Origin of the sequence: Cetobacterium sp. 2G large (genome assembly GCF_014250655.1) — a bacterium.
GTDB lineage: Bacteria > Fusobacteriota > Fusobacteriia > Fusobacteriales > Fusobacteriaceae > Cetobacterium_A > Cetobacterium_A somerae.
This window is the reverse complement of the sequence record NZ_JACHTH010000005.1, coordinates 545,857-776,542: the sequence shown is the minus strand read 5'-3', so window position 1 is coordinate 776,542 and position 230,686 is coordinate 545,857. Positions and strand designations below refer to the sequence as shown.

Genomic DNA, 230,686 nt, shown 5'->3' with positions numbered 1-230,686 from the left:
CTCTATGAAAGTAATTACTCTATTTTCACCAGCTCCTGACTCTTCTTTTATCCCTTCTTTTGCGCCTTCTCCTTTTTCAAGAATTTCTAATAATTTAAATATATATGGTATTTCAATTTTAAATTTTTGTTTTGAGTGCATAATTCCTCCAATTATTTAAATAACATTTTAATTTCATCTTGAATTTTAAGATAAAAATCTTCTTCACAATTTAAAATATTATTTTTTTCCATTTCTTTTATTAATATATTTTTATCTTTTTCTGAGATTTTAAAAAACTCAATCATTCTAGAAAATATTAAAGTATTTAATATTTTTTTGTTATTATCTAAAAAATTTTTAAAATTATTATTTAATTCTAAATTTTCTAATTTTATATTAAAAGAATAAGGGATTTCATTTAAACTTTTATATAAAGCTCCTATTACATTGGTTTTTAATACTTTTTTTATTGAGTAAATATAATCAATTTTATCTTGATCTAAAATTGTTTTATAATTCTGAATATTTTTTTTAAATAAATTTTGGATTAATACATCCACAGCAGATTGTTCTGAACGACCGTTATAAATTTTAATTCATAAGTTTTTTTATATTCGAAATATAGCTCTGCAAACTCTATCGCAACCTCATAAAAAACATCTTGATTTACTCGATTTTCTATATTTAGAATCGCCTGAAATAATAATAATTTATATAAATTATTCATTCTATTTTTTTTTGAAAAAAAATTAGTTATAGCATGTTCAAATTCAATTGATGAATTTATTTCACCTTCTTTTAAATTCCATCCTGCTCCATTCACATTAACACCTACATTTCTAATAATATTTTAGTCATTACTTTTTTCTTCTGCTCTTGTGTTAAACTAAATCCCATATTTTTTAAAACTGCTTGAATTTTAGAGCTTAACATTTTTTCCATCATATCCAGCTCCTCATTTATAGACTTCGCTTCCTCTATCTTTTTTGAAACCTCTTTTATTAATAACTCTTTATATTCATTTAAATCTTCAGTTGTTCTCCAATTTTCATAAGAAAAACCTTTAATTTTTTTAGTAAGATCCATTAATATTAATATTTTATTTTTTTCTTTTATTGATTTTATAAACTGCTCTATTTCATTAGAAGTATTTTTTTCATCTATTTTTTTTAGATAATCTTTTAAATTATCAAACTTATTTTCTGATAGTATTTCTACACTAGTTTTTTCTAAAGTATTAATAAAGTTTAACTTCCACTCTTCTAATTCAATTATCTCTTTTTCCAAATTAATCGTTACATCTTTATAGTTCTTTGATTTATAAATTTTTAGGAGATCTTCTAAAATAAACTCTCTTGAATTATTAATAGTAAAAATATTTCTAAATATTTTATTTAACCCTTTAACTTTTGAAAGATATATATTTCCTACATATCTTGGTTGATTTAATAAAAAATTTTTTAAACCTTCTAAAACACGATTATAAATTTTCAAATCTTTTGTATTAATATAATTTTTTAATAAGATTTCTAAATCTTGCATGTATCTTATTTCTTTCTCCACTATTTTATAGTGAGATAAACTATATTTTTCTGGATTTTTTTCAATTATATCCAGTAAATCTAAAGTAAAATCAATTTCTATATTTCCATCTTCTAAAGATAACGCTAAATCATCTTTATTCTCTAAATATATTAATCCCAATAAAAATGTAAATACTCCTTCTCTTAATCCATATTTACCTAAGTTACTACAATAGTTCATATATAATTTTTCAAAAGTTTGTTTTTCTTTTTTTATATCTTCTGAAATTTCATCCATTAAATTTTTAAATTTTTTGTAGTTTTCATTTTCTAAATCTTTATAATAAATTCCAGTATTATAAAGCAATACTCTTGCTACTGAACTTTCTGCTTTAGTATCTTTAAAATAATCTTCTTTTAACTCTATATTTTGATCCAACTTTTTTAGAATCTCATAACGAGCTTTTTTCATAGGAACTGATATATTTCTTTTATTTATAAGTTCATAGTTTACCCCTAAATACTTTGGATATTTTACCTCTAAATATTCATGAGTAATTTCTAATAAATTTATTTTTTCAGAAAAATATTTTAATAACTTTTTAGTTATATTCTCTTTTATTTCTCTTTGATATATCTCTAACTCTATTCTAAAGCTATCCTTTAACAAATAATTTTTGTCCTCTTTCTTTATAAAGTCAATAGCTTCAAGTTCTTTTAACTCTTGGTATATATCTAATCTATTCTCTTTAGAACCAATAAAAATAAAGTCTTTATTTTCTTTTAACTCCTTTAACACTTCACAATAATTACTATTACCTTCTATATTTGTGAAATATATTAATCTTCCATCTTCATTTTTATTTTGTTTTATTTTTTCTAATTTTTCTAAATTTGAAATATCTACAAAATATTGTCCAAAATATCTATTGATTTTATTTAAATCATTGTACTTTAATGGATAATATACTCCTCTATTTAACTCTTGTTCCAATCTTTCAACATAATCAAATCTTCCTACTTTTGTTTCGCAGTATTCTTCTACTAACTTTTCAATGTTTAGATTTACGTCTTCTAAAAGTGCATATTGATTTTGATATTTTTTAAAAACTATTAATTTTTTTTCTTCTAAATACGAAAGATCTAATAATTCTTTATTAAAGATATATCTTAAAGTATCCGTATCAGGCTTTATTTCAGATAAATTATTATTGACATAAATTATTGCAATTGTTTTTATAACTTTTATATAAAATTCCTCTGCAGTTGGAATCTTAGATAAAATATCTTGACTAGATAAATATATTTTATATTCTTTGGAATCTACTGGTAATTGCTTTAACTCTCTTTCAAAATAATCATATAAATAATCTAAGGTTATAAAATCTTTTCTATTTTTTTTATCAGATATTATGCTTTTTAATCCTCTCCATTCATCAGAGCAAATAAATGCAAATAATGTTCTTTCATTTTGAGCTAATTTTTGAGATAAGTCTGGTAACATTGTTGCTGTTATATAATCTAAAGGAAAGAAATCTTTTGTTAACTCCAATGTATTTTGATGCTCTAATATATTTTCTAAAAGTAGCTCTTTTGTTTTTATATTTAGATTATTTTCTCTATAATCTTCATAATTATTTTTTTGGATTATATTTTTTAATATCTTTAATATACTATCTTTTTCCAATATCAAATGTTCTTTTAAAAATCTTCCACTTACTTTTTCCCATTCATCTTTTTCAACATTATTTTTTAATTTTCTTGTATATTGAAAAATATCTTTATGAGTTATCATAAATAAATTTGAATTATTCTGTAAATTACAATATTCTGCCATATCTTGAATTTCTTTGACATCTAAATTATCTATATTTGTTTCTAAATACCTTCCAAACTCATCAAAAACATAAAATACTCCTGAAAAACCTTTCTCTTTTACTCCATTTTCAACATCTTCTAAAAGATTTTTTAAATTTTTTATTTGTCCTCTATAAGAATATTCTTCTCCTGCAAATATATCTGAATAAACTTTTGAAAATATGTCCTCTGTTTTTTTAGTTTTATATTTTAGTTCTTTAAAAAAGTCTAATTTTGTTAACTCTTCTTCAAATTGTATATATATATTTAGATGATTTTCTTTCCAATATTCCAACTTTTCTTGAATAATATCAATCTTTGAAGAGATTTTTATATTTATATTCTCAGCTTTTAAAGCTTTTCTAATTCCTGAAAAAACTCCTTCTGAAAAATTATCCATAGATTCATCAATAAAAACAATTAAGTATTTTTTATCAATATGGTTTTTTAAACTCTCTTCTATACCATAAACTTTTTTAGATTTTTCAATTAAATTACTATAATCACTTAACTTCAATTTAGAACTTAAAATACTTAATAATAAAGCTGTAAAATAAGATTTTCCTGTTCCATAAGCTCCAGATAATATAATTGAACCATTTGTTTTATTATCAATAGATAACAAAACTTTATCCAATAATCTCATATTATTAAATGTTGGATAATATGAATTTATCTTGCTTTTATTATTATAATCACTTTTTAAATTTATTGAGTAATTATTAGTATTTAATATATTTATAATCTTTTCCATTTTTACTCTCTTTCTAAAATCAATTGTATTATGTCTTTTTCTAAAATCTCTTTTGTTAAATTTATATTTTGTAATCCTGCTGCTCTATCAACAAATAAAAACTCTCTATTTTCTAATTTTAAGATTAATTTTTCATACTCATTTATTCTCATTTTAATAATTCCATTTATATAGTTATAAGAATCTATAATAGAAATTTGCTTAAATATTTTTAATCTTCTTTTTAGTAAATAAAAAATTATTTCTTCCGCAATCTCATTACTCTCAATATTTCTAAAATAATATTGATTTTTTTCATTTTTTAATAAATAATTTAGTTTTAAAAATGGTGAGTACAAATTGTCTTCAGGATCATTTTTTATATCCACTTCTTTATAGTATGTTTTTATAAATACATTTATACTATCTTTCACACTTCTTTCTGAAATAACTTCATTTTTTTCTTTATAAAAAATATTTAATACATCTCTAGCTTCTTCTTCTGTAAATAAACTATTTTTTTTATTTCTTATAAATAGATTCCATAATACTGGATTCTCTTTTTTTTCATCCCTCTCCATTATGTATGTGTGTAATAACCATAAAGTATTTTTATTTTCTAAATAAGGATCTTTTTCTAAAATATACTTTATTTCTCTTTTTAAATGAAACTCCTTTTTCTCTTTTTTTAAGATATCCAACATAGTCATCCAAAACTTTAAAGATTGAACCATTACACTTCCAATCCCTAATTTATCAATTGCTTCTATATTTGATTTAGAAAAAATATTTTCGTTTTTATTTTCTTCTACATATTCAACACATTTTTTTATCCAACCATTTCTTAAATAAAACGAGCTATGCCCAACTAATAAATCTACCATTTTTACTCCTTAATTTTAGTTCTTAACGCTGAAGCAACCAAACATCCCATATCAAATTTATTAATGCAATTTAAACAATTAACACATTTCTTTTCATCTATTTCATACTTTCCATTTATTACACTTAAGGCACCAAAACTACAAGTTGAATTACATGCTTGGCAATATATGCAAGTATTAAATTTATTTAATTGTTTTGTTATTTTTCCATATAAATATCTATCTTTTAAATCAATTAATGTTACCTTTATTTCTCTACTATCGTTTTTAAATACTATTTTAAATAAAGCTTCTTTTAGCCTATTTAAAACAAACATCTCTTGGATATTTCCCTTTTTAGAAATTGATATTTCTCCAAACGGTTTAAATAAAGTTATAAACTCGTCATCTATCTCTCTATTTAATCCAAGAATATATGTATTTTTCTCATTAATACATGCTTTTTTTTCTATAATTGTATTTTTACTTTTCTCTAAACCATCTCCACCTTGTCTAGCTTTCCATTTACTTTTCTTTACATATTCTTCTACTTTTAGTTTTAATTCATCTTCTGATAAAAGAATTTTATTTCTTTCATAAAACTCTTTAATAACTTTAGTTGAAAAGTCATATAAAAATTTTTCCCATTCATTATAATCAAATTTAATTTCTTTGTGTTGAGATTTAGAAACATAAATTTTTGCTAAAAATTGAGAAATATCAGAATTATTAGGACACATCCAACACCCAACTCTTGGAAATCCTTGACGATAACTAAAATTAAAATCTATATTTTCTGTTAATAGATATAACCATACATCAATATCTAACCAGTCTATAATTGGAGAGTTCACTATCCCGCCATGAATTTTTGGAGTTTTACTAACTTTCGAATATTTACTTCTAGATGATGATTCTTTTCTTCTAACACCATAAAATGTTAAAAAATCTTCTTCAAAATTTGAAAGAGTTGTTCCCATAGGTCCAGTTTTAAATATTGAACAACACCAACTTTTAACTCTACTTGGCGGTCCAATCTCTTTGCACATTTCAAAGAAATTATTTTCTTCATTTCTTTCATCAAAAAATGGAGTCATTGGATTTTGTTCTTTGAATTTTTCAACATATTCATATGTTAATGGTAGCTCTAATGTTGTATCTCCAAAAATATGTAAAATACTTTGATTATTCAGAGCTGTTCTTACCAAATGTGACACAACTGTAGAATCTTTTCCACCACTAAAAGAAACCATATTAACTCTTTTTGAATAAGTTTTAGAAACTTCTTCTATAAATGGATATGCTCCTATAAAATGACCTTCATCATCTAACTCTCTAGAGTTTAAAAGATAATTCATATGATTTCTATTTTCTAAAATAAATTTTTCTATAATTTCAGATTCTGCTTTTATCATATCCTCTGTTTTTTCAAATTCTAAAACTTTTTCTCTAAAACTTTCAAAATCATCTAAACTATTTATTCCTTTTACAACACTTTCTTTAAATGGAACTCCATCTATTATGTACCTTCCTTGTTTTGTACACCATACAGATTGATAATATATGTCTCCAGCTAAATCAAACATTTTTTTTAATAAATGTTTTTCTTCTAAAAAAACTGGTCTTAAGTCTTGAGCTATCTCTTTTAAATCAATATTATTTTTTATATTTAAAGTTTTCTTTTCAAGTATAACTGGGATATTTTTCAACTCATTCCAAAAAATCCCCCACTCTTTTTTATTCACAAATCTTACTCCTTAATATTTACTTTATTCTTATTCCTTTTGCATATAAATCTTGAATTACTTCATCTCTATCATAAAATTCAGATTCTCTTAAATCTAATTCCTTTACCCATTCCTCTTTAACATAAAAGTTATCTAATCCATACCTTAAAATCTCTTCATATGTTTTTTTATTTATTTTTTTATCAATAGCTTCTAAATCATCATCTTTTAGTAATACTAAATATCTATTTTCTAAAAAACATTTATAATTTTGTTTTTCTATATCCTGTAAAATATTTTTTAGTTTATTTTTAATAACAAATAGATTAGTAGAAATCTCTATAAATTCTATTCGATTTCTTAAAAACCCACTTATTTCTTTTAGTGAAAATTCAGTGTTGTATTTTGCAAATAATATTGTTTTTAATTTACCTGATCGTATCTCCTCTATTTCTTCTATATTTAATATTTTTTCATTAAATAACTTTTCCATAGCTTCATTTATATCCATTCTCTCTCCAACTAATATTTAATTCTAACTCCTCTACTTTCTAAAATTTCAATGGCTTCATATACATCATAGGCATCTTTATCATTGTCATAATCTACTCTTTTTAAATCCGCCATCTCTACAAATCCATTTTCTAAACCTTTAGCTAAAATATCCCCAAACGAATCTTTTATTGACTTTTCTTCTTTATCTAAATTACATGCCAATGTGCCTTTTTCTACTTCTTCTTTTTTATAAAAATTTTCCATGAACTTAACATAAATATTTATTATCTTATCCACATTTAATTTTTTTAATGGAGTATTCCATTTTAGCCAAGTGATTACTGTTAAAATTTGTCTCTCTTCCATTTCATCAAAAATATTTTCTTGTTTTCCTAATAAATGCATTTTTTTAAAATCATTTAATGATAATTTTAAAATAAATTCATTTAATTTATTTTTATTTTCTAAATATGATTTATAATTTAATCCATTTTCTAAAAAATTATCTTTCAGACTGTTAGTATCAGCCTTTTTTTCAACTTTTAATTCTCTTTTATGAAGTTCATTTATAACTTTATAATAAATACTCTCTATATTTTCTAAATTATCATTTGTCAAAGGTATATTTAACTTTAATCTTGTTAATACATCAGAGATATTTCTTTCATCTAATCCTTTTAAAGTTTTGGTATTTTTTCCAACTTTATAAATCTCTTTTAAATCATTTACAGTTAATTTTTTTATATAATCAATTAAATTATTTTCATGTTTTTTAAAGTTTTCATAGTCCATCCAGCTTCTCTTTAAATTTTCTTTATCCTCTATCTGATTTTCTACTTCATTAGGGATATTTGTTTCTTCTATATTTTGAAATTCTTCAATTCTATTGGTATTAAGTAATTTTTTTAATTCATTATTTTCTTTTGTTAAAACATCTAATTGAACCTGCAAATCATTTAATTTTTCTAATAATTTATCATTTTTTAATTTTAAAAGTTCTTTTTCCTTTTCTTTTAAAGAAACTTCATCTTCTAATAAAATATTATTCTCTAATATCCCTTTTATTTTTTCTAAAAGAGACATCTCTTCTATTCCCAATTTTATTCCTGACATTTTGTCCTCCTAAAATATACTTTCTAAAACCTCTCCTAATTTATCTAAATCCTCTTCATCATTAAAATATCCAACTGATAATCTTAAAGTTCCGTTTTTATCGGTCTCCATATGTTTATGGGCTAAAGGAGCACAGTGAAGACCTCTTCTCGTTATTATTCCCCCATCATTAAAAATATTTTCTAATTCTTGTGGGGTATAATCATTAGCTTCTATTGAGATAACTCCAACATTATTTTCTCTATCTGATAAAATTTTCAAATCATATGAATATTCTTCTAAAAGATCATATAAATCTCTTATGTTTTTCTGCTTTTTATTTTTTATATTTTCTATCCCAATTTTCAAAAGTTCATCAGTTGATATCTTAAGACCAATTATTCCTAAAATATTTGGACTTCCAGCTTCAAATCTCTCTGGAAGCTCCTCTGGCATATCTTCATCTTCAGAATTAATTCCTGTACCTCCATATAATAGATGTTTTAAAGAAATTTTTTTATTGTAAATATATCCTCCTATCCCTGACGGGCCATATAAATTTTTATGTCCTGCAAAAACTATAAAATCTGAAGAAGTTGAAATTTCAGTAAAATCTAGTACTCCTCCAGTTTGCGTTGCATCTAAAATTGTTATAGCATTATATTTTTTTCCCTCTTCAAATATATCTTTTATTGGTAAAATATTTCCAAAAACATTTGAAGCATGATTACATATTATTAAATCAGGTTTTTTTGACATAAATTGAAGTTTCATATTCTCAAAATCTAAGTTAAATCCACTAAACTTTAAAATTTTTAAATCTATTTTTTTTTCTTTTGTAATTTTTTTTAAAACTCTATAAACTGAATTATGTTCGAAAGGTGATATGTAAACTGTTTTTATATTAGTATAATCTAATCCCAATATAATCTCATTTAATGAAAATGTAGCAGACGAATTTAATATTACTTCATTTTTTGTAGCAAAAATATTCATTATATTTTTTATTAAATTTTCTTTTATAGATTTTGCATCTTTACTTTTACTTGAACTATTTCTTGAGAAATTAACTCCATAATTTTCATAAAGAGCCATAGTTTCCCTATAAAATCTTTCAAATTTTGGATAAGATGTTGATGCATTATCAAAATAAAATGTATTTTTCATTGTCTCCCCCTATAAAAGACAAAAAAAGGCTAATTTTTTGATAAAAATTAGCCTTTTTAATCTTTTTTATATTTTCCCCTTAATTTCCAAAAATAACTTTCATCATTCTAAAGCAATATTTTTAGCACCATTATAGCACCATTTGATAAAAAATGATATTAGAAACTTTTTTATTTTTTTTTAAAAAATCTTCAAGAGGCCTCTATTTTTTAATCCTCTTCAAGATTCTATCTTTTAAATCAAAGTCTTTCTCTATTTTTTTATTAGTAAGTCTTTCTAGAGCAGATAGATTTCCATAACGACAAATATCGTTCATTTCATCTTCTGTTAGAGAACTTGTTGTCTTTGACATTAACTCTTGAAAACGTGTTTTATTAGATATAAACTCCTCTATACAACTTTCCTCTTCCGTAGAGAAAAGATTATAAAAATCACTAACATAATCTTCTGGAATCACATATGGATTTTCATTTGGAATAAACATAATTTTCATATTTGAACCTCTTGTCACATGGTGAAGAGTATTCTCTGGCGACTCCCATACAGCAAAAGCTTGCTTTTCAAAAAGAATATCTGACTCTAAAATCGATACTCCATATACAATTTTTCCACCATGTAAGTCTATATATTTTGCAACAGTTTCAAAAGAATCATTAATATTGTATTTTCTTATCTGTATATTATGATCTAATTTTCTTGTTAAAAAAACATAACTTTTAGAATGGATAAATTGCTCTAATTCATTGTAAATAATTTCTGGACAGTTTAATTTTGAGTGAGATTTCATTGGTACCTCCAAAAAAATCAAATATTTTTTGATTTTACTTATATTATACCTCGTATAAGAAACATTTACAACAAATGATTGAATTTAAAACTTTTTTAACATAAACTCTTCTTTGAATCCATTTTAGTTGCCAAGTATAAAAATGGAGTATCCATAGCTGCAACTATCCATTTTAATATATATGTACTCAAAAATATCTCAAACATAACTTCAAAAGAGAAAATCCCAGTAAAGGCTAAAGTTGTAAATAAAATATTATCTACTAACTGACTTACCATAGTACTTCCATTATTTCTAATCCATAGATGCTTTGGAAACTTCTCTTTTAAAATCTTATATAGATATATATCCACATGCTGAGATATTGCATAAGATACTAATCCCACTATCATAAATCTTGGGAACAATCCAAAAATCGATTTTAAATTAGTATGCATCTCTAGTCCATCAGCTTCTGGAGTAAACATAAGTGCAAAATTTATCATAAATGCTATAACTATATTGGTAAAAAATCCTATCCAAATAGCTTTCTTAGCCTCTTTTTCTCCATACTTTTCAGAAAGTATATCTGTAACTAAAAATGCACTAGCATAGGGTATATTTCCTAATGACGCATGTAAACCAAAAAGTTTAACTAAAACCATTACCTCAACACTTGCTATAAACATAGATATTGGAATCCAAATAAAAAGTCCCGTTTTTCCAAAACATTTATAAGCACCTAAAACAATAATAAAACTTAAAAACAGTTTTATTATCCATAACATCTCATTTTGTAATAACATTCCATTCATCATCATATTAATACCCCTTTAACACTATTTCATTATCTTTTTTATTTTCAAGAAAAACTCTGTGAAAGAAAAGTTCAAAGAATCTTTTCTCATCTACCTCTGTATTTATAAATACATTTGGTGTTTTTCTATAAAAATCTCCAATATCTATTAGTGTTTGCCCAATGGCTCTTCCATTTTCAACACACTCTAAATGAGTTAAAACTCCACTACATAGACTTGGTTCTATAAAATAAGCTACTGCTAAAGGATCGTTTATCACACAACCTAAAGTTCTTTCTTGCATCCAATGAAAATCAACATAAAATCCTGTTATATTGTAAATAAAATCAGCTATTTCATTTTTCATCTGCTTTAAATACTCTCTATAGTTTGGTGTTAAAACTATTTTTCTAGTTACATCTAGTGGAATAAGCTCTATTGGCTTATCTACATTTTCAAAAACAATATTTACTGATTCTGGATCTACCCAGTAGTTAAATTCAGCTACTTGAGAACAGTTCCCATTAGTTCTAAAAGCACCTCCCATAGAAACAATTCTTTCAGCTCTTTTTAAAATCTCTTTTTCCCTCTCCACAGCCTTTGCTAAATTGGTCATTGGACCTAATGCTATTATAGATACATCCCCATTCTCTTTTAAAGTTTTAACAAGATAATCTACAGCTCCTAATTTAATAGCATCTTTTGGAATGATAATTTCTGGTAAAACATCTCCAACTCCATCATCTCCATGAGTATCTTGAGCTGTTACTAAATCTCTTTTAATTGGATTATTATCTCCTACGTAAATAGGAATATCCTCTCTTTTTAGTAACTTTAAAACTCGATAAGCATTAACTCCTCCAATTTCCACTGGAACATTTCCAGCACAAATAGTAATTCCAATAACATCTAGCTCTGGTGATTTCAGTGCTAAAATCAGCGCCAGTGAATCATCAATTCCCGGATCACAATCAATAATTATTCTTTTCATAACCTCTCCCTTTCTGGGATCCACACAAACAAAAAAGGCTAGAATAAACCTAGCCTCTTGCTGGTTTTTTTTACAGATGGATCTCCCAAACATCTTTTTTTATAAATTTAATTCTTAAAGAGTATATCATCTCTTTTATATTTTTTCAACTAAATATGACTATAGCTTTATAATATAAAACTTTACTCCATTTATTACAATTGCATCCTCTTTTTTCTTTCCAATCTTATCAAACTTACTGTGAGTGTATCTTCTCACTAATTTAGCTGGATAATCTTTTGAAGTTTTAATAGATATTAACTCAATTGTACTTAAAAGTTCCACTCTATCACTTGAAACTAAATAGTCATCTGCACCATAAGAAAATAAAACTCCTTTATAATAACCATCTGGTTTTATCATCTTAAAGTTAAAATTCTTTCCTGTTTGTTTTACTATGTACTGCCCTAAAGCAGATATTTTTTCTTTCATCTTTACCTCTTTTATATTGTTATTCTACTTTTATCTTTAAAAGCATTTTTTTATGTCCTGATCCACATGGAATTGTACACTTCCCTGTATATTCTCCAACTTTAGTAGGAGTTATTTCCACTGAATCTGGTTTTCCTGGAGCTGCTTCTAAATTAAATCCTAACTCCTTTGATCCTAATCCATGATCTCCATCTTTACTCACTAAAGTCAATTTTACAGGTTCATCTTTTTTTAAAACAATCTCTTTTGGTTCATATCCCCAATCGTAAGCTACAACTTGAATCTCTTTTCCTAAAAGCGTTACTGATAAAAGTGTACATAATCCTAAAATTTTAAACATCTTCATATTTTACCTCCTAAACTTAAAATAAGTTAAAAGGTATTACCACCTAAATCTCTTTTTTCATTTTTTCGCAGAATTTTTTTGCTTTAAAACTGCTTTCATCTATATCTAGTTCTAACTTTTTTATAGAGTTATCCTCTTCAGATAAGTGAGTTAAAATAAAATATCCTAACCCTCTATTTTGATACTTTGGACAAATAAAAAGTTTCTCAACTTTAAATGTTCCCTCTTCATTTTGTGCTTTTAAAAATATAGCTCCTATTATCTCATTTTCTAAAAGCAAAACTTTCCCTATGCTGTTTTCAACAATATTTTTAAAATCCTCATAACTCTCTTTTTTTAAGCTTTTTCTAAATGCATTTCTATTTATATTCCAAAGAGTATTGCAATCACCTGCTTTAAAATCTTTAACCTCTACCATTCTTACCTCCTCTAAACATTCTTTAGTTCCCTTTCAGGTTTTCCAAAATAATATCCTTGCCCGTAACTAACTCCTATCTCTTTTAAAAATTCAAACTGTTCTCTCTCCTCAATTCCTTCTGCTACAACTTTAAGTTTTAAACTTTTTATCATATTTGTTAGCCCTAAATAAACATTTTTTCCTCTTTCACTTTCCTCATTAATACTAGAAATTAATGATTTATCAAACTTAACAACATCTATTGGTAAAGTTGTTAATAAACCTACTGTAGAATATCCTGCTGTAAAATCATCAATTGAAAGATATATTCCATTCTCTCTAAATTTATTTAATTTTACTACTACATCTTCTGCATCATTTAAAAATGTACTTTCTGTTATCTCTATCTCTAAGTTTTTTCCACTTAAAGAATACTTTTTTAAAATATCTAATATAACTTCTACTACATCTTTTCTTTTTAAAGTTTCTATTGACATATTAAAAGACATTCTAAAATTTTTATCCACGATATTATCTCTAAGAAGTTGTTTTGTCTTTTTCACCGCTTCTTCTGCTATTTTATAATCAACTTTATAAATTAATCCTAAATTTTCTGCTATTGGAATAAATTCATCTGGATAAATTTCTCCTAAAAGATTGTTATTCCACCTTGTTAAAGCTTCCGCTCCTATAATTTTTCCATCTTTTAATGCATACTTTTTTTGAAACACTGGATAAAACTCTATATTTATTGACTTACTAATTAAATTTTCGATTATTTTTTTTCTTTTTTTACTCTTTATAAAATTATATGTTGCTTCTTGTGACCAGTTTTCTCTACCCTTTTTTGCTGAATACATAGCTAAATCTGCATATTTAAAAGCATATTCCATTGAGTTCTTCTCTTTTTTTAAATAGTATCCTAAACTAAAAGATATATTATACTTTTTCATTAAATTAGAGCTTTTAAAAAGAGTTTCTAACTTCTTTATTTTGTATTTTATATTTGCTGAATAACAAGAAAATATATAAAATTCATCTCCTGATATTCTAAATATATAGTCATTTTTAAAAACCTCTTTTAATAGTTTTCCAGCTTCAATTAATACTTGATCTCCATAATCATGTCCATGTGTATCATTTAATAATTTAAAATTATTTAAATCCATAAGAAGAGTACATCCAGTTATACTATTGTTATTTTTACAAAACTCATTATAAACTCTTCTACTATATAAACCTGTTAATTCATCTTTTAATAGCTCTCTATTTTTTCTTTTATGCATAAAAACTTTAAAGCTTTGATATAATGCTAAACCTAATAATAATATACAACTCAACGTTACCAAAATAACTAAGTTTTTATGTTTTTCTTGCTCTGTTATAATCTCTTTTCTTTTATTCAACTCTGAATTTTTGAGAATATCTTTTAAATCTACCATCTCTAGTATAGCCTTATTTAAAATATCCCTCAATACTATATTATTTTTATTTAAAGCTAAGTTTATTGGTACATTTTCTAATATTCTTATATTATATTTTTTCTTATCATAAATGTCTGAGTTTAATGATAAGACTGTAGTTAACTTATTGTTCTTTAAATCTGATAACATTTCATCTCTATTTGAATAGATCTTTATATTATCTTTAAAAAAATATTCCTTTGCTACAGTTTCTTCTATTGAATTTTTTATAACTCCAACTTTTCTCTTACTTGATAAATTTTTCAGAACCTCTATCTGATATACATTTAAATCGTAAATTTTTTTAGTGAATATAAACTTTTCTTCTCTTTCAGGAGTTCTAGAAAGAGTTAATATATCAATTTTACCATTATTAAAATCTTCATAAATAGTTGTCCATTCGATTTTTTTCGTTTTTTCTTCTTGTTTTATATTAATACTCAACTTCTTAAATAAACAATCTAATAACCCTGGAAGAACTCCTACAAATTTTTTATCTTTTACAGAATAGCTACTCACATTTTCAATATTTCCGTATGATATTTTTAAAGGTTTCATATTTTGGATATACTCTTTTTCTTCATCTGTTAATGATTTTAAAAATTTATCTTTAAACATAAACTCTTTACGCTTTTTCAACCAATTTTCCATCTTTTTACTATATTTTTCTTCCAAAGCATTATTAATTATATAATTTAAATCTTTATAACTTTTATTAACTCCAATTGAAGTTTCTGGTAATCTACTTATACTTAGTTTATTTGATTCTCCTATTGTATTTAAATTAGTATCTGCAAAATAATCTAATTTTTTTAGATTTACATCATCCACTTTTATTATTTTCATTTGCAATTCATTTTTCATTTTATATCTTTCTAAAAATTTCTCATAGATAGTATTTTTAGTTACATAGACTTTTTTTTCATTTAAATCTTCAGCTGTATTTAATTTTTTATCTCTCGATACAATAACTAGCTCTTCAGCTAAAATTTTATTTGAAAAAACTGCAAATTTTTCTCTTTCATTTGTTTTAGTTAAAAAATTTATAATATCAATTTCACCTTTTTGGAATTCATTGTATATTATATCCCAATTATCTTTTTTTATAACTATATTAAGTTGTAAATAATCTTTTAATAATTCTTCTATAATATCATTTAATGATTGACTTTCTATTTTATCATCAGCAAAATAATTATTTTTTATTCCTAATACCAATTGTTTTTCTCTTATTTTTTCTAAGTATTTTTTTTCTTTATCATTTTTAGGAACATATACATCCATTGAAATTATAAATTTAAAACTTAAAAAGAAAACTAAAAGTATCCTTTTTATACTCATTATCCCCCCTTAAAAAATTATAACCTACAATATCTTTTCCAAAAACTTTTCCATTTCTTCTTTTATTTCTGAAATAGAAAAGAATCTTATTTTTTTTAAAACTTCTAATCCATCATAATAGATAATTAAAACAGGCGTTACAAAAACTAAAAATTCTCCTGTCACTTCAGGATTCTTTTTTATATCTATTGGAAAAAATTTAGAATTTTTATATTCTTTAGAAAGCTCCTCTAACCTAGGGAGCATGATACCATCAACTCAACAACTTTTCGTTTCATCATAGATATATACAAATCCAAATTTCTCATTTTTCATATCTTTATAGTTCATATTCCCTCCCCATAAATGAATTAATAACTTTTTCTTTCAATTATATCTTGATTTCCATTTTTTTTCTAGGAAAAACTAAAAATTCTTTTCTATTTTTTATTTTTTGGTTTTACTTGTCTTTTACCTGTTTTTTATTTTACCTTTACACTCATGCTTTATAATATTATTAAATTTAAAAATGGGGTGATTTTATGACATTTAATAAAAAAATATTGGGTTCATTGGTTTTAGCAACACTTTTAACTAGTTGTGGTTCTTCTGAAAAACCTGTATCTAAAGACAATAAAACAAAGGAGATTACAGTTTATACTGCTTTAGAAAACGAACAAATTCCTGAGTATCTTCAATCTTTTAAAGAGCAATACCCTAACATAAAACTTAATATTGTTAGAGAATCAACAGGTGTTATCGTTTCAAGAGTTTTAGCTGAAAAAGATAATCCGCAAGCTGATGTTATCTGGGGGACTGCTGCTACTGGCCTTTTAGTTTTAGATGAAGCTAATCTTTTAAAAGAGTATTCTCCAAAAGATATTGAAAAAATAAATCCAAAATTTAAAGATAACACAGGTAAAGATCCTAAATGGGTTGGAAACAATGCTTGGATGACAGCTATTTCAGTTAATACTATTGAAATGAAAAAACTAGGACTAGAGGAACCTAAGAATTTCTCAGATCTTTTAAAACCTGAATATAAAGGTTTAATCTCTATGCCTAACCCAGCTTCTTCTGGAACTGGATTTCTAACAGTCTCTGCTTTAGTTCAACTTTTAGGAGAGGAAAAAGCTTGGGAATATATGGCCAGCTTAGATAATAATATGGGTGTTTATACTCACTCAGGATCTAAACCTGCTAAAACAGCTGCATCTGGAGAGTATCCAATTGGAATATCTTATGGATATCCTGGAATAAAAATAAAAAATGATGGAGCACCTATAAATGTTTATTTCCCTAGTGAAGGTTCTGGTTGGGATTCTGAAGCTAATGCTTTAATAAATAAAAAGAATATCAAAGATGAAGCTAAGGTATTTTTAGATTGGGCTATCTCAGAAGATGCTATGAAAATGTACGCTAAATCTTATGCTATTGTTTCTAGAGATATCAATGTTGCTCCACCAAAGGGATTCCCTGAAAACCCTATCACTCAACTAATTGCTAATGATTTCTCTTGGGCTGCTGCTAACAAAGAGCGTATTTTAACTACTTGGGAAACAAAATTTGGTTCTAAAACTGAGAAAAAATAATATCTTTTTTATAAAGCTACAGAGAAATCTGTAGTTTTTTATTTTTTACAAATTCTTAACCTTTGTTTTACTCTTAGTTTACTTGGTTTTAATTTGTTTTTAACTTAGATGATGTAATATATCTTTAGATGATGAAAACGAGGAGGAGTTAATGAGTTATTTAAAGATAAAAAATGTTGAAAAAACTTTTGGTAAGTTTAAAGCATTGAACAATATAAATTTTGAAATAGAAAGAGGGGAGTTTATCTGTTTTTTAGGTCCATCTGGTTGTGGTAAAACAACACTTCTTAGAATTATTGCTGGACTTGAAAATGTCGATAGTGGTGAAATTTTTTTAAAGGATGAAAACATTACAAAAAAGCATCCAGCTAAGAGAAATATGTCAATCGTTTTCCAATCTTATGCTCTTTTTCCAAATTTAACAGTTGGAGAGAATATTGCCTATGGGATGAAGAATAAAAAAATACCAAAGGATATAATTCAAAAGAAAATAGATGAGTCACTTGAGCTTGTTGGTTTAAGAGGTCAAGAGAATAAATATCCAAATGAACTTTCAGGAGGTCAGCAGCAAAGAGTTGCACTTGCTAGAGCAATCTCTTACTCGCCAGATATTCTTTTGTTAGATGAGCCTCTTTCAGCTCTTGATGCTAAAGTAAGAGAAAAACTTAGAAATGATATAAAAAATCTTCAAAAAAAACTTGGAATTACAACTATAATGGTTACTCATGATCAAGAGGAAGCTCTTTCAATGTCAGATAGAATAATTGTTATGGATAATGCTAAAATTGTTCAAGTGGGAACACCTCAAGATATATATGAAAATCCAGCTAACAATTTCATTGGAGATTTTATCGGAAAAGTTAATAAGTTTGAAATCAATGGAACAAAAGTTATGGCTAGACCAGAGGATATCTCTCTTGCTGATGAGCAAACAGATAATTTCTTTATGGGAACATTGGAATCTTGGGAGTATATGGGATCGTACTATAGATTAAAAGTTAATAAAAAGAACTACATTATTGAAGTTGATATCTGTAGAAATAAAATTGCTCATATTCCACTAAAAAAAGATCAACACATATTTCTTAAAGTTGAAAGAACTTTAGGAGGAGGAGTTGAATGGAGCTAGTTTTTAAAAAAACTGAAAAACTTCTTTCAGAAAAAGTTAGAGATATTATCGTTTGGGGAATTGCAATCTTTTTCGTTGTTACTCTTCTTTTTCCACTTATCTCTTTAAGTATAAAAGCAACAGAGGACAATGCTGGAAACTTTATTGGTCTACAAAATTTTATTCAATATCTTACTAGCCCTGGAGTAGTATCTTCATTTTTCAATACAGTTAAAATAGCAACTTTAACTATGGTTATAACTTTAATTTTAGGATTTGGTTACTCTTATGGAATGGCTAGAAGTAACATAAAGGGAAAAGGTATTTTAAAATTTTTAATTCTTCTACCTATATTTGCTCCAACTATGCTACATGGTATCTCATTAGTTTACCTATTTGGAAGAATGGGAGTTATAACTACTGGATTCTTTGGTAGATTTCCTAATCTTGCAACAGATATAAATCTATACGGTTCAACTGGTATTGTAATTAGTGAAGTTATATATACTTTACCTCAAGCTTACTTAATTATCTCTATGGCACTACAAAATAGTGACTATAGACTCTATGAAGCTGCTAAAACTCTTGGAACAAGTAAAGTAAAGCAATTTTTTACAATAACTCTTCCATCTTGTAAATATGCTGTTTTTTCCACAGCTACAGTTTCTTTTATTCTTGCATTCACTGACTTTGGAGCACCTAAAGTTGTTGGTGGAAACTATAATGTTTTAGCTACAGATATTTATAAGCAAGTTATCGGACAACAAAATTTAGGAAGAGGTGCAGTTGTTAGTATCCTTCTACTTATTCCTGCAGTAATCTCATTTTTCTTTGAAAAATCTTTAGAGAAAAAACAAAGAGATACCTTTAATGCAAAATCTATGAACTATCGAATTGAAAATTCAACTGGTAGAGATATTTTCTTCTACAGTTTCTGTTGGTTTATTGGTCTTGGTATATTAGGACTTTTTATTACAGCAGGTGTCGCTTCTTTTGTTAAGATGTGGCCATATAACTTTGAACTTACTTTAAATAACTATAAATTCTTTGACTTTAATGGTGGAGCTTTCCATTTTTATAAAAACTCAATAACTATAGCAATGTTATCAGCTATATTTGGAACTATTATTGCATATCTTGGAGCATATATATGTTTAAAAACTGAGAGTTTAACTAAACTTAGAAATGTTATTAAGTTTTTCGCAATAGTACCTTTAGCCCTTCCAGGAATGGTTTTAGGTTTAGGATATATCTTTTTCTTCAATATGAACTACATTAGAATTCCTCTAATTGGTTGGGTAAATAATCCATTCAATAGTTTATACGGAACTCTTTGGATTTTAGTTCTTGTAAACATTGTTCACTTTTTCTCAGTTGCTTTTATGACAGCGTCAACATCTTTGAAAAAGTTAGATAAAGAGTTTGAAATTGTATCTCTATCTATGGGTGTTCCTTGGTATAAAACATTTTTCAATGTAACTCTACCACTTACTAAACACACTATTGGAGAGATATTCATATATTACTTTGTAAACTGTATGACTACAGTTTCAGCAGCTGTTTTCCTATATACTTCAAAAACAACTCTTGCATCTATTGCAATGGTTAATCTTGATGAAGTTGGAGATCAAGCTAAGGCAGCAGCAATGGGAATTTTAATTGTTGGAACAAATCTTTTAGTAAAAACAATTTATGAAATAATTAAAAAAAGAAATTTTGGGAGGAATAAATAATGAGAAAAGAGATTAAAGCAGTTATATTTGATTGGGCAGGTACTACAGTAGATTATGGATGTTTCGCACCACTTGATGTTTTTGTTCAAGTTTTTAAAGAGATTGGTATTGAGATTACTTATGAAGAAGCTAGAAAACCTATGGGAATGTTAAAAATAGATCACATAAAAGCACTATTAAAGATGGAAAGAATACACTCTTTATGGTTAGAAAAATTTAATAGAGATTACACTATGGAGGATATTAACTCTTTATACGAAAGATTTGAAGAAGTTTTATTCGCTTCTTTAGAAAACTTTGCTGAACCTGTTCCTGGAATGTTAGATCTTCAAAAAGAGTTAAGAGATAGAGGATTAAAAATTGGAAGTACAACTGGATATACAAAAGAGATGTTAGATATTGTTGCTCCTAAAGCTAAAGCTTTTGGATACTGTCCAGATTTTAGAATCACATCAACTGAAGTTCCTGCTGGTAGACCATATCCATATATGATTTATCAAAATATGATTACCTTAGCAATTCCAAATAGGAATTCTATTATAAAAATTGGAGATACAACTGTTGATATGAAAGAGGGTAAAAATGCTGGTGTTTGGACTGTTGGTATCTTAAAGGGTGGAAGTGAACTTGGCCTTTCACAAAAAGAGGTTGAAACTATGGACCATGCTCAGTTAAAAAAATTAATGGATGCAACTGCAAAGAGATTATACTCTGCTGGAGCTGATTATGTTGTTGAGCAAGTTGGTGATTTACCACATATAATTGATGTTATAAATGCTAGAATGAATTCTGAAGAGGTTATTTAAAATGAATAAAATTACATCTGAAGGGGATGTGAATACCTCTTCAAATCGTAAAAATTGGCAAGATAAAAATATAAACTATGAAACTAGTTGTGTTCTTAGAGATGATGAAGATATCTTTCTTCATCAATCTCTTTCAACTCCTTGTTTAAATGTTTTAAAAAAATCCAAAGGTATCTATCTAGAAGATATCTCTGGAAAAATCTATATGGATTTTCATGGAAATAATGTACATCAAATTGGATTTGGAAATGAAGACGTTAAAAATGCCATTATTAATGAAATGGAAGAACTTCCCTTTTCACCTAGAAGATATACAAATAACTCTGCTATAATTTTAGCTCAAAAGCTTTCTGATAAAACAAATGGTGTTTTAAATAAAGTTCTATTTTCACCAGGAGCAACCTCTTCTATTGGAATAGCAATGAAACTAGCTAGACTTGTAACTAAAAAAGATAGCTTTCTATCTTTTTGGGATTCTTTCCATGGAGCTTCAATAGATGCTATCTCTTTAGGAGGAACTGCTCATTTTAGAAATGGTATTGGAAGTCTTCTAACTGGGTGTGAACATCTAATCCCTTATAATAGCTATAGACCTATTTTTGATGAAGATACCTTCTTAACTATTTTAGATTATACTCTAGAAAAGCATGGAGATATTGCAGCTTTTTTTATGGAAACTATTAGAAATACTGAAGTGGAGATTCCATCATATAAACTTATGAAAGGAATAAGAGATATCTGTACTAAACACAATGCCCTTTTAGTTTTAGATGAGACTGCAATTGCTATGGGAAGAACTGGAAAATTCTTCGCCTTTGAACACTATGATATTGTCCCAGATATTGTTGTCATTGGAAAAGGACTTGGGGGTGGAATATTTCCAATCTCTGCTCTTTTAACAAAAGATGAATTTAACATTGGTCAATATACATCTTTAGGGCACTATACTCATGAGAAATCCTCTGTTGGATGTGCTGCTGCTAATGCTGCCATAGATTTTATTGATAATAATAATATTTTAGAAAAAACATCTAATATGGAGAAATTTGTTTTAGACAGATTAAATATATTAAAAAATAAATATGAAATTATCGGTGATGTAAGAGCTATTGGGCTACTCTTTGCAATTGAACTTGTAAAAGATAGAAAAACAAAAGAAAAAGCTGAGTCTGAAGCTGATAGAATTCTTTATAATTGCCTTGATTTAGGTCTTAGTTTCAAAGTTTCTAGTGGAATATTAACACTATCACCACCACTTATTATTGAAAAACATGAACTTGAAAAAGCTCTTGAAATTCTTGAAAAAACTATAAAAATTGAAAATATAAAACTATTTGGAGGAAACAACAATGAATAACAATAACTTAACAGATAAACCATATATTCTTTTAACACCTGGACCACTTACAACATCTTCTGGAGTTAAATCAGCTATGCTTAAAGATTGGTGTACTTGGGATAACGAGTATAACTCTTTAGTTCAAGATATGAGAAAAAGAGTTTTAGAGGTTGCTGAAGCTGGAGATGACTATACTATGATTCCTATGCAAGGAAGTGGAACTTTCTCTGTTGAGGCTGTTTTAACTAGTGTTGTTGGTGAGAATGAAAAAGTTTTAATTCTTTCAAACGGTGCATATGGAGATAGAATGAAAACTATTTGTGATACAGCAAAAGTTAAAAATACTATCTATAAAATTGAACAAACTGAAACTTATGATCTATCTCATTTAGAATCTATTTTAAAGGAAGATAAAGAGATTACTCATGTTGCTGTTGTTCACTGTGAAACTACATCAGGAATTTTAAATCCAATTAAAGAGATTGGAGTAATTGTTAAAAACCACAATAAAACTTTTATAGTTGATGCTATGTCTAGTTTTGGGGGAATTCATTTTAGCATTCCTGAGTACCAAATTGATTTTTTAATTAGTTCATCTAACAAATGTATCCAAGGAGTTCCTGGTTTTGGATTTATTATAGCTAGAAAATCTGAACTTTTAAAATGTGAAGGAAAGGCTCGTTCTCACTCTTTAGATATATTTGATCAATGGAAAGTTATGGAAAGTGGAAATGGAAAATGGAGATTCACTTCTCCTACCCATGTTGTAAGAGCCTTTTATCAAGCCCTTTTAGAATTAGAAGCTGAAGGTGGAGTTAAAGCTAGAGAAAAAAGATACACAGAAAACCAAGATAAACTTGTTAAAGGTATGGACACTCTTGGATTTAAAGCTATTATCACTTTAGAAAAACAATCTCCTATTATAACTACATTCTATGCTCCAAATCATCCTGATTATAAGTTTGAAAATTTTTATTCAAAACTTAAAGAGCAAGGATTTGTTATATATCCTGGTAAGTTAACAAAAGAGGAGAGTTTTAGAATCGGTAATATTGGAGAGGTTTATCCTACAGATATTGATACTTTAATCAATTCTATCAAAAACTCTATGTTTTGGAGATAATATATGTTAATGGAAGAGCGTAGACAACTTATCTTAGATGAAATAAATATTAAAAATATAGTTTATGTTAAAGAGCTTGCAAAAAGATATAGTGTGACTATGGAAACTATCAGAAAAGATTTAGAAGATATTATAAATGAAAATAGTGAGATTAGAAAAGTTTATGGAGGAGCCCTAAAAAGCTCCTCTAACATAGTTGATGAAAGTTATAGTTTAAGAAATGAACTTTTTTCTAACGAGAAGAATATTTTAGCTAAAAAAGGTGTTTCCCTTATCAATGATGGTGATTCAATCTTTTTAGATGCTGGAACTACAATTTCTAAAATGATTCCTTATTTAAAAAATAAAAAAAATCTTAAAATTGTTACTGTTTCTCTCTCTGTTATCAATGAGTTTGTAAATTTTTTCAGTAGTATTGACCATACTCACTCTATATTTCTAATTGGTGGAGAGGTTAAACTAAATCTTTTATCAACATCTGGAGTTAAAACATCTCTAGATATTAGTAACTATTTTTTTGATAAAGCATTTTTAACCTTAGATGGTTTATCTTTAAAAAATGGTGTTACTTCACACAATCATGATGAAGCATTGGTTACTAAAACTGCTTTAAAGCACTCTTTAGAAAATGTTTTTTTAGTTACAGATGAAAAGTTCGATACTTCTAAATTTTATAAAGTTTGTGACTTAAATCAAGTTAACTTCATTGTATCAGTAAATCCAGAGAATAATTTTTTAAAAAATTTAGTTAAAAATTTTAATATAAATCTCTATTAATGTGTTATAATTTTTTTATTAAATAACGGAGGTAGACTATTATGAAAAAAACACTGTTTGTACTTAAAAATTGTGATAGTTGTGATGTAGTTAAAAGTTTATTCAATAATAGACATGATTTAGCTATCTATGATTTGACTGAAGCTAAAGATCTAGCACAAAAACTTAATGTTACTGCTGCACCTACTTTAGTAGTTGAAGATTGGGAAAGTGTTACTAACTACGTTGGAATTGAAAAAATTAAAGAATACTTAAGTGATGAACCTACACCAAATTATCCTTGTGTTTGTTCTGAATAGTTTTACTGATTAAGGGGGATTTTATGATTGAATTTAAAAATGCATTAAAAAATGGAGATTTAGAGAAATTAAAAGTTAAATTAGAAGATGGAATCGATGTTAATGACAGAAGTGGTGAGTACAGATATCCTATACATAAAGCTGTTTTATTAAAAGATACTAATATTGTTAAACTATTTTTAGATTATAATGCAGATATTAATATCCAAGAACCACTACAAGGTAATACACCTATTAATCTTGCCATTTTTAATAAAGATTTACAAATGGTAAATTTTTTAAAAGAAAATGGTGCCAATTTAGATATTAAAAATAGTTGGGGAATGACATCTTTAGAATACGCTATATACCTTAAAAATAATATGAGTTTCGATGATATAGATAACATTATTGAAACTTTAAAATAAAAAAGAGCATTTATATTTTTAAATGCTCTTTTTTTTGTCCTTCATATATGCTTAACTCTCCACTAAATAGGTAAGCCATTGCACAAGCTACAAAAAGATAGCCTGCCATATTATAACCAAATATCTCTATTCCTATTAAAAATGAGGCTAAAAATGTATTTGTAGAAGATGCAAATACAGCACAATATCCAATTGCTGCTAAAAACTCCACAGGAATACCAAACCAACCTCCTAATACTCCTCCTAAACATGCTCCTATAGCAAAAATTGGTGTGACCTCTCCCCCTTGAAATCCTATTCCTAAAGTGAATATAGTAAAGAACATCTTCAATATCCAATCATATGAATATAACTGCTCCTTTGAAAAAGCTATATCAATTAGATTAGTTCCTAATCCACTATATCTCCCTCCATAAACTAACCAAATTAAAAAGCCTAATATTATTCCTCCAAAAAATATTTTTTTTATAGGATCTAAACCAACCATATATTTATTCTTTTTAAAATTTTTTAAGAAAAAAGCAAAGCAATACCCTGCAACTGCAAATATAAACGTCGCCATTAAAAACATTGTTATATCTCTCATATCATTTTTAGGAAACTCCTCTATTAAGAAATGGAAATGCTTCATCTCAAAATACTCTGATACACCAAAAGCTGTATACGCTGCTAAAAATGCTGGAAACAAAGCTTTGTATTCAACAACGCCCATATTTAAAATCTCTAAAGAAAATATTGTTGCAGCAAACGGAGTTCCAAAAAGTCCTGAAAATCCAGCTGATATCCCTGTTGAAATAAGGATTTTTTTTAAATCATCTATATTTAACTTTATTTTTTTCTCTACATATCTTGTTATTGTATTTGCTACCGTTGCACCTATTTGTACTGCTACTCCCTCTCTCCCAGCTGAACCTCCAAAAAGATGAGTCGCCCATGTTGATATAATAGAAAATGGAATTAATCTTTTAGGAATAATTACATTTTCCATATGTGCTGCTTCGAATACATAGCCCATTCCTTTTAAAGAACCCTTTCCATATTTTTTATATAAAAATATCATTGAAACTCCCACAAAAGGTAAAAAAATAATTAATTTATTAAAATATTCCACTCGTAGATTTGCTGCTAATATCAACCCTTTTGAAAAAAATACATCTATAAATCCCACTATTAATCCTGTTATAATTGAAAAACCTGAAAAAAATAGAGCTCTAACTATTCTGTCTTTCATCTTTTCCTCCTCTCTATTTACTTTCAGTTACATTTACATCTAAAATATTAAATGGAACATTTACTCCCTCTTTGTTAAATACTTCTAAAATATATGCCATTAACTCTCCTCTAACTTTATAGTAACCATTTGTTGGAGTCCAAACCATAAATAGAATATTTATACTTGAATCTCCATACTCCATTGTATGTATAAAGTTTTCCCTATCTCTATTTAATCCTTCATAGGTATTTGCTATATTCTCCAATATACTAATTACTTTTTTCATATCAGAATCATAAGATACTGATAGCATTAATTTTATACGTCTAAAAAGATTTGCATCATAGTTTATAATATTTCCGCTAATCATTACATTATTTGGAACTATAACTCTTCTTCCATCTAAACTAGTTATATATGTTGAAAACACCTCTATTTTAGCAACCTCTCCCATTACACCATTTATTTTTATGAAATTTCCTATACTAAAAGGTCTTGTAAAAAATAGCACTACTCCACCAGCTAAATTTGATAGAAACTCTTTTAAAGAGATACCTACACCTAAACCAATGGCACTGATCATAGTAGCTATTGATGCTTCACTAAAACCAAATGCTAATAATCCTATCAAAAAAAACATTACATTTAATCCTAATTTTGTAACTGATTTAGTAAACTGCTTTGTATTAATATCCTGATTAACTACTGGAATTTTATCTATATATTTATCAACTTTTTTCGTAAAATATGAACCTAAATACAATATAATTATAAAAACAAATGTTCTAATTAAAAATTCAATTGCATCATGACCCAGTGTCTGTAGCAATGGCTCCCCTGAACTATTTTTTATTTGTAGTAAACTATTAACTGTTTCCATATTACTTCCTCCTAAAATATACTTTCTCTATAATTTATATTATAGATTCAATAAATATATCCTTTAATTTTTTTATAAATTTAAAAGGAAATCTATAATTTTTTTGTAAAAATATCACAGATACATTAACTAGCATAGGAGGTATTTTTTATGGAAAAATGGAGATGTAAAGTTTGTGACTGGATTTATGACCCTGCTACAGGAGATCCTGATAATGGAGTTGCGGCAGGTACTGCCTGGGAAGCTGTTCCTGAAGATTGGGTTTGCCCTATCTGTGGTGCTGGAAAAGACGAGTTTGAAAAAGAATAATTTTTTTACTGGGGTACTTTTTAATACCTCAGTTTTTTTTACTTTTAAAAATATAAAAAAAATTTAGGAGGTTGTCTATGTCTATGTTTTGTTTTCAATGTCAAGAAACTGCTATGAATAAAGGATGTACTGTTAGAGGGGTTTGTGGTAAAGCCTCTGAAACTGCTAATTTACAAGATTTATTAATACATATGGCTAAAACTGTTTCTGCTTATATTGAACTTTTAAATGATAAAATTCCTATAACTAACGACTTGCACCGATGGGTTGTAAATGCTCTTTTTGTTACAATTACCAATGCTAACTTTCACGATGAAGCTATTATAAGGGAGATTGAAACTGGAGAAGCTTACAGAACTGCTTTAGAAATAGAGCTTTTAAATAATAAAATCTCTGTTCCTGAAAAATATGCAAAATATATCAATTGCCCAACTGATCTTAGCTCAGATGATTCACTTTTAGATTATGCTGAAAAAGTTGGTGTATTGAGAACTGAAAATGAAGATATTCGTTCTTTAAGAGAAACTATCATATATGGATTAAAAGGAATGTGTGCTTATGTTGAGCATGCTTTTAATTTAGGATATGAGGATGTTTCTATATATAGATTTATCGAAGAAACACTAGCTAATGTCGATGATGATTCTTTATCTATTGAAGCATTAGTTCAAATGGTTTTAAATGTTGGTAAAGTGGGTGTTGATGCTATGGCTCTTTTAGATAAAGCTAACACAACATCATATGGACATCCTGAAATAACTAAAATCAATATTGGAGTTAGAAATAAGCCTGGAATCTTAATATCTGGACATGATCTAAAAGATTTAGAAATGCTTTTAGAGCAAACTAAAGGTACTGGTGTTGATGTTTACACTCACTCTGAAATGCTTCCTGGTCATGCATATCCATTTTTTAAAAAATATGATAACCTTGTAGGTAACTACGGTGGGTCTTGGTGGCATCAAACAAAAGAATTTGTTGATTTTAATGGTCCTGTTTTATTTACAAGTAACTGTTTAGTACCTCCTAGAGGAACTCTAGCTGAATATCTTGAAAGAGTTTATACTACAAACTCTGCTGGTATGGAAGGATGTGAACATATTCTTGCTGATGAAGATGGATTTAAAGATTTTAGTGAAATTATTGAAAAGGCAAAAGCGTGTAAACCGCCTGTTGAAATTGAACATGGTGAAATTATTGCTGGTTTTGCTCATAATCAAGTTTTAGCTTTAGCTGATAAAATTGTTGATGCTGTTAAATCTGGAGCAATAAAAAAATTCTATGTCATGGGTGGTTGTGACGCTAGAATGCAAGACAGAAAATATTATACTGAATTTGCTTTAGCTCTGCCTAAAGATTCTGTAATACTTACAGCAGGTTGTGCTAAATACAGATATAATAAATTAGACTTAGGAGATATTTGTGGTATCCCTAGAGTTTTAGATGCTGGGCAATGTAATGACTGTTATTCTCTAGCTGTTATTGCACTCAAATTAAAAGATGTTTTTGAGTTAGATGATGTAAATGATTTACCAATAGTATTTAATATTGCATGGTATGAGCAAAAAGCTGTTTTGGTTCTCCTATCTTTACTATATCTTGGATTTAAAAATATTCATGTAGGTCCTACTATTCCTGCATTTTTAAGTTCTAATGTTCTTCAAGTTCTAATTGATAACTTTAATTTAGGAACAATTAGTAATGTACAAGATGATTTAAAAAATTTTTAATAATTAAAAAAAAGGCAAATGTTTAATTTGCCTTTTTTAATATCTGTTTCATCTCTTTTATCTCTTCATCTTGGCTCAAAATAATTCCATTGGACATTTTTATCAGTTCTTTATTTTTTCCAAACTTCAAATACTCTTTAGCCATACTTACAGCTCCTTCATGATGAATAATCATATTTTGTAAATAGCTTTTTGTTATCTCTTTAGCATTATTTGCTTGTCCATCATAAGATTTCATACTTTTCATCATTTTCATCATTATCTTCTTCATTTTAGGAAGAAACTTTTCGTTATCATTTCCTCTTAACTCTCCTGATTCTAATAGTTTTTGCATAAACTCAACCTCTTTTTCTTGAGCACGAACTATTCTATCAGCTAAATTTTTAACTTCTGTATTTTGAGTATATTTCAAAACACCTATACTTGATATTATTGCAGCTTCATGATGAGGTATCATATATATTACAAAATTATTTCCAACGTCTTTTGTTAAAAACACTTGCGAACTATTTGACATCATGAGGCTATGAGCATATTCATCATACTCCTTAAACCCTTTTAAGTTTTGTGGAATAACATCCTTTAAAGGTGTAAGTACTGTATATATTTTACTATCTGATTTTATCTCATAGTTTAACATCTTTTGTAGATGGCTGTCATTTAAGTCATTACTGTACGAATTTAAAGAAACTGTTGAAAACAAAGCTGCAATTCCTACCATTATATTTATATTTTTAAAATCCATTTTCAAACCTCCTTGTACTAAAGTCTGTGATTTATTATTAAATGAAACCCATAGAATTCCTTTTTAATTTTAAAGGATTTTTATAATAAACTTGTAAAAGTAAGTTAAGTACTACATTAAGCAACTGAGGAGGATTTTTTATGTATGAATTTTTAAAAAATTTAGATCCTGTTTTACAGGCTCTTTTGGCCACTTTATTTACATATTTTGTAACAATGCTTGGAGCTGCTATGGTATTTTTCTTTAAGACTATAAATCAAAAAGTATTAAATGGAATGCTCGGATTCGCTTCTGGTGTTATGATTGCAGCTTCTTTTTGGTCACTATTGAATCCTGCCATTGAATTAGCAGAAAGTATAGGTTTACCTGGATGGAAACCAGCTGTTATAGGTTTTCTTTTTGGTGGTATTTTTCTTTGGTCTATTGATAAATTTTTACCTCATCTTCATCAAAATCAACCTATATCAAATGCAGAAGGAATTTCTACAAAATGGAGAAGAAGTATTCTTTTAGTTTTAGCTATAACTCTTCACAATATTCCTGAAGGATTAGCTGTTGGTGTCGCTTTTGGTGCTTTAGCTGTAACTGGACCTGAATCTTCATCTACACTGGTTTCTGCAATGGCTTTAGCTATTGGTATAGGTCTTCAAAATTTTCCAGAAGGAGCCGCTGTTTCTATTCCTTTAAGAAGAGATGGAATGAGTAGAAGAAAAGCCTTCTTCTATGGACAGGCTTCTGGTATTGTTGAACCAATAGCTGGTGTTATCGGTGCTATTTTTGTTATTAAAATGACTTTTTTACTTCCTTATGCACTTGCTTTTGCTGCTGGTGCTATGATATACGTTGTAGCAGAAGAACTTATTCCAACTGCTAAAGAGATTCGTCATGATGATTCAGGAACTATCGGAGTTATGTTTGGTTTTGCTCTAATGATGTTTTTAGATGTGGCATTAGGTTAAATAGTTTAATAATAAAAAAATGGAGCTACTTCTGAGCTCCATTTTTATCTTTTTCTACTTTCATTATTATAACCGTCACTTTATTTGTATATTTAGATAACTCATTATAATCTTTTTCTACCTGATCCCAATCTGGTTTTGGTCTCTCTATCTCTTTTGCTATTTTAGAACTCAAGTATTCCATTCTTTCAAGCTCTCTATCTGACATCCCTTTTTTTATGGCTTTCATAACCTCTTTTTCATCCATAGAATTTGATGATACATCATCATCTAAAACCATATCTGACATTAATTCGTTATTTATTTCCTCTTCAAAATTTGGTTCACTTTTATCAAGTCCACCCTCTTTTAGGGTTCTCATCATATTTACTGCCATTTTATTCGTATACATTGATAATTCATTATACAAATCTTCAACTTTAGTCCAGTCTGGTTTTTCCTTTTGAACTTCAGCATCCACTAATTCACCAATCTCATTCATTTTCTCCATATTCTCCGAGTCCTCTCCTAGATTTCCCATAACATTTTGAATAAACTGTTCGTTGGCCATATTAGATACTGATACATTTTCAATTGTTGGAGCATTCGTATTTAAATTATTTGTTTCCTCTGCAGAAAAAGATGTAATTGATAACATCATAGATAAGACAATTAAAATAATTTTCATCTTTTTATCTCCTTTTAATTTTATATAATCTTTGTTATATACTACCAAAAGAGAAGTTAAATTCTTTGAAATTAATATAATTTTTACAAATTTATTTAAATATCTATTGGAGCACCTGGGCCTAATGGTATCCCTAAGTATATCCAAATAATAGCCATAATAATCCACATTATTAACATAGCTATAGTATATGGAAGCATCAAAGATATCACAGTTCCTACTCCTGAGTCCTCTTCATACTCCTGAGCTAAACCAAGAACTATTGGCATATATGGAAATAGAGGTGATATTACATTAGTTGTAGAGTCACCTATTCTATAAAGCATCTGAGTTAAAGCAGGATTATAACCTAACATATAAAACATAGGTATAAATATTGGAGCTAATAAAGCCCATTTAGCTGATCCACTTCCAATAAAAAGATTTATAAATGCCGAAAGTAATATAAACATCACAAATAAAGGTATTCCTCTTAAGTTAAGATTTTTTAGTAAATCTGCACCCTCTACAGCTAAAACAAATCCAAGTTTACTCCAGTTAAAATATGCTATAAATTGACCAATCATAAAAACTAAAACAATATAACTAGACATATCTTTTATTCCTAAAGTCATGTATTTAGGAATATCTGACATATCTTTTATCTTTCCAACGCCCTTTCCATAAGTTATTCCTGCTATTAGAAAAAGTATCAATAATAGTGGAATTATTGCATTTAATAGTGGTGAATTTAAAAGAGAACCTGTTGTTGGATTTCTTAAAAAACTATTTTTAGGATAAACAATTGCTACTAAAAACAGAATATACATACTCACATAGATTCCTGCTTTTTTTAGTGCTTTTTTTTCTACTTGATTAACTGCCTCTCTTTCAATTATCTTTTTACCTGTATATTTTCCTAATCTAGGTTCTATAATTTTCTCAGTTACAACTGTTCCTACTATTGCTAATAAAAATGTAGATACTCCCATAAAATACCAGTTATCCACAACTGAAACAGTTATATTTGGATTTACAATTTTCATAGCTTCTGTTGAAATTCCAGCTAATAGAGCATCTGTTCCTGCTACAATTAGATTTGCACTAAAACCAGCTGTTGTTGCAGCATAACCTACAGCTATTCCAGCTAGAGGATGCTTTCCTAAAGAGCAGAATATAAAAGCTGATATTACAGGAACTACAACAATAGCTGCATCTGATGCTATATTTCCACAAATACCAATTAACATAATCATAAACGTAATAACCTTTGGAGAACTATTAAGAATAGTATTTCTCATAAAAGCTGATACTAAACCAACATGCTCAGCTAATCCAATTCCCAAAGTCATAACTAAAACTAAACCTAGAGGTGAAAATCCTGTAAAATTCTTTATTGTATTTTGTAACATGAAATTTATACCCTCACTAGAAAGTAAATTTTTTACTTTTACAACTTCATTTTTAACAGGGTCTATTACACCAACGTCTAAATAATTTAATCCCCAAGATAGTAAAATAATAAAAACACTTAAAAAGAAAAAAAGCATAAATGGATGTGGAATTTTATTTCCAACCTTTTCTATCCAATCTAAGATACCATGTTTTTTTCTTTCATTTACTTTTTCCATTAACTCCCCTCCTACTATCATTTAATTTAGACAAGTGTACCTCAAGAGTTCTGATAACACAATTATATTATTTGTATCTAAAGTATTGATAAAATAAATGTGACAAAAGTACAAAAAATATGGTATTAATTTAAGTAACAATTCTAGGGGAGTGATTATATGTTAAATAATTTAAATACTCATCGAAACTATCTACACACGATACCAGAAATAGCATTAAACGAATTTAAAACTGCTGAATATATTAGAGAGGTTTTAGATAAAGAAAAGATAGAGTACCATTGTGTTGGAACAAGTACTGTTGCCTTTATTCCAGGAGAAAGTGAGAAATGTATCGCTTTTAGAGCTGATATTGATGCTTTGCCATTAACTGAAGAAAGCACTAATCCTTTTAAATCTAAAACTCCAGGTATGATGCACGCATGTGGGCATGATGGACATACAGCCATGCTTTTAACTTTTATTCAGGAGATTAAACTTTTAATATCTAAAGGAACAAAATTAAAAAAATCTTTAGTTTTTATATTTCAAGCTGGTGAAGAGGGAGCTGGTGGAGCTAGATTTATTGTAGCTGATGAGTACTACAAATCTAAAAATATAGAAGCTATATACGCTTTACATGTATATCCTGAGATTAAAGTTGGAGAGTTCGCTGTAAAATCTGGTTTTGTATCTCTTCAAAATATAAATTTAGATATTGTTTTAACTGGAAAAGGGTGTCATGGTGCTCAACCTCATAAAGGTATTGATTCAATACTAATTGGAGCTAAATTAGTAGAAGCCTATCAATCAATTAAATCTAGAAATATACCATCTTATGAGCATTTTTTACTTACAATTGGAGCTTTCCATGCTGGTACAGTTAGAAATATTATTCCTGGAACTGTTAATATGCTTGGAACTATTAGACTTGAAAATATATCTTTAATACCTTTTATCCAAGAAAGAATGGAGCATATTAATAAAGGGTTTGAACTAGCTTTTGATGTAAAAATTGATATGAAATTTCAACCTTTTTATCCACCAGTGGTTAACGATTCTAATCTTTTTGAAAAAGCTCTAAAAGCTTTAAAAGATAAAAAAGTTTTTACTGATATCTCTTTAAGTGGATCTGAAGATTTCTCTTTTTATTCGCAAAATGGAACTCCTGGATTATTGGCATTAGTTGGTATTAGAGATGAAGAAAAAGGACATGTTTGTGCTCTTCATAACAATCGATTTGATTTTGAAAATGAAGCTTTAATACACGGTGTTGAATTCTTTAAAAATTTACTTCAAGAAAATAACGCAATTTAACTCTATTTTAAAGGAAGTCTTTAAGTTATTTTTAATAATAGAACATAACTATATTATGTATTATTTAGGAGGTTTTTTTCATGAAAAAATATGTTTTAGTATGTTCTTTTATTATTTCAGCTTTTACTTTTGCTGCATCACATGATAATCATCAAGATCATGTTCAACAAAATACAATGAATGATATGCCTATGATGCAATCTCAAAATAATAATTGTCCTACATGCAATAATATGATGCAAAATATGACACAGATGCCTGGTTGGAAAAGTGACAAAAAAATGATGAAAAGTAATATGATGTATGCAACACCTGAGATGCAAAAAAATATGATTGATATTGAGCAAAAACAGCTAGATATAAAAAAAGCAATGTTAGATGACAAAGTTGATTGGAATAAAGTTGAAAAACTTAATAAAGAGATTGGAGAGATTAGAGCTAAAATGCAGACTGAAATGATGAAGAATCAGTATGAGATGATGAAAGCTACTCCTACTACAACACCTGCAAAACAATAATAATATTTAAAAATGAAGAGAGCCTACTCTTGGCTCTCTTCATTTTTATTATTCATCCAATTTAATAATCTCTCATAATTTTCTTTTGCATCTTTTAAACCTAAATTATAAAGGGCTTTAATTTTATTTAAATCTCTTTCTAATCTATCTACGACCACTATCTCACTAGGCCTAAAAACAAAAACATCTCCTTTATTTTCCAGCTCTTGTATATCTTTTAAAGTTCTATTATAAACTAAATGACGTTTTATTAATGCTTCTGCTACTTTAGGATATTTTCTATAATACAATTTTATTAGTGGCTGTAATTTTAAAGGCTCTTTTTTATATCCTTCATCCTCTGTTAAAATAACAACATTTTTACTATTTCCATCTAATATTGACTGAGCTATTGGAATTGGTGAAGCTATTCCACCATCTAAATATATCTTCTCATTTATTGTTGTCTCTTTAGAAAAAAATGGTAAACTTCCTGATGCAATTAGAGATTCTAAAAGATCATCTGTTCCTTTAAAATCTTTTTTAGAAAAAAATTCTGTTCTTCCTTTTATGCAATTAAATGCTCCCACTTTAAATTCTAAATCACAATTATAAAATGTTTCAAAATCAAAAGGTGCTAGCTCATAGGTCATTTTTCTATATGCAAAATCTACATTTATATAACTTCCATTTTTTATTAAATATTTATATCCCATATATCTTTCATCATTTAAATATTTTAAAATAATATCAATATTTCTTCTTTTCTGTCTCGAAGCATAAGATGCTGAATAAATTGCACCTGCTGAAACTCCAATTGTATATTTAAAATGCAACTGTTTAGATAAAAAATAATCTAAAATTCCAGATGTATAAGCTCCTCTTAACCCTCCACCTTCTAAAACTAATCCTATATTATCCATAAAAAATCCTCCTAAAGCACAAACTAATATTCACTATATTGTACTTTTAATTCAGATATTTTCTTTCTTTATATTTTATTTTTCTATGAGTTTTAATATTCTTTGACTTTTAACTTTTTTTCTTTTAAAATTATAATAAAACTCATCGAGGGGGTCATGTATGATAAAAAAATTTATAAGTTATTATAAACCTTATAAAAAACTATTTTTTCTAGATTTACTTGCGGCTATTACCGTTTCTGTTTGTGATTTAATCTATCCTATGCTAAGTAGAGTTGCTGTAAATAACTATATTCCCAATAAAAACTACCGAAGCATTTTAATTTTAGCAATTACACTTTTTGGGATATATATCATAAAACTTATTTGTAATTACTTTATGAATTATTGGGGACATGTAGTAGGTGTTCGAATGCAAGGAGATATGAGAAAAGATGTTTACACAAAACTTCAAAATTTCCCAATTAAATATTTTGATAATACTCAAACTGGAAGTATTATGTCTCGAATTGTAAATGATTTACAAGAAGTTTCTGAACTTGCTCACCATGGACCTGAAGATCTTTTTATATCAGTCATCATGATTTTTGGTTCTTTTTTCCTTCTTTTAAATATCAATATTCCGCTAACACTTATAGTTTTTTCAGTTATTCCATTTATAGTTTGGTTCACTATTAATAGAAGACAAAGAATGTCTGATGCGTTTTTAGAAACACGTGAAAAAATTGGAGCTATTAATTCAACTTTACAAAATAGTATTAGTGGAATTAGAGTTTCTAAAGCTTTTGTTAATAAAAATGATGAATTAGAAAAATTTAAAAAAAGTAATGTAGAGTTTAAGACAGCTCGTGAAGGTGCATATAAAGTTATGGCTGAATATGTTTCAGGAATGACTTTTCTTACAGATATGTTAGATTATCTTGTATTAGTTTTTGGAGCTATTTTTACATATCAAGGTAAAATTAATTTTGGTGATTTTTTAGCTTATCTTTTATATATTAGAATTTTTAGTCAACCTATAAAAAGACTTGTTGGTTTTGTTGAGCAGTATCAAAATGGTATGAGTGGATTTAAACGTTTCAAAGAGATGTTAGACGAGGATATTGAAAAGGATTCCGCAGGTGCTAAAGAGTTAAAAGATGTTAGAGGTAATATTAAATTTGAAAATATCTATTTTAGTCATGATAAAAAAAATATTTTAAAAGATTTTTCCCTTAACATAAAAGCTGGTGAAACTTTAGCTCTTGTAGGACCTTCTGGTGGTGGAAAAACTACTATTTGTAATTTAATTCCTAGATTCTATGATATAGATAGTGGAGATATCAAAATTGATTCACAAAGTATCTATAATTTTAAAATTGATTCATTAAGAAAAAATATTGGAATAGTTCAACAAGATCCATTTCTTTTCACTGGAAGTATTAAAGAGAATTTAACTATTGGAAAGCCCGATGCCACTGATGAAGAGATTATTGAAGCTGCTAAAAAAGCTAATATTCATGACTTCATTGAAACATTACCAGATGGTTATAATACGGAAGTTGGAGAAAGAGGAGTAAAACTTTCTGGTGGTCAAAAGCAAAGAATTGCTATTGGAAGAATCTTCTTAAAAAATCCACCAATTTTAATACTAGACGAAGCTACATCTGCTTTAGACAATATAACTGAACAACTTATTCAAGAATCTTTAGATGAACTTTCTAAGAACCGTACAACTATAGTTGTTGCTCACAGATTATCCACTGTTAAAAATGCTGATACTATAGTCGTTTTAACAGACGATGGTATTGTTGAAGCAGGAACTCATGATGAATTAATTAATAATAAAGGGTTTTATTACAATCTACACTTAGGCATCTTACAATAATATTATTTAAAGGAGAATTATGAGAAAATTTATTCAAAAATATTTTACTTTGCTACTTGCTATAAACTTTATATTTGTATTTAATATTTCCTTTAGTAATAATAATAATATTATTACTGTAGCACAGGGTTCAAAACCTAAATCATTAGATCCACACACATTTAATGAGTTTCCAACTCTTGGTATCACAGAACATATTTTCAATACTTTAGTTACTCTTGATGATAAGGGAACTCCTATACCTGAATTAGCTGAAAGTTTTGTCTATCTCTCTCCTACAGAGATCTTATTTACTATTAGAAAAAAAGTTAAGTTTCATAATGGTGATATATTGACAACAGATGATGTCATTTTTAGTTTAGAGAGAATGATGGAGAAACCTGGAAGTAGAGTTATATTAAAAGATATTAAATCAGTTGCTAAAACGTCAGATGATAAAGTTCTTATAACTTTACATGAACCGTCAGCACCATTTTTAGCTAATTTAACTCTTCCTATAGCTGCTATTATGAATAAAAATTACGTAATGGCTGGAAATAACGTTGCATTAAATCCAATTGGTACTGGTCCTTATATGGTTACCAATTGGGGAGATGGTGATAAAATTGTTATGAGTAGTTTTAAAGATTATTTTAAAGGAGCACCTAAAAATAATGGCCTAGTTTTTAAAATAATCACTGAAAATACTAGTCGTTTAGCTGCTTTAGAAACTGGTGAGGTTGATATTATTTATGCTATATCTCCCATTGATTTTCAAATTGTAGAAAAAAATCCCAATCTGAATCTGCTTCATAAAACTACAACAACGACAGAGTTAATGGTTTTAAATGTTCAAAAAGATGGTTTAGATAATAAAAATATTCGAAAAGCCATTCATATGGCTATTGATAAAGCTGGAATTTTAGAAGCTATATTTCTAAATAGAGGCTCTATTGCAACCTCTCCAATAAATCCAAATATTTTTGGAAGTTACCAAAATTTAAAACCAATAGATAACGATATAAAAAAAGTGAAAGAGATTATTGCCAATGAAACTAAAGAAAAAAAACTTCCAATTTTTAAAATTTGGACAAGTGAAAATATAGTAAGAGTTCAAATAGCTCAAATTATACAAGCTAATTTAAAAGAGATTGGAATCGAATCAAATATTGAAATTGTTGAGTGGGGAACATTTCTAAAGAAAACTTCAGAGGGTGCTCATGATATTCTTTTAACTACATGGATTTTAGGTGTTAGTGATATTGATACTGTAGTTACTACTCTATTCCATTCAAACTCAATTGGAGCTGAAGGAAATAGATCTTTTTATAGTAATCCAATTTTAGATAAAGAGATTGATTTAGCTCGTACTACTACTGACATAGAAAAGAGAAAAATATATTATAAAAATGTTCAAGAGATTATTTTAGATGAAAATCCAATAGTTCCATTAGTTTATAAAATTGATGGAATTGGAATCAGTAATAAAATTCATAATTTCCAATATAACAAAGCAAGTATGAGAAACTATTATGAAGATATGAAAAAAGTAGATGTTAAATAACATCTACTTTTTAGTTATCATCTCTATTAAATCTTTAATAGTTTCGTTTAAATATTGACCTTTTAAATAGTCCATTTTTACATCTTCATAAACAAACTTTTTAATCTCTTTTGGTCTCTCTACAAAAATATCTCCATAAACTTCAAACTCCTCTGTTAATGGAACAATAAAAGGAACTTTAAACTCCTCTACTTCCATTAAAGGTTTTAAAAATTTCTCTCCTCTAGCTTTAGTTATAATAGCCATATCAAAATTTGGATTTAACTCACAAAACTTTTTCAATACAGTTACATTTAATTGAAAGTCCATGCACCATGGCTCTCCTGAAACTAAGAAGTTTATTTTTTTTTCAATATTTTTTACAATATTGATTTCATCTTCAGTCATAGTTATTCTTGAATAATTCTTAGGAATTCTATCTCTTTCACTTTTTATTCCTGTTCCCATAAAAGCATCAAAATTCATTCCTGCTGAATAAAGAGTTTTCATATCCATTAATCTCACCCCATATTTTCTACTATTTATTTAGTATTTTGCAATTTTTATACTCATTCTTTTGTCCTAATCTATAAGTACATGTTCCTGATAAAACTTTACACTTTATAGACATATAGTCATCTATCATCATTCCTATTGAGTTTTCACACTCAAGAGTTGGATACTTTTCTACTACCTCTTTTTTTTCCTCTATTGTTATAAAATATCTTTCCATTTTCCTCTCCTACCTTTTCATTTTATAATATCTATCTCTTAATAAGAAATAATAAGCTCCACTTAAAATATAAGCTATAGACATATAGTTTATAATATCTCTTCCTAAATACTTTAGTCCTAATCCTACTAAAAGACCTCCAGTTATAAAAGAAAGTATATTCATAGCATAATATTTCATTTTCCATGTTATCTCTCTATTTCCTCTTAAATAATGCCCTATTACAACACCTAAATCTGTTACTGTTCCAGTCATATGAGTAGTTCTAATTACCATACCTCTATAACGTATAAATAGACCATTTTGTAAACCTAAAGAAAAGGCAAGAATAAATACAAATAAAACTTCAGCATATAAATATATATCTAAAAGTTTTAATAGTACTCCAATAAATATGAAAGTATCTCCATATCTTTTTCTAAGTTCAAAATCTCTTCCTGATCCAATAATAATACCTGAAACTATCGCTCCAGTAAAAAATGCTACCACTAATCCTAGCATTATTTTCAAATGGGGTATATTATAGTATGCTAAATCAGTTGAGATTCTTGTTACGCTTCCCGTTATATGGCTTGCAGTTAGAGAAAATTCCAATATTGCAAAGGCATTCATACCTCCACCTAAAAAAGCCAGCAAACTTATCCATAAAAACAGTTTATTATTAATTTGTTCCATTTCTTCCTTCTTCTTAGTACTTTATCTTAAATACTACTTTCTTTAGTTCTTTAGGCTCATTATTTTTTGCAATTAATGGCATATGAGGCTCATCTGGGAAAACTATTAGAAAGTTATCCTTAGTCATGTTTAATCTGTACTCTTCAGTTCCCTCTAAAACTTGAAAATCACTCTCTTCATTATATTCAGTTTTTTCTTTTAGTGAGTCTTTTAAAGAGTAACCAATTCCCTCTTCGCCATCAATTACTACATGAATATCTATATATTTTTTATGCCCCTCAAAGAAACACTCTTCTAAAACTTTAGTTTTGCACTCTTGAAGATTAAAAAATACATTATCTCCATCTAATTCATTTTTTCCTACTACCCCATTTATATAACTTCCGTTTTCAATAGCCTCTATAGCCATATCTAGACCACTAGAAATTCCCTTATAAAACTTTAATTCATTCATTTGTCCAAAGATCATTATTAATCCCCCTTATTTTTTTATATTCTTCTTTAATGATATTCTAAAAACCTTCATAAAGTCAAGCTATTATTTAATTTAGATTGATTTTTTTTGATAATTCTTTTATAATATAGTGTGAAGAAATATATTTAGAGGAGGATATTGTGTTACAAAAATTTAAAAGAAACTTTTCAATTATAGCACATATAGATCACGGTAAATCAACTGTAGCTGATAGACTACTTCAAGCTACTGGAACTGTTACTGAAAGAGAAATGAAAGAACAACTTCTTGATTCAATGGAGTTAGAAAGAGAAAAGGGAATTACGATAAAAGCTCAGGCTGTTACTTTAAAATATACTGCTAAAGATGGAAATGAGTATGAATTAAATCTTATTGATACTCCAGGACACGTTGACTTTATATATGAAGTTTCTCGTTCGCTATCTGCATGTGAAGGAGCTCTTCTAGTTGTAGATGCTGCTCAAGGTGTAGAAGCTCAAACTCTAGCTAACGTTTACTTAGCTCTTGAGAATAACCTTGAGATTGTACCTGTTATTAACAAAATTGACTTACCTGCTGCTGATGTAGATAAAGTTAAAAATGAAATTGAGGATATTATTGGATTACCTGCAGATAACGCTGTTTTAGTTTCAGCTAAAGCTGGAATTGGAATTGAAGAGCTTTTAGAAGCTATTGTTGAAAGAGTTCCTGCTCCAACTTTTGATGAAGAAGCTCCTTTAAGAGCTATGATTTTTGACTCTTTATTTGACGACTATCGTGGAGTTATAACTTATGTTAAAGTTCTTGATGGTTCTATTAAAAAGGGAGATAAAATTAAAATTTGGTCAACTGGAAAAGAATTTGATGTTCTTGAATGTGGTATTTTTGCTCCAACTAAAAAAGAGCAACCTGAATTAAGTTCTGGATCTGTTGGATATATCATAACTGGTATTAAAACTATTCAAGATACTCAAGTAGGAGATACTATTACTCATGCTAAAAGACCTTGTGCTGAACCTTTAGAAGGATTTAGAGCTGCTCAATCAATGGTATTTGCTGGATTATATCCAATATCTACTGATGATTACGAGGATTTAAGAGAAGCTTTAGAAAAACTTCAATTAAATGATGCATCTTTAACATTCATCCCTGAGACATCTCTTGCTCTAGGATTTGGATTTAGATGTGGATTCTTAGGATTACTACACATGGAAATTATTGTTGAAAGACTTAGAAGAGAATATGATATAGATTTAATCTCTACTTCTCCTTCAGTTGAGTATAGAATTACTCTAGAAGGAAAAGAAACTTATGTTATCGATAACCCTTGTGATTTCCCTGAAGGTGGAAGAGCTAAATTCTGTGTTGAAGAACCATATATAAAAGGAAGTATCCTTACTCCTAAAGATTATGTAGGAAACGTTATGGAACTTTGTCAGGAAAAAAGAGGAACTTACATTGATATGAAGTACATAGATGATAACAGAACAATGGTAATATATGAGTTACCTCTTGCAGAGATTGTTATTGACTTCTACGATAAGTTAAAATCTAGAACTAAGGGATATGCTTCATTTGAATATGAGATGATTGGTTATAAAGAGTCTACTCTTGTTAAAGTAGATATTCTTGTTTCAGGAAATGTTGTTGATGCATTCTCATTTATTGCTCACACTGATCACGCTGCATCAAGAGGAAGAGCTATTTGTGAAAAATTAAAGGAAATTATTCCTAGACAACAATTCGAAGTACCTATTCAAGCTGCATTAGGAGCTAAAATAATAGCTAGAGAAACTATTAAAGCTTATAGAAAGAACGTTCTTGCTAAGTGTTATGGTGGAGATATTTCTAGAAAGAAAAAGCTTTTAGAGAAGCAAAAAGAAGGAAAGAAAAGAATGAAACAAATTGGAAACGTAGAGATTCCACAAGAGGCATTCGTATCTGTTCTTAAACTTAATGATTAATTTATAATTTTAGGTGAGCTAGCTAGCTCACCTTTTGTTTATTAGAGGAGGGATTTTATATTTATGAAACAGTTACACTTTATTTTAAAAAGGATTTTTCCTGACATTTTAAGTATTTTAATCTTTTTATCTGGAACACTTATTATATTTTCAAACTCATCAAAATTTGATATAAGGTATATTAAGTTTATCTACTCTGTTTTACCTGGAGATATTATAACTTTATCTCATCTTTCATCTAATATAATTGGAACCTTTCTTCTTATATTAGCTTACGGAATCTATAGACGATTAGATAGTGCCTACTACCTTTCTATTATTGCTTTTATCTTTGCAATATTTTTTAGTTTTTTTAAAGGATTTAATTATTTAGAAGCAGCTTTTTTCAGCTTTATTTTAATTTTATTAGTTCCATCTAAAGATCGATTTTATAGAAAATCTTCAATTTTAAAAGATCGATTATCTATAAAGTGGGTATTATTCACTCTACTTGTTATTTTACTCAGTATCTTTTTTGGATTTTATTCCTTTAAAACAGTAGAATATAAAAAGGAAGTTTGGTGGCATCTAGTTTTAAATAGACATTATACTATATTTTTAAGGAACAGTTTTATATCTCTATCTATATTTTGTATTTTTTTAGTTTTTAATTTTTTTAATACTGTATTAAGTGTAGAAAAAATACCAAGTTCTAAAGTTATAAATGAAATAAAGAAAATAATTAAGTCAAGTGATAATAGCTACGCTTCTCTATCATTATTACCTGATAAATCAATTCTCTTTGATAAGGGTAAAGACTCTTTTATTATGTATGGAAACACTAATGGAAATCTTATCTCTATGGGAGACCCCATTGGCGATAAAAAACACTTTCGTGAAATTATACAAGATTTCTATCGAATTGGAAAGCAAAGTGGAAAAAATATAGCTTTTTATGAAATTTCCAAAGAACATCTTTCTGAATATTTAGAGCTTGGTCTAAAAATAATTAAAATTGGTGAAGAAGCTGTTGTTAATCTTAAGGATTATGATATCTCAACACCTTTATACAAAAAAATTAGATACACTTTTAACAAATTTGAGAAATTGAACTTTACTTTTAAAGTTATTGATTCTATTGAAGGTATTGAAACTGAACTAGAAGAAGTTTCTAATAATTGGTTAAAAAATAAAAAAGCAAAAGAAAAAAGTTTTTCTTTAGGAAGTTTTAATTTAGATTATCTTAGAAATTTTAAAATAGCACTTTTATATAATGAAAATAATGAATTAATTGCTTTTTCTAATTTATTAAGTACTGAAAATAAAAATGAAGTTGCTATTGATTTAATGAGATATATTGAATCTGCTCCATCTGGAACTATGGAATATTTATTTATAAAAATAATAAACTGGTCAAAAGAAAATGAATATGAACGTTTTAGTTTAGGAATGGCTCCACTTGCTGGAATATATGGTGGTGAACTAGCTCCACTATGGAATAAACTTAGTGTATTTCTATTTAATCATGGTGGAAACTTCTATAATTTTGAAGGGTTAAAACAATTTAAAGATAAATTTGCACCTCAATGGGAATCTAAATATTTAGCATATTCTGGTCATTTTAATCTGGCTTCTTTATTAAAAGATATTGCTCTTTTAATCTCTGGAGGAATTCTTGGTATATTTAGTAAAAAATAATTTAACAAATATATAACTATGAAAAAAAGGAGAGATTGTCAATCTCTCCTTTAAAATCTTAGTTAGCTTTCTCAGCGTAAACTGAAACTTGCTTCTTGTCTCTTCCTAATCTCTCGAACTTTACGTATCCATCGATTAATGCGAATAGAGTATGATCTTTTCCACATCCCATGTTGTTTCCAGCGTGGAATTTGTTTCCTCTTTGTCTAACGATGATGTTTCCAGCTTTTACAACCTCTCCATCATACTTTTTAACTCCAAGGTAATTTGGATTAGAATCTCTTCCGTTCTTAACAGAACCTTGTCCTTTTTTCTTCGCAAATAATTGTATATTTAATGTAAATAGCATCTAAATTTCCTCCTTCTCTACAAGCTTTATGTGTTTAGGATAACCCTTAGATAGTTCTTTCAACATCAATACCATTGTATCTAATAATACATGAACCTCTTTTTCTTTGTTAGAAAAATCCATTCCCCTCATATCAACGTCTAAGTACCCATCGGAGTCAATTTCAAATTTCGGAGTAATATCCAAAATCTCTTGCAATCCTCCTAACGGAAATTGCATTGCCATGGAAATTGCGGCACAAACAATATCTTGCCCGTACTCAGCGTATTCAGCATGACCATTGGCTCTGTATCTAACTACTTTACCATTTTTTTTTAAAATTTCAATCTTTGTCATAAATTAATTATGCATTGATTGCAGTAACTTTGATCTCAGTGAAAAGTTGTCTATGACCTTTCTTTCTGTGATATCCAGTCTTTGGCTTGTATTTGAAGTTAACAACTTTAGCTCCTTTACCTTGAGCAACAACCTCTGCAACTACTTTAGCACCTTCAACAACAGGAGTTCCAACTTTAACCTCTCCATTGTTTGATACTAAAAGAACCTCTGTTAATTCTACAGTTGTGTTAACCTCAGCATTTAGTTTTTCAACTCTTAATACTTCACCTACTGCAACTTTGTACTGTTTTCCTCCAGTTTTTATAACTGCGTACATTCTAACACCTCCAAAAGTATAAAGATCGCTAGATTCGGTTGCTGACGACCTTATCCAAGCTTAATCTACTGTTAATCATATCATTTTTTATGTATTTTGTCAACTAATTTATTTTAACCACTCTTGTGATAAAGGAGATCCATTTCTGTAATTTGTAATTTTTTCTAATTCACCTTTTGGTGTATAACTTCTCCATTCTCCATTTTGAAGTCCACCTGCTAATCTACCTTTCTCTCTAACTTTTCCATTATCCCAGTATGCAATCCATTCTCCATTTCCACCTTTAAAATCCTCTTGATGTAATATTTTTCCTGTATTGTCATACCAAGTTGCTGGTCCAGATATTCTTCCACCTGAATATGTTATTCTTGAACGAATATTTCCTGTATTTCTATAATATGTTTCTTGAACTCCATTTTTAACTCCATTTGCATAAGGCTCTTTTAATCCTACTCTTCCTGCTTCAGAATACCAAATCTTATAACCACTTAATTTTCCATCTCTATAGTCTTCAGTATAGTGTTTATGAACACCGACTACTGCTGCAAATGTCCCTGTAAAAGGTACAGTTGAATTCCCATTATAAGCTAATTTATTTCTAACTTGTTTTTTTGCTATATTTACTTGATCTATTCCATTTAAAGTAATCTCTGTAACTGCATTTTCTGCTAAAGCTACGTTTTGACCTGTATGAATTATATCTGTTTGAGGTATAAATTCACCTTCTGGCATAGTTGATATACTTACATCATAAGCTTGCTTTGGAACTGATGGCAATAAAATTCTTTCCTCATCACTTATTTTCTTTTCTAAAGGAGTACACCCTACTAGTGCTAATAATATTACTCCTATTGCTATTTTCATCTTTTTCATAACAATTTTCTCCTAATAAGATTTTATATAAAAAATAAAGCCAAGGAATTTATATAAAATTTCTTGACTCAGTTGTTTATTATTGATAGGCATTAAATAAGCCGGGTTTTGTATTTGTCAATCATTTATCTAGAGCTATAATTGCTTATAGCTTCAAGCAACTTACCCTGAGAGAGGACGAGCAGCCCCTATTCTCTCCTATTTAGTCTTGCTCCAAAGGGGGTTTACCTAGCTTCTTTAGTCTCCTAAAGAACTGGTGGTCTCTTACACCGCCTTTTCACCCTTACTACAAAATGTAGCGGTCTATTTTCTGTGGCACTTTCCTTAAAGTTTCCTTTAGTAGCCGTTAGCTACCCTTTTCGCTCTGTGGAGCCCGGACTTTCCTCTTGCTAACGCAAGCGATTAACTCTAATACCTATCACTTTTTAACTTGTATTTTTTCTTTTTTCTTTTTACCTGTATTATTCTAATAGATAATACTAAAAATGTCAACAAAATTCCTAAAAATACCTTAGTACCTAGTGACATCTGTTCTAAATCTTTACTATTCTCTTGAGAATCAGATGTTGCTACAAATATCTCTTGTAACCCCTCAACTAGATTTGTTGCTATCAGAGTCTCATTTTTTTCACCTACATACTCTTCCACATTTGTTAATAATAACGATAAATCTGAAGCCATATCTTCAGGATTTAAATCCTGTGAAATTTTTAATTGTACCTTTAAAACATCATTTTCATTATTTTTTATTAAATTTACAATAACTGTTTTCTCTTGTTCATCTGCCTCAAAACCTTCATTTTCTTCTAAAGTATTCAGATAAAGTTTATCTCCTGTTTTTTCTTGGAAAGTTTCTACAACTGTCAATAAATTTGATTTATCATCTTCTGAAAAAACATTTCTATAATCATTTATTTTTCCAAGGACCAAAGTAGAAAATATCAATGAACCTACCATAACTTTTTTTAGCATCCTATGTTCTCCTTACATTTTTTGAAATATTGGGCCATCATTGTATATTGAAATTTCTATTTCAAACTCTTTTTTCAATAAACTTTCCAACAAGTTTGAAAATATCCACTCACTTTCAAAATGACCTATATCAATCAAAGTAAAATTTTCCTCTCTTGCATCCATAGCTTCATGATATTTTATATCTCCTGTAATTAGAACTTGTGCTCCTAATTTTTTAGCTTTTCTCCAATAAGACGCCCCTGCCCCACTGACTAAAGAGATTTTTTTTATCTCTCTTTCTTCTTTTGATCTTACTACATTTATACTATTTAAATTTAACTTTTCTTTCAATAAATTCGATAAATTTTCTATACTTAAACTTTCATCTAGTTTATAAACTCTTCCAATCCCATACTCTCTTCCATTACTTTCCATTGGATCAAGTATTTTTCCATTTTTCATTCCAAGTATATTCTCACCTAAAAAATCATTTAATCCTGATTTTCCTGAATCTAAATTTGTATGCATTGAGTATACTGAAATTCCATTTTCTATTAATTTTATTATTTTTCGTCCTGCTAAAGTGTCATTAGTTATCTTTTTCAAAGATGTAAAGATTATCGGGTGATGCGTTATTATTAGATTTGCACCTGCTTCAATCGCTTTATCAATAACACTCTCTGTTAAATCTAATGATAATAAAATTCCAGTTATTTTCGAATCCCTTTTTCCTATTAATAATCCTACATTGTCCCAATCTTCAGCTAAAGAAGTTGGAAATTTCTCTTCTAAAAAATTTATAATTTTACTTAGCTTCATATCTTTAAACTTCTTCCTCCTCCTAAAGATATTTTTGTTAGAGCTTCTTCAAATAGCTGCTCACCTTCTCCTCTTTTTAAATCTAATGCATTTTCAATTTCAAATAGAGATTCTCTTTTATCTCCGATTAATCCATAGTATCTTTTTAAAATCTCCTCTTCTAAGTGAGATATTTTTTTAAGAACTGAATTATAATCAAGTTTTTCAACTTCATTTATTTTTTCTTCTATTATTTCTGATTTTTCATCTAAAGGAATCTCGTCAGTATCCTCTTCCTCTAACTCTGCTACAATTTCATGCTCTATTAACTCCTCTTTTCTTTTTGAGAAGTATCCTTTATACATATACTTTTCTGTTTCTACTTTTTCATCTACAAATAGTAACATCTCTCTTCTAGCCCATAATTTAATATACTCTATAATATCTCCATTTGATGGTCTATACTCTTCTAAAGATTTTATTACTCCAATATTTCCCTCTTGAATTAAATCTAAATAATCAATTCCAGCTATTAAATAATCAAAAGCTATATTTGCAACTTCTCTTAAATTACTCTCTATTAATTTATGAGCACTTTCTTCTTCATCTAAAGTTTCTAAAACAGTTTCTAGTTCCTCTTTTGAAAGTGGTTGAATATAAGAGATCTCCTCTAAATACTCTCCAACAATCCCTTCTACTACATAACTATTCTCTTCAACCTTTTCTTCTTTTCTTATATCTACAGTTTCTAATTCTAATTTTAAATTTGAATTCTCTTTTAAAAATTTTACAAAGTCCTTATCATCAATACAATTTTCTAATATCTCTTTTTCAAATGCTTTTATCTTCATAGTGTCCCCTTTTTTAGTTAATAATAAAATGGGGGATAGAAATCTCCCCCATATTGTTTTATACTTTAAAATCTTCTAGTTTCTTTCTTCTACTTGGATGTCTTAATTTTCTAAGTGCTTTAACCTCTATTTGTCTGATTCTTTCTCTTGTTACTTTAAATATTTTTCCAACCTCTTCTAGAGTTTTTGGTGCACCATCATTTAATCCGTATCTAAAGATTAAAACTTGCTCTTCTCTGCTACTTAAAGTTTTTAAAACATCATTTAATTGCTCTCTAAGTAAAGTTCTATTTGTTAATTCATATGGATTTTGCATTTTATTATCTTCTACGAAATCTCCTAATTCACTATCCTCTTCACTTCCAACTGGAGTTTCTAAAGATATTGGATCTTGATTCATCTCTTGAATACTTTTAATTTTTTCAACTTCCATTCCTAATCTATCAGCTAAAACTTCTGGAGTAGCATCTTTTCCTGTTTCTTGAAGGTATATTCTAGCTTCTTTTTTAATTTTATTAATAGTTTCTATCATATGAACTGGTATACGAATTGTTCTTCCTTGGTCAGCTATTGCTCTTGTAATAGCTTGTCTTATCCACCAAGTAGCATATGTAGAGAATTTATATCCCTTACTATATTCAAACTTTTCTACCGCTTTCATCAATCCTATATTTCCTTCTTGAATTAAGTCTAATAACTTTAAACCTCTATTTGTATGTTTTTTAGCTATACTTACAACTAGTCTAAGGTTTGCTTCAATAAGTTGTTGTTGAGAGTATTCGTCTCCTTCTAAAGCTGCTTTTGCATATCCTAACTCTTCTTCATGAGTTAATAATGGAATCTGTCCGATTTCTCTTAAATACATCTTTATAGGCTCGTCTACTTCCATTTCACCAGTTATACTAAATAAATCATCATTTACTAAATCATCTTCAGTTACCTCTTCAATTTCATCTGGATTAAAATCGAAATCATCTGAATATTCAGTACTGCTACTTTTTTCTTCTTCATCCTCATCTTCATCTAATTCAACAACAGGTCTTTTTAATAGTGGAGTTATAACTTTTTTTACATCTTTTCTACCATCGTCTTTTCTCTTAATATTTTCCTGTTTCTTTACTTCTTCTTGGGAAATGATTTTTATTCCCTGTTCTGTCATTCCATTTATTAAAAACTCTATTCTTTCTGGCGGAAAATCTGCACTTAATTGGCTATTAATCTCTTCATAGCTTATTACTTTATTTTCCATTGCCTTTCTTAATAAAGCTAAAACCTTTTCATTTTTTATAAACTCCTTCATTAGTTGAAGCCTCCTCTATTGAATAAAATTATCTCTCAAAATTTTAAGCATTGATACTCTTAAATTCATCATACAATGCACGAAGGTCATTGAACTCAATATGTTGTTTCAATTTATCCTCTATTTTCTTTAGCTTGATATGTTTTAATAAGTTACTTCTCTCTTTTAATGCTTCTTTTAATTCTAAAATAAACCATGACATAAAAATAATTTGAAACCCTTTTTCTATATCCAATTTATTTGAGTAATCATCTATAGAAAGTAATGATATATTTACTAGCTCTTTCTCTTCATCTTGACTCAAATTTCCCGTTAATATTATATCCTTTATTATGTTAGAACTTTTCTCTTGATTTTCTTTTAAAAACTCTATATATTGAAATATTTTTTTCCCTAAACTACTACTAATCTCTTTATCCCTAAAATCTTCAATGTACTCATTTTGAGAAAGAACTAATGCTAACGTCAACTTCTCTAGATTATATAGTCCTTTTTCGTCTAAATCCTTACTTTCCTCTTTTTTTTCGTAAGTATTTTTTATTCTTTTTTTATTGTTTGTTATTAAAATAGATTTCAGTACATCTAATTCAATATTTAATGACTTACCTAACTTATCAATATATAAACTTCTTTCTAAATCACTTTCTAAACATTGAAAAAAATCTTTAAATCTATTTATGAAATTTTGTTTTGACATGTGATCTTCTAAACTATACTCAGATGAATATCTTAAATAAAGATAATCAAAAGCTTCTAAAGAATCTTTTACAACTTTTAAAAATGCTTCTTTTCCATATTTTTTTAAGTAATCATCAGGATCTTTTGCATCTTTATATAATAATACTCTTATATTGAATCCTGCTGATTTTAAAATAAGTATAGATCTCTCAGTAGCTTTTTGTCCAGCTTCATCCATATCAAAAGAAAGTATTACATTATTAGTATATTTTTTCAATAGATGCGCTTGTTCTTCTGTTAAAGCTGTTCCCAATGGTGCTAAAGCCACATCAAATCCATAAGAATGGCTTGATAAGACATCCATATACCCTTCCATTAAAATCGAATAATTCTTCTTTTTAATATTACTTCCTTTTTGGATAAAACCATATAAGTTTTTTCCTTTTGAGAAAATAGGTGTTTCCTGTGAGTTTATATATTTTGGAATATCTTTGCTATCCTCTAAAGATCTACCACCAAAAGCTATAATTTTACCTGAAACTGAGTATATTGGAAAAATAATCCTATTTCTAAAAGCATCATAAATTCCTTTTTCATTTTCTTTAGCTAATCCTAAATCAAATATCTTCTTTTTTTCAAACCCCTTTTTTATAAGATAATCATAAAGCCCTGTCCATTCATTGGGGGCATATCCTATTTCATTCTCTTTTATTAATTTTGGGTTTATTTTTCTTTTAGATAGATATTCTAAAGCATCACGAGCTGTATTTTTAAACATCTCCTCTTTGTAATAGTTGTGAGCCTCTTCCATAATTTCATAATACTCTTTATTTTCATTAACTTTACTATTTCCTACTTTTTTTATTGGAATATTATATTTATTTGCTAACTCTTCTACTGCTTCAACAAAAGATATTTTTTTATACTCTGAATAGAATTTTATAGGATTCCCACCTGCACCACAAACAAAACATTTACATATGTTCTTATTTGGACTTACTACAAATGATGGATTGTTATCTTGGTGAAAAGGACACAAACCTTTAAAGTTAGCTCCTGTTTTCTTTAAATCAACAAATTCTCCTACAACCTCTTCAATATGTAATTGTTGTAACAATAAATCAATATCTTCTGATTTATATTTCATCAATATTCTCCTAATCTCTTAGATTTTTTAAGTAAAAAATATTTAAGAGCAAACCGCTCTATCCTAAATTATATTATATTTTTGGTAAATATGCAATTTTTTTTTAAATAAAAAGAAGGATTTTTAAAAATCCTTCTCATTTTTTTAATTTTCTGTATTTTGTGTGCTTAACTCAATCTCTTTTAAAGCCTCTTGAGCCTTTGCATTAATATAATCTATTTTTACTTGATTTTCAAACTCTTGGAAATCAGCTTTTTTCTCATCTGTTTGTGAATCTTTTTTATAGATTATAAAATCTTTCTGATCTTTAATAAATCCAACATCTCCAATTTTAGAATCATAAATAGCTTTTGCTAACTCTTCATTATATCCTAATCCTGGAATATATCCTTCTTTTGTAATTCCATCTATTTTCTCAGAGAAAACGATATCTTTATCATTTTTCAAATCATCAAATGTTATTGTTTTATCTGTTAAATCTTTAACAATTTGAGCAATTTGAGCATCTTTTGAATTTATTGTTTCTTCTGATGGTTCTGGAATAATTAAAATATGGCTTGCTGTAACTGTTTCAGCTTTATCATCTTTCTCTTGTACAAAAATTATGTGATATCCAAATTGAGTTTTTACAACTTCTGGATAAATCTCTCCAGGAGTTCCTGCAAAAGCTGCATCCTCAAAAGGTTTTACCATATCTCCCTTTTTAAAAGTTCCTAATGCTCCTCCTGTAGGACCACTTGGACCATCTGAGAAGTTTTTAGCCATCTCTGCAAAATTATCCTTATTAACTTTCTTTAAAAGATCTTCAGCTTTTTCTTTTGCTTTTTGGTCATCACTTTCTGTTGGTTGAACTTTTAAAATAGCGATATTTGCATTAGCGCTTTCTAATGTATCATAATTTAATTGATTCTCTTCAAAGAACTCTTTTAAATCATTTTGAGTATATGTTACTTCTGATTTTAGTTTACTATATAGTTCTTTTACAGCATTTGCAACTTGTAAATCTAAAGGTAAAACAGAATCTACTTTTATACCCTTAGCTTCAGATGCTTTTAATAATTTTATCTCTGATTCAATCGATGATTTTGCTAACTCTTTTGCCCCTTCTAAATCACCTTTAGTCATTGCTAATGTATTTAAAACTCTTTTATCAAATTCAACGTTGCTTACTTTAACTCCATCAAATTCAAAAGCCTCTTTTTCTACATAGGCATCGAAGTTTTTATCTAAATCCTCTAACTTCATTTTTGCTCTAGCTTCAGACATATCTTTTGCATATGCTTCAGCACCTTTTTGCATTTTTAAAGCTTGCTCTATTTGAGTTTTAACCTCTTCTAATGGTTTCCCTTGGAACATTGTATATTTGTAATCAGCATAATATTCATCAATCTCTTCAGGTGTCACCTGAACTCCTTGAGTTATAGCTTCTGAAGTTTTTTGTAGTATTAAGTTTTCTCTAATTTCATTTTCTAAAGTTTTTGTAGTATATCCTTGACTTAAAAGTGCACTTTTAAATTGCTCTTTATCAGGGAAAGCCGCCTTTATTTGATCCATTTGAGCACTCACTTCTGATCCTGAAACTTTTACTTTTAATTTATCTGCCATCTCTAATAAAAGATTTCTATTAATTAACTCATTAAAAGCTATTGTATTCATTAGCTCTGGATCTATATTAGTTCCTAAATATCTTTTGTAATTCTCAGACATTATAGCCATAGATCTGTGTGCTTCTACCATTGTAACTTTTTTACCATTTAGTTTAAAAGCTAGTTGTGTATTTGCAGAACTACTTCTAAATGACATTGCATAACCTGCTATCAAACTTATTAAAAAGAATATTGTTACTACCCATATAACTGGTTTCATATTTTTTCTAAACTTTCTAATTGCCATTTTTAACCCCTCCGAAGAATTTTGTAAATATTATTTTGTATCTAACCCATATTTTCTGATTTTTTCATAAAGAGTTGTTCTTCCAATTCCTAAAAGCTTAGATGTTTCTTGTTTATTCCATCTTGTTTTTTGTAATGCCATTGCGATTACTACCTTTTCAACTTCATCTAAAGCATATATCTCTTGCTCTAATATATTTTTTAAAGGTCCTACTCCAATAACAGTTTTATTTTCAACTGTATCAGATTTCATTTTTATTTCTAATGGTAAATCTTCTACATCAATATTTCTATCGTTACATAAAATTACCATTCTTTCAATCATATTTTTTAACTCTCTTATATTTCCTGGATATGAGTATTCCATTAAATACTTCATAGCATCTCCTGAAATAACAGGTATTTCTCTTCTTAAATCTTTTACAATTTTATTTAAGAAGTAGTTTGCTAACATAGGAATATCATCTTTTCTATCTCTTAAAGGTGCTACTTCAATTGGGAAAGCTGTTAATCTATGATATAAATCTTTTCTAAATTTACCTTTTTCTGTTTCCTCTTTTAAATCCTTATTAGTAGATACTATAAATCTAACGTCTACTCTTCTTGATTTATTTCCACCAACTCTTCTAAATTCTCCATATTCGATAACTCTAAGAACTTTCGATTGAGCTTTTAAATCCATTGCTGATATTTCATCAAGGAATACAGTTCCACCATCTGCTTCTTCTAAAATTCCTTTTTTACTTGTAGTTGCTCCTAAGAATGCTCCTCTTTCATAACCAAATAACTCTCTTTCAATTAAATCTTCTGGTAAAGAAGCACATGAAATTGTTATATAGTTTTCTTTTCTTCTATCACTCTTTTTGAATATCTCTTTAGCAATTAACTCTTTTCCAACTCCATTTTCTCCTGTTATTAAAACAGTTAAGTCGCTCTCTGCTACTTTATCAATTAAGTTTTTTACCTCTTTAATTCTTGCAGATTGTCCAATTATTTCATTCTCATCTTCTGTATCTGAAAGCTTCTCTTCTAATTTTCTCTTCTCTTTTACTATCTCTAAGCTTCTTAAAGCTGGTATCATTATTCTGTTCATTTCTTTAACATCTACTGGCTTTAATAAATAGTTATAGATATCCGCTTCCTTCATCTCTTGAATTAAAGCTTCGTTTTCTTCATCAAGTAATCCTATTACTACGAAATCCTTTCCTATTCCATTTAACTTTCTCTTAGCTTCTGAAAAGTTAAACCATGTTAAATACTCGTCTAATAAAACTACGTCAAAATCACTCTCTCTTAACATATCTAGAGCATCTAATAAGTTATTAAATGTTATTATTTCATAAACTTCTGATAAAGCTTTTCTTACTTGTTTTAATGTTTCTTTTCTTTCTGAAACTACTAATATTGATTTTTTCATCCTTTTCCTCCTACTTTCTATTTTCGATAACAATGTATTATAATTGATATTTTGTTATTTTTCAAGACTTTTTTAAAAAATTCTGTTCTAGATTATTTCAAAGAGTTTCACTCTAAACATTAGTTCAAATTTCTCCTCTTTTTTCCTTTTTATTTTGTTATATTTTCTAAGTTAATGTTTTTTTTCTATATAAATTAATTTAACATAGACTTTAAAAACAGATTATAAAACATTTCAATCTCTCTAGTTATATCAATCGTTGCATATTTTTCAACCATTCTTTTATAACTATCTTCATCTACTACTTCTATTCCTGTTTGAGTTATCAAATATAATAAAAGAGTTGTTAATGATGAGCTTAACATTGTTCTAATTTTTTCTATTTCACTTCTATACTCTTCTTTTATATGCTCTCTATTGTTATTTAAAAACTCACTGAATATAATATCTCTTTTCATATATTCATCGTATGTTAAATTTATCTCTCCATTTTCATAGATTTTAGCAAATAAAAATAAGTTGTATCTATCATCTTTTAAAGTTAATCTTCTTCTAACAATCATTTTTAATTTTTCTTCAAAAGGAACATCTAAATCTCCTACTTCCTTTAAAAACTCTTTTCTACTTATAACTGAATTATCCATTATTTCTAGTAGTAACTCTTCTTTACTTTTAAAATAGTAATAGAACCCACCTTTTGCCATTCCTAAAACGTTAGCTATATCCTCTATTTTTGTATTTCTGATTCCATTAGCCGCAAATAAAATAGTTGCTGTCCTCTTTATACGATCTCTTTTCGTCACACAATCACGTCCTTATTTTTAATTAAAATTTAAAAATATTAAATATATCGTTAGCTGTTGCAAATATAATTAACCCAAATAACATAATCATACCAATCGTATGAACTCTTTCTTCAAGTTTCTTATCAACTTTTATTCCAATTAATTCTAATATAACAAATATAATTCTTCCACCATCTAAAGCTGGAAAAGGTAGTAAGTTAAATATTCCTACATTTATTGATAATATTGCTAATAACCAAATTAAAATTCCAGAGCTTCCACTTTTACTTGCATCTCCTACTACTTTAACTATTCCAACAGGACCACTAATATCTTTAGCCTTTACTTTTCCTGTTACAAGCATTTTAACTCCACCTAATGTATCTTCAAATACACCTATAAATATTTTAAAAGATTGTTTTATTCCCTCTCCAAAACTATACTTTTCAAATTTATACTCAGGAATTATTCCCATAATAGCTGGTTTTTCTTCACTTATCTTAGTTAACGGAACTACTACATCTAAAGTTTTTCCATCTCTTTCTATAACTACATCTAGCGCATCTCTTTTTTTAGAGTCCTTTGCTATTGTTTCACCTATTTCTGACCAAGTAGTTATTTGTGTTCCATCTATCTCTTTTATAATATCATTTTCCTTTAAAACTGTTGATGCTTTTGCCTCTTTTATTACATTTCCTACTATTGGATTTGTATTTTGAATAGCTTTTCCACTAGTAAATGTTATTCCTAAAATTACTAATAACGCTAGCATGAAGTTCATAAATACTCCTGCAAATAAAACTACAAATCTAGCAAATGGTGACTTACTATTAAAACCATTTTCTACTTTACTCTCAACTTCCATTCCGTCTATATTTACAAAACCACCTATTGGTATTATTCTAATAGAATATAAAGTTTTTCCAGTATAATAAGAATATAACTCTGGTCCCATTCCTATTGCAAATTCAGAAACAGGCATTTTAAAAAATCTTGCCGCTAAAAAATGACCCAATTCATGTATAAAAATTATTAATCCTAGTAATAATAGCGCTATTATTATATCCATTTTTCCTCCTGTTATAAGATTCCATTTACGAGCTCAAACACTTCATTTGAAATCTCTTCTATTGTTTTTAACCTATCATTTTCAACGCATTTGATCTCTTTCCAAGAGTATTTTTTTGATATTTCACACGCATTTTCATGAGATTTTTTTAAGTATTCAATATTTTTTTCATGAATATCTTTTTTATCCTCTCCAGTTATTTTATTTTTTCTTTCAGCCATTAATTTTTGAGCAGTTTCTGTCGGCATATTTAAGAAAATAACTAAATCTGGTCTTGGTATTCCCATTTTACTATATTCTAAATCCTCTAACCAAGATAGGTACATCTCTTTTTCTTGAGAATTATCTATTTTAGATGCTTGATGAACCATATTTGATGTTGTATACCTATCTGTTATGATTATTCCTCCATCATTATAAAACTTTCCCCAATCAGTTTTGTAAGATGCATATCTATCTATTGCATACATCGTTGAAGCTGGATATGGATTTACTTTCTCAGCATCTGTTCCAAACTCTCCTGCTAAATACATCTTTACTGGAGCACACGCTGGGCTTTCATAATTTGGAAAAGATATTTTTCTTATATTACTTATTTTTTCTGATAATCTCTCAAACAGCATCGCTGTTTGCGTTTCTTTTCCACTTGAATCTGTTCCCTCTATAACTATAAGTCTTCCTCTTTTAATCTTTTGCATAATTGTCATAAACCCACTTTCTTGTTTCTTTATCTACATTTTTTATTACTTCTAAAGAATCTATCTCTTTAACCTTATGAAGTTCCATAGCTTTTTCTATTATCTCATATATTTCTAAAAATTTTATTTGACCTTTTAAAAATAACTCTACTGCAACCTCATTTGCCGAGTTAAAAACACAAGGCATTGTTTTTCCTATTTTTCCAGCTTGAAAAGCTAATTGTACTCCCTTAAATACTTCATTATCAACCTGACTAAAAGTTAGTTCTTTTAAAGTTTTTAAATTCAATCTTTCTAACGCACTACTTCCCTCTCTTTCAGGGTATGTAAATGCATATTGAATAGGTAGCTTCATATCTGGTGCTCCTATTTGAGCTATTATGGAGTTGTCTACAAATTCTACCATTGAATGAATTATACTTTGAGGATGCACTAGAACCTCAATATTTTCATAATCCACTCCAAATAGCATATGAGCCTCTATTACTTCTAATCCTTTATTAACTAAAGTTGACGAATCAATTGTTATTTTCTTACCCATAGACCAATTGGGATGCTTTAAAGCTTCTTCAACTGTTACATCTTTTAATTCTTCTAAAGTTTTTCCTCTAAAAGTTCCACCACTAGCTGTAATAATTAAATTTTTCACCTCTTCTTTTCTACTTCCTTGCATACTTTGAAATAATGCTGAATGCTCACTATCAACAGGAATTATCTCAGCTTTTGGATACTCTTTTAAAATCTTATTTATATAATCTCCTGCAGCCACCATAGTTTCTTTGTTTGCTAAAGCAACTCTTTTTTCTTTTTTTATTGCCTCTACTGTAGCCTCAATTCCAACAGCTCCACTTATAGCTGTTAAAACTATATCAGCTTCATCTAAAGCTCCCATAAGTTTCAACCCATCATCTCCAAAATATATTGTTTTTTCTGGATATAATCTCTTTAAAATTTCAGCATTTTTTTCAGATCCTATACAAAGATACTTTGGATTAAATTTCTCTATTTGCTCTTTAAATAACTCTAAATTTGAATACGCAGACATCCCTATAACCTTGAATTTCTCTTTTTTTGCTTCTATAACTTTTAATGCATTTGTTCCAATACTTCCTGTAGAACCCAATATAGTTATACTTTTCATACTTCCTCTCCTCAAATTCTTTATATTTCTCTTCTAAAAAAATGGTAGCTTTTTAAGCTACCCTTTTCTCTAAATAAATTTTAATAAATAATACACAACTGGTACAACAAACAGCATACTATCAAAACGATCTAATATTCCACCATGTTCTCCTAGTAATTTTCCTGAATCTTTTACTTTAAACTCTCTTTTAAACATAGATTCACCTAAATCACCTATTTGAGCTACGATACTAATTAAAAATCCAAATAATAAAACTACTATTGTACTTACATCAGTTCCAAAAATATTAAAATACTTATTTATTAGATAAATAGTTCCCATTGTAAAAACTATTCCTCCAATAGAACCTTCTATAGATTTCTTTGGACTAATTGAACTAAATCCTTGTTTAAATATTTTTCTACCGATTCCCATCCCTACAAAATATGCAAAGGAATCACATACCCATACTAAAATCTGAATTGTTAATAACCATTTCCCACCATTTGGAAGGTAGTTCATTAATAATAGATGTGTAAACAATCCCGAAATATAAACAACTCCAAGCAGTGTAACTCCAATATCTCTACTAGAATTTTCAACTTTATTTTGTAAAACTTTTTTCCCTATTAAAGCTATTGTTAATAACGTTATAGGCATAAGTATAAGTGTTGAATTATCTACATTTGTGAAATATATTATATTTGGTATAGCCAATCCAGCTATATACCCTAAATTTACATCTGGTTTTTTCCCACCAATTTCTGCCATTTTATAAAATTCAAACAACCCTACTAATATAACAAAGTTTACAAACAGTAATAGTAAAAATCCTCCCTTTAACAATACTGTTATTAAAAGTGGTATTCCTATTAAAGCTACTAATATCCTATTTAACATCTATTTTACTCCTCCAAAACGCCTATCTCTTTTTTGATAACTCTCTATAGCCTTTATTAACTCATCTTTATTAAAATCTGGCCAATAAGTATCTGTTACATATATTTCAGAATAGGCTATTTGCCATAATAAAAAATTAGAAATTCTCATCTCTCCACTTGTTCTTATTAGTAACTCTGGATCTGGTAACTGGTTATATAAATATTTTTCTACAGTTTCCTCAGTTATCTCTTTTTCATTATTTTTTACAATTTCTTTTATAGCATCAACTAATTCAGCTCTCCCTCCATAGTTAAAAGCTATATTCAATGTTATCCCTGTATTTCCTTTTGTTGCCTCTTCTAACTTACTAATCTCTGCAAGAAGATCTTTGCTAACACCCTCTTTTCTTCCAGAAACTAAAAATTTAACATTATTTTTCATCAATAATTTTTTTTCATTTTTTAAATAAGTTTTGAAAAGAAACATTAAAGTATCCACTTCTTCCTTTGCTCTTTTCCAATTTTCTGTTGAAAAAGCATAAACTGTTAAATATTTTATACCTAACTCTCCACAAGAAGTTAATATCTTTCTTAAAGTATCTGCTCCAGCTTTATGTCCATATGTTCTAGGCATTCCCTTTTCCTTTGCCCAACGTCCATTCCCGTCCATAATTATTGCTATATGATTTGGTACTCTTAAACTCATTATTTCTCTCCTCTCAATAAATCACTAAATTTTACCATATTTAGAACATTTTTTCCATAAAAAAAATGGTTCCTAAGTGAACAAAAGAGGTAGTTTTTATGCTACCTCCTTTTACTTTTTGTATAGTTTATTAACTTTTATGAACTCTGCTACCTCTTTTGGTACCATATTTTCTATTGATTCCTCATTTAAAATAGCTTCTCTTACCCTTGTTGAAGAAAAATTTAAAAATGGATTTTTAACTTGTAAAAGATTTGAATCTTTTAATATAGTACTATATCCCTCTCTTTGAAGAACGACTACCTTAGCTAATTTTAAAATTTCTTTATAATTTTTCCATTTATGAAAATACTCTCCAGAATCTTCACCAATAATTTCAAAATACTCATTCCCTGGATAAGTTTCAATAATTTTTAATAATGTGTCATAGGTAAATGAGATATCTTTTGATTTAGTTTCTATATCTGAAACCTCTATCTTTTTTTCATTTTCAAATGCTATTTTACACATTTTTAATCTCATAGTAGCATCCGCTAACGTGTTTTTTCTATGAGAAGGAGTTCCTACTGGTATAACAATAAGTTTATCTAATTTTAAATAATCTACAATAAACTTCGCCATATAAATATGACCATTATGAATAGGATTAAAGCTTCCTCCGTATATACCTATTTTCATCTTTAGCCAATCTCCGCAATAGCTTCAATTAAACACTCTGTAGTAGTACTTTCTAAAATACTTTCTCTAATTTTTTTATCTCTAAAAATTTTAGCTAATGACGAAAGTAGTTCTAAATACTTTTTACTTTCACCCTTTGGTGCTCCAACTAATATTACTATTTTAACTTTTTCTCCATCTAATGAATCAAAATTTACAGGTCTCTTTAATAGTGCAACTGATACTACAATATCTTTTACCACTTCTGTTCTTGCATGAGGAATTGCAACTCCCATTCCAATTCCAGTAGTTCCTACATTTTCTCTTTCTAAAACCTCTTTATAGAATATATCTTTATCAGAAATCAAATCGCTATTTTCAACCATATTAGATACCATTATTTTTAATATCTCATTTTTTGAAACAGATTTATTATCTATAATGTTAATCATTTTTATATTAAAATAATTTAACACTTGTTGCCCCCTTTAAAACTTTATGCTATTTAAAATTTCATCATCAATTTGCCATTGAGTTAGTCTATTTTGATTTTTAACTCCACTTAATAACATCGCTCTATATTTCTTTTCATTTTTATAAGTATAACTTTCCAATACTTTTTTATATGCTAATAATGATATGTTTTCAGAAATTTCAGTAATCTCACTTTCATTTTCTATAGCATTTTCTAATTGACTTAAATCATATCTTTGTTTTGTAAAATAGCTAATAACAAGATATCCTATCTCATCTACCCATCCTATATTTTCTATAATCTCTTTCATAGCTAAAGCCATTAAAGGTTTATAAAAGTTTATATTATCCATAAGAGATAGATTAAATAGAGTTTTCAAAAACTCCTCTTTATCCTTTAAAGCTAGCTCTTTTCCATATTTTTTAGAAAATTCTAATTCGCCTTTTATCACTAGCTTCATAAAATTCTCTTTCAACTTATCAACAGGTACATTTGATAATCTTTCAATTTTTTTCTCTTTAATTCTCTCTATCTTATTGCTCTCTTCTTTTAAAACTCTTTCAAAAATCTCATCATTTTCACAAAATACCATTAGAGGAATTGAAAAATTCATCTCTTTTCTCTTAACTACACCATCACAATCTATAGTTAAGTAGGCTCTTTTGTCAAGAGTATCCGCATTTTCAATTACTTTTGCTACTCTTTTTTCTATTCTATTTTTCATTTATTTCACCAAATCCTTTTAAACTATTATCTTCTAACATTGTAAACTCTATTTTAAGAACAAATAAATTGTCCATTTCTAATCCTTTAGGAAGTTTTACTAAATCTTTTTCTGTTGTTATTATAAAATCTGCATCCATCGCTTTCGCTCTTTTCTTTATAACATCAAAGTCTTTCTCTTTAAAATCATGGTGATCCATAAAATCTACTCTTTCTATGTACTCTGGATTTAAAGAAATTACTGTCTTTTCAAAATTAAGTGGATTTGCAAGACCTGAAAAAAGAAGAACTCTTTTTCCTGCTACCCAAAATAATGGCTTTGCATTTCCTTTTATATCACACAATGAAGTCACTCCATGTTTAGCAACTGAAACTGACTTTTTAAATTTCACTTTTAAAAATCTTTTTAATGTCTCTAAATCACTTTCAGATATTAAATCTGATTTTGTTATTATAAATTCACTTGCTCTCTCTCCACCTTTTTGAAAGTCCTCTCTTAAAGTTCCTTTAGGTAATAACGCTCCCCAGCCAAAAGGATTTGTTGCATCAATCAATACAATATCTCTATTTCTCTTTAGTTTTCTATGCTGAAAACCATCATCTAATATTATTGTGTCTACTCCAAACTTTTCCACTGCTAATTTACAAGCCTCATATCTATTTCTTCCAACTATAACAGGCATTTTTAAATTTAAAGCATGGATATAAGGCTCGTCTCCACTCTCTTTAGATGTAACTAATATTTTTTTTCCATCACTTACCACTAATGGATCAATTTTTCTTTTTCCTCTATATCCTCTTGATACTATAGCAACTTTTCTCCCCATTTTCAGAAGTTTTTTTGCAAAGAATTGAACTGCTGGAGTTTTACCAGTACCTCCAACAGTTATATTCCCTATACATAAAATATCAACATCTGGTATCTCATTTATTTTAAGATACCTTTTATCGTAAAGCCAATTTCGTATTGAGGTTATTAAAAAATATATATACGATAAAAGTCTCATTTTTTCCTCTCTTTACTAAATTTTTACTTGAACTAATTTAGAAATTCCTATTTTTTTATTCATTGTTACTCCATATAGAGAATCTGATGCTTTCATAGTTTCTTTATTATGAGTTATTAAAATAAATTGAGATCTATCAGTAAACTCTTTTAATTTTCCAATTAATTTTCTGGTATTTTTTTCATCAAGAGCAGCCTCAATCTCATCTAAGAATGTAAATGGACTAGGTTTATACATAAATATTGCCATTATAAATGCTATTGCAACCATTGACTTTTCTCCACCAGAAAGCAGTGAAAGAGCTTGTCTTTTTTTATTTTTGTACTTTACCGATATTTCAACACCACAATTTTGGAAATCTTCTCCATTATGAAGTGATAACTTTCCTTCTGAGTTATCTAATGTCTCTATACACATCTCATTAAAGTTTTTATTTATCTCCTCATAAGCTTCATAGAATTTCTCTTCAATTGTTTGGTCAATCTCTTTTATTAAAAGAGATAAACTTTTCTCTCCTTTTACTAAATCCTCTCTTTGTAGATCAATAAATTTATATTTATTGTCTAACTCCTTAAACTCCTCAATTGAAAGTAAATTTACAGATTCAAAACCTCTTAATTTTAATTCTAACTCTCTTACTTTTGTTCTTGAAGCTTTTATATCCTCCTCTTTTAGAGAATACTCTTCAACTTCTAGCAACTCTTCTAATTGAACTAAAATCTCTTCAATCTCTCTAGAAATTCTCTCCTTTCTTTCTAGCTCTCTATTTAAAATCTCTTTCTCTTTGAATAAAGTTGTTTCAATTTCTCTTGAATTTTTTATCATATCTTTTGATTTTTCTTCTAAAATATGATCCTCTTTTTTCATATCTTTTAGTTCTTGGTTTTCATTTTCAAATTTTATATTTTTATTTTTTATATCTTCTGCTATAGTATGAGCCTTTTCTTCTAATTTTTCAAGTTCTTTTTTTATTTCTATTAAAATATTTGATATTTTATCCTTTTTCTCCTGTTGCTCTCTTTGCTCATTTTTTTCTTTCTCTTCTTCTTTTTCAATTTGAACAAATCTATCTTTACTATTTAGATACAGTATTCTTATATCTGAAAATTTATTTCTTAAATCATTTATCTCTGTATTTAAAATTTGAATTGTAGAATTTTCATTATCTAATTCATTTTTTAAATCTGACACTATTTTTTCAGTTATCTCTTTTTCACTTTGAGAGTTTTCAACTCTTTTAGCATACTCTTTACTATAATTTTCCTCTTCTTGAATCTCAATATCTACTACTCTTTTTTCTTTTTCTAGCTTTTCACTTCTTGATTTTAAATCTAAATATAACTCCTCTGCTATTTTAGATTGTTTTCTTAGACTATCTTCTAGCGCATCAATTCCGCCTATTTCATCTTCGTACTTCTCAAGTTTTTTACTCATAACTTGAATTTTTTCATTCCAATCCTTTAATTTTAATGACATCTCTCTTGTACTATCTTCTAAAGTTTTAATCTCTTTTTTTCTTTCAAAAATCTGGGCAACAATAGAGTTTGAATTTTCTCCACCTGTTATTCTTCCTCTAGAGCTTAATAACTCACCAGAAAGAGTTACTATATTTCCACTATAACTATTTTCTTTTAAGATTTTTAAAGCAACATCTGCCTCTGTTACAACTAAAATATTTCCTAATAGCATATCTAATACTTTACTATATTTTTTATCTACAGTTACTAAATCTGATGCTCTTCCTACAACACCCTCTTTTTTAGGAATATCTTTTATTGAACCAACTTTAATTGTATCTAAAGCTAAAAACGATGCTCTTCCAGCTTTTTTTTCTTTTAAAACTTCTATTCCTTTTTTAGCCACTTCACTTGTTGTTACAACTATATCCTGCAAATTACCTGGAATCGCTGCTTCTATTGCCTTTTGATAGTTCTCTGGCACAGTTATTAATGATATCACTGCACCTTCTACTCCTGGTATCTTAGCATTTAAAACCTCTTTTACACCTTTATAAAATCCTTCATTACTTTCTTGAACTCTGTAAAGAGCTTGAAGTTTAGCAGAGGCTCTTTTTTCTTCAAATTCAGCATTTCTTACTAATTCAGCAGCTTTATTCATATCTCTACTTAAATCACTAATCTCTTGCTCTAATTTTATCTGTCTCTCTTCTGTTTCTTTCAATTCTTTTTGTTTTAACTCTTTATTTTTTAAAGCTTTCTCTAACTCTTTCGAATTCTCTTCTATTTTTTTATCGAATCCCTCTTTCTCCTCTTTTAAAGATGAAATCTTGAATTCACTACCTTTCATTCTTCTTGTAGAACTTTCGATTTCGTTTAAAAGTTTTAACTTTTCAACTTCTAAATCCATTATTTTTCTCTTTTTTAATTCGATACTAATCTCTTTATCTCTTTTGTTTGTTTCTTTATCCTCAATAGCTTTTTCAAACTCTTTATTTTTTGTTTCAATATCTAAAACTCTTTCTTTTACTCTCTCTTTTTCCTCTTTTAGTTTTACTAATATCTGATCTTTAGATTCTACTGTTTTTTCTACTAAAACAATCTCTTCCTCTTTTTGTTTTAATTCTCTTGTATAAGATGTTATTCTTTCTCTAACTCTTATCTCTTCTTTTTCTAATGATTCAATCTCAGACCTTAAAGATGTATTACTTTCTGAAAAATTCTCTATCTTTGAGTATAACTCTTTTCTTCTATTTTCAATTGAATTAAGTTCTATCTCTAATTTTTTTAACTCCTCTTCCAACGTTGAAGTTATTGTTACTAGTCTTTCTTGCTCTTTTTCTCCTGATTTTAATATTTCATCTTTAGAGTTTAAATCAAATGTTAAAACTCCTTTTTGTAAAATATTTTTCTCATCTTTTAAAGCTAAATATTCAACTGCTTTTTTAGATTGTTTTTCAACTCTTGCTCTATTTTCACCAATCTCACCTAGAACTAGTTCTATTTTTTCAAGCTCATTTTGAACTTTTTCTAATCTTTTTTCAGATTCCATTTTTTTCTGTTGAAACTTCTTTACTCCAGCAGCTTCCTCTATTATACTTTTTATCTCTTTATTTGAAGATGAAATTATTCTTTCTACTTTTCCTTGTCCTATTACAGAATAAGCACTTTTTCCAACTCCAGTATCTAAAAATAGTTCTCCAATATCTTTTAATCTAACTTTTTTATCGTTGATTAAATAATCGTTATCTCCATTTTGAGACATCTTTCTTGTGATTTTTATACTATCAGCTTCAATTGGAAAAAAGTTATCTCTATTGTCTATAAAAAGAGAAACTTCTGCATAATTTGCAGGTTTTTTCCCCTCTCCACCAGAAAATATAATGTCTTTACTCTCTTTAGCTCTTATATTTTTATAAGATTGTTCTCCTAAAACCCATAATATTCCATCTAATATATTTGATTTTCCACTTCCGTTTGGTCCAACAATAGAGGTTATTCCTCCATCAAAATCTATTCTTATTCTTTCACCGAAAGACTTAAATCCATAAATTTCTACACCTTTTAAGTACATCTTATCTCCCTAATAACTTTTGTCTTAAAAAAAGCTAACCCATTTAGGTTAGCCTATATTTAATATTTTATCAATTCCATTTTTTAAAGCTTCTAAAGCTTTTGCTCTATGGCTAATTTGATTTTTTATTTCAGGCATCTCAGCAAATGTTTTATCATACTCTGGTAAATAAAAATGAGGATCATATCCAAAGCCTTCTTTTCCTCTAGCTTCATCTATAATTACTCCCTCTATTTCACCTCTAAATGAGTGATACTCTCCATTTGGTTTTCCTAAAGTTATCACAGTCACAAATTTTGCTTTTCTATTCTCTATCCCTTGTAAGTTCTCTATTAGTTTTTTATTATTTGCCGCATCATTTCCATCTTCTCCAGCATATCTAGCAGAGTAAACTCCTGGCTCACCATTTAAAGCTTCAACACAAAGACCAGAATCATCTGAAATTGTGATCATATTTGTAAATTTTGCTATCTCCAGTGCCTTCTTTTTCGAGTTTTCTTCAAAAGTATCTCCATCTTCTATAACCTCAGGAATTTCTATTCCATCTTTTATAGAAAGTATTTCAAAATCTAATCCAGATAAAATTTTTGACATCTCATCTATTTTTTTCTTATTTCCTGTGGCTAAAAATATTTTCATTACTTAGAAAACTCCTCCTCTATCTCTTTTCTTTGGATATCTATTAATTCATAAATCCCTTTTTCAGCTAAATCTAATAACTCATTTAACTCTTTTCTTGAGAAAGTTGCTTCTTCTCCAGTTCCCTGAATCTCTACAAACTCCCCTTTATCATTCATAATTACATTCATATCTACTTCTGCTTCTGAATCTTCAGTATACATTAAATCAAGTATTGGAGTTCCTTTTACAGTTCCTACAGATATTGCTGCAATGTTAGCGATAATTGGATTTTCTGTTAATAATCCTTTTTCCATAAGTCTTCTCATAGCCATTTCTAAAGCTATAAATCCACCCGTGATTGATGTAGTTCTCGTTCCACCATCTGCTTGAATTACATCACAGTCGATAGTTATTGTTCTCTCTCCTAATTTTTCAAGGTCAATACAAGCTCTTAAAGCTCTTCCTATAAGTCTTTGAATCTCCATTGTTCTTCCACCAAGTTTTCCTTTAGCAGCTTCTCTTTGGTTTCTCTCTCCTGTTGCTCTTGGTAACATTGAATATTCTGCTGTTATCCATCCTTTACCTTGATTTTTTAAAAAAGGTGGTACCTTCTCTACAACTGTTGCAGTACAAATAACTTTTGTATTTCCAATTTCTATTAAAACACACCCTTCAGCATACATAGTGTAGTTTCTAGTAATCTTTACTTCTCTTTTTTCATTTGTTTTTCTTCCGTCTAATCTTATCATTTCTCTTCCTCTCTATATATACTGTTCTAACTCTTCAAGTTTTTGGTTTTCAATTAGATCTACTGTTTCTATAGGCTCTATTTTCCCAAACTGAATCTCGTAAAGTTTTCTGTATATTCCGTTATTTTCTAGTAATTTTTGATGCGTTCCAACCTCTTTTATCTCTCCATTTTCCATTACAACTATTTTATCTGCATTTATTATTGTAGATAATCTATGAGCTATAACAAAAGTAGTTCTTCCCTTCATCAGAGTATCTAAAGCTTCTTGAACTAATCTTTCTGATTCTGTATCTAAAGCTGATGTTGCCTCATCAAGTATCATAATACTTGGATTTTGAATCAATGCTCTAGCTATTGCAAGCCTTTGCTTTTGTCCACCTGATAAAAGAACTCCTCTTTCTCCAACTTCTGTTTCAAATTGATTTGGTAACTCCATTATAAAGTTATACGCATTTGCCATTTTAGCAGCATTTATTATTTCATCTTTCGAAACATTATCTTTTCCAAAACCAATGTTTTCACCAATAGTTCCACTAAATAAGAAAGTCTCTTGTGGCACTATTCCAATATGATTTCTATACTTTTGTAATGACATCTCTCTTATATCAATATCATTTATTTTTATACTTCCTGAAGTTATATCGTAGTATCTTGGTAATAGATTTACCAAAGTTGTTTTTCCACTTCCACTTTTTCCTACTAAAGCAACTACTTCTCCTGCTTTAACATTCAAGTTAAAGTTTTTTAATACTTTTTCATCTCCATCATCATACTTAAAGTCAACGTTATTAAAATCAATTTTCTCTATAGTTTCAGGTACTTCTTTAACATCTTCTCCTATATAATCTGGTTCTAATTCTACATCTAAAATTTCAATTACTCTATCTGCAGAGGGTAAAGCTTCTTGTAACTCACTATTTCTTTTAATTAAAGTTTTTAATGGTTGCTGCATAAGTCCTATTGCAGTTATAAAAGATATTAGATCTCCAGGTGTCATACTTTGAACAACAATTATTTGATATCCACCATAACCTGCAACTAATAGAATCATTATTGTTGCTAAAACTTCATTTATAGGTGATATTTTAGCCTTTATTTTTGTTGTTTTATATATTTTATCAAACTCTTCTTGAGTTACATCCATATATTTATCAATAATCTTATCACTTCTATTAAAACCTTTTATAACTGATATTCCAGATAACGCTTCTTGAACAAAAGCAGTTACATCTCCAACTGTATCCTGTCTTACTCTCCCTGATTTTCTAATTTTCTTTGTATATTTTTTTACCATAGAAAGTATCGCTGGTAAAACAGTTAATGATATTAGTGCCAATACAAAGTCAACTTGAAACATTCTGAATAAAAGAGCAACAACAGTTACAAACTCTTTCAACATATCAAACAACATAAATCCTATTCTTCCAAGAGTTGTTGAATCTCCTGAAAGTCTAGCCATTAAATCTCCTAGCTTATTTTGTTTAAAATACGCTATTGGTAATCTTTGTAAATGTGAGAATACATCTATTTTAATATCTCTTCTTATTTTTTCTGTTATGTATCCTGATGAAATATCTGCAAAATAGTTTGTTATAACTTTCAAAATAGTAGATGCAAAAATAGCTCCAATAACAATCATCATCATTTTTGCATTTTTCTTTACTAAAACATCATCTATTAAATATTTACTTAGCCAAGCAGGTACTGCACTCATCAAAGATGTTACAGTAGATAATAATATTACTCCTAACATAGCTGTTTTATATTTCAAACTATATTTTAAGAAAGTTTTTAAAGATTTATTTTTAAAAAACCCCATTATTTTCCTATCTAATTCATTAATTTTTTCCATTTTATTTTCCTTTCAATAAAAATTCAGCATATCTTTTTGTAATATCTACTCCAGAAAGCTTCTCTCTTATTCGTTGAATTTTTTCTTGAACAGAGTCTAAATTTTCTAAAACAGTTTTCATACTTTTTTCTATTTCTACAGAGTTACATCTTTTTTGTAATAACTCTGGAAAAACCTCTTCATTTAAAGTTAAATTTGGTAAAGATACAAAACCAACTTTTAAAATATATTTAGCTATTACATAATTTATAAAATTAGTTTTATAAACGACTATTGTTGGAATTCCTAGTAAAGCTAGCTCCAAAGTAACTGTTCCTGATGCAGCTATAGCAATTTTACTCTCTTTAACACTTTTATTTAAAGATATATCATAACAAATTTCTAAATTTTTTAAATCTGCTAAATTTTCATCTATCCACTTTAAATGCTCTTTTGAAGAAAGTTTTAGAAGATATTTCTCATTTGGATTCTTTTTTACAAGATCTATGAAATCAGGTATTAAAGATTTTATCTCCTGTTTTCTACTACCTGGAAGCAATAAAATTTTGTCTCCAGTTCTATCTATTTTTTTATATCTCTCTGTAAATGGATTTCCATAGTAAATTGCATCTACATTATGTTTTTTATAAAAATCAACTTCCCATGGAAAAATAACCATAATATGATCCGCTAATTTTAGTTTATCAATTCTTTTTTCTCCCCAAATCCAAAGTTTTGGAGGAATATAGTAAAAAATTTCAACGTCTTTAATCTCTTTTTTTAGTAATTCTAAAAATTTTAGATTAAACCCACCATAATCTACCATAATAACTTTTTTTATATTTTCTCTTTTTATAAAATTAAGATACTCTTCAGCTTTATTTTTTAAATAACTGTATTTTTTTATCGCTTCAGTAAATCCCATAATCGCTAATTCATCGATATCCTGTATTATGTTAACTCCTGCATTTTTAGAGTGTTTGCCTGCCACTCCATAAAACTTTACATTTTTATCTAATTCTTTAGCTTCTTTAACTAAATAAGATAGGTGTAAATCTCCTGACACCTCTCCTGTAGAAACAAATATTTTCATATTTTCACTCCAATAATAAAGATATTATTTTTTTCTGCTAACTCTATACAATCTTTCATATCTAAAAATAACATCTTATTTGCTTCAGCTACAATTCCTTTAGCTTTTATTTGTACGGCTCTTTTTACTGTTTCTATTCCTACTGCTGGTATATCAACTCTCATATCTTGCTGAGGTCTTGCCATTTTTATGATTATGCACTCTTCTCCTGCATACTCTCCAGCTCTTTCTATTGTTTTATCAGTTCCCTCTATTCCCTCTAAGGCTACTACTGATGACTCCTTACAAACAACTGTTTGACCTGCATCTATTTCACTTAGTGCTTTAGCTGCTTCAATCCCTATTTGTATTGTTTTTTTATCCTCTTGAGAAGGTACATTTTTAGTATAACACCTCTCTTTAAACATCATATCTCCTAATAAATGATTTTGAGGTAATACTTTTATCTTATTTAATCTTAAAAATGATATAACACCAAATAATAAAGTCTCATCTTTTTTATCTGGTAATTTTTCCATTAGTCTTTCTCCAAAATAATCTAATTTCATCTCTTGAAATAAAATTGATTTCTCTACTTTTCCAAGCATTACAACTTCTTTTATATCATTTAGCAATAAATATTTTGTTATTTCTCCTATTTCTCCTATATTGAAGCTTTTATAATTTTTATGATTTTTTATTTCTTCTTCAATTGTATCAAAAAGTCCTATTAAGTATACCTCTATCCCTTTAGCTTCCGCTTCTTTAAGGAAATATAGAGGTAACTTTCCGTTACCTACTATTATTCCAACTTTTTTCATTATCTTGTAATCCCCCTGTTACTAGTTTTTATAAACTCTACAAGATACTTTATATTTTTGTCTTCAGGAAATTCATTTTCAAGCTCAACTAAAGCATCTTTCAATGGATTTCCATTTCTAAATATAATTCTATATGCTTTTTTTAAATTTGAACGATCCTCTTCTGTAAATCCTTTTCTTCTAAGTCCAACAGTATTTAATCCTCTTATTACAGCTTTATTTCCTTCTGCCATAACAAATGGACAAATATCTTGATTTATTGCACTCCCTCCACCAGTCATAGAGTAAGAACCTATTCTACAGAATTGATGAACAGGTGTTAAGCCACCAATTATAGCAAAATCATCAACAGTTACATGTCCTGCTAAAGTAACTCCATTTGCTAGTATACAATTATCTCCTACTATTACATCATGAGCTACATGTACATATGCCATTAATAAATTATTGCTTCCAATTCTTGTTTCCCATCTATCATCTGTTCCCCTGTGAATTGTTACAAACTCTCTAATGCTATTGTTATCTCCAATTATAGTTTTTGTTGGCTCACCTTTATACTTTAAATCTTGCGAAGCTTTACCAATAGAAACAAAAGAATAGATTGTGTTATTTTCTCCTATTTCAGTTATTCCCTCAACTACAACATGAGATTGTAATACTGTATTTTTTCCTATCCTTACGTCTTTTCCTACTATACAGAAAGGACCTATCTTTACTCCCGGTTCCAGTATTGCTCCATCCTCAACTATAGCAGTGCTATGAATTTCAGTCACTATTTTTTCACCCTACTCTCTATTTTTCCATAATAGTAAATGTAAATGATGCCTCAGTCACCACTTTATCATCTACTTTTGCTACTCCTGTAGCTTTTACTATGTTTCTTCTTAATTTATCAACTTGTACTTCATATATTAATTGATCTCCTGGTCTAACTGGAGCTTTAAACTTTACATTTTCAATTGCAGCAAAATATGGTACTTTTCCTTCTGTATCGTCTAAAACTAAAACTCCTAAACACTGTGCCATTCCTTCTACTATTAAAACTCCTGGCATAATTGGATGTCCTGGAAAGTGCCCATTAAAAAACTCTTCATTTACAGTTACGTTTTTTAATCCTCTTATTTTTTGCGCCTCTTTATCCATCTCTAAAACTCTATCAACTAATAAAAACGGATATCTGTGTGGTATTCTTTTCATTATCTCCATAACATCTAACATATTTTTTCCTCCTGCTTTTTAAGTAATTTTGCAAATTCTATATCTAAAGCATGACCTGCTTTGATAGCTATTATGTGTCCTTTTATAGGTCTGTTTAATACTTTTAAGTCACCTATTAAATCTAAAATTTTATGTCTCACAAACTCATCTTCAAATCTTAAACCATCAGGATTTAAAACTCCATCTTTTTTTACAACAATAGCGTTATCTAATGTTCCTCCTAAAGCTAAATTATTTTTCTTTAAGTAATCTATTTCATAATCAAATCCAAAAGTTCTTGCATTTGCTATTTCATTTTTATAAGATTCCATATCTAAGACAACTTCTAACATCTGACTTTTTAAAAATGTATGATCAAACTTAATAGTATAAGTTATTTTATATCCATCATAAGGTAATGCTACTATATGTTTATCTCCTACTGTTAAATTTATTGGTGTTTTTATTTCAATCTCTTTAACCTCTTCTTCTAACTCTTGAATCCCAACACCTTCAATAACTTCTAGAAAAACCCTCGCACTTCCATCTCCTATAGGAAGTTCATTTCCATCTAACTCAACAATTAGATCTGTTATCCCAGCTATATAAAGAGCTGATAAAAAATGCTCAATTGTGTAAACTGCTGCTCCAAACTCATTTTTTAAGTTTGTTCCTCTTGTTAAATCAAATGTATTTTCTATATCCATAGAAATTTCATTTTTACCACTCTCTAAATCTACTCTTTTAAAGACTATTCCACCACTTTTAGCTGGAATTAATTTCATTTTTATCTCTTCACCTTTGTGAAGACCAATGCCATTATATTGAATTTCTTTATTAAGAGTTTTTCTCTTCATAAATTTTCTCTCCTTTTAACCTATGCTTTAGTTAAAAATTTTGTTGCTAAAGCTAAAGCTATATCTTTTTTCCCATCTACAAATTGTACACCTAATTTTTTTTCTGATATTTCAACTACTTTTCCTAATCCAAACTTTGTATGAATAACTTTTTCTCCCATAGCAAAAGGAGAATTTGAAATATTTTTCATTTTTTTTAAATCTTCTGCAGTTATAATATTTTTATAACCTGTTATTTTTTTATCATTTGTAGAAAGTTTTGATTTCGGTAATAAATCTTGAACTTTCTCCACTTTATCTAAAACTTCTACAGGAAGCTCCTCTATAAATCTTGATTTTATCTTTGTTAAAAACTCACCATAAACAAATCTACTTTTTGCATGTGTTAGGTATAATTTCTCCTCAGCTCTAGTAATTGCAACATAACAAAGTCTTCTCTCTTCCTCTAATTCCTCTGGATTGAAAAGCACTTTCTTTGAACCAGGAAAAATATCATCTTCCACTCCAGTCAAGAAAACAACAGGGAACTCCAACCCTTTAGAGTTATGGATTGTCATTAATTTTATATAATCTGACTCCCCTTCTAAATCATCTGTTGCACTAACAAGAGATATATTCTCTAAATATTCTCTCAATGTTAAAAAGTCCACCGTTTTTTCCAACTCTACTATAGAGTTTTTTAATTCCTCTACGTTTTCTATTCTTCCCTCAGCTTCTGCACCATATGTTGAGTTTAAATAAGAGAAATATCCTACTCTTCTTATTAATTCATCAAATACCTCACTTACACTTCCTTCATGACTTAACTCTATTAAGTCATTTAAAATCGTATATAACTCATCTAAAGCTATTTTTACACCTGAAGTTAAACCTGGAATCTCCATTCCTTTTCCTAGAGCTTCAAACATTGAAATATTTGTTTCACTTGCATAATCTCTTATTTTTTCTATACTTTTATCCCCTATTTTTCTCTTAGGGACATTTATTATTCTATTTAAATTAATTGTATCTTGAGGATTATTTATCACTGTTAAATACGCCACTATATCTTTTATTTCAGCTCTTTGATAGAATTGCATTCCACCAAAAACCTTATATGGAATATTATATTTTAATAATCCCTCTTCAAAAAGTCTAGATTGAGCATTTGTTCTGTAAAGAATTGTAAACTCTCTATAACTTTTTCCCATATTTTTTCTTTTTACAATCTCTTCAATTATATAATTTACTTCTTCTCTTCCATCTAAACACTCTTTTACAGTAATTAATTCTCCTTGAGGTTTTTTAGTCCATAAATTTTTATCTTTTGCTGTTTTATTGTTTTTTATCACTTCATTTGCTGCTGTCAAAATCGCAGATGTTGAACGATAATTTTCTTCAAGTTTAACAACTAAAGCATCTTTATAATCCTTCTCAAAATCTAATATATTTTTTATATTAGCACCTCTAAATCCATATATACTCTGATTTTCATCACCAACTACACATATATTTCTATATTTCGCTGCTATTTTAGTAACTATATTATACTGAATATTATTTGTATCTTGATATTCATCTACCATTATATATTGAAATTTTTCTTGAAGCTTTTCTAAAACCTCTGGAATATCTAGTAGTTTATGAAGGTTAACTAGAATATCTGAAAAATCCATTCCATTATTCTCTTTTAAAGTTCCGTTATATCTTCTATAACACTCTAATATTATTTTATAATTAGAATCAAATCTATTTTCTTTTTCATAATCAGATACACTTACACTATTTTCCTTTAGTTTTGATATAATTGAAACTACAGCTCCTTCTGTTAATGACTTATCATTAACAACAAGTTCTTTCATAATTCCTCTTATCACTCTTTTTTGATCATCTGTATCATATATTGTAAAATTAGCATTATAACCTAATTTATCTCCATATACTCTTAGCAATCTTACACCAAAAGAGTGAAAAGTCGATATCATAGCTTTGTGTGCATCTTCTCCAATTAAAAGTTCAACTCTTTCCCTCATCTCTTTAGCCGCTTTATTTGTAAATGTAACTGCTAAAATCTTATAAGGAGAGATTCCTTTTTCATTTATCATATGTGCAATTCTATACGTAATGGTTCTTGTTTTTCCAGATCCCGCTCCTGCTAATATTAAAAGTGGTCCTTCAATTTTTTTAGCTGCTTCTCTTTGTTTTTCATTTAATTTATCTAATATACTCATAATTACTCCTTTAAAATTATACCATATAATTATATTACTATTCAAATAAAATACCCGATTTTCCAATAGTTTTTTTGGATTTTATCGGGTATCATAATTAATTATTTTTTATTCAACGTCTTCTTTTGATCTCTCTGTAAAAAATTTTGTTAAATTAACTAGTATATAGTAACAAGTAACTATAAACATGCTGTATTTCAACGTCACTAAAATTAAGACAATAAATGGTATTGTTAGCTTTTTAGGAACAAATCCAAATACTTTATCAGGTGTTTTAAATGGTATTGTACTTACCATTAAAATTGCAGCTAATAGTGTCAACCCTACAAAAACTTCAATTGAAAATAGATTCATTCCAAAATTTGTTTTTACTACTTCAACAAATAATAAGTACGAGCATACAACTGACGCTCCTGAAGGAATTGGCATACCACTAAAGTCATCTTTTTCACTTGATGCTGTTGTTACTATATTAAATTTAACTAATCTCATAACTCCGCACAGTGCATATATAAACGATATTGGAATAACAAAAGATTTCATTCCATCAGAACTTTTTAGTACTGAATAAACTAATATACCCGGTGCTAATCCAAAAGATATTGCATCACAGAAAGAGTCGAACTCCTTTCCAAATTCACTAAATGCATCTAGTTTTCTCGCTGTTTTTCCATCTAAACCGTCGCATACCATAGCTAATATTATAAACCAAATAGCTTTTGAGAAATCCCCCGCTATGGAAGCTGTGATACTTAGATATCCTAAAAACATATTCGCTGCTGTAATTGCATTAGGTGCAATATACTTTCTTTCTACCATTTTTAATCATCTCCCTGTTTTTACAAATCTATTTGATTTTATCATATATATGATATAAAATCAATATGTCTATACTTTTCAAAATAATCTAGTGAAAGAGAGTAATATATGAATAAAAAATATTTTTTTAACCTTTTTCCAAATGAAGATGAGTTTCTGATAGCTTCTATTTGGGAGGATTTATCGTTATGTTTAGAAATTGATTATCCTGTTTATGGCTCTATTTTTTTACCTCCACAAATCTGGACAAAACTTCATGACGTTTGTGAATCAATTAATTTAGATGTGCTTACTTTAGGTTTAACTCCTTATAGTGAAAAACAGTTAGTAATTTTCACACCAAAAAACTTTAATTTTTCACATTTAGAAGAAGTTGTTACTTATTTTAAAATTGATGCTTCTAACAAATTTAAAATTTTGTACCATAAAGATTTTTTGGGGACTATTATGGGGCTTGGACTTAAACGAGAAACTTTAGGTGATATTATCGTTAAAGATAACATCGGTTATTGCATAGCTACAAATGATATTTTTAATATTATAAAAAATAATCTTGAGCAAATAAATACTATTCCTATAAAAATTAGCACCATTAGTACATCTCAAGTTCCTCAATTGGAGTTTAAAGAGATTACAGATACTGTTTCATCTTTTAGACTTGACTCTATTATAGCTTCTATTGCAAATTCATCTAGAAATATAAGTACAAATTTGATTGAAAGTGGAGATGTTTTAGTTAACTATAATACTGAAAAAAGTAAAAATAAAATAGTTAATATCGGTTCAGTAATTACAATTAGAAAAAAAGGGAAATTTATTTTAGAAAAAAACTTAGGTGAAAACAAAAAAGGAAAATTTAAAATTCTTATAAAACAATATATTTAGGGAGGGGTTTTATGAAAACTGTTAAAACTATTGATGCTGCTGGTATGATTTTATGCCATGATATCACAAAAATTGTTCCTGGAGAATTTAAAGGGGTAGCCTTCAAAAAAGGTCATATTATACAATCAGAGGATATTCCAGAGCTTTTAAAACTAGGAAAAGACAACCTTTACGTATGGGAGCATCAAGAGGGAACTTTACATGAAAATGATGCTGCAATTAGAATAAAAGAACATATTGCTGGTGAAGGCTTAGATTTTTCACCAATAAAAGAGGGAAAAATAGATTTTATTGCAAATATTGATGGACTTTTAAAAGTTGATGTAGCTGAATTACTAAAAATAAATAGTCTAGGAGAAATTATTGTATCTACTTTACACAATAACACACCCATAAAAAAGGGAACAAAAGTAGCTGGAACAAGAGTTATTCCTCTAGTTATTAACGAAGATAAAATCATAGAGATGGAAAATATCTCAAAAGAAAATATTATTAAAATTTTACCAATCAAATCAAAAAAAATAGCTATCATAACCACTGGAAATGAGGTTTTCTACGGAAGAATTCAAGATAAATTCGGTCCTATTCTAACTAAAAAAGTTGAAGAATATGGATGCGAAGTTGTTTATCATGCATTCTCTTCAGATGAAAAAGAGATGATAAAAGAGAAAATACAAGAAGCACTAGATAGCGAGGCTGAACTTATTCTTTGTACAGGTGGTATGTCTGTAGATCCTGATGATAGAACTCCTCTTGCTATAAGAGAGATGGGTGGAGAGTTAATAACTTATGGTTCCCCTGTTTTACCTGGAGCTATGTTGCTTTTAGCTTATCATGGAGATAGAGCTATCTTAGGTTTACCTGGTTGTGTTATGCACTCTAAAAGAACTGCTTTTGATTTAGTTTTACCTAGAATTTTAGCCGATGAAAAAATAACTTTTGAAGATATTGCTTCTTATGGTCATGGGGGACTATGTCTTGACTGCCCAATCTGTACTTTTCCACATTGTTCTTTTGGAAAATAATTAAACAAAATAAAAACACTTCTATCCAAAGATACAATCTCTGTATAGAAGTGTTTATTTTAATAAAATCTTATTATTTGTGAATATTTCTTTTGTTCATTTGAATTTAATCTCTGAATCTCTTTTTTACTTTCGACTTTATTAGAACCATTTGTAAAATCTGTTATTCCAGCCCATGGTTCTAAACAAATAAATTCACTCGAATCTGTACTTGTCCATAAAGTTAATATTGGTAAATTTTCAAATTTAAATTCAACTCCATGAGAAGAGTTTAAATGTTTTATATCTATTTGTTTATTTTCCATTCCTTCAAATACTAATGCATCTTTAGCAAATTTATCTTTCGATAAATTAAACTTCTCACATATTGTTACCTTCTCTGGAATATCAAATAAAAAAGAGTTATTTCTTTCATCAATTTTATATAAATTACACTCTTCTTCTTTTAATTCTAAATAATAATTCTCAAAAGTTTTGTCATTATTATAGTTACAATAAAAAGCTGTATGTCCACCGATATGATAGTACATCTCAACTACATCACTGTTTTTAACTATATAATTATGATGTAAAGTATCCTCTACTAATATGTATTCAACTATTAAAGAGAAATTATAAGGATATCTTTCCTTTGTATATGAATTTGGTTTTAATTGAAATCTTGCTGTATCATTTGTTACTTCTAAAGTTTCAAACTCTAAATCTCTAGCAAATCCATGCTTTGTCATTGGAAGAGTAACTCTTTCATTTTTCCCTAAAGGATAATCTATTTCTCCACTTAAAATATTCCCTATAAAAGGAAATAAATTTGGAGCACTTTTTTTAAAACTTCCCTCAGTTCCTGGCCAAATATATTCAATTCCATTCTCTTTGTTTATAACACTTTTCAATTCTGCACCAAACTTATTAATTAGTACAGTTAACTTTTCATTCTCTATCTTCACCATGAGAATTATCCCCCTATTTTTAAATTAGTATTGTACTAAATTTGGAAATTGAGAATCTAAGATTTCATCCATTTGAGCTGTAAATTCAGCATTCTCCTCATTTTTTAAGAACTCTTCTACATCTCCTGTAATCTCAATTCTCTCAATGATATCTCCTTGCTTTACTGAGTCTACAACTTTTTGGTCAGCTTCAGATACAACTTCACCAAAAATTGTATGCTTGTAGTTTAACCAAGGTGTCTCAACATGAGTTATAAAGAATTGTGACCCATTTGTTTCTGGTCCAGCATTAGCCATTGCTAATATTCCTTTTTTATCAAAAACTACTCCTTCTTTAAACTCATCTATAAATTGATATCCTGGTCCACCTGTTCCTGTTCCTGTTGGATCTCCACCTTGAATCATAAAGTCTTCAATTACTCTATGAAATTTAATACCATTATAGTATCCTCTCATTGCTAAGTGTGCAAAGTTTAATACTGTTACTGGTGCTACTTCTGGGAAAAGAACTAAGTTAATATCTCCTCTTGGTGTAACTATTTTTGCGTTTAATTTTACTTCTTTCATATTTCTTACCTCCATATTTTTTCCTAAAACAACTCTTGGTTTTGCAAACATCTTTTTCGAAAGAAAAAAGACAATAAATACTGCCAATAAAATCAAAATCTGTTTGAATCCTTTTTCCATTCTTACTAGTCCTCCATTTTAAAAGCTTCTTTATATGTTTCTAAAAGTTCCTCTTCTGAAACAACCCCGTAAATTTCATAAGGCCATTTAGATTCTAACTTCTTTTTTAATTGATTGATATCTTTTTCAACAACTAAGTACTTATCCTCTGTATCTCTAAGTTTTTCTCTCACTGGTTGCAGCTTATAAATTATATCAAATTGTTCCTCTTCTTGTATAGTGTCTTTTAATAAGTTTTCTAAATTTTGTTCTTCTGTTGCTAGCTGATTGTATCTGTTAAGTATTTTATCCTTTTTGTCTAGCAATCTATTCAAATTATATTTAAAAAATCTTTTTACAACTATAGCTCCCGACTTATTTTTTAGTTCTTCTCTCTTTTTTAAAGTCTCTTGAATTTTTTCAAGCGGTAATCTATTTTTTTCTCTTATCTCTTCTACCATGTCTTTAAAAGAGTTGAACTCTTCTTCATTCATTTTGTCTACTTTCATTTCTAAAAGTGCCCCATATATTTTTTCATAAGGTAATAAAACTTTTTCAGTTAAAATTTCCTCGCCTGAAATATCTCCCATCTCTCTTAACTTATCCAATTGAGTAGAAGTAATCTTTAAAACTGTTAAAATTACTTCTTGAGCATAACTTATAAATTCCTCTTTTTTCATTATTCTCTCTCCTTTTTTCTCATAGATTTTCCAGCTAAAACTCCAGTAGAACATGCTGCTTGAATATTATATCCACCTGTATCTCCATCGACATCTAAAAGTTCTCCAACTAAATAAAGACCTTGTATTTTTTTAGATTCCATAGTTTTAGCATTTACCTCATCTAAAGAGACTCCTCCTCTTGTTACCATAGCCATCTCAAAACTTCCAACTTTTGTTATCTCCATCTTATTTGAAGTTAATAATTTTACTAGACTCTCTCTTTTTTCTTTTGAAAGTTCTGCCATTTTTAACTCTTCACTTATTTCTAAAATAGACAATATAGTTTTTATAAATCTTTCAGGTAAAAAATAATAAGATAAAACTTTCTTTATTGTTTTTTTACCATCTTTATTCATCTCTTCGATTAGCTCTTTATTTAAAATTTCATACTCTTTTCCAATATAATTAATCTCTAACTGACTTTCACTTTCAACAAATCTTGAATTATCCAATATTCCAGGACCACTAAAATTTGTATGCGTCAATAAAACAGCTCCTTTTTTTTCTATAACTTTTTTATTTTCTTTCCAAATAGTAATTTTAACATTTTGAAAACTTATTCCAGAAAGTTCTTGAAAAAAATAATCTCTCACATATATAGGACTTAGTGCTGGTTTTGGCGGTACAATTTTATGCCCTAGCTCCTTAGCCATCACATATCCATCTCCTGTTGTTCCAACTCCAGGATAAGATTTTCCACCTGTTGCTAGAACTAAATTATCACACTTATATAATCCTTTATCCGTAAAAATTGAAAATATCTCTAAGTTTTTTTGAATACCTTCTATTTTTATTCCCTCTATTATTTTAATGCCTAAAGTCAACATCTTTCTTTTTAAAAGATCTACAACATCTAAAGAACTAAATGTTTCAGGAAAATATTTTCCAGTTTCTTCAACTAAAACTAAAGGTAACCCATTTTCTTTAAAAAACATCTTTAACATCTCTGGAGAGTATTTATTTAAAGCCTCTTTTAAAAATTTTCCATTTTGTCCATATTTATCAGAAAAATCTTTAGGCTTTCCAGTGTGAGTTAAATTACATTTTCCGCTCCCTGCTACCAATATTTTATTTCCTATACGTTTATTTTTTTCTAAAAGAGCTACTTTAAAGCCTCTTTCTGCTGCTGTAATAGCTGTAAAAATTCCTCCCGGTCCTCCTCCAACTACTATTAAATCAAATTCATTCATTATCTAGCTCCATAATATTGATAATAGTGACATTTTATTCCACCATTATATAGCTTTCTATTTTTTGTGGCCTTTTTCCCAAATACTTTTTCAAAATTTTCATAAGATGTAATTATATAGTAAGACCATTTTGGGAATCTCATTTGGAAAATATCTCCCATAAGACCATACAATCTTTCTACAGCATCTTCATCTAACAAACGATCTCCATATGGTGGATTTGATACTATGCAACCTTTTTCTGCCATTGTTTCTAACTCTAAAAAGTTCATACATTTAAATTCAATCTCTTCTTCTACCCCAGCTCTTATAGCATTTAATTTAGCTACTTCAACTGTTTCAGAGTCTATATCAGAAGCATATATTTTCACTTCTTTATCATAATCTTCCCTTGAAAACGCTTCATCTCTTAAATCAATCCATAAGTTTTCAGGTATTATATCCCACTTTTCAGATGCAAAGTTTCTATTTACTCCTGGAGCTACATTTCTTGCTATCATAGCTGCTTCTATTGCAATAGTTCCTGTTCCACACATTGGATCTAATAGAGGTCTATCTCCACCTTTCCAACGACTTAATAATACTAAAGCTGCTGCCATTGTTTCCTTTAGAGGCGCTTCATTTATTAAGTTTCTGTAACCTCTTTTATGTAATCCTTCACCACTTGTATCAATCATAACTAAAAATATGTCATTATGCGCTTGTATTTTAACTCTATAATGAGCTCCTGTTTCAATAAGTCTTTCTGTTTGGTATGCTACTTTTAATCTTTCAACTATCGCCTTTTTTACAATTTTCTGAATATCAGATTTTGAAAAAAGTTTACATTTTACTGAACTTACCCAACTTATTGGAAACTCTCCATCTATTGAAATTATATTTTCCCAAGGTAATCTTTTTATATTTTCAAATAAATTATCAAAAGTTAGAGCTTTAAACTCTCCCATTTTTATAAAAACTCTATCTGCACATCTTAAGTGTAAGTTAGCTTCTACAATATCTTTTTCATCTCCATCAAATTCAACTCTTCCGTTAAATGTTTCAATATTTTCAAATCCTAAATCTTTACACTCATCTTTAACAACGCTCTCTAACCCCATTGTTGCTGAGGCTATTAATCTATACTTCTTACTCATCTATTCACTCCTTTTTTTTAAACACTCTAAATATATAAACTTTATAATTACAAATACTGGTACTCCTAAAAACATTCCTAAAGGTCCAAAGAAACTTCCACAAACCATTACTGCTACAATGGTCCAGAAACTACTCATTCCAACAGATTCTTCCATTATTTTTGGACCAATTATAAATCCATCTACAGCTTGTCCTACTCCAATAGCTATAAAAAGATACACTACTTTTAATGGAGCTGCCAATAATATCAAGAACGTAGCTATTGTTCCAGCTACTATCGATCCCACATATGGAATCATATTTCCTATTCCTACCATAACTCCACTTAAAAGAGCATATGGTACTTTTGCTATAAAAAGAACTAAAAACACTAAAAACCCTACGACTGCAGATGTCAATATTCTTCCTAAAATATATTTTAAAAATACATCGTTTACTTTTCTAACAAAATCTACACCATATTTTGCTTTTGATTTTGTAGTAAAAAGTAAAAAAACATTTTCTAAAAACTCCATAAAATATTCTTTACTATACATTAAATAAAGAGAGATAAAAACTCCAATAAAAAAGTTAATTACTCCCATTAAACTTCTTAAAACCCCAGCTCCTAATCCAAATGCTAAATTTTTAAAGTTTCCTAAATTAGTTCTTGTAAATTTTATTAAATTATTTTCTATCTCTTTAGGATCAAAAAATAATAAATCTTTTTCTTTTAAAAAATCTATTAAGTGCTCAGTGTTAGAACTTAAGCTTGTTAGCATAGTTGGAAACTTATCAATTAAATCGGTTACACTATTTATTATATTTGGAACTATAATTAAAACTAACTCAATTATAACCAGAAAAACTATCATTAAACTTATTCCAATTGCCCATGATCTTTTCATTTTTACTTTATTTTCAAAAATTTTCACAAGTGGACTTACTAATATAGCTATAAAAATAGCATATATAAATGGAGTCACAGAACTTACCATTTGTCCTACAATAGAATTGAAAGCTTCGTTATATTGAAAAAAAGTTTGAATTAAAATCAATAATAATCCAACTATAAATAAATGTAGATATCCTTTTTTCATTACTTTACTCCTTTCTTACTTATTTTATTACAAAGTCTACATCGTCTGATCGTTCATTTATTTTTCCAACAACCTTAATTATTAATCGATCAGGAACTCCAATTATAACCTCTCCTGGTTGTCCTATCCAACCTTGTTTTACATTCAATTTTAACGGAGAATTTGAAGTTGTAACTCTTATTTTTTTATCTTTTATTTTTACATTTACTCCACCTATATCAGTTGGAACAAAAATATCTTTTTCTTCTGTTTGTAATGGATATACATACTTTAACTGATTATTTACGTAAACTTCAGCACTCGCAGCATCTGAGGCTTTAAATTTTGTTATTTGAAATCCTAGTACAGAAAATATACTAATTAGTATTGTATAAACTACTACATCCCCTTTTCTAAAATATTTTTTTTGTTTTTTCACAGATACACCTACTTAGCTTTTCCTATTTTTTCACCCATATATACTTTAGTTTCTAGTCCTTTACTACTATTTTCTAAAATATCTTTATCAAAATCAACCTTATTTTCTTGGAAAAGTAATACACACGACGACCCTCCAAAGAAGAAATATCCTTTTTCTTCACCTTTTTTTACTAAAGTATTTGGTCTGTATGTTTGTTTTATTCCACCAACCATCGTAGCTCCAATTTCACTTAAAACTATTTCACCAAACTTTTCAGTCTTTAAAATTGAAACCTCCCTTTTATTTTCGCAATAAACTCTAAAGTTCTTTTTTATTGCATAAGGAGATACAGAATAATAATATCCATCTATTAATTTAGATTCACCTATTATTCCATCTGCAGGAAAATGAAATCTATGATAATCTACTGGTGCAAGTCTTATAATTACCATTGTTCCACCTTGAAATTTTTTAGCTTCCTCTTTATCCATTAGAAATTCTTCTAATGTAAATTCATCTCCCTTTAAAAAAAATTTTGTTGTTTCTTTTAAATTATTAAAAATTAATATTTTTCCATCTGCAGGAGATACTAATATATTTTCATCTCCAGCTATTTCTCTTGCTCCCTCTTTTAGCTCTCTTATAAAAAAATCATTAAAAGATGTAAATTCTTCAACTCTTTTTTTTGACTCATTCATATTTATAGAATTCTCTTCTACAAAAGGCTTTATTTTTTCTATAGATGATTTTTCAGACATCTTTTTTCCATAATAATCTGTTAAAAATTTTTTTCTAACAACTAAATTTAGAGGTAATTTTCCTAAGGGATTATAATATAAAAACTTTAAAAATCCTTCTCCAGGTGGAATTTCTGTTTTTATTTCCCCAGTTTTCCTCTCAATATAATTAATTTTATCAAAATTCATACACTTACTCCTTTTATATATTAATTTTTTATTGTATAATGATTATAGTAAAACTTATGGAGGTCAAAATGAAAAAAATAGCATTAATCGCTCACGACAACATGAAACCAGAAATGGTTAGCTTTGCGAAAAAATATGAGCACATCTTGGCAAAATACCCTCTTGTTTCAACTGGTACAACTGGACTTAGAATTATGGAGGCAACTAACTTACAAATTCAACGCTTCAAATCAGGACCTATAGGTGGCGATCAACAAATTGGTGCCGAAGTAGCTACTGATAATATCGCAGCTGTTTTATTTTTTAGAGATCCTTTAACATCTCAACCACACGAACCTGATATCTCAGCACTTATTAGAGTTTCTGATGTTCATAAAGTTCCAATTGCTACAAATTTAGCTTCTGCTGAATTGCTTATTGTTGGTTTAGATAAATGATTATAATAGGCTGACTCATGTCAGCCTATTTTTAATTTATTTGACTTTTAATCTCTTTAATTAGATTATATTTTAATTCCAATAAATCTTTAGATAAATCTATTTTATATTGATGTGGGTTTTCCAATCTTTTTCTTTCTTCAGATATTCTATTTAAAGAATCAAGATAATAATCCCTTGAATTTAATACATCCATAAGTTGAGAGCTCTCTTCCATTACAACACCATTTTTTACAAATTCACGTGTTATCTTTTTATATGTATACTCTCCCTTTTTTAATAAACTAGATTTAAATTCATATTTTTCATCTCTGATTATTAAATCTTCTCCTCTTAATAATTTTTCTTTATCAGAATCATTATTTACAAGAGTTATTAAATCTGCATATGCAAATCCTTCCTTATCATAAATTCTATATACCTCTTTAAACCCAGGATTTGAAATTTTTATAACGTCTTCTGAGAGTTTTATAACAGGTTTATAATCAATTTCTACAATTTTATAAACTCCTCCAAAACATGGATTAGACTTACTTACAGCAATAGCGTCTCCTACGCCAAATATATCTACACAAGCTCCCTGTTCTTTTAAAGATTTTATTAGAGATTCATTTAAAGAGTTTGTTAAAAATATTTTTGCTTTTTTTAATCCTGCAGCATCTAACTCTTTTCTACATTTTTTTGATAAATATGCCAAATCTCCTGAGTCGATTCTTATTCCATAATTTCCTTTATAAGAATCATCTATTCCATTATCTTTAAAGCTTTGAATGGCATTTTTTAATCCTATTCCTAATGTATTATATGTATCTATTAATAATATTAAAGAATTAGCTTTTCTTTCTCTTCTATGTTTTATAAAAGTATCAAATGCTTTTTTCTCAGCTAAAGCACCAACACCAAAAGCTTGTATAAACGAGTGCGCCATTGTTCCTACGCTTTGAACTCCATATTTATATTCTGTAACTATATTTGAATGTGATAAACATCCTCCTATTATTGAAGCCTTAGTTCCCGATACTGCACTATCAAATCCATGTGCCCTTCTACTTCCAAAAGAACTTACAGGAATTGGATGTGCCGCTCTAGTTATTCTTGAAGCTTTTGTTGCTATAGCTAACTGCATGTTCATTAAATTTAAAATTGGTGTTTCTAAAATTTTAGCTTGAATCAAAGGTGCTTTTATTGAAATTATAGGTTCATTTGGATAAACTATCTCTCCATCCCTCATTGCATAAAGATTCCCTGTAAACTTCATTTTTACTAAATATTCTAATAGATGTTTTTCCTCTATTATTTTAGAAAAATACTCCCTTTTTTCATCCTCGCTTGTTTCATTTAAAATTTCAATTAACTCAATTACTTCTTGAACTCCCGATACAACAGCAAAACCACCATCTTCAGTTTTTCTGAAATACATATCAAATATAGCTTCTTTCTCTTCCATATTTTCCATTAGAAAAATATCACTTTCTGTATATTGATACCTATCTGAATTAATAACTTTTGCAAAATCTGTTAAAACTCTTTCTCTCCCCATATTGTACCTCTTCATAAAATATTAGTTTTTAATTTTTCTTAATAATTATATCACTTTTATGATATAATTACCAATAAAAATAGAAAAGGAGTTGCTTTATGAGAGCTGTTATACAAAGAGTTAAGCATGCGAGTGTTAGTGTTGATAATCAAATTACTGGAGAGATCAAACAAGGATTTCTTGTGCTTTTAGGTGTTACCCATACAGATACTGAAAAGGAAGTTGATTGGTTAGCTAAAAAAATAACTGATTTAAGAGTTTTTAACGATTCTGAAGATAAAATGAACTTAGGATTAAAAGATGTTAATGGTGAACTTTTAATCATCTCTCAATTTACTCTTTATGGAAATTGTATTAAAGGACGTAGACCTGCATTTATCGATGCTGCTAAACCTGATGTGGCAAATGAATTATATGAAAAATTTCTAAAAAAATGTAAAGATCTTGGATTTAAAACTGAAGCTGGTATTTTTGGAGCCGATATGAAAGTTGAACTTTTAAATGATGGACCAGTTACTTTAATTATTGATACAAAAGATTGTTCAAAATAAACATTTTACGGGAGGAGAAAAGTGGATATAAAAGAGATTAAAAAAAATGCAAAGGAAAGAATGAAAGATTTTTGTATATTATGTGCAGAGTGTAACGGCCGATGGTGTGCAGGAAAAGTTCCTGGAATGGGTGGAGCTGTTACTGGTGGTAGTTTTCAAAGATCATATGAAAAATTAAAAGAAGTTAAAGTTGCAATGAGAACTTTACATGGAGTAACTGATCCTAAATTAAAGCGTAACTTCTTTGGAGAAGAGTTATCTTTTCCAGCTATGATTGCTCCTATAACTGGAACAAAGTTCAATATGGGTGGATATGTTAGTGATGAAGAATACTCTAACGATATCGTATTTGGAGCTATTGATGCTGGGACTATAGCTATGATTGGAGATACAGGAGACCCTAACTGTTTTCAAGTAGGAATTGATGCAATAAAAAGATCTAATGGTAAAGGTATTGCTATAATTAAACCTAGAGAAAATTCTGAAATCATAAAAAGAATAAGATTAGCTGAAGAAGCTGGAGCTATTGCTGTTGGAATTGATGTAGATGGTGCTGGTCTTGTTACAATGAAATTATTTAATCAACCTGTAGGTCCAAAAACTTTAAGTGATTTAAAAGAGATTATTTCATCAACAAAGCTTCCAGTTATCATAAAAGGAATTTTAACTGTTGATGAAGCTAAAATATGTGTTGAAGCTGGAGCTTCTGCTATTGTTGTTTCTAATCACGGAGGGCGTTGTTTAAACGAAACTTTTGCTCCCGCTGAAGTTTTACAAGAAATATCTCAAGCTGTAGGTAATAATATAACTATCTTAGCCGATGGAGCAGTAAGAGAAGGAGTGGATATTCTTAAGTATCTAGCACTTGGAGCTGATGGAGTTTTAATTGGTCGTCCTATAATTTGGGGATCTATTGGAGGTAGGCAAGAAGGAGTTAAAGTTACCCTTGAAACATTCAAAAGCCAACTTTATCAAAGTATGATACTAAGCGGTGCTGATGATGTTAAAAATTCTAAAAATTTTTCTTGCATTTTATACACTAAAAAAGTATAATTTAAATACAAAATTTAGGAGGTTTTATCATGGAAAGAAAAGACGTTATTACATTTGGTGGAAGTCCTTTAACATTAGTTGGAAAAGAGGTTATTGTTGGAGATGTTGCACCTAACTTTACTGTTACAAAAACTGATTTATCACCTCTTTCTCTAAACGATTTAAAAGGAAAGACTGTAGTTATTTCAGCTATGCCATCTATTGATACACCTGTTTGTGAAATGCAAACTATCAGATTTAATAAAGAAGCTGCAAAGTTAGAGGATGTTATTATCTTAACTATTTCTATGGATTTACCTTTTGCTTTAAACAGATTCTGTGGAGCTAAAGATATTAAAAATGCAATAACTACTTCAGATTATAAAGATAGAGAGTTTTCTCATAACTATGGACTATATATTAAAGAACTTGGATTAACTTCAAGAGCTGTAATTATTATAGATAAAAATGGTAAAATTGCTTACACTGAGTATTTAAAAGAGATTACTGAAGAGCCTAATTATGACGCTGCTTTAGAAGCTTTAAAAAAATTATAAAATAAAAAAGCCTTTTTAAGGCTTTTTTTATTATATAAACAATGTTTCTATTATTTGTACCAAAGAAACTATTATTATACCAACTATAAAGTTTAAAGTATAACTTCTATATTTATTAAGTAGTATATTTATCCCTTTAGAAACTAAAATTAATCCTATTCCAGTTCCTACAGCAAAAAAACTTAATGGTAATATATTAAAACTTTTTATATACCCTAATATATTATAATATTCTCCCATTATCATAAGTAATAAAGATCCTGAAATTCCAGGTATTACCATAGCTCCCGCTGCTACTATTCCACAGAAAAAAAGTTTTATTCCATAAGATAGTGTAAAAATAGAGGCTGCTGTCCTTATAACTTCTTCTCCTGCAAACAACTTAGTTATATATATAAAAATCCCTGTACATATAACTCCTGCAAAAAAAGCAAAGAGATTGTCTCTTTTAAAAAATTTTTCACCTTTTAATATTACTGGAATTGATGGAAGTATCAAAAATAGAAAAACAATTGTTGTTCCTCTAGGATACAACGTATACATTTTAGAAATAACTCCTGCAAATGCAACAATTCCAATTACTGCTCCCAATCCTATTTGCGATAAAAATTTAGCATATTCTATTTTTTTTGCCATTGAAGCTGTTAAAAAATTCCCAACTGCTTCTGTTAATTTATCATAAATATTTAACACCACTGCTAGTGTTCCTCCTGAAACACCAGGTAAAACATTTGCAACTCCTATTACTATTCCTTTTAAAAAATTTTTAAACATGCACACTCCTAGTATTTATTTTATTATTTTAGCTTTATCAACAAACATATCTTTTATATAAATATCTACACTATCTATAAAAAATTCATTATAAAATACATCCACAATAGTTCCTTCTTTTTCTTTTAGTAACGAACTACTATATATATTATTTTTTACTCTAACTCCACTATTATAAACTTTTCTTTTATACTTGTGTAAAAAATATAGAAGCTTATATTTTTCCTCATTATTTAAATTTTCTATTTTTCTATCTTCTATAAATAAATATTTTTTTATAAATAATGAAATCTCTTTTATATCTTTCGGCTTTTCTTTATTAAACTCCTTTAAAATATCTGTATCTATATATCTAACAAACCCCATCATGTTTTCATCTGCTTCTTCTTGGATAAAACTAATTTTAGTTTGAAAAAATATCGTTCTTAATAAATTTTTAGAAACTCCTTGAATTCTTTCATCTAAAGATATATTTTTAGGATAAGCTCCCTCTATTATAATACTTTCTTGAATAAAATTAAATAGTTTTATCAATTCTCTTTTCTCTTCTTCAAAAATAAAATTTATTATTTTATAATTTTCTTTATTATAAAAAATAGTCAAATAAAAAATTTTATTTTTATTGTTAAAAAAAGGAATCGGTATAGCTTTTTGTATAATAGCATATTCATATACTTTATCTTTTTTTACAGATTTTATCGAATTTTGTTTAATATTCTCATCTAAATTATTTATTATTCTAAAAAAAGTGGGATAACTTATCATACTATTGTAGGAACTGAGAGTTTTTTTAGCTTTTTCATATAACTTAGTTACTGGCAGTGTATGATACTCTTTATATAAAGCCTTTAAATGTTCCATTACATCTTCGTTTACCTTTTTAAAAGTATTTTTATCTACTCGAGTTTTTTTTACTAGACCTTTTTCTCCTGAATCTTTATATTGACTTACCCACCTTTTTAAAGTGGCATAAGAGATTTGAGTTTCTTTTTCTATCTCTCTTAACTTTTTCTCCTTCTTAAAAAAGGGTTCAAGTATCTTATATTTTTTGTTTTTTTTATCTGTTTCCATAGATATTTTTACTCCCTTTTAAAATCTTTTGTTAAATTATAACACAAATAATGCGTAAAAAAAAGGCTCATTTATTTTGATAATTTTCTTGACTTTTTTCAAAATAAAATGTATTCTTTTAGTGAATTAAATATTCTTTATTATCAATCTTATGGAGGAGTTTTATGAAAATATTTGCTGAAGTTCAAAAAATCGGTAAAGCTTTGATGACACCGGTTGCGATTTTACCAGCTGCTGGTATATTCCTTGCTGCTGGAAATAAGTTAGGTATACCTTTAATGGAACAAGCTGGAGGAATAATATTTGGTAATTTACCACTTTTATTTGCCGTTGGAGCTGCTATTGGTTTAGTTGGTGGAGACGGTATTGCTGCTCTTGCTGCTATTGTTGCACTTTTAATTATGAATACTACTATGGGAACACTTACAGATGCTGCTAACGGTATTGCTGCTGGAAATCCTGCTTTCGCAGAGGTTTTAGGAATACCTACTCTTCAAACTGGAGTTTTCGGAGGACTTATTGCAGGTATTATCGCTGCTATTTGTTACAAGAAATTCTATAAAACAGAGTTACCAGCTTTCTTAGGTTTCTTTGCAGGAAAAAGATTAGTTCCTATTATGACTGCAGTTCTTGCTTTCTTAGTTGGTTTAGCTATGCCGTACATTTGGCAACCTGTTCAAGCAGGACTTGCTCAATTATCTTATTTAGCTAACGAAACAAACACTAATATTTCTACATTATTATTTGGAATTACAGAAAGAGCTTTAATCCCATTTGGATTACACCATATTTTCTATGCTCCTTTCTGGTATCAATTCGGAGAGTATACAAATAATGCTGGACAAATAGTTAACGGAGACCAAGCTATTTGGTTTGCAATGTTAAAAGATGGAGTTCATTCATTCTCATCAGCTACTTATTCTGGAGCTGGTAAATTCTTAACTGGTAAATTCCCATTCATGATGTTTGGATTACCTGCTGCTGCTCTTGCAATGTATCATGAAGCAAGAACTGAAAATAAAAAAATGGCTGCTGGAATTTTATTCTCTGCTGCTCTTACTTCTTTCTTAACAGGAATAACTGAGCCTTTAGAGTTCTCTTTCTTATTCGTTGCTCCTATACTATATGGAATTCACTGTATTTTCGCTGGATTATCATTTATGCTAATGAATATGTTTGGTGTTAGAATTGGTATGACATTCTCTGGTGGAGTTATTGACTACATTATGTTTGGTGTTCTTCCTGGAACTGAAGGGTTTGAAACTAACTGGCCAATGGTTATTGTTGTAGGTTTAGGATTCTCTGTAGTTTACTACTTTGGATTCAGATTCTTTATCAGAAAATTCAACTTAGCTACTCCTGGAAGAGAAGTTGGAGCTGAAGTTGATGATCAACCTAAAGCTGAAGGTAGTGAATTAGCTACTCTAGTTCTTGCTGCTTTAGGAGGAAAAGAAAACGTTATCTCTGTTGATGCTTGTATCACTAGATTAAGACTTGAAGTTAAAGATACTGCTCTTGTAAATGATGCAGAATTAAAAAGACTTGGAGCTTCTGGGGTTTTAAAAGTTGGACAAAATGGAGTTCAAGCTATATTTGGTGCTAAAGCTCAATTTATAGCAAATGACATAAAAGGTTTATAATATTTATTATCAAAAAAAATGAGTGGAGAGTTAATTCTCTTCACTCATTTTTTTTATATTCATTACCTTACTAAAATAATTATCAATTTCATCTTGAATAGTTTCATTATAATTTTCAAGTTGTTTTTTTACAAGATTTTCAATATATCTTATTTCATCTTGAATAGTTGGATAATATAGTGGAGATTCTTTTAAAGGAGTTGAATAAAACTCTAAATTCTTTCCTTTTTTCTTTCCTATATAATTAAACCACGAAAAGAAAATTTTAGAATTTAAATAACCTAAAATATAGTATAAATTAACCTCTTCTGTTTTCGCAGTTAAATAATATATATCTGCACTTCCATAGAACTCTTTTTCTGTATAAGCGAAGTTATTAGTTTTACATCTTTGCCTAACTATAATTTTAGGTTTTAAAAAAATATCTTCATCTCTAGCCCATTGTAACTCCCACCAATTTATCCTATTATTTATAACCTCTCTTCGCATAGATAGTTTACTCTTATAATCCAATAAATAATTTGTAACTACATCATCTAATTTAGACTTGCCATTTAAATACATAATCCAAAATGGTGGTTTTTTTGATATTTCATATTTACCTATATCTCTATTTTTATAAAATGGTTTTAAATATTTTTTAAACTCCTCTTTGTATTCATCAAAAACAAAAACTTTATCAGCTCCACTCACTATTCCCTGATTAATATTTACAAGATCTCCTAAAACAACATTACTTTTCTCTCTAATTTTCTTTATATTTTCTTTCCAAAAAGGGGGAATTAATGCAATTTTACTGTGTTCCTCTGTAAAAATATTTTCTTGTTCAATAGAATACTCGATACCATCATCATTTACAGATATCTCTAAGTTTTCTCTATTTTTCTGCCAATAAAAAATTATATTGTGTTGCCCAATAGCATCTTTAAATATTGAATAACTATAGTTTTCCAATCTAAAGAAACTACCTTCAAACTTCATTTTTTCTCTTATCCCTTCTGCACTATCAGCTTTTAGCCAATAATTGGTAGTTAAATATACTAAAATACCACTATCTTTTAATATATCAATACCTTTATCTATAAAAAAATAGAAATAATCCATTTTTGGTTTATAATATTTTTTCCCAAAATCAGTTTCTTTTATTGTATGAAAAATTTCTTTATGATTTTTTTCTCCTAAATATGGTGGATTTCCTATTACTATATCATATTTTTCCTCTATTTTTTCATATAATGAATCACACTCTTTCAAGTTTAGTTTTCCAAAGACCCCATATTTGAAGAAAAGAGCCTCAGCTCTTTTTTCTAATAGTTTTAATGCATTTAAATCTACATCAAATCCTGTTATCCAATTTTCACTATATTTATATTCTCCAAAAATTTCCTTTGAAATTTTTAACAACTCCTCTAATATTGCTAACAAAAGATTTCCAGAGCCACATGATATATCTATTACTTTTATATTTAGTATATCCTCTTTCAAATTATTTTCTAAATATTTATTCAAAGCTACTTTACTCATGCTACTAGCATATTTTTCTGGTGTGTATATCTTATAATTGTATTCCACTTAATCCCTCCTAAAGAGCTTTAAGTTACCTTCACCCTCTATTAATATAACCCCATCTCTATATAAATCTAAAATTGCTAAAAATATATATACTAAATGAGTTCTATTTTCTGCTCGTCTAAAAAGTTCTAATACAACCTTTTCTGAAGAGTAAAGAATAACTTTTATTCTATCCATTTCCTCTTTTAAAGAATATCTTTTTTCAACCTCAATTTCTAGATATTCCTCATCTTTTGGCAAATATTTTACATAACTATTAAACATATCTTGAAGTTTTAGACTAGTTAAATCAAACTCCTTAGGAATATTTTTAGTTATTTTTCTTCCTTCTTTTCTAGTATAAGAGATGTTGTATTCACATTCAATACTTGATATCACTTGTGCAACTTCTTTAAATACTTTATAATCTTCTAATCTTCTTTTTAGATCCTTTTCTTTTTCCTCTTCCTTTTCAACACTTAGTATAGATACTGCCTTTATCTCTAATAGTTCCGATGCAATTTCTAAAAACTCCACCTTTACACTTAAACTATCACTTTGTGCTTTCTCTATAAATTGAAGATATTCATCTATTATCTGAGATATTTTTATTTCAGATATTTTCATTTTCTTCTTTTCTATAAGATGTAGTAAAAGGTCTAAAGGGCCTTCAAAGTTATCTATTTTTAATACAATCTCCATCTGCTTTTACCCTTACCTTTTCTTTCCAATTTAAAACATCATTTTTTATTGTTTCTTTTAATTCATCCATTGAATTAAATTTCTTTTCTTGTCTTAAAAACTCTATTAAAGAAACATATATTCTTTTTCCATATATATCTTTATCAAAATCTAATATATGAACCTCAATACTTCTTTCATCAGGTTTCAATGTTGGATTTTTTCCTATATTAATGACTGCATGCCACCAATTTTGTTCACCTTCTATTTTAACTCTTCCTCCATATATACCAAAAGGAGGATATATCTTATTTAATATTTTTAAATTTGCCGTAGGAAACCCCATTATTCTTCCTAACTTTCTTCCATGAACAACTTCACCAATAATTAAAAATGGTTGTCCTAAGCATCTATTAGCTATATCTAAATTCCCCGTTGCTAACATTTCTCTTATAAATGTTGAACTTATAATCTGCTCTTTAATTTTTACTGGTTCTATTATATTAACGAAAATTTTATGTTGTTTTCCCAATTTTCTTAAATTCTCAACTGTTCCTTTTCCCCCTTTTCCAAAAGAAAAGTTAAATCCTACATATATCTCTTTTGCTTTTAACAACTCTGCTAAAACTCTTTCTACAAATATCTGAGGAGTCATATTAGAAAACTCTTGAGTAAATGGTTGAAGTATTAAATAATCTACCCCTAAAGATTCTATTATATGAATTTTCTCTTCTAAAGAGCTAATTAATTTAGGTGCTTTTACTCTATTTGTCACTTCCATCGGATGATTTAAAAAAGTAAAAACAACTGATTTACCACCGGTTTCTTTTGCTTTTTTTACAGCTTGAGAAATTAATTCCCTGTGTCCCATATGAATTCCATCAAAAGCACCTATAGCTACGTATGTATTTTCAAAGTTTTCTTTAGTTAGCAAAATATCCTCTATTATTTTCATTGTACTCCCCTTATGCTTCCCTTTCTTTTTCTAAAAGTTCATTATGTATTTCTTCTAATCTTCTAAATCTATTTCTAATTCCCGATTTAGATATTCCTATCATCTCTGCTAACTCTTGTAGTGATGCCTCTGGATTTTCTAATCTTAAAAATGCTATTTCCTCTAAAACTGGACTCAATTCATTTAATCCAATTTTATACCCAATATAGTTTATCATTTTCACCTGTTTTCTAGCTGTATCCAAAGTTTTAGTTTCATTGGCAACTTCCCAATTCATCTCTCTAATAGTTTTATTTTTTAAATCTTTTATCATCGTTGTTTCTTCATAGTTATAAAACTCTTTCATCGAACCAATTAAAACGATTATATCCATAATATCCTCTGCATTTCTCATATATACAAGTGGCTTATTTCTTTTTATTGTTTTATAAACTTTTTTTTCAAGTTTCACTAAGAGGTTGTATAATTCATCTGCTAATTCATCACTATCAACAAAAAAATCTAAAGCATACTCTTTTTCTGGTGATTTTATATAACCACACCCTAAAAACATTCCTCTTATAAATCCTTTTTCAACCTCTTCACTCACCTCATCTACTTTAGATGAATATTTTTCTAAATTTTCAATAAATTTTTTTACTCCGGGTTGTGATGGAATACTTATAACATAAGTATTATGTTCTCCAAATTTTTTACTTTTAGAAAATTTTATAAAAATCTTTAAGTTTGTTAATTCTTTTAGCATAAAATAAATTCTCTCTGCTATCTCTTTATTTTCTAATTTCAGCTCTATGCTGTTTTGATTAATAGCGTGTTTTAATAAGAGTATCGCTCTTATCTCGGCGTATTTTTCATCTTCATTCAAGTCGCAACGATGAAGTATTTCATTTTTAACTTTATAAGTATACGACACAATCTCCTCCTACTTTGTTTCAGCCCAATTCTGTCCTATAGAGCTATTTACTTCTAATTTAACTTTAGAGAATTGAATACTTTCTCTCATTATTTTTTCTATTTTTTCTTTATATTCTAAAACCTTTTCTTTTTCCACCTCAAATATCAATTCGTCATGAACTTGAAGTAACATATGTATATCTTTTTTATCTTTTAATAAATCATATAAATTTATCATAACCTTTTTTAAAACTTCAGCAGCAGTTCCTTGAATTACTGTATTTACAGCCATTCTTTCTGCTTGATTTTTTATAACTCTATTTTTTGAGTTGATTCCTTCTATTATTCTTTTTCTCTTAAAATATGTCTCAACATATCCATGTTCTTCAGCATATTCAATTATCTCTTTTTCTAAATGCTTAACTGCTGGGTACTGTTCAAAATATCTTGTTATATAATCTGAAGCTTCTTTTGGTGTTATTTTTAATTCTTGAGATAATCCAAAAGCTGTCTTACCATATATTATACTAAAGTTTACTGTTTTAGCAGCATCTCTTTGCTCTCTTGTCACTAAAGCATCTTCTGATAAGTCAAAGATTTTTCTAGCTGTTAAACTATGTAAATCTAAATTCTCAGAGTACGCTTCTATTAAATTTGTATCCTGTGATATTTCAGCTAAAACTCTTAATTCTATTTGAGAATAATCTATTCCCAATAAAACAGAACCATCCTTAGCTATAAATCCTGCTCTTATTTTCATTCCCTCTTCAGTTCTCACTGGAATATTTTGAAGATTTGGGTCTGATGATGATAATCTTCCTGTTGCTGTACCTGTTTGATTAAAAGTTGTATGTAATCTATTATTTTCATCAACCATTCTTGGAAGAGGATCCACATAAGTTGATTTTAATTTACTTAATTTTCTAAACTCTAAAATAGATTTAGCTATTTCATACCCTTGTTCAGCTAATTTTTCTAAAACCTCACTGTCAGTTGAAAATCCTGTTTTAGTTTTTTTCACTGGGGGAATATTTAAATTAATAAATAAAACCTCACCTAATTGTTTTGGAGAATTGATATTAAATTCCCCTTCTGCTTCTTCATATATTTTTTTTGTTAACTCATCTATTCTGCTCTCTAGCTCTAAGCTATATTTAGAGAAGTATTCTGGTGATATTTTTATCCCTTCAATCTCCATATCAGCTAATACTCTAATCAAAGGCATCTCTGTTTCTTTTAAAACATTGTATAGATTATTATTTTCCAACTCTTTTACAAGCTCTGGATAAGCAACAAGCATTCCCCTTGTTCTTTTTGTAAGAAACCTTCCATAATCTTCAGTAGATATATCCTCTATTTTTGTTTTTCCAAAAACTTCATTATACTTTTCTACATCCTCTTCTATAACATTTCTTAACATTACCTCAATCTCTTCTCTAGTTTGAGATGTTAATAAATGATAAGCTAACATTGTATCAAAATCCATATTTTTTACAAAATATCCATGTCTCAAAAAGTTTTTAAAGCCATATGATATAAATTTATTGTTAGAATTTAAAACTTCTTTAAAAGAATTTTTACTCTCTTCATCTTTTAACGGCAAAAAGTAATCTTTATTTTTTAAAGATACTGCTACGCCTTTTTCTCCCCAATAAATAGCTATTTCACTATCTGAATTTAACTTTTCTTTTATTTTAACTCCTTCTAATACAAAGAATCCTTTTTCTTCAAGTATTTCAGGTGTTCCTTGAAAACTAAATAATCCTAGTTGCATTCCATTTTGTGAAGCTGGTTGAGCTATAACTTGACTTTGTCCATCTTCTAAATTCATTTTTTTTATTAGAGATTTAAATTCTAATGTTTTAAAAAGTTCTAAAAGTTTTTTATCATCTTTTTTATACTCTAACTCATCTGCCTTCACACCTAAGTTCAATAGTTCAATAGTTGCTAACTCACGACTTATAAAAGCTAACTCTCTATCTTCAATTAAATTATTTACTAAAGATTTTCCTATTCCAGGAAGCTCAGTCAAAGAATCTATATTCTCATAAATCCCTTCTAAATTTCCATATTTTTCTAGCATCGGGATAGCTTTTTTAGAACCAATTTTTCTTACACCTGGAATTCCATCACTTGTATCTCCAATTAATCCAAATAAATCTGGAATCATTTTTGGTTTTACTCCAAGCTGTTCAATAACATCCTCTTCAGTTGATAGTATTTTCAGTCCTCCACCATCACCTTTTCCTAAAAGAGCGATATTCACATGTGAATCTAAAATCTGAGATAAATCTTTATCCCCTGTTATTATATAAGATTCAATACCTTTAGCTCCTAACTCTTTAGCCAAGCTTCCTAATACATCATCTGCCTCATATCCATCTATCTTAAATTTTTTTATTCCAAAACAATCTAAAAGTTCCTCTATTCTAGGTATTTGAGCTACTAAATCCTCTGGCGCTGTATCTCTTTGAGCTTTATATTCTTTATATATTTCACTTCTTTTTAAAGTGGCTCTTTTTACATCAAAAGCAGCTCCTATATAATCAGGATTTAATTGATTTATAATACTCATAAGAGTATTAACAAATCCATATACCGCTCCTGTTGGTTCATTTTTAGTTCTAAAATTTAAATTTCCATAAAAAGCTCTATACATTATTGCACTCACATCTAATAAAACTGCTTTTTTCATTTTTTTCCCCTTTCTACAATTTACATTTTTCATAATATTATACCATATTCAATACCTTAGTTAAAAAAATTATTTTATAAATAAATATTATTTTTTTTATTTTTCTGTTATAATCTCTGTGTATAAACTAAAATATAGGAGGTATTTATGAATCTAGTCGTATTAATTGGACGTTTAACTAGAGATCCTGAACTTAAATTTGGTCAAAGCGGAAAAGCATACTCAAGATTTAGTTTAGCAGTTGACAGACCTTTTTCTAAAGGAGAAGCTGACTTTATTAACTGTGTTGCTTTTGGAAAAACAGCTGAACTTATCGGTGAATACTTAAGAAAAGGTAGAAAAGTTGCTGTTAATGGTAGACTTCAAATGAATAGATATGAGGTAAACGGAGAAAAAAGAACAAGTTATGACGTACTTGTTGAAAGCATGGAATTTGTTGAAGGAAGAGGAGAAGCATCTGCACCATCTGATTTTGCTCCAACGCCATCTTATTCAGCACCTAAAGTTGCTGAGCAATCTTCTAATGATGACTTTGGTGGATCATCTTTTGATGAAGATGAGTTTCCATTCTAATAATTAAATAATATTTTAAACTACTAGGGGTGCCCTTTGGCTGAGACTTACCCTTAGAACCTGATCTAGTTAATACTAGCGTAGGGAAGTAGTTAATTATCACTTTTATTTTATAATTGTGTATATAAAGCTATTTTCCTATTTTTTGGAAGATAGCTTTTTTTATTTATATAAATTTTAACAGGAGGTTTTTTATGTTTTCAAAAGAGTTATACAAAAGTGCAAAAGAAATTTGGGATAGCTACTACACCCATCCATTTGTAAGAGGAATCGGTGAGGGGTCTCTAGAAAAAGATAAATTTAAATTCTATATTATCCAAGATTATATCTACCTTCTTGATTATGCAAAACTTTTTGCATTAGGTGTTATAAAAAGTAAAAATGAAAGTGATATGAAAAAATTTGCTGCACTTACAGATGGAATTCTAAATTCTGAAATGGGAATACACAGAGTTTATATGAAAAAATTAGGAATTACTGAACTAGATATTGCATCAGAAAAACCAACTCTTGATAATACTTCATATACTAGTTACATGCTCTCAGTAGCTCACTGTGGTGATATAAAAGAAGTGGCTGTTGCTGCTCTTTCTTGTATGTGGAGTTATGAAATGATTGGTTTGAAGTTAAAAGAACTCTATGGTTCTAGCGATGAATTCTATGGTGAATGGATTGAATGTTACTCTTCTTCTAGATACAAAGAGTTAACTAATTGGAATATTGAGCTAGTCGAAAAATATTGCCAACATATTTCAGCAGAAGAAAAAGAACATTTAAAAACAATTTTTATTAATTGTAGTATTTACGAGTATAAATTTTGGGATATGTCTTATAAGGGGTCTTTTTAATATGAATATGCTTGAAGTAAAAAATTTAACTTTTAAATACGATAATCATAACTTTATTTTAGACAATCTTTCATTTAATATAAAACATAATGAACTAATTAGTATAGTAGGTGGAAGTGGGTGTGGAAAATCAACACTCATAAAAATATTAGCAGGAATTGAAAAAAATTTTAATGGCACTGTTCAGTTAAAAAGTATATCTTATATGCCACAATCAAATACTCTTTTACCATGGAGAACTATTTTAGAAAATATACTTTTACCAATTGAAATAAAAAAAGGAAATAAAAAGATAGAAAAAGAAAAAGCCATCTCTCTCCTAAAACGTTTTGATTTATTAGAATATTCAGATAGTTATCCTAAAGAGCTTTCTGGAGGAATGAAACAGCGTATCTCGCTTATTCGTACATTAATGAGTGGTGGAGACTTGCTTCTCTTAGACGAACCTTTTTCAGCTTTAGATGCTATAACTAGAGAGGATTTACAAAATTGGCTTTTAAATCTAATATCAACACTTAAAAAAAGCATGATTTTTATCACTCATGATATTGATGAAGCAATCTTTCTATCTCATAGAATTTTTGTTTGTTCAAAAAAACCTCTTTCTAAATTTAAAGAATTTTTAGTTCCTGAAAATATAACTCTTGAAAAAAAAATACATCTGAGAAAAGAGATTCTTTCTATTATTAAAGGAGATAACTTTTATGAAAAAAATTAATTTTTCTATAATCTCTCTTTTTTCATTTTTTATACTATGGGAAGTTCTAGGAAGATATATTAATAAAGGTTATATTCTTCCTACTCCTTTAAATATATTAAAAAAAATCTGGATTCTCAAAGAAGGTCTTTTCTTTATACATTTACCAGCTACACTCAATATTGCAGTGATTTCTTTAATATTAACTATTTTATTAGGTCTATTTTTAGCTATCTCTATGGATTTTAGTCATATAGTATACAGTTGTATCCATCCTTTAATTATAACTAGCCAAACTATTCCTATTACTGCTCTAGCTCCTATTTTTATCTTATGGTTTGGTTACTCCATTTGGAGTAAAGTTGTGGTTGCTGTAATTATATCTTTTTTCCCAGTTACAATAACTATATATAACGGTTTACAAAATGTAGAAAAAGATGAGATTAATTATTTTAAAAGTCTTAAAGCAAGTAAAACACAAATTTTTTTAAAGTTAAAATTACCTAGAGCCCTTCCCAATTTTTTTTCAGCTCTTAAAATGAGTATTCCTCTTGTTTTAATTGGAGCAGCTATTGGAGAATGGTTAGGCGCTACATCTGGTCTTGGATATTTTAGTAAAAGAATGATGTCTCAATTAGATGGTGCTGGAGTTTTTGCACCTATCGTTATTATATCTTTACTTGCTATAACTTTAGTACAAATTATAACTATATTCGAAAATATAATATTACATTGGAGGAGTAAATGAAAAAAATACTTACTATTTTAATACTGGTTACTTTATTACTAAGTTGCAATTCAAAAAAAGAGGATAATTTAAAAGAAGTTTCTATAATTTTAGATTGGTATCCTAATGCTGTACACTCTTTTCTTTACACAGCTGTTGAAAAAGGATATTTTAAAGATGAAGGAATAAAATTAAACATAATTTACCCCTCTTCACCTAGTGATTCTTTAACTTTGCCTGCTGCAAAAAAAGCTGATATAGGAATCTCTTATTTAAATAGTGTCATTATGGCAAGAGCTAATGAAAACGTTCCTATAAAATCTTTTGGTGCAATACTTCAAAGATCCGTTAATACAGTTATATCTTTAAAAGAAAAAAATATAACTTCTCCAAAAGATTTTCAAAATAAAATTGCAGGTACTAGTGGCGGCATTCTTTCTGAAACGTATTTAAAATCAATGATGATTTCTCAAAATTTAGATCCTAACTCTCTTAAAATTACTGATGTAGGATTTGAACTTCTAACATCTATGATTACAAATCAAGTTGATTTTACAATCGGAAATATGATTAATCATGAAGTTCCTGTCATTAAAGAGAAAGGTATAGATATAAACTATTTTTTAATTGATAACTTTGGAATTCCTCAAGCATACGAACTTATTTTAGTTGCTAATGATGAACTTTTAAACCAAAATAAAGATACTTATACAAAAGTTCTAAAAGCTATGCAAAAAGGATTTGAAGATGTTAAGAACAATCCTAGTGAATCTTTAAATCTTCTTCTTTCAAAACAAGCTGTTGATCAATTTCCACTAAGTGAAACTGTAGAAAGGGAAAGTTTGGAAATTTTACTACCAATAATGGAAACACCTCAAAATAAATTTTTAACTCAAACTAAGAAAGTTTGGGAAAATAACGTTAATTGGTTATACGAAAATGGTATCATTCAAAAAAAACTTCCAGCCGAAAATTTTATATATCAATTTTAAATTTTTTAATATATAATACCCTTTAGAAATAAATTTTTGGAGGGATTATTTTGAAACAAATTCGCTCTCTTTGGAGAGAAAATAGAAGTGAAATTCTATCTATTTTTACTATTGCTTTACCTACTATTGTAGATATGTTTGTGCAAACACTACTTGGATTTTTTGATTTAATTATGGTTGGACGATTAGGTCCAGAAGCTATTGCTTCTGTCGGTTTAGGAACTGCTCCAATTTTAACTGTTATTCCAATATTTTTCGCAATCAGTGTTGGAACTACAGCTATGGTCAGTCGTGCATTTGGAGCTAAAAATTATAATGAAGCTAAAGAGGGGATGAGTCAAAGTTTAATCTTAGGAGTTCCTGCAGCTTTCATCGTTACTTTTATCTTTATTATTTTTGGTAAAAATATCCTTGGAATTATTAGTAAAAACCAACCTATAACAGACGCTTTAAGTTATTTAAAAGTTGTTTCTTTAGGAATTCCTTTTTTGTGCTTTAACATTATTTTTTCATATGGATTTAGGTCTATTAACAAAGCTAAAATTCCAATGATTAATAATACAATTAGTATTTTTTCAAATATATTACTTAATTATATCTTTATCTTTGTTTTAAATCTTGGAGTTTTTGGTGCTGGAGTAGCTACAACAATATCTAGAGGAATAGTTACTTTAATATTTTCATTCTTAATAATATATAAAAAAAATTATTGTATTGCATTAAGTAAAAAAGATTTTAAAATAAATAAAGAGATTTGTAGACGGCTTTTAAAAGTTGGATTACCCTCTGCTGGAGAACAAGGAATATTTAGAATTGGAATGCTTATTTTTGAAGCCATGGTTATAAACTTAGGAACACTTCAATATGCAGCACATAAAATAGCTTTAACTGCAGAGTCTTTCTCTTTCAATTTAGGACTTGGATTCTCTGTTGCTGGTACTGCTCTTGTTGGACAGCACTTAGGAGCAAAACAGTATCAAGAAGCGAAAAAAGCTGGCTATTTAAACATGTTTTTAGCTATGGGAGTTATGACTGCATTTGGATTTATTTTTATGATTTTTCCAAAATTTGTAATTTCAATGTTTACAAAGGAACAATCTATAGTTCCCATGGCTAGTTCTGCTCTTAGAATTGTATCTATCGCTCAGCCTATTTTAGCAGTTTCAATGGTTTTAAGTGGTGCTTTAAGAGGAGCTGGAGATACTAAATCTGTTCTTTGGATTACATCTATTGGTATGTTTTTAGTTAGAATTCCACTTACATATCTATTCTTATATGTATTTAACTTTGGTTTAAATGGTGCTTGGATGGTAATGATTGTAGATTTAACATATCGTGGGTTAGCGTGTTTGTATAGATTTAGACAAGGAAAATGGAGGTATATTGAAGTATAATTATGATAATACAAATTTTTGGAAAAAAGAACTGTAACGAAACTAAAAAAGTTCAAAGATTTTTTAAAGAAAGAGGAATTAAAACTCAATTTATTGATTTACTTGAAAAAGCTCCCTCAAAAAAAGAGTTTGAAAACTTCTTAAAATACTATGATTTAAATGACTTTTTAGATATTGAAGGAAAAGAGTATAAAAAAAGAAACCTAGAATATATGGTTTATGATACAATGGATTTGCTTCTAGAGAGTCCTATTCTTTTTAAAACTCCTATTATTAGATCAGATAAAGGTGTTATTTTAGGATATAATCCCGAAAAATTAAAAAATATATAATAAAAAATCCTCATTAAAGAAATTATCTTCGATGAGGATTTTTTATTACTCATATTTAATTAAGGCTTTTCTATACTTCTCTTTAAACCACTCTCTTAAATCTTGTGGTTCTAATATTTCAACCTCATCTAAAAAAAAACTAAAATATCTTTTTGCTTTTTCATGTGAGCATTCTAATATATACTCATCTTTATCAATTTTTATAACTTGTGGTCTATTTGTTTCTATTTCATTAAATATCTTTTTTCCACCTGTTGTTAATTTAATCTTAATATATTGTCCAAAAGATATAAAAGGATCAAAATTATCTTTCATTTTATCTATAAACTCTTTATCTCTTAGCTTAAAAGATGTATTTTTTATATAAATTGATTTTATATATTTAATCTTATAGTTTTTCCACTTTCCTTCTCTCAAATTATAACAAAATAGATAATTCATAACCTCTAGCTTAGAACTTTCGATCAAATATGGTTCAACTTCAATATTTTTTTCATCTCGAAAAACTATCTTGATTGTTCTTTTCTCTTTTATTGAGTAATTTATTCTTTCAACTATCTCTTTAAATAAAAAACATTCTCTCTTTTTCTTTCCTAAACTAGCATATTCAATTAAAATTTCTCTAAAGAACTCTGATTCATTTTGAATATTATTTTCCTCTAAAAAATTATAATATCCTTCTAAGTTTTTTTTATTTAAATTAAATTGAATAACTGAAGTTTCTCCTTTATAAGGATAAATAAATTTTTTCTCTTGGTTTTCCTTTATTTTTTCTGCATATATATAATTTAATAACGTATTTTTTTTTATAAAAAATTCCTCAATATCATTTTCTAAAATCTCAACTATTTTTCTAGGTAAAGTCACTCTTATTTTTTTTTCCATATTTCACTCCAATGAAATCGTTATCTAGTGGCTATTATATCATGAAAATAACTATTTTTTTATAAATTTATTTATGATATAGTTATAATATAAATATTCTAGGAGGTTTTACTTTGGATATCGTATATGAAATAAAACAAAGGTATAACAGTTTTTCCCAAAAAGAAAAAGATATCGCTAATTATATACTCAAACATAAAGATAATATTGAAAATATATCAATTACTAACCTTTCAAAAGCAACAGGAGCATCTACTTCTACAATAACTAGATTTTCTAAAAAAATTAATTGTGATAGTTTTGTTCAAATGAAAATTAAGTTAAATACAACTTTTAATAACCCTCTTCCTAAAGAAAATGATCTTTTCTCAGCTGTTCATAATTATTATACAGAGGTAATCGAAAAAACAAACCAATTAATCAATAAAAAACTTATTTTAAAAGTTGTTGAAGAGATAAAAAAAGCTAAAAGAATTTACATATATGGGGTAGGAAGTTCTGGACTTACTGCACATGAATTTATGCAAAGACTTTTAAGAATGGGATTTAACGTTTCTAGTATCACTGATTCTCATATGATGATTATAAATAGTGCTATTGTTTCAGCTGATGATCTTGTTATTGGAATATCTATTTCTGGCGAAACAAAAGAGATTGTGGATTCTTTAAGAGTTTCTCAAAAAAATGGTGCCCATACAATTGGAGTTACAAGTTTTCCTAATAGTTCCATTAAAAAATTTTCCAACGATTTAATTTTGATTTGTGCTTCAGATTTTATTCATAAAAGAGATTTTATTAACACTCAATTCTCAACTATGTATCTTTTTGACCTAATCTCTACAATTCTTTTATCTAACAAGGATTTAAGAAAAAAAATGCAATTAACAATTGAAGCAATTTTAAAATAAACAGCTTAAAAGCTGTTTTTTTGTTGTAATTTTAATATTTATGTGATATATTCATACTATAATTAATGAAAATTATTTTCATATATGCATATTTATATGAAAATAATTTATGCAACAGGAGGTTACTATGTTTAAAAATTTACAAAAAATTGGTAAATCATTCATGCTTCCAATAGCTATTTTACCAGCTGCTGGATTGCTTTTAGGAATTGGAGGAGCTCTTTCAAACGCAAACACTGTCAATGCTTATCCTTTCTTAAATATACCAATTCTACAAGGTATTTTACAAGTTATGTCTGCTTCTGGAGAAGTTATTTTTGCTAATCTAGCTCTTATTATGTGTATTGGACTTGCTATTGGATTAGCTAAAAAAGATAAAGGAACAGCTGGTTTAGCTGGTGCTGTAGCTTTTTTAGTTATGAATGCTTCTATTAAAGGATTAATTACAGCATTTAAACCTGAAGTAGGTTCTATCGACACAGGTGTTGTTGGAGCTATTGTTATAGGTTCTTTAGTAGCTTACCTACATAATAAATATAGCAATATTAAACTACCTGCTGTTCTTGGTTTCTTTGGTGGATCAAGATTTGTTCCTATTGTTTCTTCTTTTGCAGCAATTGGAATCGGTATAATATTTTTCTTAACATGGCCAACATTCCAAGGATGGCTAACATCTGCTGGAAAGTCGATTGCTAGTTTAGGAATTTTTGGAACTTTCCTTTATGGTTTTCTTTTAAGACTAAGTGGAGCTGTTGGATTACATCACATGATTTATCCTTTATTCTGGTATACTGAGCTTGGTGGAACTGCTCAAGTTGCTGGAAAAACTATTGTTGGAGCTCAGAATATTTTCTTTGCTCAATTAGCTGATCCTAATCATACTGGTCTATTTACTGAGGGAACTAGATTTTTTGCTGGACGTTTTGCTACTATGATGTTTGGTCTTCCAGCTGCTTGTTTAGCTATGTACCATTGCACACCTCTAAATAAAAGAAAACTTGTTGGTGGATTATTTTTAGGTGCTGCAATTACATCTTTTATCACAGGAATTACAGAACCTATCGAATTTATGTTTTTATTTGTTGCTCCTTGGTTATATGGAGTTCATGCATTTTTTGATGGTTTATCTTTTCTTGTAGCTGATTTATTAAATATATCTATTGGAAATACATTCTCTGGAGGTTTAATAGACTTTACTCTTTTTGGTGTTCTACAAGGAAATGAAGCGACTAATTGGATGTATGTTTTAATAATTGGAGCGATTTGGTTTGCTCTATATTATTTTTCTTTTGTATTCTTAATTAAGCGTTTCAACATTGCAACTCCTGGTAGAGAGGGAGATGATGAAGAGATTAAAATAGTAACTAAAGATTCTCTTTTTGAAACATCTAAAGAAGTTTTAGCTGCTCTAGGTGGAAAAGAAAATATTGATGATGTTGATGCTTGTATAACAAGACTTAGAGTATCTGTTAAAGATGTATCTAAAGTTGACAAAGCTAAATTAAAAAGTCTTGGTGCAACTGGGGTTTTAGAAGTACAAGGTGGAATTCAAGCTATTTTTGGAGCTATGGCTGATCCTATTAAACAAAAAATAAATGAGATTATAGAAAATAACAACTAGGAGGATTTTATGAAAAGAGGTCTTATTGTATCATGTCAAGCACTAGAAAACGAACCTTTACACAGTTCATTTATAATGGGCAGAATGGCTGTTGCTGCTCAAATAGGAGGAGCTGTTGGAATTAGAGCCAATGGAGTAGAAGATATTCTTGAAATAAAAAAAGTAGTTGATTTACCAATCATTGGTATCATAAAAAAAGATTATGAGAATATGGTTTCTTATATTACTCCCACTGAAAAAGAGTTAGAAGCACTTATTGCTACTAATATTGATGTCATTGCTCTTGATGCTACTATAAATGCTGATTTAAACCTTTTAAAGTCTTTAAAAGTTAAATATCCTAACCAAAAATTTATGGCTGATATCTCTACTACTGAAGAGGGAGTTCGTGCAGAAAAATTAGGTTTTGATTATATTGGAACAACTTTAGTTGGATACACTGAACAGTCTAAAGACTTAAATAACTTTGATGTTCTTAAAGAGTTAATATCAAAATGTAAAACTCCTATAATTGCTGAGGGAAATTTTGACACTCCAGAGAAATCAAAATTAGCAATGGAATTAGGATCTTATGCTGTTGTTGTTGGTGGTGCTATCACTAGACCTCAACTTATTACTAAAAAATTTGCTGATGAAGTTAATAAAGTTAAATTTTAATAAAAAAAGATAGAGTTTATTCTCTATCTTTTTTATTTACAAAATTAATAAATCTATCTATTGCTTCATTTAAAATTTCTTCATCTTTTACTAAAGAAATTCTTATATAATTATCCATTCCAAAGGCTATTCCAGGAACAACTGCAACTCTTTCCTCTTCTAAAAGACTCTTAGCAAAATCTAAAGAGTTTAATTTTGTAATTCCATCTAAGGATACAAAAATATAGATTGCTCCTTTTGGTTTTATAACAGATATTTGTTTTTCTTTTAACTTTTTATATACACTTTCAGCTCTTTTCTTATAAATTTCAACTTGTGAAGATATATCTTTACACTCTTTTAAAGCTATTAGTGCTCCTTTTTGAGAAATTATACTCGCTGATGTTACTGCATATTGATGTACCTTTACCAAATACTCTCTCATTTTTTTACTTGCTATTATATATCCTATTCTCCAACCAGTTAAAGAATGTGATTTTGAAAAACCATTAATTAAAATAACATTTTCTCTATATCCATCTTGTAAAAAGCTATTATGTTCACCCTCAAATATAATTTCACTATAAACCTCATCGCTTATTATATACAAATGATTCTCTTTAGCAAATTTTAATATCTCATCTCTATTTTTTCTAGATATAGTTATACCTGATGGGTTTGATGGATAATTTAAAATAATAGCTTTCGTTTGAGGAGTCACATATTTTTTTAAAACATCAACAGTCAATTCAAAATTGTCACTTGACGTATCCATTTTTATTAACTTAGCTCCAGCTAATGTTATTAATGGCTCATACCCTGGATAAACAGGTAAAGGAGTTAGAACCTCATCTCCTGGCATAATTATAGTCTTTATTGCTGTTGATAATCCTTCTGTACTGCCGACAGTTATAATTATTTCATCTGGTTCTATATTTAAATTATATCTTTCTTTATAATATCTTCCAATCTCTTCTCTTAACTCAATCATACCACCTAACTGTGGATAACCTAATTTAGCATCTTTCATATACCCAATAGTTTCATCTATTATTATTTTAGGTTGTGGTAAATCTGGTTCTCCTATTGTTAGATTAATCAGTGGCTTTTCACCCCCTTCATATTCTCTACAAGCTTCTGCTATCTTTCTTATAACAGATATCTCAATTTTATCTAAATTTGGATTTACTTTTAGCATATTTTCTCCTCTAGTTATTTTTTCATTAAAATTTCTGCAATTTGCACTGCATTTGTTGCTGCTCCTTTTCTAATATTATCAGCTACAACCCATAAGTTTAATCCTTTTTCTATGCTAAAATCTTTTCTTAAACGCCCCACATAAACTTCATCCGTTCCATTAGCTTCAGTAGCTAATGGGTATCTATTATTTTTCACATCATCTTCAAGCACAATGCCTTTTGTTTCTCTAAATTTTGCTTTTAGTTCTTCTAAGTTCGCTTCTCTTTCTAACTCAACATTTATCGATATAGAATGTCCATTTAAAACTGGTACTCTAACACATGTTGCAGTTATTGGAAGATTTTTTTTATTTAAAATTTTACGAGTTTCATTTATCATTTTTTCTTCCTCTTTAGTATATCCATTCTCTAAAAAAGAATCTATATGTGGTAAACAATTATTAACTATTGGATGAGGATATGTTTTTGGTTCTTCTCCTTTTAATCCTCTTTGTAAATCCTCTATTCCTTTTATTCCACTTCCCGATACAGCTTGGTATGTTGAATACACAACTCTTTTTATACCATATAGCTCATCTATTACTTTTAATGGAACAACTGATTGAATCGTTGAACAATTTGGGTTAGCTATTATACCATTATTTTTAAATATATCCTCTGGATTTACTTCTGGCACTACTAGTGGAACATTTTCGTCCATTCTCCAAGCACTACTATTGTCAACTACTATTACACCTTTTTCACTTGCAATTGGAGCAAATTTCTTACTAATATCTCCTCCAGCTGAAAATAGTGCTATATCTATCTCTCTATCAAAACTATTTTCTGTAAGCTCCTCTATCACTAAAGTTTTCCCTTTAAAAATAACCTCTTTTCCAGCTGAACGAGCCGAAGCAAAAAGATATAAATTTTTTATTGGCAAATCTCTCTCCTCTAAAACTTTTAAAAAAGTTCCACCTACCAATCCGCTTGCTCCTACTATTGCTATATTATACATTTTAGTCCCTCCATTATATTGAAAATACTTCTGCTAATTTTTCTACTACTTTTATTGTATCAGATTCTTTTATAATTAACGAGATTGAAATTTCTGATGTAGTGCATTGATAAAATGATGAATCAATCTCTGCTAATACTTCAAAAACTTTTGCTGCTACGCCAAAATTGCTTATCATTCCTATTCCTACTAAAGATATTTTTACAACTCCTGTTCTTTTTGTAACCTCTATATCTGGAATCTCCTTAGCAATCTCCTCTAATGATCTATTTAAAAAGTGCTCATCTGTCAAAGGACAAGTAAATCCTATACTTCCCTTAACGTTTTCAACTTCATTTTGTGATATCATATCAACATTAACACTATGCTTAGCTAAATTATTAAAAATGATTGCTACATTTTTAGGAATTGCTAAAAAGTTTTCTAAATTTACCATTATAACATTTTTATTTATAGATATTCCTGTTACAGCTTTTTTTTCAATTATTTCACTATTATCACATATATATGTTCCTGTTTCAACTCCTAAAGTTTGTCCAACGTAAATCTTAACGCCATATTTTTTCCCTATTTCAACTGCTCTAGTCTCCATTACTCCTGCACCTAAATTTGCCATCTCCATCATCTCCTCGTATGAAATTTTTTCAAGTTTTTTAGCATTTTTATAAACTCTAGGGTCTACACCATATATTCCTGTAACATCTGTATATATCTCGCAATCGCACTTTAATGCTGCAGCTAAGGCAACTGCACTCGTATCAGATCCACCTCTTCCTAATGTTGTTATATCGCCATCTTCATTTACCCCTTGAAATCCAGCAACAATTACAATTTTTCCATCTTTTAAATGCTTTTCTATTCTATCAATTTTTATACTTTCGATTTTATTTTTAGTATGTGTTCCACCTGTTCTTATCCCTGCTTGAGCACCAGTTAAAGAGATAGCCTTACATCCAATTTCTTTTAATGCCATACTTAAAAGAGAGATTGATTTTTGCTCTCCTGTTGATAATAATGAATCAAGTTCTCTTACATCTGGAGTTTCTGAAATCTCTTTAGCTAATTTTATCAACTCATCTGTTGTTTTTCCCATAGCTGAAACTACAATTACAATTTCATCACCATATTTATAGTTTTTAGATATATCTTTAGCTATATCTTTTATTTTTTCTATTGTTGCAACTGAGCTTCCTCCAAATTTTTTTACTACTCTCATTAGTTCCTCCTTAGATGATTTTAATAATAAAAAAAGCGATAGTCAAAAAAATAACCATCGCTTAAAACTCTCATTTCAACTATGTTAGCTTAAAATAATCCACGATAGCACAACACCAATTTGGTGACAGTTACATAAATATTCTTTATGTACCCAGCTTAAATTTTTTAGTAGAAAAACTTAAACTTCGGCAAATTTTCCTTTTAACAAACATCTTTGATCTACTAATCTCAGTTTATTTACTAATAAAATTTGCAACCTCTATCAAAATATTAATTTAAGGCAGAATATCACATTTTTTTTCAAATGTCAAAAGTTTTTTCTTAAAAGTGCTTCTATTTTAATCGGTAATCCAAAAAGATTTATAAATCCTTCTGCATCTTTTTGATTATAAACACTATCTTTTTCAAAAGTTGAATACTCCTCTGAATATAATGTAAATGGAGATGTCGTTCCTGCTAAAATAATATTTCCTTTATATAATTTTAGCTTTACTTCCCCCGTCACGAACTCTTGAGTTACATCTACAAAAGCTGTTATAGCTTTTCTTAAAGTTGTAAACCATTGACCATTATAGACTAATTTTGAAAAATCATGTGATAGTTTTATTTTTTCTTGATACGTATCTTTATCTAAACACAATCTTTCTAATTCTTCATGAGCAAAAAATAAAATTGTTCCTCCTGGAGTTTCATAAACTCCTCTTGATTTCATTCCAACCAATCTATTTTCAACCATATCTAAAACACCAATCCCATGATTTCCACCAATTTTATTTAATTGTTTTATAATTTCTACTCCACTCATTTTTTCTCCATTTATTGCAACAGGAACTCCTTTTACAAATTCAATATTTATGTACTCAGATTTTTCATTTGCTACTTCTAGAGTCTTAACCCATTGTAAAACATTCTCATAGTTAGGCTCTTTTGAAGGACATTCTAAGTCAAACCCCTCATGACTTACATGAAATAAATTCTCATCTCTACTATAAGGAGATTTTTTATGAAATGGAAGTGTAATCCCATTTTTTTCTAGATATTCAATCTCTTCCTCTCTTGATTTAATATCCCAAATTCTCCAAGGAGCTATTATTTTCAAAGATGGATCCAAAGCTTTTATAGCTAATTCAAATCTTACTTGATCATTTCCCTTACCCGTTGCTCCATGAGCTATATATTTCGCCCCTTCTATATGGGCCACCTCAACTAAAGCTTTTCCAATAACTGGTCTTGCCATTGATGTTCCTAGTAAATATTTATTTTCATAAATAGCACCTGCTTTTAATGTTGGAAATATATATTCTTCTACAAATTCATGAACTTTATCTACCAAATAAAATTTACTTGCACCTGTTAAATATGCTTTTTCTTCAATTGCTTTAAAATCCTCTGTTTGTCCTACGTTTACTGCCACTGCAATAACATCATAATCATAATTCTCCTTCAGCCACGGAATTATAACTGATGTATCTAATCCTCCTGAATATGCTAAAATAACCTTTTCCTTCATCTCTCTCCTCCTAATTAAAATGTTTTATTATTAATTCATCATAAATACCCTCTGCTTTTATCTCTTCCAAAGCTTTATTTACTTTTTTAATAAGATTTTCATTATTTTTTTCTGCTGCTATTGCATATTTTTCAACTTCACTATCTATTTCTATTATTTTTAAACCTTTATTTTTTGCCACATAACTTTGAGCTGGAACTGAATCTAATATCATTGCATCAATATTTCCACCTTTTAAAGCCATAATAGAAGATGGTGCTGAATTGTACTGAACTTTGTTAACTCCTTGAATTTTAGATATTATTAAGTCCCCTGTGTATCCAAGTACCACTCCTACTTTTTTATTTTTTAATGAATCCATATTGATTATAGTACCTTCATTTTCTGGAACTATAATAACTTGATTAGCTACAAAGTAATCATTTGAAAAATTTACAAACTTCTCTCTTTCTTTTGTTACTGTCATTCCTGCAATTATTAAATCTATTTTATTTGTTTGAAGTGCTGGCAATAATCCATCAAAAGCTATATTCTTTATTTTTATCTCTTTTCCAATTTTTTCACCAATTTTATTTATTAAATCAATATCAAATCCTATAATCTCCCCATTTTCCATATACTCAAAAGGTGCAAACTCAGCATTTGTTCCAACATATAAAACTTCTTTTGATAATACAATTGCTCCCATTAAAATAAATAATAAAATTCCTAATATTTTTTTCATAATATCCTCCTAAATATTTTTTTGTATAAAAAAAGCCAGTGCTTTAAAACACTGGCTCAAATAATATAAATCTATAGAATAATAAAAAAATTAAACTATAATAAAATACCTGAGATTGCTTTCTTGGCACACAAAAATTCTATTTTTTTGTTATAGTTATTGTGTGTCCTTAAAACTCTTCTCATAGTCATTTTATTTCCTCCTATTTTTTTATTTGAAATGATAATAGCAAATTTAATCCCTTATTGTCAAACTTTTTTTCAAATTTTATAAAATAAATTGCTGAATTTTTTTAAAAATACTATAATAATACTAAAATAAAAGAAAATAGAGGTATTTTATGAACTTAAACAAATTCTTACTTATTAATCTTTTTAGTAAATTAAAATCAGAATCTCTTTTTTTAATAGCAACTTTTTTTGCTATTATCACAAGTTTTATTATTCTTCCTAAGTTTTCATATATTGATACACATGTATTAATGATTCTTTTTAACCTAATGGTTGTAGTAGAACTTTATAAAAAAGAAAATGTTTTGGATTTTATAGCTATTAACTTTTTAAAAAAATATAATAGTCAAAGAATTATATGTGCTGCATTAATTATTTTAGTTTTTTTCTTTAGCATGTTTCTAACTAATGATGTTGCTCTTATAACTTTTATTCCATTAACTATTATAATTGGAAAGAAATCTAATTTTTCAACTTTAAAAATAGTTATTTTAGAAACTATTGCAGCCAACTTAGGAAGTGCACTAACGCCTATGGGGAGTCCTCAAAATATCTATTTATATTCTAAATTTGCTCCAGCTCCAATTGAATTTTTTAAAATTACTTTTGGTATATCTACCATTGGCCTTGTTATTTTATTACTTGTTAATTTTTTTACTCCTAAAGAGGAGTTAATTTTTGAACTTGAAACTCCTATATTCAAAAAAAATATCAATGTTTTTGTTTCAACAGCTATATTTATCTCCGTTTTGTTAAGTATATTCTTTAAACTTCCAATTATTTATATCACAATTTTTAATATTGGGTATTTAACTTATAAAAAAGAAAATATTTTTCAAAAAATAGATTGGATTCTTTTAGCTACTTTTATTAGCTTTTTCATTTTTATTGGAAACTTATCAAATATTGAATTAATAAGATCCTGGATGTTTAATTTATTATCTGAATCAACGCAAGTTTATTTCACAGGGATTATTCTAAGTCAATTTATAAGTAATGTTCCTGCTGCAATTTTAATATCTGAATTTACAACTAAATGGCAACCTCTTTTACTAGGAGTTAATATCGGTGGTCTTGGAACTTTGATTGCTTCTTTAGCTAGTTTAATTTCATATAAACTTTATATTAGTGAATTTCCAGAAGAAAAAAGAAAGTTTTTTATTCTTTTTTCTATTTTAAATTTTTCTATTTTAATTCTTATGGGAAGCTTATTTGCATTCTTTATTTAAATAAAAAAACTAGCCTTAAGGCTAGTTTTTTTAAAATTCTAATGATTCTCCTTGAGTTGGAAAATAATATTTTATACCATGTATATTATTCTTTAATAGTTCTTTTTTTATATTCTCTCTCGTATTCTCACTCTTTTTTAAACTAGGCTTTATATGAGTTATAACTACATTTAATCCCTTTAATGTCCCCTTACCTGAATATTTTTCTAAAACCTTAAACTCTTCATTTATCCATCTTGGTGATAGATGTCCAAATAGACCTTTATCATCTTTAGAGTTATCAAAGGATGATTCTATCATTATCGCTTTCAGTTTTTTATCTTTTATCAAAGGTCCTAAAACTTTAAAACTCTCCTCTAATCCATTACTTTTTTCCACTTTATCCGGTCCTACATCTCCATAATATACTATATATTCATCGTTATTTTCCAATAAAAACATTGTTGATTCATAATTGCTATGACTTAATGGAAATGCAGTAACCTTTAAATTTGTACCATTTAGATCTTTAATTTTATTTGGTTCTAATACCTGATATTTATACTGATTTAATTTAAATCCCTCACCTTCATTTGAAAAATTTGGCCAAAGTTTCCAATTAAATACATTGTTTTTTAAAGTTTCAATTGTACTATTCAATCCATAAATATCCTTTGCAGTGTCTTCTGTTGATGATATTACTAACCCCGATATATGATCTAAATGTCCATGAGATATCAGATATCCTTTTATTTTCTCTCTAAAAATATATCCAATATCACTCCACTCTGTATCTTGAGGTATAGTTATATTCTTAAAACTCTCTTTTTCTAATCCACTTTTTATTCCAGGAAGTACTGTTCCTGCATCTAAAGCTATAAAATTTTCATCATTTTTATCTCTTATAAGATATCCAGAAATACTTCCGTCCATTACTCCACCGTCACTTCCCAAAGTAATAATTTGAAACCCTTCAGCATAAGATACTAATGATGAAATAAAAAAAATTGTTGATAATAATTTTTTCACTAAATCCCTCCAAAATATTATTAATAAAAATATTATAAATTTATTTTAACATTATTAAAGGAAATTTTAAACCTAATAAGAAGAATATGTTAAAGAAATTAAAGAGGTGATTTTTATGTCAAAATGTTGTAACAAACCTAAAGTTGAACTTCCTAAAACATGTGTATGCTCTACTGAAAAAAAAGAAACTCCTCCTGCTCCAGATATATTAGATCCAAATGTTGAAGCTGAAGCAAGTGAAGTCAGAGGCGAAGAAGATCAAGAGAAAAACGATTAAAAAAGAGGACTTCTGTCCTCTTTTTCATTTATACTGTCTTCAAATAATTAGCTGCATTTATTCCTGCTATTGTTCCATCTGAAACAGCTGTTGCAACTTGTCTTATATCTTTACAACAAATATCTCCTGCTGCAAATACTCCATCTATATTTGTTTTCATTTGAGAATTTACTTTTATAAATCCATTTTCTAATTCTAATTTATTATATTTTTCTGTATTAGGAGTTGCACCAGCATAAACAAACACTCCTGCTCCTCCACATTTTATCTCTTTTACTTCTTTTGTCTTCTCATCAGTAATTTCTAAACTTTCAATTTTATCTTTACCATTTATTTTTGTTAATCTTGAATGTAAATATAATTTTACATTTTCTAGTTTTTCTAATTTATTTTTAAATTCAGCTATTGTTCCCAATGAATCTTCAAAATGAATAATTGATAACTCTTTTGCAAATTGAGCTAAATAAATAGCTTCTTTTATAGCTCCATCTGCGCCACCAACTACAAATATATCCTTCCCTGCATATTCTTTTCCTTCTTTCCAAGGATTTGAACAAACACCCTTTCCTCTTAATTCATTTTCTCCTGAAATTCCTAATTTTCTTGGTGTTGTTCCATTTGCAAGAATAATTGTTTTACCTAAATAAATATTTCCAGACTTTGTTGATACTTTTTTTAATAAATTATCTAAATCTATTTCTATAACATCTTCTTTTAATACCTCTATATTATAAACTTTTAATTGACTTTCTAATTTGTTTTTAAAAGAATCTCCTGTTTCACAATTATCCACAGATAAGTAGTGTGTCACTGAAGAAACTTTACCTACTGTTCCACCAATTTCTTCTTTTTCTAAAATTACAGGTTTATATCCACGACTTGCAATATATACTGCAGCACTTACTCCAGCAGGTCCTCCTCCAATTATAATTGCATCATAGAAATTTTTTGTTTCATTTGTCATTTTCAACACTTCCTTTTAATCTGTTTTGTAAAAATATCTTTCTTAAGTTATTTATATCACATTTTGAATCACGAGTCAACTTTTTTAAAAAAATTTGTATGGTTTAAAAAACCATACATTTAATAATATAAATCGATAATATTTATTTCACTAGTACTATTTACTCTGTATGGTATTAACCAAGAACTAAATCCTGCACTCACTATTGTATGAGTTATTCCAAATACTTTATATCCGTGATAATTTTTATACATCTTTTTCACTATTAAGTTATAAGGAAAAAATTGTCCTCTATGAGTATGTCCACAAAGCTCTAAATCAATTTTATTTGTAATTGCCTCATCTATTGAATTTGGATTGTGGTCCAATAAAATTGTTGGTAAATCTGTATCTATCTTTTTTTTCAAATATGCTATCTTTTTTCTTTTTTTATTTGTTATATCATCTCTTCCAATAATATTTATTCCTTCAACTTTTAAAACACTATCCCTCAAAATTTTTATTCCTAGATTTTCAATATATTTTATATTTTCCTCTATTCCTCCATGATATTCATGATTTCCTAAAATCGCGTACATTCCGTACTTAGGTTCAATCTCTCTAAAACTAGCTGTAAAATTTGCTTTTATATCTTTACAACTAAAATCAACTAAATCTCCTCCGATTAATAATATATCCGGTTCTTCCTCATTCATTCTTTTTAATGAGTTTTCTATATTCTCTTTATTAGTTAGAGCTGATAAATGTACATCTGATATAAACGCTATTCTCAATTTTTTACCATTTTTATATCTTTCTAATTTTATCTCACTTTTTATTACTTTTGCCATTGAAAAATTATAGTACGCATATATAAAAAATATTGGAAGTACTATAAATGCTATAGTTACTATGTTCAATTTGCTTAATCGATAAAAGTAATTTACTACGCCTAAAATTACTAATAAAAAAAATATATAATGAGCTATAAAAATATAGTTTCCTAAAAATCTACCTAAAAAAATATTTCTCCTAAAAAAAGTTCTTCTAATATAAAAAATTGGTAAAATTGCCAATAAAAATATAAAGTTTATTAAAAACAATTGTTCCATAATTTCTCCTTATAGAAAATGACTAATAAAAGCTTTAAGTCCCATTAAAACTAATATTCCTCCTCCTAGATACTCTGTTTTATAACTTATTAAATGCCCTACTTTATGCCCTAAATAGACACCTAAAGAAGCTATTAAGAAAGTTATTATTCCTATTATTTCTATAGAGTAATATATATTTAAATTTGGAACTAATGAAAAGGAAAAACCAACAGCTAAAGCATCTATACTTGTTGCAAATCCTAATAAAAGTAAGTTTGAAGCCATATCACACTTTCCTTCTTCCTCACACTCTTGCTCTTTCCAACCATCAAAAATCATTTTTCCACCAACAAATAATAATAATATTGTTGTTATTATATAATCATATTGTGATATTTTTTCTGCAAAAACACCACCTATCTTCCATCCTATATACGGCATTAAAGCCTGAAATCCTCCAAATACAAGTGCGATTTTTAAAATATTTCTTTTTCTTAATTTTTTCATTGCTAATCCTTCAGTTAGTGATACAGCAAAGGCATCCATAGCCAATCCTATAGAAATTAATACAAGTGATAATATATCCATCATTTCCTCCAATAAATTTTTTCAATTTTTATATTATACATTTTCTTTTGATTTTTCTCAATTTATTTAATAAAAAAAGAAGAGAGTTCCCTCTCTTCATAAATTTATACTATTAAATTTAAAATTGATAATCCACCTATTACCCATAAAGCTACATTTATTTTTTTTATCTCTCCTGCTGCAATATGAGTTATTATATATGCAACAAATCCAAAACTTAAACCTATACTAATGCTATAAGTTAAAGGCATCATTACAATTGTTATAAAAGCAGGGATTGCTAGTTTCATATCTGTAAAATCTATATTTCCAATAGATTTAAACATAAATACTCCCACCAATACTAACGCTGGAGCTGATGCATATCCTGGTACTATTCCAACTAATGGTGTAAATAATAAAGCTAATAAAAATAATCCACTTGTTACTAAAGAGGCTAAACCTGTTCTAGCTCCAGCAGATATTCCTGCTGCTGATTCTGCAAATGAAGTTACTGTACTCGTCCCTAAAACTGCTCCAATTAATGTTGATGATACATCAACTTGTAGCATCCTCTTTAAACCTTTAGCACCTTCATCCCCTTGTACTAATCCCATATTTTTGTAACAAGCCATCATAAATCCAAGGGAATCAAATAGATCTATAAACATAAATGAAAATATTGAACCTATTAAAGATATTTTTAAAGCCCCTAATATATTTATTTTCATAAAAATTGGACTTATTGATGGTGGCATTGAAATAATTGCTTTTGGAATATCAACGATTCCAAAAAACATCCCTATAACTGTTGTTGCTGCAATACTTATTAAAATACCGCCTCTTACCTTTTTTATTTCACAAATAGCCATAATTGCTAATCCTAAGATCCCTAATACAGTTGGTATTGAAAAATCTCCTAAACCTACAAATGTAGCCTCATTTGAAACTATTATTCCCATGTTTTTTAAACCTATAAAAGCTATAAATAACCCAATTCCTGAAGTTGCTGCTGTAGAAACTACACTAGGAATAGCATTAGCTATTTTTTCTCTTATTCCACCTAATGTCATAATTAAAAAGAATAGTCCTGATATGAATACAACACCCAATGCGTCTTCCCAAGAAACTCCTTGTCCTAAAACTAATGTATAAGTGAAAAATGCATTTAACCCCATACCTGGTGCTAAAGCAAAGGGAGCATTTGCCCATAAAGCAGCAATTCCTGTTCCAATAGCTGTTGCTAAACAAGTTACTGTTATAAGAGCACCTTTATCCATCCCAGCTGCAGAAAGAATTGCAGGATTTACGAAAACTATATATGCCATTGTTAAAAATGTTGTAAGACCACCTAAAACTTCTGTTTTTATTGAACTTCCTCTTTCTTCAATTTTAAAAACTTTTTCTAATATATCTAATGAAATATTTCTTTTTGTTACTATTTTTTCCACTTTACAATCCTCCAACTATATTATATCTATTACAGGAAATCTGTTTGGTAAAACTATTTTTGCCTTAGTTTTTATCTCCTCAGATTTTATTTTCACTTGCTCTATTAAATTACTCTCGTTTAAAACTAAAATTTCTCTATTTTTCATTAACCATTTTCCATTACACATTGTTGATTCAACATTTTCACTTGACATTGTATAAACAATATTAGCTATTGGATCATGAAGTGGTAAAGAATGAATTGTATTTGGATTTAAAATTATTAAATCTGCTTTTTTACCTACTTCTAGACTTCCTATTTCTCTTTCTAATAACGCGCACTTAGCTCCATTTATAGTAGCCATTTCTAATACTTGTTCTGCTGGTACAACTTTTGGATTTAATGTTCTTCCTTTATGAATTAAAGAAGTTAAATACATCTCTCTCATCATATCCATTCTATTGTTTGAAGGTGCACCATCTGTTCCAATAGATACGCTTAGCCCTTTTTCAAGCATTTCTGGTATTCTTGCAAATCCTAATACAACTTTCATTGCCGCTGCTGGATTATGTGATACCTTTACATCATATAATCTAAATAAATCTATCTCTCTATCTGTTAACCACACTGTGTGAACAGCTAATAAATTTGGTCCTAATGCCCCTAACTTATGAAGATGTTCAACAGTTGAATTTCCTCTATTTGTTTTCACATAATCATTTTCTGCTGCTATTTCAGCTATATGCATATGAATTCCTGTATTCAATTCATCTGCTATTTTTTTAGTTTTAATTATTAAATCATCTGAGTTATTAAAAATAGTTCTTAAACCAAACCAAATTTTTATTCTTCCATCTGCTGTATTATTATATTTATCAAATAGTTCTTTTTGTACTTGAATCTCTTCATCCGCTGTTTTTATCCAATTTGTAGGTAATCCAATCCCTTCATCCATAACTGATTTTGATAAAGCTGCTCTTATTCCTGTATTTTTTACCGCCTCAGCCATTGCTTCTACATACTGACCTCCTGCTTCTAAAAATGTTGTGACTCCAGATTTTATCATTTCTACACAACAAGCAGTTGAAGAGATTAATGAACTTTCATAATCAAAGTTACTCTCATAAGGCCAAACTCTTTCTCTTAGCCAAGTTAAAAGATCTACATCATCAGCTATTCCTCTTCCTAGTTGCTGAGATAGATGAACATGTGTATTTATTAAACCTGGTAATACAATTTTCCCTTTTGCATCTATAATTTCTGCAGTATCTATAATTGATTTTTCATCAACTTTTCCAATTGCCTTTATTAAATCGTTTTCAATTAAAATTGAACCATTATTATATATCTCTCTTTTCTCATTCATTGATACTACATATGCATTTTTTATTAAGATTTGTTTCACAAAAAACCTCCATTTTTTAAATAAAAAAAGTGTAAACTCTATCTGGGATAGAATTTACACTTAAAATTAAATTTAAAATATTTAACATATTTTAAAAAATTATAGTATAAGCTCTTCCCATAGCGTCCTGATTTAAGGTTAGGACGTAGAAACTTTTGGACCATATTACCAAAATATATGAGTAAACTTTTTTATTTTAATAATACCATATTTGTATTTAAACTTCAATATTCTTGTGAAAAATTATCTATTATTTTTTTTGTTTTATATATGTTATAATCTAAATACATTTTTATATTAAAAATAAAGGAGATTTTTATGAGAAATTTATCTTATACTAAATATATTGGTATCAGTTTTATTTTAAGTTTTCTTTTAGGCTGTAGTGCTATAATGACATCTATTGGTAATAATAAAATTTCTAATGCTATAAATATATATAACTCTAGAGGAACGACAACGGATGGAACCTTAGAACTAATATCTGGATTAGACTATTCTTCTGAATCTCAAGTTGGAATATCTCAGTATCAAAAACAATATTTTGAAATAACAAATACAAAAAACAATATTTTAAAAAATAAATATTTTACTAAACAAGATATAAACGCACTTAACTTATATCTTCTAACTATTGAAGAGTTTAAAAAGATACATACTAAATTTCCTACTATAAAGATTGATTATAATGATTTTAATAATTCCAAAGTTAAAATTACTAAAATTTTTGAAGACTTTGTTTTAAAAGATGAAAAGCTCTACATAAGTCGTAATCAAAAAATTCAAAATATAAATTTTTATAAAAAAATGAATAAATATATAAATAGTTATATCATTAATAGTACTATTTCAAATTTAGAAAATGATGTAACTATAAATCTTTATGTAGGATCATCTTTTAGAGGATTTTCTCAGCTTGATTATCTTCTTACAAATTCTTTGATGTATGCCTCTGACATGAATATAAATAGAAACCTTGGTAATTACATAATTTTTAGAGGTTTTAACTCTTTTTTAAAACCTAATTTTAAAAATTATTTTATAGATTTTAATTTTTCTAATGTGTACACAAGAACTCTAGAAACAAAAGAGGAAATCAAAGAAAAAGAAAAGCTTTTTATTATTCGAAAAAAAATTACAGTTAGTGGTTATTATAAAATTTACAGTCAAAATTCAGCTCCACATACTAAATATTTTGAATTTAGTGAAAACTATACTCTTAAAATGAGAGAATATAATAATTCTACTTTTTACGATGACGAAAGAGATATCTTAAAAAATATTTTAGAAGATAAATTCTCAAATATTATTCGTTATGATTTAGATAATTTAATAAATATCAATTAAAAAAAACCAGATTTCTCTGGTTTTTCTTTTTTACTAATATATTGGAAGATAAATCTCCTCATAATCTTTTTTTATTTTTAAACTTTCTATAGCCCCTAAAACTTTTTGTTTTAAATATTTAGAATCTATATTTAATCTCTCTATATCTTTAGATACTTCATCATAGTTATTTAACGAATTCTCCAAGACTTGAATCGCACCTTTATAATTTTTATTTCTCCAGTGATATAAACCCACAGCTATTAATAAGAGATTTATTGATACATGTTTTCTTGTCTCACATTTGGTTTCTTCTATCCAAATTTCTTCTAGGATTTCATGACATTTAAAAAAATCTCTTTGAATTTGAAAAGTATCCATAAACTCCCTATATTTTTCTTTATTTTTCATTTAATATTTCACCAAAATTATTTGTTATCCATGCTTCCAATTTACTTTTTATTTCTTGAAGCATAAATATTTCATCTAAAGGTAAGCCCACAAATTTTCCATCAACAATTGCGCTACTTTTTACAAAATCATACTCTTCAACTTCTGTAAATCCAACTATATTGGCATTTTTTTTAACCAAGGCATCATATACTGGTTTCATTCCATTAACAAAAGTAGCTGCATAAAATCCTTGATTTCCTCTTCCTATAATTCCAACTGATTTATTTTCAAAATTAACTTTTGAAATAACCTCAATTCCATCTTTCCAATCTTCATGGGGTTCTCCAAAACCATAAGTTGGAACTATAAAAATTAAAGCTTTATATTTTTTTAAATTTTCAATAATCTCTGTATCTGCTATCTTGTATATATCACAATTTTCTTTTAATAAATCTTTTATCAAAGTAGCTGTAAACTCACTCTTTCCTCTAGCACTACTATAAAATACACCTATCTTCATTTATCACACCTCCATCTACACCTCATAAGTATAGTATTTTAAATGTGATTTTTCAATAGTTTAATTTAAATTTTTTCACTTTTTTCTTTATTTACTTTAAACTCATTTAGAACTTCATTAAATAATTCCTTATTAGTGATTAAATCATATGCAGTTCCAGCTAAAATTTTTGCTCCTAATATTATAGCATTATGAGCTTCTTCACTTTTTCCTGCACACAAAAATTCATCTGAATGAGATGAGGTTCCTTGAGGTACAAAGGCTACTCTTATACAAGATCCAGGCACATGATACATTACGTTTCCAAAATCTGTAGAACCTGTTTTCTCTCTAGGGGGAGATAATCTAGGAGCATTAACCAATTCGGCATTATCCATAAGGATTTGATTAAGCTTCAAAACAGGGATTTTATTATTTAACCTTTTTGTTTCTATAATCTCATAATCAGTTTCCGTCATAAGAGATGCACCTTGTACCACTTTTTTGAACCTTTCAATAACATGATTTAAATAAGCTCTATCATAAGATCTTATACTAAACTTTGCTTCTGCATATTTAGGAACAACATTTGCAGGCCCTCCTGCATTTGTTATTGTATAATGCATTTTTACATCTTCTCTTACATGCTCTCTCAAAAATTCAATCCCTTGAAATAAAAGGATTAATCCATCTAAAGCACTTCTACCTTTTTCTGGAGCTAAAGCTGCATGAGACCTAACTCCATGAAATTTAACTGTAAAATTTGAAAGCGCTAGTGATTTTACATCTGTTGTTGTATCTGGAGCACCATGCATCATTAAAGCAACATCTATATCATTAAAACAACCATTTTCTAACATTTTTACTTTTGCACCTAGTGTCTCTTCGGCTGGTGTCCCATAAACTACAATTTTATAATTTTTATCTTTTAATTGATTTTTTATACTTAAAGCAGCTCCAACTATACTTGGTCCTTGCATATGATGAGCACACGCGTGTCCCATTCCCTCTAAAGCATCATACTCACATAATAAACCAATAGATGGTCCATTTTGTCCAACTTCATAAACTGCTCTAAAAGCTGTTTCAAATCCACCTATTCCAGTTTCTATTTTAAAATCATTCATTCTTAAAATATCAATTATCTTTTTTGAGCTTTTGTATTCTTCTAGTCCAATTTCTGGATTATCAAAAATAAAATCCCCTAAATCAATTAAACTACTTTTTAACTCCTCAACATTTTGTAAAATCTCTTGCTTCATAACTTTCTCCTTTAATTAAAATGGACCATATCCTATCCAATTTGCGATTATTATAAGTATTGATCCTGTTACTATCCATATTAAAAATAATTTTCCCATATATTTCATCCAATCTTCATAAGATACATTAGCTATTGCTAAGAATCCCATCAATGCTGACGATGTTGGAAGAACATAATTACTAAATCCATCACCGAAATTAAATGCTAAAACGGCTGTTTGTCTTGTCATTCCTATCATGTCTGCTACTGGTAACATTATTGGCATTGTTACAGCTGCTTGTCCACTTCCTGAAGTAACTAAACCATTTATAAATAATTGCATTAAGAACATTCCAATAGACTGTAATACGTGTGGTAAAGATGCCAACATATTCCCTAAATAATAAACAGCTGTATCTAAAATTTTACCATCATCTAATATTATAGAAATTGTTCTTGCTATTCCTATTATTAAAGCACCAAATACTAATGCTTTTGCTCCGCTTACAAACTCTTTTGCAATTGTACTAGGTGAAAATCCATAAGCTAATCCTCCTAGAATAGCCATCCATATAAATAGTGCAGCACTTTGATTTAATCCCCAATGCCATGCTGCTCCACCGTAGATTAATAATCCAAATAATCCAATTACAATTGCCAATACTAAATAGTGTCTGTTCTCTATTTCTGGCATAACATTTTCACCATTTTCAATGTTATTTTCTAATTTTTCTAAATCTCTAACTACACTTAATTCTGGGTTTTTCTTTATTTTTTTAGCATAATTTAATATATAAATATTTGTTACAACTAAAAATACAACTAAACAGAAAATTCTATAACCTAATCCTGAAAACATCGGTAATCCTGCTAAGGCCTGAGCTACACCTGTTGTAAAAGGATTAAATGTTCCTGTACTAAATCCAATTGCTCCTCCTAAAGCTACCATAGAAATTCCTACTATTGCATCATACCCCATAGATCTTGCTAAAATTATTGCAACTGGTGCAAATCCAATAAATGTATTAACTCCCATACTCATACATGCTACTGCAAACACTGTTGTAAAAGCTGGTATTAATAACTCATCCTTATTCGAAAATACTTTAGTTACTTTAGCTGTTAATGCTTGGAACATACCTGTTTTTATAATTACATGAAATGCTCCTCCAACTATTAAAACTAAAAATATTATACTACTTGATTTATTTAGTGCATCTACAATTTTAAATGGAATATCTAAAAAATTAACTGGTGTATTTTCTATAAAAGCAAATTGATCTGCAACAATAATAGTTTTTCCTGTTGCAACATCCTTTATCCTTGGAAAATGTCCTGCTGGAACAACCCAAGTTAATAACGCAGCAAAAATAATTAATCCAAAAATAATTACATACGTATGTGGAAAACTCATTTTACTTCCACTTTTTTCTTTTTTACTCATTTTACCCTCCAAAAATGTTTTTAAAAAATTATTTTAAACAAAAAATGTTTATTTACAATCATAAATATACTACGATATTTTTTTATAGTCAAGTTTTTTTTTGAACCATATGTTCTATTTCTTCGTCTTTTTTTCAGGATTTTACATATTTATATATTTAAAAAAATATGGTAAGCTATATTATAAATATTTTTTAAGGAGATTCTTATGATTGATTCTTTACAAAAAAGAGTTGCAAATAAAAGTTTAACAAAAACTGAAACTATTATTGCAGATTTCTTTTTCCATAATGAAAATAGAATATATTTTTTAACATCTAGCGATATTGCAAACGAATTACAAATAAGCGATACTTCTGTGATTAGATTTGTTAAATCTCTAGGATTTAATAACTTTAAAGAATTTAAAGATAGTTTAAAGCAACAAGTAAGTGATAAAATTCTTACTCCATCTGAAAAATTAAGTTTAAACGAAGAACTTTTAAAGAAAAATAATTTAATTGAAACGTTTACGAACTCAATCTTTAAAAACATTGAAGAAACAATAAATATAAATTCCTATGATAAAATTTCAAAAATAATTGATATACTTTTTAACTCTAATAAAAAATATATTATAGGTTTTAAAAGTGTCTCTGGAGCCACATCATTTTTCGGCCTACGTTTAGGTTTTATATTAAAAAATGTTATTACACATAATCAAAATAATTCTGAACTTATAAAAAATATAGTTGATATTCAAAAGGGTGATTGCTTGTTTATAATTGCTCATCCTAAATATTCAAAAACTTATCCACTATTAATTGAAATTGCAAAAAAAGCTGAAGCAAAAATTATTATAGTTACTGATAAATCAACATCACCTGTTGCCAATACTGGAGATATAACTGTATTTACAGATATACGAGGTATTAGTTACTTTAATTCAATTATTTCGACTCAAGCATTACTAGAATTTATACTAACTTCTATGAGTAAAAATTTAGATGATGACTCTAAAAAGCGTCTAGCTTATATTAATGAACTTTTAAATGAAAATAAATAATTTGGAGGATATATGAAAAAATTAATACTTACAGGACTTTTACTTAGCAATTTACTTTATGCTAACAACTCATTACTTATAACTCAGGAACAATTAAAAGAGCAACTTATCCCTTCTTTAACAAGTAGTATTGTTTTTGAAAAATTCAAACCCATTTTAGCTAGAGAAGGAAAAATAGGTGAAACTATAAAAACATATACTAAAGATGGATTAGAAACAATAAATCAAGTTACAATTCCTAGCTATATTGTTAAAAATACAACGGATGCTAAAGAGGAATATATTGTAACTAAAGATAAATTTGAAAAAAGATATACTTTTTTAAAAAAAGAAAATAAAACTTGGAGTTTCTTTAAACCAATTGGTGAAATTAAAGTTGTTAAAATTAAAAATAATAATGATTTTTTTATTCTAGCTCCATGGGGAGAAAAAATGATTGTTAAAAAAGATGACTTTTTAGTTTCTCCTCTTGATTATTCTGAGATATATAGAATCGCTAATAAAGAGTTCTTTGAAACATATAAACCAAAAGATATATTACAAAAATAAAATTATAAAAGGATTTTTTTATTTTTTTAGTATTTCATTATATAATTTAATTTTAAGAGGTGATTTTTATGTGGAAAAATTTAGGACCTATTGTCGCTTTATATCCTACTCCAACCGTTATTGTTGGTATGATTGATGAATATGAAAAAGTCAATTGGATTAATATTGCCCATATTGGTATAATTGGAAATGACTCTATTTTATTAAGTATACAAAAAAATCATTTTAGTAATGAAATTATTAAAGATAAGCTTGCTGTTTCTGTTAATATTGTAACAGAAGATATGCTTGAAGCTGCTGATTTCGTTGGAATTGTTAGCGGCAGAAAAGTCGATAAATCAAATGTTTTTGATTACACCATAGGAATAAGAAATGTTCCTATGATAAATATTTCCCCTGTTGTTATGGAGTGTGAAGTTACTGATAATTATGAAACAAAGGAACATAATCAATATATTTTAAAAATCAGACATACTCATATTAAATCTGAAGTTCTTGATTCTGAAGGAAATATTAATTATGATATTTTGAAACCTATTCTTTTTGAAATGCCTACTAAATCCTATTATAAATTAGGAGAAAAAGTTGGCAAGTGTTGGAAATTAGGAGAAAATTTTTCAAAATAAAAAGCCCAAAAGGGCTTTTTTTATTTTTTAAATGTATCTTTTTTAGATTCAAAAGCTTTTAGAGTATTTCTAAGCTCTCCATTTACACTATTTGCATGAAATGTTGATCCTGCCAAAGAATCGACTGGTAACTCCTCTGCATTTTTTCCTTTATATTTATTTATCCACTCTTTATCATGTACATTTTGATGTTTCTCATTTGCATCTGGTAAATAAAAATCTAAAAGTTTCCCTTCTGGTGAAATAATTGTTATTAATGCCTCATGTTTATTATAAGATTTTACATGTGTTAATCCTGCATATGCAACTACTTTTCCATTATTTTCGATTGTTGTAAAATTATAATACCCTAGATTTGGTGCTTCATAAATCTCCCCTAATTTATCATATTTTATTCCTGAATCTTTAATAGCTTTTTGAATTTGAGGATTATAGTTCTCTATTGAATACTTTGACAAATCCTCTGATTTAGCCTTATATGCAAAAGCTAATTGTGATAAACAGAAAATCATAAATAATACTTTTTTCATTTTTTCCTCCCGTTTTTAATATGATATGATCCATTATAACATAAAAAATATAATATGTAATTTTTATAATACTTTTTTCTTAAAAGCTATTTTTATAAAATAGTTGAATTAATATTCAAAAAGTTGTAAAATACTAAAATCGGATATGTTCGAATAAAGGAGATAGAAATGGAAAGAATCACAAAAAAACTGAACGAAATTGAAAATCAATATTTAGAACTTGAAAACGGTATTATCGATTATACTAATAATATCATTAAGTCACCTGATTTAAAGAAAAAAGGTTCTAAATTTGGAATTTACGAACAAAAAGGTAAAAAAATGATGTTAAGACTTAAAGCTGTTGGTGGAGAACTTTCTACACAAAACTTTAAAGATTTAGTAGATATTATGTTTAAACAAAACATCCCTTTTTTGCATCTTTCAACAAGACAAAATTATCAACTACATGAAGTTGATTTTGATAAAGTTAAATCTACTATTGAGCTTTGTAATAATAAAGAGATGTATTTCAGAGGTGGTGGTGGAAATACTTTCAGAAGTATTTTAGTCTCTACATATACAGGTGTTGACAAAAAAAGTAATTTTGATGTTATTCCTTATGCTAAAATGATTGAAAATGAAGTTTTTTTTATTGATAAAGCCTTTGATTTTGGAAGAAAATTAAAAATTGGATTTTCTAATAGCTCAGATGATGAATTTGTAATGGCTGTACAAGATATGGGATTTGTAGCTAAAGAAATCAATGGTAAAAAAGGCTTTAAGGTTTTTGCTGGTGGTGGAATGGGAAGAGGAAGTAAAATTGGACACATTTTACTTGAATTCTTACCTGAAGAAGATTTATTAAAAGCAGTTAAAGCTATGATTGAGCTTTTTTATGATCGTGGTGATAGAGTTAATAGAATGCAGGCTAGACTTAGATTTTTAGTTGAAAAAATTGGAATAGATGGATTTAGAAAACTTTTCTTAGAATATTTTAATAAAGAATCTGTTGAAAATGGTATTATTAAACCTATTGATTACGCTAACTTTATTCCTAATTTAACTAAATTTGAAATAAATAATACTGATGAAAACTATAACCAATGGATTGACTTCTGTGTAAAAGAAACTAAATTTAAAGATATTGTTTCTTTAGTTCTTTATGTAAAAAATGGAGATTTATCAAAAGAGCATGCTCAAAAATTAGCTAATCTTTTAGATAACATAAACTCTCCTATTGTTAGAGCTACTATTAACCAAAATCTAGTTATTCCTATGGTACATAAGTCAGCTTTACCATATATTTATGAGTTTTTAAATAATGAAATTCCTGAAATTGTAAGTGAATCTTTTTCAATAAGAGGCCAAATTAGAGCTTGTGTTGGATCTACAGTTTGCATGATTGGAGTTCAAGATTCTGTTTCTATAGCTGATTCAATTGCTGTTGAATTAGATAATTTAGCTAATCTTTATCCACAATATAGAAAAATTATATTTAAGGAAGCTAAGAACATAAGAATCTCAGGATGTCCTAGTTCATGTGCTGGTATTCCAGTTGCTCCTCTAGGATTTATTGGTTTAAAAAAGAGAATAAATGATGTTTTAACAGACTGTATGCAAGTTTATATGGGTGGAATTTTAACTGAATCTATTCAATCTCTTGCATTTGAAATACCTAACTTGATTATTCCTATTGATGAAATTCCATTACTTGTTAGAAGATTATTTGAAGACTATCTAGAGATGTTACAAGTTTATGATTTAACTTTCACACAGTATATGTATGAAAGAAGACTAGAAGAGTTTTAAAAAATAAAGAGAGAGTTCACTTTCTCTTTATTTTTTATTTATTTTTGAAAATATTTTTTTATTTATATTTTTATTTAAAATATTTTTCTAATTTATCTTGACTTATATATTTTTTTAATTTAAAATTACATTAAAAGAAATTTAAGAGGTGATTATTATGTTGGCTGAACATTCTAAAAGTAAAAAAATTTTCGATAATGGTTTTCAAATTGCTAAAAATGCTGATTTAGCATCTAAAATATACGGTAAAGAAAATGTAATTAATGCAACTTTAGGAATCTTTTATAATGATAATGAAGAGATGCACACTTTAGATATTGTTAATAACGAATATAAAAATTTATCAGACAAAGATCTTTTCAATTATTCTTCAAGTATAAACGGTGAAGAATTATTTATCGATGCTGTTAAGCAATATATTTTTGGTAAAAATCATATTAATATTCTTAAAAATAATTTTTGTGAAGTTATTGCAACACCTGGTGGTAGCGGTGCTATATATAATACTTTTAAAAATTATATAAATCCTGGTGAAGTGGTTCTTCTTCCTAACTATATGTGGAGCTCTTATAAGCTTATGAGTAAAGAAGTTGGTGGCGGATATCAAACTTACTCTCTTTTTAATAAAAAAGGGAAATTTGATTTAATTAATTTTAAAAATTCAGTTATAGAATTAGCTAAAATTCAGAAGAATTTGGTTGTTGTTCTTAATAATCCCTGTCATAATCCCACAGGATATACTTTATCATCTTATGAAATAAAATCTCTTATGAATATTTTAAAAGAAGCATGTACTCTTTGCAATATTATTTTAATTAATGATATTGCCTACATGGATTTTAACAATAAAAAAAATGATTTAAGTGTGTTTTATCAAAATCTTCCTAGTAATCTTCTTATGATGATTACATTTAGTATGTCAAAATCGTTTTGTTGTTATGGTCTAAGAGTCGGAGCACAAATAGCAATCTCTTCATCAAAAGACACTATAGATAATTTTACAGATGCAAGTCTTTATACTTGTAGAAGTGTTTGGTCTAATATCTCAAAAGGAGGAATGACTCTATTTAGTAATATTGTCTTAAACAGAAAGAAGTACAGACAACTTTTATTAGAACAAGGCTATATGAAAAATATGATTAAAGAACGTTCTGAAATCTTTTTAGGTGAGGCTGCAGCTGTTAATCTTAATATCTTACCTTATAAAAGTGGATTTTTCATAACAATACCCTTTTCAAAAGGTTTAGAAAAAGAAATTGAATTAAAATTAAAAAATGAAAATATTTTTGCAATAATTATTCCAGGTGGTATTAGGATAGCTATTTGTAGTATACCAAAGCATAAAGTTTATAATCTCGCAAAAAAAATAAAAATAGCAATTTCTTAAAAATAAAGCAGGAGATAGTTTTTAAATTATCTCCTGCTTTATTTTATATAATTATTTTATCTAATTCTTTGTTTACTTTAGCGTTTTTTAAACTAATAACTATTAATGCCAAAATAAAATTTAAAATTCCTATACTATATACCAAGTACATATTATCTAACTTTAATCCTTCTGGTGCAACTAAAAAATAACAAGTAATCATTGCGCTCATAAAAGCTGCTGGTATTCCTGCCACCCAATAATTTCTTTTTTTCTCTATAAAATAATATGTGCATGTCCATAAACCTAATGTTGCTAGCAATTGATTTGTAGATGCAACATATCTCCAAAGAGTATTAAATCCAAATTGTGATAAAAAACCAGCTAATAAAAATAATGGAATAGCTACTATTAATCTATTTTTCAATGAGCTTTGATTATAATTTAAAACTTCAGCAATTGTAACTCTTGCACTTCGAAAAGCTGTATCTCCTGTTGTGATTGGTAAAGCAATTAGTCCAAACAGTGTAAACACCAGTCCATATTTTCCTAAAAGTCCAGTGATCATTTTGCTAACAGCTACCATTCCCCCTCCACTTCCTGCTAACCCTTCTACTCCATTAAAAAATCCTAAAGATATAGCTGCCCATGTCAAAGCTACAAAGCCCTCTAAATACATAGCTGCCATAAATGATTTTCTTCCATCTTTCTCATTTTTTAAACATCTTGCTACTAAGACAGATTGTGTCGAATGAAATCCAGAGATTGCTCCACATGAAATAACAACAAACATATAAGGAAATATTGGTAATTTTTTAGGATGCATATTTTCTAAAGTTACTTCTGGTATTTTTACTCCTTTTATTAGCATTGCTCCAATTAATAAAAACATCATTAAAACTAAAGCTCCTCCAAACAAAGGATATACTCTTCCTATAATTTTATCAATAGGTAGAAGTGTAGCTACTATATAATACCCTACAATCAAAGTTAACCAAATCTCTTTGTTAATTCCTGTAAATGATTGTAAAATCTCTGCTGGACCTGTAATAAAAGCAACTCCAACTATAATTAATAATATAATTAAAAAATATTTAGTAAAAAGCTTTGCTCTATTTCCCAAATATTTTCCAATTAACTCCTGCATATTTTCACCATTATTTCTCATAGAAATCATTCCCGTATAATAATCATGAACTGCTCCTGCAAAAATAGTTCCAAATACAATCCATAAAAAAGCTGAGCTGCCCCACATAGCTCCTGCTACGGCTCCAGTAATCGGCCCTAAACCTGCTATATTTAAAAATTGAACTAGAAAACTTTTAATCCAATTCATTTCTACAAAATCTACTCCATCAGCTTTTAATAAAGCTGGTGTTTCTCTATTATCTATACCAAAATTCTTTTCTAAATATTTTCCATATGTTAAATATGCAACAATTAAAATAACTACACCAATAAAATAACTTTTCATAATTTCATCCTCCTTTTTACTCAACTATAGTTAACCACTCTCGATACTTTTCATTTTCACCCTCAACTATTTTAAAAAACTCCTCTTGAATTTTCTTTGTTATCTCACCTCTACTTCCACATCCAACTTTTATATTATCTACAGAACTAACTGGTGTTATCTCCGCTGCTGTTCCTGTTAGAAATATTTCATCAGCTAAATATAAAAATTCACGAGGTAAAGTTTCATATTTTACTACTAATCCTAAATCTTTAGCTATTTTAACTACTACATCTCTTGTTATTCCTGCTAAAGATGAAGATGCCATTGGTGGTGTTAGAAGTTCTCCATTTTTTACAAGAAAAATATTTTCTCCACTTCCTTCACTTATATTTCCAAAATAATCTAATGCTAATCCCTCTTCAAATCCCATGTCCAATGCTTCCATTTTTATCAATTGAGAACTTAAATAATTTCCAGAAGCTTTAGCTAAAGCTGGTAAAGTATTTGGTGCAGGTCTTCTCCATGAAGATACACATACCTTTATTCCATTTTTCAGTCCTTCCTCACCTAAATAAGCCCCCCACTTCCAAGCTGCTATTATAGCTTCTACTGGATTACATGTTGGATTTACTCCAAGCTGATTATAACCTCTAAAAATTAGCGGTCTAATATACCCAGCTTCTAATTTATTTGTCTTTATTGTATCTAAAATACCTTTTATAAATTCATCTTTAGTATAAGGAACTTCCATTTTATAAATTTTACAAGAATCATATAATCTGTCTATATGTTCTTTTAATCTAAATACTGCTGATTTCCCATTTTTTAATTTATATAATCTTATTCCTTCAAAGCATCCAGACCCATAATGTAGTACATGTGATAATACATGTACTTTTGCATCATCATGCTCTTTTAATTCTCCATTAAACCAAATTCTTCCTGTCTCAATCATATTAACTCCTCCCAAATTTTTATAAATAATAAAAAAGGCTTGAAATCTACATAGACTCAAGCCTTAAAATACTTTTTTATCGCTCAAGCCTTAAATTTATACTAAAATAAGGCTTGAATACTTAGAAGAAAAATCTCATCTAACACCAAACCATAGAGCTTATTATTATTATCAGTACTAATAAAAAGTTTACTTTAAATTTAGTGTTCATTTTTTTCCTCCTTTTGTTTTTTTATTAAGACAAATAATAAACTATTTTTTTATAATTGTCAACTTTTTTTGAAAAAATATTTTTATTTTTATTTTAACTATAATTTTTTTGTTATTTTTTTAACAATATCTTGCACAAAAAAGAATTTCTTGATATTATTTATTTAGCTCATATATACCTCAAATACGGTGAGGAGTCTCTACAATCAACCTTAAATTGATTACTATGGCTTATTAATATAAAAGTTAATAACTATTTATGTAGAGTTTTGGGTATACTTTATTTAGGAGGCAACACAAAACTATGAAAAAATTTATCACAACTTTTTTACTACTATCTTCAATCACTTTTTCAAAAGAAACTATTTTAATTCAAGGTGCTATGGATATGGAGGTTGATTATTTAATAAAAACTCTAAAAAATCCAACTAAACAGCATATAGGTTCTTGGACATTTTGGAAAGGAAACCTTGGAAAACATGAAGTTATTGTTTCTAGAACAGAAGTTGGCTTAGTTAATGCTGCAGCTGCTACAACTATTGGTATTGAAAAATATAAACCAACAATTATAATTAATCAAGGAACTTCTGGTGGACATGATTTTTCTTTACATACTGGAGATATAGTCCTAGGAACTGATATTATAAACATTGGAGCTATTCGAACTGAACGAAAAGAAGAGGGCGTTCCAGAAAATATAAGAGATGGGATATTTTTTGATGTAGTTCAAAGACTTAGAGATTCTAATAATAATCTTGTTACATATAAAAATTTTTCAAGCAACTCAAATTTAATTGAAATTGCTCAAAAAACTAGTTATTCTAATGGAAAAATCTCTTTAGGTGTTATCGGTTCCGCTGATCAATGGAACAGAGAAATTGAAAGAATTAAATATTTAAATACAACATTTAAAACTCAAACTGAAGAGATGGAGTCAGTTGCAGTAGCCCAAATTGCGAAAGCTTATGATATTCCTTTTTTAGCTATAAGAGTTTTATCAAATACAGAGATACACAATGAAGAATTTAATCCTAAGACAGCTCTTTGGTGTCAAGAGTTTACTGTTAATGTTATAAATAATATACAATAAAAAAAGTCGCAATTGCGACTTTTTATTTTATTATTATTTCATTTAATTTTATTTTTTCTATTATAACTTCTAATTTTTTTAAATTCTCGTCACCTATTATCTCTTTTGTATTTCTAAAATCTGGTGTTCCTACACCATTTTCAGATAATCCGTAATAAGAATCTCCTCCTTGAAACTCGTTATTCAAGATAGATTTAACTGTATTATAAACTGCTATATCTACATTTTTCATCATAGATGTTAACACTGTTCCTTTTATAAAATCATCTTGATCTGAGTCAACTCCTATAGCATATATGTTATTATCTTTAGCTGCTTCTAAAACACCTAAACCACTTCCACCAGCAGCATGGTATAATACATCTGCTCCTTGCTTTATCTGAAGAGTTGCCATCTCATTTGCCTTTAAAGGATCATTAAAAGCTGTTGTTCCACCAATATATGCACTCAAAATTTTTATATTTGGATTTATATACTTTGCACCTTGTTCATAACCATTTTTAAATTTATTAATTAAAGGCATATCTATGCCTCCCACAAAACCAATTACATGATTCTTACTCATCATGGCTGCTAAAGCTCCCATTAAAAAAGAACCTTCATTCTCTTTAAATAATAAATTTTTAATATTTTTTTCATTTGTTGTATTATCAATCATTGCAAATTTTATCTCAGGATAATCTCTCGCTACATTTTCTACAGCATCTTTCATAGGAAATCCTACTCCTATTATAAAATCATACTCTGCATCTGCATATTCTCTTAAAAACTCTTCATCCTCTAAAGATGATTTTGGCTCAACATACTTAAAATCTATTCCTAAATCTTTTTTAGCCATTTCTAACCCTCTATATGCTGAATCATTAAAAGATTTATCTCCTAATCCTCCTGTTGATAATACTAATCCAACTTTTATATTAGCAAAACTCTCAGTTTTTTGCCATGTAAACACAATAAAAACAATTAATAAAAACTTAAAAATATTTTTCATAAAAATAAAAACCTCCAATATTGATTTAATCCATAATTTATATGAACTTAAATAAAAATTGAAAGTTTTCAACTTTAAAATAAGCCCATAGTAAGTTATTTACGGTAACTTGTAGAGACGTTTCACCATATTTGAAACATATATAGGATTTGTTATTATTATATATTATATTTATAAAAAAGTATAGTTTTTTAATATATTTCATTTTTGTTAAATTATTTTTATTTTATTTATTTTTAAAAATATTTTTTTATTTTTTCTTGACTTATTGAGTTTTTTTTCATAAAATTTAACTAACCAATATATCTTAGGAGGATTTTATGAATCAAGAAATTTTTATAGGTAGAAATAGTGCGATTTTAAATTTTTCAACAAAATATTGTGATACTTCTGAAAATCTTTTATCAAGTTTAGCATTTAAAAAGGTTCTTTCTAAATATATATATTTAATTAACACTAAAAATACATCCATTTATCAATTTTTAAAAAAAAGTTGCGAAGATGACATAAGTGAAACTCTAGTTAAATTTTTTAAACTTCTTATCGTTTTAGATAAATCTGAGGTTTCTAAATTAAACCCAGTTTATGCTAATCTTCTATTAAATGAAACAATTCTTTTTGAATTTATTGAAGGTCTATATTCTTATTGGAGAAAATTTGAAAGATATGCTATTATTCGTAATAAAAATACAAGCTTAGGATTACAAAATATTAATTTTATTGACTCTATGAATAGTTTTACAAATTTAATTTTAAAAACTTACAGATTAGTTGAACAAAATATTTTAGGTGAAAATCACAGAGTTTATAGACAACTAAATGCAGGAGTTAATGCGGGACTTATCTTAAATAACGCTCCTTGGAAATGTCCTAAAGAATATTCTTTTTTAGAAAGAATTCCCTTCACTGAATCAATAGTATTACAACCACCTTTTATAACTTATCCTAGAAAAAATACACGAAAAGGTATTTTTTGTGAAAATAGAGAAAATCCTATTGAAAATTTAACTTTAAATTTAGATAATTGGATTTGCTTTCCCGCTAAAGTTGGTGAATTATTAGCTTTTGTATATTTTGATATGAATTTTATGGCTCAAGGCGTTACTCTTTGTAATCTTTTTGAATTAGCTAAAAAAGAGGAATATCTTAATAAAAAACCCGATATTATATATATGTACGGTGTTAAAGACTTCCATACAGAGATGAGAACTGAATTTTTTAAAGATTTACAAAATGATATTATGATTGGATATGTGAATTTTAATGAAGGTATTGATTATTTTGGGTATATGAAAAAAATGATTTTAACACTTCATAATTTAAAAATGATTGATGCTGGGTATCTTCCAGTACACGGTGCTATGGTTAATTTAACATTTAAAAATGGATTAGAAAAAAATGTTATTATTATGGGAGATAGTGGGGCTGGAAAATCTGAAAGTTTAGAAGCCTTTAGAAAATTAAGTGAATCTTATATCAAAGAAATGAAGATTATATTTGACGATATGGGAGTCTTAAAACTTGATGAAAATACTTTAACTGCTTCTGGAACAGAGATTGGAGCTTTTATACGACTTGACGATTTAGATATTGGATATCCTTACAAAGAAATTGATCGAAGTATTTTTATGAATCCTGATAAAATAAACTCTCGGATTGTTATTCCAATATCCACTCATTCTGATATTATAAAAAAATATAAAGTTGATATGTTTTTATATGCTAATAATTACGAAGATGGAGAAGTTTTAGAATTCTTTAATTCCTCTTCTATTGCTAAACCTATATTTATTCAAGGTGCACGAAATGCTAAAGGAACTACCAATGAAATTGGAAAAGTAACATCATATTTTGCTAATCCATTTGGTCCTCTACAAAGAAAAAATGAAACCGATATATTAATTAATAAATATTTTGAAAAAATGTTTGAAGATAAAATTTTAGTAGGACAGATTAGAACATGTTTAGGTATTCATGGACTAGAAAAGGAAGGGCCTGAAAAGGCCGCTAAAAAATTATTTGAATTTATTATTAAATAATTCTTGCTTTTTTATAAAATTTGAATTATAATTCAAGTGTTGAATTTTAATTCAGTTTTGTCTTGAATTCACATTGTTCATTGTTTTTGGAGTTATGCAAATAACTCCTTTTCTATTTTTTGTAAAAAAAGTAGATACTTTTCTTGTATCTACTTTTTTATTTTTTAGATTTTAATTTTTTCTTCTTTATTTTCTAAAGAATGGTATATATCATGATCTAATTTTCCTTCACTTTTTGAAACATATACCGCTACAGCACTATCTCCTACAACATTAAGTGATGTTAATAACATCTCTAATGGTCTATTTATTCCTAAAATTATTGCATAAGCTGATACCGCAATTTCATTACTATATCCCATTCCTGTTAAAATAGTAAATAGAATTATAGCTCCACTACCTGGTGCTGCCGGTGTTCCAATTGATGCTAACAACGCTAATAATGATATTGTTGCTAAATTAAATACTGTAATTTCATAACCTGCTACTCCTGCGATAAAAAGAGTGGCTAAAACTTGCATTATTGCAGTTCCATTCATATTTACAGTCATTCCCATTGGTAATACAAATGACGTCGTTGTTTCATCCACTCCCAATTTTTCAATTGTTGTTTTAGTATTCAATGGTAATGATGCCGCTGATGATGATGTTGAAAAAGCGAACATTGCAACATTAGATATTTTTTTCATAAAATGAATTGGATTTAATCCTGTTGAAATCCATATGATAAATGAATAACCTAATATAAGGAATACAATTAAAGTTATAGCTGTTAAAACAAAATATATGCTAGCAATTTGTAAATATCCTATTCCATAAATTGCAAATGTTCTCATTAATAATGAAAATATGGCTATTGGAGCAAATTTATTTATTATAAATGTTAAGAATATCTGTGATATTTTATTCAACTCTAATATTCCTTTTTTTACAACTGAATTTTCATCATTCATAGTATTTAAAACTAATCCTACAGAAATTCCTAAAAATACTGCCACTAAAACATTTCCATTATTTGATAATCCCGCTATTATATTTTGTGGAATAGCTTTTATTATTATTAATAATGGATTTGATGATGTTGCTCCTCCAGCTCCAGAAACTTTATTTATTGCTACTGAAAATAAATTAGCCTTATAAGCTATCATTCCTACTATCGATGCATATAGAAGAGCTAACACAGAACTTAATCCAAATCCCAAGAAAGTTTTATAAGATATTCTTTTTAAACTTTTTGAATCTTGAATGCTTGTTACAGCAATAATTATTGATGTAAATACCATTGGTATAATAACTAATTGTAACGCATTTATAAATAATTGCCCTATTATATAGAAAATTCCAAAAGATTTAGCTCCCTCTGTTTTTGTTATATCTTGGAACAAAATTGAGTTTATCGTATTCCAAACACTTTCTTTTCCTTGAGCAATTAAATTTTCTCTTAAAAAAAGAAATGCAACTCCCATAGTAACACCTAAAACTAAAGCATAAAATATTTTTTTTGTTAAATTATTTTTTTTCATTTTCACTCTCCTATTTTTTCTAAAAAAAATAGGAATAGCAACTATATAATATAGTTACCATTCCTATTTATAAATATATAATAATTAAAAGAAAAGAACAAAGAATTAAAAAATGAAAAAAATGAAAATGATGTAATTTTTCTTTTCTTTTTTAGCCTTTTTCTTAACATTGTTCCCTCCTATTTTTTTACACTTTTGTTATTTTAGCATATTTTTTATTTCTTAGCAACTCTTTTTATTTTAAAAGGAAATTTATTTTTTTTAAGAATTAAATACTATAGAGGTGATTTTATGGAAGAACATTACAAAGGATTTTTAGCACAAGTTATGTACACTTTTACAAACGAAGAGTTTTTAGTAAATTTAACCAATAGTCTTATCATATTTCTTTTTAGATTTGCTATTGCTTTATTATTTTTTATAATTGGACGGAAATTTTTCAAGAGTTTTTTATCTAAATATTATCAAACCCATGCTTTTAAAGCTATTGATTCATCTTTTAGAACTTTTTTATCTTCAATTATTGATACTGGTTCAATAGTTATACTCCTTATTATTTCATTACTTATAATGGGATTTCAACATACATCCCTAATAGCTTTTCTAGGTAGTATCGGAATAGGTGTAGGATTAGCCTTAAAAGATAATCTTTCCAACTTTGTTGGAGGGTTAATAATTTTAATTTTTAAAACCTACTCTGTTGATGATGAAGTAGAAGTTATTGGTAACTATGGTCTTATTTCATCTATTGATGTTTTTTCTACTACAATTACTACTTTTAGTGGTGATATCGTAACTATTCCAAATGGAAACGTTATAAATAATCAAGTTATTAATTATTCAAAGACACCAAATCGAAGAATGAAAATTGTAATTTCTGTAGCTTATGAAACAAATATTGATCAAGTTTTTCAAGTTTTAAATGATTTGATAAAAAATAATAAAAATATTTTAAAAAATCCTGCCCCTTTTATAAATATAGAAAAATACAATAATAGTTCAATTGATATAGCATTAAAAGTTTGGACTAAAAATGAGGTTTATTGGGATACATACTTTGATATCTTAAAAAATATCAAACCTTCACTTGATTCAGTTAATATTGTTATTCCATTTCCACAAATGGATATTCATATTAAGCATCAAAACCTTTATAATAATAAAAGCAGCTAAATCATTTTAGCTGCTTTTATTATTATATTATACATAGTTACTTCTCTCTAAATAATTTGTATCATTACCATATACAAATAAAACTGATCCATTTTTTATCATATCTATAGCTTTTTTAGAAATATCTCTTGGTAATGCTGGACACCCTAAACTTCTTCCTAATCTTCCTTGAGATTTAGCAACTTTAGGATTTGCATAATCTGCTCCATGAATTACTATATATCTATCTTTTGCCTTATCATTTATACCTTTTTCTAAACCATTTAGAACTAACGAATATCCATTTCCACCCATGTATGTATTCTCAGTTAAAAAAAATCCTAAAGAACTTTTATTTGAACTAACTTTATTTGAAAATGAAGTTGCTATGTTTCCACCACTGTTTTTACCATGAGATACATGTGAATATACAAGTAGTTCTTTCTTATCCATATCAATTACAAAAAATCTCTTTTCTGTTGATGGCTTTGAATAGTCTATTATTGTTAATAACTCTTTTTTTCTTCCATCAATTTTGTTATACCCGTTTAAAGCTGTTTTGAAAACATCATAATTTAATTTTCCATTTAATCCAATCTCTTCATATAATCTTTTTTCATTATCTTCTAACACTACTTTTGATGATTTTAACTCTGTTTTTGTAGGATTCTTTAATGTAAAACCAAATGATGTTGTTGATATTGAACCTAAAATAAGAGCTAACATTAAATACTTTTTCCCTAACACAAAAACCTCCACTTAATACTTTTTTTCCTAATAAAACCCATTTTATTCTATCATTTTACATAAAAAAAGTCAAGAATTTCACATTCTTGACTCTATTTATGTCCTTTATTCAATTACTATAACTAATCCTTTATTTGTCTCTGCCCATTCATAAACATACTTAGCATGAGAAGTCGCATTTCTAACACACATATGAGATCTTGGAGTTGTTCCTAAAGTTGGACTGTATTCAATCATCTCCGTTCTTGGTAAATTAACTGGAACTCCATGAATATATCCTCCTCCTGAAAATCTACTTGCATATGGTGCATAACCGTCAATCTCTGTATGACTACCATCTTTTAAATATTCCATTTTATACTTTTTCCCTTGAACTACAAATACACCTAAAGGTGTTGGTAATTGATATGGTGGTCTGTCCAATCCAGTAGATGCTGGATTCATACTTCTTACTTTCCAAACCTCTCCAACTTTTTCTAAAGTTGCTATGTTCTGATTTTTCCTATCTACAACTACTACTCTTGGAAAGTTATTTGCTTGTATCTCTTTTACATATCTAGCTGGAACTATCCATTCTCCATCTATATCCTCAACTTTAACTTTATAATTTTCTAAATCTCTTGATGAAATAGAGATTAAAGAACCATCTGGAGCATATCTTTCTGGTCTATCCATTTGTCCCTCTATATATAGTGGTATTCCTTGACTTCTTCTATTCCCAAATTTATCTTTTACTGAAGGTCTTGATCCATCACTATATTTTTCCATAGCTATTTGTCTTGCTACTGGTGGTAACCCATTTATATTTTTGTAATTTTTTAACGTTCCAAATCTAATATTTTCTCCTTGAAAACTATCTAATCGATCTAAATATCTAGATATTTTATCCCATTGAAATTCTCTTGTAATTTTACCATATTTATAAGTATCTTTTAAAGTATACTTATTATAAGTCAAATCCTTTTCAATTGTTGCTGCACTAGATATTAAAAAGCTAAAAATAGAAAACATTCCTAAAAGTAAATATCTAAATTTATTTTTCATAACATACCCCTCTAATCAATTTTTATGAAACTATATACTAGATATACTTTGAAATTTTCTTTTTTCCTACTTCATAAACATAAAAGAGTACAGGAATTAAAATTAGTGTTAATAATGTTGAGAAAATTAATCCAAATATAACTGCTATGGCCATTCCCTTATACATTTCACTACCTTGCCCTATTCCTAAAGATAAAGGAACCATTCCAAACACTGTTGTCATTGTTGTCATGAAAATTGGTCTTAATCTTGTTTTTCCTGCTTCTAGTATAGCCTGATCTAAAGGTAACTCTCTTTCTAAAAGAATCTTTATATAATCTATTAAAACTATTGCGTTATTTACAACTATTCCTGCTAGCATAATGATTCCAACAAAAACCATCGTATTTGTTTTTTGTCCCGTTACTAATAATCCACTATAGACACCTATTATTGACAACGGAACAGTTCCCATTACTATTATTGGAAGTATATATGATTCAAATTGAGCAGCTAATATAAAGTAAACTAAAAACATTGCAACCATAAATGCAAACTTTAGTTGTTCATTTACTTCTGCCATATTTCTTCCACTTCCACCAAAAGAATATGTTATTGTTTTTGGTAGTCCTACCTCATCTAAAATCTCTTTTATATACTTTTGACCTGTTACTAAATCTAAACCATTAGAAGTATTCGCGTCAATAGTTACCATTGTAATTTTATCCTCTTTATCAATTCCATATGCTCCTTCACCAATTTCAAAAGTAGCTATATCTTTTAATTTTACAACTCCACCATTTTGAGATTTTATTCTCATCTCCTTTATTTTTTCAGGTGAATTTCTAAACTCTTCAGCAAGTCTTAAACTTACATCTACTTCTTCATTTGCTGTTTTTATCTTTATTGGAGCTCCACCTAAGATTTGATAACTTACTGAAAGTGTTAAATCATTAACTTTAACTCCATAATACTCCATTTTTTTTCTATCTAAAAGTATTCTCACTTCTGGATTTCCATTAACCATAGAGTTATTTATATCTGTAAATCCTGGATTTGCTGCCATTTTTTCTGAAATTACTTTTGAAACATAACCTAATTGATTTAGATCATCAGATTTTAAAATTAAAGTTATATCTCTTCCTGTTCCTCTTCCAAAAGCCATTCTAGGAACTAAATTTAATTTTACATCTGGAATATGTGATATCTTTTTTCTTGTCTCTCCCATTATTTGTTGCACTTTTTTATCTCTATCACTTTTAGGTCCTATATCTACAATTATTGATACTGCTTCTTTCCCTACTGAAGATATAAATTTTTTTGTTTGAGAATCCTTTTCTACAATAGATTCCAACTCTTTTGCTACTCTATTAGCTTTTTCAATCTCCATCCCACTTGGAAGTTCAGCTATAATACTATATATTCCATCATCAGTTGTTGGCATAAACTCTCCGCCAATATTTCTAGCTCCATATCCTACAACTCCTATAAACAAAGCTACCATACTTATAATAACTATCGCTTTATGTTTTAAAGAATTTGATAATATCTTTGAATAATATTTTTTTATATACTTTAAAACTCTTCCTTCTTCATGTACTGTATTTTTAGATTTTAAAATTCTACTTGATACCATTGGTACAAAAGTTATAGCTATTATCAACGATGCTAATAAAGAAAATGTTATTGAATATGCCATATCTTTATAAATCTCTTTCGCTCTTCCCTCTCTTATAACTATAGGAATAAACACAGCGATTGTTGTTGCTGTTGAAGCTATTATTGGAATAATAACTTCTGTAGCTCCATTTTCCGATGCTTCCATTCTATCTTGTCCTAGCTCAGTTAAATGTCTAAAGATATTATCTAAAACAACTATTGAGTTATCTACTAACATTCCCACTCCTAAAGATAATCCCATTAAAGATATTATATTTAATGTCATTCCTTTAGCTCCAAAGAATCCAAATGTTGCAATTATTGAAACTGGTATAGCCACTGTTACAACTAACGTTGCTCTCCAGTCTCTTAAAAAAATAAATAGTATTATTCCAGCTAATACAAGACCTGTTATAGCATTATTTTCAACTGTATTTATAGATCTCGTTATATCCACAGCTGAATCTCTATTTATAGTAAAAGATGCTCCTTTAGGCAAAAGTGGCTCCATTTTTTTTAACTCATCTTTTGCTACCTTAGATATTTCAACTGTATTTCCAACGTCACTTTTCTCTATATTTATTATTATATTTTCAATTCCATCAGTTCTACCATAACTACTTCTATCTTTTATTCCTAAATTAACATCTGCTATATCTGTTAAATATAGGGTATCTCCATTTGAATTTTTTAAAACTATTTCTTGAATATCTTCTAAAGTTTTAGCTTCCCCTGATACTTTTACCAAGTATTCTTTATCACCTTCTCGTATATATCCAGATGGGAAGTTTAAACTAGCACTTTTTAATGTACTATACAAATCCGTAACTGTAAGATTATATGCCTCTAATTTCTCTGGATCAATATTTATACTTATCTCCTTTTCTAATCCACCAAAAACACTTACGGTTCCAACACCCTCTATTCTTTCTAACCTTGGTATAACAACGTTATCTGCAAAACTTTTTAAGTTTATTAGATCCTCTCCTCTTAATCCAATAAGCATTACTCTATCTCCAGAAGATGATGTTTTTCTTATAACTGGTTCATCAATATCATCTGGTAAACTATTTCTTATTCTACTAACAGCTGTTACTAAATCATTAACTTTATTATCTATAATAACACCGTATTCAAATTCAACTGTTAGTGCTGATTTTCCCATAGTTGATTTAGTTGTAATTCTTTTTATTCCTTCCACACTTGTTAAACCTTTTTCAATTTCTTTTGTAACTAACTTCTCCATATCATCTGGAGAGGCGCCTTTCCAACTTACTCTAATTGCAGCCATTGGCATATTATAATTTGGCATAAGTTGTGTTTTTAAGTTAACTAATGTTAATATTCCTAGTATAACCATTGATATTATTATCATCATAGTGACAACAGGACGTTTTATTGAAAATTGTGCTATATTCATCTGTTCCCCCTAATTTAAAATATTAACTTTATCTCTATCTTCTAATAAAAATTGTCCCTCTGTCACAAGTTTCATATTTGAATAAAGTTCATCACTTATAATCTCTTGTTTTTCATTATTTGAATATCCTCTTTCTACCTTTATCCTCTTAGCCTCTCCGTTTTCTACTACGAAGATATATGAATATAGTTCCTTTATAACAATCGCATTTTTAGGAACTAGGTATCCTCTTTTGCTTCCTGTTTCAACTAAAACCTTAGAGTACATTCCTTTTTTTATTTTTCCCTCTGGATTTTCAATTTCTACTTTTATCTGATATTTTTTATTATCTTTATTTGCTACGGGATTTATTTCATATACATTACCAAAATAGTTATTTTCAATTCCTTCCAAATCTATTTCTGCTTTATTACCAACAGATAATTCACTTATTTCATGGACTGATACTCCAGTTTTTACAAGCATTTTACTATCATCAACAACTGTTACCAAATCACTATTTGGTGTTATTTTTTCATAAAGCTTTAAATTTAAATCTGTAATAACTCCATTTAATTTTGCTTTGACAATTAAATCTTCATAATCTTTCTTAGCAGCCAAATAAGTCGCTTCTGAGTTTTTCAAAGCACTTTCTCCTTGAAGAAAATTAGTTTTCTTCACTAAATACTCCTCTTCAGATATAAGTTGTTTTTCATAAAGTTGCTTAAATTTTTCATAATTTTTTTTCTTTATTTCAAAATCTGCCTTATTAGAGATATATGTTGCTTGAGCTTTTAAATAAGCTGATTGCACTTCTTGATCCTCTAAAACTAATATAATTTGACCTTTTTTTACTTTATCTCCATTTTTAAAATTTATCCTTTTTACAGTTCCACCTGTTTTAGTTACAACTTTAACTTCATTTAAAGGTTCTGTTACTCCACTTGATATATTTAGACGTATTATTGATTCTGGTTTTATTTCAGATATTTTAATATTTTTTCCTAAAATTTCTTTTGATTTCTGTTTGCCATTATTACTACCACATCCAAATAATATTAATGATATTGATATTATCAGTAACTTTTTTATCACTTTTTTCCTCCAACTATTATTATTTTGTATATAAAACTATTTTATCATATTTGATATTTATTTGCATCGCTTATATTTAATTAATATTATACTATATTTTTAAAAAAATATATTTACTTTTATCAACCAAATATAACTTTTTTTATGTTGTTATGTTATAATAATAAACATACAATTAGGAGGTACTTTTTATGAAACATATAAATCTTTTAATCAAACCGTCATCAAGCCTTTGCAATATAAATTGTGATTACTGTTTTTATAGTGATGTTGCATTTAATAGAGCTCATCCAAGTTTTGGTTTTATGAATATAGAAACCTTAGAAAAGCTAGTAAAAGAAAGTTTCTTCACTGCAAAGACTTCTATTACATTTTCTTTTCAAGGTGGAGAACCTACTTTAATAGGAATTGAATTTTATAAAGCATTTCATAGTTTTATAAAAAAATATAATACAAATAATATTTCTGTTAACTTTGCTATTCAAACTAATGGAATCTTGTTAAATAAAGAATGGGCCAATTTATTTAAACAAGAGAAATATTTAGTTGGTATTTCTTTAGATGGACATAAAGAAATACATAATTTTTTTAGAAAAGATAGACTAGGAACTGGAACTTTTAGTCAAACTTTTAAAAATATTAAGCTATTACAAAAGAATAATATCGATTTTAATATTCTTTGTGTAGTTAATAAAAAAACTGTTGAAAATTTAAAAGACATCTATCTTTTTTTTAAAAACTCTAAGTTTAAATACCTACAATTTATTCCTTGTTTAGATAAACTTGATAATTCTACTGGAGATTATTCTTTAACAGAACAAGAATATGGATTTTTCTTAGATGAACTTTTTAATTTGTGGAGTAATGATTTAAAAAACAAAAAATATACTAGCATTCGTTTTTTTGATAATTTATTAGCCATTATTTTAAATAATCAAGCTGAATCTTGCGATATGAACGGACATTGCAGTGTTAATACTGTAGTTGAAAGTAATGGTAATATCTATCCTTGCGATTTTTATGTTTTAGATGAGCTTCTATTAGGAAATATTCATTCTACCTCTTTAAAAGAGATTCTTACTTCTGAAAAAGCTTATAATTTCGTTAAGAGTTCATTAAAGTTTGATTCAGAGTGTAAAACTTGTAATTATTTCAATCTTTGTAAAAGTGGATGTAGAAGACATAAAAATTTTCAAGATGGAACTTATAAAAATAGATTTTGTAATTCATTTAAGTATTTTTATTCTAAAAATATAAAACAACTTTTAGAGATTGCTCATTCATTTTAATATTTCTAACTAAATTGAGAAGGAGTTTATATGAAAAAATATAAAAAATTTGAAAAAATTTTATTTTTATTTTTTATTCTTACTAATATTTTAATTATATCTTTAGTTTATAAAAAAGAAGAAAAAAATTATAACAAATACTTAATAAGTCAAATTGAAGAAAAAAAAAGAATATTTCAATTAAAAACTGATTTGTTATATTCTTCTATTTTAGATTTAAAAAATGAAAATACTTTTTTAGAGTATGAGTCTAATCCAACACCATATAATCTTCTAAAAGTTTTTAAAACTTTAAAAATTAAAAATACTTTTTTTAGTAAATTTGGTTATAAAATTTCCTTTGGAAATAGTGATTCTAATATTTTTATTACTCCTGAAGAAACTGTAAATAAAAATGATTTTTTTACTACTTTAAAGTTTCAATTAAATTCAAAGGATAATCTTCAAATAACTGATGATGAGTCTACAATGTATCTTCTCAATTTTCCATCAAAACTTGAAACTTTACAAAAAAGTTTATGGTTAATTACTATTGATAAAAGTATCTTTTTTTCTGATATTAAAACAAAAGATATTGGGCAATGGGCAATCGAAAAAAATAATAATTTTTATTCAATTATGCCATCTCTTGAAAAACTTAAAATATCAAATAAAAAAAATTTATATATTTTCAAAGATAATGCTTTTGACTTTAATTTAATTTTTCAACAAAAAAAACATAATCTATTTCCAAATATTTTTTTTGATATTCTTAAAATATTAATTTTAACTACAGCTATATTTATTTGTATTCTTAAAATATTTAATTTTTTTCAAAATCCCATTATTTATATCAATCAGCGAAAAAATCTTAAGGATTATATTCTAGGAATTAAATCTGTTAAAGATATTGATAGTTTTACTGAAAAATTTGAAAACTTAAAATTCCCACTACGATTGGTTTTAATTGAACTTTTTGACTCTGATACTCCTGAACTTTATACGGATACTTTACCTATTGTTAAAGATTATCTAATAACCTCTTTAAATAACTCTTCTCAATATGAATATGTTGACATTGATTATAAAAGTATTCTTTTTATAGTTTCAGAAGAAGCATTAATAGACATTGACGATGGATTTTCATTTTTATTAGAACATGTTCAAAAGAAATATAATTTAAAATTAACAGCTTCTGTATCCAATGAAATTTTCTATCTAGATACACTTCCTAAAGAATATATAAAATGCAAACGAATTTTAAATTTTAAATTTTTATATAGCAGTTATTTTGTTATTTTAGAATCATTTACAAATAAAAATAATCCAAGCTTCTTCTATTCTATCGATATTGAAAATAAGCTAGCAAATAGACTTTTAAATGGTAATTTTTTAGGATGTAAAAAAATAATCGACGAAATTTTCGAAGATATCGATTCTAATTTAGACAAAAATAAAGTTAACGACTTCTCCTTACTTTTATGCAATACTTTAGGAAGAGTTACTTCTCAATTAGGTGAGTTCGATATAAATAACAAAATAGATATTCATATAAAAGAAACTAGTATTCCAAATTTAAAAAATACATTTTTAAAATTTTGTAAAGAAATTTGTGACCTAAAACAAGTAGAAGAGAATTCTACTAATATTGAAATTAAAAATAAGATTCAACAGTATTTAGAAGATAACTATTCTAATGATTTCTCTCTTGAAGATTTATCTGAATATTTAGGTTTCTCTTTTAGATATACAAGTTTACTCTTTAAAAAAAATATGGGTGACAATTTTAAAAATTATCTTAATCTTTTTAGAATAAATAAATCTAAAGAAATTATCCAAAATAATAAAAATATTAAAATTAAAGAAGTTGCTGAGTTAGTTGGATATAATAGTTCTAATACTTTCATTAGAATATTTAAAAAATATGAAGGAATCTCTCCTGCTAGATTTTTCTTAGAAAATATAACTGATAACTAAAATAGAAAAGGAGATAATAATATCTCCTTTTTTACTTATTTTCCTTAAGACTGAACTCTATCATATGCTCTTTGGTTTATTTCTATAAGTTCTTTTAAACCTAATTTATTAACTCTCTCTACAAATTTTTCATAAGATTTATCAAAATCTTCTGCACCTAATACCCATTTCTGACTCATCTCATCTAAAGCCATTGATATTTGTGAGTTAATTTTTTGCACTTTCTTTGCCTCTTCTGGAGTATATTTAAAAAGTGGAACTTGATCCATTATATAACCATTTGTCATATACATTTCAGACCATTCAGTTGCTTTTGGATCTCCCCAAGCTTTTTCATATTCATAATCTTGACGCGCTCCTATTTTAAATTGTAATCCATTATCTCTTAACACTTGTAATGCATTTTTTCCTGGAGCTTTCATTACTTTATCTGTATAATATTTTTTTCCATTTTCGTCCTTTGCGAAAGTATCTCCTTCAACTCCCCAGTTATAAAGTTCATACCCTTTATCTGAGAACCAATAGTCCATATATTTAATTATTGTTACTGGATCTTTAGCACTTGCAGAAATTCCCCATCCACCTAAAGATGTTGTTCTTGCATCTGGAGCATAACTCTTCCCTTTATATTTAGGCGGTGCAATTGCTATAAATTCAAATTTTTCATTTTGTTTTTTTAATTCTTCATCATTATTATATCCTGTTGTACTTGCAAACCAATCAAATGTTACTCCTCCAATATCATTACGTAACATATAATCTCTTCCACTAAATCCTCTTGTATAAATTTCCGGGTCTATAAGTCCCTCTTTATACCATTTAATTACTTCAGGCATAGCATCTTTAAATCTTTCTTGAGTGGGACCATATTTTACTATACCATTATCCATATAAAATCCATATTCAGCTCCGAATAATCCGACCAACTCTTTTGTTGCAAATTCAATAGTTCTATCAAAATATGGAATTTCGTCTGCTTTTCCATTTCCATTTGGATCTTGCTCTTTAAAAGCTTTTAAAACTTTATAAAAATCATCCATATTTTCTGGAACTTCTAATCCTAACTTATCTAACCAATCTTTTCTTATGAATAATCCTTGTGATGCTTTCATCGCATACCAATCATAATAACATGGTATATAATATATTTTTCCATCTGCAGCTACTGCATCCATTTTATATCTTGGATATTTTTCAAAAAAGGCTTTTATATTTGGAGCATGCTTATCTATTAATTCATTTAAAGGTACCATACCTCCTGCCATACCTAAATTTTCAATTTTATCTGGATATGCATACGATATAATGTCTGGTAAATTACCTGAAGAAACTGCTAAATTAAAAGCTTGAACTTCATCAGTTAAATTTTTAGATGTTGCACTTTCTAATTTTATATTTGTATCTTTGAACGCTTCTTTAAATACTAGCCAATTCTCATCAAAAACTTTTCCATTTTGAATTGCTAAAATTGACAATGTCACTGGTTTTTCAGATATTTTATAATTTTTATTTTTTTCATTAACATCGCTGGAAAAGCTTTTTAATCCTAATAAGGCTAATGATAAAACCAACATAGATTTTCTTCTATACATATTTTAAACCTCCCAAAAATCTTTCTTATTTTTAGTATACCTCTTTGTATTTTTATTTTTCAATGGTTGTTTTTCTAACTATATGCTTTTTTCCTGTTTTGAATATACTATTTTTTAATATTGAAAACTGAATATTTACTTTTTTTATAACTAAATGTATTATTAATTATATAAAAGAATTATTACTTATTAAAACGAAAAAATTCTTTTAAAATACTATAATAATAGTAATTTTTACTTGTAGTTAAATATTCAATTGAAAAAGTAAAATTATTTAATTAACTGGGAGGAACTATGAAAAATAAACTATTCAAAGAGAATAGTAAAAAAATAATTGAAACTTGTGATTTGCTTTGCAAAAATACATTTATTTTTAATCATAAGTGGGATATGGAAGTTTGTAAAATTCCATATACTTTTTCTGAAGAAATTATTTGGAATAAAATTCCTTTTGAAGATCCCGAGTGGACATTTATGTTAAATCGTCATAAATTTTGGGTTTATCTTGCTAAAGCTTACGCTTTAACCTCTGAAGAAAAATACTTTGATACTTTTATCTCACAAGTTAACTCATGGATTGATACTGTAGATGTTTTCAAAGATGAGTATTTCAATTGTTCTAGAACTATCGAAATAGGAATTCGGTGTTTAAACTGGATAAAAGCTATTAAAATTTTTAAAAATAGTTCTTGTAATTTAAACTTTATTGAAAATAAAATGATTGAATCTCTTCTATATCAATGTGAACTTCTAATTAAAACTTATGATGATTTTAGAACTCTTAGTAATTGGGGAGTTATGCAAAACTGTGGATTAATATCTCTGGCTTTAAATTATCAAGAACAACACTCTATTTTAAGCCAATACTTAACTATTGCATTAGAACGTTTGGAATATCAATGTAAAATTCAAATCTTACCTGATGGAGTCCATTGGGAACAATCTCCTATGTATCACAATGAGGTTTTAAATTGTCTTCTTGATATTGCTTTTGATTTTGAAAAATTAAATTTAGATACACCTAGTTTTATTCTATCTAGTATAAGAAAACTAGCTTATAGTAATGCTTATATGAAGAAACCAAATCATAACCAACCTATGCAAGGAGATAGTGACGAAACAGATTTAAGGGACATTATTACTCGATCTGCCTATATTTTAAAAGATCAAAATTTAAAATACTTTGGCTATAACTTTGTAGACTTTGAATCTATTTGGGATATTGGAGATTCAAATATTTCTAAATATGAAGAACTACCAACTAAAAAGCCTAATTTTACTTCAATCGCTCTAAAAGAAAGTGGAAATTTTTATCTAAGAGATTCTTTTGAAGATAATAGTAATTATCTTTGGTTTAGATGCGGAGCCCTTGGTAGTGGACATGGACATGGAGAACACTTACACTTTGATTTAGTCTCTAATGGAGAAGATTTTATAAGTGACCCTGGAAGATTTACTTATGTTGAAGGTAATAAAGACCGAGAATTCTTAAAAAGTTGTTTTGCACACAATACTACTATCGTTGACAATCTTCCATTTAGTAAATTTAATGGAGCATGGGGTATTGTTGAATCTGCTTTAACTTTAAATACACACCACTCTTTTAATACAACCTTTGATTTTGTAGAAGGTGGACACCTAGGATATGTCTCTTTAGAATCTCCTGTTGTTACTAATCGAAAAATTTTATATTTAAAAAATGATTTGTGGATTATTATTGATGAATTTTTAACTGAAGGTGCTCACGAATATTCTCAAATTTTTAATTTTTATCCAGATAAAAAACCTACAGTTGATGGCCTAAAAGCTTTTATTAAAGGAGAAAATAGTAATCTTTTCATGTATTGGATTGATAAAAATTTAAACTTAAATTTAAAAAATAGTATTTTTTCTACTGAATATAATAAAATAAACTCTAATTTTCAATTGGTTAGTTCTATAAAAAGTAACAAAAGTAAAACACTGTTTACTATAATATCTTCTAAAGAACTTAGTATCCAAGAAGCTTCGATTTTAAGAGGAGATGGATCTTTTGTTCCTTCTTATGAGGCCCAAGCAATTGAGATTACTTTAACTCCAAATAATAAAATTATTGTTTTTAACTCAATGATTGATATAAACAATCAGAAAAAAAGCTATTTAATTGATAATATCTTACTTTATGGAAAAACTGGATTTATTAAAAAGTATAACGATACCATATCTTTTGAAATTATTAAATATTAAAAAAGTATCCCTTAGAATAAATCTAAGGGATACTTTTTTATATTTTTTCTACTTTTACTTTATTGAATAATTTCTTAACAACATCTAGATCAATATTTCCTGTTTCATCCATCATTGCATTAGATATTCCACAAGCCATTGCTAACTTTAATGTTTCCTCTAGTGATTTATTTTCATTTAAACCATATGCAAATCCCGCAATTGTCGAATCACCACTCCCTACAGGATTTTTTATATTTACCTTAGGTATGCTTACTCTATAAATATCATTTTTCTCATCAATAAAGATAGCCCCATCTTTCCCTAAAGAAACCAATAGATTTTTGCATCCTCTATTTTTTATCTCTTTAGCACCTTCTAAAAGTTCTGAAAAAGTTAATAGTTCCCTTCCTAACATTCCTTCTAGCTCTTCTTTATTAGGTTTTATAAGATATGGATTACCTTCAATGCCTTTTAATAAAAATTTACCACTTGTATCAAGTATCACCTTTTTATTATTAGCTATCTCACATAAAACTTTATAGATATCATCTTGAACTCCTTGAGGAGCGCTTCCACTAATACATATTGTTTCAAATCTATCAAAATTATTTTTAAAAAACTCTAAAAATTTATCAATATAATTTGTTGAAACTTTTTCTCCTGGTTCTAATATTTCAGTTTGTGTCCCTTTTCCTAATATAGCAATACAACTTCTTGTTTCTGCATCTGTTTTTATAAATTTATCTTTGATTCCTATACTTTCTATTTTACTACTTATCCAATCACCACTATTCCCACCTAAAAAACCACTTGCTTCAACATTTTCTCCAAGTAATCTTAAAACTCTTGAAACATTCAATCCTTTTCCACCAGCTGTTTTAGATGCTTTTCCTCTAAAAATACTATTTATTTCAAAATTATCTATTTCATATCTTATGTCAATTGCAGGATTTAAAGTTATTGTTAATATCATAATTATCCTCTATTATCACTTTTACACATAATTATCTTATCTACAACAACCTTTTTCATAGCTTCTTTTGCTGGAATTAAATATTTTCTCGGATCGCTTTCATTTGGATTTTTTAAGAAAAATTCTTTTAAACTCTCTGCGAATGGTATTTTTAATTCTGTTGCAATATTAACTTTACAAATTCCATCTTCTATTGTTGTCCTAACTGAGTCAAAAGGTACTCCTGATGCTCCATGTAAAACTAATGGTATATCCACTAATTTTTTTATCTCTTTTAATCTATCATAATCTAATTTTGGTTCATTTTTATATAATCCATGAGCTGTTCCTATAGCTACCGCTAGTGAATTTACCCCAGTTCTTTCAACAAACTCTTTAGCTAATTTAGGATCTGTATATGAAGACTGTGATTCATCAACTATTAAATCATCCTCTTGCCCTACTAATTTTCCTAATTCTGCCTCTACACTTACATCATATCTATGAGCAAAATCTACAACTTCTTTTACTATTTTTATATTCTCTTCAAAGGGATGATGTGATGCATCAATCATAACTGACTTACATCCTAATAAAATAGCTTCTTTTATACTATTTACATCTTCATGATGATCTAAATGAAACGCTATTGGTATATCATACTTTTCACTTGCTGTCTCTATCATTTTTATCAGATACTCAATACCTGCATATTTAACTGTACTTGGTGTTGCTGCTAATATAACTGGTGATTTTAACTCGTTTGCTGTATCTACCACCACCTGAATTGTCTCTAAATTATGAATATTAAAAGCTGGTACTGCATACCCTCCTTTTTGTGCATCTAATAACATTTGGTTTGTTGAAACTAACATTGTGATTCCCCCTTATAATCGTATATTATAACACCTTGTACAACTCTGTTTACTTCTCCTGTTGGACACGGATTATCTGGATTTATTCCAAAACTTTTTGATTTATAAAATGCAAATAATTGAGCAAAATATATATAACTAAACATATTGAATACATCTTCTGCATTGTTGTCATCATTATTAAATGTATAGTAGTAATGTGAATTTTTTCTGGCTTCATCTGAATTTTTCATATCTAAAGTTACTAAAACTTTCTTTTTATTTTCACCATACATCTCTTTTAATAAATCTAATTCATATTTTCTTGTATAATCATTATTTGAAAGTAACGTAATAATCATTGTTGTGTCATTTATAATCGACTTTGGTCCATGTCTAAATCCTAGCGGTGAATTATAATGTAAACTCATATGACCTGCTGTTAACTCTAAACATTTCAATGCTGCCTCTTCTGCTACACCTTTTAAACATGAACTTCCTAAATATACAATTCTTGATATATCTAAAGTTATTAACGAATCAATCAACAACTTCATATCCTCATCTTTTATTTTTTCTATTTGTTTTTTCATTACATCTTCTATTTTTTCTAGTGATTCTAAATTAAATATTAAAAGTCCTGTTAAAGACATACAAGTGAAACTACTTGTCATTGCAAATCCCTTATCATTAGACTCCTCTGGCATTAAAAGAACAAGTGCTTTTTTATCATCTTTTTTATTTATTGCTAATTTTCCATCTTTATTACAAGTTATTAAAATATGACAAACATCATCTATTATCTCATCTGCTAGCTTAACCGTTGCTACACTTTCTGGACTATTACCTGAACGAGCACATGAAATTAATATTACTTTTTCATCTTTTTTTAAATAGTTTTCTGGGTTAGAAACGATATCTGTTGTAGCTATTGAAAGAACATTTCCCCCTAAAGCTGGAGTTATACTATTTCCTACAAACTCTGAAGTTCCTGCACCTGTAAAAATAATCTTTCTATTTTTAAAATCATTTTTATCTAAAAATGATTTGATTTCTTCTTTTTTTTCTTTCACTAAATTTATTGTTTCTAACCATAATCTTTTTTGTTGCTCAATCTCTTTTAATGTATAAAAATCTTTCATTTATTTATTCTCCTCCCATAATTTTAATGCATAAAGTGCTGATCCATAAACTGGTGTGTATTTTGGTTCAAGTATTACTGCATCAATTTTATTATTTTTTAAATAAATTTTTAAATTATCAAAAATATATTTTGAAGCTTTAAATACACCACCTACGTATGAAACCTTTATAGGCTTCTCAATGAAATCTATTTTTTCAGATATAGCTTTTATCATAAGTCCAATCTCTATTGATGCTTCTTTAAATATCTCTATACAGTGTGGATCATTTTTTTCTGCTGCTTTATAAACTACCATTGATAATTGAGCTATTTTTCCCCTATCAAGAGAATATTGATTATAAATTAAATCTATCAAATCAAAATCTTCTTTTAAATTTAATTCTTCTCTCATAGTAGTATATAAAGCTGTTTTAGGATATCTTCCATCTGCTTGTTTTGTAAATATTTCAATTCCTTTTTTAGCAATCCAGTAAGCCGACCCTTCATCACCACATGCATGTCCCCAACCGCTTGTTCTTGCTTCTTCCCCTAGTTCATTTATTCCATATCCAATAGCTCCTGTTCCAGCTATGATATTAATCCCAGGGTTACATTCCAACGATCCAGCCCAACCAGCTTTCATATCATTTCCTAATTGAAACTTTATCCCTCTCCAAGATTTTTTGGCAACATCTTCAATTATTTTTTGATCCTCTTTTATCTCTCCATACCCTGGAATACCTGCAAATATATAACCTATATCATCTTTAGTTATATTTAACTTTTCTAAAACTTCCTCTAGTATAGATATCAACAATTCTTCTAATCCATTAAAACCAATTTGTAAATAATGACCAGTTCCTTTTTGAAAACTTAAAACCTCATTTTTATCTTCATCTATAACTGAAACAGCTGTTTTTGTTCCACCGCTATCTATTCCTATAAAAAATTTCATTATGTACCACCCCAATATTTTTTTACTGGTACATACCAGTTAAAATGATTATAGTTAATTTTTTTTATTTTGTCAATTATTTTTATGAAAAAAGTCTTAGAAAATTTCTAAGACTTTTTAATACTATATTCCATCTTCAATTTGAAAATTATCATTTAGCTCTTGTTTTTGAAACATAACTAAAGATTCTTTCCCATGATTGATTATATCACCTACTGCTTTTTCAAGACTTTCTTCATCTCTATATTCTATTGCTGCTAAAATTGTAGGAATATTTATGCCACCTAGTACATATATATTTTTCATATTTTGAGATAAAGTTACCGCTGTTGAAAACGGAGTTCCACCTGCTAAATCTGTCAAAAAAAGAGTTTCTCTATCTTCATTTTTTAAAATAGATTCTCTATACTTCTCCTCCAACTCTATAGTTCCCATTCCATTGTTAAAATTTACATAATCTATATTTTCCTGTTTACCTATAATATATTCTAATGTTTTTTCAATAGCAGAAGCAAACTCTCCATGTCCACTCACAATAATTTTAAACATACTCATCTCCCTGTAATTTTTTAAAGTATTCCTATCAAACTTCCTATTATTCCAATAGCTAATGTTAACATAATCAATGTTATTGGTGTTTTCTTTTTCTTTAATAAATAAAACATAAGAAGAGTATACAGTAAAGGCAACATATTTGGCATTATTTTATCAATTACATCTGTTTGAATATTTACTGTTGTACTACCCATTTCTATAACATACGGTATGTTTAATCTAACAAAAGAAGCTATCAATCCACCTACAACTGTTAAACCTAATATTAACGAACCTTTTGTTACATACTCTGTATCTCCTTGTAATTTTTCTATAGCCTCTACTCCCATTTTATAAGAATAATGCATTAAGAAAAATCTTAAGAAAATATGAACCGAATTAAATATCAATAGAAAAATAATAGGTCCTGCTATACTTCCTTCCAAAGATAATGAAACTCCTATACTCGCAGCTATTGGCAATAATGTAAACCAAAATAAAGCATCTCCTATTCCACCTAAAGGTCCCATTAGTGCAATTTTAATTCCCCGTATAGCCTCTTGACTCTCTTTATTTTCTTCCATTGCTGTTACAATTCCCTGTACAAAAGTTACCAGAAATGGGTGAACATTGAAAAACTCCATATGTAATTTCATTGATCTAGATAAATCCTCTTTATTTTTATGAATTTTTTTCAATGCTGGTATCATGCTATATAACCATCCACATGCTTGCATTCTTTCATAGTTAAATGATGCTTGTAATAAAAATGATCTCCAAACCATATGATTTAAATCTTTTTTTGTTATAACTTTTTCTTGACTACTATCTACATATCCATTATTATTATATTCCATCGCTATAATCCTCCTCTGTAGAAGATGTTAAAGATAATCCCTTAATTTTATCAACACTTTTACTCTTCTGATAATCATATATAGCTATTATGAATCCTATTGCTGCAATGGCTATTACTGGTAAATTTAAATATGTTGCTAGTATAAACCCTAATACAAAGAATATTATATATTCTTTTTTAAACATTATATTTAATAAAAGAGCAAATCCTATTGCTGGCATCATTCCACCAGCTACTCCAAATCCTTTAATTAACCACGGTGGTAATAAAGAAACTATTCCTTGAGCTGCTTCTGCTCCTATTGATATTGGTAAAAATACTACTGTAAAGTAAAAAATAAATAAAATCCCCATTCCTAAATAGTTTATTCTCTCTATTCCTTTTGTATCACAACTTTCTGCATACTTATCTGCCTTATGCATAACTGGAGAAAAAAATGTAAATAATAGCGTTATACATGCTTGAACTGCTACTGCAAAAGGAATTGCAATCCCCACAGCAACAGTAGGATCTTGCTTGGCCATAATTGCAAATGCTGATCCAATTATTCCTCCTACAACTACATTTGGTGGTTGAGCTCCACCAACAGGAACAGCTCCCATCCAAACTAGTTCTAATGTTGCTCCTGCAATTAATCCCATTTTCATATCACCTAAAATCAACCCCACTATTAATCCACTTACTAATGGTCTATGAATATGTGATAGTCCATCAAATAAATCTATTCCAGCTAATCCCGCATAAATGGCAACTAAAAAAGCTTTTAATAACATCTACACCCCTCCTATTTTATCAATTCTAGAATATTTTCCTTTCCTTCTGTTGGAACTCTTTGAATTTCCAATTCAATACCTAATTCTGATAATTTTTTGAATGTTGATATATCATTTTCATCTACACAAACAGCTTTAGATATTTGTTTTTTTCCCTCAGCCATATGCATATTTCCAATATTTACTTTTTTTATTGGCACTCCCCCTTCAACTAACTTTAATACATCTTGAGGTGTTTCAGCTATTATTGCTATAAGCTGCCTCGGTGCAGCTTTATGGATAATATCTATAGTCTTTTGAATAGAAAAATATCTCGTTTGAGCTCCTTTCGGTGCAGCTAAATTCATTAGACTTTGTCTCGTAGAATTTTGTGCTACATCATCATTTGGAACTAATAATAAATTAGCTCCTGAATGTTGTGCCCACGCAGTTGCAACTTGACCATGAATCAATCTGTTATCAATTCTCACTAAAACAATATTTGGTTCCGGCATAAAAACACCCCTCTTTTTTATTTTTTGTACGTACCACTTTTATTGGTACGAGTATACCTCATTTTTTTTCATTGTCAATAATGGATTCTACTTTTATTTTTTTATTTTTTCATATATCTCTCTACCCTATATTTTATAAAAAAAATTTCAAAAATATTTTTTTCAAGACAAATTCTTATAACTTTGATATAATTTGAAAAAATTAAACTTTATTAGGGAGGTACTATAGTGATTGATAAATCTTCTACAACACCACTTTATTTACAGCTAGTTGAAATCATTTTAGAACAAATAAAATCTGGTACATACAATGAAGGCGAAAAAATTCCTTCTGAAAGGGAGTTATCAGAAACTTTTAATATTAGTCGAGCTACTGTTCGACAAGCTTTATCTGAACTTGAGAAACAAAAAGATATTTATAAAATACATGGAAAAGGAAATTTCGTATCAACTCACAAAATAAATCAAGATTTGAATGGTTTTTATTCCTTCAGTGATGAAATGATTAAATTAGGTAAAATTCCTGGAAATAAAATTCTAAATCTAATTTTAAAAGAAGCTGGAAATGTCATAGCTGCAAAACTAAACATACATCCTAATGATAAAATTTTTATTTTAAATAGAGTTCGTTTGGCTGATAATGAGGCCCTTATGTATGAGACAACATACTTACCTCAATGGAGATTTGAGGAAATTTTAGAAAGTGATATTGAATTAAACGGACTGTATAATCTCATGAAAAATAAACATAATGTTTCTATCTCATATGCTGAAGAAACTTTTTCACCTTGTATTTTAAATGAAAATGATAGTTTATTTTTAAACGCAGTTCCTGGTGATTGTGGTATGATTCTCGAAAGATATACATTTGAAAAAAATAGTATTATTGAATATACAAAATCAATAGTTAAAGGAAATAGTTTTAAATATAAGGTTCGTCTAAATAATTTTATTTAAAATATATTTTTACTTCTTCAAGGATTTATATGTTTTTACTTGTAAAACCATTATATTTTAGTCTTAATTCTATGGTTTTTTAAGGAGGATATTAAATGAAGAATAAAAATATATACACTGTAGCCTCTATTGTTGGTATGGCTGGATTTATATTTGTATATGATTCTGCTAATTTGGGAGGATCTGTTAAATATATTCAACCATATTTTAAATTAGGTCCTAGTCAAGTCGGAATTCTTGTTGCCATATCTCTTATTGGAAACTTTTTCGGAAGTTTACTTGCAGGATATTTTAGTGATAAAATCGGACGGAAACTAACAATGATTTATGGAGTTATCGTTGGAATAATTGGTCTTTTATTTGCCTCACTCGCCCCATTTATTACTATTTTTTATATTGGAAGAATTGTTTTTGGTTTTTCTATTGGATTAATATTTGTTGCAGCTCCAATGTATATTACAGAAGTCGCACCTGCTCCTAAAAGAGGTCGAGCAGGCTCTATTCGTCAACTGCTTTTAGCTTTTGGATTAATATTAGGCTATACTATTGGATTTATATTTAACTATCATTTTTCTTTAGAATGGAATATTAAATTTGGATGGAGAGTTCTAATTTTTATTGAAATTGCGTTATTAATTATTATGCTATTTAGCATGCTCACTCTTGTTGAAAGTCCTCGTTGGCTTATAATTAAAGGTCGAGTTGAAGAAGCGAAAGAAAGCTTGGAAGCTTTTATTAATTCGAAAGAACGGGTAAATATAGTTTTTTCAGAAATGCTTACCAATAACTCTCCAGAAATATCTGGAAAAAAAATAAAAATTCGTGGTGGTCTTGTTTATGCTTTAACTCTTTGTATTATTTTCCCAATATTTAGACAACTTTCTGGAGTAAATGCTATCACATATTATGCTCAAAAAATATTTGCAACCATTTCTAGTGACACTCCTAGTTTGGCTTATTTTCAAAGTATATTTATTGGTGTTTCAGAATTATTAGGTGCTATTTTTGTAGTTACATTTGCCGATAAAATGGGTCGAAAAATCCTTTTACTTATTGGTGCAGCAGGAATGTTTTTTTCGGAAGCGTTTATTGCTTATTCTTTATATGAAACGCAAATTGGATTAGATTTATCTTATTTTATATATATTTATAATTTTTTCTTTACTATATCTGCTGGTGCTATGCTTACTGTTTATATATCTGAAGTTCTTCCAACTGTTATTAGATCAAAAGGAAGCTCTCTTACTGGTATGATAAATTGGATTGCTGATGCAGCAATCATTTACTCTTTTCCTCTTTTAAATGCCAATATATATTTAACAGAAAAATTTCATGGATCAATTTCATTTATCATTTTTTCTGTCTCTATGTTAATATTTTTTATTATAATTTTATTTCTTCCCGAAACAAAAGATAAAACACTTGAAGAGATTGCAGATTATTGGAAAACAAAAGGTGATTGGGAATAAAAATGGGCTAATTAGCCCATTTTTATTTATTTTAAAATTTGATCTTTATCTTTTGAATCATATTCTATAACTCTTCCTAAAGAGTCCCCAGGCTCACTAAAAGGATAATCTTTTACACTTGCTACTACTCCATCATTCGGTGCTTCATAATTTTTTAAAACTTTTCCAAAAGCATCATATTGAGTAAATAAAATATCTCCTTTTTTTACTTTATCCATTACATTAACTTTTGTTTCTACAAACCCACCTTTTTCAGCTCGAATACGACTCCATGAATTTCCATAAAATGTCTCTGTCTCCGGTGTTATTTTTTTTCCACTTAAATTATCCCAATAAATAAGATTATTTATGACTCCATTTGTTGCTCTTTCTACTATTAAAGCTTCTTGTGTTTCTGAAGATCCCAATTCAAAAGTAATACTTGGAATTCCCAACTCTACAAATGATGTTTCCACAGAACCCTTTTCCCCATTATCCATTTTTACAATATCTGCTCTTGTTAATTCTGCCATCTTTTTAATATCTGGATTTCTAAAGTCAGCATAAACAAATAATGGGAATTTACTTCCTTTTCCACTTGTGTGTAAATCAATTACTTTATCTGCATTTTTTGATAATAAATTATTCCAAAGTAATGTTGAATATTTTTGGTCTGATGTTGCTGTCTTTCCCGAATCCATTTGTCTATTCAAATCTGATGTGCTTTCAGAACCTCCTCCAAATATATAACCTCTATTATTATTTAACAATCCAGGTATATTCATTCCATGAACTATTGTTATTGTTCCCTTCAAATCTTGTGGTTTTAATTTCTCTTTTATCTTATAAGTAGTTAAAATCGGATTTAATTCATTTCCATGAACACCTGAATTAATTAAAAATTTCTTACCTGATTTTTCTCCTTTAATTACTGTAACTGGAATATACCATGGATTTCCTAAACTATTCTCTGTTCCTTCAAAGAAAAATTCATATGTTTTTCCATCCTCTAAATCCTCTACATCTAAGTTTGTTATTACATCTTTCCCAAGATATTTTCCTCCAGTATACTCAGTTTTAGCAAGTACTAGTGTAGTTAATGATAAAAAAGTTAATAAAAAAGTTTTTGACATTTATATCCTCCCAAATTTTAATGTCTACCCCAAAAGAAAAAGACATACCAAAATTGGTATGCCTTCGAGAACTTAATTATAAACTAATAAGCGTATTGTTATGGCAGCGTCACAATACTTAATTCACAGGGTCATAAAGATCATCGCCGTCGGCCTTAGGCTCCTTTTATGGAAGTGAACTAACCTCTCTTCTATTGTTAGAAGGAGTATACTATAAATAAAACATTTATGCAACTATTTTTTATTTTTTAAAAGGATTTAGATTGATGTTTTGTAATAGTAGTAATATAATTGTAATTATTTAAGGAGGAAGTTATGAAAATATCAATAATTTTAGATTTTGTATGTCCATATTGTTATGTTGGAGAAAAAATTTTAGAAAAAGCTTTAAAAGAAAAAAATTTAAAACCAGAATTTAGATTTTTTCCTTATGAGCTTTCACCTGAACCGAAACCACAACCTATAGTTAACGAAGCTAGCAAAGAATATTTTGAAAAAAATATAGTTAATTGGGCAAAACAGGAAAATATTGAAGTTAATTTTCCAACAATCAGTCCAAAACCTAGAACAGCATTAGCTTTTGAAGGAATATATATCGCTGAAAAATATGACAAAGGAATTGAATATGTTAGAGCAGTTCTAGAAGCATATTGGCTACATAATAAAGATATCGGAAACGTTGAAATATTAATTGAAATTGCTGATAATTTATTAATACCCAAATTTGAATTTGCTGACGCTTTATTATCTGGTAAATTTAAAGAAGCTCATCAAAAACTAAATGCTGAAGTTTCTGAATTTGATTTTGACGTTGTACCTACTTTCTACATCGATGATACTCAACTTGAAACTTTTCCTAGAACAACTGAAAAATGGTTAGAATTATTAAAATAGTAAAAATGGCTATCTAAAAGATAGCCATTTTTTTAATACATTCTATAACCCATATTTGTTAATTTTTCTCTTACTTTTTCTTGGTGCTGTTTATCGAAACATTCTAATACAAAAGTTGCTTCTTGAGAAGTTATTCCTAAATTTTGACTATACATAGTTTGATTTATACTTAAAATATTTGCATTCATTTCACAAATAGTAGCCACAACTTTTGCCATCTCTCCAACTTTATCTGAAAGTTCTATTGAAAATGCAAATCTTCTTCCTTCAAGTATAAGAGCCTTATTTAAAACTCTTTCAACAAGGTTAATATCAATATTACCACCTGATATTACAGCACAAACTTTTTTATTTTCAGCTTTTATTTTTCCAGCTAAAATTGCTGCAACTGTAGTAGCTCCTGCTCCCTCAGCTACAACTTTACTTTTTTCCATAAGAAATAGTATCGCTTTTGCTATTTCATCTTCTGTTACAGTTACTATTTCATCAACACATTCTTGAACTATTTTAAATGGCTCACATCCTGCTTTTCTTACTGCTATTCCATCTGCAATTGTTGGTTTTGTTGAAATTTCACAGATTTCTTTCATAGCAACAGCTTCTGCCATTGAAGCTGCATGAGCTGCTTCAATTCCAATTACTTTAGCTTCTGGCCTTAATGATTTTATAGCTTTTGCTATACCACCAATAATTCCTCCTCCTCCAATAGGAACTAAAACAATATCTACATCAGGTATGTCCTCTAATATCTCTAATCCAATTGTTCCCTGTCCTGCCATTACAAATTTATCATCAAAAGGGTGTAAAAAAGTGGCTCCAGTTTCTTTTTGAATTTCACAAGCTTTTCTGTAAGCATCATCATAAACTTCACCTTCTAAAATTACCTCTGCACCATACGATTTTGTAGCTGCAATTTTTGCTAATGGAGCTGTTGCTGGCATAACTATTGTAGCTTTTATTCCTTGAGCTGCAGCTCCTAGTGCTACTCCCTGAGCGTGATTTCCTGCTGAAGAAGCTATAACACCAGCTGCTCTTTCCTCTGGTGAAAGACTTGCTATTTTATTTAAAGCTCCTCTTAATTTAAACGAACCTGTTTTTTGAAGATTTTCTAACTTAAAATACACTGCATTTCCAGTCATCTCTCTAAGAGTTGGACACTCTACTACAGGTGTTCTCTTTAATGAATCCTTTATAGTTTCATTAGCCTTTAATATATCTTCTAAGGTAAAATTACAATCCACGGTTTAACCCCTCCAAATTTCATTATTATATAACTTTTTACAACTTTATTATATATTTTTAGAACATTTTTTTCAAGATTTTTTTAATTTTTTTGATTTCTTGTAATTTTATATATTGTAAATAATAATATACCAGCACTCATAAATTGAACTGGAGATAATAATCTTCCATTAAAAATATAATCAAATACTATTGAAGAGACTGGGAAACATAGCTCACACATAGTTGCAATATTTGCTTTTATATATCTAAGTCCTATATAGTAAAGCAACACCGCTCCACTTCCTGTTGTTAAGCCTATAATAACAAAAATCATCCATTGATGAGGAGTTGTTTTTAGAAACCATCCTAAATTTCCATTAGCTATAACTATTAAACCAGTTATAATTGATGTAAATAAGTATCTTGTATATAGAGCTGTTCTAAAAGTAGAGTGAGCCAATATTTTTTTACCAAATACTGTAGAACTACCAAAAGAAAATGCAGCTAAAATAGCATAAATACTTGCTAAACCTATATTATCTCCAACTTCAAAATGAGGTAAAGAGAACTGAAACGTTAATAAATATCCACTCATTAATGCGGCTATAGTCCAAAATACAAAGTTTTTTCCTACTCTTTCTCCCAGTAAAATTCTAGCAAGAAATATCGCAAAAACCGGTTGTAACTTTTGTAAAAGAGTAACCACTGTGAGGTGATTAAAGTTAACTAGAAATAAAGCTTTTACTATAGATAACGTTCCTAAAGTGCCTCCAAATAAAGCTATTAAAAAATAAAAAAATAAATCTTCTTTACTCAATTTTTTTATATTTGTAATTTCAGATTTTCCAAATAAAATACTCATACCTATTAAAGGTAGTAGATGTAACACAAATACAACATATGCTACGTTTAATTGATATAATCTAGGAGTTAACACTATTCCGTCAAATCCCCACATTGTTGCTGCTAAGCAAACTAACCCTGCTCCTAAATATTGCTTTTTTATATTAAACACTTTTCCTCCTAGAAAAATAAAGTCGTCTGATTTGTTTCACTTAAAGACTCTATACAATTAAATTCCTTTAACTTATCTACAGTTGTTTGAGATGTTTTGGTTCTTCTTTTAAAATCTTCATAAGATATGAATCTTCCTAGCTCTCTTTCTCTGACTATATTTTCCATTACTGATGCTCCTAATCCATTTAATCCCATTAATGGAACTCTTATCTTTCCGTCTTCTATTATAAACTTAGAACCATGAGATTTATAAACATCTAAATTTAAAAATTCAAACCCTCTTGCATGCATTTCTACTATTATTTCACACACTGCTAATTGAGCTTTTTTCTTAACATCAAGCTTTGGTTCTCTATTTAATTCTTGAATTTTTTCTTTAACTTTTACTAAATCATTCATTAATTCAAAATCAAAATCTTCAACTTTTCTACTTAAGTATGCTGCATAGAAAGCCAATGGATAATGAACCTTAAAATAAGCTATTCTCATTGCCATCATAACATATGCTACCGCGTGTCCTTTAGGAAACATATACTTTATTCTTCTACATGATTCTATATACCACTCTGGAACCCCATGACTTTTCATCAAGTCAGAATACTCTTTCCACTGTGCAACATTTTTACTTGGTTGCCCTTTTCTTACAAACTCCATAATTTTAAAAGCAGTTCCTTTTTCAATACCTTGATCTATTAAGAAGTTCATAATATCGTCTCTAACCGATATTACTTGAGATAAAGTTGCTTTTCCTTCTCTTACAAACTCTTGAGCATTATTTAGCCATACATCTGTTCCATGTGATAACCCTGATATTCTAACTAATTCTGCAAAAGTTGTCGGCATTGTATCAACTAACATTTGTCTAACAAATCCTGTTCCAAATTCTGGAACTCCATATGTTCCTACAACTGAACCTATCTCCTCTTGAGTAACACCTAACGCCTCTGTTCCTGAAAAGATTTTCAATGTTTCAGGATCTCCTAAAGGTATATCATAAACGTCAACTCCCGTATACTCTTGTAATATCTTTATTGTAGTAGGATCATCATGCCCTAATATATCTAACTTTACTAATTGTTCGTCCATTACGTGATAGTCATAATGAGTTGTTGTTGAGTCACTATTTTGATCATTTGCAGGTCTTTGAACTGGACAAAATTCATATATAGAATTACCTTGAGGAACTACAATCATTCCTCCTGGATGCTGTCCTGTTGTTTTTTTAGCTCCTTCACATTTTTGGGCCATTCTCATGACTTCGGCTCTTCCTGAGAATATACTATGATCTTCGAAGAATTTCCTTACGTAACCTTCAGCATTTTTTTCTGCTAAAGTAGAAATTGTACCAGCTTTAAATACATTTGATTTTCCAAATAACTCTTCACAATACCTATGAATTTCCGATTGATACTCTCCTGAAAAGTTTAAATCTATATCTGGAACCTTATCTCCATTAAATCCCATAAATACTTCAAACGGAATTGAGTGTCCATCTTTTTTCATTTGTATCCCACATTTTGGACAAATTTTATCTGGTAAGTCAACCCCAGCTCCTTCTCTTTCAATAAACTCTGAATGTTTACACTCTGGATTAGTACATAAATAATGTGGATAAAGGGCATTAACCTCTGTTATTCCCATCATATAAGCTACAATTGATGAACCTACTGATCCTCTTGATCCAACTAAATATCCATTATCTAAAGATTTTTTAACTAGTTTTTGAGCTGATAAATATAATACTGAGAATCCATTTCCTATAATTGCTTTTAACTCTCTTTCTATTCTTGCCTCAACATTTTCAGGCAAAGGATTTCCATATAGCTCATAAGCTTTTGTGTAGGTCATTTCTCTAACTATATTTTCTGCATTGTCTATTTTTGGCGGATAAAATCCACTTGGGATAGGTTGAACTTTTTCAATCATCTCATTTAACTTATTTGTTGCCTCAACAACAATTTCTTTAGACACATCTTCTCCTAAATAATTAAACTCTTCTAATAACTCATCAGTAGTTCTAAAATAAAAACCATTGTCTACTCTATATTGGTTTTCTCTAAATACACTTCCACTTCCATAAAGAAGTATTGATCTTATTTTATGATCCTCTTTTTCTAAATAATGCACATTTGATGATCCCGTAACTAACTTTCCTCTTTCTTTTCCTAAATCATAAAGATATCTATTCATCTTTTCAACATCTTTGAAAGAAGCTATAGCTCCAGTTTCATCATTATCTAAAAATTCTGAGAATCCAATTCTAGGTTGAAGTTCAATATAGTCATAAAAATCAATTAATCTTTCAACTTTTGATAAATCATTTCTAAAATATGCTTCGGATAACTCTCCACTATTAGAAAAATGAATTGAAGTTGGAGCTCCAATAATCAATCCTTCTCTATTTTCATTTAAAACAGTTTTCAAAATTCTTGGTTTTTTACTTCCAAAATAATCAATATGTGCCTGTGAAACTAATTTATATAGATTTTTTAGTCCTACTAAATCCTTAACTAAAACCATTACGTTTCTTATGTCCTGTTTTCTATAATTCAAAGAAAAAGCTCCTGTCATATCCAACTGATTTGTAACTCCGTTTTCTAGATACTTTTCTAAGAATATAGCAAACATAGCTGCTGTAGCTTGCGAGTCATCAACAGCTCTATGGTGATTTTCAAGAGCTACTTTTAAAAATTTTGTCATAGGTTTTAATCCGTATCCTTTTTGATCAGGATATAAATCTCTAGCCATTTGCAAGGTATCTATTACAGCTGGATTATAATCTATTTCCATATATTTTTTTATATCTCTTTTTAAAAATCCCATATCAAATGGTGCATTATGAGCTACTAAAGTAGCATCCCCTATAAACTCCATAAAATCTGGTAATATTTTATCTATGGTTGGCATATTCTCAACTAACGCATCATCAATTCCTGTTATGTCCTGAATTTTCTTTGGTATTTTTTTTCCTGGATTAATAAGCTGTGAATATCTATCTACTATTCTTCTTCCTTGTAACTTTACAGCTCCAATCTCTATAATTTCATTTTTATGAGAATTTAAACCTAAAGTTTCTAAGTCAAATACAACGTATGTTTCCTCATCTATCAAAACATCTTTAGCATTTTGAACCATTGGCTGTGTATCATCTACCATATACATTTCACATCCAAAGATTATCTTTATATCTTTTCCTTTAGCTGCTTTATATGCAAATGGGAAAGCATGAACAACCCCGTAATCTGTTATTGCAACAGCTTTATGCCCATATTCTAAGGCTCTTCCAACTATCCCTTTTACATCTTCTACTCCACACATTTCACTCATTTTTGTATGAGTATGAAGTTCAATCATTTTTTCATCAGCTGAATCTATTTTTTTAGACTTTACTTTATCCAACTTATTTAATATATTTACTAAAATTATCTCTTCATTATTTTCAAAACTATCAATTTGTTTCTTTCCACTAATTTTTACAAAATCTCCAACTTTAACATCAAAATCTTCTGGACTATTTAAAAATATTTTAGCTGTTATTGAATCTTCTCCATCAGTTATTCTTAAAACTTGAAGAATTTTTCCAGTTCTTAACTCTCTTCCTTCTGTAGCAAATAGTTCTCCTTCTACAACTGCTATCTCATTTTCTATTAGCTCTTTAAATTCTGATATTGGCATACTTGGACTTTTTATATCTTTCTTTTTACTAAATCCACCTCTTCCCATAGGTACAGCTGACTTAATTTCAACTGGTGGAGCTGGTGCTTTTTCTGTTGATACTTTCTCTGCAACTTTAGCGTTTAAAGTTATTATTTTATTTTCTATTTCAGTTTCTATAGATTTTATCTCACTATTAAAATCTCCTGATATGAAATTTACTCTAAAACCTCTAATCCCATAGTTTTCTAAAAGAGTTTGTATTTTTATATCTAAATTTGAACTATACAGTGTTTCTACCGCCATCTCATTTTTCAATTCAATATCAATCACTTCATTTTTTATAGATATTCTATATAGATATAAAAACGATTTTGAAATAGCATTAGTTCTCTTTAATTTTTCAATAACTCTTTCAATAATTTCTAAAAAATTTTCTTTTGTAATCTCTTTCGTTAAATAATCTATTTTGAAATTAATATCTAACTCATTTCCAAACTTCTTTTTTAAATTTTCATAAGCCTTATCTAATCCTTTTAAATCTTGAGGAGTAGAAACTACACAGATAAGATCCATTTTTTTATTTCTTTCACTAAAAACAATCTCTGTTATTTCTATATTTTCAATCCCCATATCTTTAAAAATATTTCTTTGAGGTCTTATTCTAATTTCTCTTCTCAATTAATTTTCTCCTAATAATCTATCTAAAATTATTGAAACTGCTGATCTAACAGACAAATGATTATATTCTGCATTTCCTCTAATTGGTTCTAATATATAATCTGACATATTCATTACTTCATCTATTAATCCCCAACCTGTTCCAAATAATATTAAATATGGCTGATCATCATTAATCATTTTTTCAGATAAATTTTTATAACTTATTGAGTTTGGAAATATTTTTGCCGATGTTGTTATTATTAGAGGTCTTTTTCCCTCTCTTTCTTCTATTTCAGAAATACTTTTTTCTATTGATTCATAAACCCTTGTTCTACCAAAAGCTTCCTCTCTATCTCTATTATATCCTGTTCCAAATCCTTCTTGCCAGTATCCAATAATTCTTTCTGTAAGTTTTTTTTGTGCATCTACAGACACTATAATATGATATTGATTTACATCATATGTTCTACACGTTCTTGAAATATCATGGATATCAAAGTTTGTTACTGACGTACAAACTATATCTCCTCTTTTATTGTAAACTGGTGAGTGAACTAGTCCTAAATATATTGCTTTTCTCATTAATCTTACCTACCCTATTCTCTCTAATTTTTTGTACATTTCTATTTTTTCTAAATACACTTTATTAGCATATTTTAAATAATCTATATTTTTATCAGAAAGTTTTTTTACTACCTTTGCAGGAGAACCTATTATTAAGTCTCCCTCTTGAGCTTCTAACTTATCAGTGACTAAACTTCCTGCTCCTACGATACAGTTTTTAGGAATTCTAGCTCCATTTAATAAAATTGATCCCATTCCTATTATGACATTATCTTCTATTTCACATCCATGTATAATACAGTTATGTCCTATTGTTACATTTTCACCTATTATTACAGGATATGGTGTATCTCCATGGACTGTTGTATTATCTTGAATATTTGAATTATTTCCAACTTTAATTTTACTCATATCGGCTCTTAAAACTGCTGAAAACCAAATACTTACATTTTCTCCAGTCTCTACATCTCCAATTATAGTCGCATTATCAATAATAAGGTTATTCTTTCCAATTTTTGGAACTAGTTCTCCTAATTTATATATCATATCTCTTGCTCCTCTTTTATCTCTTTTAAAAGTTTTTTTTCTAGTTTACTAAACTCTCTACCTTTTAAAAGCTCTGGTCGTCTTTTTAAAGTTCTTTCTAAACTCTGTTTTAATCTCCATTCATCTATGTTTTTATGGTGACCAGACATTAAAACTTCTGGAACTTTTAATCCCTCATATTCAGCTGGTCTAGTATAATGGGGATAATCTAATAATCCATTATAAAAAGAGTCGTTTTCATAAGATTCTTTTTTTATAACTCCAGGAATAAGACGAATTATTGCATCTGATATCACCATAGCTGGTAACTCTCCACCTGTTAAAACAAAGTCACCCAAAGATATCTCTAGATCCACTTTGCTATCAATTACTCTCTCATCTATCCCTTCATAATGGCCTGCTATTATAGTTATCTCTTTTTCAGTAGATAACTCACATGCTAATACTTGATTTAACTTTACACCTTGAGGAGAGGTATAAATAACTTTTCCTTTATTCCCCTCTAGAGCCTTTAATAATGGTTCTGGTTTCATAACCATTCCAGCTCCGCCTCCAAAAGGTATATCATCACACTGCTTATGTTTCCCTTCAGCAAAATCCCTTATATTAACTATGTTAATTTCTACTTGTTCTCTTTCCACAGCTCTTTTTATAATACTGTGTTCTTTAAAAGAATTAAAAAACTCTGGAAATAGTGTTAATATATTTATTTTCACAACGTTCTCCTTAATCTTTCTTTCTTTCTCTCATTCCTTCAATTAAAGAAACTAATATCTCTCTTTTATTGAAATCTATATTCTTTATAAAAACTTCTACATCTGGAATCATTGTTTCAAACTCTTCATCTTCTATGACATAGATATCATGAGCTGCAGTTTCGTATATATCTACAACTTCACCTATATTTTCACCATCTTCTGTTATAACTTTCATTCCCATTACATCATTAGCTAAAAACTCATCCTCTTCAATTCCTAAAAGATCTCTTCTTACTTTTATAACTCCATTTTGAATTAAACCAGCATCTGTTTTATTTGTTAACTCTTCAAATTCTACAATCCATTTTTTATCTATCATGCTCGATACTTTTTTTATAGTTAAAATTTTTACCTCTCCTGATGGTAGCTCAATCATAACTTTATTTCCACTTAAAATCTCTAAATTATCTATATTTGAAGTAACTTTTATTGCTCCCTTTAAGTGATGAGTTCCTGAAACTCTTCCAACTGATAATAACTCCATTAATATTCTCCTTTAATTCTTTTAAATTTTAGTCTACAAACTCAACATTTACATTTAATCTATCTTTAACTCCAGCTGCTTGCATAACTCCTCTTATTGCATTTGCTGTTAAACCATTTTTTCCAATAACTCTTCCCATTTCACCTTGAGCAACACTTACTTTAAATGTTACAGTATCATCTATTAAATCATAACTTATTCTGATTCCCTCTTTTGTTTCTACTAATTCACCTATAATATAATTAATTAATAACTCTAATTTTTCCATAAATTTATCCTCCTAAATTTTTATTTTATAACTCTCCAGACCAAGGTCCTTCCCAAACTATTTCAGCTTTTACCCATTTTCTATTTAAATCTTCAACAATCATTCTAACATCCTCTTTAAAATCAGTTGTAGAAACTATTGTTAAATCTCCCTCATCGGCATTTTTTGTTCTTACAATTCCAACGCCCTCATATGCTTCCATTATTTTATTAATAAAATCTATATCCTCACGTTTTGTTTTTATTTTAAATTCATAACTATCCATTTTTTACTCCTTATTTAAGCTAAAAGGAGGCTTTCAAAAATTAGGAAACCCCCTCTTTTATCCATGCCTCACTTATTAAAAGTTTTATTCTTCTTCAAATATCTCAGCTAAATCTATAAACTGTTCAATTGTTAAATTTTCAGCTCTTTCTGTTTCTGATATTCCTAATTTTTCTAATTTTTCTCTTATAAAATCTTTAGAATATCCCAAAGTTGTTAGATTATTTATGATATTTTTTCTTTTGTTTGAAAAAGCTGCTTTTACATATTTAAAAAATAGACTCTCTGAAATTCGATCCTCATATCTTCTATCATTGTAAAACTTTATTGACATAAAAGCTGAATCTACCTTTGGTGGTGGCGTAAAAAATGCTTTTGGTATTGTAAATAAATACTCTGCTTCTCCATAATACTCTACGGCTAATGTCAATACACTTCTCTCTTTTCCTGATTTTGAGCATACTCTTTCTGCAACTTCTTTTTGAACCATTATAAACATTTCACTTATTATATCTCTATTTTCAATGATTTTATTTATAATTGGTGATGTTATATAGTAAGGAATATTAGCAACCACTCTTCCTTTACTTAATACATTTTTTAAATCTACTGTTAAAACATCCTGCATTATTAAATTAAATTTAGGATTTGATGCATATTTTTTTGTAAGTATTTTTTCTAAATCAGTATCAATTTCAATACATGTTACATTTTTAGCTTTTTCTAGTAATAAAGCCGTTAATGCACCTTCTCCTGGTCCAATTTCAATTATATGCTCATCTTCTTTAACATCTGAAACTTCCATAATTCTATTCAAAACATCATTTTGATCTGTTAAGAAGTTTTGCCCAAATTTTTTCTTATGTTTAAAGGACATCTTTCCTCCTTTTACTTTTTTACTTTCTAACTACTTTTCCAATATAAGGAAGGTTTCTATATAGCTCATCGTAATCTAAACCATATCCAACTACAAACTCATCTGGAATTTCAAATCCAATATACTCTCCAACCATTTCTACTTTTCTTCTACTTGGTTTATCTAATAAAGAACACACTTTTAAAGATTTTGGTTGTTTTGACATTAAGAATTTTTTAACTGATTCTAAAGTTAAACCTGTATCGATTATATCCTCTATAATTAAAACATCTTTTCCTGTTAAATCTTCATCAACATCTTTTAAAATCTTTACTACACCTGTACTATCAGTTCCTCCATGGTAACTAGAGACTTTCATGAAATCCATAGCCAAATCTAATTCTACATTCTTTAGTAAATCTGCCATGAACATGATTGATCCCTTAAGTAGACCTACACAAATAAGATCTTTTCCTTCATAATCTTTTTCAATCTCTTTTGCAACCTCTCTTATTCTAGCTTGTAAATCACCCTCAGAAATCATTTTCTCTATTGTGTAATCCATTTTACCCTCCTAATTTTCAAATAATAGTTTACAAAATATTCTATCATTTAAGCTACTATTTATCAAGTAATTATTGATATTTTAGTGCCACTATGATATTATTTTATAAGTATTTAGAGTATTTTATTATTTAATTTCATAGCACCACTTTAGGAGGAAAAATGAAAAAATATTTAGCATATTTGCTATCATGTATACTTATTGTTTTTATCTGTTTTTTTAGTTTTAATATATTCTTAAAAACATATTTTAACAAAAGTTTTTATTCTTTACCAAATCTTGTTGGAATGAATCTAAAACAGATAGAAAAAATACCATCTATTGATAAAGTAAATGTAATCGTTGCAGGAAATGATTTTTCTGATTTACCAATTGGAACTATCTTCAAACAAAATCCAGCTCCTGAAAAAATTGTAAAAGAAGGAAGAACTGTTAGAGTTTGGTTAAGCAAAGGTAAAGATGACTATACTATGCCTGATTTTACAAATAAAAACCTTATCGAAGTTTCAGCTAAACTCCAAGAAGAAGGAGTTAAAATAAAAAAAGTTTCTTATACATCTTCAAACTTACCATACAATACTGTTTTAGCTACAACTCCATCTTTAGGGCAAAACACTCAAAAAAACAAAGGAGTATCTCTTTTATTAAGTAATTCTAATTCTGTAGCTTCTGTGGAAGTTCCTGATACAATCGGATTTACATATGAAGAGGCTACCAACGAATTAATTTCAAAAGGTCTTATTGTTGGCGTTGTTAAAGAAAAAGTAATTCCTAATTTAGAAAAAGGAATTGTTGTTGAAACTACTCATATTGGTGAAACTGTCCCTGCTGGAACTATCATTGATATTGTTGTTAGTTATTAATTGAAGGAGAGTGAATTATTATCGAAGGAATTGTTATCAATAAAATTCAAGGATTTTATAATATTGAAAGTGAAGGAAAAGAATATCTTTGTAAATTAAGAGGGATTTTAAAAAGATCAGACAAAAGGGAAAATTGTACAGTGGGAGATTATGTTGTTTTTGATGCAGATGGCTTTATAACTGAAGTTAAGCCTAGAAAAAATCTTTTAAGAAGACCTTTAGTTGCAAATATCGACTATGGTGTTATTCAATTTGCTGCTAAAGATCCCGCTATTGACTATGAAAAAATAAATATTTTAATATTAAATAGCTTATATAATAAAATCAGTCCTGTATTAATAATCAATAAAATAGATCTTTTATCACAAGAGGAATTAGAGGAAATTAAATCTAATTTAGAATACCTATCTAAGATAGATATTCCAGTTTTTTACATATCAACTTACAAAAATCTTGGTATGGACGAATTAAAAGCATTTTTAAAAGATAAAGTTACTGCTTTTGGTGGTCCTTCTGGAGTTGGTAAATCAAGTATTTTAAATTTATTACAAGATTCAAAAGAATTAAAAACAGGAGAGACAAGCAAAAGATTAAGAGCCGGAAAACATACAACTAGAGATAGTAAACTCCTTACTCTTCCTAGTGGAGGCTTTGTTATTGATACTCCAGGATTTTCATCTGTTGATCTGCCTCCTACTAGCGATGCTCAAGATTTAATATCACTTTTCCCTGAATTTCATCAATTTGGAGATGGATGTAAATTTAATAACTGCGTTCATGTAAATGAACCTCAATGTGGTATAAAGTCTGCTGTTGATTCAGGAAAAATTACAAAAGAAAGATATGAATTTTACAAACGTTGTTATGATAAATCTAAAAATGAAATTTGGAATAAATATTAGAGCAATTATTATTACTTAAACTATTACACAAAGGAGTGAAATTTTAAATGATAAAAAAAGATATCAAAATAGCACCATCAATTCTTTCAGCAGATTTTAGTCAATTAGGCAATGAAGTTATAGCAATTGACAAAGCTGGAGCCGACTATATACACATTGATGTTATGGATGGAATGTTTGTACCAAACATAACTTTTGGAGCACCTGTTATAAAAGCTATTAGAAATAAAACTAGTTTAGTTTTTGATGTTCACCTTATGATTGAAGCACCTGAAAGATATATTGAAGATTTTGTTAAAGCCGGTGCTGACATAATTGTTGTTCATGCTGAAGCTACAAAACATCTTCATAGAACTATTCAATTAATTAAGTCTTTTGGAGTTAAAGCTGGTGTATCTTTAAATCCTGCTACTCCTGTTGAAGCGATAAAATATGTTATCGATGATTTAGATATGGTTTTAGTTATGTCTGTTAATCCTGGATTTGGAGGACAAAAATTTATTGAAAATTCAATCCAAAAAATTCAAGAAGTTCGTAATTTAAATAATACTGTTGATATTCAAGTAGATGGTGGAATAACAAATGAGACAATTGGAAAATGTATAGATGCTGGAGCTAATATTTTTGTTGCTGGTTCTTATGTTTTCTCTGGTAATTATGAGGAGAGAATTAAATCTTTAAAGGAGAGATAATTATGAATAATATAAATAAAGTAAATGATGTCTTAGAAAACTTTTACAAGCTTTTCTACGAAACAGAAGATTTAGCATTAAAAAGAGGTATTAAATGTATAACACATACTGAGTTACACATAATTGAAGCCATTGGAAAAGAATCACTTAGTATGAATGAACTATCTGATAGACTTGGAATAACTATGGGAACTGCTACAGTTGCAATTACAAAACTAAGAGAAAAAGGATTCATTGATAGAGTTCGTTCTGATGCTGATAGAAGAAAAGTTTACGTTTCTCTATCTAAAAAAGGTATTGAAGCATTAAACTATCATAATACTTATCACAAAAATATAATTTCAACTATAACAGAAAATATTCCAGAAAAGGATTTAAATCATTTTACTGAAACTTTTGAATTGATTTTAAAAAATTTAAAAGATAAAACAGAATTTTTTAAGCCTCATTCTGTTACAGAGTTTCCTGTAGGAACTGTAGTATCTATTAATGAGGTTAAAGGAACACCTATTATACAGGATTATTTTGCCAATAACGGAATCGAGCATTACTCAACAGTTAAAATTGTAGAATCTGAAGAAAAAGATAAGGTAGCACTTGAAAAAGAGGATGGTTCTATTTTAAAAGTTAATCTTTTAGATGCAAAAAATCTTATTGCTATAAAGGTTGAAGAATAATGTTGTACCTTGATGGTATATCTTTAAATAAAATTAAAACTGAGCTAGAAACTTCTTTAAAAGGAAAAGGTGTCAATAAAGTAGTTCAAACTAGTTCCCTTGCTGTAAGTATTAATTTTGGGAAACAGAGATTTATACTCTCTTGTTTCCCTTCTCTTTCATTATGCTACCTATCAGATACAAAAGAGGATAATTTATTAGAAGAAAATAGTTCTTTTGCCTTAAACTTAAAAAAATATATTGTTGGCTCAACTTTAATATCTATTAATCAATTGGGATATGATAGAATTCTTATTTTTACTTTTTCTAAACTGAATGAACTTGGAGAAGTAAAAATCTATAATCTATATTTTGAGATGATGGGAAAGCACTCTAATCTTATTCTTACTACAAAAGAAAATAAAGTACTAGACTCTATAAAACGTTTTTCTATTGAAGAGAATCCAAATAGAGTATTGTTCCCTGGAATTGATTATTCAACACCATCTCTTGAAAAAAAACTTTCTCCCTTAAACTTAAACGAGGAGGAGTTTCTTAAAGAGAAAAATGAAAAATCACTTCTTAAAAACATAGAAGGACTTGGAAAAACTCTCGCTAATTCACTTACATCATTTGAAAATCTAAAAAATATTTTAAAAGATAAAATAGCTCCTAAAATATTTTTTAATGAACATAATGAAATTATCTTAGCTACTGTTTTAAATATAGAGCCTAGAGAATATAATACTGTAATTACATATAGTTCATTCCAAGAGCTGATAAATTTTTATTTAAACAATCAAAATTTATCTAATACTTTTAAAATTTTAAAAGATAAACTTACATCTTGTATAAAAAAAGAGATTAAAAAATCTGAAAAAGTAATTATTTCTATAAAAAAAGATCTTGAAGAGAAAAAAAACTTTGATAGATACAGAGAGCTCGGAGATATATTAGCTGCCTCTTTATATTCTTTAAAAAAAGGCATGACTGAAGTAGAACTTTATGATTTCTATAATGATTGTATGTGTACAATTCCTTTAGATCCATTAGTTACACCTCAGATAAATTTAGAAAAAATATATAAAAAATACAATAAGTTAAAAAAAGGTATGGAATATAATCAAAAAAGATTAATTGAAATATCTGATAATTTAAAATATTTTTTAGGTGTTGAATCTTTTATTAATAATAGTGATTCTAAAGAAAATCTAAAGCTAATTGAAGAAGAGCTTTCTAGTCAAGGTTATTTAAAAGTTCCTTCTAAAACAAAACATAAAAAAAATATTAAAAAACAAGTTATTAAAACTTTTAATTTTGGAGAAATTACTATTGATGGTATTTTAGTTCGATATGGTCGAAATAATTTAGAAAATGATGCTCTAACAACTAAATATTCTCATAGAGAAGATATGTGGTTCCACTGTAAAGATATGCCTGGAACTCATGCTGTTGTGAACGCCAATGAATTATTATCTGAAAAGTCTATTTATGATATTGCTGTATTTTGTGGTCAACAATCAAAGTTGCCTAAAGGAACTAAACTTACAGTAGATTACACACAAATCAAATATTTAAATAAACCTAAAGGAGCTAAACCTGGGTTTGTTACTTACAAAATTTTTAAATCAATTGTCGTTACTTTATAAAATATAATGGGAAAATTCTTAGTAAGAATTTTCCTATTTTTTTATTTTTTTCTCTACTTTTTGACCTATTTTTTGTTATAATAAAAAAAACAAAATTCTATTTTTCAGGAGTGGTTTATGAAACAAAAATTATTATTATTATTTTTTATTCTTTATATGACTGTTTTTAGCTCTACTTCATCTCTCTATAAATCATTGGAACTAAAAGATAAAATGAATTATAGTGTATTTAAGAATGCCGTAAAAGGGGCTTCTAAAATTAAAGGGAAAACCTTTCAGTTTTTAACAGTTATTGATTTTACTAAACCATCTACTGAACCAAGATTCTCAGTTATTGACTTAAAGAAAAAAAAGTTACTTTATTATACTTATGTTTCTCATGGAAAAAACAGTGGAAAAGTTCTTGCTACAAAATTCTCTAATGCACCTAACTCTTTCCAAAGTTCTCTTGGATTTTTTATTACTGATACAAAGCCATATTTTGGAAATTATGGTTATTCTTTAAGATTAAAAGGCCTAGAAAATCGTTTTAACTCTAATGCCTATGATCGAGCAATTGTCATACATGGTGCTGATTATGCATCTAAAAAATATATTGATCAAATGGGATTTTTAGGAAGAACTCTTGGATGCCCTGCTATTCCAACTGAACTATCTAAAGAGGTTATTGATCTTTTATCTGACAACTCGATAATTTTTATAGCTGGTGACGATACAAAATATCTAAAAGAAAGCACCTTTATAAATTAAAAAAGGAGAGAATATAATATTCTCTCCTTTTTAATATTGATTAATTGTTTTTAACCAATTTTCTTCATTATTTAAAAACTTTTCCACTTCTAGTTCTCCACTCTTATTCATCTTAAAATTTACAACTCCATCAATTTGCTTTTCATTTACCAGAATAGAAAATTTATGAGTTACCCCTTTTAAATCAAACACTGCTTTTTTATTCTTCCCTATTTTTTTATCTTTTTCTCCAGAAATTTTTATCACTATATTTGTACTCATATCTTTATTTTTATAATTATTATTTACAATTAAAGTATGTTCTTGCCCTGTTGAATATAAAATCCAGCCAATTAAACATACAAGAGATAAAAATATCAATATGCTTAATTTTTTTCTCATATAGTTTCCCCCTTGCTATCAGAGATTTCATTTGCTCTTTCTGCCCGTCTCTCTCGTTCTCTTCTCCATTCATGCATCACTAAAACTAAAGCTATTATTCCATACGATACAAACACTCTAAAATACTCTCCTATTTGAGCTGATCCCATCAATTCTTTTCCTGCCACAGGAGAAATAATAAACATCATATGAAATAAAATAATTCCCGTTATTGCATTTGGAATACTTGCTTTAACAGCCGATGCTCCTCCAATTAATAAAGCAGCAATAGAAAACATCCCTATTTGTTCATGACTATTATAAGTATTCATAGTTCCTATATTTTGCAAATATATAATCTGTCCAAATCCTGCAAGCACCGTTGATATTACAATAGCTAAAACTCTTGTTCTATCTACATTTATTCCTGCCGCTCTAGCTATTTCAATATTTTGTCCCACTGCTCTCATATCTTGTCCTAACTTGGTTTTTCTAAACCAAACTATAAATATGCATAAAAGTCCTACTAACAAAAATGTTGCTACAGGTATTTTTTGTCCTAAAACATCTATTTCTAATAGGCTGTCTAATCCTCTTCTAATACCTTGCAAATCTATTGCATTTCTTATTCCACTTCCTCTTGAAAGTATCAATTTTGGATTTGATATCTTTATTATGCTTCCCATTCCATACAAAACAACTAATTGATAAATTCCATTCATAAATAATCCTAAAATCATGGAAGTTATCATCTCTTTTCCTTTAGATTTGTTTAATATATTTCCACTAAAATATCCCAATGCCATTGCTATAGGAGTTGATAAAATCATAGCTAAAAATACTCCTTGATATCCTATTATTCTATACTCTGTTATAAAAATAAGAGCTATTTGTCCAGCCATTGCTCCTAAAACAATACCAAAGTTTAACCCCATTCCAGCTATTATTGGTATTAACAACGATAGAACTAAGAATAAATTTCTATCTAATCTTAATATCATCTCTTGAATTAAGTATTGAGGAGTTAATTTAGATATTGGAATTATTGAAGAAATAAAGATTAAAATAAAAATTGGAACTATATTTTTTTGTAAAAAACTTTTTATTTTTTCCATTATCTCTCCCCTCCTTTTCTAGTTAATGCATAGATTATCATTCCATTTGATATTATAACCCTTATAGTTTCTGACATATCTGTTTTTATCAATCCACTTATTACTATTGGAGTCATTGTTATAACTCCTTGAAACAAAACAGTTCCAACAATAACATTAAATATAGAAGCTTTTCTCACTGAAGCTCCCCCAATTAAAATGGCTGCTATAGCGGGAAATGCCATATAAAAAGGTGCTAAATACAATTGTATAAATCCAAAACTTTGTTGGTAAACAATTATTCCAATTCCTGCTATCATAGTTGACATTATAACTGAATTTATTCTTGCTTTATTAATATCAACACCTATTGATCTAGCAAATTTTTCATTAGATCCAACAGCTTTCATGGCTAATCCATTTCTACTCTTAAAATATTCTTTTATTAAAAATGCCAATAATAAAAAGAATACTATCTCTCCAATATAACTAAAATTTCCTGACGAAGAAAATATTTTACCTAAAATTTTATTCCAATATCCTTCAACACTTATTGTTGTTCTTAATCCCTCTCCACCATATGCCCAAATCATATCAGGTTTTTTAAAAGGTAATACGAGCCACATAATACACATAAATGCAACTGATGAAAAACCAACATATGTTGCTATCATCATCTCTCCACCTTTAACTCTATTTAATATAGAACCATATCCATAACCAAATAGTATTGATATTGGTAATGATATCAATATTGCACCTAAAAATCCAAGTAGTCCAGTTAATCCTAGCTCTATACTTAAAACTGCTCCAAGCAATCCAGCTTCTACACCTAAAGGCATACCAAAGTTTAACCCTGTACCTCCTTGAATCATTGGAATAAGAGACAATACTAATATTATATTCATCCCTACCCTAATTAAAGTATCTTGAAAAGCTACTTTCAGATTAACTCCTACAAAAGGTGCTAGTGTATATAGAGAAAGTAGAAATAAAGCTATTATTATTCTCGGTAATCCTATCTCTTTTATTTTTTTTACTATATTCTCATTCATTTTTGTCCCCCTTAACTCCTGTCATTAATTTTCCAAATTCTAACAGGTCATCCCCTGGAGATAAAATACCTGCAATTTCACCCTCCGTTACAATTGCGATTCTGTCGCAAACTGATCTTAACTCTTCCAATTCTGATGAAGTTAAAATTATTGTCATTCCACTATTTCTATTATATTCTTTCAATGTTTCAAGAACAATTTTTTTTGCTCCAATATCAATTCCTCTTGTAGGTTCTGATATAAAAAGTATATCTGGGTTTATTGTAAAAGCTTTTGCTAAGCACACCTTTTGTTGATTTCCACCACTTAGCTCTCCTACCCTTTGACTCCCACTCATACATTTAATCTCTAATTTTTCAATGTAGTGTTGACTATTTTTATCTATTTCTTTTTCATCTATACTTTTTAATAATCCAAAATATCTTTCTTTTAAAAATTTATTTTTTATATATATTGATGGATAAGCTATATTCATACTTATCTTTTCTTCAAGTATAAGTCCCACTTCTTTTCTATCTTCAGATACAAAATACATCCCTTTTTCCAAAGGTATTTTAGGATTATTTAAATTTATTTTTTCATTTTTATATATAACTTCTCCCCCTGCTGGATAAAGACCCATTACTCCATTCGCTATACCTACCTTTCCTTGACCAGCCATTCCTCCTAATCCTATTATTTCACCTTTTCGAACTTTTAAATTTATATTTTTAGCTTTTTCACCGGGCATATCTACCCATAACTTTTTCATTTCTAAAATAATTTCTGGATTACTCTCTTTTTTTTCTTCTTTTTTAGTTTTCTCTCCTATCTCTCTACCAATCATTAATTTTGTAATTTCATCTACGTTAGTTTCTGATGTTTCTAATTCACTCATCATAATACCATCTCTTAAAACTATAATCCTGTCTGAGACATCCATAATTTCATTTAACCTATGAGTTATAAATATAATTGCTATTCCTTCACTTGCCAACCTTTTCATTGTTTTTAACAAAATTTCAGCTTCTTTTTCTGTTAAAACTGCTGTTGGTTCGTCTAAAACTAATAACCTTACATTTTCTCTCTCTATTTCTCTTGCAATCTCTGTAAATTGCATATGTGCTACAGGCATCTCATTAACTTTAGTATCTACATTCAAATCAACTCCTAAATGTGATATTGCAACCTTTGCTCGTTCTCTATCTTTTTCAAAATCTATTTTACTTATTCTTTCTCCAAATATCTCTTTTACAAAAGATTTCTTTAAACTTTCTCTATTTAGAACTATATTCTCTGAAGCCTTAAATCCTGGAATTAAAGAAAATTCTTGATGAACCATTCCTATTCCCGCATTTAAAGCATCAAAAGAGCTTTTAAAATGTACTTTTTTACCTTGAAAAATCATCTCTCCGTTATATCCACCAGTTTCTTCTATTAGAGACATTCCAAAAATTATCTTCATTAAAGTAGATTTTCCTGCACCATTTTCTCCAACAAGACCTACTATTTCTCCCTCTTTTATTGTAAAATTTATATCTTTTAATACTGTGTTTTCTCCAAAACTCTTAGATACTCCTGACATTCTTAAAAGTTCTTTTTGCATTATATCACTCCCTTTTATACCTCTATCAAAAATTTTGACCACTAGTCAGGTAAAGTCTAGTGGTCAAAAATTTCAATTATTTTATTGAAAAATATTTTTCTGGCACTTCTAGTTCTGTCATTTTTAAATAACCTTTTCCTAAAACATATGTATCTTGGTATAACAAATAGAAATTCTCTCGCTCTACTCCTCTAACATCTACATAATTACTTCCATTCCACTGAGCTCCTGGAGTATTTTTTGCTAAAACTTCTTTTAAAGCATCAAAATCATCTATTTGAGCTTTTCCATCTAGTACTTCTTTTGCTAAATCAACTAAAGAAACTGTAACAGAGAAATTGTATGAATAAGCCCATGTTCCCATTCTTTTTGCTCCACCTTTTTCTCCCACAGTTTTTTCAACTTTTTCTAAAATCTTTGGCCAATTCCCTTTTTCATCCTCTGTAAATTGTATCCCTAAAGCTCCAGGGTATCCCATTGTAGGCGATGGTAAATCCGCCTCAACAAAGTATCCACCTTTCTCTGCAACTCTTTTTAATAAAGGCTCTGTATGAGCATCATTTGTTGCAAAAAAAGCTGTTTTATCTCCATATTTAGTTATCCAATTTGGAACTTGTTCTAAGATAAATTGTTGTGCTCCTGCTACTCCTACATCACTTACAGGATCTGGAGCTGTCATTTCAATAAACTCCATTCCTAAATCATTTGCAGCAACTTTCATTACATTTCTTCTTTTTGACAGAAGCTCATAGCTCATATGTCTCGGAAATGAAATATGCATAAACTTATCTGCTCCCATCTCTTTTGCTGCTTTTACTATTAAATAACCTCTTGCTATACTATCTGGATTCACAACTAAATCCGAAACTTCTCCAATCATTTCAGGATCTTCGTGTGGTGAATTTGCTAAAAGTAAAATATCTGGTCTTTTTTCTCTAATTCTTCTAAACGCTTCCACTGTTCCTGGAATTGCTTCTCCTACAACAATAGCTTTCATTTTAGGATCATCTGCTAAACTTACCATTTGAGAAATTGTCGTTTCCATCTCTTGCATAAAATTATCTGGATAAGTTACATGTACTATCTCTCCACCCTTATCTGCTGGTCCATATAATTTTATGGCCTCTTCAGCTCCTCTTAATCCATCTTCTGATTGAGAAACTGTCCCTGTTATTACTCCAATATGATATGGTGCTTGTCCCATACTAACTACTGATAATAAAAAACTCATTAAAATTAAAAAAATTTTTTTCATAAATCCTTATCCCTCCCTATAACTTTATTTTAATTTTTATTATTTGAATTAATATATTTTATATTATAGTTTTTTAAAAATATATTTTTATTATGTATATATTAATATCATATATAGTTATTATTAATATAGATTCTAATTTTTCTTGTATACTATTTTTTTAGTATTTTTGTCTATTTTTTATTTTTACAAAAAATAAAAAAACTGCAATACTGCAGTTTTTTCTTACACTTTTATTTTGCTAAATCATATATTGCTTGAACATATATTTTTAACCAAGTATCTAATTTATCTAATTCTAAATACTCATTTTTTTGATGCATATTATCCTCTTGATCTTTTAATAAAGCTCCAAATGCAACTCCATTTGTTACAGCTCTAGCGTACGTTCCGCCACCAATAGAAACTGGTTCTGCATCTACGTCACCTGTTATATCTTTATATATATCCATTAATGTTGTCACTAAGAAGCTATCTTTAGGAACATATAGTGGATTCTTTGCTGACCTTACTGTAACATTTAAATTTTTAGTTTTTGCTCTTTTTTCTACTTGATCAATTACTTGTTCTTTTGTAAATGTAACTGGATATCTAATATCAAATCCAAACATTACATTTTTACCTTCACACTCAATTTTACCAATAGTTAATGTTAATACTCCAGATGGTTCATCTTCAAAATTAATTCCTAATCTCTCTCCTGAATATTCCATCTTTACATACTCATTGAAGAATTCTACTAAATTTTTTAGTTTTTCATCTTCTATTTTTAAAGTTGACAAGAAACTAAATAAAGCTGATATTGCATTATAACCATTTGCTGGTCTAGCTCCATGAGAAGCTTTTCCTAAAGAAACTATTTCTATTTTTTCATCTTTTTCAGTCGCTACTATCTTAAACTCTTTTCCTTCGTTATATTTTTCTAAATTTAAAAATATTTCATCTTTCATTGACAATGGAAATAACCCTATCGCAGAATCTGGAACTGAATTAAATGCTACTCCACCTTTTATTGAAAAATTTAATTCTTCTTGGTACTCTTGACTCAGCATTAAGTGTAAAATTCCTTTTTCGGCATAAGTTACAGGAAATGATGAGTCTGGAGTAAATGCCATTGCTGGTTGTGGCATATTTAATTTTCCAAAATAATGGTTCATACATCCCCAGCCAGTTTCTTCATTAGCTCCCACTATCACTCTAACTTTTCTATTTAATTTAACTCCTGAATCTTTAATAGCTTTTAATGCATATAAGGCAGCAATTGTAGGACCTTTATCGTCTAAAACTCCTCTTCCATACATTTTCCCATCTACTATTTTTGCTTCATATGGTGGATGATCCCATCCTTTTCCCTCAGGTACAACATCCACATGTCCAAGAATCCCTATCATCTCTTCATCTGAACCTACACCAAAATCAATATGACCTGCATAATTATCAAAATTTTCAACTTCAAAACCTAATTTTTTTCCTAAATCTAACATATGCTCTAGAGCCTTTGCAGGTCCTTCTCCAAAAGGCATTCCTTCTAATGGTGCCTCTTGCACGCTTTTAATTCTAACTGACTCCTGAATTGATTTAACAACATCATCTTTGTAATTTAGTACAAACTCTTGTAAATTCAAAACTATTCACCTCTCCCCTTTACTTTTACATCATTTACATCTATTAATGTATCTCTATATTTAGTATAGAAATATCTTACATACTCATACTCAAAAGGACTTCCAGTCCCATAGTATCTAAAATTCTGATTTTCTTTTCTTGCATTAATTGCTCCCATCGTAGTAACTCCTGGGTTATTAACATCAAAACCAACAGGTTGATCATATGGATTTATCTCTGAAACACTTACTATTCCTGCTGCTTTCCCTGCTGTATCTCTAAGATTGGATGGTCCAAAACCAGGTAATACCAAGTATGGTCCATTTCCAACTCCATATTTTGCTAAAGTTAATCCAAAATCTTCATATGTTTTTGGTAATTCCAAAGCAGATGCTACATCAAATAATCCTAAAATACCAATTGTTGAGTTTATTCCAAATCTAACAAAAGTTATTGTAGCTTTTCTTCCTTCAAATTGTAATATTGAATTTATAAACGTATTAATTTCTTGTAAATTTGAAAAGAAATTAGACACACCTTTTTGAACAAATTTTGGTGCTATAAATTCATAAGTATTAACAGCTGGAATTAAAACATATTTATCTAAATAATAATTAAAGTAGTATATTCTTCTGTTCAAAGGTTCTAACGGATCATAAACTTCTATAAATTTAGTTCCATTTATCTCCTTCTTTTCTACAACTTCACTTCTTATTCCTTCTGGTTCATATATAATCTCTTTTCCATTTCCTAATTTTAAGTATTCATTACTCTTTAAATGAGTATGTTGATTTAAGCTTTCTTTTTTTTCAAAATTTTTTTCAGAAATATCATTTTTGGTTTTTAAGGGAGAACAGCTAATAAAAAATATGCAACTTATCATTAAGCCTAACTTTTTATAATTCATTGTTGAACACCCCCTTCTCTAAAAACTCTAACATTTTATCCACATTAGTTTGATAAAACATGTTTCCACAATGTCCCCCATAAGGATATATCAAACTTCTTTCTTTAAATACATTTTTTATAAAACTTCTATCCTTATCAGATAAAATAAAATCATCTTCATTGGTTACTGCTACTATTTTATCTTCTTTCTCTAAATAACTTTTAATTATTCTCAAATCTCCATATTTTAAAACATCGTTAAAAGTTAAATCTCCACCTAATATTTTTAAATAATATGGATAAGCTAATTTATTTAAATAATCACTAAAGTTTGCAAAATTAATGCTTTCAAAATAAGGATACATTTTTGAAAACTTTCCCGGAGTTGTATTTGAATACACATGAGTACCATTTATTTGATCTACAATATAGTTTAAATCAATTGATGTTAAATTAAAAGCAAGTCCTATTAATCTTTCCATCTCTTTATTAGATAATTCTTGTTTTTCAAAAATTGAGTATATTCCTTCTTCTGTTATTTGTAAATCACTAGGTGAGATGTTCTTTTTTACTACTTCCATTACTTCATCAATAATTTCTACTATTTGCCCTTTATTTTCTATATTTTTTGATAACATATTATCTAAAGTAGTTGCTGAATAGTATAAATTAACAGATGGATTAACCATATAAACTCTTTTAAAATTAAAATCTTTTCCTTGAGAATCTAAATAAGATAAAATAGCTGAGTGCGTTGCTCCCATACTATATCCCATTAAATAAGTGTCTGTTATTTCAACTTTCTCCTCTTTTTTTACTTTTTCTAACATATCTCCCATAATATTATATAAATCTAAACCGTCCTGAATCAAAACTCCAGGTACCTGACTATTTGATACGTTTAATATAAAATTAGAATTAAACACTGACGTTACAGTTAGTACATGATATCCTGCATTGTAAAATATCTTTTGAAAGTTTTTTGTTCTTGTAGAGTTATATGCAGATCCTGTTCCTGATAAAACAAAAATTAAAGGAGCTTTCCCTTTTTGTTTACTTAAAGAAAAATTAAATCCATTGTCAAACCACATATTTGCAGGTACTTTATTACTTCTTTCTAACATAATTTTGAATTCCTTAGTTGGCACTTCATTTGGTATTCCTTTTGCCATAATCTTAGAACTTCCAACTATTGTTGCCACATATGGATTTTTCATTGGAAATTTATACTCAGCAAAAATATTTACCGTTAGAATTAACATAAATATTACTCTCATACATCTTCTCATTATAAAAATTCCCCTCCTTAAAATAAGATTAAATAATTTTTTTCAGCTCTTCTAAAACTCCATTTTCATTGTTACTTTTTGCTATAAAATTTGATATTTTCTTTATTTCTTCATGTGCATTTTCCATTGCAAAACTATATTTACCCTTTTTTAGCATTTCTAAATCATTTAAATAATCTCCAAAAATCATAGTTTCTTCATAATTTACTCCCAACTCTTTTTGAAGAGCCTCTAATGCTATCCCTTTATTAGATTCCAAATGACTTATATCTAACCAAATTTCACCTGAAACAACAATTTGGCAATCTTTTTCATTTTCTATATAGGGATACACATTTCTTTCTGTTCCACTTAAGTCACAATAAGTAATTTTTATTATTTCATCATCTATAAAATCTAAAAGATTTGAAACAACTTTTCTTTCCTCATAATATTTTTCTACTTCTGTAACAAATTCTATTTCAGTCGATTCAATATATGCAGATTTCTTACCACATAATACCACATTTGTTGTAGGTATCTTTCTTCCTATTTCAACATATTTTTTTATTATCTCTTTAGATAATATTCTTGAATATATTTCTTTTTCTTTTTCTACAACATAACTCCCATTTTCAGCAATAAAAACTATTTTATTTTTTATCTTATCAAAATTTTTTCTTAAATTTTGATATTGCCTTCCACTAGCTACAACAAATTTAATACCCTTTTTCTCCATTTCTGAATGAATCTCCCAAAATTCATTTGAAAACTCTTTTTTATCATTTAAAAATGTTCCATCCATATCTGTAACAACTAGTTTTATCATCAAAATCTCTCCTAATACTTATTTATTGTCTAATCTATTTCTTACATCATATAAAATAATCCCTGTGGCCATAGCTACATTTAATGATTCTGCACTTCCGTAAATCGGAATTATTACTTTCTCATCACTTTTTAACAATATATTTTGAGAAATTCCATCACCTTCATTTCCAAATACAAATGCATTTTTTTCTTCTAATCTCATTTTTGTATATGGAATAGAATCTTTTTCTAAGGCTGTAGCTATTATTTTATACCCTTTCTCTTTCAATAGATGTATAGTATCTTCCTCTTCTAAATAGTAGATATTTATACTTAAAATTGATCCCATACTGCTTCTTACAGTTTTTTCATTGTAGCAATCTACGCTTCCCTTAGTTAAGATTATATCCTTAAATCCTGCTGCATCTGCTACTCTTATAATTGTTCCTAAATTTCCGGGATCTGCTACTCTATTTAAGACAACAATATTTTTATCTAAATAATCCAATTTTTGTTCTTTAGAATTATAGCAAATGATAACTCCTTGAGAATTTTCTTGTGAACTTAACTCTTTAAATAATTTTTCGCTTAAAATTATTTTTTTACATTGAAATTTTTCAGATAATTTTATACTTTCTTCTGAAACTCCCTCTTTAAATATTATTACTTTAGGAATCTCTTCAAATTCCAAAAATTTTCTTCCTTCTGCCAAAAATAATTTATCCAGTTCTCTATATTTTTTTGCTTTTAACTTTTTTAAACTCTTGAAAAGTTCATTGTCTTTACTTGTTATTATATCCAATATTATATCTCCTAAAACTAATTATATTTTACATAAGATTATACATTAATTTTGTCCTATTTTCTAGTTAAATAATCTTTAGCTGTAATTATTCTTGACTATCTTTAAAAAATATAATACAATTTTTAGCGGTTATATAATTTATATTTTAGGGAGGTTTAAGTGAAAAAAATAATAACTTTATTATCTTTAGTTTTCCTACTACTTTCATGTGGTAACGAAAAACAAAAAAATGAGAATGTTCTTTATCTTTATGGATGGGCTGATTATATTCCCACTAAAATTTATGAAGATTTTGAAAAAGAAACGGGTATTAAAGTAATTGAAGATATTTATTCATCAAATGAAGAGATGTTTGCTAAAATTAAGGCTGGAGGATCTGGATATGATATCTTAACACCTTCAACTGATTATGCTGAAATTTTAATGAATGATGGAATGCTTGAAAAACTTGATAAGTCTAAATTGCCATCATTAAATAATATAGATCCTATGGTATTTGAAAAGCTGCAGTACTTTGATTCTAATAATGATTATGCTTTTCCCTTTGCAATGGGTGCTACAACTATAGCAGTAAACACTAAATATGTTAAAGATTTTCCAAAAGATTTCACAATTTATAACAATGCTGAATATAAAGGAAAAATGACTTTACTAGATGATATGAGAGAGGTTATGACTTCTGCTTTAGGAACTTTAGGATATCCTCAAACAACTGAAGATGAAGCTGCTATATCTCAAGCTGCTAATCTTGTAAAAGAGTGGAAAAAAAATATTGCCAAATTTGATTCTGAATCTTTTGGTAAAGGTTTTGCTAATGGTGATTTCTGGGTTGTACATTGCTATCCTGATAATGTTTTAAACGAATTAACTCCAGAACAGTTAGAAACAACTGAATTTATAATTCCGGAAAAAGGTGGTACAGCTTATATTGATTCGTTTGTTATCCCAAAAACTGCACCAAATAAAGAAGCTGCATATAAGTTTTTGGATTTTGTACAAAGACCTGAAAACTATAAGCTAATTGCAGAGCATTTAAGAATTCCATCTATAAATGTTCCTGCTAGAGAACTTATCACTGTTGAACCTCTATATTCAATAGATGATTTAAGACATACTGAAATTTTAAGAGATATTAAAAATACACTAGATCTTCAAAGTAAATATTGGCAAGAAATTCTTATTGATTAATATTAAAAGTCTAACTTAAAAATTTAAGTTAGACTTTTTTATTTCTTGTAACACTCTTATTTATAGTGTATAATTTTAGAAAAGAATACAATTAGGAGGACCCCCTATGAATTTTAATATTAGAAGAAATGAACTAGTTGAAATTTTCTCTGAATTTATTAATATTTTAAAAGATAATCCAATTAAACCGATTATTTCTGGTTTAAAAATAGAATCAAATAGTGGTAAAGTAACGTTTACAGGTACTAACCTTGACATTAACTATATAAAAACTATCTATTGCGAAACAATTGAAGATGGTGTAGTTATTTTTAAACCAAATTTAGCTTTAGAATATATTAAGCTTTTAGATGATGAAACTATTAATTTATCATCTAAAAATGATATTCTTTCTATTCATTTAGCTGAGTTTACTTTATTATATAACGATAATTTTCCTGAAAATTTAAAACTTCCACTTGTTGATGAAATTGCAAAAATTTCACCTCAAGAACTTTATAAAAGTTTTGAAAGAACAAAATTTTCGGTTGCTCCTTCAACAGAAAATTTAGCAATAAATTGTATTAGAACTCTTTTTAGAGAAGATAGAATCTCTTTTGTATCAACAGATTCATATAGATTAACTTATTTAAAAACGGATAACAAATCTCTTTTAGAAAAGGATTTTTCAATTCCTCTTGAATCTGTTAATATTTTGTGTAAATTAATCAAAGATTTAAATGAAGATATAACTATTGGTTCAAATGGTGAGAACCTTATTTTCTTATGGAAAAATACTTACTTCCTTACAAAAGTAACTACTCTTCCATTTCCTAATTTTGATGCTATCCTTTGTGGAAATAGTTTCAGTAAAGAGATGGAGTTTAATTATAATGATTTCAAAAGTGCTTTAAAAAAGGTTTTAACAGTGGCAAGAACTAGTAATGAATCAAAAAATGGCGCTATCTTAGAATTCAAAGGAAAAAAACTTTCTATTTCTGCCTCTTCTGGTAAAGCAAAAATTAATCAAAAAGTTGATATGATTAAAAATGGAGATGATTTTAAATGCTCTCTTAATATAAAATTCCTTTTTGAATTTGTTGAAAATTTAAATAATAATGTTTTTATTAAAGGAAATACTTCTTCAGCTATGTTTGAAATTACTGAAGGAGATAACAGTTCTTATAAATATATTTTAATGCCTCTTGCACTAAGAGACTAACACTCAATTTTAGGCGGTTTTTTATGATAAAAATTTACAAAAGTCATAATGATATTTTAGAAAAAAAACTTTTCTCAATTTCTGAAACACTTGAAGTTGAAAAATTAACTGAAAAAAATACATGGATTCATCTTTCAAATCCTACAGAGGAAGAGATTAGAGTTGTTACTAATAGCTTTGATATTCCTGAAGAACATATTCGAGCAGCTCTTGATGAAGAGGAAAAAGCTCGTTTGGAAATTGATGATGATATAATCTTAGTTATTATTGATGTTCCTATACATGATGAGAATAATCGTTGTTCTTTCACTACTGTTCCACTTGGAATAATTTTATTGAAAGATCATATTTTAACCGTATCCACTGTCAAACTCTCTCTTATTGAAGAGTTTGTTCAAGGAAGAATTAAAAGTTTTTTTACGTTTAAAAAAACAAGATTTATTTTACAAATGCTTTTTAGAAACTCTACATATTTCTTACTTTACCTAAAACAAATTGGAAGAATAAGTGATAATATCGAAAGGCAACTAAAAAATAATCTTAGAAACCAAGAACTTATGCTTCTTCTTGAATTGGAAAAAAGTTTGGTTTATTTTACTACATCTTTAAAATCAAATGAAGCCGTTCTTGAGAGAATGATGAGAACTGAAATTGTAAAAAGATATCCAGATGATTTAGAACTTCTTGAAGACGTTATAATAGAAACTAAACAAGCAATTGAAATGGCCAATATTTATTCAAGTATTCTAGGTAGTACTCGAGATGCTTTTTCTACTGTTATGTCAAATAACCTTAATATAGTAATGAAAAAACTTACTTCTATTACAATTGTGTTTGCTATTCCTACCGTTGTTTCTGGGCTTTGGGGAATGAACGTAGGTGGAGTTCCTTTTGCTTCAGATACCTATGGTTTTCTTTGGGTTCTACTTGTAGCATTTGCTTGTGGAATTATAATAACATGGATTTTATTTAAAAAAGAACTATTTTAATTGAAAAGGCTCTGTTAATCAGAGCCTCTTTTATTACTTATTTTTTCTTATTTCTATTATTTTTTGTGCTAAATTTTCTTGAAGCTCCTCATATTTTAAAAAGCTATATTCAAATCTTCCTCTACCCTGAGTTAATGATTTTAAATCTATTGCATATTTTAATATCTCGCTTTCGGGAACTTCTACAATTAAAAGCTGCTCAGAGTAAGCTTTTGGTTCCATTCCTAAAATTCTTCCTCTTCTTTTATTCATATCTCCCATAATATCTCCTATATATTCATCAGGAGCTACTATTTCCATTTTTACAATTGGCTCTAATATGACACACTTAGCTGTCTCCATTCCTTTTCTAAAGGCTAATATGGCTGCTTGTTTAAATGATATTTCATTTGAATCTACAGGATGATAAGACCCATCATACAGTGTTGCCTTTATGTTTATTACTGGATAACCTGCTAATTTACCTTTATTTTTTGCTTCTAACAATCCCTTTTCTACTGCTGGAATGTAAGTTTTAGGAACTACTCCACCATGAATATTATCATAAAATCCAAACTCGTCACTATTAGGTTCAAACTTTATAAATACTTCTCCAAATTGTCCTGCTCCTCCTGATTGTTTTTTATGTCTACCTTGAGCTTCAACACTATTTTTAATTGTTTCTCTATAGGAAACTTCTGGTTCTTTCAATAAAGCATTCACACCAAATTTATTTTCAAGTTTATTAAGAAGTATATTCAGATGTTTTTCTCCTTGTCCACCAATTATTAGCTCTTTTGTTTCATAATTTCTTCCTATTGAAAAAGAGGGATCCTCATCCATTAACCTTTGAAGAGCTCCACTTAACTTATCATCATCGCTTTTTTCTTTTGGAACAATGGACATATATAAACATGGCTTTGGAAACTCTATTACTTGATATAAAATGACATTATCTTTATCACATAGGGTATCTCCCGTCTGAGCCTCTTGAATCTTTGTCATAGCACCTATATCTCCTGCTCTTACCTCTTCTGCTGGTAATTGTTTTCCACCTCTAAAGAATGAAATATTTCCTACTTTAACTTTTACTCCTTTATTTGAAATTAATACTTCATCATCTTTTTTAATAACTCCTGAATTAACCTTAAATAACGATATTTTTCCCATATATGGATCTACTATCGTTTTAAATATAACTGCAGAGAACGGCTCATCAACTGCAACTTTTCTTGTTAGCATCTCACTTTTATTTGTCGTATAACCTATTTTAATACCTCCATTTACCTCTAAAGGTGTTGGTAAATAGTTATATAGCATTTCAAAAAGAGTTCGAACACCTATTCCATTACTTGCTGATCCAATGATAACAGGAACAATTTCTCCACTAACAACACCATTATGTAACCCCTGCTTAATTTCTTCCTCAGTAAAATCCTCTCCTGAAAAATACTTATTTAAAAGGTTTTCATCAGTCTCAGCAATTGCCTCTAATAAAAGATTTCTTACTTCTGCCACATCTATATCTTCTGGAATTGGAGCATCTTCACATGACTCACCATTAAAAATTCTCCCTTTTAAATCCACAACATTTACAAAACCTTTAAACTCCTCTTCAAATCCTATTGGTATACAAAATGGTGCTACTTTTTTACCAAATTTTTCTTTCATATCATAAAGAAGTTTCTCATAATTATGGACTCCTTTATTCATCTTATTAATAAAAATAACTCTTGGAATACCAGCTTCTTCAAGCAATCTCCAGGCTCTCTCTGTTCCTACTTCCACTCCTGCTGCACCATTGATAACTAAAACTGCTCCTCCTGAAACTGCCAAAGCTGATGAAACCTCTCCTGAAAAATCTGAATATCCTGGTGTATCTAGTATATTGTATTTATGTCCTAAATATTCAAGAGGTATAACTGACGTATTAATTGAAAATCCCTGTTTCATTTCCTCTTTATCAAAATCTGATATACTTGTTTGAGAGTCAACACTCCCCATTTTAGGGGTTGTATTAGATATGTATAGCATGGCCTCTACTAAGCTACTTTTTCCACTTCCACGATGCCCCAAAAGAGTTATATTTCTTATCTCACTCATTTCATAACTAATCATAATTGTTCCTCCTATTTTAAGAGATTTTTTACGTTAGTACTTATATAGCTAATATTTCTTAATAAGTCAATAGCAATTTCTAAAACATATAAAAAAAGCCGAGAATTAATCTCGGCTTAAATAACTAAATATTAGTTCATTTTGTCTACTAAAGACTTTCCAGCTTTAAACTTTACAGTTTTCTTAGCTTCTATTTTAATTTCTTCTCCAGTTTTAGGGTTTCTTCCAGTTCTTTCAGGTCTTTCAACTACCTCAAATTTTCCCCATCCGATGAAGTTGATTTCCTCTCCAGCTTGTAAAGTCTCCTCTATTGTAACTAGAACTGAATCTAACTTTCTTTCTGCTTCAGCTTTTGAAGAGAATACACCTTTTTCAAATAATACTTTTGCGAATTCTTTTTTTGTCATTATATTTTCCTCCTAAAATGCTTCTATTATTGTAATTAAGTACAGTCATTTATATCATATAAACCAATTAATTTCAAATGTTTTTTAGGTTTTTTTGGATTTTTTTGACAATTTGGTATATAATCAAATCATACCAAAGGAAAGGATGTTCTTAATATGATTAAAAAAATAGTTTTTTTGTTTTTAACCCTTGTTTTATCTTCGTGCACATCGCTAAAATACAGTGTTAATTCGTCTAAATACAAATCAAAATCTTATAATGAAAGAGTTAGATTTGTTATTTTGCACTACACTGCTTTAAATGATGAACGTTCAATCACTGCTTTAACAAAAAATAATGTTAGCTCTCATTATCTAGTTACTCAAGAAAGGTATGATTCTGTTTACTCTTTAGTTCCTGATACTCAAAGAGCTTGGCATGCTGGAACTAGTTCCTTTGATGGTTACAAAAATCTAAATGATAATTCAATTGGAATTGAAATCTCTAATTTAGGTTATTCAAGTGCTAGTAAACAAAAAACAGCAAATTTAAAAGAGGGTATTGTTGATACAACTATGTTTTACCCATATAATGATGCTCAAGTTTTTAAAATTGGAATGTTATTAAAAGAACTTACTGCTAAATATAAGATTAATCCTAAATACATTTTAGGACATTCTGATATTGCTCCTACTAGAAAGTTTGATCCTGGTCCAAAATTCCCATGGAAACATCTTTATGACCATTATGGTGTTGGTGCTTGGTTTGAGAAAAAAGATTTTAATGCTTTTTATTCACAAGATCTTTTTAATTCATATTCAGCTAAAGATTTAAAAGATGAATTACGTAAATATGGGTATGATATTAATTCCACTGATAATTGGGATTTACAAAGTAAAAAAGTGGTTTCTGCATTCCAGATGCACTTTAGACCTAGAAAAGTTGATGGTGTTTTTGACCTTGAAACTTTTGCTATTATAAAGGCATTAAATAAAAAATACAAATAATTTTATTGACAAAATAACTATTGATGTTTTATAATCAAGTCAACAATAATAAAATATGATAGATAAACTTCAGGGCAGGGTGAGCTTTTAATTAGCAATTCCCGACCGGCGGTGATAGTCCGCGAAACCTTCGGGTTTGATTTGGTGAAACTCCAAAACCGACAGTATAGTCTGGATGGAAGAAGTGTTTTTTTTATGCACAATTTTCTAATTTATTTATTTTTAAGCCCGAAGTCTATCTTCGGTTTTTTTTTATAAAAAATTTGAGGAGGACTAAAAATGGTAAAAATTTATGAGGGAAATTTTATAGGTGAAAATTTAAAGGTAGGTATCGTTTGTGCTAGATTCAATGAATTTATTGTATCTAAACTTTTATCTGGTTCAATTGATGCTTTAAAAAGACATTCAGTTAACGAGGAAAACATACATGTTTCTTGGGTTCCAGGAGCTTTTGAAATTCCTCTTATTGCAAAAAAAATGGTTGAAACTAAAAAGTTTGACGTTGTTATTGCTCTTGGAGCTGTAATTAGAGGAGCTACTCCACATTTTGATTATGTTTGTTCAGAAGTTTCTAAAGGTGTAGCATCAATATCTTTAGATTCTGGAATTCCTGTAATTTTTGGTGTATTAACAGTTAATTCAATTGAAGAAGCTATTGAAAGAGCTGGTACAAAAGCCGGAAATAAAGGATTTGAAGCTGGACTTTCTGCTATTGAAACTGTTAATCTTATTAGAAGTATTTCAGAGGAATAATTATGCATAATTACTTTATGGAAATAGCTATTAATGAAGCTAAAAAAGGTATAGGTGCTGTTAATCCTAATCCGCTTGTTGGAGCTGTTCTAGTTAAAGATAATAAAATTCTAGCAATGGGACACCATGAGTTTTATGGTGGCCCACATGCTGAAGTTAATACTTTAAATAAATCTAATGACACTGAAGGATGTACTCTCTATGTTACTTTAGAACCTTGTTCTCACTATGGGAAAACACCACCTTGCACCAAACTTATTATTAGCTCCAAAATAAAAAGATGCGTTATTGCAACTTTAGACCCTAATCCATTAGTTAGTGGCCAAGGTGTAAAACAATTAGAGGAAGCTGGTATTGAAGTTATCATTGGGGTTTTAGAAAATGAAGCTAGAAATTTAAATAAAGTTTTCTTTAAGTATATAGAAAATAAAATTCCATATATTTTTATAAAAGCTGGGATAACGCTTGATGGTAAAATAGCCACTCAATCTTTTTCTTCACAATGGATTACAAATTCTTTAGCTCGAAATAAAGTAGAAAAATATCGAAACTTTTTCTCTGGAATTTTAGTTGGAGCCAATACTGTTATTCAAGACAATCCATCTCTTAGATGTAAAGTTCTGGGTAACCGTAATCCTTATAGATTAATTTTAGATAAAGATTTAATTATCTCAGAAAAATATAGTATAATAAGTAATAACGAAGATCAAAAAACTTTTATTATTACATCTGAAAAAAATATTAATTTAGAAAAGTTTCAATTATTTTCAGAAAAATTTTCAATTAAATTTATAACTTTTTCAGAAAATGAAAATTTAAAGGATATTTTAAAAAAAATTGGTTCTTATAATATTGATTCTATATTAGTCGAAGGTGGCTCAGGAGTAATCTCATCTTTTTTTAAAGAAGAGATTTATGATGGTGGAGAAATTATTATTGCTCCTAAAATACTAGGAGATGGTCTTGCTATACCATTTTTAAATGGTTTTTCTCCTAATATGATTGATGAAGGAATTACTTTGAAAAATATTAAAATAAATATTTATGATGATAATGTTGGATTTGAGTTTTATAAGGAGGAAGGATGTTTACCGGTTTAATTGAAGAGCTTGGAAAAGTTATTTCTATTGATAAAACTCCACAAGGTGCAAATATAACTATCTCATGTAATAAAGTTTTACAAAAGGCAGCTATTGGAGATAGTATTGCTACAAACGGTGTTTGTTTAACTGTTGTTAAACTATCTAATACGGCTTTTACAGCTAATATAATGAATGAATCTTTAAAAGTTTCATCTTTAAAAAATTTAAAGATTGGAGATTTAGTCAATTTAGAAAAATCTTTAACTTTACAATCCTATTTAGGCGGACATCTTGTCACAGGAGATGTTGATTGTTGTGGAAAAATAACCTCAATATCCAATGATGGGTTTGCACAAAAATATACAATTGAAATCCCTTTAGAGTTTATGAAATATGTTGTTTATAAGGGACGTATTACTCTTGATGGAGCTAGTTTGACTGTTGCCTCATTAAATGATTCAACTCTAACAGTTTCATTAATTCCTCATACACAAAAATCTATAACTTTAGGTTTTAAAAATGTTGGAGATATTATAAATATTGAAACTGATTTAATTGCAAAACATCTCGAAAAATTACTCCTAAGCAGAGAAAAAACAGATGAAAAATCTAGTTCAAATATTTCCAAAAGTTTTTTAGCTGAAAATGGATTTTTCTAATATTAAGGAGGTTTAACATGTTTAATAAAATAGAAGATGCTATTAATGATTTAAAAAATGGAAAGTTAATAGTCGTTGTTGATAATGAAGATAGAGAAAACGAGGGAGACCTTGTTGGTATTGGAGATATTATCTCTAAAGAAAATATTAATTTTATGATAAAATATGGAAGAGGTTTAGTTTGTGTTCCTCTTGAAGAAAAAAGAGCTAAAGAGCTTGACTTAACTCCTATGGTTTTTAATAATAGTGATTCTCATCAAACTGCTTTTACAGTTTCTGTAGATTCTTTAGCTGGAACTACTACTGGAATCTCTGTTGAAGATAGATATAATACTATAAGAGATTTGGCTTTTAATTCTAAATCTGGCAATGATTTTAAAAAACCAGGTCATATATTTCCTCTAATAGCTAAAAATGGCGGAGTAATCGAAAGACCGGGACACACTGAAGCTTCTGTTGACCTTGCTAAATTAGCAGGTTTTAACGGTTGTGGTGTTATTTGTGAAATTATAAAAGAAGATGGCGAAATGGCACGTGTTCCTGACTTAATTGAATTTTGTAAGCTTCATGATTTAAAGATGATTACAATTGAAGATTTAATTGAATATAGAAAAAAAAATGAGTTCCAAACTGAATTAGTTTGCGAAGCACCTTTACCTACAAAACATGGAACATTTAGACTAATAGGTTTTTCAAATACTATTGATTACAAAGAACATGTTGCATTAGTTTATGGAGATATTGATAATCAAGAGGACGTCCTTTTACGTGTTCATTCAGAATGTTTAACAGGTGATGCCTTTGGTTCATTAAAATGTGATTGTGGTAGTCAATTAGATAAAGCTCTTGAAAATATTGTTAATCACGGATCTGGAGTACTTTTATATATGAGGCAAGAAGGTAGGGGTATTGGTCTTCTTAACAAAATAAAAGCTTATAATCTTCAAGCTCAAGGCAAGGATACTGTTGAAGCTAATACTTTATTAGGGTTTGACCCTGATTTAAGAGATTTTGCTGTAGCTGCTCAAATGATAAAGCTTTTAAATATAAGAAGTATTAATCTAATGACCAACAACCCTAAAAAAATAAATGATTTAGAAAAGTATGGTATTAAAATTAATCATAGAACACATATTGAATTTCCTTCAAATAGCTGTAATTCTAAATATTTAAAAACTAAAAGGGAAAAAATGAATCATTTATTTAAAATAAACTAAAAAAAGGCTTGAGTTTACTCAAGCCTTAATCTTTTAAATCTTCTAAAACCATCAAATAATATTCTATACCACTTTCTAGTTTTTCTTTATCTTTTTTTGAATAATCACTAGTTGAAACTTTTGTCTTTAAGTCTTTAAATTGACTCTCTAACTCTTCTCTCTCTTTTTCTTTAAAAGGTTTTGCTACCATATCATAAAATTCATTTTGATAACTTTTATACTCACCTTTTATTCCTAATGAAAAACATCCTGTAAATAATAACATACTCAATATTAATAAGTATTTCATTATATCTACTTCCTTCTTTTTGTTTCTTCTGTAAAAAACACTAAAAAATTATATATATCTTTCGATATATATTCCCATGTATGATATTCATTTTCATAAATTTTCCCTTTGAAATCTAATCCATATTTTTTGGCTCTACCTACAACATCAAGCCATTGCTGAAACATTAAATAAGGTTTTTTATCTTCTGAACCAACACTTAAATAAAACTTTTTCCCTTTATATCTTTCAGGATTGGTTTTTTTAATTATACTATACGGATCATTTTTTAAAATTTTATATCCCCAAGGACTAAATACTTTCATGAAATGAGCTTTATTTACATCATTAAATAAAAATTTTGGTACATATAAATATCTAAAAATTCTCATAACCCTACGATTTATACTCATTCTAATTAAACTTATAGCCCCTGAAAAACTGGCTATAACATCATACGATTCTAAATTTTTAAGTCCAATTTTTAATGCACCATAGCCACCCATAGAAAATCCGCCAATACCTTTTTTAGAATTAGGATATTCTTGTTCGATAAAACTTGTCAAATCTTTTGAAAAAAATTCTTCATATTGATGAGATTTATCATTATAAAAATTAGTATACCAACTTTCACCATTATATCCTGAGTCTGGAAGAATAAAAATAATATCTTTTACTTTTCCTCTTTTCTTTAAACTTAGGTAATTTTCACGTAATTTTGCTTTATATATCCAATCTTCAGCTTTATCTCTTATTCCATGAAGAAGAACTAAACACAAGGGAGTCTCTAATACTCCCTTTGGTTTTACTATTAACACCCTCATCTTTTCAGTTGCGTACTTAGTTTCTAAATATTTTTCTTCTATAGTGAACTCATCTGATAGTTCTTTATGTGAAAAATCTAAATATTTAGATTTTGTATCTATTATTTTTTCAACTTGAGAAAAATTAAGAACTCTTTTTAATTTTCTATTTAATTTAAAATTATATGGATATGTTACAGTATAAAAAAGTAGAGAAATAAAAACTAGAAAAACTAGTATTTCTAATATCATTCTTCTTCCTCAGTAATTAAAACTCAGCGTTATTTGGAGTTCTAGGGAATGGTATTACGTCTCTTATATTTGTTATTCCTGTTACATACATAATCATTCTTTCAAATCCTAATCCATATCCTGAATGAGGGAAACTTCCAAATCTTCTTAAGTCTAAATAGAATCCATAATCATCAGCACTTAATCCAGCTTCTGCCATTCTCTCTTCTAGTACATCTATATTATCTTCTCTTTGAGATCCACCTATTATCTCTCCAATTCCTGGAGCTAATAAATCCATTGCTCTAACTGTTTTTCCATCTTTATTTAATTTCATATAAAATGCCTTAATTTCTTTTGGATAATCTGTTACAAATACAGGTCTTTTAAAATATTCTTCTGATAAAAATCTTTCGTGCTCACTTTGTAAATCAATTCCCCATTTAACAGGATAATCAAACTTCTTTCCTGAGTTTACTAAAATATCTATTGCTTCTGTATATGTTACTCTTCCAAAATCATTATTTAATACATTATTTAATTTATCAAATAATCCTTTTTCAATAAACTGATTGAAAAATTCCATTTCTTCAGGACATTCATCCATTACATACTTAATTATGTATTTTACCATTGCTTCTGCTAGTTCCATATTACCCTCTAAATCTGCAAAAGCTATTTCTGGTTCTATCATCCAAAATTCAGCAGCATGTCTCGAAGTATTTGATTGTTCTGCTCTAAATGTTGGTCCAAATGTGTATATATTTCTAAATGCAGAACAATAAGTCTCTCCATTTAACTGACCACTTACTGTTAAATTTGTTTCTTTTCCAAAGAAGTCTTTTGTTACATCAACCTTCCCTTCTTCAGTTTTAGGTACATCATTTAAATCAAGAGTTGTTACTCTAAACATCTCTCCTGCACCCTCACAATCTGATCCTGTAATGATTGGTGTATGTGTATATACAAATCCATTCTCTTGGAAAAACTTATGAATTGCATAAGCTAAAACTGATCTCACTCTAAATACTGCAGAGAATGTATTTGTTCTAGGTCTTAAATGTGCAATTGTTCTTAAGAACTCAAAAGAGTGTCTTTTATTTTGTAATGGATAATCTAAATCAGCTTTTTGGAAAATTTCAATCTCTTTAGCTTGGATTTCAAAATTTTGTCCTGCACCTTGAGATTTAACTACTATACCTTTTACAATTATTGACGATGATATTGAAAGTCTTGAAATTTCGTCAAAATTTGGTAAATTTGTATCAAATACTATTTGTACACCTTTGAAAAAACTTCCATCATTTAATTCTATAAATCCAAAGTTTTTTTGTGATCTTATTTTTCTTACCCAACCTGATAACTCAACTTCCTGGTCTAAATACTTCTCTGTTTCTCTATAAAGAGTTTTAACTAATTGTTTCATCATTTGCCCCCTATATCATCTTTGATTCATCGACAATTTCGATGCTGTCTAATTTTTGTTTTACTTGTGCTTTAAATTGCTCTAAATATAACTTTCTATATTTTTCTCTTTCAAGCTTCTCTTCAGCTGTTAGTTCTCTTTTTTTTGCTTGATTAGAAAAATAATTAACCATCTCTATAATATCTTTCATTTCCATATTGTTCCTCCAAACTACATAACTATATAGTCTTATTAAACTTTTAGAGTAATTATACCGCTTATTTAATATTTTGTCAATTTGCTTGTATTGGTAAAAAGAATATTTTTCTTGTATTAATTTTATATAAAAATTGTTATAATCTAAATACATTTTATTAAAGGAGTTGAAATTTTAATGAATTATTTCCAACCAAACCCAATAACAGATTTCAAAGCTACAATTGATATTCCAGGTTCGAAATCGATAACTAATAGAGCCCTTATTCTTTCAGCTCTTTCAGGAAAGACAATAATTTTAAAAAATATTCTCTTAAGTGATGATACAAAGTATATGATTGATGCTTTAAGAGCCCTAAATAATACTATTGAAATTGATGAGATAAATAAAACACTTAAAATTATAGGAAATAAAAATCCAAAATATGATAATTTAAGTTTATATATTGGAAATGCAGGAACTGCAATGAGATTTTTAAGTTCTTATTTAGCTACTGGAGAAGGAACTGCTACTTTATATGGTAATGATCGTATGAATCAAAGACCAATTAAAGATTTAGTTGATTCTTTAGTTCAATTAGGAATTAATGTTGAATATTTAAGTAATCATGGCTATCCTCCAATTCGTATAACTTCTAAAGGAGTTTTTGCAAGTTATGTTGAAATTGATGGAAGTAAAAGTAGTCAATATATATCATCAATTCTTATGGCTGCTCCTAATTTCAAGAATCCTATAGAAATTGAATTAAGTGGAAGAGTTGTATCAAAACCATATATAGATATGACTCTAGCTATGATGAATGATTTTGGAGTTAACTTTAATTACAATAATAACTCAGTGCATATATCTCCACAGGAGTATAATATAGATGAGTACTTAATTGAAGGTGATATGTCCTCAGCTTCCTACTTTTTAGCTATGGCTTTAATTAGTAATTCCACTATTACATTAAATAATTTTTTCAAAAATAGTATACAGGGAGATTCTAAATTTCTGAATATTTTAGAAAAAATTGGATTAAAAATATTAAATTTTAATGATACTACTATTACTGTAAAAGGGGTTCCAACATATAAAGGAATTGAGTTAAGTATGAATGATATTCCTGATGTAGCTCAAACTTTAGCTGTCGTTGGACTTTTTGCAACTTCTCCAACTAAAGTATGGGATGTTGAGAATATGAGAATAAAAGAAACCGATCGGATATCTGCCTTAAAAAATGAAATCTTAAAAATTCATGGTGATTTTATAGAATTTACTGATGGTTTCTTAATTACTCCAAAACCTTTAGAAAATTACCAAGGTAATTTTTTAAAAACTTATGATGACCATCGAATGGCTATGTCCCTCTCTTTAATTGGATTGAGAGTTCCAGGTATAAAAATTTTAGATCCCAATTGTGTTTCTAAAACATTCCCTAATTTTTTTAAAGAATTTAGTAAAATTTATAAGGAGGAGTGATGATCAAAAAAAGTTTTTTATTATTTCTTTTAATTTTCGTCAATATATTTTCAAGTAATATTTCTCACTCTCCAGAAGATATTGAAATTGAAAAATTAAAGCAAGAAATAAAACTTCTTCAAAATAAAATAAAAAAACTTGAAAATAAAAAAATTGAAAAGTTTAAAGAAGAAGAAAAACAGCCTAAAATTGGACTTGTATTAAGTGGCGGTGGTGCAAAAGGATTTGCTCATATAGGTGTTCTTAAAGTTTTAGAAGCAAATAATATTAAGGTTGATTATATTACAGGAACAAGTATGGGAGCTCTTATTGGTGCTCTGTACTCTGCTGGATATACTCCAAATCAAATTGAAAAGTTAGTTTTAGATATCAATTGGCAAGAAACCTTTAATGATAGTCCAAATATTACTGATATTTCCATTGATCAAAGATCAATGATGAAAAATTATAATCTTTCTTTAAAATACGATAACTCTTTAAATTTTGCGTTACCAAAAGGTATTAGAAATACTCAAAAAATATATCTTACTTTAAAAAATCTTCTTTGGAATGTAGAGCAAACAAGGGATTTTAAAAAATTACCTATTCCTCTTGAGATTATTGCAACTGATTTAAATACAGGAAAAGCCAAAGCTTTTAATAGTGGTGATTTAGCTCAAGTTATCACTGCTAGTATATCTATTCCCACAATTTTTGATCCTGTAAAAATTGGAGATAATTACTATGTTGATGGTCTTTTATCTAGAAATTTCCCTGTGGAAGATGCATTTAATTTAGGAGCTGATATTGTTATTGGTGTTGATGTAGGAACTTCTCTTCAAAAAAAAGAAGATTATGATATTTTAAGTGTTGCCGATCAAATTGTTGCTATTCAAAGTACTAGTTCTACCAAAAAACAAAGAGACTTAGCAACAATACTTATTGATCCTGATATCTCAAACTTTAAAACAACTGATTTTAGTAATTTTAAAGAGATTGAAGCTTTAGGAGAAGCTGCTGCAAAAAAACAACTTCAAAAGATATTAGCTTTTGGACCTAAACCCAACAAAAGAAAGAGCTCTCTTCAATATAAAAATAACTTTGTTTTAGAAAATATTGATGTGATAACTGAAACAAAAAATAATAATCATAAAGAAATTATAGAATCACTCTTCAAAGATTCTATAGGAACTAATATAAATCCAGATACTCTTGAAAAATTAATGTTAAAAACATATAGTTTAAATTTTGTTAATAAGATTTATTATTCTTTTAAAAATAACACTTTAAAGCTTCAAGTGGAAGAAAATCCTACTAATATAGTTGGTCTTGGTGTAGATTATCAAACTGATTATGGAACTACTTTCTCCATTGGAACTGATATTAGTTCTTTTGGTAAAATAGGTAGCTTATCAACTATCGAAGCTACTTTTGGTGATTATCTTGGTCTAGATTTAAAAAACTTTTCGTATTATGGTGTTTCTAATAAGGTTGGTATTTTAAGTAGTATTAGTTATGAAGAAAATCCATTTTTTATATATCACAATAAAAATAAAATTGGTAGTTATAAAAGTCAAGTTACAAAATTAGAAGGAGCTTTCGTTACACAATATTCTAATTTATTTTTATTCTCATACGGTGCTTCTTTAAACTATGCTAGTTTAGATCCTGAAATAAAAAATATTTTTGATTCATCAATACAATACTCCAAAAGTTATGGGGATATTTTCTTTAATATTAACTGGGATAAAACAAATTCTATAGCTTTTCCAACTAAAGGTTTTAAAGGTGAAGTTTCTCAAAGATGGGGAGGTAATCTAGGAAAAGATAATTTAAACTTTTTATCTACTAATTATCTATCTTCAAATTATCTACCTATAACTGAAACAACAAGCTTAACTGCCAAATTTTTTGGTGGAAACATTGCTGGAGATGATATTCTTCCTGATAAATATATAAAACTTGGTGGTTTGTCTGATGACTTATCTCATAATACTTTTGCTTTTAGTGGCTATTATTTCCAAGAAAAATATTTATCCTCTCTTTTTGGAGTAAGTCTTGGAATTCAACAAAAACTTATCGAGAATTTATACATTGGAGCTAATTGGGATTTTGCAACATATAAATTTGCTAACGAAGTTTTTAATGATGATAAAAACTCACTTCTTTGGAAGGATTATTCTCAGGGAGCTGGAATAACTCTTAGTTATTTAAGTCTAATTGGTCCTGTTAAATTTAATATTTCTAAAGCTCAAGAATCTCATGATTTTCTTTTCCAATTTAGCTTCGGATATAAGTTTGATTAAAAAAACACCCTAAATAATTAGGGTGTTTTTTGCTCCATTTTTTTGAGCTAATTTTTCCAATTCTTCTAATTCAATACTAGTTGGAGAGAATAAATTACTCTTCATCTCTTCCCTTACTCCAAAATGTCTATATTTTATTATCTTATATCTAATATCTTTATTGAATATAGCTTTAGCTACATTTTCAACAGTTAATCTATTATTTAACCTATTTGCAACTATAACACTTCTTACTTCAAATAGCTTTCCTATATCTCTTAAAAAATATAAATTTTTTATAACTGGATTAACCTCTTTTTCTGTTAAAAGTAAATGCTCGCTATTATCCCAAGCTTTTACATCTAACATAAAAAAATCTGTATTTTCTACTAACTCTTTATATTCAATATCATCTAAATTTAAACTTCCATTTGTATCCACAAAACAAGTTAAATTAGGCCATTTCTTTTTTACTTCAGAAAAAAGTTTAGCTACAAATTTATACTGTAACGTACTTTCTCCTCCACTTACTGTTATTCCTTTTATAAAAGCTTTTACTTTACTAATTTCAACCAATAAGTCTTCAACTGTATAATCATTTACTTTAGGAGAAGAATCAAATCCACAAATCTTTGTACATTGGTCACACTCACAACATAAATTTTTCTTCCAAATTATTTTAGAATTAGATACTTCTAAAGCTTTTGTTGGACAAGTTTCAACACACTTATAACACTCTTTACAAATATTTATTGTCTCTGGATTGTGGCAATACTCACAATTAAAATTACATCCTTGAAAAAATATAGCCATTCTATTTCCAGGACCATCAACATTAGAAAATTTTATAATTTTATTTATTTTTGCCTTCAATTCCATATTACTCACTTCTCAATTTTCTTCCTAAAGCTTTAGCATTATCTCTAGCACCTTTTCCTAAAATAGTTGTATCTCTTAATACTTGCTCACCTTTATCTAACTTTTCAATCTCTGATTTTTTTACAAGATATCCTGTTACTCTAACTACATCACAAGTATCACTATATAATGAAAAAAATCTCATTTCAGTTTCAAAAGCTCCTTTTATTATATCTAAGATAGCCTCTGGATTTGATTTATATGTCTCATCAAACACGAATATATCACCAATTCCACTTGGACAATATTGATGGAATGGAGCTGATTGAACTATATGATCAAATATCTCTGGTTCCTCTCCAACTGGAATTCTACATCCTGGGCTTTCATTTCTATCAGTATCTATTCCAACTTGTGAGTGTAATAAATGAGTATTTCCAAAGAACTCTCCAGCATACTTTGTCTTATGAGCTGCTATTAGTTTTGACATAGCTTCTACTATTTCAAGTCCTAATTTATTTGCTTTTTCTGAATATCCAAATCTATCTTGTTTTTCTGTTGCACCTAAAAGATTATTTACACATTCAGCTAATCCAACAAAACCAAATAATCCTGTAAATTTTTCCTTTTCTAAAAGTCCCTCTTTTATTAAGAAACTACTTTCATAAAATCCACTTTCTTCGATAATAAATTTAGATCTTTCATCTATATATTCTAACATTTCTTTTGATACTTCAGGTAAAACTCTTGCAAAAAAGTCCTCTTTTGAATTAGCTAGCTTTGATAGAGCTCCTAATCTTACTCTAACTAGAGTATTCGCTCCACCACCTACTTTTAATCCATTGTAGCAACTAACGATTCCGTATTCTCCTTTAAAATCTGCTCTAAAGATTTTATCATTAGCAAAACTTGGTTTAGCTGTTACTAATGCTGTTTTAATCGCTTCTACTGCAATTTTATCTGTTGTTTCTTCAGTATATTTTATTGTTAAATTTGGTGTTGGTAACTCTAGCTCTCTCATAGCTCTTAGTATTAATATTCCAGCCTTTGTTTCTTTCGGTCCAATATTAGCATGACAGAATGAGTCTGTTATTGTTGAATCTATATGTTTTAGAAATAATTTAATTGCTAAATATGCTTCTGCTTCATCTTTAATAAAAGGTTCTAATAAATAATCAATATTCCCTAAATAAACAGGCATTGTTGTTATAGATGGAACATGTTTATAAAGAATTAATAAACCATGTACAGCTTCCCATATATTTGTTGGTTTATCTAAGTTTAAAAACTTACTTCCTTGTTCCATAAATATATCATAATCTGGAACAATATATCTTGGTCTATAAGGAGCATTTCCCTCAAATAAATCACATATAATTCCATCTTCTATATATTTTTTTAAGGCTTCACTTTTATTTAAAACCTCTATACTCCCTTCTGCTAGTCTTGCTAGGGTCACAACTTTTTGTTCAAAAGTTATTTTCTGACTCTTTATTGTTTCTAATATCATTACTTTCTCCCTTTTAATTAAAATATAAATTTCACATATTATATTCAATTTCTACCACTTCTGTCAACTTTTATTATACTTTTTCAAAAAAATAACAACTTTTTTTTTGATTCTTTGAATCGAGTTATCTATTGCCTTTGGCTCCTTCTCTAACTTCTGAGCTATCTCTAAATATCCATATCCCTTTACCATAAATGTAAACACATCTTTTTCTAAACCACTTAGATTATCTTTTAAAAATTTTTTTAAAAGTTTCATTAACTCTTTTCCAATAACAATTTGTTCTGGAGTATAATATCTTAATGATGGACTATTGTATCTTATTAAATCCTCTAATTCTGAATAACCCTCTCCTTGCATTGCACTATTTAAATTTTTATTTTTTTCAGAATTATAATTTTTTACTGCTGTTATAATTTGTCTCTTTATACAAAGAGATGCAAAAGTACTAAAACAAGCACTTCTATTTTCATCAAAAGATTTTATAGCTTTCATTAGTCCTATCATTCCCTCTTGGACTAAATCCTCTCTTTCTGCACCTTTTAAAAATAATGTTTTATTTCTTATGTATATAAGATTTCTATACTCTGTTACTATTTTTTCTATGGAGTCTATATCTCCTTGCTTAGCTAATAAAATATCCTCTTTGTTAATCATAGTACCCCCTTGTCCTAAAAATTAAACAATAATTTTCTACTAAATAGGTAATAATAACAAACTTCTCTTTCATACTTTATATACCTCTAATATTACAAAAAATCAATTTTTTATTTTAATTTATTAACCTTTATTTTTTCATTATTTTGAGGTACAATTATATCAATGAGATATTTTTCTAATTTATCTTAGAACACTTTATTTTTCAAGGAGGGGTCTATGAAAACAGATATACAAATTGCACAAGAAGCAAAACTATTAAAAATTTCTGAAATAGCTTCTAGGCTAAATATTACTGAGGATTATTATGATACTTACGGAAAATACAAAGCTAAACTTAATCTTTCTTTATTAGATGAACTTGCTAACAAAGAAGATGGGAAATTAGTTCTTGTTACTGCTATTACACCAACACCTGCAGGAGAAGGAAAATCTACTGTTACTGTTGGTTTAACACAAGCTTTAAATAAAATAGGTATTTCTTCAGTTGCAGCTCTTAGAGAACCGTCTTTAGGGCCTGTCTTTGGAATGAAGGGTGGAGCTACTGGTGGAGGTTATTCACAAGTTATACCAATGGAAGATATCAATTTGCATTTTACTGGCGATTTCCACGCAATTGGAGTCGCTCATAATCTTGTTTCTGCTTGTATTGATAATCATATTACTCAAGGTAATTCTTTAGGTATTGATAATACTAAGATTACTTGGAAAAGAGTAGTTGATATGAATGATAGAAATCTTAGAAATATTGTTATTGGACTTGGAGGTAAAGCCAATGGGTATCCAAGACAAGATTCTTTTCAAATAACTGTTGCTTCTGAAATTATGGCAACACTTTGTCTTTCAAACTCTTTAAAAGAACTAAAAGAAAATATTGGTAAAATTGTTTTTGGTTACGATTATAATGATAAACCTCTTACAATAAATGATTTAAAAATTTCTGGTGCTGTTACAGCTCTTTTAAAAGAAGCTATAAAGCCAAATTTAGTACAAACTTTAGAAAATACTCCTGTTATAATCCATGGTGGCCCATTTGCTAATATCGCTCATGGATGTAATTCACTACTTGCTACAAAATTAGCTCTTAAGCTTTCAGACGTTACTGTTACAGAAGCTGGATTTGCTGCTGACTTAGGTGCTGAAAAGTTTTTAGATATTAAATGTAGAAAAGGAGGTTTAAATCCTAATTGTGTTGTTATTGTTGCTACTGTTAGAGCATTAAAACATCACGGTGGTGCTAAAATTCTTAATGAAGAAAATTTAGATGCTTTAAAATTAGGTTTAGCTAACTTAGACAAGCATATTGAAAATATGAAAAAATTTAATTTACCAGTTGTTGTGGCAATTAATAAATTTGTTACTGATACTGATGCTGAAATTAGCTTAATTAAGTCTCACTGTGAAAGTTTAGACGCTCCAGTGGCTTTATGTGAAGTTTGGGCTAAAGGTGGTGAAGGTGGTGAAGAACTTGCCAAGCTAGTTCTTGAGAAATTAGAAGAAAATAATACTAAATATAAACCTCTATATAATCTAGATTTACCTATAAAAGATAAAATTTCAAAAATATGTACAGAGATTTATGGAGCAAATGGAGTTACGTTCTCTGGCGCTGCTAATAAAACAATAAAACAACTAGAAGAACTTGGATATGGATCACTTCCAATTTGTATGTCAAAAACTCAAAAATCAATCTCTGATAAAGCTAATCTTCTTGGAAGACCTAATAACTTTACAGTTGAAATTGATACTATCAAATTGGCTGCTGGTGCTGGTTTTATCATTGCTATGGCTGGTGGAATTATTGATATGCCAGGTTTACCAAAAGTTCCTGCTGCTGAACTTATTGATATTGACGAACATGGTGTTATAACTGGATTATTTTAAAAAATATTTTCCCTTACTTAAATACTAAGTAAGGGTTTTTTATTTTTATAAAATATAGTATAATATATTATAAAATTCTACTACATATGAGGAGTAAATATGAAGATTGGTAAACTTACTATTTCAGATTTAAAAGATTTAATTTTTAATAATATTAAAAATAACAATGATAAAATACTTTCTTTTGGAGAAATTGGTAGTGACTGTGCTGCTATTGAGGTTGGAGATAATATTGTTTATTTATCAACTGATCCAATTACAGGTAGTAATAGTGGTCTAGGTAAGTTGGCTATTAATATTAACTGTAATGATATTGCTACAGAGGGAATCCCTCCTATTGGAATTATGCTTACAATTTTAGCTCCTCCAGAAACAAAAAAGGAGGAAATTGCTGAAATTATGAGAGAAGCTCAGCAAGAAGCTGATAAGCTTGGTGTTTCTATAATTGGTGGACATACTGAAATTACCGCTGCGGTTAATAAAACGATAATATCTGCTACCTCAATTGGTATTGGGACAAAAGATAATTTTAAAAAAAGAGAGCACATTACTGCTGGTGATAGATTAATTATAACAAAAGGAGTTGGAATTGAAGGAACTGGCATTATTGCCTTTGAAAAAGAAAGTGAACTTCTCGATACTTTTTCTAAAGAGCTTGTTAATGATGCAAAAGCACTTTTAGATTTAACTAGTGTTGTAAAAGATGGTATTATTGCCAATAAATTCTCAAAAGGAATGCATGATGTGACTGAAGGTGGCCTTTTAGGTGCGCTTTGGGAGTCTAGCTGCTTTTATAATTTAGGCGTTGAAATTTCATATGAGAAAATATTTATACCTAAATGCACAAAAGAGATTTGTAATTATTTTAAAATTAACCCTTTAAAGCTTATATCAAGTGGAACTATGCTTATGGTAGTTGGAAAAAATAATGCTGTTCCTTTAATTGAAAAATTGAAAGAAAACAACATTCCCGCTTTCGATATTGGAGAGTTTACCACTTCTAAAGAAAAAGTTCTTGTTAAAAATGGTAAGAGGTTGGAAATTATGCCTCCTCAAAGTGATGAGTTATATAAAGTTATATAGTTAGGAGATGTTATATTGAATATAAAACAAAGAATTATTGGTTTATTAAGTGAATTTGAAAAAGGAAAATATTCAAATATTCTTTTAAATGAATACTTTTCAAAAAATAATTTAAGTAAAGGAGAGCGTGGTTTTATAACTGAAGTTTTCTATGGAGTCATTAGAAATGATATTTATTTAAATTACCAATTAGAAAAAAGAACTAAAGCTATTAAAAAAAATTGGATTAAAAATTTATTAAAAATCTCTATCTATCAAGCTACTTTTATGAATAGCGACGACAAAGGTATTGCATGGGAAGCAACTGAATTAACTAAAAATAAATTCGGAATACCCGTTAGTAAGTTTGTTAATGGAGTTATCAGAAGTTATTTAAGAGATAAAGAAGATGAAATAAAAAAATTAAAAGACGAGGATAAACTTGATATTTTATACTCTTATCCTAGATGGTTTTATGAGAAAATAAAAAAAGAGTATGGAGATTCTACTGAACAAGTTTTAATATCATTAAAAAAAGTTCCATACATGAGTATTAGAGTAAATACTTTAAAATACTCTGAAAAAGAGTTTGAAACTCTTTTAAAAGAGTTAAAAATTGACATTATTAAAAAAGTTGATACTATTTATTATGTTGATTCAGGAGTTATATTACATACACCTGAATTTAAAGATGGAAAAATCATTGCTCAAGATGGCTCTTCATATTTAGCTGCAAAAATTCTAAATCCTTTACCTGGAGAAAAAGTTGTAGATACATGCAGTGCTCCTGGAAGTAAAACAGCGGTTTTAGGGGAACTTATGAATAATACTGGAGAAATTTTTGCTCTTGATATTCATCAGCATAAAATAAAAATAATAGAAGAAAACTTACATAAACTAGGACTTAGTAATGTAAAACCAATTAAATTAGATGCTCGTAAACTTAAAGAGCAGGGGCAAAAATTTGATAAAATTCTTGTAGATGCTCCATGTAGTGGATATGGTGTTCTTAGAAAAAAACCTGAAGCACTATATAATAAAAATATGAATAACGTTCATGAATTATCTACACTACAGTATGAAATCCTTGATTCTGCAGCTTTCTCATTAAAAGTTGGTGGAGAACTTGTATATAGTACTTGTACTATATTTTCTGAAGAAAATACAGATAATATCATTAAATTTTTAAATAATCATAAAAATTTCTCTGTTTTAAAATTTGACCTTCCTCAAAATGTAAACGGACATTTTGATTCAATTGGAGGTTTCTTAATTGATTATACTGAAGAAATTTTAGATAATTTTTATATTATTAAACTAAGAAAGGATTTTGAATAATGTTAGACGAATTAAAAGAAGCTAATGAATATGTTGTTAGCAAAATAGAGGAAAAGGATCCTTTAATCTTAGAGATGGAAGCCTTTGCAATTGAAAATAATGTACCTATTGTTACAAAAGAAGTTGCTAAATATCTTGAATTTTTAACTTCTAGTCACAATTTTAAAAATATACTTGAAATAGGAACTGCTATTGGATACTCTGGAACTATTATGGGAAGAGTTGCAAAAAAAAATGGTGGTAAATTAACAACTATCGAAATTGATGAAATTAGATATAATCAAGCTCTTGAAAACTTTAAGAAAGGAGAGCTTTTAAATTCAGTTAATCTGATTTTAGGAGATGGTGTTGAGGAAGTTAAAAAACTTAATGAAAAGTTTGACTTTATTTTTATAGATGCTTCTAAGGGACACTATATGGAATTTTTCACTGATTCTTTTGAGAGACTCGCTGATGATGGAATGATTTTTATTGATAATATAATGTTTAGAGGTTATCTTTATAAAGAATATCCAAAAAGATTTAAAACAATTGTAAGAAGACTTGATGAGTTCATAACTTATCTTTCTAAAAATCACAATTTCGTTTTACTTCCCTTTGGAGATGGAATTGGTCTTGTTCGTAAATAATTAATTAAAAAGTAGGATTGTAATAATCCTACTTTTTTTAAACTCTTTTTCTTTTTTTAAAACTTTTGTACTCACCACTTAATATCCAATTCCAAACCAAAGCTATAATAACTCCTACTATAGTGGTTAGAATTCTTTTTCCAGCCCAAAAGTAAGGATCTCTCCCTTCCATATTAGTTGCTATACCTAAGAAAACAATACATGCTATAGTGCTTGATGCTGGCTTCTTCAAAATATAAGTACATCCAAAAATTATTATAATCATGGATAAAGCCATTATTAAACTTCCTTTAAAATCATTAGCTTCTGTTGTTATAAAGTAGATTGCAAATAATCCTACTACACCACCAAAGATAGTTCCGATTACTCTTTCTACGCCAACTTTAAAAGAATCTTTTATTGTCCCTTGTAAGCAAGATACTGCTGCTATAGCAGCATAAAATGGATTTACATTAAATAACACTTTTAATAAAAAAACACACCAGAAAACAGAAATAGATATTTTTAGACTCTTATTTAAGGTTTCATCGTATTCTTTTCCCATATTTACTTCCCTCTATGCGTATAATTTGGTAATAACATAGGAGATATACTACTTAGTTGAATATTTTCCTTTTTTAACATTTTGTGATACTTTTCAACATGATTTAATGTTAGGTTTGTAATTTCAACATCTTTAGAGATACTTCCTGCTGCTTTTCCCGCCCTTCTTCCAAAGACTATTATATCTAAAAGTGAATTCCCCATCAACCTATTTTTTCCATGAATTCCTCCTGCTGCTTCTCCTGCAACATATAGGTTTTTAATTTCTGTAGCTCCATTTTCATCTATTAGCAACCCTCCATTTTGATAATGAAGTGTTGGATAAATTAAAATCGGTTCTTTTCTCATATCTATTCCAAATTTTTGATACATTCTTAACATTGCTGGAACTCTCTTTTCTATTGTTCCAGGACCATTTAAAATTTCAATTAAAGGTGTATCTAACCAAACACCTTTAACTCCATTTGGAGCTTCAATACCTTTATTTTTTTTATTACACTCTCTTATTATTGCAGATGCTTCCACATCTCTTGTTTCTAAATGATATACAAACTGTTCTCCATCTATATTTAGTGGTGTTGCTCCTAAACTACGAACTTTTTCTGTAACTAACGCTCCAAATATTTGAGCTGGAAAAGCTACACCTGTAGGATGATACTGGATTGTATCTGCAAATGCTAATTTTGCTCCTGCTCTATATCCTAATACTAAACCATCTGCTGTTGCACCATAATGATTTGATGTTGGAAACCCTTGATAGTGTAATCTTCCTGCTCCACCTGTTGCTAATATAACTGTTTTAGCTTTTGCTACATGATATTCCTCTGTTTCAATATTATATAAAACTGCTCCTGCAACTTTTCTCTCCTCATCTAAAACTAATTCAACTGCTGGTGAAAATTCTAAAACTTCAATCTCTTGATTTTGAACTTCATCTCTTAACACACGCATTATTTCTGCTCCAGAATAATCTGCTGCTGCATGCATTCTTTTTCTAGATGTTCCTCCACCATGTGTAGTTACCATAGTTCCATCTTTTTCTTTATCAAACATAACCCCCAAATTATCTAACCACTTTATCGCTAAAGGTGCATCCTTCACTAAAGCCGCTGCTAATTCTGGAACATTTGAATAGTGTCCTCCCCCCATTACATCTAAATAATGTTTCGCTGGAGAATCATCTGGTTTATCTGCCGCTTGAATTCCTCCCTCTGCCATCATTGTATTTGCATCTCCAAAACGTAATTTTGTAGCTATTAATACTTTTGCCCCTACTTTATGTGCTTCTAAGGCTGCTGCTGCGCCTGCACCACCACCACCAATAATAAGTACATCTGTTTCATAATCAATTTTGTTTAAATCTATGTCTATATTTTCTATTCTACTTTTTCCATGAAGTAATAATCCCAATTCAGTTGGCACCTTATCTCCTTTATTAGGTCCAATTTTTATTTCAACAAATCCTTCTTCTATATAATCTGGATGATTTTCTTTTAAAACATCAGTTTTCTCATCTGCAGTCATTCTTGGGAAATCCCCTTGAGCTATTCTTTGAGCACGAGTTGCTTCAACTTTCTTTATTAACTCTCTCATTTCTGGTGTATACATTAACTCTCCTCCAAATTTCTATTTTGTGATATCTCTATTATTATATAAATTTTTTAATTCTGATATATCTTTTTTCATAAGCTCCTCTAAAGCTAAATCATGCTCTCCATCTTCTATTTCCTTTACTCTATCATTCAAGTGCTTTGTTTCAGCTGAAATATATTTTCCTGTTAATCTACGTGCTAAAAGTCCAACATTATAATGAGTTATTCCAGCTGGACATCTAGTTGCACATATTCCACAAGACACACAATCAAAAGATGTATGAGCACACTTTTCTAATTCTCCTCTTTGAGCGTAACCAATATACTGCATTACATCCAAACCTTGTGAACACCCTTTTGTACAAGAATTACATCCAATACACTTATAAATTTCAGGATAATATTTCGCAATAGAATCTGCTGTAGAATCTAATTTATCTATATTATATATCCCTTTATCTCCTGGGAAAAATGGAATCTGAGTCAGATACATATTGTCTTCAACCTTACTTTGGCAAGCTAAAACAACTTTCATTTCCTTATTCCCTTTTACTCTATAAACTGTTGCACATGCACCACAAAATCCAGATCTGCATCCACAACCTCTTTTTAACTGATAACCAGCATATTCCATTGATTCCATTATTGTTAACGTATTCGGTACTGTGTATTTTTTACCCAATATATATATATCCACCATTTTTTTATCTGTCACTTTCTTATTCTCCTCCTAATAAAGATTAATATTCGTCTGGAAGCTCTGTTATTTCATCACATCTAAATACAGGTCCATCTTTACATACATATTTATCCCCTATATTACAACGTCCACATTTTCCAAATCCACACTTCATTTTTAATTCTAAAGTTGTATAAACCTGCTCTTTTTTAAATCCCAACTCTTCAAGTCCTTGAAGAACATATTTAATCATTATTGGAGGACCACAAACAAGAGCTACCTTATTAGTATTAAACTCTAATTCTTTTATATAACTTGGAACAAAACCAACATGTCCATTCCAATTTTCTGCCTCTTTATCAACTGTTAAGTATACATCTGTATTTTCCGATTTTGGCCAAACTTCAAATATATCTTTTGGATGAACTAAGTCTTCTGGTGTTCTAGCACCATAAACTATATCAACTTTTCCAAATTCATCTCTTCTATCCATAACATAATTTATAACCGATCTTAAAGGTGCCAATCCAATTCCTCCACCTATAAATAATAAGTCTTTTCCTTTTAGTAATTCCACAGGAAAATTATTTCCGTATGGTCCTCTTATTCCAATTTCGTCTCCTGCTTCTAATGTATGTAAATAATCTGTTACAACACCACATTTTTTTATACTACACTCTATATATCCCTCTTCAGTTGGAGATGACGTTATTGAAAAAATAGCTTCCCCTAGAGGTGGTACAGATATCATTGCACACTGCCCAGGTTTAAACTCAAAAGGTGCCTTTCCATTCTCTGATACTATTCTAAATGTTGTTACATCTGGTGTATCTCTTCTTACAAATTCTAATTTTGCTATTTGTGGAACCAATGGGTCCTTTTCATGACATGTACAAGCCATTATTTATTCACCGCCAATTTTTTTATTACTTTTACTATATCAATATGCACCGGGCACTTTTCTATACATCTTCCACATCCAACACAAGAATAAATTCCATCGTGATTATTTGGATAATATACTAATTTATGCATAAACCTCTGTCTTACTCTTTGCATTTGAGTTGTTCTAGGGTTTCCATGTGCCATTAAAGTAAATTCTGAATACATACACGAATCCCAACATCTAAATCTTTCACCACTATTATTTCCAGCATAATCTTTTACATCATAACAGTGACAAGTTGGACAAACATATGTACACGATCCACAAGCTAAACATCTTCTTGACAACTCTTTCCATACTTTTTCATTTTCAAAAACTTCTTTTAGCTCTCCAATCTTATTTATTTCTAAACTATTCAAAATATTTTCTTCTGATTTTTTTTTGATAATCTCTTTCCTATTTTCATGTAACTCTTTATCTACTTCTTCTATGTTTTCTAAAATATTTTTAAGCTTTTCTGTTAATATCTTACCCTCTTCAGTTACTTCATTCCAATAATAGAAGTCCCCACAATCAACTAGGGATATATCTGTAGATTTAAAAATTGATGTTGGCTCTATTCCAAAAATTTCGCAAAAACAACTACTTTCAATAGTGTTACAAGCTAAAGATATTATAATACCTCTATCTCTATGAGCCTTATAATACGTATCAACTGGTTCTCTTAAAAAAATATTATCTAATATTTCTAATGATTTAATATCGCAAGGTCTAGCACCAAAAATTACATATTTTTCTTCTGAAACCCCTTCTACTTTAAATTTTATTTTTTTATTCTCTGTCTTAAATTTTAAATATGTTTCATTTTGAGGAAATACAAAGTTTTTTAAAGGGACTGTTGTTTTTAAAGTTTCTAAATCTACTTCTCCCTCCTCTATAAAATTTTTAAACTTTAGTATCCCTCTATCTTTTTTAGGAAGAAATAAGTTATACTCTTCATTTATAATTTCCCAAAGGGCATTTAAATTTTTTTTAGATAACTTTTTCATTATTTCCCTCCCTTTTTCTCTGTGAAACTATCTTTATCCTCTATATTATAGTTTGATAACGTATCTTCTTCAGCACCATAAAGTTCACCTAAATCCTTTATTATTTTTCTATTTATCTTTCCTAAAGGAATTCCGACTGGACAAATTCTTTCACACTCACCACAGTCAGAACATCTTCCTGCTACATGATAAGCTCTTATAATTTGATAGAATCCTGTTTCACTTTCATTATTAGCTTTTCCTAGAACATCTTCATTTTTATTCTCAAAAACACAAGTTTCACAATTACAAGCAGGACAAATATTTCTACAGGCATTACATCTAATACATTTAGACATCTCTCCCATCCAATACTCATATCTTTCATCATAACTCATCTCTTCTATCTCTTTGACATCAGAATATTTATCTATCGTTTCATCTAAACATTCTTCACATTTTCTAAATATCTCATTCGTCATAAAATTCTTCATTCCATTACAAGATATTTTATAAGTAACAATATTTTCTTTAACTATTCTATTATCCATTACAATTTGCTCAAAACCTTTTTCATCACATTTTTTTAAGAAAACCCCTACTTTTCTTCCGTTATTTGCTTCATCTATTAAATATTTAGATAAATTATTTACACAGTAATCATCAATTATAAGTGTTTCAAACTCTTCTAAATTCTCTACGAAAGTTGGAATCGATTCAATAGAATTATCCTCTTTTTTCCAACCTATTATCACATCTATTTTTTTTGCTATTAAATCCTCTTTTGCTTCTAATAATATCTCTATCTTTCCCATCTCATATCCCTCAACTTTCTGTTTGGTCCTAATTTATGAACTTTTTCTAAAATATCATTCATAACTGTAGAAAATTTATTTGCTTCTGCTGCTGATATCCAATCAACTTTAAATCTATCTTTCTCTACTCCCATAAATTGAAGAAGATTAGTAAAAACCGAGAAACGTCTTCTTGTATAATAATTTCCTGTTGAATAATGACAATCCCCTGGATGACATCCTGCCATTACAACTCCATCTGCTCCTTTTTGAAAAGCACGAAGAACAAAATTTGGATTAACTCTACATGAACATGGTACACGGATTATTTTTACATTAGCTGGATAATTTAATCTACTCGTTCCTGCTAAATCTGCACCTGCATAGCTACACCAGTTGCAACAAAAAGCAACTATTAAAGGTTTGAACTCTTCTGTTTTATTTATTTCTAAAGACATATTGCGTCTACCTCCGCCATTATCTGTTTATTTGTAAATCCTTTTAAATCTATTGCACCTGGACGACAAGAAACAGTACATCCTCCACACCCTTGGCATAGAGCTTCATTCACTTCAGCCACTTCTTTTCTTACAACTTTCCCATGATCATATATATCCATCATTTTAACTTTTATAGCATCATATGGACACATCTTCGAACAAGCTTTACATCCACTACAAATATTTTTATTTACATTAGACACACAGGCATTATTTGTTAACTCTTTTTTGCTTAATAAAATTATTGCTTTTGCTGCTGCCGCACTAGCTTGTGCTACTGTTTCAGGTATATCTTTTGGTCCTTGACATGCTCCTGCTAAATATATTCCAGCTGAGGCTGTTTCTACAGGTTTTAACTTTGGGTGAGCTTCCGTAAAGAAGTTATTTAAATCCCCACTTATATTTAATTTTCTTTTTAATGCTACTGCGTCTGGCTTAGCTGATGTTGCTGAGGCTAATACTACCATATCTGCATCTATTTCTAATGGTACTCCTGATAACGTATCTACAGCTTGAACCATTAGTTTAGATCCTTCTGGCATAACTTTTCCAACCATTCCTTTTATATAGTGAACCCCGTATTCTTCTACAGCTCTTCTTTGGAATTCATCAAAATTCTTACCAGGAGTACGTACATCTATATAAAATACATAAACTTCTGTATCTGGATATTTATCTTTTATTAACATAGCATGCTTGGCTGTATACATACAACATATCTTCGAGCAATATGATTTTCCTCTTTCACTTTTATCTCTTGAGCCAACGCACTGAACAAAAACAACTTTTTTTGGTCTTTCTCCATTTGAAGGCTTTACAAATTTTCCTTTTGTAGGTCCTGCTGCATTTGTTAATCTTTCAAATTCAAGACCTGTTATAACATCTGGATGATCATAATGATATTCTCCAAATTCATCTAATTTTATTAAGTCAAATCCAGTTGCTAAAACTATAGCTCCATATTTTTGATTAATAATCTCCTCTTCTTGATCAAATTTTATAGCCTTAGTTCCACAAACTATAGAGCATACTCCACACTTTCCAGTTTTGAACTTTAAACATTGTTCCTTATCTATAACTGGAACTTTTGGTACAGACTGAGCAAATGGAGTATAAATTGCTGTTCTTGTGGCTAATCCCTCTTCAAATTCACTTTTTCCTTTTTTAGATGGACATTTCTCTATACAAACTCCACATCCAGTGCATTTATCCATATCTACATATCTTGGTTTTTTCTTTATAGCTACATTAAAGTTACCTACAAACCCACTTACATTTTCTACTTCACTATATGTATATAGTGTTATATTTGGATGTGCTGCTGCATCAACCATTTTTGGCGTTAATATACATGCCGAACAATCTAATGTAGGGAATGTTTTATCTATTTGAGCCATTTTTCCTCCAATTGTAGGAGCTTGCTCAACTATATCAACTAAGTATCCTGCGTCAGCAATATCCAAAGCTGTCTGAATCCCTGCTATTCCTCCACCTATTACTAAAGCTCTTTTTTCAACTGCAGTAGTTCCTGCTATTAATTTTTCATTTAAAGTTGCTTTAGCTATGGCTGCCTTTGTTAAGGATATGGCTTTTTCAGTTCCTACTTCCTTATCTTTGTGAACCCAAGAACAGTGTTCTCTTATATTTGCTATCTCTACTAAATATGGATTCAATCCAGCTGATTCTGCTGCTTTTCTAAATGTTGCTTCATGCATTCTAGGTGAACAAGAAGCAACGACTATTCTATCTAATCCTTTTTCTTTTATAGCATCTTTTAAATAGTTTTGACCTACCTCTGAGCACATATATTGGTAATCTACTGAATGTACTACCCCTGGCATATCTTTCACTGCATCTCTTACTTTTTCTACATCGACAGTACCAGCAATATTACTTCCACACCAACAAACAAATACCCCTACTTTACGCACTGATTTTCCTCCCTTAACAAAAAAAATTATTTACTATATTTACGAAAACCACTTACAACTGCTTGTTGTGGCATATCTCTATCTCTCATTAATTTTGAAACAACTTCAGGAGTCAATCTATCCTCTCCTTGTTTTCTAACAACTGTTTGTCTTACTGCTTCCATTAATTTTGAAACACTTACATCTCTTGGGCATCGCGATTCACAAGTAAAACAAGCTGCACAATTCCAAATAGACTTTGATTCTCTTAATTTTTTTACATCTCCAATTTGCAAAAATCTTATAACTTGATGAGGTAAAATATCCATTCCAGCATTTGCAGGACAACCTGCTGAACACTTTCCACATTGCATACAATCATCTATTTTTTCTTTACTCAGTTCAATTATTTTTTGAACCTCTGAATTTTTTTTAGGATTTTTTTTCTCCCTAATCATTATTCCTCCTCTGTTTTAAGATTTAAAGCTTCTGCTAACAATTCTGTAAAATATGTGACTTTAATTTTAGAATCTTTTTTTTCTAAATTATATTTACAAAGAGGACATGCAGTTATTATTTCCTCTATTTCGCTTAATTCAGCTGATTTAATAATCTTATCACTCATATTTTCAGCTAATTTTTTATTATTTACAGCTAAATACCCTCCACAACATTCAGTTCTATATGGATATTTTATGGCTTTTCCTCCTAGCGCTTCTATAAAATCCTCTATTATAGTTGGATTTTCTGGATTATCAAACGTCATCTCCTTTTGGGGTCTTAACAAAAGACATCCATAATATGCCCCTATTCTTCTTCCATTTAATGAATTTTCAACCTTTTCCTTTAAAATATCAAAAGTTACATCATTTTTTAACATTTCTAAATAATGAACTACCTCAGTTTCTCCCTTATACTCATTTTCAACTTCTAAATATAAATTAGCCTTCTTTCTTACGTTTTCTTTTGTTTTAATATCGTTATTAACTCTTTTAATAACATTGTGACAAGCTGAACAAAGAGTCAAAAGTTTCTCTTCTTTATCTCTTGCTGATATTAAACTTCTAACAGATGAAAGTTTTTGTGCTACTTCCCCATCACTTTGAGGATATACTCCCCCACAGCATTGCCAATTTTCAATCTCTTCTAATGAAATATTTAGCTTTTTTGCTGCTTCTAAAGCATAACTCTCCAATTTAGTTGCTTTAGTTTTTAAAGTACATCCTGGATAGTAACTATACTTCATTTTATCCCTCCATTTTAAAAGTATTTTTTCAAAAATTTTTGTTCTGAAAATAAGTACTATAATTCGTTTAAAGAACAGTTTTTAATTAAAATTATAGTATTACACTAGTATTCAAGTCAACTGTTTTTTTTTATTTTTTAGCTTTTTATAAAAACTTAACCAAAAGTTGATTAATTAGCGGTAAATAATTACCATTTATAATATATATTTTTCATTTATTGACACCTCTAATTAAAGTATGTATAATTAGTGAAAAATGTTCTTAAATTATTTTAACAACACTATTTTTATACACTTTTGTTAAAAAAATTTAGACTTTTAAATATCGAAGGAGGAAACTACTCAATGATTTTTTTCATCACACTTTTTATTATTTTTTTTGTCGGTTACTTTATTGTAAAAAAGTTTTATCCACAAGGAGTTTTATTTGTAGCTGGTTTTTTATTACTTTGTACTGCTATTCTTTTAAAAGATACTCCTATTCTTAATGAGAAAGCTTCAATAGGATCTAATTTTTTAGATATTTTTCAATATTTAAAAGATACTTTTTCTAAAACTACTGCTGGTCTTGGTTTAACTATTATGGTTGTTGGAGGATTTGCTAAATATATGGATCATATTGGAGC

At 28.2% G+C, this 230,686-nt stretch carries 223 protein-coding genes, 1 other RNA gene and 6 riboswitches (2 of these 230 running past the window's edge); of the genes, 73 read left to right on the top strand and 151 right to left on the bottom strand.

The window, feature by feature from the left end:
- The 17 genes from H5J23_RS06550 to H5J23_RS06470 all read right to left on the bottom strand — a co-directional run.
- Nucleotides 1–141: the start of a DUF4007 family protein gene (locus H5J23_RS06550; protein WP_185891400.1), read on the bottom strand. 672 nt of this gene lie to the left of the window's left edge; 141 of the gene's 813 nt are visible here — the first part of the coding sequence; its start codon is at nt 139–141; its stop codon lies beyond the left edge, outside the window.
- 11 nt (nt 142–152) lie between these two features.
- Entirely contained in the window at nt 153–542 is a 390-nt protein-coding gene (locus tag H5J23_RS06545) for a hypothetical protein (protein WP_185891398.1), read from the bottom strand.
- The gene (locus tag H5J23_RS06540) at nt 530–805 is read right to left on the bottom strand and encodes a hypothetical protein (protein ID WP_185891396.1); all 276 of its coding nucleotides are present in this window, start codon (nt 803–805) and stop codon (nt 530–532) included. The genes H5J23_RS06545 and H5J23_RS06540 overlap by 13 nt, the downstream gene beginning before the upstream one ends.
- A gap of 8 nt (nt 806–813) precedes the next feature.
- The gene (locus tag H5J23_RS06535) at nt 814–4,116 is read right to left on the bottom strand and encodes a hypothetical protein (protein ID WP_185891394.1); all 3,303 of its coding nucleotides are present in this window, start codon (nt 4,114–4,116) and stop codon (nt 814–816) included.
- A 2-nt stretch (nt 4,117–4,118) separates the two neighbouring features.
- A complete protein-coding gene (locus H5J23_RS06530) occupies nt 4,119–4,979 on the bottom strand; it encodes a DUF4007 family protein (protein ID WP_185891392.1) in 861 nt (286 codons plus the stop codon).
- Between the two features lie 2 nt (nt 4,980–4,981).
- Entirely contained in the window at nt 4,982–6,703 is a 1,722-nt protein-coding gene (locus H5J23_RS06525) for a phosphoadenosine phosphosulfate reductase family protein (RefSeq protein ID WP_185891390.1), read from the bottom strand.
- Between the two features lie 19 nt (nt 6,704–6,722).
- Nucleotides 6,723–7,196 (bottom strand): hypothetical protein, encoded by a 474-nt coding sequence (locus H5J23_RS06520; protein ID WP_185891388.1) that lies wholly within the window; start codon nt 7,194–7,196, stop codon nt 6,723–6,725.
- An 11-nt stretch (nt 7,197–7,207) separates the two neighbouring features.
- Complete coding sequence (locus tag H5J23_RS06515; RefSeq protein WP_185891386.1) at nt 7,208–8,293, bottom strand: hypothetical protein; 1,086 nt, start codon at nt 8,291–8,293, stop codon at nt 7,208–7,210.
- A gap of 9 nt (nt 8,294–8,302) precedes the next feature.
- Nucleotides 8,303–9,439, bottom strand: a complete 1,137-nt coding sequence (locus tag H5J23_RS06510; RefSeq protein ID WP_185891384.1) for an aminotransferase class V-fold PLP-dependent enzyme — start codon at nt 9,437–9,439, stop codon at nt 8,303–8,305.
- A gap of 202 nt (nt 9,440–9,641) precedes the next feature.
- Nucleotides 9,642–10,226: a hypothetical protein gene (locus H5J23_RS06505; protein WP_185891382.1), complete on the bottom strand. Its 585-nt coding sequence runs from the start codon at nt 10,224–10,226 to the stop codon at nt 9,642–9,644.
- Between the two features lie 95 nt (nt 10,227–10,321).
- Nucleotides 10,322–11,026 carry a queuosine precursor transporter gene (locus H5J23_RS06500; protein WP_023049972.1) on the bottom strand — a complete coding sequence of 235 codons (705 nt, stop codon included), beginning with the start codon at nt 11,024–11,026 and terminating at the stop codon, nt 10,322–10,324.
- 1 nt (nt 11,027) lies between these two features.
- Nucleotides 11,028–11,993 (bottom strand): nucleoside hydrolase, encoded by a 966-nt coding sequence (locus tag H5J23_RS06495; RefSeq protein ID WP_185891381.1) that lies wholly within the window; start codon nt 11,991–11,993, stop codon nt 11,028–11,030.
- A 159-nt stretch (nt 11,994–12,152) separates the two neighbouring features.
- A complete protein-coding gene (locus H5J23_RS06490) occupies nt 12,153–12,464 on the bottom strand; it encodes a hypothetical protein (protein ID WP_023049970.1) in 312 nt (103 codons plus the stop codon).
- 19 nt (nt 12,465–12,483) lie between these two features.
- Complete coding sequence (locus tag H5J23_RS06485; RefSeq protein WP_185891379.1) at nt 12,484–12,810, bottom strand: cupredoxin domain-containing protein; 327 nt, start codon at nt 12,808–12,810, stop codon at nt 12,484–12,486.
- Nucleotides 12,811–12,853: 43 nt separating this feature from the next.
- Nucleotides 12,854–13,228, bottom strand: coding sequence for a GNAT family N-acetyltransferase (locus tag H5J23_RS06480; protein ID WP_185891377.1), 375 nt, complete (start codon nt 13,226–13,228; stop codon nt 12,854–12,856).
- Between the two features lie 11 nt (nt 13,229–13,239).
- Nucleotides 13,240–16,011, bottom strand: coding sequence for an EAL domain-containing protein (locus H5J23_RS06475; RefSeq protein WP_185891376.1), 2,772 nt, complete (start codon nt 16,009–16,011; stop codon nt 13,240–13,242).
- A 24-nt stretch (nt 16,012–16,035) separates the two neighbouring features.
- On the bottom strand, nt 16,036–16,257 hold the full coding sequence (locus H5J23_RS06470; RefSeq protein ID WP_023049966.1) for a co-chaperone YbbN: 222 nt from the start codon (nt 16,255–16,257) through the stop codon (nt 16,036–16,038).
- Between the two features lie 275 nt (nt 16,258–16,532).
- Between H5J23_RS06470 and H5J23_RS06465 the strand changes: the two genes are divergently transcribed.
- The 9 genes from H5J23_RS06465 to H5J23_RS06425 all read left to right on the top strand — a co-directional run bounded on the left by H5J23_RS06465 (nt 16,533) and on the right by H5J23_RS06425 (nt 25,174).
- Complete coding sequence (locus tag H5J23_RS06465) at nt 16,533–17,582, top strand: putative 2-aminoethylphosphonate ABC transporter substrate-binding protein (RefSeq protein WP_023049965.1); 1,050 nt, start codon at nt 16,533–16,535, stop codon at nt 17,580–17,582.
- A gap of 151 nt (nt 17,583–17,733) precedes the next feature.
- Nucleotides 17,734–18,711: an ABC transporter ATP-binding protein gene (locus H5J23_RS06460; protein WP_185891374.1), complete on the top strand. Its 978-nt coding sequence runs from the start codon at nt 17,734–17,736 to the stop codon at nt 18,709–18,711.
- Nucleotides 18,702–20,423 (top strand): putative 2-aminoethylphosphonate ABC transporter permease subunit, encoded by a 1,722-nt coding sequence (locus H5J23_RS06455; RefSeq protein ID WP_023049963.1) that lies wholly within the window; start codon nt 18,702–18,704, stop codon nt 20,421–20,423. The genes H5J23_RS06460 and H5J23_RS06455 overlap by 10 nt, the downstream gene beginning before the upstream one ends.
- Nucleotides 20,423–21,229: a phosphonoacetaldehyde hydrolase gene (phnX, locus tag H5J23_RS06450; RefSeq protein ID WP_185891372.1), complete on the top strand. Its 807-nt coding sequence runs from the start codon at nt 20,423–20,425 to the stop codon at nt 21,227–21,229. Before H5J23_RS06455 ends, phnX begins: the two co-directional genes overlap by 1 nt.
- A gap of 1 nt (nt 21,230) precedes the next feature.
- The gene (locus tag H5J23_RS06445) at nt 21,231–22,586 is read left to right on the top strand and encodes an aspartate aminotransferase family protein (protein WP_185891371.1); all 1,356 of its coding nucleotides are present in this window, start codon (nt 21,231–21,233) and stop codon (nt 22,584–22,586) included.
- Complete coding sequence (locus tag H5J23_RS06440) at nt 22,579–23,691, top strand: 2-aminoethylphosphonate--pyruvate transaminase (RefSeq protein ID WP_185891369.1); 1,113 nt, start codon at nt 22,579–22,581, stop codon at nt 23,689–23,691. Before H5J23_RS06445 ends, H5J23_RS06440 begins: the two co-directional genes overlap by 8 nt.
- 3 nt (nt 23,692–23,694) lie before the next feature.
- Entirely contained in the window at nt 23,695–24,468 is a 774-nt protein-coding gene (locus H5J23_RS06435; RefSeq protein WP_023049959.1) for a DeoR/GlpR family DNA-binding transcription regulator, read from the top strand.
- A gap of 41 nt (nt 24,469–24,509) precedes the next feature.
- Nucleotides 24,510–24,767, top strand: coding sequence for a hypothetical protein (locus tag H5J23_RS06430; RefSeq protein WP_023049958.1), 258 nt, complete (start codon nt 24,510–24,512; stop codon nt 24,765–24,767).
- Nucleotides 24,768–24,790: 23 nt separating this feature from the next.
- Entirely contained in the window at nt 24,791–25,174 is a 384-nt protein-coding gene (locus H5J23_RS06425; RefSeq protein WP_023049957.1) for an ankyrin repeat domain-containing protein, read from the top strand.
- Between the two features lie 10 nt (nt 25,175–25,184).
- Here H5J23_RS06425 and H5J23_RS06420 read toward each other — a convergent pair whose 3' ends face one another.
- Both H5J23_RS06420 and H5J23_RS06415 read right to left on the bottom strand, forming a co-directional pair.
- Nucleotides 25,185–26,405, bottom strand: a complete 1,221-nt coding sequence (locus H5J23_RS06420) for a chloride channel protein (RefSeq protein WP_185891367.1) — start codon at nt 26,403–26,405, stop codon at nt 25,185–25,187.
- 13 nt (nt 26,406–26,418) lie between these two features.
- Entirely contained in the window at nt 26,419–27,267 is an 849-nt protein-coding gene (locus tag H5J23_RS06415; protein WP_023049955.1) for a mechanosensitive ion channel family protein, read from the bottom strand.
- A gap of 150 nt (nt 27,268–27,417) precedes the next feature.
- Here H5J23_RS06415 and rd point away from each other — a divergent pair, with 150 nt between their 5' ends.
- Together rd and hcp are read left to right on the top strand one after the other, a co-directional pair.
- Entirely contained in the window at nt 27,418–27,576 is a 159-nt protein-coding gene (gene rd, locus H5J23_RS06410; RefSeq protein ID WP_023049954.1) for a rubredoxin, read from the top strand.
- Nucleotides 27,577–27,653: 77 nt separating this feature from the next.
- Nucleotides 27,654–29,306, top strand: a complete 1,653-nt coding sequence (hcp, locus tag H5J23_RS06405; RefSeq protein ID WP_185891365.1) for a hydroxylamine reductase — start codon at nt 27,654–27,656, stop codon at nt 29,304–29,306.
- Between the two features lie 22 nt (nt 29,307–29,328).
- On the opposite strand, the gene H5J23_RS06400 is transcribed toward hcp, so the two are convergent.
- Nucleotides 29,329–30,051, bottom strand: coding sequence for a DUF305 domain-containing protein (locus H5J23_RS06400; RefSeq protein WP_185891363.1), 723 nt, complete (start codon nt 30,049–30,051; stop codon nt 29,329–29,331).
- Nucleotides 30,052–30,191: 140 nt separating this feature from the next.
- Here H5J23_RS06400 and H5J23_RS06395 point away from each other — a divergent pair, with 140 nt between their 5' ends.
- The gene (locus H5J23_RS06395) at nt 30,192–31,010 is read left to right on the top strand and encodes a ZIP family metal transporter (protein WP_185891361.1); all 819 of its coding nucleotides are present in this window, start codon (nt 30,192–30,194) and stop codon (nt 31,008–31,010) included.
- Nucleotides 31,011–31,035: 25 nt separating this feature from the next.
- Here H5J23_RS06395 and H5J23_RS06390 read toward each other — a convergent pair whose 3' ends face one another.
- Nucleotides 31,036–31,677: a hypothetical protein gene (locus H5J23_RS06390; RefSeq protein WP_185891360.1), complete on the bottom strand. Its 642-nt coding sequence runs from the start codon at nt 31,675–31,677 to the stop codon at nt 31,036–31,038.
- Between the two features lie 95 nt (nt 31,678–31,772).
- Entirely contained in the window at nt 31,773–33,287 is a 1,515-nt protein-coding gene (locus H5J23_RS06385; protein WP_185891358.1) for an AbgT family transporter, read from the bottom strand.
- Nucleotides 33,288–33,446: 159 nt separating this feature from the next.
- Here H5J23_RS06385 and H5J23_RS06380 point away from each other — a divergent pair, with 159 nt between their 5' ends.
- Both H5J23_RS06380 and H5J23_RS06375 read left to right on the top strand, forming a co-directional pair.
- Nucleotides 33,447–34,583 carry a M20 family metallopeptidase gene (locus H5J23_RS06380; protein WP_185891356.1) on the top strand — a complete coding sequence of 379 codons (1,137 nt, stop codon included), beginning with the start codon at nt 33,447–33,449 and terminating at the stop codon, nt 34,581–34,583.
- A gap of 80 nt (nt 34,584–34,663) precedes the next feature.
- Nucleotides 34,664–35,101, top strand: a complete 438-nt coding sequence (locus H5J23_RS06375) for a hypothetical protein (protein ID WP_023049947.1) — start codon at nt 34,664–34,666, stop codon at nt 35,099–35,101.
- Nucleotides 35,102–35,124: 23 nt separating this feature from the next.
- On the opposite strand, the gene H5J23_RS06370 is transcribed toward H5J23_RS06375, so the two are convergent.
- On the bottom strand, nt 35,125–36,003 hold the full coding sequence (locus tag H5J23_RS06370; protein ID WP_023049946.1) for a patatin family protein: 879 nt from the start codon (nt 36,001–36,003) through the stop codon (nt 35,125–35,127).
- 160 nt (nt 36,004–36,163) lie between these two features.
- On the opposite strand from H5J23_RS06370, the gene H5J23_RS06365 reads away from it, so the two are divergent.
- On the top strand, nt 36,164–37,870 hold the full coding sequence (locus H5J23_RS06365; RefSeq protein WP_185891355.1) for an ABC transporter ATP-binding protein: 1,707 nt from the start codon (nt 36,164–36,166) through the stop codon (nt 37,868–37,870).
- A 19-nt stretch (nt 37,871–37,889) separates the two neighbouring features.
- Nucleotides 37,890–39,413 (top strand): ABC transporter substrate-binding protein, encoded by a 1,524-nt coding sequence (locus H5J23_RS06360; protein WP_185891353.1) that lies wholly within the window; start codon nt 37,890–37,892, stop codon nt 39,411–39,413.
- 3 nt (nt 39,414–39,416) lie between these two features.
- On the opposite strand, the gene H5J23_RS06355 is transcribed toward H5J23_RS06360, so the two are convergent.
- The 4 genes from H5J23_RS06355 to H5J23_RS06340 are packed head-to-tail and all read right to left on the bottom strand — an operon-like array spanning nt 39,417 to nt 41,269.
- Complete coding sequence (locus tag H5J23_RS06355) at nt 39,417–39,908, bottom strand: thioredoxin family protein (RefSeq protein ID WP_185891351.1); 492 nt, start codon at nt 39,906–39,908, stop codon at nt 39,417–39,419.
- A 22-nt stretch (nt 39,909–39,930) separates the two neighbouring features.
- Nucleotides 39,931–40,125, bottom strand: a complete 195-nt coding sequence (locus H5J23_RS06350) for a hypothetical protein (RefSeq protein ID WP_023049942.1) — start codon at nt 40,123–40,125, stop codon at nt 39,931–39,933.
- A 9-nt stretch (nt 40,126–40,134) separates the two neighbouring features.
- Nucleotides 40,135–40,800: a YoaK family protein gene (locus tag H5J23_RS06345; protein WP_185891350.1), complete on the bottom strand. Its 666-nt coding sequence runs from the start codon at nt 40,798–40,800 to the stop codon at nt 40,135–40,137.
- Between the two features lie 13 nt (nt 40,801–40,813).
- Entirely contained in the window at nt 40,814–41,269 is a 456-nt protein-coding gene (locus tag H5J23_RS06340) for a YhcH/YjgK/YiaL family protein (protein ID WP_023049940.1), read from the bottom strand.
- 146 nt (nt 41,270–41,415) lie between these two features.
- Here H5J23_RS06340 and lepA point away from each other — a divergent pair, with 146 nt between their 5' ends.
- Both lepA and H5J23_RS06330 read left to right on the top strand, forming a co-directional pair.
- On the top strand, nt 41,416–43,218 hold the full coding sequence (lepA, locus tag H5J23_RS06335) for a translation elongation factor 4 (protein ID WP_023049939.1): 1,803 nt from the start codon (nt 41,416–41,418) through the stop codon (nt 43,216–43,218).
- A gap of 63 nt (nt 43,219–43,281) precedes the next feature.
- Complete coding sequence (locus H5J23_RS06330) at nt 43,282–44,895, top strand: phosphatidylglycerol lysyltransferase domain-containing protein (RefSeq protein ID WP_023049938.1); 1,614 nt, start codon at nt 43,282–43,284, stop codon at nt 44,893–44,895.
- 58 nt (nt 44,896–44,953) lie between these two features.
- On the opposite strand, the gene rpmA is transcribed toward H5J23_RS06330, so the two are convergent.
- The 33 genes from rpmA to pssA all read right to left on the bottom strand — a co-directional run bounded on the left by rpmA (nt 44,954) and on the right by pssA (nt 77,643).
- The gene (gene rpmA, locus H5J23_RS06325; protein WP_023049937.1) at nt 44,954–45,244 is read right to left on the bottom strand and encodes a 50S ribosomal protein L27; all 291 of its coding nucleotides are present in this window, start codon (nt 45,242–45,244) and stop codon (nt 44,954–44,956) included.
- Nucleotides 45,245–45,580, bottom strand: a complete 336-nt coding sequence (locus H5J23_RS06320; RefSeq protein WP_023049936.1) for a ribosomal-processing cysteine protease Prp — start codon at nt 45,578–45,580, stop codon at nt 45,245–45,247.
- A gap of 7 nt (nt 45,581–45,587) precedes the next feature.
- Entirely contained in the window at nt 45,588–45,899 is a 312-nt protein-coding gene (gene rplU, locus H5J23_RS06315) for a 50S ribosomal protein L21 (protein ID WP_023049935.1), read from the bottom strand.
- Nucleotides 45,900–46,007: 108 nt separating this feature from the next.
- A complete protein-coding gene (locus tag H5J23_RS06310) occupies nt 46,008–46,772 on the bottom strand; it encodes a toxin-antitoxin system YwqK family antitoxin (protein WP_023049934.1) in 765 nt (254 codons plus the stop codon).
- 81 nt (nt 46,773–46,853) lie between these two features.
- Nucleotides 46,854–47,191: RNase P RNA component class A (gene rnpB, locus H5J23_RS06305), an RNA gene on the bottom strand.
- Complete coding sequence (locus H5J23_RS06300) at nt 47,181–47,744, bottom strand: hypothetical protein (protein ID WP_023049933.1); 564 nt, start codon at nt 47,742–47,744, stop codon at nt 47,181–47,183. The genes rnpB and H5J23_RS06300 overlap by 11 nt, the downstream gene beginning before the upstream one ends.
- 12 nt (nt 47,745–47,756) lie before the next feature.
- Entirely contained in the window at nt 47,757–48,545 is a 789-nt protein-coding gene (locus tag H5J23_RS06295; protein ID WP_185891348.1) for a Nif3-like dinuclear metal center hexameric protein, read from the bottom strand.
- Nucleotides 48,542–49,375 (bottom strand): sigma-70 family RNA polymerase sigma factor, encoded by an 834-nt coding sequence (locus H5J23_RS06290; protein WP_023049931.1) that lies wholly within the window; start codon nt 49,373–49,375, stop codon nt 48,542–48,544. Before H5J23_RS06290 ends, H5J23_RS06295 begins: the two co-directional genes overlap by 4 nt.
- Before the next feature lie 58 nt (nt 49,376–49,433).
- On the bottom strand, nt 49,434–50,675 hold the full coding sequence (rpoD, locus tag H5J23_RS06285) for an RNA polymerase sigma factor RpoD (RefSeq protein WP_023049930.1): 1,242 nt from the start codon (nt 50,673–50,675) through the stop codon (nt 49,434–49,436).
- Nucleotides 50,676–50,718: 43 nt separating this feature from the next.
- Nucleotides 50,719–52,500: a DNA primase gene (dnaG, locus tag H5J23_RS06280; protein WP_023049929.1), complete on the bottom strand. Its 1,782-nt coding sequence runs from the start codon at nt 52,498–52,500 to the stop codon at nt 50,719–50,721.
- 144 nt (nt 52,501–52,644) lie between these two features.
- Complete coding sequence (locus H5J23_RS06275) at nt 52,645–54,393, bottom strand: peptidylprolyl isomerase (RefSeq protein WP_185891346.1); 1,749 nt, start codon at nt 54,391–54,393, stop codon at nt 52,645–52,647.
- 30 nt (nt 54,394–54,423) lie between these two features.
- The gene (locus tag H5J23_RS06270) at nt 54,424–55,809 is read right to left on the bottom strand and encodes a sigma-54 dependent transcriptional regulator (protein WP_023049927.1); all 1,386 of its coding nucleotides are present in this window, start codon (nt 55,807–55,809) and stop codon (nt 54,424–54,426) included.
- A 194-nt stretch (nt 55,810–56,003) separates the two neighbouring features.
- The gene (locus H5J23_RS06265) at nt 56,004–56,612 is read right to left on the bottom strand and encodes a TetR/AcrR family transcriptional regulator (RefSeq protein WP_023049926.1); all 609 of its coding nucleotides are present in this window, start codon (nt 56,610–56,612) and stop codon (nt 56,004–56,006) included.
- A 22-nt stretch (nt 56,613–56,634) separates the two neighbouring features.
- A complete protein-coding gene (locus tag H5J23_RS06260) occupies nt 56,635–57,663 on the bottom strand; it encodes an RIP metalloprotease (protein WP_185891344.1) in 1,029 nt (342 codons plus the stop codon).
- A gap of 11 nt (nt 57,664–57,674) precedes the next feature.
- On the bottom strand, nt 57,675–58,361 hold the full coding sequence (locus H5J23_RS06255) for a thymidylate kinase (protein WP_185891342.1): 687 nt from the start codon (nt 58,359–58,361) through the stop codon (nt 57,675–57,677).
- Nucleotides 58,348–59,502, bottom strand: a complete 1,155-nt coding sequence (gene dxr, locus H5J23_RS06250) for a 1-deoxy-D-xylulose-5-phosphate reductoisomerase (RefSeq protein ID WP_185891341.1) — start codon at nt 59,500–59,502, stop codon at nt 58,348–58,350. The genes H5J23_RS06255 and dxr overlap by 14 nt, the downstream gene beginning before the upstream one ends.
- Before the next feature lie 69 nt (nt 59,503–59,571).
- The gene (locus H5J23_RS06245; RefSeq protein ID WP_023049922.1) at nt 59,572–60,384 is read right to left on the bottom strand and encodes a phosphatidate cytidylyltransferase; all 813 of its coding nucleotides are present in this window, start codon (nt 60,382–60,384) and stop codon (nt 59,572–59,574) included.
- On the bottom strand, nt 60,385–61,071 hold the full coding sequence (locus tag H5J23_RS06240; protein WP_023049921.1) for an isoprenyl transferase: 687 nt from the start codon (nt 61,069–61,071) through the stop codon (nt 60,385–60,387).
- A 111-nt stretch (nt 61,072–61,182) separates the two neighbouring features.
- Nucleotides 61,183–61,749, bottom strand: a complete 567-nt coding sequence (gene nadD / locus H5J23_RS06235) for a nicotinate (nicotinamide) nucleotide adenylyltransferase (RefSeq protein ID WP_023049920.1) — start codon at nt 61,747–61,749, stop codon at nt 61,183–61,185.
- Between the two features lie 2 nt (nt 61,750–61,751).
- Nucleotides 61,752–62,204, bottom strand: coding sequence for a PTS sugar transporter subunit IIA (locus H5J23_RS06230; RefSeq protein ID WP_040406277.1), 453 nt, complete (start codon nt 62,202–62,204; stop codon nt 61,752–61,754).
- A gap of 12 nt (nt 62,205–62,216) precedes the next feature.
- A complete protein-coding gene (locus H5J23_RS06225; protein ID WP_023049918.1) occupies nt 62,217–62,927 on the bottom strand; it encodes a hypothetical protein in 711 nt (236 codons plus the stop codon).
- A complete protein-coding gene (gene lpxK, locus H5J23_RS06220) occupies nt 62,917–63,933 on the bottom strand; it encodes a tetraacyldisaccharide 4'-kinase (RefSeq protein WP_023049917.1) in 1,017 nt (338 codons plus the stop codon). Before lpxK ends, H5J23_RS06225 begins: the two co-directional genes overlap by 11 nt.
- Nucleotides 63,934–63,948: 15 nt before the next feature.
- Complete coding sequence (gene smc / locus H5J23_RS06215) at nt 63,949–67,464, bottom strand: chromosome segregation protein SMC (RefSeq protein WP_023049916.1); 3,516 nt, start codon at nt 67,462–67,464, stop codon at nt 63,949–63,951.
- A gap of 48 nt (nt 67,465–67,512) precedes the next feature.
- Nucleotides 67,513–68,103, bottom strand: a complete 591-nt coding sequence (locus H5J23_RS06210) for an XTP/dITP diphosphatase (RefSeq protein WP_023049915.1) — start codon at nt 68,101–68,103, stop codon at nt 67,513–67,515.
- Nucleotides 68,103–68,834, bottom strand: coding sequence for a ribonuclease PH (gene rph, locus H5J23_RS06205; RefSeq protein ID WP_221892790.1), 732 nt, complete (start codon nt 68,832–68,834; stop codon nt 68,103–68,105). The genes H5J23_RS06210 and rph overlap by 1 nt, the downstream gene beginning before the upstream one ends.
- 12 nt (nt 68,835–68,846) lie before the next feature.
- On the bottom strand, nt 68,847–70,688 hold the full coding sequence (locus tag H5J23_RS06200) for an ABC transporter ATP-binding protein (protein ID WP_185891339.1): 1,842 nt from the start codon (nt 70,686–70,688) through the stop codon (nt 68,847–68,849).
- A gap of 1 nt (nt 70,689) precedes the next feature.
- Entirely contained in the window at nt 70,690–71,760 is a 1,071-nt protein-coding gene (lpxB, locus tag H5J23_RS06195) for a lipid-A-disaccharide synthase (protein WP_185891337.1), read from the bottom strand.
- The gene (locus H5J23_RS06190) at nt 71,757–72,560 is read right to left on the bottom strand and encodes an LpxI family protein (RefSeq protein ID WP_023049911.1); all 804 of its coding nucleotides are present in this window, start codon (nt 72,558–72,560) and stop codon (nt 71,757–71,759) included. The genes lpxB and H5J23_RS06190 overlap by 4 nt, the downstream gene beginning before the upstream one ends.
- Entirely contained in the window at nt 72,560–73,333 is a 774-nt protein-coding gene (lpxA, locus tag H5J23_RS06185) for an acyl-ACP--UDP-N-acetylglucosamine O-acyltransferase (RefSeq protein WP_023049910.1), read from the bottom strand. The genes H5J23_RS06190 and lpxA overlap by 1 nt, the downstream gene beginning before the upstream one ends.
- Before the next feature lie 19 nt (nt 73,334–73,352).
- Nucleotides 73,353–73,778 carry a 3-hydroxyacyl-ACP dehydratase FabZ gene (fabZ, locus tag H5J23_RS06180; RefSeq protein WP_023049909.1) on the bottom strand — a complete coding sequence of 142 codons (426 nt, stop codon included), beginning with the start codon at nt 73,776–73,778 and terminating at the stop codon, nt 73,353–73,355.
- Nucleotides 73,772–74,614, bottom strand: a complete 843-nt coding sequence (lpxC, locus tag H5J23_RS06175; protein ID WP_023049908.1) for a UDP-3-O-acyl-N-acetylglucosamine deacetylase — start codon at nt 74,612–74,614, stop codon at nt 73,772–73,774. The genes fabZ and lpxC overlap by 7 nt, the downstream gene beginning before the upstream one ends.
- Nucleotides 74,615–74,634: 20 nt before the next feature.
- Nucleotides 74,635–76,824, bottom strand: coding sequence for an ATP-dependent helicase (locus tag H5J23_RS06170; protein WP_185891335.1), 2,190 nt, complete (start codon nt 76,822–76,824; stop codon nt 74,635–74,637).
- Nucleotides 76,825–76,932: 108 nt separating this feature from the next.
- Nucleotides 76,933–77,643 (bottom strand): CDP-diacylglycerol--serine O-phosphatidyltransferase, encoded by a 711-nt coding sequence (gene pssA, locus H5J23_RS06165; RefSeq protein ID WP_185891333.1) that lies wholly within the window; start codon nt 77,641–77,643, stop codon nt 76,933–76,935.
- Between the two features lie 108 nt (nt 77,644–77,751).
- Between pssA and H5J23_RS06160 the strand changes: the two genes are divergently transcribed.
- Both H5J23_RS06160 and H5J23_RS06155 read left to right on the top strand, forming a co-directional pair.
- The gene (locus H5J23_RS06160; RefSeq protein ID WP_023049905.1) at nt 77,752–78,528 is read left to right on the top strand and encodes a YlmH/Sll1252 family protein; all 777 of its coding nucleotides are present in this window, start codon (nt 77,752–77,754) and stop codon (nt 78,526–78,528) included.
- 11 nt (nt 78,529–78,539) lie between these two features.
- Nucleotides 78,540–79,553: a molybdopterin-binding protein gene (locus tag H5J23_RS06155; RefSeq protein ID WP_023049904.1), complete on the top strand. Its 1,014-nt coding sequence runs from the start codon at nt 78,540–78,542 to the stop codon at nt 79,551–79,553.
- Nucleotides 79,554–79,612: 59 nt separating this feature from the next.
- On the opposite strand, the gene H5J23_RS06150 is transcribed toward H5J23_RS06155, so the two are convergent.
- The 8 genes from H5J23_RS06150 to H5J23_RS06115 form a co-directional block, all read right to left on the bottom strand.
- The gene (locus tag H5J23_RS06150) at nt 79,613–80,500 is read right to left on the bottom strand and encodes an aldose 1-epimerase family protein (RefSeq protein WP_185891331.1); all 888 of its coding nucleotides are present in this window, start codon (nt 80,498–80,500) and stop codon (nt 79,613–79,615) included.
- 24 nt (nt 80,501–80,524) lie between these two features.
- Complete coding sequence (locus H5J23_RS06145) at nt 80,525–81,067, bottom strand: peptidylprolyl isomerase (protein WP_051364123.1); 543 nt, start codon at nt 81,065–81,067, stop codon at nt 80,525–80,527.
- Nucleotides 81,068–81,192: 125 nt separating this feature from the next.
- A complete protein-coding gene (locus H5J23_RS06140) occupies nt 81,193–81,846 on the bottom strand; it encodes a hypothetical protein (protein ID WP_023049901.1) in 654 nt (217 codons plus the stop codon).
- Complete coding sequence (locus tag H5J23_RS06135; protein WP_023049900.1) at nt 81,846–83,078, bottom strand: NAD(P)/FAD-dependent oxidoreductase; 1,233 nt, start codon at nt 83,076–83,078, stop codon at nt 81,846–81,848. The genes H5J23_RS06140 and H5J23_RS06135 overlap by 1 nt, the downstream gene beginning before the upstream one ends.
- Nucleotides 83,078–84,214, bottom strand: coding sequence for a class I SAM-dependent RNA methyltransferase (locus tag H5J23_RS06130; RefSeq protein WP_023049899.1), 1,137 nt, complete (start codon nt 84,212–84,214; stop codon nt 83,078–83,080). The genes H5J23_RS06135 and H5J23_RS06130 overlap by 1 nt, the downstream gene beginning before the upstream one ends.
- A complete protein-coding gene (locus tag H5J23_RS06125; protein ID WP_023049898.1) occupies nt 84,215–85,294 on the bottom strand; it encodes an AI-2E family transporter in 1,080 nt (359 codons plus the stop codon).
- 19 nt (nt 85,295–85,313) lie between these two features.
- Nucleotides 85,314–85,712 (bottom strand): NusG domain II-containing protein, encoded by a 399-nt coding sequence (locus H5J23_RS06120; RefSeq protein WP_185891329.1) that lies wholly within the window; start codon nt 85,710–85,712, stop codon nt 85,314–85,316.
- An 8-nt stretch (nt 85,713–85,720) separates the two neighbouring features.
- Nucleotides 85,721–86,620 (bottom strand): phosphatidylserine decarboxylase, encoded by a 900-nt coding sequence (locus tag H5J23_RS06115; RefSeq protein WP_023049896.1) that lies wholly within the window; start codon nt 86,618–86,620, stop codon nt 85,721–85,723.
- Between the two features lie 68 nt (nt 86,621–86,688).
- Here H5J23_RS06115 and mgsA point away from each other — a divergent pair, with 68 nt between their 5' ends.
- Nucleotides 86,689–87,057: a methylglyoxal synthase gene (gene mgsA, locus H5J23_RS06110; protein ID WP_040406271.1), complete on the top strand. Its 369-nt coding sequence runs from the start codon at nt 86,689–86,691 to the stop codon at nt 87,055–87,057.
- A 31-nt stretch (nt 87,058–87,088) separates the two neighbouring features.
- Here mgsA and H5J23_RS06105 read toward each other — a convergent pair whose 3' ends face one another.
- Nucleotides 87,089–88,597 (bottom strand): nicotinate phosphoribosyltransferase, encoded by a 1,509-nt coding sequence (locus tag H5J23_RS06105; RefSeq protein WP_185891327.1) that lies wholly within the window; start codon nt 88,595–88,597, stop codon nt 87,089–87,091.
- A 98-nt stretch (nt 88,598–88,695) separates the two neighbouring features.
- On the opposite strand from H5J23_RS06105, the gene dtd reads away from it, so the two are divergent.
- Genes dtd through tpx form a run of 3 tightly spaced genes read left to right on the top strand, consistent with a single transcriptional unit; the run spans nt 88,696 to nt 90,737 of the window.
- A complete protein-coding gene (gene dtd / locus H5J23_RS06100; RefSeq protein WP_023049893.1) occupies nt 88,696–89,148 on the top strand; it encodes a D-aminoacyl-tRNA deacylase in 453 nt (150 codons plus the stop codon).
- 21 nt (nt 89,149–89,169) lie between these two features.
- Nucleotides 89,170–90,201: an alpha-hydroxy-acid oxidizing protein gene (locus H5J23_RS06095; RefSeq protein WP_185891325.1), complete on the top strand. Its 1,032-nt coding sequence runs from the start codon at nt 89,170–89,172 to the stop codon at nt 90,199–90,201.
- Nucleotides 90,202–90,230: 29 nt separating this feature from the next.
- The gene (tpx, locus tag H5J23_RS06090; protein WP_023049891.1) at nt 90,231–90,737 is read left to right on the top strand and encodes a thiol peroxidase; all 507 of its coding nucleotides are present in this window, start codon (nt 90,231–90,233) and stop codon (nt 90,735–90,737) included.
- Nucleotides 90,738–90,767: 30 nt separating this feature from the next.
- Here the strand turns inward: tpx and H5J23_RS06085 are convergent, their stop codons facing one another.
- Nucleotides 90,768–91,511 carry a DUF368 domain-containing protein gene (locus tag H5J23_RS06085; protein ID WP_185891324.1) on the bottom strand — a complete coding sequence of 248 codons (744 nt, stop codon included), beginning with the start codon at nt 91,509–91,511 and terminating at the stop codon, nt 90,768–90,770.
- A 15-nt stretch (nt 91,512–91,526) separates the two neighbouring features.
- Nucleotides 91,527–92,582, bottom strand: coding sequence for a Mu transposase C-terminal domain-containing protein (locus H5J23_RS06080; protein WP_185891322.1), 1,056 nt, complete (start codon nt 92,580–92,582; stop codon nt 91,527–91,529).
- A 164-nt stretch (nt 92,583–92,746) separates the two neighbouring features.
- Here H5J23_RS06080 and ptsG point away from each other — a divergent pair, with 164 nt between their 5' ends.
- Complete coding sequence (ptsG, locus tag H5J23_RS06075; RefSeq protein WP_023052154.1) at nt 92,747–94,222, top strand: glucose-specific PTS transporter subunit IIBC; 1,476 nt, start codon at nt 92,747–92,749, stop codon at nt 94,220–94,222.
- 30 nt (nt 94,223–94,252) lie between these two features.
- On the opposite strand, the gene H5J23_RS06070 is transcribed toward ptsG, so the two are convergent.
- From H5J23_RS06070 to polA, 5 genes are read right to left on the bottom strand one after another with little or no spacing between them, the layout of a single operon-like run.
- Nucleotides 94,253–95,794 (bottom strand): TaqI-like C-terminal specificity domain-containing protein, encoded by a 1,542-nt coding sequence (locus tag H5J23_RS06070; protein ID WP_281700228.1) that lies wholly within the window; start codon nt 95,792–95,794, stop codon nt 94,253–94,255.
- Nucleotides 95,795–96,475: a ScpA family protein gene (locus H5J23_RS06065; RefSeq protein ID WP_023052156.1), complete on the bottom strand. Its 681-nt coding sequence runs from the start codon at nt 96,473–96,475 to the stop codon at nt 95,795–95,797.
- The gene (locus tag H5J23_RS06060; protein WP_023052157.1) at nt 96,450–97,409 is read right to left on the bottom strand and encodes a bifunctional riboflavin kinase/FAD synthetase; all 960 of its coding nucleotides are present in this window, start codon (nt 97,407–97,409) and stop codon (nt 96,450–96,452) included. The genes H5J23_RS06065 and H5J23_RS06060 overlap by 26 nt, the downstream gene beginning before the upstream one ends.
- A gap of 10 nt (nt 97,410–97,419) precedes the next feature.
- Nucleotides 97,420–98,322, bottom strand: coding sequence for a DNA-binding protein WhiA (whiA, locus tag H5J23_RS06055; protein WP_023052158.1), 903 nt, complete (start codon nt 98,320–98,322; stop codon nt 97,420–97,422).
- Between the two features lie 9 nt (nt 98,323–98,331).
- Nucleotides 98,332–100,998: a DNA polymerase I gene (polA, locus tag H5J23_RS06050; RefSeq protein ID WP_185891320.1), complete on the bottom strand. Its 2,667-nt coding sequence runs from the start codon at nt 100,996–100,998 to the stop codon at nt 98,332–98,334.
- A 147-nt stretch (nt 100,999–101,145) separates the two neighbouring features.
- Here polA and H5J23_RS06045 point away from each other — a divergent pair, with 147 nt between their 5' ends.
- The 7 genes from H5J23_RS06045 (at nt 101,146) to H5J23_RS06015 (ending at nt 106,561) form a co-directional block, all read left to right on the top strand.
- A complete protein-coding gene (locus tag H5J23_RS06045) occupies nt 101,146–101,571 on the top strand; it encodes a single-stranded DNA-binding protein (RefSeq protein ID WP_023052160.1) in 426 nt (141 codons plus the stop codon).
- A gap of 15 nt (nt 101,572–101,586) precedes the next feature.
- A riboswitch (TPP riboswitch) is annotated at nt 101,587–101,675 on the top strand.
- A gap of 90 nt (nt 101,676–101,765) precedes the next feature.
- On the top strand, nt 101,766–102,419 hold the full coding sequence (gene tenA, locus H5J23_RS06040) for a thiaminase II (protein ID WP_023052161.1): 654 nt from the start codon (nt 101,766–101,768) through the stop codon (nt 102,417–102,419).
- Between the two features lies 1 nt (nt 102,420).
- Nucleotides 102,421–103,137, top strand: coding sequence for an ABC transporter ATP-binding protein (locus H5J23_RS06035; protein WP_023052162.1), 717 nt, complete (start codon nt 102,421–102,423; stop codon nt 103,135–103,137).
- On the top strand, nt 103,124–103,864 hold the full coding sequence (locus tag H5J23_RS06030) for an ABC transporter permease (protein ID WP_023052163.1): 741 nt from the start codon (nt 103,124–103,126) through the stop codon (nt 103,862–103,864). Before H5J23_RS06035 ends, H5J23_RS06030 begins: the two co-directional genes overlap by 14 nt.
- On the top strand, nt 103,861–104,835 hold the full coding sequence (locus H5J23_RS06025; RefSeq protein ID WP_185891318.1) for an ABC transporter substrate-binding protein: 975 nt from the start codon (nt 103,861–103,863) through the stop codon (nt 104,833–104,835). The genes H5J23_RS06030 and H5J23_RS06025 overlap by 4 nt, the downstream gene beginning before the upstream one ends.
- Before the next feature lie 50 nt (nt 104,836–104,885).
- Nucleotides 104,886–106,229, top strand: coding sequence for an MATE family efflux transporter (locus H5J23_RS06020; protein ID WP_023052165.1), 1,344 nt, complete (start codon nt 104,886–104,888; stop codon nt 106,227–106,229).
- Nucleotides 106,230–106,231: 2 nt separating this feature from the next.
- Nucleotides 106,232–106,561 carry an arsenate reductase family protein gene (locus H5J23_RS06015; RefSeq protein ID WP_023052166.1) on the top strand — a complete coding sequence of 110 codons (330 nt, stop codon included), beginning with the start codon at nt 106,232–106,234 and terminating at the stop codon, nt 106,559–106,561.
- 45 nt (nt 106,562–106,606) lie between these two features.
- On the opposite strand, the gene H5J23_RS06010 is transcribed toward H5J23_RS06015, so the two are convergent.
- Nucleotides 106,607–107,446: a WYL domain-containing protein gene (locus tag H5J23_RS06010; protein ID WP_023052167.1), complete on the bottom strand. Its 840-nt coding sequence runs from the start codon at nt 107,444–107,446 to the stop codon at nt 106,607–106,609.
- Between the two features lie 113 nt (nt 107,447–107,559).
- Here H5J23_RS06010 and H5J23_RS06005 point away from each other — a divergent pair, with 113 nt between their 5' ends.
- The 3 genes from H5J23_RS06005 (at nt 107,560) to H5J23_RS05995 (ending at nt 110,632) form a co-directional block, all read left to right on the top strand.
- A complete protein-coding gene (locus H5J23_RS06005; protein ID WP_023052168.1) occupies nt 107,560–108,354 on the top strand; it encodes a MurR/RpiR family transcriptional regulator in 795 nt (264 codons plus the stop codon).
- A gap of 127 nt (nt 108,355–108,481) precedes the next feature.
- The gene (locus tag H5J23_RS06000) at nt 108,482–109,975 is read left to right on the top strand and encodes a PTS transporter subunit EIIC (protein ID WP_040406447.1); all 1,494 of its coding nucleotides are present in this window, start codon (nt 108,482–108,484) and stop codon (nt 109,973–109,975) included.
- A gap of 9 nt (nt 109,976–109,984) precedes the next feature.
- On the top strand, nt 109,985–110,632 hold the full coding sequence (locus H5J23_RS05995; RefSeq protein WP_023052170.1) for an N-acetylmannosamine-6-phosphate 2-epimerase: 648 nt from the start codon (nt 109,985–109,987) through the stop codon (nt 110,630–110,632).
- A 16-nt stretch (nt 110,633–110,648) separates the two neighbouring features.
- On the opposite strand, the gene H5J23_RS05990 is transcribed toward H5J23_RS05995, so the two are convergent.
- The 5 genes from H5J23_RS05990 to H5J23_RS05970 all read right to left on the bottom strand — a co-directional run bounded on the left by H5J23_RS05990 (nt 110,649) and on the right by H5J23_RS05970 (nt 116,259).
- Entirely contained in the window at nt 110,649–111,809 is a 1,161-nt protein-coding gene (locus H5J23_RS05990) for a pyridoxal phosphate-dependent aminotransferase (protein WP_185891316.1), read from the bottom strand.
- Nucleotides 111,810–111,823: 14 nt separating this feature from the next.
- A complete protein-coding gene (locus tag H5J23_RS05985) occupies nt 111,824–112,807 on the bottom strand; it encodes an aspartate-semialdehyde dehydrogenase (RefSeq protein WP_185891314.1) in 984 nt (327 codons plus the stop codon).
- A 13-nt stretch (nt 112,808–112,820) separates the two neighbouring features.
- A complete protein-coding gene (locus H5J23_RS05980) occupies nt 112,821–114,023 on the bottom strand; it encodes an aspartate kinase (RefSeq protein WP_185891313.1) in 1,203 nt (400 codons plus the stop codon).
- Between the two features lie 97 nt (nt 114,024–114,120).
- Nucleotides 114,121–114,295, bottom strand: a riboswitch (Lysine riboswitch).
- A 37-nt stretch (nt 114,296–114,332) separates the two neighbouring features.
- The gene (locus tag H5J23_RS05975) at nt 114,333–115,535 is read right to left on the bottom strand and encodes an argininosuccinate synthase (protein WP_023052174.1); all 1,203 of its coding nucleotides are present in this window, start codon (nt 115,533–115,535) and stop codon (nt 114,333–114,335) included.
- A 10-nt stretch (nt 115,536–115,545) separates the two neighbouring features.
- Nucleotides 115,546–116,259 carry a basic amino acid ABC transporter substrate-binding protein gene (locus H5J23_RS05970; RefSeq protein WP_185891311.1) on the bottom strand — a complete coding sequence of 238 codons (714 nt, stop codon included), beginning with the start codon at nt 116,257–116,259 and terminating at the stop codon, nt 115,546–115,548.
- A 340-nt stretch (nt 116,260–116,599) separates the two neighbouring features.
- On the opposite strand from H5J23_RS05970, the gene H5J23_RS05965 reads away from it, so the two are divergent.
- Nucleotides 116,600–117,718: an SLC13 family permease gene (locus H5J23_RS05965; RefSeq protein WP_185891309.1), complete on the top strand. Its 1,119-nt coding sequence runs from the start codon at nt 116,600–116,602 to the stop codon at nt 117,716–117,718.
- A gap of 30 nt (nt 117,719–117,748) precedes the next feature.
- Here H5J23_RS05965 and H5J23_RS05960 read toward each other — a convergent pair whose 3' ends face one another.
- Nucleotides 117,749–118,726 (bottom strand): MBL fold metallo-hydrolase, encoded by a 978-nt coding sequence (locus H5J23_RS05960; protein WP_185891307.1) that lies wholly within the window; start codon nt 118,724–118,726, stop codon nt 117,749–117,751.
- Between the two features lie 115 nt (nt 118,727–118,841).
- On the opposite strand from H5J23_RS05960, the gene H5J23_RS05955 reads away from it, so the two are divergent.
- Nucleotides 118,842–119,003 (top strand): hypothetical protein, encoded by a 162-nt coding sequence (locus H5J23_RS05955; RefSeq protein ID WP_023052178.1) that lies wholly within the window; start codon nt 118,842–118,844, stop codon nt 119,001–119,003.
- A gap of 28 nt (nt 119,004–119,031) precedes the next feature.
- Here the strand turns inward: H5J23_RS05955 and H5J23_RS05950 are convergent, their stop codons facing one another.
- The 5 genes from H5J23_RS05950 to H5J23_RS05930 form a co-directional block, all read right to left on the bottom strand.
- Nucleotides 119,032–119,967: an NAD(P)/FAD-dependent oxidoreductase gene (locus tag H5J23_RS05950; protein ID WP_185891305.1), complete on the bottom strand. Its 936-nt coding sequence runs from the start codon at nt 119,965–119,967 to the stop codon at nt 119,032–119,034.
- 119 nt (nt 119,968–120,086) lie between these two features.
- Nucleotides 120,087–121,058, bottom strand: coding sequence for a metallophosphoesterase (locus tag H5J23_RS05945; protein WP_023052180.1), 972 nt, complete (start codon nt 121,056–121,058; stop codon nt 120,087–120,089).
- A 9-nt stretch (nt 121,059–121,067) separates the two neighbouring features.
- Nucleotides 121,068–121,628, bottom strand: coding sequence for a manganese efflux pump MntP family protein (locus H5J23_RS05940; RefSeq protein WP_040406450.1), 561 nt, complete (start codon nt 121,626–121,628; stop codon nt 121,068–121,070).
- A gap of 104 nt (nt 121,629–121,732) precedes the next feature.
- Complete coding sequence (locus H5J23_RS05935; RefSeq protein WP_370523822.1) at nt 121,733–123,058, bottom strand: NCS2 family permease; 1,326 nt, start codon at nt 123,056–123,058, stop codon at nt 121,733–121,735.
- Nucleotides 123,059–123,073: 15 nt separating this feature from the next.
- Entirely contained in the window at nt 123,074–124,444 is a 1,371-nt protein-coding gene (locus H5J23_RS05930; RefSeq protein ID WP_023052183.1) for an amidohydrolase, read from the bottom strand.
- Between the two features lie 100 nt (nt 124,445–124,544).
- A riboswitch (purine riboswitch) is annotated at nt 124,545–124,645 on the bottom strand.
- A gap of 117 nt (nt 124,646–124,762) precedes the next feature.
- Between H5J23_RS05930 and H5J23_RS05925 the strand changes: the two genes are divergently transcribed.
- Nucleotides 124,763–125,791, top strand: coding sequence for a hypothetical protein (locus H5J23_RS05925; RefSeq protein ID WP_185891304.1), 1,029 nt, complete (start codon nt 124,763–124,765; stop codon nt 125,789–125,791).
- Between the two features lie 33 nt (nt 125,792–125,824).
- Here H5J23_RS05925 and H5J23_RS05920 read toward each other — a convergent pair whose 3' ends face one another.
- The 4 genes from H5J23_RS05920 to H5J23_RS05905 form a co-directional block, all read right to left on the bottom strand.
- The gene (locus H5J23_RS05920; RefSeq protein WP_185891302.1) at nt 125,825–126,181 is read right to left on the bottom strand and encodes a DUF309 domain-containing protein; all 357 of its coding nucleotides are present in this window, start codon (nt 126,179–126,181) and stop codon (nt 125,825–125,827) included.
- The gene (locus H5J23_RS05915; RefSeq protein WP_023052186.1) at nt 126,171–126,683 is read right to left on the bottom strand and encodes a flavodoxin domain-containing protein; all 513 of its coding nucleotides are present in this window, start codon (nt 126,681–126,683) and stop codon (nt 126,171–126,173) included. Before H5J23_RS05915 ends, H5J23_RS05920 begins: the two co-directional genes overlap by 11 nt.
- A 65-nt stretch (nt 126,684–126,748) precedes the next feature.
- The gene (locus H5J23_RS05910) at nt 126,749–127,924 is read right to left on the bottom strand and encodes a M20 family metallopeptidase (RefSeq protein ID WP_023052187.1); all 1,176 of its coding nucleotides are present in this window, start codon (nt 127,922–127,924) and stop codon (nt 126,749–126,751) included.
- Between the two features lie 15 nt (nt 127,925–127,939).
- On the bottom strand, nt 127,940–129,349 hold the full coding sequence (locus tag H5J23_RS05905) for a YfcC family protein (protein WP_185891300.1): 1,410 nt from the start codon (nt 129,347–129,349) through the stop codon (nt 127,940–127,942).
- A gap of 207 nt (nt 129,350–129,556) precedes the next feature.
- On the opposite strand from H5J23_RS05905, the gene H5J23_RS05900 reads away from it, so the two are divergent.
- The 3 genes from H5J23_RS05900 (at nt 129,557) to H5J23_RS05890 (ending at nt 131,568) form a co-directional block, all read left to right on the top strand.
- Nucleotides 129,557–130,393, top strand: coding sequence for a MurR/RpiR family transcriptional regulator (locus H5J23_RS05900; protein WP_185891299.1), 837 nt, complete (start codon nt 129,557–129,559; stop codon nt 130,391–130,393).
- A gap of 12 nt (nt 130,394–130,405) precedes the next feature.
- Nucleotides 130,406–130,942, top strand: coding sequence for a hypothetical protein (locus H5J23_RS05895; RefSeq protein WP_023052190.1), 537 nt, complete (start codon nt 130,406–130,408; stop codon nt 130,940–130,942).
- A gap of 68 nt (nt 130,943–131,010) precedes the next feature.
- On the top strand, nt 131,011–131,568 hold the full coding sequence (locus H5J23_RS05890) for a flavin reductase family protein (protein WP_023052191.1): 558 nt from the start codon (nt 131,011–131,013) through the stop codon (nt 131,566–131,568).
- A 20-nt stretch (nt 131,569–131,588) separates the two neighbouring features.
- Here H5J23_RS05890 and H5J23_RS05885 read toward each other — a convergent pair whose 3' ends face one another.
- A complete protein-coding gene (locus H5J23_RS05885; RefSeq protein ID WP_185891297.1) occupies nt 131,589–132,098 on the bottom strand; it encodes a hypothetical protein in 510 nt (169 codons plus the stop codon).
- A gap of 168 nt (nt 132,099–132,266) precedes the next feature.
- On the opposite strand from H5J23_RS05885, the gene H5J23_RS05880 reads away from it, so the two are divergent.
- Complete coding sequence (locus H5J23_RS05880) at nt 132,267–133,889, top strand: nitrite/sulfite reductase (RefSeq protein ID WP_185891295.1); 1,623 nt, start codon at nt 132,267–132,269, stop codon at nt 133,887–133,889.
- A 157-nt stretch (nt 133,890–134,046) separates the two neighbouring features.
- Nucleotides 134,047–135,276: a pyridoxal phosphate-dependent aminotransferase gene (locus H5J23_RS05875; protein ID WP_023052194.1), complete on the top strand. Its 1,230-nt coding sequence runs from the start codon at nt 134,047–134,049 to the stop codon at nt 135,274–135,276.
- Nucleotides 135,277–135,319: 43 nt separating this feature from the next.
- Here H5J23_RS05875 and H5J23_RS05870 read toward each other — a convergent pair whose 3' ends face one another.
- Nucleotides 135,320–136,729 carry a carbon starvation protein A gene (locus tag H5J23_RS05870; RefSeq protein ID WP_040406452.1) on the bottom strand — a complete coding sequence of 470 codons (1,410 nt, stop codon included), beginning with the start codon at nt 136,727–136,729 and terminating at the stop codon, nt 135,320–135,322.
- Nucleotides 136,730–136,745: 16 nt separating this feature from the next.
- The gene (locus H5J23_RS05865; protein ID WP_185891294.1) at nt 136,746–137,666 is read right to left on the bottom strand and encodes a branched-chain amino acid transaminase; all 921 of its coding nucleotides are present in this window, start codon (nt 137,664–137,666) and stop codon (nt 136,746–136,748) included.
- Nucleotides 137,667–138,025: 359 nt separating this feature from the next.
- A riboswitch (purine riboswitch) is annotated at nt 138,026–138,123 on the top strand.
- 57 nt (nt 138,124–138,180) lie between these two features.
- On the opposite strand from H5J23_RS05865, the gene H5J23_RS05860 reads away from it, so the two are divergent.
- Complete coding sequence (locus H5J23_RS05860) at nt 138,181–138,966, top strand: 5'-methylthioadenosine/S-adenosylhomocysteine nucleosidase (protein WP_023052197.1); 786 nt, start codon at nt 138,181–138,183, stop codon at nt 138,964–138,966.
- A gap of 22 nt (nt 138,967–138,988) precedes the next feature.
- Here the strand turns inward: H5J23_RS05860 and H5J23_RS05855 are convergent, their stop codons facing one another.
- On the bottom strand, nt 138,989–139,957 hold the full coding sequence (locus tag H5J23_RS05855) for a BMP family protein (protein WP_185891292.1): 969 nt from the start codon (nt 139,955–139,957) through the stop codon (nt 138,989–138,991).
- A gap of 68 nt (nt 139,958–140,025) precedes the next feature.
- Nucleotides 140,026–140,123, bottom strand: a riboswitch (purine riboswitch).
- 154 nt (nt 140,124–140,277) lie between these two features.
- Here H5J23_RS05855 and H5J23_RS05850 point away from each other — a divergent pair.
- Nucleotides 140,278–141,996: a hypothetical protein gene (locus H5J23_RS05850; RefSeq protein ID WP_023052199.1), complete on the top strand. Its 1,719-nt coding sequence runs from the start codon at nt 140,278–140,280 to the stop codon at nt 141,994–141,996.
- 164 nt (nt 141,997–142,160) lie between these two features.
- On the opposite strand, the gene H5J23_RS05845 is transcribed toward H5J23_RS05850, so the two are convergent.
- The gene (locus H5J23_RS05845) at nt 142,161–143,519 is read right to left on the bottom strand and encodes a dicarboxylate/amino acid:cation symporter (protein ID WP_023052200.1); all 1,359 of its coding nucleotides are present in this window, start codon (nt 143,517–143,519) and stop codon (nt 142,161–142,163) included.
- A 291-nt stretch (nt 143,520–143,810) separates the two neighbouring features.
- Here H5J23_RS05845 and H5J23_RS05840 point away from each other — a divergent pair, with 291 nt between their 5' ends.
- Nucleotides 143,811–144,692 (top strand): mechanosensitive ion channel family protein, encoded by an 882-nt coding sequence (locus tag H5J23_RS05840; protein WP_185891291.1) that lies wholly within the window; start codon nt 143,811–143,813, stop codon nt 144,690–144,692.
- 27 nt (nt 144,693–144,719) lie between these two features.
- Here H5J23_RS05840 and H5J23_RS05835 read toward each other — a convergent pair whose 3' ends face one another.
- The 4 genes from H5J23_RS05835 to H5J23_RS05820 all read right to left on the bottom strand — a co-directional run bounded on the left by H5J23_RS05835 (nt 144,720) and on the right by H5J23_RS05820 (nt 150,594).
- Nucleotides 144,720–145,418 (bottom strand): murein L,D-transpeptidase catalytic domain family protein, encoded by a 699-nt coding sequence (locus H5J23_RS05835; RefSeq protein ID WP_245576448.1) that lies wholly within the window; start codon nt 145,416–145,418, stop codon nt 144,720–144,722.
- A 105-nt stretch (nt 145,419–145,523) separates the two neighbouring features.
- Complete coding sequence (locus H5J23_RS05830) at nt 145,524–146,462, bottom strand: L,D-transpeptidase (RefSeq protein WP_023052204.1); 939 nt, start codon at nt 146,460–146,462, stop codon at nt 145,524–145,526.
- A gap of 37 nt (nt 146,463–146,499) precedes the next feature.
- Nucleotides 146,500–149,520 carry an efflux RND transporter permease subunit gene (locus tag H5J23_RS05825; protein WP_185891289.1) on the bottom strand — a complete coding sequence of 1,007 codons (3,021 nt, stop codon included), beginning with the start codon at nt 149,518–149,520 and terminating at the stop codon, nt 146,500–146,502.
- Between the two features lie 9 nt (nt 149,521–149,529).
- Nucleotides 149,530–150,594, bottom strand: coding sequence for an efflux RND transporter periplasmic adaptor subunit (locus H5J23_RS05820; protein WP_023052207.1), 1,065 nt, complete (start codon nt 150,592–150,594; stop codon nt 149,530–149,532).
- 191 nt (nt 150,595–150,785) lie between these two features.
- On the opposite strand from H5J23_RS05820, the gene H5J23_RS05815 reads away from it, so the two are divergent.
- Together H5J23_RS05815 and H5J23_RS05810 are read left to right on the top strand one after the other, a co-directional pair.
- Complete coding sequence (locus tag H5J23_RS05815; RefSeq protein ID WP_023052208.1) at nt 150,786–151,883, top strand: anaerobic sulfatase maturase; 1,098 nt, start codon at nt 150,786–150,788, stop codon at nt 151,881–151,883.
- A gap of 30 nt (nt 151,884–151,913) precedes the next feature.
- Nucleotides 151,914–153,839: a helix-turn-helix transcriptional regulator gene (locus H5J23_RS05810; RefSeq protein WP_185891287.1), complete on the top strand. Its 1,926-nt coding sequence runs from the start codon at nt 151,914–151,916 to the stop codon at nt 153,837–153,839.
- A 44-nt stretch (nt 153,840–153,883) separates the two neighbouring features.
- Here H5J23_RS05810 and H5J23_RS05805 read toward each other — a convergent pair whose 3' ends face one another.
- Nucleotides 153,884–155,431 (bottom strand): extracellular solute-binding protein, encoded by a 1,548-nt coding sequence (locus tag H5J23_RS05805; protein WP_185891286.1) that lies wholly within the window; start codon nt 155,429–155,431, stop codon nt 153,884–153,886.
- A gap of 294 nt (nt 155,432–155,725) precedes the next feature.
- Here H5J23_RS05805 and H5J23_RS05800 point away from each other — a divergent pair, with 294 nt between their 5' ends.
- Nucleotides 155,726–157,657, top strand: a complete 1,932-nt coding sequence (locus H5J23_RS05800) for an alginate lyase family protein (RefSeq protein ID WP_185891284.1) — start codon at nt 155,726–155,728, stop codon at nt 157,655–157,657.
- Between the two features lie 37 nt (nt 157,658–157,694).
- Here the strand turns inward: H5J23_RS05800 and H5J23_RS05795 are convergent, their stop codons facing one another.
- From H5J23_RS05795 to agaV, 8 genes are all read right to left on the bottom strand, one after another.
- Nucleotides 157,695–158,612 (bottom strand): 1-phosphofructokinase family hexose kinase, encoded by a 918-nt coding sequence (locus H5J23_RS05795; RefSeq protein ID WP_185891282.1) that lies wholly within the window; start codon nt 158,610–158,612, stop codon nt 157,695–157,697.
- Nucleotides 158,613–158,614: 2 nt separating this feature from the next.
- Nucleotides 158,615–159,466: a tagatose bisphosphate family class II aldolase gene (locus H5J23_RS05790; RefSeq protein WP_023049861.1), complete on the bottom strand. Its 852-nt coding sequence runs from the start codon at nt 159,464–159,466 to the stop codon at nt 158,615–158,617.
- The gene (locus H5J23_RS05785; RefSeq protein WP_023049860.1) at nt 159,460–160,587 is read right to left on the bottom strand and encodes an SIS domain-containing protein; all 1,128 of its coding nucleotides are present in this window, start codon (nt 160,585–160,587) and stop codon (nt 159,460–159,462) included. Before H5J23_RS05785 ends, H5J23_RS05790 begins: the two co-directional genes overlap by 7 nt.
- Nucleotides 160,588–161,523 (bottom strand): N-acetylglucosamine kinase, encoded by a 936-nt coding sequence (locus H5J23_RS05780; RefSeq protein ID WP_185891280.1) that lies wholly within the window; start codon nt 161,521–161,523, stop codon nt 160,588–160,590.
- 123 nt (nt 161,524–161,646) lie between these two features.
- Complete coding sequence (locus H5J23_RS05775) at nt 161,647–162,072, bottom strand: PTS sugar transporter subunit IIA (RefSeq protein ID WP_185891278.1); 426 nt, start codon at nt 162,070–162,072, stop codon at nt 161,647–161,649.
- Between the two features lie 20 nt (nt 162,073–162,092).
- Nucleotides 162,093–162,914: a PTS system mannose/fructose/sorbose family transporter subunit IID gene (locus H5J23_RS05770; RefSeq protein WP_185891276.1), complete on the bottom strand. Its 822-nt coding sequence runs from the start codon at nt 162,912–162,914 to the stop codon at nt 162,093–162,095.
- Nucleotides 162,904–163,689 (bottom strand): PTS N-acetylgalactosamine transporter subunit IIC, encoded by a 786-nt coding sequence (gene agaW / locus H5J23_RS05765; protein WP_023049856.1) that lies wholly within the window; start codon nt 163,687–163,689, stop codon nt 162,904–162,906. Before agaW ends, H5J23_RS05770 begins: the two co-directional genes overlap by 11 nt.
- An 11-nt stretch (nt 163,690–163,700) precedes the next feature.
- Entirely contained in the window at nt 163,701–164,183 is a 483-nt protein-coding gene (agaV, locus tag H5J23_RS05760) for a PTS N-acetylgalactosamine transporter subunit IIB (protein ID WP_185891275.1), read from the bottom strand.
- Nucleotides 164,184–164,411: 228 nt separating this feature from the next.
- Here agaV and H5J23_RS14325 point away from each other — a divergent pair, with 228 nt between their 5' ends.
- Both H5J23_RS14325 and H5J23_RS05750 read left to right on the top strand, forming a co-directional pair.
- Nucleotides 164,412–165,140, top strand: a complete 729-nt coding sequence (locus tag H5J23_RS14325; RefSeq protein WP_185891273.1) for a GntR family transcriptional regulator — start codon at nt 164,412–164,414, stop codon at nt 165,138–165,140.
- 95 nt (nt 165,141–165,235) lie between these two features.
- Nucleotides 165,236–166,609 (top strand): sugar porter family MFS transporter, encoded by a 1,374-nt coding sequence (locus tag H5J23_RS05750; RefSeq protein ID WP_185891271.1) that lies wholly within the window; start codon nt 165,236–165,238, stop codon nt 166,607–166,609.
- Between the two features lie 26 nt (nt 166,610–166,635).
- Here H5J23_RS05750 and H5J23_RS05745 read toward each other — a convergent pair whose 3' ends face one another.
- Nucleotides 166,636–167,721, bottom strand: coding sequence for a succinylglutamate desuccinylase/aspartoacylase family protein (locus H5J23_RS05745; protein WP_185891269.1), 1,086 nt, complete (start codon nt 167,719–167,721; stop codon nt 166,636–166,638).
- A gap of 315 nt (nt 167,722–168,036) precedes the next feature.
- Here H5J23_RS05745 and H5J23_RS05740 point away from each other — a divergent pair, with 315 nt between their 5' ends.
- A complete protein-coding gene (locus H5J23_RS05740; protein ID WP_023049851.1) occupies nt 168,037–168,615 on the top strand; it encodes a DsbA family protein in 579 nt (192 codons plus the stop codon).
- 32 nt (nt 168,616–168,647) lie between these two features.
- Here the strand turns inward: H5J23_RS05740 and ilvA are convergent, their stop codons facing one another.
- From ilvA to hpt, 11 genes are all read right to left on the bottom strand, one after another.
- Nucleotides 168,648–169,856 (bottom strand): threonine ammonia-lyase, encoded by a 1,209-nt coding sequence (gene ilvA / locus H5J23_RS05735; RefSeq protein WP_023049850.1) that lies wholly within the window; start codon nt 169,854–169,856, stop codon nt 168,648–168,650.
- Between the two features lie 83 nt (nt 169,857–169,939).
- The gene (locus tag H5J23_RS05730) at nt 169,940–170,845 is read right to left on the bottom strand and encodes a DMT family transporter (protein ID WP_370523842.1); all 906 of its coding nucleotides are present in this window, start codon (nt 170,843–170,845) and stop codon (nt 169,940–169,942) included.
- Nucleotides 170,846–170,862: 17 nt separating this feature from the next.
- Nucleotides 170,863–175,143, bottom strand: a complete 4,281-nt coding sequence (locus tag H5J23_RS05725) for a PolC-type DNA polymerase III (protein ID WP_185892102.1) — start codon at nt 175,141–175,143, stop codon at nt 170,863–170,865.
- A 48-nt stretch (nt 175,144–175,191) separates the two neighbouring features.
- Nucleotides 175,192–175,755 (bottom strand): RNA methyltransferase, encoded by a 564-nt coding sequence (locus H5J23_RS05720; protein ID WP_023049847.1) that lies wholly within the window; start codon nt 175,753–175,755, stop codon nt 175,192–175,194.
- Between the two features lie 9 nt (nt 175,756–175,764).
- A complete protein-coding gene (locus H5J23_RS05715) occupies nt 175,765–176,283 on the bottom strand; it encodes a gamma carbonic anhydrase family protein (RefSeq protein WP_023049846.1) in 519 nt (172 codons plus the stop codon).
- The gene (gene trmD, locus H5J23_RS05710) at nt 176,280–176,999 is read right to left on the bottom strand and encodes a tRNA (guanosine(37)-N1)-methyltransferase TrmD (RefSeq protein WP_023049845.1); all 720 of its coding nucleotides are present in this window, start codon (nt 176,997–176,999) and stop codon (nt 176,280–176,282) included. Before trmD ends, H5J23_RS05715 begins: the two co-directional genes overlap by 4 nt.
- Before the next feature lie 10 nt (nt 177,000–177,009).
- Complete coding sequence (gene rimM / locus H5J23_RS05705) at nt 177,010–177,525, bottom strand: ribosome maturation factor RimM (protein ID WP_023049844.1); 516 nt, start codon at nt 177,523–177,525, stop codon at nt 177,010–177,012.
- Nucleotides 177,526–177,553: 28 nt separating this feature from the next.
- Nucleotides 177,554–177,793 carry a KH domain-containing protein gene (locus H5J23_RS05700; protein ID WP_023049843.1) on the bottom strand — a complete coding sequence of 80 codons (240 nt, stop codon included), beginning with the start codon at nt 177,791–177,793 and terminating at the stop codon, nt 177,554–177,556.
- Between the two features lie 25 nt (nt 177,794–177,818).
- Complete coding sequence (locus tag H5J23_RS05695) at nt 177,819–178,058, bottom strand: DUF4911 domain-containing protein (RefSeq protein WP_023049842.1); 240 nt, start codon at nt 178,056–178,058, stop codon at nt 177,819–177,821.
- 84 nt (nt 178,059–178,142) lie between these two features.
- Nucleotides 178,143–178,934 carry a 16S rRNA (adenine(1518)-N(6)/adenine(1519)-N(6))-dimethyltransferase RsmA gene (gene rsmA / locus H5J23_RS05690; protein WP_023049841.1) on the bottom strand — a complete coding sequence of 264 codons (792 nt, stop codon included), beginning with the start codon at nt 178,932–178,934 and terminating at the stop codon, nt 178,143–178,145.
- Between the two features lie 19 nt (nt 178,935–178,953).
- Nucleotides 178,954–179,478: a hypoxanthine phosphoribosyltransferase gene (hpt, locus tag H5J23_RS05685; RefSeq protein ID WP_023049840.1), complete on the bottom strand. Its 525-nt coding sequence runs from the start codon at nt 179,476–179,478 to the stop codon at nt 178,954–178,956.
- A gap of 161 nt (nt 179,479–179,639) precedes the next feature.
- Here hpt and H5J23_RS05680 point away from each other — a divergent pair, with 161 nt between their 5' ends.
- The 6 genes from H5J23_RS05680 to H5J23_RS05655 all read left to right on the top strand — a co-directional run bounded on the left by H5J23_RS05680 (nt 179,640) and on the right by H5J23_RS05655 (nt 184,990).
- Complete coding sequence (locus H5J23_RS05680) at nt 179,640–180,341, top strand: PASTA domain-containing protein (protein ID WP_023049839.1); 702 nt, start codon at nt 179,640–179,642, stop codon at nt 180,339–180,341.
- A gap of 35 nt (nt 180,342–180,376) precedes the next feature.
- Nucleotides 180,377–181,243, top strand: coding sequence for a ribosome small subunit-dependent GTPase A (gene rsgA, locus H5J23_RS05675; RefSeq protein WP_257162817.1), 867 nt, complete (start codon nt 180,377–180,379; stop codon nt 181,241–181,243).
- Nucleotides 181,244–181,293: 50 nt separating this feature from the next.
- The gene (rpe, locus tag H5J23_RS05670; RefSeq protein ID WP_170207975.1) at nt 181,294–181,935 is read left to right on the top strand and encodes a ribulose-phosphate 3-epimerase; all 642 of its coding nucleotides are present in this window, start codon (nt 181,294–181,296) and stop codon (nt 181,933–181,935) included.
- Nucleotides 181,936–181,937: 2 nt separating this feature from the next.
- Nucleotides 181,938–182,612, top strand: a complete 675-nt coding sequence (locus H5J23_RS05665; RefSeq protein ID WP_023049836.1) for a MarR family winged helix-turn-helix transcriptional regulator — start codon at nt 181,938–181,940, stop codon at nt 182,610–182,612.
- Nucleotides 182,612–184,240 (top strand): NFACT family protein, encoded by a 1,629-nt coding sequence (locus H5J23_RS05660; protein ID WP_185891265.1) that lies wholly within the window; start codon nt 182,612–182,614, stop codon nt 184,238–184,240. The genes H5J23_RS05665 and H5J23_RS05660 overlap by 1 nt, the downstream gene beginning before the upstream one ends.
- Nucleotides 184,241–184,357: 117 nt before the next feature.
- Nucleotides 184,358–184,990, top strand: a complete 633-nt coding sequence (locus H5J23_RS05655) for a murein L,D-transpeptidase catalytic domain family protein (protein ID WP_023049834.1) — start codon at nt 184,358–184,360, stop codon at nt 184,988–184,990.
- A 30-nt stretch (nt 184,991–185,020) separates the two neighbouring features.
- Here the strand turns inward: H5J23_RS05655 and H5J23_RS05650 are convergent, their stop codons facing one another.
- The 10 genes from H5J23_RS05650 to H5J23_RS05605 all read right to left on the bottom strand — a co-directional run bounded on the left by H5J23_RS05650 (nt 185,021) and on the right by H5J23_RS05605 (nt 195,712).
- Nucleotides 185,021–185,371, bottom strand: coding sequence for a DUF6672 family protein (locus H5J23_RS05650; RefSeq protein ID WP_023049833.1), 351 nt, complete (start codon nt 185,369–185,371; stop codon nt 185,021–185,023).
- Entirely contained in the window at nt 185,368–186,465 is a 1,098-nt protein-coding gene (locus tag H5J23_RS05645) for an ABC transporter permease (protein ID WP_185891263.1), read from the bottom strand. Before H5J23_RS05645 ends, H5J23_RS05650 begins: the two co-directional genes overlap by 4 nt.
- On the bottom strand, nt 186,465–187,499 hold the full coding sequence (locus H5J23_RS05640) for a branched-chain amino acid ABC transporter permease (RefSeq protein ID WP_023049831.1): 1,035 nt from the start codon (nt 187,497–187,499) through the stop codon (nt 186,465–186,467). The genes H5J23_RS05645 and H5J23_RS05640 overlap by 1 nt, the downstream gene beginning before the upstream one ends.
- The gene (locus H5J23_RS05635; protein WP_185891261.1) at nt 187,492–189,084 is read right to left on the bottom strand and encodes a sugar ABC transporter ATP-binding protein; all 1,593 of its coding nucleotides are present in this window, start codon (nt 189,082–189,084) and stop codon (nt 187,492–187,494) included. Before H5J23_RS05635 ends, H5J23_RS05640 begins: the two co-directional genes overlap by 8 nt.
- 76 nt (nt 189,085–189,160) lie before the next feature.
- Nucleotides 189,161–190,315 carry a DUF3798 domain-containing protein gene (locus tag H5J23_RS05630; RefSeq protein WP_370523841.1) on the bottom strand — a complete coding sequence of 385 codons (1,155 nt, stop codon included), beginning with the start codon at nt 190,313–190,315 and terminating at the stop codon, nt 189,161–189,163.
- A gap of 257 nt (nt 190,316–190,572) precedes the next feature.
- Nucleotides 190,573–191,964, bottom strand: a complete 1,392-nt coding sequence (gene pepV / locus H5J23_RS05625) for a dipeptidase PepV (RefSeq protein ID WP_185891259.1) — start codon at nt 191,962–191,964, stop codon at nt 190,573–190,575.
- A 2-nt stretch (nt 191,965–191,966) separates the two neighbouring features.
- Entirely contained in the window at nt 191,967–192,851 is an 885-nt protein-coding gene (locus H5J23_RS05620; protein ID WP_023049826.1) for a VacJ family lipoprotein, read from the bottom strand.
- Nucleotides 192,841–194,121 (bottom strand): serine/threonine protein kinase, encoded by a 1,281-nt coding sequence (locus H5J23_RS05615; RefSeq protein ID WP_185891258.1) that lies wholly within the window; start codon nt 194,119–194,121, stop codon nt 192,841–192,843. The genes H5J23_RS05620 and H5J23_RS05615 overlap by 11 nt, the downstream gene beginning before the upstream one ends.
- 28 nt (nt 194,122–194,149) lie before the next feature.
- On the bottom strand, nt 194,150–194,929 hold the full coding sequence (locus tag H5J23_RS05610) for a Cof-type HAD-IIB family hydrolase (RefSeq protein WP_023049824.1): 780 nt from the start codon (nt 194,927–194,929) through the stop codon (nt 194,150–194,152).
- Between the two features lie 18 nt (nt 194,930–194,947).
- On the bottom strand, nt 194,948–195,712 hold the full coding sequence (locus H5J23_RS05605) for an RNA methyltransferase (protein WP_023049823.1): 765 nt from the start codon (nt 195,710–195,712) through the stop codon (nt 194,948–194,950).
- A gap of 162 nt (nt 195,713–195,874) precedes the next feature.
- Here H5J23_RS05605 and H5J23_RS05600 point away from each other — a divergent pair, with 162 nt between their 5' ends.
- From H5J23_RS05600 to H5J23_RS05590, 3 genes are all read left to right on the top strand, one after another.
- The gene (locus H5J23_RS05600; RefSeq protein WP_023049822.1) at nt 195,875–196,903 is read left to right on the top strand and encodes an extracellular solute-binding protein; all 1,029 of its coding nucleotides are present in this window, start codon (nt 195,875–195,877) and stop codon (nt 196,901–196,903) included.
- A 106-nt stretch (nt 196,904–197,009) separates the two neighbouring features.
- On the top strand, nt 197,010–198,104 hold the full coding sequence (locus H5J23_RS05595) for a DNA polymerase III subunit beta (RefSeq protein ID WP_023049821.1): 1,095 nt from the start codon (nt 197,010–197,012) through the stop codon (nt 198,102–198,104).
- 23 nt (nt 198,105–198,127) lie between these two features.
- Nucleotides 198,128–199,093, top strand: coding sequence for a magnesium transporter CorA family protein (locus tag H5J23_RS05590; RefSeq protein ID WP_023049820.1), 966 nt, complete (start codon nt 198,128–198,130; stop codon nt 199,091–199,093).
- Between the two features lie 33 nt (nt 199,094–199,126).
- Here the strand turns inward: H5J23_RS05590 and fusA are convergent, their stop codons facing one another.
- Together fusA and H5J23_RS05580 are read right to left on the bottom strand one after the other, a co-directional pair.
- On the bottom strand, nt 199,127–201,190 hold the full coding sequence (fusA, locus tag H5J23_RS05585; RefSeq protein ID WP_023049819.1) for an elongation factor G: 2,064 nt from the start codon (nt 201,188–201,190) through the stop codon (nt 199,127–199,129).
- Between the two features lie 131 nt (nt 201,191–201,321).
- Complete coding sequence (locus H5J23_RS05580; protein ID WP_023049818.1) at nt 201,322–201,597, bottom strand: HU family DNA-binding protein; 276 nt, start codon at nt 201,595–201,597, stop codon at nt 201,322–201,324.
- Nucleotides 201,598–201,753: 156 nt separating this feature from the next.
- Here H5J23_RS05580 and H5J23_RS05575 point away from each other — a divergent pair, with 156 nt between their 5' ends.
- The 5 genes from H5J23_RS05575 (at nt 201,754) to H5J23_RS05555 (ending at nt 206,295) form a co-directional block, all read left to right on the top strand.
- Nucleotides 201,754–202,584: an N-acetylmuramoyl-L-alanine amidase gene (locus tag H5J23_RS05575; protein WP_023049817.1), complete on the top strand. Its 831-nt coding sequence runs from the start codon at nt 201,754–201,756 to the stop codon at nt 202,582–202,584.
- A gap of 61 nt (nt 202,585–202,645) precedes the next feature.
- Nucleotides 202,646–202,775: riboswitch (FMN riboswitch) on the top strand.
- 88 nt (nt 202,776–202,863) lie between these two features.
- Nucleotides 202,864–203,337, top strand: coding sequence for a 6,7-dimethyl-8-ribityllumazine synthase (gene ribE / locus H5J23_RS05570; RefSeq protein ID WP_023049816.1), 474 nt, complete (start codon nt 202,864–202,866; stop codon nt 203,335–203,337).
- Between the two features lie 2 nt (nt 203,338–203,339).
- Nucleotides 203,340–204,437, top strand: a complete 1,098-nt coding sequence (gene ribD, locus H5J23_RS05565) for a bifunctional diaminohydroxyphosphoribosylaminopyrimidine deaminase/5-amino-6-(5-phosphoribosylamino)uracil reductase RibD (protein ID WP_245576438.1) — start codon at nt 203,340–203,342, stop codon at nt 204,435–204,437.
- Nucleotides 204,422–205,078 carry a riboflavin synthase gene (locus H5J23_RS05560; RefSeq protein WP_023049814.1) on the top strand — a complete coding sequence of 219 codons (657 nt, stop codon included), beginning with the start codon at nt 204,422–204,424 and terminating at the stop codon, nt 205,076–205,078. Before ribD ends, H5J23_RS05560 begins: the two co-directional genes overlap by 16 nt.
- A gap of 17 nt (nt 205,079–205,095) precedes the next feature.
- Nucleotides 205,096–206,295, top strand: coding sequence for a bifunctional 3,4-dihydroxy-2-butanone-4-phosphate synthase/GTP cyclohydrolase II (locus H5J23_RS05555; protein WP_023049813.1), 1,200 nt, complete (start codon nt 205,096–205,098; stop codon nt 206,293–206,295).
- Between the two features lie 25 nt (nt 206,296–206,320).
- Here the strand turns inward: H5J23_RS05555 and H5J23_RS05550 are convergent, their stop codons facing one another.
- Genes H5J23_RS05550 through H5J23_RS05535 form a run of 4 tightly spaced genes read right to left on the bottom strand, consistent with a single transcriptional unit; the run spans nt 206,321 to nt 209,219 of the window.
- Nucleotides 206,321–206,584 (bottom strand): hypothetical protein, encoded by a 264-nt coding sequence (locus tag H5J23_RS05550; RefSeq protein WP_040406041.1) that lies wholly within the window; start codon nt 206,582–206,584, stop codon nt 206,321–206,323.
- Between the two features lie 5 nt (nt 206,585–206,589).
- Nucleotides 206,590–207,618, bottom strand: coding sequence for an alpha/beta hydrolase family protein (locus tag H5J23_RS05545; RefSeq protein ID WP_023049811.1), 1,029 nt, complete (start codon nt 207,616–207,618; stop codon nt 206,590–206,592).
- A 16-nt stretch (nt 207,619–207,634) separates the two neighbouring features.
- Nucleotides 207,635–209,026: an asparagine--tRNA ligase gene (asnS, locus tag H5J23_RS05540; protein WP_185891256.1), complete on the bottom strand. Its 1,392-nt coding sequence runs from the start codon at nt 209,024–209,026 to the stop codon at nt 207,635–207,637.
- Between the two features lie 7 nt (nt 209,027–209,033).
- Nucleotides 209,034–209,219 (bottom strand): DUF896 domain-containing protein, encoded by a 186-nt coding sequence (locus tag H5J23_RS05535; RefSeq protein WP_040406039.1) that lies wholly within the window; start codon nt 209,217–209,219, stop codon nt 209,034–209,036.
- 177 nt (nt 209,220–209,396) lie between these two features.
- Here H5J23_RS05535 and aroA point away from each other — a divergent pair, with 177 nt between their 5' ends.
- A complete protein-coding gene (aroA, locus tag H5J23_RS05530) occupies nt 209,397–210,680 on the top strand; it encodes a 3-phosphoshikimate 1-carboxyvinyltransferase (RefSeq protein WP_023049808.1) in 1,284 nt (427 codons plus the stop codon).
- Nucleotides 210,680–212,965 carry a patatin-like phospholipase family protein gene (locus tag H5J23_RS05525; protein WP_023049807.1) on the top strand — a complete coding sequence of 762 codons (2,286 nt, stop codon included), beginning with the start codon at nt 210,680–210,682 and terminating at the stop codon, nt 212,963–212,965. Before aroA ends, H5J23_RS05525 begins: the two co-directional genes overlap by 1 nt.
- A 9-nt stretch (nt 212,966–212,974) precedes the next feature.
- On the opposite strand, the gene H5J23_RS05520 is transcribed toward H5J23_RS05525, so the two are convergent.
- The 3 genes from H5J23_RS05520 to H5J23_RS05510 all read right to left on the bottom strand — a co-directional run bounded on the left by H5J23_RS05520 (nt 212,975) and on the right by H5J23_RS05510 (nt 215,969).
- Nucleotides 212,975–213,823, bottom strand: coding sequence for a YjjW family glycine radical enzyme activase (locus H5J23_RS05520; RefSeq protein WP_040406052.1), 849 nt, complete (start codon nt 213,821–213,823; stop codon nt 212,975–212,977).
- A 1-nt stretch (nt 213,824) separates the two neighbouring features.
- Nucleotides 213,825–215,312: a YjjI family glycine radical enzyme gene (locus tag H5J23_RS05515; RefSeq protein ID WP_023049805.1), complete on the bottom strand. Its 1,488-nt coding sequence runs from the start codon at nt 215,310–215,312 to the stop codon at nt 213,825–213,827.
- Between the two features lie 63 nt (nt 215,313–215,375).
- Nucleotides 215,376–215,969, bottom strand: a complete 594-nt coding sequence (locus H5J23_RS05510) for a sigma-70 family RNA polymerase sigma factor (RefSeq protein WP_023049804.1) — start codon at nt 215,967–215,969, stop codon at nt 215,376–215,378.
- Between the two features lie 219 nt (nt 215,970–216,188).
- Between H5J23_RS05510 and H5J23_RS05505 the strand changes: the two genes are divergently transcribed.
- The 4 genes from H5J23_RS05505 (at nt 216,189) to H5J23_RS05490 (ending at nt 220,882) form a co-directional block, all read left to right on the top strand.
- A complete protein-coding gene (locus H5J23_RS05505; RefSeq protein ID WP_185891254.1) occupies nt 216,189–217,853 on the top strand; it encodes a formate--tetrahydrofolate ligase in 1,665 nt (554 codons plus the stop codon).
- 99 nt (nt 217,854–217,952) lie between these two features.
- Nucleotides 217,953–218,936, top strand: a complete 984-nt coding sequence (locus H5J23_RS05500) for an AIR synthase family protein (RefSeq protein ID WP_023049802.1) — start codon at nt 217,953–217,955, stop codon at nt 218,934–218,936.
- 15 nt (nt 218,937–218,951) lie between these two features.
- Nucleotides 218,952–220,253: a 16S rRNA (cytosine(967)-C(5))-methyltransferase RsmB gene (gene rsmB, locus H5J23_RS05495; protein WP_023049801.1), complete on the top strand. Its 1,302-nt coding sequence runs from the start codon at nt 218,952–218,954 to the stop codon at nt 220,251–220,253.
- Nucleotides 220,253–220,882 (top strand): O-methyltransferase, encoded by a 630-nt coding sequence (locus H5J23_RS05490; RefSeq protein ID WP_023049800.1) that lies wholly within the window; start codon nt 220,253–220,255, stop codon nt 220,880–220,882. Before rsmB ends, H5J23_RS05490 begins: the two co-directional genes overlap by 1 nt.
- Nucleotides 220,883–220,919: 37 nt before the next feature.
- Here the strand turns inward: H5J23_RS05490 and H5J23_RS05485 are convergent, their stop codons facing one another.
- The 10 genes from H5J23_RS05485 to H5J23_RS05440 are packed head-to-tail and all read right to left on the bottom strand — an operon-like array spanning nt 220,920 to nt 230,060.
- Nucleotides 220,920–221,426 (bottom strand): aromatic acid exporter family protein, encoded by a 507-nt coding sequence (locus tag H5J23_RS05485; RefSeq protein WP_023049799.1) that lies wholly within the window; start codon nt 221,424–221,426, stop codon nt 220,920–220,922.
- 2 nt (nt 221,427–221,428) lie between these two features.
- Nucleotides 221,429–223,033 carry an FAD-dependent oxidoreductase gene (locus H5J23_RS05480; RefSeq protein ID WP_185891252.1) on the bottom strand — a complete coding sequence of 535 codons (1,605 nt, stop codon included), beginning with the start codon at nt 223,031–223,033 and terminating at the stop codon, nt 221,429–221,431.
- 18 nt (nt 223,034–223,051) lie between these two features.
- Nucleotides 223,052–223,732, bottom strand: coding sequence for a 4Fe-4S dicluster domain-containing protein (locus tag H5J23_RS05475; protein ID WP_023049797.1), 681 nt, complete (start codon nt 223,730–223,732; stop codon nt 223,052–223,054).
- A 25-nt stretch (nt 223,733–223,757) separates the two neighbouring features.
- Nucleotides 223,758–224,597: an FAD/NAD(P)-binding protein gene (locus H5J23_RS05470; RefSeq protein ID WP_023049796.1), complete on the bottom strand. Its 840-nt coding sequence runs from the start codon at nt 224,595–224,597 to the stop codon at nt 223,758–223,760.
- Nucleotides 224,597–225,631: a 4Fe-4S dicluster domain-containing protein gene (locus tag H5J23_RS05465; RefSeq protein ID WP_023049795.1), complete on the bottom strand. Its 1,035-nt coding sequence runs from the start codon at nt 225,629–225,631 to the stop codon at nt 224,597–224,599. Before H5J23_RS05465 ends, H5J23_RS05470 begins: the two co-directional genes overlap by 1 nt.
- A complete protein-coding gene (locus tag H5J23_RS05460) occupies nt 225,631–226,425 on the bottom strand; it encodes a 4Fe-4S dicluster domain-containing protein (protein WP_185891250.1) in 795 nt (264 codons plus the stop codon). The genes H5J23_RS05465 and H5J23_RS05460 overlap by 1 nt, the downstream gene beginning before the upstream one ends.
- The gene (locus H5J23_RS05455; protein WP_023049793.1) at nt 226,413–226,862 is read right to left on the bottom strand and encodes a hydrogenase iron-sulfur subunit; all 450 of its coding nucleotides are present in this window, start codon (nt 226,860–226,862) and stop codon (nt 226,413–226,415) included. The genes H5J23_RS05460 and H5J23_RS05455 overlap by 13 nt, the downstream gene beginning before the upstream one ends.
- Nucleotides 226,853–228,835 (bottom strand): CoB--CoM heterodisulfide reductase iron-sulfur subunit A family protein, encoded by a 1,983-nt coding sequence (locus H5J23_RS05450; RefSeq protein WP_185891249.1) that lies wholly within the window; start codon nt 228,833–228,835, stop codon nt 226,853–226,855. Before H5J23_RS05450 ends, H5J23_RS05455 begins: the two co-directional genes overlap by 10 nt.
- A gap of 26 nt (nt 228,836–228,861) precedes the next feature.
- The gene (locus H5J23_RS05445) at nt 228,862–229,272 is read right to left on the bottom strand and encodes a 4Fe-4S dicluster domain-containing protein (RefSeq protein WP_023049791.1); all 411 of its coding nucleotides are present in this window, start codon (nt 229,270–229,272) and stop codon (nt 228,862–228,864) included.
- On the bottom strand, nt 229,272–230,060 hold the full coding sequence (locus tag H5J23_RS05440; protein WP_023049790.1) for a CoB--CoM heterodisulfide reductase iron-sulfur subunit B family protein: 789 nt from the start codon (nt 230,058–230,060) through the stop codon (nt 229,272–229,274). The genes H5J23_RS05445 and H5J23_RS05440 overlap by 1 nt, the downstream gene beginning before the upstream one ends.
- A 345-nt stretch (nt 230,061–230,405) precedes the next feature.
- On the opposite strand from H5J23_RS05440, the gene dcuC reads away from it, so the two are divergent.
- Nucleotides 230,406–230,686, top strand: the 5' end (the start) of a protein-coding gene (gene dcuC / locus H5J23_RS05435) for a C4-dicarboxylate transporter DcuC (protein WP_185891247.1). It continues 1,084 nt past the right edge of the window; the window shows 281 of its 1,365 coding nt (coding positions 1–281); the start codon lies at nt 230,406–230,408; its stop codon lies beyond the right edge, outside the window.

What these genes read in the sequence shown, in the direction of transcription:
- hpt (WP_023049840.1), bottom strand. Translation starts at nt 179,478, where the DNA reads ATGGATTACACAATAGAGAAAATGATTTCTGAGGGTGATTTACAAGCT.
- H5J23_RS05610 (WP_023049824.1), bottom strand. Translation starts at nt 194,929, where the DNA reads ATGATAAAACTAGTTGTTACAGATATGGATGGAACATTTTTAAATGAT.
- lpxK (WP_023049917.1), bottom strand. Translation starts at nt 63,933, where the DNA reads ATGAGACTTTTATCGTATATATATTTTTTAATAACCTCAATACGAAAT.
- H5J23_RS05890 (WP_023052191.1), top strand. Translation starts at nt 131,011, where the DNA reads ATGTGGAAAAATTTAGGACCTATTGTCGCTTTATATCCTACTCCAACC.
- H5J23_RS06135 (WP_023049900.1), bottom strand. Translation starts at nt 83,078, where the DNA reads ATGAATGAATTTGATTTAATAGTAGTTGGAGGAGGACCGGGAGGAATT.
- H5J23_RS05750 (WP_185891271.1), top strand. Translation starts at nt 165,236, where the DNA reads ATGAAGAATAAAAATATATACACTGTAGCCTCTATTGTTGGTATGGCT.
- H5J23_RS05900 (WP_185891299.1), top strand. Translation starts at nt 129,557, where the DNA reads ATGATTGATTCTTTACAAAAAAGAGTTGCAAATAAAAGTTTAACAAAA.
- H5J23_RS06490 (WP_023049970.1), bottom strand. Translation starts at nt 12,464, where the DNA reads ATGAAAGAAAAAATATCTGCTTTAGGGCAGTACATAGTAAAACAAACA.
- H5J23_RS05490 (WP_023049800.1), top strand. Translation starts at nt 220,253, where the DNA reads ATGTTAGACGAATTAAAAGAAGCTAATGAATATGTTGTTAGCAAAATA.
- H5J23_RS05515 (WP_023049805.1), bottom strand. Translation starts at nt 215,312, where the DNA reads ATGATATTAGAAACAATAAAGAGTCAGAAAATAACTTTTGAACAAAAA.
- H5J23_RS05815 (WP_023052208.1), top strand. Translation starts at nt 150,786, where the DNA reads ATGAAACATATAAATCTTTTAATCAAACCGTCATCAAGCCTTTGCAAT.
- H5J23_RS05520 (WP_040406052.1), bottom strand. Translation starts at nt 213,823, where the DNA reads ATGGAATTGAAGGCAAAAATAAATAAAATTATAAAATTTTCTAATGTT.
- ptsG (WP_023052154.1), top strand. Translation starts at nt 92,747, where the DNA reads ATGAAAATATTTGCTGAAGTTCAAAAAATCGGTAAAGCTTTGATGACA.
- H5J23_RS05510 (WP_023049804.1), bottom strand. Translation starts at nt 215,969, where the DNA reads ATGATTAACAAAGAGGATATTTTATTAGCTAAGCAAGGAGATATAGAC.
- H5J23_RS05660 (WP_185891265.1), top strand. Translation starts at nt 182,612, where the DNA reads ATGTTGTACCTTGATGGTATATCTTTAAATAAAATTAAAACTGAGCTA.
- H5J23_RS05555 (WP_023049813.1), top strand. Translation starts at nt 205,096, where the DNA reads ATGTTTAATAAAATAGAAGATGCTATTAATGATTTAAAAAATGGAAAG.
- H5J23_RS05455 (WP_023049793.1), bottom strand. Translation starts at nt 226,862, where the DNA reads ATGTCTTTAGAAATAAATAAAACAGAAGAGTTCAAACCTTTAATAGTT.
- H5J23_RS05550 (WP_040406041.1), bottom strand. Translation starts at nt 206,584, where the DNA reads ATGAAATACTTATTAATATTGAGTATGTTATTATTTACAGGATGTTTT.
- smc (WP_023049916.1), bottom strand. Translation starts at nt 67,464, where the DNA reads ATGTACTTAAAAGGTGTAGAAATTTATGGATTTAAGTCTTTCGGTGAA.
- dnaG (WP_023049929.1), bottom strand. Translation starts at nt 52,500, where the DNA reads ATGAAATATAAATCAGAAGATATTGATTTATTGTTACAACAATTACAT.
- H5J23_RS05445 (WP_023049791.1), bottom strand. Translation starts at nt 229,272, where the DNA reads ATGATTAGGGAGAAAAAAAATCCTAAAAAAAATTCAGAGGTTCAAAAA.
- H5J23_RS05790 (WP_023049861.1), bottom strand. Translation starts at nt 159,466, where the DNA reads ATGTTAGTTTCAACAAACCAAATGTTATTAGATGCACAAAAAGGAGGG.
- H5J23_RS06340 (WP_023049940.1), bottom strand. Translation starts at nt 41,269, where the DNA reads ATGATCTTTGGACAAATGAATGAATTAAAGTTTTATAAGGGAATTTCT.
- H5J23_RS06500 (WP_023049972.1), bottom strand. Translation starts at nt 11,026, where the DNA reads ATGATGATGAATGGAATGTTATTACAAAATGAGATGTTATGGATAATA.
- H5J23_RS05655 (WP_023049834.1), top strand. Translation starts at nt 184,358, where the DNA reads ATGAAACAAAAATTATTATTATTATTTTTTATTCTTTATATGACTGTT.
- H5J23_RS06255 (WP_185891342.1), bottom strand. Translation starts at nt 58,361, where the DNA reads ATGCAAAAGATTAAAAGAGGAAGACTTATAGTTATAGAGGGAACAGAT.
- H5J23_RS06155 (WP_023049904.1), top strand. Translation starts at nt 78,540, where the DNA reads ATGAAAACTGTTAAAACTATTGATGCTGCTGGTATGATTTTATGCCAT.
- H5J23_RS06275 (WP_185891346.1), bottom strand. Translation starts at nt 54,393, where the DNA reads ATGGCAATTAGAAAGTTTAGAAAAAATATGAAACCAGTTATATGGGTA.
- H5J23_RS05825 (WP_185891289.1), bottom strand. Translation starts at nt 149,520, where the DNA reads ATGAATATAGCACAATTTTCAATAAAACGTCCTGTTGTCACTATGATG.
- H5J23_RS05950 (WP_185891305.1), bottom strand. Translation starts at nt 119,967, where the DNA reads ATGACAAATGAAACAAAAAATTTCTATGATGCAATTATAATTGGAGGA.
- H5J23_RS06105 (WP_185891327.1), bottom strand. Translation starts at nt 88,597, where the DNA reads ATGGGGAGAGAAAGAGTTTTAACAGATTTTGCAAAAGTTATTAATTCA.
- H5J23_RS05630 (WP_370523841.1), bottom strand. Translation starts at nt 190,315, where the DNA reads ATGAGTTTTTTATTATCAGTAGTTAGTATGGGACAAGCACCATATCAT.
- dtd (WP_023049893.1), top strand. Translation starts at nt 88,696, where the DNA reads ATGAGAGCTGTTATACAAAGAGTTAAGCATGCGAGTGTTAGTGTTGAT.
- H5J23_RS05990 (WP_185891316.1), bottom strand. Translation starts at nt 111,809, where the DNA reads ATGCTAAAAGTAAATCCAAATTTAGATAAAATTGAGATATCTGTTATA.
- H5J23_RS06080 (WP_185891322.1), bottom strand. Translation starts at nt 92,582, where the DNA reads ATGGAAACAGATAAAAAAAACAAAAAATATAAGATACTTGAACCCTTT.
- H5J23_RS06360 (WP_185891353.1), top strand. Translation starts at nt 37,890, where the DNA reads ATGAGAAAATTTATTCAAAAATATTTTACTTTGCTACTTGCTATAAAC.
- H5J23_RS06085 (WP_185891324.1), bottom strand. Translation starts at nt 91,511, where the DNA reads ATGTTTAAAAATTTTTTAAAAGGAATAGTAATAGGAGTTGCAAATGTT.
- H5J23_RS06460 (WP_185891374.1), top strand. Translation starts at nt 17,734, where the DNA reads ATGAGTTATTTAAAGATAAAAAATGTTGAAAAAACTTTTGGTAAGTTT.
- H5J23_RS06475 (WP_185891376.1), bottom strand. Translation starts at nt 16,011, where the DNA reads ATGAGTATAAAAAGGATACTTTTAGTTTTCTTTTTAAGTTTTAAATTT.
- H5J23_RS06375 (WP_023049947.1), top strand. Translation starts at nt 34,664, where the DNA reads ATGAAAAAATATGTTTTAGTATGTTCTTTTATTATTTCAGCTTTTACT.
- H5J23_RS06345 (WP_185891350.1), bottom strand. Translation starts at nt 40,800, where the DNA reads ATGGAACAAATTAATAATAAACTGTTTTTATGGATAAGTTTGCTGGCT.
- fusA (WP_023049819.1), bottom strand. Translation starts at nt 201,190, where the DNA reads ATGATTAGTTATGAAATGAGTGAGATAAGAAATATAACTCTTTTGGGG.
- H5J23_RS05460 (WP_185891250.1), bottom strand. Translation starts at nt 226,425, where the DNA reads ATGGGAAAGATAGAGATATTATTAGAAGCAAAAGAGGATTTAATAGCA.
- H5J23_RS05575 (WP_023049817.1), top strand. Translation starts at nt 201,754, where the DNA reads ATGATTAAAAAAATAGTTTTTTTGTTTTTAACCCTTGTTTTATCTTCG.
- H5J23_RS05720 (WP_023049847.1), bottom strand. Translation starts at nt 175,755, where the DNA reads ATGAGAAAAGCAATATATTTAGGACTAGTTCACTCACCAGTTTACAAT.
- H5J23_RS05650 (WP_023049833.1), bottom strand. Translation starts at nt 185,371, where the DNA reads ATGAGAAAAAAATTAAGCATATTGATATTTTTATCTCTTGTATGTTTA.
- H5J23_RS06170 (WP_185891335.1), bottom strand. Translation starts at nt 76,824, where the DNA reads ATGAGTATATTAGATAAATTAAATGAAAAACAAAGAGAAGCAGCTAAA.
- H5J23_RS06010 (WP_023052167.1), bottom strand. Translation starts at nt 107,446, where the DNA reads ATGGAAAAAAAAATAAGAGTGACTTTACCTAGAAAAATAGTTGAGATT.
- H5J23_RS05715 (WP_023049846.1), bottom strand. Translation starts at nt 176,283, where the DNA reads ATGATATATAAATTAGGAGAACTAGTTCCAAAAATTGGAAAGAATAAC.
- aroA (WP_023049808.1), top strand. Translation starts at nt 209,397, where the DNA reads ATGAATTATTTCCAACCAAACCCAATAACAGATTTCAAAGCTACAATT.
- H5J23_RS05645 (WP_185891263.1), bottom strand. Translation starts at nt 186,465, where the DNA reads ATGGAAAAAATAAAAAGTTTTTTACAAAAAAATATAGTTCCAATTTTT.
- dxr (WP_185891341.1), bottom strand. Translation starts at nt 59,502, where the DNA reads ATGAAAAGTATAACTATATTGGGTTCTACAGGAAGTATTGGAACAAAT.
- H5J23_RS06200 (WP_185891339.1), bottom strand. Translation starts at nt 70,688, where the DNA reads ATGGAAAAAATTAATGAATTAGATAGGAAAATAATGGGGTTTTTTAAA.
- H5J23_RS06160 (WP_023049905.1), top strand. Translation starts at nt 77,752, where the DNA reads ATGAATAAAAAATATTTTTTTAACCTTTTTCCAAATGAAGATGAGTTT.
- tpx (WP_023049891.1), top strand. Translation starts at nt 90,231, where the DNA reads ATGGAAAGAAAAGACGTTATTACATTTGGTGGAAGTCCTTTAACATTA.
- H5J23_RS05560 (WP_023049814.1), top strand. Translation starts at nt 204,422, where the DNA reads ATGTTTACCGGTTTAATTGAAGAGCTTGGAAAAGTTATTTCTATTGAT.
- H5J23_RS06130 (WP_023049899.1), bottom strand. Translation starts at nt 84,214, where the DNA reads ATGAGTAAGAAGTATAGATTAATAGCCTCAGCAACAATGGGGTTAGAG.
- H5J23_RS05590 (WP_023049820.1), top strand. Translation starts at nt 198,128, where the DNA reads ATGATAAAAATTTACAAAAGTCATAATGATATTTTAGAAAAAAAACTT.
- H5J23_RS05995 (WP_023052170.1), top strand. Translation starts at nt 109,985, where the DNA reads ATGAAAAGAGGTCTTATTGTATCATGTCAAGCACTAGAAAACGAACCT.
- H5J23_RS05805 (WP_185891286.1), bottom strand. Translation starts at nt 155,431, where the DNA reads ATGTATAGAAGAAAATCTATGTTGGTTTTATCATTAGCCTTATTAGGA.
- agaV (WP_185891275.1), bottom strand. Translation starts at nt 164,183, where the DNA reads ATGCCGGAACCAAATATTGTTTTAGTGAGAATTGATAACAGATTGATT.
- H5J23_RS05970 (WP_185891311.1), bottom strand. Translation starts at nt 116,259, where the DNA reads ATGAAAAAAATATTAGGAATTTTATTATTTATTTTAATGGGAGCAATT.
- H5J23_RS06015 (WP_023052166.1), top strand. Translation starts at nt 106,232, where the DNA reads ATGATAATACAAATTTTTGGAAAAAAGAACTGTAACGAAACTAAAAAA.
- H5J23_RS05870 (WP_040406452.1), bottom strand. Translation starts at nt 136,729, where the DNA reads ATGAAAAGTTATTTTATTGGTGTAGTTATTTTAATTGTTGCATATTTA.
- H5J23_RS05640 (WP_023049831.1), bottom strand. Translation starts at nt 187,499, where the DNA reads ATGAATGAGAATATAGTAAAAAAAATAAAAGAGATAGGATTACCGAGA.
- rd (WP_023049954.1), top strand. Translation starts at nt 27,418, where the DNA reads ATGGAAAAATGGAGATGTAAAGTTTGTGACTGGATTTATGACCCTGCT.
- H5J23_RS06350 (WP_023049942.1), bottom strand. Translation starts at nt 40,125, where the DNA reads ATGGAAAGATATTTTATAACAATAGAGGAAAAAAAAGAGGTAGTAGAA.
- H5J23_RS06385 (WP_185891358.1), bottom strand. Translation starts at nt 33,287, where the DNA reads ATGGAAAAAGTAAATGAAAGAAAAAAACATGGTATCTTAGATTGGATA.
- H5J23_RS05910 (WP_023052187.1), bottom strand. Translation starts at nt 127,924, where the DNA reads ATGAAGCAAGAGATTTTACAAAATGTTGAGGAGTTAAAAAGTAGTTTA.
- H5J23_RS06480 (WP_185891377.1), bottom strand. Translation starts at nt 13,228, where the DNA reads ATGGTAGAGGTTAAAGATTTTAAAGCAGGTGATTGCAATACTCTTTGG.
- H5J23_RS05795 (WP_185891282.1), bottom strand. Translation starts at nt 158,612, where the DNA reads ATGATATTAACAATAACTTTAAATCCTGCAATTGACATAAGATATGAA.
- H5J23_RS06420 (WP_185891367.1), bottom strand. Translation starts at nt 26,405, where the DNA reads ATGAAAGACAGAATAGTTAGAGCTCTATTTTTTTCAGGTTTTTCAATT.
- lpxC (WP_023049908.1), bottom strand. Translation starts at nt 74,614, where the DNA reads ATGAAGAGAAAAACTCTTAATAAAGAAATTCAATATAATGGCATTGGT.
- H5J23_RS06390 (WP_185891360.1), bottom strand. Translation starts at nt 31,677, where the DNA reads ATGAAAATTATTTTAATTGTCTTATCTATGATGTTATCAATTACATCT.
- fabZ (WP_023049909.1), bottom strand. Translation starts at nt 73,778, where the DNA reads ATGTTAGATGTTATGGAGATAATGAAAAGAATACCACACAGATATCCG.
- H5J23_RS06115 (WP_023049896.1), bottom strand. Translation starts at nt 86,620, where the DNA reads ATGAATTTTGATAAAATTAATTATATTGAGAGGAAAACTGGGGAAATA.
- H5J23_RS05975 (WP_023052174.1), bottom strand. Translation starts at nt 115,535, where the DNA reads ATGAAGGAAAAGGTTATTTTAGCATATTCAGGAGGATTAGATACATCA.
- H5J23_RS05500 (WP_023049802.1), top strand. Translation starts at nt 217,953, where the DNA reads ATGAAGATTGGTAAACTTACTATTTCAGATTTAAAAGATTTAATTTTT.
- H5J23_RS05595 (WP_023049821.1), top strand. Translation starts at nt 197,010, where the DNA reads ATGAATTTTAATATTAGAAGAAATGAACTAGTTGAAATTTTCTCTGAA.
- H5J23_RS06440 (WP_185891369.1), top strand. Translation starts at nt 22,579, where the DNA reads ATGAATAACAATAACTTAACAGATAAACCATATATTCTTTTAACACCT.
- agaW (WP_023049856.1), bottom strand. Translation starts at nt 163,689, where the DNA reads ATGTTATTAAAAGCTTTTTTAGTTGCCATTTATGCGGGATTAGCTGGA.
- H5J23_RS06000 (WP_040406447.1), top strand. Translation starts at nt 108,482, where the DNA reads ATGTTTAAAAATTTACAAAAAATTGGTAAATCATTCATGCTTCCAATA.
- H5J23_RS06150 (WP_185891331.1), bottom strand. Translation starts at nt 80,500, where the DNA reads ATGGTGAAGATAGAGAATGAAAAGTTAACTGTACTAATTAATAAGTTT.
- H5J23_RS06025 (WP_185891318.1), top strand. Translation starts at nt 103,861, where the DNA reads ATGAAAAAAATACTTACTATTTTAATACTGGTTACTTTATTACTAAGT.
- H5J23_RS05700 (WP_023049843.1), bottom strand. Translation starts at nt 177,793, where the DNA reads ATGGAAAAATTAGAGTTATTAATTAATTATATTATAGGTGAATTAGTA.
- H5J23_RS06365 (WP_185891355.1), top strand. Translation starts at nt 36,164, where the DNA reads ATGATAAAAAAATTTATAAGTTATTATAAACCTTATAAAAAACTATTT.
- H5J23_RS05940 (WP_040406450.1), bottom strand. Translation starts at nt 121,628, where the DNA reads ATGGATATATTATCACTTGTATTAATTTCTATAGGATTGGCTATGGAT.
- H5J23_RS05465 (WP_023049795.1), bottom strand. Translation starts at nt 225,631, where the DNA reads ATGAAAAAGTTATCTAAAAAAAATTTAAATGCCCTTTGGGAAATTATA.
- H5J23_RS05745 (WP_185891269.1), bottom strand. Translation starts at nt 167,721, where the DNA reads ATGTCAAAAACTTTTTTATTAACTTTTTTATCATTAACTACACTAGTA.
- H5J23_RS06190 (WP_023049911.1), bottom strand. Translation starts at nt 72,560, where the DNA reads ATGAAAAAAGTTGGAATAATAGTAGGTAACGGAAAGTTACCTCTATAT.
- H5J23_RS05925 (WP_185891304.1), top strand. Translation starts at nt 124,763, where the DNA reads ATGAGAAATTTATCTTATACTAAATATATTGGTATCAGTTTTATTTTA.
- H5J23_RS06355 (WP_185891351.1), bottom strand. Translation starts at nt 39,908, where the DNA reads ATGGATATGAAAACTCTTTATTCAGCAGGAATGAATTTTGATGCTTTT.
- H5J23_RS05885 (WP_185891297.1), bottom strand. Translation starts at nt 132,098, where the DNA reads ATGAAAAAAGTATTATTTATGATTTTCTGTTTATCACAATTAGCTTTT.
- H5J23_RS05810 (WP_185891287.1), top strand. Translation starts at nt 151,914, where the DNA reads ATGAAAAAATATAAAAAATTTGAAAAAATTTTATTTTTATTTTTTATT.
- H5J23_RS05920 (WP_185891302.1), bottom strand. Translation starts at nt 126,181, where the DNA reads ATGAAAAATAAAGAAAAATATAGGGAGTTTATGGATACTTTTCAAATT.
- H5J23_RS06145 (WP_051364123.1), bottom strand. Translation starts at nt 81,067, where the DNA reads ATGAAAGAAGTAAAATTAAACGCAAAAATAGTTACACCAAGAGGAGAT.
- H5J23_RS06400 (WP_185891363.1), bottom strand. Translation starts at nt 30,051, where the DNA reads ATGGATTTTAAAAATATAAATATAATGGTAGGAATTGCAGCTTTGTTT.
- H5J23_RS06470 (WP_023049966.1), bottom strand. Translation starts at nt 16,257, where the DNA reads ATGCTCCCTAGGTTAGAGGAGCTTTCTAAAGAATATAAAAATTCTAAA.
- H5J23_RS06240 (WP_023049921.1), bottom strand. Translation starts at nt 61,071, where the DNA reads ATGAGTTTAAGAGTACCAAATCATATAGCAATAATTATGGACGGGAAT.
- H5J23_RS05955 (WP_023052178.1), top strand. Translation starts at nt 118,842, where the DNA reads ATGTCAAAATGTTGTAACAAACCTAAAGTTGAACTTCCTAAAACATGT.
- H5J23_RS06270 (WP_023049927.1), bottom strand. Translation starts at nt 55,809, where the DNA reads ATGAAAAAATCAATATTAGTAGTTTCAGAAAGAAAAGAAACATTAAAA.
- H5J23_RS06455 (WP_023049963.1), top strand. Translation starts at nt 18,702, where the DNA reads ATGGAGCTAGTTTTTAAAAAAACTGAAAAACTTCTTTCAGAAAAAGTT.
- H5J23_RS05770 (WP_185891276.1), bottom strand. Translation starts at nt 162,914, where the DNA reads ATGGAATATAATAATAATGGATATGTAGATAGTAGTCAAGAAAAAGTT.
- H5J23_RS05480 (WP_185891252.1), bottom strand. Translation starts at nt 223,033, where the DNA reads ATGTATACACCAGAAATGAGAGAGTTAATAAAGAAAGTTGAAGCAACT.
- H5J23_RS06485 (WP_185891379.1), bottom strand. Translation starts at nt 12,810, where the DNA reads ATGAAGATGTTTAAAATTTTAGGATTATGTACACTTTTATCAGTAACG.
- H5J23_RS06495 (WP_185891381.1), bottom strand. Translation starts at nt 11,993, where the DNA reads ATGAAAAGAATAATTATTGATTGTGATCCGGGAATTGATGATTCACTG.
- H5J23_RS05620 (WP_023049826.1), bottom strand. Translation starts at nt 192,851, where the DNA reads ATGAATTATAAAAAGTTAGGCTTAATGATAAGTTGCATATTTTTTATT.
- H5J23_RS06530 (WP_185891392.1), bottom strand. Translation starts at nt 4,979, where the DNA reads ATGGTAGATTTATTAGTTGGGCATAGCTCGTTTTATTTAAGAAATGGT.
- H5J23_RS06225 (WP_023049918.1), bottom strand. Translation starts at nt 62,927, where the DNA reads ATGAAAAATAGAATAGAAAAAAGAGTAGCAAAAGTAATTGAAAATGCG.
- rplU (WP_023049935.1), bottom strand. Translation starts at nt 45,899, where the DNA reads ATGTACGCAGTTATAAAAACTGGAGGAAAACAGTACAAAGTTGCAGTA.
- H5J23_RS05905 (WP_185891300.1), bottom strand. Translation starts at nt 129,349, where the DNA reads ATGAGTAAAAAAGAAAAAAGTGGAAGTAAAATGAGTTTTCCACATACG.
- H5J23_RS05980 (WP_185891313.1), bottom strand. Translation starts at nt 114,023, where the DNA reads ATGAGAGTAGTAAAAAAATTTGGAGGAAGCTCAGTTGCAACAATAGAA.
- H5J23_RS05830 (WP_023052204.1), bottom strand. Translation starts at nt 146,462, where the DNA reads ATGAAAAATAAATTTAGATATTTACTTTTAGGAATGTTTTCTATTTTT.
- H5J23_RS05535 (WP_040406039.1), bottom strand. Translation starts at nt 209,219, where the DNA reads ATGGAAATGAAAGATATTATAGAGATGGTTAATTATTTTTCTAATCAA.
- H5J23_RS05840 (WP_185891291.1), top strand. Translation starts at nt 143,811, where the DNA reads ATGGAAGAACATTACAAAGGATTTTTAGCACAAGTTATGTACACTTTT.
- H5J23_RS06140 (WP_023049901.1), bottom strand. Translation starts at nt 81,846, where the DNA reads ATGAAAAAAGAGGAATTTATAAGTTATGCTCAAGAAGTAATTTTAACA.
- H5J23_RS05915 (WP_023052186.1), bottom strand. Translation starts at nt 126,683, where the DNA reads ATGAAGATAGGTGTATTTTATAGTAGTGCTAGAGGAAAGAGTGAGTTT.
- H5J23_RS05635 (WP_185891261.1), bottom strand. Translation starts at nt 189,084, where the DNA reads ATGCAAAAAGAACTTTTAAGAATGTCAGGAGTATCTAAGAGTTTTGGA.
- H5J23_RS05615 (WP_185891258.1), bottom strand. Translation starts at nt 194,121, where the DNA reads ATGAGAAGATGTATGAGAGTAATATTTATGTTAATTCTAACGGTAAAT.
- rph (WP_221892790.1), bottom strand. Translation starts at nt 68,834, where the DNA reads ATGATAAGATTAGACGGAAGAAAAACAAATGAAAAAAGAGAAGTAAAG.
- pssA (WP_185891333.1), bottom strand. Translation starts at nt 77,643, where the DNA reads ATGGTAGAAAGAAAGTATATTGCACCTAATGCAATTACAGCAGCGAAT.
- H5J23_RS05860 (WP_023052197.1), top strand. Translation starts at nt 138,181, where the DNA reads ATGAAAAAATTTATCACAACTTTTTTACTACTATCTTCAATCACTTTT.
- H5J23_RS06330 (WP_023049938.1), top strand. Translation starts at nt 43,282, where the DNA reads ATGAAACAGTTACACTTTATTTTAAAAAGGATTTTTCCTGACATTTTA.
- rimM (WP_023049844.1), bottom strand. Translation starts at nt 177,525, where the DNA reads ATGGAGTTATTATCAGTTGGAAGAGTTTCAGGAACTCATCACTTAAAG.
- H5J23_RS05470 (WP_023049796.1), bottom strand. Translation starts at nt 224,597, where the DNA reads ATGGCTTGTACATGTCATGAAAAGGACCCATTGGTTCCACAAATAGCA.
- H5J23_RS05985 (WP_185891314.1), bottom strand. Translation starts at nt 112,807, where the DNA reads ATGTATAATATAGCAATAGTAGGAGCAAGCGGATTGGTAGGTGGAACT.
- H5J23_RS05855 (WP_185891292.1), bottom strand. Translation starts at nt 139,957, where the DNA reads ATGAAAAATATTTTTAAGTTTTTATTAATTGTTTTTATTGTGTTTACA.
- H5J23_RS05725 (WP_185892102.1), bottom strand. Translation starts at nt 175,143, where the DNA reads ATGGGGATTGAAAATATAGAAATAACAGAGATTGTTTTTAGTGAAAGA.
- H5J23_RS06260 (WP_185891344.1), bottom strand. Translation starts at nt 57,663, where the DNA reads ATGGATATAATAATAGCGCTATTATTACTAGGATTAATAATTTTTATA.
- ribD (WP_245576438.1), top strand. Translation starts at nt 203,340, where the DNA reads ATGCATAATTACTTTATGGAAATAGCTATTAATGAAGCTAAAAAAGGT.
- H5J23_RS06435 (WP_023049959.1), top strand. Translation starts at nt 23,695, where the DNA reads ATGTTAATGGAAGAGCGTAGACAACTTATCTTAGATGAAATAAATATT.
- H5J23_RS05875 (WP_023052194.1), top strand. Translation starts at nt 134,047, where the DNA reads ATGTTGGCTGAACATTCTAAAAGTAAAAAAATTTTCGATAATGGTTTT.
- H5J23_RS06210 (WP_023049915.1), bottom strand. Translation starts at nt 68,103, where the DNA reads ATGAAAATATTTTTAGCCACAGGAAATAAGAAAAAAATAGATGAGATG.
- H5J23_RS06065 (WP_023052156.1), bottom strand. Translation starts at nt 96,475, where the DNA reads ATGGAGATTGTATTAAAAATAGATAACTTTGAAGGCCCTTTAGACCTT.
- H5J23_RS06425 (WP_023049957.1), top strand. Translation starts at nt 24,791, where the DNA reads ATGATTGAATTTAAAAATGCATTAAAAAATGGAGATTTAGAGAAATTA.
- H5J23_RS05440 (WP_023049790.1), bottom strand. Translation starts at nt 230,060, where the DNA reads ATGAAGTATAGTTACTATCCAGGATGTACTTTAAAAACTAAAGCAACT.
- H5J23_RS05895 (WP_023052190.1), top strand. Translation starts at nt 130,406, where the DNA reads ATGAAAAAATTAATACTTACAGGACTTTTACTTAGCAATTTACTTTAT.
- rsmA (WP_023049841.1), bottom strand. Translation starts at nt 178,934, where the DNA reads ATGTCCTTTAAACATAAGAAAAAATTTGGGCAAAACTTCTTAACAGAT.
- H5J23_RS05945 (WP_023052180.1), bottom strand. Translation starts at nt 121,058, where the DNA reads ATGGAACAATTGTTTTTAATAAACTTTATATTTTTATTGGCAATTTTA.
- H5J23_RS06370 (WP_023049946.1), bottom strand. Translation starts at nt 36,003, where the DNA reads ATGGATAATATAGGATTAGTTTTAGAAGGTGGAGGGTTAAGAGGAGCT.
- H5J23_RS05695 (WP_023049842.1), bottom strand. Translation starts at nt 178,058, where the DNA reads ATGGATAGTTATGAATTTAAAATAAAAACAAAACGTGAGGATATAGAT.
- H5J23_RS05505 (WP_185891254.1), top strand. Translation starts at nt 216,189, where the DNA reads ATGAAAACAGATATACAAATTGCACAAGAAGCAAAACTATTAAAAATT.
- H5J23_RS06300 (WP_023049933.1), bottom strand. Translation starts at nt 47,744, where the DNA reads ATGCTAAAAAAAGTTATGGTAGGTTCATTGATATTTTCTACTTTGGTC.
- H5J23_RS05545 (WP_023049811.1), bottom strand. Translation starts at nt 207,618, where the DNA reads ATGATATTAGAAATACTAGTTTTTCTAGTTTTTATTTCTCTACTTTTT.
- H5J23_RS05850 (WP_023052199.1), top strand. Translation starts at nt 140,278, where the DNA reads ATGAATCAAGAAATTTTTATAGGTAGAAATAGTGCGATTTTAAATTTT.
- H5J23_RS06430 (WP_023049958.1), top strand. Translation starts at nt 24,510, where the DNA reads ATGAAAAAAACACTGTTTGTACTTAAAAATTGTGATAGTTGTGATGTA.
- H5J23_RS06535 (WP_185891394.1), bottom strand. Translation starts at nt 4,116, where the DNA reads ATGGAAAAGATTATAAATATATTAAATACTAATAATTACTCAATAAAT.
- nadD (WP_023049920.1), bottom strand. Translation starts at nt 61,749, where the DNA reads ATGAAAATAGGTATATACGGAGGAAGCTTTAATCCTATTCATAATGGT.
- H5J23_RS06060 (WP_023052157.1), bottom strand. Translation starts at nt 97,409, where the DNA reads ATGAAAATAATAGAGGATATTTTGCTAACTAAAGAAAACTTTGAAAAT.
- H5J23_RS06505 (WP_185891382.1), bottom strand. Translation starts at nt 10,226, where the DNA reads ATGAAATCTCACTCAAAATTAAACTGTCCAGAAATTATTTACAATGAA.
- H5J23_RS05525 (WP_023049807.1), top strand. Translation starts at nt 210,680, where the DNA reads ATGATCAAAAAAAGTTTTTTATTATTTCTTTTAATTTTCGTCAATATA.
- H5J23_RS06310 (WP_023049934.1), bottom strand. Translation starts at nt 46,772, where the DNA reads ATGAAAAAGATGAAAATAGCAATAGGAGTAATATTATTAGCACTAGTA.
- H5J23_RS06510 (WP_185891384.1), bottom strand. Translation starts at nt 9,439, where the DNA reads ATGAAAAATACATTTTATTTTGATAATGCATCAACATCTTATCCAAAA.
- H5J23_RS06415 (WP_023049955.1), bottom strand. Translation starts at nt 27,267, where the DNA reads ATGGAAACAGTTAATAGTTTACTACAAATAAAAAATAGTTCAGGGGAG.
- H5J23_RS05485 (WP_023049799.1), bottom strand. Translation starts at nt 221,426, where the DNA reads ATGGGAAAAGAATACGATGAAACCTTAAATAAGAGTCTAAAAATATCT.
- asnS (WP_185891256.1), bottom strand. Translation starts at nt 209,026, where the DNA reads ATGATGAAACAATTAGTTAAAACTCTTTATAGAGAAACAGAGAAGTAT.
- H5J23_RS05865 (WP_185891294.1), bottom strand. Translation starts at nt 137,666, where the DNA reads ATGATTGAGACAGGAAGAATTTGGTTTAATGGAGAATTAAAAGAGCAT.
- H5J23_RS06295 (WP_185891348.1), bottom strand. Translation starts at nt 48,545, where the DNA reads ATGAAGCTAAGTAAAATTATAAATTTTTTAGAAGAGAAATTTCCAACT.
- H5J23_RS05680 (WP_023049839.1), top strand. Translation starts at nt 179,640, where the DNA reads ATGAAAAAATATTTAGCATATTTGCTATCATGTATACTTATTGTTTTT.
- lpxB (WP_185891337.1), bottom strand. Translation starts at nt 71,760, where the DNA reads ATGAAAATATTTGTTTCTACAGGAGAGGTGTCAGGAGATTTACACCTA.
- H5J23_RS05785 (WP_023049860.1), bottom strand. Translation starts at nt 160,587, where the DNA reads ATGAAAGATTTTTATACATTAAAAGAGATTGAGCAACAAAAAAGATTA.
- hcp (WP_185891365.1), top strand. Translation starts at nt 27,654, where the DNA reads ATGTCTATGTTTTGTTTTCAATGTCAAGAAACTGCTATGAATAAAGGA.
- H5J23_RS05880 (WP_185891295.1), top strand. Translation starts at nt 132,267, where the DNA reads ATGGAAAGAATCACAAAAAAACTGAACGAAATTGAAAATCAATATTTA.
- H5J23_RS05780 (WP_185891280.1), bottom strand. Translation starts at nt 161,523, where the DNA reads ATGAAATTTTTTATAGGAATAGATAGCGGTGGAACAAAAACAGCTGTT.
- H5J23_RS06035 (WP_023052162.1), top strand. Translation starts at nt 102,421, where the DNA reads ATGAATATGCTTGAAGTAAAAAATTTAACTTTTAAATACGATAATCAT.
- tenA (WP_023052161.1), top strand. Translation starts at nt 101,766, where the DNA reads ATGTTTTCAAAAGAGTTATACAAAAGTGCAAAAGAAATTTGGGATAGC.
- polA (WP_185891320.1), bottom strand. Translation starts at nt 100,998, where the DNA reads ATGAAAAAAGCAGTTTTATTAGATGTGAGTGCAATAATGTATAGAGCT.
- H5J23_RS05740 (WP_023049851.1), top strand. Translation starts at nt 168,037, where the DNA reads ATGAAAATATCAATAATTTTAGATTTTGTATGTCCATATTGTTATGTT.
- H5J23_RS06045 (WP_023052160.1), top strand. Translation starts at nt 101,146, where the DNA reads ATGAATCTAGTCGTATTAATTGGACGTTTAACTAGAGATCCTGAACTT.
- H5J23_RS06030 (WP_023052163.1), top strand. Translation starts at nt 103,124, where the DNA reads ATGAAAAAAATTAATTTTTCTATAATCTCTCTTTTTTCATTTTTTATA.
- rpmA (WP_023049937.1), bottom strand. Translation starts at nt 45,244, where the DNA reads ATGCTATTTACATTAAATATACAATTATTTGCGAAGAAAAAAGGACAA.
- H5J23_RS05775 (WP_185891278.1), bottom strand. Translation starts at nt 162,072, where the DNA reads ATGTTTAAAATTATTGTGAGTGGACATGGAGAGTTTGCTTCTGCTATT.
- mgsA (WP_040406271.1), top strand. Translation starts at nt 86,689, where the DNA reads ATGAAAAAAATAGCATTAATCGCTCACGACAACATGAAACCAGAAATG.
- H5J23_RS06245 (WP_023049922.1), bottom strand. Translation starts at nt 60,384, where the DNA reads ATGTTAAATAGGATATTAGTAGCTTTAATAGGAATACCACTTTTAATA.
- H5J23_RS06290 (WP_023049931.1), bottom strand. Translation starts at nt 49,375, where the DNA reads ATGAAGATAAAAGCATTTGAAAAAGAGATATTAGAAAATTGTATTGAT.
- H5J23_RS05665 (WP_023049836.1), top strand. Translation starts at nt 181,938, where the DNA reads ATGAATAATATAAATAAAGTAAATGATGTCTTAGAAAACTTTTACAAG.
- H5J23_RS06465 (WP_023049965.1), top strand. Translation starts at nt 16,533, where the DNA reads ATGACATTTAATAAAAAAATATTGGGTTCATTGGTTTTAGCAACACTT.
- H5J23_RS06380 (WP_185891356.1), top strand. Translation starts at nt 33,447, where the DNA reads ATGTTAAATAATTTAAATACTCATCGAAACTATCTACACACGATACCA.
- H5J23_RS06395 (WP_185891361.1), top strand. Translation starts at nt 30,192, where the DNA reads ATGTATGAATTTTTAAAAAATTTAGATCCTGTTTTACAGGCTCTTTTG.
- H5J23_RS06445 (WP_185891371.1), top strand. Translation starts at nt 21,231, where the DNA reads ATGAATAAAATTACATCTGAAGGGGATGTGAATACCTCTTCAAATCGT.
- H5J23_RS06125 (WP_023049898.1), bottom strand. Translation starts at nt 85,294, where the DNA reads ATGAAAAAAGGATATCTACATTTATTTATAGTTGGATTATTATTGATT.
- H5J23_RS06520 (WP_185891388.1), bottom strand. Translation starts at nt 7,196, where the DNA reads ATGGATATAAATGAAGCTATGGAAAAGTTATTTAATGAAAAAATATTA.
- H5J23_RS05965 (WP_185891309.1), top strand. Translation starts at nt 116,600, where the DNA reads ATGAACTTAAACAAATTCTTACTTATTAATCTTTTTAGTAAATTAAAA.
- H5J23_RS05800 (WP_185891284.1), top strand. Translation starts at nt 155,726, where the DNA reads ATGAAAAATAAACTATTCAAAGAGAATAGTAAAAAAATAATTGAAACT.
- ribE (WP_023049816.1), top strand. Translation starts at nt 202,864, where the DNA reads ATGGTAAAAATTTATGAGGGAAATTTTATAGGTGAAAATTTAAAGGTA.
- H5J23_RS06320 (WP_023049936.1), bottom strand. Translation starts at nt 45,580, where the DNA reads ATGACAAAGATTGAAATTTTAAAAAAAAATGGTAAAGTAGTTAGATAC.
- H5J23_RS06515 (WP_185891386.1), bottom strand. Translation starts at nt 8,293, where the DNA reads ATGTCAGGAATAAAATTGGGAATAGAAGAGATGTCTCTTTTAGAAAAA.
- H5J23_RS05580 (WP_023049818.1), bottom strand. Translation starts at nt 201,597, where the DNA reads ATGACAAAAAAAGAATTCGCAAAAGTATTATTTGAAAAAGGTGTATTC.
- H5J23_RS05845 (WP_023052200.1), bottom strand. Translation starts at nt 143,519, where the DNA reads ATGAAAAAAAATAATTTAACAAAAAAAATATTTTATGCTTTAGTTTTA.
- rpoD (WP_023049930.1), bottom strand. Translation starts at nt 50,675, where the DNA reads ATGAAGGAGTTTATAAAAAATGAAAAGGTTTTAGCTTTATTAAGAAAG.
- phnX (WP_185891372.1), top strand. Translation starts at nt 20,423, where the DNA reads ATGAGAAAAGAGATTAAAGCAGTTATATTTGATTGGGCAGGTACTACA.